The 230,686-nt window shown below is 39.3% G+C and carries 178 protein-coding genes, 4 tRNA genes and 8 pseudogenes (1 of these 190 only partly in view); 66 read left to right on the top strand and 124 right to left on the bottom strand.

The genetic code is table 11. From position 1 onward, the window contains the following. The 4 genes and pseudogenes from MSMAS_RS09845 to MSMAS_RS09825 all read left to right on the top strand — a co-directional run. Positions 1-354 carry the 3' portion of a response regulator gene (locus tag MSMAS_RS09845; protein ID WP_048040288.1) on the top strand. The gene continues 24 nt to the left of window position 1, outside the view, so only the last 354 of its 378 coding nucleotides appear in the window; its start codon lies off the left edge, out of view; the stop codon is at positions 352-354. Between the two features lie 35 nt (positions 355-389). Next, positions 390-1,874, top strand: coding sequence for a PAS domain S-box protein (locus tag MSMAS_RS09840; protein ID WP_230633231.1), 1,485 nt, complete (start codon positions 390-392; stop codon positions 1,872-1,874). A 35-nt stretch (positions 1,875-1,909) separates the two neighbouring features. Beyond that, positions 1,910-3,006 (top strand): annotated as a pseudogene (locus MSMAS_RS18290) (IS630 family transposase). A 10-nt stretch (positions 3,007-3,016) separates the two neighbouring features. Continuing rightward, entirely contained in the window at positions 3,017-4,321 is a 1,305-nt protein-coding gene (locus MSMAS_RS09825; RefSeq protein WP_230633230.1) for a response regulator, read from the top strand. Positions 4,322-4,671: 350 nt separating this feature from the next. On the opposite strand, the gene MSMAS_RS09820 is transcribed toward MSMAS_RS09825, so the two are convergent. The 6 genes from MSMAS_RS09820 to MSMAS_RS09800 all read right to left on the bottom strand — a co-directional run bounded on the left by MSMAS_RS09820 (position 4,672) and on the right by MSMAS_RS09800 (position 12,067). After that, positions 4,672-5,769, bottom strand: coding sequence for a hypothetical protein (locus MSMAS_RS09820; protein WP_048046524.1), 1,098 nt, complete (start codon positions 5,767-5,769; stop codon positions 4,672-4,674). Between the two features lie 296 nt (positions 5,770-6,065). Beyond that, positions 6,066-6,749, bottom strand: coding sequence for a DUF72 domain-containing protein (locus MSMAS_RS09815; RefSeq protein ID WP_011034790.1), 684 nt, complete (start codon positions 6,747-6,749; stop codon positions 6,066-6,068). Between the two features lie 117 nt (positions 6,750-6,866). Next, a complete protein-coding gene (locus tag MSMAS_RS09810) occupies positions 6,867-7,892 on the bottom strand; it encodes a hypothetical protein (protein WP_048040292.1) in 1,026 nt (341 codons plus the stop codon). Between the two features lie 589 nt (positions 7,893-8,481). Continuing rightward, a complete protein-coding gene (locus MSMAS_RS09805; protein ID WP_011034792.1) occupies positions 8,482-9,087 on the bottom strand; it encodes a M23 family metallopeptidase in 606 nt (201 codons plus the stop codon). A gap of 710 nt (positions 9,088-9,797) precedes the next feature. Next, on the bottom strand, positions 9,798-9,938 hold the full coding sequence (locus tag MSMAS_RS18840) for a hypothetical protein (RefSeq protein ID WP_155395212.1): 141 nt from the start codon (positions 9,936-9,938) through the stop codon (positions 9,798-9,800). A 122-nt stretch (positions 9,939-10,060) separates the two neighbouring features. Continuing rightward, a complete protein-coding gene (locus MSMAS_RS09800; protein WP_011034793.1) occupies positions 10,061-12,067 on the bottom strand; it encodes a histidine kinase dimerization/phosphoacceptor domain -containing protein in 2,007 nt (668 codons plus the stop codon). A gap of 484 nt (positions 12,068-12,551) precedes the next feature. Between MSMAS_RS09800 and MSMAS_RS09795 the strand changes: the two genes are divergently transcribed. After that, complete coding sequence (locus MSMAS_RS09795; RefSeq protein WP_011034794.1) at positions 12,552-12,764, top strand: hypothetical protein; 213 nt, start codon at positions 12,552-12,554, stop codon at positions 12,762-12,764. A 384-nt stretch (positions 12,765-13,148) separates the two neighbouring features. On the opposite strand, the gene MSMAS_RS09790 is transcribed toward MSMAS_RS09795, so the two are convergent. The 12 genes from MSMAS_RS09790 to MSMAS_RS09735 all read right to left on the bottom strand — a co-directional run bounded on the left by MSMAS_RS09790 (position 13,149) and on the right by MSMAS_RS09735 (position 25,540). After that, on the bottom strand, positions 13,149-13,904 hold the full coding sequence (locus MSMAS_RS09790) for an endonuclease III domain-containing protein (protein ID WP_080503082.1): 756 nt from the start codon (positions 13,902-13,904) through the stop codon (positions 13,149-13,151). Positions 13,905-14,091: 187 nt separating this feature from the next. Then, entirely contained in the window at positions 14,092-14,580 is a 489-nt protein-coding gene (locus MSMAS_RS09785; RefSeq protein ID WP_011034796.1) for a phosphate-starvation-inducible PsiE family protein, read from the bottom strand. Positions 14,581-14,619: 39 nt separating this feature from the next. After that, positions 14,620-14,817: a hypothetical protein gene (locus MSMAS_RS18835; RefSeq protein WP_011034797.1), complete on the bottom strand. Its 198-nt coding sequence runs from the start codon at positions 14,815-14,817 to the stop codon at positions 14,620-14,622. After that, entirely contained in the window at positions 14,810-16,168 is a 1,359-nt protein-coding gene (locus MSMAS_RS09780) for an ABC transporter permease (protein ID WP_048046523.1), read from the bottom strand. Before MSMAS_RS09780 ends, MSMAS_RS18835 begins: the two co-directional genes overlap by 8 nt. A gap of 25 nt (positions 16,169-16,193) precedes the next feature. Beyond that, positions 16,194-17,546: a COG1361 S-layer family protein gene (locus tag MSMAS_RS09775; RefSeq protein WP_011034800.1), complete on the bottom strand. Its 1,353-nt coding sequence runs from the start codon at positions 17,544-17,546 to the stop codon at positions 16,194-16,196. 153 nt (positions 17,547-17,699) lie between these two features. After that, entirely contained in the window at positions 17,700-18,413 is a 714-nt protein-coding gene (locus MSMAS_RS09770) for an ABC transporter ATP-binding protein (RefSeq protein WP_011034801.1), read from the bottom strand. 232 nt (positions 18,414-18,645) lie between these two features. Next, positions 18,646-18,852, bottom strand: coding sequence for a helix-turn-helix transcriptional regulator (locus tag MSMAS_RS09765; RefSeq protein WP_011034802.1), 207 nt, complete (start codon positions 18,850-18,852; stop codon positions 18,646-18,648). Between the two features lie 20 nt (positions 18,853-18,872). Further along, positions 18,873-19,268, bottom strand: coding sequence for a hypothetical protein (locus tag MSMAS_RS09760; RefSeq protein ID WP_015412889.1), 396 nt, complete (start codon positions 19,266-19,268; stop codon positions 18,873-18,875). A 489-nt stretch (positions 19,269-19,757) separates the two neighbouring features. After that, a complete protein-coding gene (locus MSMAS_RS09755) occupies positions 19,758-20,678 on the bottom strand; it encodes a pirin family protein (RefSeq protein WP_048046970.1) in 921 nt (306 codons plus the stop codon). Positions 20,679-21,649: 971 nt separating this feature from the next. Beyond that, the gene (locus MSMAS_RS09745; RefSeq protein WP_048046522.1) at positions 21,650-22,759 is read right to left on the bottom strand and encodes a transposase; all 1,110 of its coding nucleotides are present in this window, start codon (positions 22,757-22,759) and stop codon (positions 21,650-21,652) included. A gap of 700 nt (positions 22,760-23,459) precedes the next feature. Beyond that, a complete protein-coding gene (locus tag MSMAS_RS09740) occupies positions 23,460-24,215 on the bottom strand; it encodes a hypothetical protein (protein ID WP_230625150.1) in 756 nt (251 codons plus the stop codon). 224 nt (positions 24,216-24,439) lie between these two features. Beyond that, positions 24,440-25,540 carry a phospholipase C/P1 nuclease family protein gene (locus MSMAS_RS09735; protein ID WP_048038008.1) on the bottom strand — a complete coding sequence of 367 codons (1,101 nt, stop codon included), beginning with the start codon at positions 25,538-25,540 and terminating at the stop codon, positions 24,440-24,442. Positions 25,541-26,025: 485 nt separating this feature from the next. Between MSMAS_RS09735 and MSMAS_RS18285 the strand changes: the two genes are divergently transcribed. After that, a protein-coding gene (locus MSMAS_RS18285) for an IS630-like element ISMma9 family transposase (RefSeq protein WP_076611411.1) occupies positions 26,026-27,157 on the top strand; the annotation gives its coding sequence in 2 pieces (ribosomal slippage) (positions 26,026-26,459 and positions 26,458-27,157; 1,134 coding nt in all). 122 nt (positions 27,158-27,279) lie between these two features. Beyond that, positions 27,280-28,335: pseudogene (locus MSMAS_RS09720) on the top strand (transposase); the annotation flags it as partial. A 15-nt stretch (positions 28,336-28,350) separates the two neighbouring features. On the opposite strand, the gene MSMAS_RS18280 reads toward MSMAS_RS09720, so the two are convergent. After that, positions 28,351-29,482, bottom strand: a protein-coding gene (locus tag MSMAS_RS18280) for an IS630-like element ISMma9 family transposase (protein ID WP_076611411.1) whose coding sequence is annotated in 2 segments (ribosomal slippage) — positions 28,351-29,050 and positions 29,049-29,482 — 1,134 coding nt in all. Because the reading frame shifts where the segments join, the coding sequence is not laid out codon by codon here. 206 nt (positions 29,483-29,688) lie between these two features. Here MSMAS_RS18280 and MSMAS_RS18830 point away from each other — a divergent pair. Continuing rightward, positions 29,689-30,029 (top strand): annotated as a pseudogene (locus tag MSMAS_RS18830) (transposase). On the opposite strand, the gene tnpA reads toward MSMAS_RS18830, so the two are convergent. Continuing rightward, positions 30,030-30,494, bottom strand: a complete 465-nt coding sequence (gene tnpA / locus MSMAS_RS09705) for an IS200/IS605-like element ISMma21 family transposase (RefSeq protein WP_011032309.1) — start codon at positions 30,492-30,494, stop codon at positions 30,030-30,032. Positions 30,495-30,782: 288 nt separating this feature from the next. Between tnpA and MSMAS_RS09695 the strand changes: the two are divergent. Next, positions 30,783-32,216: pseudogene (locus MSMAS_RS09695) on the top strand (IS66-like element ISMma14 family transposase). Positions 32,217-32,224: 8 nt separating this feature from the next. On the opposite strand, the gene MSMAS_RS09690 reads toward MSMAS_RS09695, so the two are convergent. Further along, positions 32,225-33,148: a pirin family protein gene (locus MSMAS_RS09690; protein WP_015412894.1), complete on the bottom strand. Its 924-nt coding sequence runs from the start codon at positions 33,146-33,148 to the stop codon at positions 32,225-32,227. Positions 33,149-33,684: 536 nt separating this feature from the next. Here MSMAS_RS09690 and MSMAS_RS09685 point away from each other — a divergent pair. Continuing rightward, positions 33,685-34,377 (top strand): hypothetical protein, encoded by a 693-nt coding sequence (locus tag MSMAS_RS09685; RefSeq protein WP_011034810.1) that lies wholly within the window; start codon positions 33,685-33,687, stop codon positions 34,375-34,377. A 1,189-nt stretch (positions 34,378-35,566) separates the two neighbouring features. After that, entirely contained in the window at positions 35,567-36,148 is a 582-nt protein-coding gene (locus MSMAS_RS09680) for a DUF2121 domain-containing protein (RefSeq protein ID WP_011034811.1), read from the top strand. A 59-nt stretch (positions 36,149-36,207) separates the two neighbouring features. On the opposite strand, the gene ade is transcribed toward MSMAS_RS09680, so the two are convergent. Then, positions 36,208-37,875: an adenine deaminase gene (gene ade / locus MSMAS_RS09675; protein WP_011034812.1), complete on the bottom strand. Its 1,668-nt coding sequence runs from the start codon at positions 37,873-37,875 to the stop codon at positions 36,208-36,210. 314 nt (positions 37,876-38,189) lie between these two features. Between ade and MSMAS_RS09670 the strand changes: the two genes are divergently transcribed. Together MSMAS_RS09670 and MSMAS_RS09665 are read left to right on the top strand one after the other, a co-directional pair. Beyond that, positions 38,190-39,302 carry a phosphoserine transaminase gene (locus tag MSMAS_RS09670; protein WP_011034813.1) on the top strand — a complete coding sequence of 371 codons (1,113 nt, stop codon included), beginning with the start codon at positions 38,190-38,192 and terminating at the stop codon, positions 39,300-39,302. 364 nt (positions 39,303-39,666) lie between these two features. Next, the gene (locus MSMAS_RS09665) at positions 39,667-43,419 is read left to right on the top strand and encodes a hydantoinase B/oxoprolinase family protein (protein WP_011034814.1); all 3,753 of its coding nucleotides are present in this window, start codon (positions 39,667-39,669) and stop codon (positions 43,417-43,419) included. A gap of 28 nt (positions 43,420-43,447) precedes the next feature. On the opposite strand, the gene MSMAS_RS09660 is transcribed toward MSMAS_RS09665, so the two are convergent. The 3 genes from MSMAS_RS09660 to MSMAS_RS09650 all read right to left on the bottom strand — a co-directional run bounded on the left by MSMAS_RS09660 (position 43,448) and on the right by MSMAS_RS09650 (position 46,147). Next, positions 43,448-44,518 (bottom strand): formate--phosphoribosylaminoimidazolecarboxamide ligase, encoded by a 1,071-nt coding sequence (locus tag MSMAS_RS09660; RefSeq protein WP_011034815.1) that lies wholly within the window; start codon positions 44,516-44,518, stop codon positions 43,448-43,450. Positions 44,519-45,009: 491 nt separating this feature from the next. Next, positions 45,010-45,516: an Ig-like domain-containing protein gene (locus tag MSMAS_RS09655; RefSeq protein WP_011034816.1), complete on the bottom strand. Its 507-nt coding sequence runs from the start codon at positions 45,514-45,516 to the stop codon at positions 45,010-45,012. A gap of 19 nt (positions 45,517-45,535) precedes the next feature. Next, positions 45,536-46,147, bottom strand: a complete 612-nt coding sequence (locus tag MSMAS_RS09650) for a hypothetical protein (RefSeq protein ID WP_011034817.1) — start codon at positions 46,145-46,147, stop codon at positions 45,536-45,538. 384 nt (positions 46,148-46,531) lie between these two features. Between MSMAS_RS09650 and MSMAS_RS09645 the strand changes: the two genes are divergently transcribed. Continuing rightward, positions 46,532-47,098, top strand: a complete 567-nt coding sequence (locus tag MSMAS_RS09645) for a flavin reductase family protein (RefSeq protein WP_011034818.1) — start codon at positions 46,532-46,534, stop codon at positions 47,096-47,098. Between the two features lie 63 nt (positions 47,099-47,161). On the opposite strand, the gene MSMAS_RS19950 is transcribed toward MSMAS_RS09645, so the two are convergent. The 6 genes from MSMAS_RS19950 to MSMAS_RS09615 form a co-directional block, all read right to left on the bottom strand. Beyond that, complete coding sequence (locus MSMAS_RS19950) at positions 47,162-47,275, bottom strand: ATP-binding protein (protein WP_080503083.1); 114 nt, start codon at positions 47,273-47,275, stop codon at positions 47,162-47,164. A gap of 269 nt (positions 47,276-47,544) precedes the next feature. Further along, the gene (locus MSMAS_RS09635) at positions 47,545-48,741 is read right to left on the bottom strand and encodes an aldo/keto reductase (RefSeq protein ID WP_011034819.1); all 1,197 of its coding nucleotides are present in this window, start codon (positions 48,739-48,741) and stop codon (positions 47,545-47,547) included. 115 nt (positions 48,742-48,856) lie between these two features. Beyond that, positions 48,857-50,038, bottom strand: a complete 1,182-nt coding sequence (locus tag MSMAS_RS09630) for an aldo/keto reductase (RefSeq protein ID WP_011034820.1) — start codon at positions 50,036-50,038, stop codon at positions 48,857-48,859. Beyond that, complete coding sequence (locus MSMAS_RS09625) at positions 49,990-50,265, bottom strand: hypothetical protein (protein WP_048040304.1); 276 nt, start codon at positions 50,263-50,265, stop codon at positions 49,990-49,992. Before MSMAS_RS09625 ends, MSMAS_RS09630 begins: the two co-directional genes overlap by 49 nt. Before the next feature lie 1,039 nt (positions 50,266-51,304). Continuing rightward, a complete protein-coding gene (locus MSMAS_RS09620; RefSeq protein ID WP_011034821.1) occupies positions 51,305-51,634 on the bottom strand; it encodes a carboxymuconolactone decarboxylase family protein in 330 nt (109 codons plus the stop codon). A 725-nt stretch (positions 51,635-52,359) separates the two neighbouring features. Continuing rightward, positions 52,360-52,899 (bottom strand): GNAT family N-acetyltransferase, encoded by a 540-nt coding sequence (locus MSMAS_RS09615; RefSeq protein WP_152688777.1) that lies wholly within the window; start codon positions 52,897-52,899, stop codon positions 52,360-52,362. Positions 52,900-53,246: 347 nt separating this feature from the next. Between MSMAS_RS09615 and MSMAS_RS09610 the strand changes: the two genes are divergently transcribed. After that, positions 53,247-54,536: a hypothetical protein gene (locus MSMAS_RS09610; protein ID WP_196296925.1), complete on the top strand. Its 1,290-nt coding sequence runs from the start codon at positions 53,247-53,249 to the stop codon at positions 54,534-54,536. Between the two features lie 663 nt (positions 54,537-55,199). Then, positions 55,200-55,508 (top strand): PAS domain S-box protein, encoded by a 309-nt coding sequence (locus MSMAS_RS19945; protein WP_080942074.1) that lies wholly within the window; start codon positions 55,200-55,202, stop codon positions 55,506-55,508. 185 nt (positions 55,509-55,693) lie between these two features. Here the strand turns inward: MSMAS_RS19945 and MSMAS_RS09600 are convergent, their stop codons facing one another. From MSMAS_RS09600 to MSMAS_RS09535, 10 genes are all read right to left on the bottom strand, one after another. Next, positions 55,694-59,008 (bottom strand): hypothetical protein, encoded by a 3,315-nt coding sequence (locus MSMAS_RS09600; protein ID WP_052728065.1) that lies wholly within the window; start codon positions 59,006-59,008, stop codon positions 55,694-55,696. 446 nt (positions 59,009-59,454) lie between these two features. Further along, positions 59,455-60,267, bottom strand: coding sequence for a YihY/virulence factor BrkB family protein (locus MSMAS_RS09595; RefSeq protein ID WP_230633228.1), 813 nt, complete (start codon positions 60,265-60,267; stop codon positions 59,455-59,457). Positions 60,268-60,796: 529 nt separating this feature from the next. Then, positions 60,797-61,021, bottom strand: a complete 225-nt coding sequence (locus MSMAS_RS09585) for a hypothetical protein (RefSeq protein ID WP_226987618.1) — start codon at positions 61,019-61,021, stop codon at positions 60,797-60,799. A gap of 320 nt (positions 61,022-61,341) precedes the next feature. Further along, entirely contained in the window at positions 61,342-62,883 is a 1,542-nt protein-coding gene (locus tag MSMAS_RS09580; protein ID WP_048037689.1) for a flippase, read from the bottom strand. 13 nt (positions 62,884-62,896) lie between these two features. Next, on the bottom strand, positions 62,897-63,364 hold the full coding sequence (locus tag MSMAS_RS09575) for a hypothetical protein (protein ID WP_155395214.1): 468 nt from the start codon (positions 63,362-63,364) through the stop codon (positions 62,897-62,899). A 1,333-nt stretch (positions 63,365-64,697) separates the two neighbouring features. Then, a complete protein-coding gene (locus MSMAS_RS18260; RefSeq protein WP_048040314.1) occupies positions 64,698-64,853 on the bottom strand; it encodes a DUF1328 domain-containing protein in 156 nt (51 codons plus the stop codon). Between the two features lie 462 nt (positions 64,854-65,315). After that, a complete protein-coding gene (locus tag MSMAS_RS09555; RefSeq protein WP_015412916.1) occupies positions 65,316-65,996 on the bottom strand; it encodes a zinc ribbon domain-containing protein in 681 nt (226 codons plus the stop codon). 5 nt (positions 65,997-66,001) lie between these two features. Beyond that, entirely contained in the window at positions 66,002-66,331 is a 330-nt protein-coding gene (locus MSMAS_RS09550) for a double zinc ribbon domain-containing protein (RefSeq protein ID WP_011034831.1), read from the bottom strand. Positions 66,332-66,941: 610 nt separating this feature from the next. Next, a complete protein-coding gene (locus tag MSMAS_RS09540) occupies positions 66,942-68,135 on the bottom strand; it encodes a DUF1015 domain-containing protein (RefSeq protein ID WP_011034832.1) in 1,194 nt (397 codons plus the stop codon). Positions 68,136-68,244: 109 nt separating this feature from the next. Then, positions 68,245-69,615: an MBL fold metallo-hydrolase gene (locus MSMAS_RS09535; protein ID WP_011034833.1), complete on the bottom strand. Its 1,371-nt coding sequence runs from the start codon at positions 69,613-69,615 to the stop codon at positions 68,245-68,247. A gap of 956 nt (positions 69,616-70,571) precedes the next feature. Here MSMAS_RS09535 and MSMAS_RS09530 point away from each other — a divergent pair. After that, on the top strand, positions 70,572-71,201 hold the full coding sequence (locus tag MSMAS_RS09530) for a hypothetical protein (protein ID WP_155395366.1): 630 nt from the start codon (positions 70,572-70,574) through the stop codon (positions 71,199-71,201). 49 nt (positions 71,202-71,250) lie between these two features. Here MSMAS_RS09530 and MSMAS_RS18255 read toward each other — a convergent pair. Further along, a protein-coding gene (locus tag MSMAS_RS18255; RefSeq protein ID WP_230633226.1) for an IS1 family transposase occupies positions 71,251-71,933 on the bottom strand; the annotation gives its coding sequence in 2 pieces (ribosomal slippage) (positions 71,251-71,610 and positions 71,613-71,933; 681 coding nt in all). A gap of 152 nt (positions 71,934-72,085) precedes the next feature. Then, on the bottom strand, positions 72,086-73,579 hold the full coding sequence (locus MSMAS_RS09515; RefSeq protein ID WP_230633224.1) for a COG1470 family protein: 1,494 nt from the start codon (positions 73,577-73,579) through the stop codon (positions 72,086-72,088). Positions 73,580-74,280: 701 nt separating this feature from the next. Here MSMAS_RS09515 and MSMAS_RS09505 point away from each other — a divergent pair. Further along, a pseudogene (locus MSMAS_RS09505) lies at positions 74,281-75,714 on the top strand (IS66-like element ISMma14 family transposase). A gap of 268 nt (positions 75,715-75,982) precedes the next feature. On the opposite strand, the gene MSMAS_RS09500 reads toward MSMAS_RS09505, so the two are convergent. Beyond that, the gene (locus tag MSMAS_RS09500) at positions 75,983-76,423 is read right to left on the bottom strand and encodes an IS1/IS1595 family N-terminal zinc-binding domain-containing protein (protein ID WP_048040321.1); all 441 of its coding nucleotides are present in this window, start codon (positions 76,421-76,423) and stop codon (positions 75,983-75,985) included. Positions 76,424-77,076: 653 nt separating this feature from the next. Between MSMAS_RS09500 and MSMAS_RS09495 the strand changes: the two genes are divergently transcribed. Continuing rightward, positions 77,077-77,499 (top strand): secondary thiamine-phosphate synthase enzyme YjbQ, encoded by a 423-nt coding sequence (locus MSMAS_RS09495; protein WP_048046518.1) that lies wholly within the window; start codon positions 77,077-77,079, stop codon positions 77,497-77,499. Between the two features lie 790 nt (positions 77,500-78,289). Continuing rightward, complete coding sequence (locus MSMAS_RS09490) at positions 78,290-81,403, top strand: PGF-pre-PGF domain-containing protein (RefSeq protein ID WP_230633222.1); 3,114 nt, start codon at positions 78,290-78,292, stop codon at positions 81,401-81,403. Between the two features lie 499 nt (positions 81,404-81,902). Here the strand turns inward: MSMAS_RS09490 and MSMAS_RS19235 are convergent, their stop codons facing one another. Continuing rightward, complete coding sequence (locus MSMAS_RS19235) at positions 81,903-82,082, bottom strand: hypothetical protein (protein ID WP_155399415.1); 180 nt, start codon at positions 82,080-82,082, stop codon at positions 81,903-81,905. Positions 82,083-82,220: 138 nt separating this feature from the next. Between MSMAS_RS19235 and MSMAS_RS09485 the strand changes: the two genes are divergently transcribed. Then, positions 82,221-84,449, top strand: a complete 2,229-nt coding sequence (locus tag MSMAS_RS09485) for a PGF-pre-PGF domain-containing protein (RefSeq protein WP_011034840.1) — start codon at positions 82,221-82,223, stop codon at positions 84,447-84,449. Positions 84,450-84,695: 246 nt separating this feature from the next. Here the strand turns inward: MSMAS_RS09485 and MSMAS_RS09480 are convergent, their stop codons facing one another. Then, the gene (locus MSMAS_RS09480) at positions 84,696-85,322 is read right to left on the bottom strand and encodes a serine O-acetyltransferase (RefSeq protein WP_011034841.1); all 627 of its coding nucleotides are present in this window, start codon (positions 85,320-85,322) and stop codon (positions 84,696-84,698) included. A gap of 590 nt (positions 85,323-85,912) precedes the next feature. On the opposite strand from MSMAS_RS09480, the gene MSMAS_RS09475 reads away from it, so the two are divergent. Beyond that, the gene (locus MSMAS_RS09475) at positions 85,913-86,323 is read left to right on the top strand and encodes a hypothetical protein (RefSeq protein ID WP_011034842.1); all 411 of its coding nucleotides are present in this window, start codon (positions 85,913-85,915) and stop codon (positions 86,321-86,323) included. 178 nt (positions 86,324-86,501) lie between these two features. Here the strand turns inward: MSMAS_RS09475 and MSMAS_RS09470 are convergent. Beyond that, positions 86,502-86,586: transfer RNA gene (locus MSMAS_RS09470), tRNA-Leu, on the bottom strand. 97 nt (positions 86,587-86,683) lie between these two features. On the opposite strand from MSMAS_RS09470, the gene MSMAS_RS09465 reads away from it, so the two are divergent. Both MSMAS_RS09465 and MSMAS_RS09460 read left to right on the top strand, forming a co-directional pair. Beyond that, positions 86,684-87,439, top strand: coding sequence for an MBL fold metallo-hydrolase (locus MSMAS_RS09465; RefSeq protein WP_011034843.1), 756 nt, complete (start codon positions 86,684-86,686; stop codon positions 87,437-87,439). A gap of 276 nt (positions 87,440-87,715) precedes the next feature. Next, complete coding sequence (locus MSMAS_RS09460) at positions 87,716-88,060, top strand: hypothetical protein (protein WP_011034844.1); 345 nt, start codon at positions 87,716-87,718, stop codon at positions 88,058-88,060. Positions 88,061-88,257: 197 nt separating this feature from the next. On the opposite strand, the gene MSMAS_RS09455 is transcribed toward MSMAS_RS09460, so the two are convergent. The 3 genes from MSMAS_RS09455 to MSMAS_RS09445 all read right to left on the bottom strand — a co-directional run bounded on the left by MSMAS_RS09455 (position 88,258) and on the right by MSMAS_RS09445 (position 93,058). After that, positions 88,258-89,538: a glycosyltransferase gene (locus MSMAS_RS09455; protein ID WP_230626553.1), complete on the bottom strand. Its 1,281-nt coding sequence runs from the start codon at positions 89,536-89,538 to the stop codon at positions 88,258-88,260. Between the two features lie 119 nt (positions 89,539-89,657). Continuing rightward, positions 89,658-90,668 carry a glycoside hydrolase family 130 protein gene (locus MSMAS_RS09450; RefSeq protein ID WP_011034846.1) on the bottom strand — a complete coding sequence of 337 codons (1,011 nt, stop codon included), beginning with the start codon at positions 90,666-90,668 and terminating at the stop codon, positions 89,658-89,660. Between the two features lie 5 nt (positions 90,669-90,673). Continuing rightward, complete coding sequence (locus MSMAS_RS09445) at positions 90,674-93,058, bottom strand: glycosyltransferase (protein WP_011034847.1); 2,385 nt, start codon at positions 93,056-93,058, stop codon at positions 90,674-90,676. 1,150 nt (positions 93,059-94,208) lie between these two features. On the opposite strand from MSMAS_RS09445, the gene MSMAS_RS09440 reads away from it, so the two are divergent. Together MSMAS_RS09440 and MSMAS_RS09435 are read left to right on the top strand one after the other, a co-directional pair. Further along, positions 94,209-96,236: a disaggregatase related repeat-containing protein gene (locus tag MSMAS_RS09440; protein WP_011034848.1), complete on the top strand. Its 2,028-nt coding sequence runs from the start codon at positions 94,209-94,211 to the stop codon at positions 96,234-96,236. A 308-nt stretch (positions 96,237-96,544) separates the two neighbouring features. Further along, positions 96,545-97,069, top strand: a complete 525-nt coding sequence (locus tag MSMAS_RS09435; RefSeq protein ID WP_011034849.1) for a hypothetical protein — start codon at positions 96,545-96,547, stop codon at positions 97,067-97,069. 372 nt (positions 97,070-97,441) lie between these two features. Here the strand turns inward: MSMAS_RS09435 and MSMAS_RS09430 are convergent, their stop codons facing one another. From MSMAS_RS09430 to MSMAS_RS09415, 4 genes are all read right to left on the bottom strand, one after another. Continuing rightward, positions 97,442-97,849, bottom strand: coding sequence for a DUF1699 family protein (locus tag MSMAS_RS09430; protein ID WP_011034850.1), 408 nt, complete (start codon positions 97,847-97,849; stop codon positions 97,442-97,444). 650 nt (positions 97,850-98,499) lie between these two features. Continuing rightward, positions 98,500-98,572, bottom strand: a tRNA-Gln gene (locus tag MSMAS_RS09425). Positions 98,573-98,867: 295 nt separating this feature from the next. Further along, positions 98,868-99,269, bottom strand: a complete 402-nt coding sequence (locus MSMAS_RS09420; RefSeq protein WP_011034851.1) for a hypothetical protein — start codon at positions 99,267-99,269, stop codon at positions 98,868-98,870. A 50-nt stretch (positions 99,270-99,319) separates the two neighbouring features. Continuing rightward, positions 99,320-99,652 carry a DUF2551 domain-containing protein gene (locus tag MSMAS_RS09415; RefSeq protein WP_011034852.1) on the bottom strand — a complete coding sequence of 111 codons (333 nt, stop codon included), beginning with the start codon at positions 99,650-99,652 and terminating at the stop codon, positions 99,320-99,322. A gap of 1,098 nt (positions 99,653-100,750) precedes the next feature. Between MSMAS_RS09415 and MSMAS_RS09410 the strand changes: the two genes are divergently transcribed. The 3 genes from MSMAS_RS09410 to pap all read left to right on the top strand — a co-directional run bounded on the left by MSMAS_RS09410 (position 100,751) and on the right by pap (position 105,599). Further along, entirely contained in the window at positions 100,751-101,263 is a 513-nt protein-coding gene (locus tag MSMAS_RS09410) for a hypothetical protein (protein ID WP_230626403.1), read from the top strand. A 1,143-nt stretch (positions 101,264-102,406) separates the two neighbouring features. Then, a complete protein-coding gene (locus tag MSMAS_RS19775; protein WP_259637130.1) occupies positions 102,407-102,535 on the top strand; it encodes a hypothetical protein in 129 nt (42 codons plus the stop codon). 1,552 nt (positions 102,536-104,087) lie between these two features. Beyond that, the gene (gene pap / locus MSMAS_RS09405) at positions 104,088-105,599 is read left to right on the top strand and encodes a polyphosphate:AMP phosphotransferase (protein WP_080503084.1); all 1,512 of its coding nucleotides are present in this window, start codon (positions 104,088-104,090) and stop codon (positions 105,597-105,599) included. Between the two features lie 138 nt (positions 105,600-105,737). Here the strand turns inward: pap and MSMAS_RS09400 are convergent, their stop codons facing one another. The 4 genes from MSMAS_RS09400 to MSMAS_RS09385 all read right to left on the bottom strand — a co-directional run bounded on the left by MSMAS_RS09400 (position 105,738) and on the right by MSMAS_RS09385 (position 110,739). Beyond that, on the bottom strand, positions 105,738-106,244 hold the full coding sequence (locus tag MSMAS_RS09400; protein ID WP_011034855.1) for a response regulator: 507 nt from the start codon (positions 106,242-106,244) through the stop codon (positions 105,738-105,740). A 500-nt stretch (positions 106,245-106,744) separates the two neighbouring features. After that, on the bottom strand, positions 106,745-107,209 hold the full coding sequence (locus MSMAS_RS09395) for a response regulator (RefSeq protein ID WP_048037670.1): 465 nt from the start codon (positions 107,207-107,209) through the stop codon (positions 106,745-106,747). 2 nt (positions 107,210-107,211) lie between these two features. Beyond that, positions 107,212-109,842, bottom strand: a complete 2,631-nt coding sequence (locus tag MSMAS_RS09390) for a histidine kinase dimerization/phosphoacceptor domain -containing protein (RefSeq protein ID WP_011034857.1) — start codon at positions 109,840-109,842, stop codon at positions 107,212-107,214. A 111-nt stretch (positions 109,843-109,953) separates the two neighbouring features. Next, entirely contained in the window at positions 109,954-110,739 is a 786-nt protein-coding gene (locus tag MSMAS_RS09385) for a helix-turn-helix transcriptional regulator (RefSeq protein ID WP_048037669.1), read from the bottom strand. Positions 110,740-111,755: 1,016 nt separating this feature from the next. On the opposite strand from MSMAS_RS09385, the gene MSMAS_RS09380 reads away from it, so the two are divergent. Next, positions 111,756-112,934 carry an IS256-like element ISMma16 family transposase gene (locus tag MSMAS_RS09380; protein WP_011034859.1) on the top strand — a complete coding sequence of 393 codons (1,179 nt, stop codon included), beginning with the start codon at positions 111,756-111,758 and terminating at the stop codon, positions 112,932-112,934. Positions 112,935-113,866: 932 nt separating this feature from the next. Here MSMAS_RS09380 and MSMAS_RS09370 read toward each other — a convergent pair. Together MSMAS_RS09370 and MSMAS_RS09365 are read right to left on the bottom strand one after the other, a co-directional pair. Beyond that, on the bottom strand, positions 113,867-114,676 hold the full coding sequence (locus tag MSMAS_RS09370; RefSeq protein WP_048045949.1) for a helix-turn-helix transcriptional regulator: 810 nt from the start codon (positions 114,674-114,676) through the stop codon (positions 113,867-113,869). 347 nt (positions 114,677-115,023) lie between these two features. After that, the gene (locus MSMAS_RS09365) at positions 115,024-115,896 is read right to left on the bottom strand and encodes a PAS domain-containing protein (protein WP_011034861.1); all 873 of its coding nucleotides are present in this window, start codon (positions 115,894-115,896) and stop codon (positions 115,024-115,026) included. 112 nt (positions 115,897-116,008) lie between these two features. Between MSMAS_RS09365 and MSMAS_RS19865 the strand changes: the two genes are divergently transcribed. The 5 genes and pseudogenes from MSMAS_RS19865 to MSMAS_RS09325 all read left to right on the top strand — a co-directional run bounded on the left by MSMAS_RS19865 (position 116,009) and on the right by MSMAS_RS09325 (position 123,587). After that, positions 116,009-116,461: a DUF2769 domain-containing protein gene (locus tag MSMAS_RS19865; RefSeq protein ID WP_327036902.1), complete on the top strand. Its 453-nt coding sequence runs from the start codon at positions 116,009-116,011 to the stop codon at positions 116,459-116,461. 464 nt (positions 116,462-116,925) lie between these two features. Further along, complete coding sequence (gene mtbC, locus MSMAS_RS09345; RefSeq protein WP_015412949.1) at positions 116,926-117,570, top strand: dimethylamine corrinoid protein MtbC; 645 nt, start codon at positions 116,926-116,928, stop codon at positions 117,568-117,570. Between the two features lie 117 nt (positions 117,571-117,687). Next, positions 117,688-119,091, top strand: a pseudogene (gene mtbB, locus MSMAS_RS09340) ([dimethylamine--corrinoid protein] Co-methyltransferase). Between the two features lie 264 nt (positions 119,092-119,355). Further along, positions 119,356-120,801 (top strand): APC family permease, encoded by a 1,446-nt coding sequence (locus MSMAS_RS09330; protein ID WP_048036517.1) that lies wholly within the window; start codon positions 119,356-119,358, stop codon positions 120,799-120,801. 266 nt (positions 120,802-121,067) lie between these two features. Further along, positions 121,068-123,587: a histidine kinase dimerization/phosphoacceptor domain -containing protein gene (locus MSMAS_RS09325; protein WP_011034866.1), complete on the top strand. Its 2,520-nt coding sequence runs from the start codon at positions 121,068-121,070 to the stop codon at positions 123,585-123,587. Between the two features lie 199 nt (positions 123,588-123,786). On the opposite strand, the gene MSMAS_RS09320 is transcribed toward MSMAS_RS09325, so the two are convergent. The 4 genes from MSMAS_RS09320 to MSMAS_RS19230 form a co-directional block, all read right to left on the bottom strand. Continuing rightward, a complete protein-coding gene (locus tag MSMAS_RS09320; RefSeq protein ID WP_048046517.1) occupies positions 123,787-124,698 on the bottom strand; it encodes an MBL fold metallo-hydrolase in 912 nt (303 codons plus the stop codon). Positions 124,699-126,236: 1,538 nt separating this feature from the next. Next, positions 126,237-126,722 carry a hypothetical protein gene (locus MSMAS_RS09315; RefSeq protein ID WP_048046516.1) on the bottom strand — a complete coding sequence of 162 codons (486 nt, stop codon included), beginning with the start codon at positions 126,720-126,722 and terminating at the stop codon, positions 126,237-126,239. A gap of 163 nt (positions 126,723-126,885) precedes the next feature. Next, a complete protein-coding gene (locus MSMAS_RS09310; protein WP_048046515.1) occupies positions 126,886-127,224 on the bottom strand; it encodes a hypothetical protein in 339 nt (112 codons plus the stop codon). A 1-nt stretch (position 127,225) separates the two neighbouring features. After that, complete coding sequence (locus MSMAS_RS19230; RefSeq protein ID WP_196296924.1) at positions 127,226-127,387, bottom strand: hypothetical protein; 162 nt, start codon at positions 127,385-127,387, stop codon at positions 127,226-127,228. A 366-nt stretch (positions 127,388-127,753) separates the two neighbouring features. Here MSMAS_RS19230 and MSMAS_RS09305 point away from each other — a divergent pair, with 366 nt between their 5' ends. Further along, on the top strand, positions 127,754-128,320 hold the full coding sequence (locus tag MSMAS_RS09305) for a hypothetical protein (RefSeq protein WP_048046514.1): 567 nt from the start codon (positions 127,754-127,756) through the stop codon (positions 128,318-128,320). Between the two features lie 8 nt (positions 128,321-128,328). On the opposite strand, the gene MSMAS_RS09300 is transcribed toward MSMAS_RS09305, so the two are convergent. After that, entirely contained in the window at positions 128,329-129,003 is a 675-nt protein-coding gene (locus MSMAS_RS09300; RefSeq protein ID WP_080942072.1) for a tyrosine-type recombinase/integrase, read from the bottom strand. A gap of 673 nt (positions 129,004-129,676) precedes the next feature. Here MSMAS_RS09300 and MSMAS_RS17895 point away from each other — a divergent pair. Then, the gene (locus tag MSMAS_RS17895; protein ID WP_052728064.1) at positions 129,677-131,230 is read left to right on the top strand and encodes a HEAT repeat domain-containing protein; all 1,554 of its coding nucleotides are present in this window, start codon (positions 129,677-129,679) and stop codon (positions 131,228-131,230) included. Between the two features lie 497 nt (positions 131,231-131,727). Here the strand turns inward: MSMAS_RS17895 and MSMAS_RS09290 are convergent, their stop codons facing one another. Further along, positions 131,728-132,267: a hypothetical protein gene (locus MSMAS_RS09290; RefSeq protein WP_048046513.1), complete on the bottom strand. Its 540-nt coding sequence runs from the start codon at positions 132,265-132,267 to the stop codon at positions 131,728-131,730. 189 nt (positions 132,268-132,456) lie between these two features. Next, positions 132,457-133,326, bottom strand: a complete 870-nt coding sequence (locus MSMAS_RS09285) for a DUF2971 domain-containing protein (protein ID WP_196296923.1) — start codon at positions 133,324-133,326, stop codon at positions 132,457-132,459. 232 nt (positions 133,327-133,558) lie between these two features. Between MSMAS_RS09285 and MSMAS_RS09280 the strand changes: the two genes are divergently transcribed. The 3 genes from MSMAS_RS09280 to MSMAS_RS09270 all read left to right on the top strand — a co-directional run bounded on the left by MSMAS_RS09280 (position 133,559) and on the right by MSMAS_RS09270 (position 135,562). Continuing rightward, positions 133,559-134,530 carry a hypothetical protein gene (locus MSMAS_RS09280; protein ID WP_155395365.1) on the top strand — a complete coding sequence of 324 codons (972 nt, stop codon included), beginning with the start codon at positions 133,559-133,561 and terminating at the stop codon, positions 134,528-134,530. Positions 134,531-134,787: 257 nt separating this feature from the next. After that, on the top strand, positions 134,788-135,396 hold the full coding sequence (locus tag MSMAS_RS09275) for a hypothetical protein (protein ID WP_048046510.1): 609 nt from the start codon (positions 134,788-134,790) through the stop codon (positions 135,394-135,396). 19 nt (positions 135,397-135,415) lie between these two features. Beyond that, positions 135,416-135,562 (top strand): hypothetical protein, encoded by a 147-nt coding sequence (locus tag MSMAS_RS09270; RefSeq protein ID WP_196296922.1) that lies wholly within the window; start codon positions 135,416-135,418, stop codon positions 135,560-135,562. A 92-nt stretch (positions 135,563-135,654) separates the two neighbouring features. Here the strand turns inward: MSMAS_RS09270 and MSMAS_RS09265 are convergent, their stop codons facing one another. The 12 genes from MSMAS_RS09265 to MSMAS_RS09210 form a co-directional block, all read right to left on the bottom strand. Next, positions 135,655-136,212 carry a DUF4352 domain-containing protein gene (locus tag MSMAS_RS09265; RefSeq protein WP_048046508.1) on the bottom strand — a complete coding sequence of 186 codons (558 nt, stop codon included), beginning with the start codon at positions 136,210-136,212 and terminating at the stop codon, positions 135,655-135,657. A 622-nt stretch (positions 136,213-136,834) separates the two neighbouring features. After that, positions 136,835-137,113, bottom strand: a complete 279-nt coding sequence (locus MSMAS_RS09260; protein ID WP_048046507.1) for a hypothetical protein — start codon at positions 137,111-137,113, stop codon at positions 136,835-136,837. After that, positions 137,103-137,672 carry a hypothetical protein gene (locus MSMAS_RS09255; protein WP_048046506.1) on the bottom strand — a complete coding sequence of 190 codons (570 nt, stop codon included), beginning with the start codon at positions 137,670-137,672 and terminating at the stop codon, positions 137,103-137,105. The genes MSMAS_RS09260 and MSMAS_RS09255 overlap by 11 nt, the downstream gene beginning before the upstream one ends. Beyond that, positions 137,669-138,262 carry a hypothetical protein gene (locus MSMAS_RS09250; RefSeq protein WP_048046505.1) on the bottom strand — a complete coding sequence of 198 codons (594 nt, stop codon included), beginning with the start codon at positions 138,260-138,262 and terminating at the stop codon, positions 137,669-137,671. Before MSMAS_RS09250 ends, MSMAS_RS09255 begins: the two co-directional genes overlap by 4 nt. A gap of 426 nt (positions 138,263-138,688) precedes the next feature. Then, positions 138,689-139,297 (bottom strand): hypothetical protein, encoded by a 609-nt coding sequence (locus MSMAS_RS09245; protein ID WP_048046504.1) that lies wholly within the window; start codon positions 139,295-139,297, stop codon positions 138,689-138,691. A gap of 37 nt (positions 139,298-139,334) precedes the next feature. Further along, positions 139,335-144,317 (bottom strand): DNA topoisomerase 2-like domain-containing protein, encoded by a 4,983-nt coding sequence (locus MSMAS_RS09240; protein ID WP_048046503.1) that lies wholly within the window; start codon positions 144,315-144,317, stop codon positions 139,335-139,337. Between the two features lie 145 nt (positions 144,318-144,462). Beyond that, entirely contained in the window at positions 144,463-144,777 is a 315-nt protein-coding gene (locus MSMAS_RS09235; protein ID WP_048046502.1) for a hypothetical protein, read from the bottom strand. A 217-nt stretch (positions 144,778-144,994) separates the two neighbouring features. Continuing rightward, positions 144,995-145,312: a hypothetical protein gene (locus MSMAS_RS09230; RefSeq protein ID WP_048046501.1), complete on the bottom strand. Its 318-nt coding sequence runs from the start codon at positions 145,310-145,312 to the stop codon at positions 144,995-144,997. A 28-nt stretch (positions 145,313-145,340) separates the two neighbouring features. Continuing rightward, positions 145,341-145,859, bottom strand: coding sequence for a hypothetical protein (locus MSMAS_RS09225; RefSeq protein ID WP_048046500.1), 519 nt, complete (start codon positions 145,857-145,859; stop codon positions 145,341-145,343). Positions 145,860-145,876: 17 nt separating this feature from the next. Further along, positions 145,877-146,110 (bottom strand): hypothetical protein, encoded by a 234-nt coding sequence (locus tag MSMAS_RS09220; RefSeq protein WP_048046499.1) that lies wholly within the window; start codon positions 146,108-146,110, stop codon positions 145,877-145,879. 55 nt (positions 146,111-146,165) lie between these two features. Continuing rightward, positions 146,166-146,375 (bottom strand): hypothetical protein, encoded by a 210-nt coding sequence (locus MSMAS_RS09215; RefSeq protein ID WP_048046498.1) that lies wholly within the window; start codon positions 146,373-146,375, stop codon positions 146,166-146,168. Beyond that, complete coding sequence (locus MSMAS_RS09210; RefSeq protein ID WP_155395364.1) at positions 146,362-146,715, bottom strand: hypothetical protein; 354 nt, start codon at positions 146,713-146,715, stop codon at positions 146,362-146,364. Before MSMAS_RS09210 ends, MSMAS_RS09215 begins: the two co-directional genes overlap by 14 nt. A 447-nt stretch (positions 146,716-147,162) precedes the next feature. Here MSMAS_RS09210 and MSMAS_RS09205 point away from each other — a divergent pair, with 447 nt between their 5' ends. Then, positions 147,163-147,480: a hypothetical protein gene (locus tag MSMAS_RS09205; protein WP_048046496.1), complete on the top strand. Its 318-nt coding sequence runs from the start codon at positions 147,163-147,165 to the stop codon at positions 147,478-147,480. Between the two features lie 163 nt (positions 147,481-147,643). Here MSMAS_RS09205 and MSMAS_RS09200 read toward each other — a convergent pair whose 3' ends face one another. Further along, complete coding sequence (locus MSMAS_RS09200) at positions 147,644-148,486, bottom strand: hypothetical protein (RefSeq protein WP_048046494.1); 843 nt, start codon at positions 148,484-148,486, stop codon at positions 147,644-147,646. 433 nt (positions 148,487-148,919) lie between these two features. On the opposite strand from MSMAS_RS09200, the gene MSMAS_RS09195 reads away from it, so the two are divergent. The 3 genes from MSMAS_RS09195 to MSMAS_RS09185 all read left to right on the top strand — a co-directional run bounded on the left by MSMAS_RS09195 (position 148,920) and on the right by MSMAS_RS09185 (position 150,313). Further along, complete coding sequence (locus tag MSMAS_RS09195; RefSeq protein WP_048046492.1) at positions 148,920-149,138, top strand: hypothetical protein; 219 nt, start codon at positions 148,920-148,922, stop codon at positions 149,136-149,138. A 68-nt stretch (positions 149,139-149,206) separates the two neighbouring features. Beyond that, a complete protein-coding gene (locus MSMAS_RS09190) occupies positions 149,207-149,437 on the top strand; it encodes a hypothetical protein (protein ID WP_048046489.1) in 231 nt (76 codons plus the stop codon). A 111-nt stretch (positions 149,438-149,548) separates the two neighbouring features. Next, a complete protein-coding gene (locus MSMAS_RS09185; RefSeq protein WP_052728063.1) occupies positions 149,549-150,313 on the top strand; it encodes a DUF2971 domain-containing protein in 765 nt (254 codons plus the stop codon). 203 nt (positions 150,314-150,516) lie between these two features. Here MSMAS_RS09185 and MSMAS_RS09180 read toward each other — a convergent pair whose 3' ends face one another. From MSMAS_RS09180 to MSMAS_RS09150, 7 genes are all read right to left on the bottom strand, one after another. Next, positions 150,517-150,711: a hypothetical protein gene (locus MSMAS_RS09180; protein ID WP_048046487.1), complete on the bottom strand. Its 195-nt coding sequence runs from the start codon at positions 150,709-150,711 to the stop codon at positions 150,517-150,519. Positions 150,712-151,326: 615 nt separating this feature from the next. Continuing rightward, a complete protein-coding gene (locus tag MSMAS_RS09175) occupies positions 151,327-151,533 on the bottom strand; it encodes a hypothetical protein (RefSeq protein WP_048046485.1) in 207 nt (68 codons plus the stop codon). 2 nt (positions 151,534-151,535) lie between these two features. Further along, positions 151,536-152,261 carry a ParB N-terminal domain-containing protein gene (locus MSMAS_RS17890; RefSeq protein WP_052728062.1) on the bottom strand — a complete coding sequence of 242 codons (726 nt, stop codon included), beginning with the start codon at positions 152,259-152,261 and terminating at the stop codon, positions 151,536-151,538. Next, positions 152,261-153,163 (bottom strand): hypothetical protein, encoded by a 903-nt coding sequence (locus tag MSMAS_RS09165; protein ID WP_048046483.1) that lies wholly within the window; start codon positions 153,161-153,163, stop codon positions 152,261-152,263. Before MSMAS_RS09165 ends, MSMAS_RS17890 begins: the two co-directional genes overlap by 1 nt. 875 nt (positions 153,164-154,038) lie before the next feature. Beyond that, on the bottom strand, positions 154,039-155,814 hold the full coding sequence (locus tag MSMAS_RS09160) for a DUF2326 domain-containing protein (RefSeq protein WP_048046482.1): 1,776 nt from the start codon (positions 155,812-155,814) through the stop codon (positions 154,039-154,041). Between the two features lie 40 nt (positions 155,815-155,854). Beyond that, the gene (locus MSMAS_RS09155; RefSeq protein ID WP_048046480.1) at positions 155,855-156,046 is read right to left on the bottom strand and encodes an ABC-three component system middle component 6; all 192 of its coding nucleotides are present in this window, start codon (positions 156,044-156,046) and stop codon (positions 155,855-155,857) included. 2 nt (positions 156,047-156,048) lie between these two features. Beyond that, complete coding sequence (locus MSMAS_RS09150; RefSeq protein WP_048046478.1) at positions 156,049-156,984, bottom strand: ABC-three component system protein; 936 nt, start codon at positions 156,982-156,984, stop codon at positions 156,049-156,051. Between the two features lie 151 nt (positions 156,985-157,135). Here MSMAS_RS09150 and MSMAS_RS09145 point away from each other — a divergent pair, with 151 nt between their 5' ends. Continuing rightward, positions 157,136-157,348 (top strand): hypothetical protein, encoded by a 213-nt coding sequence (locus tag MSMAS_RS09145; protein WP_048046477.1) that lies wholly within the window; start codon positions 157,136-157,138, stop codon positions 157,346-157,348. 603 nt (positions 157,349-157,951) lie between these two features. On the opposite strand, the gene MSMAS_RS09140 is transcribed toward MSMAS_RS09145, so the two are convergent. The 3 genes from MSMAS_RS09140 to MSMAS_RS09125 form a co-directional block, all read right to left on the bottom strand. Beyond that, positions 157,952-160,366: a DUF927 domain-containing protein gene (locus tag MSMAS_RS09140; protein ID WP_196296921.1), complete on the bottom strand. Its 2,415-nt coding sequence runs from the start codon at positions 160,364-160,366 to the stop codon at positions 157,952-157,954. Between the two features lie 300 nt (positions 160,367-160,666). After that, positions 160,667-160,825 carry a hypothetical protein gene (locus MSMAS_RS18825; protein ID WP_155395363.1) on the bottom strand — a complete coding sequence of 53 codons (159 nt, stop codon included), beginning with the start codon at positions 160,823-160,825 and terminating at the stop codon, positions 160,667-160,669. Between the two features lie 506 nt (positions 160,826-161,331). Continuing rightward, positions 161,332-162,393 (bottom strand): tyrosine-type recombinase/integrase, encoded by a 1,062-nt coding sequence (locus MSMAS_RS09125; protein WP_080942071.1) that lies wholly within the window; start codon positions 162,391-162,393, stop codon positions 161,332-161,334. Positions 162,394-162,447: 54 nt separating this feature from the next. Here MSMAS_RS09125 and ileS point away from each other — a divergent pair, with 54 nt between their 5' ends. The 4 genes from ileS to MSMAS_RS09100 all read left to right on the top strand — a co-directional run bounded on the left by ileS (position 162,448) and on the right by MSMAS_RS09100 (position 170,675). Then, positions 162,448-165,624 carry an isoleucine--tRNA ligase gene (gene ileS, locus MSMAS_RS09120; RefSeq protein ID WP_048045741.1) on the top strand — a complete coding sequence of 1,059 codons (3,177 nt, stop codon included), beginning with the start codon at positions 162,448-162,450 and terminating at the stop codon, positions 165,622-165,624. 78 nt (positions 165,625-165,702) lie between these two features. Next, positions 165,703-166,344, top strand: a complete 642-nt coding sequence (locus tag MSMAS_RS09115) for a 6-hydroxymethylpterin diphosphokinase MptE-like protein (protein WP_048046469.1) — start codon at positions 165,703-165,705, stop codon at positions 166,342-166,344. Positions 166,345-168,518: 2,174 nt separating this feature from the next. Next, complete coding sequence (locus MSMAS_RS18235; RefSeq protein ID WP_015412955.1) at positions 168,519-168,716, top strand: hypothetical protein; 198 nt, start codon at positions 168,519-168,521, stop codon at positions 168,714-168,716. Between the two features lie 582 nt (positions 168,717-169,298). Further along, positions 169,299-170,675, top strand: coding sequence for an ATP-binding protein (locus tag MSMAS_RS09100; RefSeq protein WP_011034873.1), 1,377 nt, complete (start codon positions 169,299-169,301; stop codon positions 170,673-170,675). A gap of 48 nt (positions 170,676-170,723) precedes the next feature. On the opposite strand, the gene MSMAS_RS09095 is transcribed toward MSMAS_RS09100, so the two are convergent. The 13 genes from MSMAS_RS09095 to MSMAS_RS09035 form a co-directional block, all read right to left on the bottom strand. Then, positions 170,724-171,968: a nucleotidyl transferase family protein gene (locus tag MSMAS_RS09095; protein WP_048045950.1), complete on the bottom strand. Its 1,245-nt coding sequence runs from the start codon at positions 171,966-171,968 to the stop codon at positions 170,724-170,726. Positions 171,969-172,422: 454 nt separating this feature from the next. Further along, positions 172,423-173,076, bottom strand: a complete 654-nt coding sequence (locus tag MSMAS_RS09090) for a DUF6036 family nucleotidyltransferase (protein WP_011034875.1) — start codon at positions 173,074-173,076, stop codon at positions 172,423-172,425. 1 nt (position 173,077) lies between these two features. Then, positions 173,078-173,971, bottom strand: coding sequence for a helix-turn-helix domain-containing protein (locus tag MSMAS_RS09085; protein WP_011034876.1), 894 nt, complete (start codon positions 173,969-173,971; stop codon positions 173,078-173,080). A gap of 421 nt (positions 173,972-174,392) precedes the next feature. After that, a complete protein-coding gene (locus MSMAS_RS09080; RefSeq protein ID WP_048046465.1) occupies positions 174,393-177,386 on the bottom strand; it encodes a type I restriction endonuclease subunit R in 2,994 nt (997 codons plus the stop codon). A gap of 254 nt (positions 177,387-177,640) precedes the next feature. After that, positions 177,641-177,988 carry a hypothetical protein gene (locus MSMAS_RS09075; protein WP_048046463.1) on the bottom strand — a complete coding sequence of 116 codons (348 nt, stop codon included), beginning with the start codon at positions 177,986-177,988 and terminating at the stop codon, positions 177,641-177,643. A gap of 244 nt (positions 177,989-178,232) precedes the next feature. Next, on the bottom strand, positions 178,233-179,708 hold the full coding sequence (locus MSMAS_RS09070) for a restriction endonuclease subunit S (protein WP_048046461.1): 1,476 nt from the start codon (positions 179,706-179,708) through the stop codon (positions 178,233-178,235). Then, positions 179,698-180,759, bottom strand: coding sequence for a PDDEXK nuclease domain-containing protein (locus tag MSMAS_RS09065; RefSeq protein ID WP_080942070.1), 1,062 nt, complete (start codon positions 180,757-180,759; stop codon positions 179,698-179,700). The genes MSMAS_RS09070 and MSMAS_RS09065 overlap by 11 nt, the downstream gene beginning before the upstream one ends. Before the next feature lie 103 nt (positions 180,760-180,862). Then, a complete protein-coding gene (locus MSMAS_RS09060) occupies positions 180,863-181,732 on the bottom strand; it encodes a GIY-YIG nuclease family protein (RefSeq protein WP_048046459.1) in 870 nt (289 codons plus the stop codon). Then, a complete protein-coding gene (locus MSMAS_RS09055) occupies positions 181,722-182,783 on the bottom strand; it encodes a PDDEXK nuclease domain-containing protein (RefSeq protein WP_048046955.1) in 1,062 nt (353 codons plus the stop codon). The genes MSMAS_RS09060 and MSMAS_RS09055 overlap by 11 nt, the downstream gene beginning before the upstream one ends. Beyond that, the gene (locus MSMAS_RS09050; RefSeq protein WP_011034881.1) at positions 182,783-183,019 is read right to left on the bottom strand and encodes a hypothetical protein; all 237 of its coding nucleotides are present in this window, start codon (positions 183,017-183,019) and stop codon (positions 182,783-182,785) included. Before MSMAS_RS09050 ends, MSMAS_RS09055 begins: the two co-directional genes overlap by 1 nt. Continuing rightward, positions 183,016-185,160 carry a type I restriction-modification system subunit M gene (locus tag MSMAS_RS09045; RefSeq protein ID WP_011034882.1) on the bottom strand — a complete coding sequence of 715 codons (2,145 nt, stop codon included), beginning with the start codon at positions 185,158-185,160 and terminating at the stop codon, positions 183,016-183,018. The genes MSMAS_RS09050 and MSMAS_RS09045 overlap by 4 nt, the downstream gene beginning before the upstream one ends. Before the next feature lie 333 nt (positions 185,161-185,493). Further along, positions 185,494-185,982 (bottom strand): pyridoxamine 5'-phosphate oxidase family protein, encoded by a 489-nt coding sequence (locus MSMAS_RS09040; protein WP_011034883.1) that lies wholly within the window; start codon positions 185,980-185,982, stop codon positions 185,494-185,496. A 145-nt stretch (positions 185,983-186,127) separates the two neighbouring features. Then, the gene (locus MSMAS_RS09035; protein WP_011034884.1) at positions 186,128-186,355 is read right to left on the bottom strand and encodes a nitroreductase family protein; all 228 of its coding nucleotides are present in this window, start codon (positions 186,353-186,355) and stop codon (positions 186,128-186,130) included. A 433-nt stretch (positions 186,356-186,788) separates the two neighbouring features. Between MSMAS_RS09035 and MSMAS_RS09030 the strand changes: the two genes are divergently transcribed. Continuing rightward, positions 186,789-187,019: a ferredoxin gene (locus MSMAS_RS09030; RefSeq protein ID WP_048046458.1), complete on the top strand. Its 231-nt coding sequence runs from the start codon at positions 186,789-186,791 to the stop codon at positions 187,017-187,019. Positions 187,020-187,536: 517 nt separating this feature from the next. On the opposite strand, the gene MSMAS_RS09025 is transcribed toward MSMAS_RS09030, so the two are convergent. Next, positions 187,537-188,313, bottom strand: a complete 777-nt coding sequence (locus tag MSMAS_RS09025) for a winged helix-turn-helix domain-containing protein (protein ID WP_011034886.1) — start codon at positions 188,311-188,313, stop codon at positions 187,537-187,539. 252 nt (positions 188,314-188,565) lie between these two features. On the opposite strand from MSMAS_RS09025, the gene MSMAS_RS09020 reads away from it, so the two are divergent. Beyond that, positions 188,566-188,766 (top strand): hypothetical protein, encoded by a 201-nt coding sequence (locus MSMAS_RS09020; protein ID WP_011034887.1) that lies wholly within the window; start codon positions 188,566-188,568, stop codon positions 188,764-188,766. Between the two features lie 61 nt (positions 188,767-188,827). On the opposite strand, the gene MSMAS_RS19525 is transcribed toward MSMAS_RS09020, so the two are convergent. Then, positions 188,828-192,967, bottom strand: a complete 4,140-nt coding sequence (locus tag MSMAS_RS19525; RefSeq protein WP_226987621.1) for a nitric oxide reductase activation protein NorD — start codon at positions 192,965-192,967, stop codon at positions 188,828-188,830. Between the two features lie 8 nt (positions 192,968-192,975). Next, positions 192,976-193,806, bottom strand: coding sequence for a CbbQ/NirQ/NorQ/GpvN family protein (locus MSMAS_RS09005; RefSeq protein ID WP_048041398.1), 831 nt, complete (start codon positions 193,804-193,806; stop codon positions 192,976-192,978). 615 nt (positions 193,807-194,421) lie between these two features. Here MSMAS_RS09005 and MSMAS_RS09000 point away from each other — a divergent pair. Beyond that, entirely contained in the window at positions 194,422-195,510 is a 1,089-nt protein-coding gene (locus tag MSMAS_RS09000) for a radical SAM protein (protein WP_011034890.1), read from the top strand. Between the two features lie 345 nt (positions 195,511-195,855). Here MSMAS_RS09000 and MSMAS_RS08995 read toward each other — a convergent pair whose 3' ends face one another. Next, positions 195,856-197,145 (bottom strand): sensor histidine kinase, encoded by a 1,290-nt coding sequence (locus MSMAS_RS08995; protein WP_226987622.1) that lies wholly within the window; start codon positions 197,143-197,145, stop codon positions 195,856-195,858. 165 nt (positions 197,146-197,310) lie between these two features. Here MSMAS_RS08995 and MSMAS_RS08990 point away from each other — a divergent pair, with 165 nt between their 5' ends. From MSMAS_RS08990 to MSMAS_RS08980, 3 genes and pseudogenes are all read left to right on the top strand, one after another. Next, positions 197,311-197,652, top strand: coding sequence for a hypothetical protein (locus tag MSMAS_RS08990; RefSeq protein WP_230633220.1), 342 nt, complete (start codon positions 197,311-197,313; stop codon positions 197,650-197,652). A 213-nt stretch (positions 197,653-197,865) separates the two neighbouring features. Beyond that, complete coding sequence (locus MSMAS_RS08985; protein ID WP_226987623.1) at positions 197,866-198,288, top strand: hypothetical protein; 423 nt, start codon at positions 197,866-197,868, stop codon at positions 198,286-198,288. Positions 198,289-198,516: 228 nt separating this feature from the next. Next, positions 198,517-198,978: pseudogene (locus MSMAS_RS08980) on the top strand (SagB/ThcOx family dehydrogenase); the annotation flags it as partial. A 226-nt stretch (positions 198,979-199,204) separates the two neighbouring features. On the opposite strand, the gene MSMAS_RS08975 reads toward MSMAS_RS08980, so the two are convergent. The 6 genes and pseudogenes from MSMAS_RS08975 to MSMAS_RS18230 all read right to left on the bottom strand — a co-directional run bounded on the left by MSMAS_RS08975 (position 199,205) and on the right by MSMAS_RS18230 (position 205,058). After that, complete coding sequence (locus tag MSMAS_RS08975) at positions 199,205-199,930, bottom strand: histidine phosphatase family protein (RefSeq protein WP_011034894.1); 726 nt, start codon at positions 199,928-199,930, stop codon at positions 199,205-199,207. A 293-nt stretch (positions 199,931-200,223) separates the two neighbouring features. Beyond that, the gene (locus tag MSMAS_RS08970) at positions 200,224-200,874 is read right to left on the bottom strand and encodes an HD domain-containing protein (protein ID WP_011034895.1); all 651 of its coding nucleotides are present in this window, start codon (positions 200,872-200,874) and stop codon (positions 200,224-200,226) included. A gap of 344 nt (positions 200,875-201,218) precedes the next feature. Then, complete coding sequence (locus MSMAS_RS08965) at positions 201,219-202,133, bottom strand: YcdB/YcdC domain-containing protein (RefSeq protein WP_230633218.1); 915 nt, start codon at positions 202,131-202,133, stop codon at positions 201,219-201,221. 319 nt (positions 202,134-202,452) lie between these two features. Further along, the gene (locus tag MSMAS_RS08960; RefSeq protein ID WP_226987625.1) at positions 202,453-203,367 is read right to left on the bottom strand and encodes a YcdB/YcdC domain-containing protein; all 915 of its coding nucleotides are present in this window, start codon (positions 203,365-203,367) and stop codon (positions 202,453-202,455) included. A 12-nt stretch (positions 203,368-203,379) separates the two neighbouring features. Continuing rightward, the gene (locus MSMAS_RS08955; RefSeq protein WP_011034898.1) at positions 203,380-203,892 is read right to left on the bottom strand and encodes a hypothetical protein; all 513 of its coding nucleotides are present in this window, start codon (positions 203,890-203,892) and stop codon (positions 203,380-203,382) included. Positions 203,893-203,961: 69 nt separating this feature from the next. Further along, positions 203,962-205,058, bottom strand: a pseudogene (locus MSMAS_RS18230) (IS630 family transposase). A 739-nt stretch (positions 205,059-205,797) separates the two neighbouring features. On the opposite strand from MSMAS_RS18230, the gene MSMAS_RS08940 reads away from it, so the two are divergent. Next, a complete protein-coding gene (locus tag MSMAS_RS08940) occupies positions 205,798-207,222 on the top strand; it encodes a DEAD/DEAH box helicase (protein ID WP_011034901.1) in 1,425 nt (474 codons plus the stop codon). Then, on the top strand, positions 207,209-209,119 hold the full coding sequence (locus MSMAS_RS08935; RefSeq protein ID WP_048040361.1) for a DUF790 family protein: 1,911 nt from the start codon (positions 207,209-207,211) through the stop codon (positions 209,117-209,119). Before MSMAS_RS08940 ends, MSMAS_RS08935 begins: the two co-directional genes overlap by 14 nt. A gap of 158 nt (positions 209,120-209,277) precedes the next feature. On the opposite strand, the gene MSMAS_RS08930 is transcribed toward MSMAS_RS08935, so the two are convergent. Further along, positions 209,278-209,469: a hypothetical protein gene (locus MSMAS_RS08930; protein ID WP_011034903.1), complete on the bottom strand. Its 192-nt coding sequence runs from the start codon at positions 209,467-209,469 to the stop codon at positions 209,278-209,280. Between the two features lie 912 nt (positions 209,470-210,381). Between MSMAS_RS08930 and MSMAS_RS08925 the strand changes: the two genes are divergently transcribed. Next, the gene (locus MSMAS_RS08925; RefSeq protein ID WP_155395362.1) at positions 210,382-210,618 is read left to right on the top strand and encodes a hypothetical protein; all 237 of its coding nucleotides are present in this window, start codon (positions 210,382-210,384) and stop codon (positions 210,616-210,618) included. A 178-nt stretch (positions 210,619-210,796) separates the two neighbouring features. Here the strand turns inward: MSMAS_RS08925 and MSMAS_RS08920 are convergent, their stop codons facing one another. The 4 genes from MSMAS_RS08920 to MSMAS_RS08905 form a co-directional block, all read right to left on the bottom strand. Continuing rightward, on the bottom strand, positions 210,797-210,994 hold the full coding sequence (locus MSMAS_RS08920) for an MM0924 family protein (RefSeq protein ID WP_011034904.1): 198 nt from the start codon (positions 210,992-210,994) through the stop codon (positions 210,797-210,799). Between the two features lie 220 nt (positions 210,995-211,214). Then, positions 211,215-212,474, bottom strand: a complete 1,260-nt coding sequence (locus MSMAS_RS08915) for a DUF7544 domain-containing protein (protein ID WP_048046455.1) — start codon at positions 212,472-212,474, stop codon at positions 211,215-211,217. A 176-nt stretch (positions 212,475-212,650) separates the two neighbouring features. Then, on the bottom strand, positions 212,651-213,103 hold the full coding sequence (locus MSMAS_RS08910) for a GNAT family N-acetyltransferase (RefSeq protein ID WP_011034906.1): 453 nt from the start codon (positions 213,101-213,103) through the stop codon (positions 212,651-212,653). A gap of 142 nt (positions 213,104-213,245) precedes the next feature. Next, a tRNA-Arg gene (locus MSMAS_RS08905) sits at positions 213,246-213,339 on the bottom strand. A 422-nt stretch (positions 213,340-213,761) separates the two neighbouring features. Here MSMAS_RS08905 and MSMAS_RS08900 point away from each other — a divergent pair. Together MSMAS_RS08900 and MSMAS_RS08895 are read left to right on the top strand one after the other, a co-directional pair. Continuing rightward, entirely contained in the window at positions 213,762-214,484 is a 723-nt protein-coding gene (locus MSMAS_RS08900; protein WP_011034907.1) for an ATPase domain-containing protein, read from the top strand. Continuing rightward, positions 214,453-215,331: a response regulator gene (locus tag MSMAS_RS08895; protein WP_011034908.1), complete on the top strand. Its 879-nt coding sequence runs from the start codon at positions 214,453-214,455 to the stop codon at positions 215,329-215,331. Before MSMAS_RS08900 ends, MSMAS_RS08895 begins: the two co-directional genes overlap by 32 nt. A 55-nt stretch (positions 215,332-215,386) precedes the next feature. Here the strand turns inward: MSMAS_RS08895 and MSMAS_RS08890 are convergent, their stop codons facing one another. Both MSMAS_RS08890 and MSMAS_RS08885 read right to left on the bottom strand, forming a co-directional pair. Next, positions 215,387-216,103 (bottom strand): RAD55 family ATPase, encoded by a 717-nt coding sequence (locus tag MSMAS_RS08890; protein ID WP_011034909.1) that lies wholly within the window; start codon positions 216,101-216,103, stop codon positions 215,387-215,389. A gap of 474 nt (positions 216,104-216,577) precedes the next feature. Next, positions 216,578-218,398 carry a site-2 protease family protein gene (locus MSMAS_RS08885; protein ID WP_011034910.1) on the bottom strand — a complete coding sequence of 607 codons (1,821 nt, stop codon included), beginning with the start codon at positions 218,396-218,398 and terminating at the stop codon, positions 216,578-216,580. Positions 218,399-219,166: 768 nt separating this feature from the next. On the opposite strand from MSMAS_RS08885, the gene cutA reads away from it, so the two are divergent. Continuing rightward, a complete protein-coding gene (gene cutA / locus MSMAS_RS08880) occupies positions 219,167-219,472 on the top strand; it encodes a divalent-cation tolerance protein CutA (protein WP_011034911.1) in 306 nt (101 codons plus the stop codon). A gap of 181 nt (positions 219,473-219,653) precedes the next feature. Next, positions 219,654-219,736 (top strand) — tRNA-Leu (locus MSMAS_RS08875). A 202-nt stretch (positions 219,737-219,938) separates the two neighbouring features. On the opposite strand, the gene MSMAS_RS08870 is transcribed toward MSMAS_RS08875, so the two are convergent. Both MSMAS_RS08870 and MSMAS_RS08865 read right to left on the bottom strand, forming a co-directional pair. Further along, positions 219,939-220,754: a COG1470 family protein gene (locus MSMAS_RS08870; RefSeq protein WP_048045956.1), complete on the bottom strand. Its 816-nt coding sequence runs from the start codon at positions 220,752-220,754 to the stop codon at positions 219,939-219,941. A 530-nt stretch (positions 220,755-221,284) separates the two neighbouring features. Then, the gene (locus tag MSMAS_RS08865) at positions 221,285-222,460 is read right to left on the bottom strand and encodes a DUF2117 family protein (RefSeq protein ID WP_011034913.1); all 1,176 of its coding nucleotides are present in this window, start codon (positions 222,458-222,460) and stop codon (positions 221,285-221,287) included. 438 nt (positions 222,461-222,898) lie between these two features. On the opposite strand from MSMAS_RS08865, the gene MSMAS_RS08860 reads away from it, so the two are divergent. From MSMAS_RS08860 to MSMAS_RS08850, 3 genes are read left to right on the top strand one after another with little or no spacing between them, the layout of a single operon-like run. Then, entirely contained in the window at positions 222,899-224,062 is a 1,164-nt protein-coding gene (locus MSMAS_RS08860; protein ID WP_048046048.1) for an ABC transporter permease, read from the top strand. Positions 224,063-224,113: 51 nt separating this feature from the next. Then, a complete protein-coding gene (locus MSMAS_RS08855) occupies positions 224,114-225,046 on the top strand; it encodes a DUF3344 domain-containing protein (RefSeq protein WP_015412985.1) in 933 nt (310 codons plus the stop codon). Positions 225,047-225,089: 43 nt separating this feature from the next. Continuing rightward, positions 225,090-226,181, top strand: coding sequence for a COG1361 family protein (locus tag MSMAS_RS08850; protein ID WP_011034916.1), 1,092 nt, complete (start codon positions 225,090-225,092; stop codon positions 226,179-226,181). 114 nt (positions 226,182-226,295) lie between these two features. Here MSMAS_RS08850 and MSMAS_RS08845 read toward each other — a convergent pair whose 3' ends face one another. Then, a complete protein-coding gene (locus tag MSMAS_RS08845) occupies positions 226,296-228,068 on the bottom strand; it encodes an ABC transporter ATP-binding protein (RefSeq protein ID WP_011034917.1) in 1,773 nt (590 codons plus the stop codon). 109 nt (positions 228,069-228,177) lie between these two features. On the opposite strand from MSMAS_RS08845, the gene MSMAS_RS08840 reads away from it, so the two are divergent. Then, positions 228,178-229,041 carry an energy-coupling factor transporter transmembrane component T family protein gene (locus tag MSMAS_RS08840; RefSeq protein WP_011034918.1) on the top strand — a complete coding sequence of 288 codons (864 nt, stop codon included), beginning with the start codon at positions 228,178-228,180 and terminating at the stop codon, positions 229,039-229,041. A 97-nt stretch (positions 229,042-229,138) separates the two neighbouring features. Here MSMAS_RS08840 and MSMAS_RS08835 read toward each other — a convergent pair whose 3' ends face one another. Next, entirely contained in the window at positions 229,139-230,329 is a 1,191-nt protein-coding gene (locus MSMAS_RS08835; protein WP_052273712.1) for a DUF3344 domain-containing protein, read from the bottom strand. Between the last annotated feature and the right edge of the window lie 357 nt (positions 230,330-230,686).

Below are 230,686 nucleotides of genomic sequence, written 5' to 3'. Positions count from 1 at the left end.
GACAGCGCTATAATTATGGAACTCATCAGATTCCTTCTTACTACTTTTGGGTATGAGAGTAAGGAAGCCAGGGATGGATTTGAAGCTCTCAAAATTGTTAAAGAAAACAGGTTCGACCTTATACTTCTTGACATACAGCTTCCGGGACTTGACGGGCTTGAAGTCCTTAAAGAAATCAAAAACCTCCCGGAAGTCTGCAGGACTCCTGTAATTGCTCTTACAGCTCATGCCATGCAGGGTGACGAGGACAGGTTCTTAAAAGCAGGGTGCAACGGCTATATCTCAAAGCCTATTGAGATTGAAAGGCTCAAATCAATGTTAGATTCATGCATTGGCGGGCATCCGGTACTATAAGGAATTTAAAAGGGGTCTTTTAAGGGGATGAGTGGATGGAAAATATTTTAAAGCCACCGTTCACAAAAAAATCTAATGAACTGATAATTATTCTGGTTCTGGGATTTATATTCACAGTTGCGGCTTCCAGTTATAACCTTTTTGAATCCATTGTAATATTTATTGAATCCTGCGATAGCGAAGGTCTGGGGCTTATGCTTGTTCTTTCAGTGTATGTCTCCTTCGGAATGGGAATTTTTTCCCTCCGTAGGTGGACGGAACTCGAAAACACCCTTGTACTTTACAGGGAAGCAGAATGTGATCTTGAAGAAAAAGACAGAATGTACAGGACTCTTTTTGAACAGTCCAGCGATGCTGTTATTATTTCGGACGGAAAAAAAGTCCTGGATATTAATAAAAAAGGCTGCGAAATTTTCGGTTTCGGACAGAAACGCCCTTTTAATGTCTCTCTGATGTCTTTTATTCAGGCGGAGTACCTTCCTGAACTTCAGCAGGCATTTAAAGAGACTTTCAGACAGGGTTCATCTAATTTTGAAATGAGATATCAGAAACCAGAAGGGGAAATTGTTGATATTAAGGTCAACCTGTCACTTATTGATCGAAAGGATAATATTGTTCAGTTGGTAGCCCAGGACATCACCTTCAGTAAAAACATGGAAAGATCCGAGCAGGAAAACCGGGAAAGGCTCAAAGCCATTCTTGACAATACCCTGTGTGGTATCCTTCTGATCGAATCTTCTTCCCGAAAAATTATTAATGCTAATCCTATAGCATTGAAAACTGCAGGCTATTCCGAAAAAGAACTCATAGGCATGACCTGTTACCGGTTAATCGGCCAGCACGGGGAAGAGAACTGTGCTGCACTTTCTCTGGACCAGGCCGGAGACCTTTCTGAAAGTATACTTCTTACAGCTACAGGAAAGACTTTACCTATCCTCAGAAGCGTTGTGCCCGTCTCAATAGGGGGAACGGGTTATTTTGTCGAAAGCTTCATAGATCTCTCGGACCGGAAACAGGCTGAGGAAGAACTCCTGCAGGCAAAAATTGCAGCTGAAAGCGCAAACCGTTCAATGAGCGAATTCCTTGCGACCATGAGTCATGAACTGCGAACCCCCCTTACTGCTATAATCGGTTTTTCTGAGCTCATGCTCGGAGGGTCAACAGGAGAGTTTGACGAACTCAATAAAAAGTTTCTCGGAAATATCTCCACCAGTGGAAAACATCTCCTTTCGCTAATAAACAGTATTCTGGATCTTTCCAAGATAGAAGCCGGTAAAATGGAACTTCAGTCTGATTATTTCTCCCTTCAGGATATTTTTTCCAATACTAAAAATATCCTCTCCCCTCTCGCTCTTAAGAAAAACATCTCAATGGACTTTAATGTGGAGCCGGGTTTCTTTGTTTATGCGGACAGGACACGCTTCAAGCAGATCATGTATAACCTGGTAAGCAATGCAGTAAAGTTTACCCAGAAAGGCGGCTCTGTCGAAGTCCTAGTGTCTCAACCATTTAATTATTAGTCATCATTATAAACGTTGAATCCTTTTATACCTTCATGCTACAGATTCAACTTGCAGATAATGAGGTAAATTTCCTTCAGGATTTTGTGAGAAAAGGACGTAAAAGCGCAAGAGAACTAACTCGAGCCCGTATTCTCCTTCTATCAAACCAGCAAACAGAAATCACTGAAATCGTGAAAATATTAGGTATTTCCAGGAGTACCACTTTGAATATACGGAAAAGATACCTTGATGAAGGTCTCCCCAATGCTCTTTTTGACAAATCAAGATCTGGTCAACCTATAAAATACACTGAAAAACATGTTGCAGAAGTAATCGCTTTAGCCTGCAGCAGTTCCCCTGATGGAAGCAAAAGATGGTCTCTTTCCCTGCTTACTGAAGAACTTAGGAAAAAAGAAGGATTTGAAACTATAGGTAAAGAGAGTGTCAGGCTTATTTTGAAAAAAGCAAAACTAAACCTTGGTTAAGACGGATGTGGTGTATTCAGACTATCGATACTGAATATAGAGACAGGATGTATGACATTCTTAGTCTGTATGAAGAGGATTATGATCCTAAAAAACCTCTTATCTGTCTTGACGAGAAGCCTAAGCAACTGCTCAGGGATAAAAGAATGAGCATTCCTATGAAGCTTGGAAGTTCAGAAAAATATGATTATGAGTATGTCAGAAACGGAACAGCAAACATATTCATGGCGGTAGAGTTCAAAGCAGGAAAAAGGGTAACTCAGGTAACCAAAAGAAGAACAATGAAGGATTTTGCACAATTCATGAAGATTCTTGTCACAGAAGAATATTCTGAAGCAGAAGTCATCAGACTGGTTACGGATAATCTCAATATCCATAAAGAGAAGTCATTCTACGAAGCATTCTCAGAAGAGGAAGCAAAGAAGATTCTGGACAAGATAGAGTTCCATTACACGCCAAAACATGCAAGCTGGCTCAATGCTGCTGAAATCGAGATCAATGTCATGGATATCGAATGTACAGGAAGAAGGATCGGGGACATCGAGACGCTTAAAAATGAAGTGGATTCATGGACAAAGAGAAGGAATGAACACAAAAGGAAAATTGAATGGAAGTTTACAAGGAAGAATGCAGATGAGAAAATGTCAAAGTATTATGTGAAATAATTAAATGGTCATGACACTAGGGATAGTATCTGAAAAAGGGGTCAGGGTTTCAGTATCCGATACCGGCATAGGAATTTCTAAAGATGAAATCAAACAGCTCTTCAAGCCCTTCAAGCAGATTGATTCCACACTTAGTCGAAAATACGAAGGGACAGGGCTCGGTCTCGTGCTTTCAAAGAAATTTGTAGAGATGCACGGAGGAAGGATATGGGTTGAAAGTGAGCCCGGAAAAGGCTCAACCTTCACTTTTGAGGTCCCTGTTAAGACCCTGAAATCCGGGGAAATATTCCGGGCACATGAAACAGCTGAAACGGCACATGAAACAGCCGAAACATGTGAAACGAATGCCATTGAAGCTCCTGTTATAACAGGGAAAGCAGTTGAATCCGGGAAACCGGTTGAACCCATAGTTCTAAATGAACTGACCGAATCCGGAGCAGAAATTCCGGTCAAAATGCCGAAAATGGAAGATATCTCTGTTGATTTCAAATCCTGTGGTTCTGATGTCTCTGCTCCTCTTGTTATGGTTGTTGAAGATGACAGGCTGTCCAGGGAGCTTCTGGTTTTCACATTAAAAGAAGCAGGATACAGAGTAGTCCAGGCTGCAACCGGAGAAGAAGCTCTCTCCCTTGCCCAGAAACTAAAGCCTTTTGTGATCACTCTGGACCTTATGCTTCCGGAAATGAACGGATGGGATGTTCTTGAAAACCTGAAAAAAGACAGCGTGACTTCCGGGATTCCGGTGCTTGTCCTTTCAATAACCGAAAAAAACGACTGCAAGATGCTCTGGGGAGCATTTGACCATCTTGTAAAACCGGTTGACAAATCAGTCCTGCTTTCAAGCCTTGACCGTTTGAAAACGAATTTAAAAAAGGACTCCCCAAAAATCCTGATCGCGGATGACCAGGAATCCATGCTGGAACTTATGTCTTCCATGATTGAATTCGAGGGTTACGTTATCAGCCTGGCACAGGGAGGAAAAGAAGCAATTGATAAAGCATCCACAGAAATTCCCGATGCTATAATTCTTGACCTTAACATGCCGGATGTTTCCGGATTTGAAGTAATAAAAGCCCTCAAGAAAAACCCTCAAACCGTGGACATCCCTGTAATTGTATGCACTTCTAAAGACCTGAGTATGCAGGAAATGAAAATGTTAAACAGCAGCATTTCATTTGTTATGCAAAAAGAGGACTTGAATAAACGAAAGCTTCTTGAGCTGATAAGGAGTCTCGAGCCAGTGAACTGCGGAACATTTGCTTCTCCGGCATATCAGGAAGTTTTCCAATCAGATTCATTCAGGACTGAAGGGTGATAGTCTGAAAGCGATTGTCTGAAAATTAAATATTTAAAATAAATTAAATATTTAAAATAAATTAGACATTTAAAATAAATTAAATATTTAAAATAAATTAGACATTTAAAATAAATTAATTCTTTGATAATATTGATAATATAACTTAATCATCTGAAATAAATTAAACCTTAGACAACAGAAATAAACCGGGAAATTAATCAGAAGAAATAAATCAGGAAATTAACCGGAAGAAATAAACCGGAAAAAAATTGACCTGAAAAACCGGCTGGAAAAAGATTGGTTTAAAATGAAGGAATAAAAACTAAAAATCCTTAAAACCTGATTCCTTATTTTTTGTCCCGATTTCTTTACCAGGCGCCGTTGTTTTTCAGGGTAGCCAGGATATTCGTGAATTCGCTGTTGAACCTGCATTCACGGAAACTGGCAGATTCCAGAATGTTTTTCTTTATTTCCTGAAGCCCTATCAGGAGGTTAATGTCATCGCTGTATTCGAATTCTTCTCCAGACGCTGTGATGTTTTCTGCAAGGATTTCAAGAAACTTCGGATCAAGGTCATTCGTGATGTAAGTGTCCAGGATCAGAAGATCTGCAATTCTTCTGTAGAAGTCTATCAGTTTCTGGTAGCCGGGTATGGAGTAGTCCCTTGCAGTCTGCTTCTGCCGGTTAAGGTAAATCAGGTACCTGCAGATTGTGCTTATAAGGGTCTCAGTGATCTGTTTTTTAGGGAACTCTATCGGGAACCTTTTGAGCATCCTGGAATTGAGCTGGTTCTTGCTCTGCATATTTTCACGGTTCCATATCTCAGGAAGAGCTCTTGCTATTGAAGAGTTAAGCACAGCTGTGATGTAATGATAGAGCGTTGGGTCTCCAAGTACAACTCCTATTCCTTCTGAAAACACATGTTTTCCTTTAACATCATATGAAGCACGGAGACGGTAGTTGCTGGTGACAATTATTTTTGGTGTCTTTATATACTGCAGGAAACTTTCATCTTCCAGGCGGTAGCAGTCGGCAGAATCAAGGTTCTGTTTTCCGGTTTCTGAATTCTGTTTTGCTTCCATCAGCTGATTATAAGCTATGGGAAACTTGGTTTTCAATTCCTCAGGCTGAATGATTCTGTATTCTTTCCTGATATTGTAGCCCAGGATCTCATAGGGCAGCATAAACCGGTACTGCTCCGATGGAATGGCGAATTCGCCGGAAGCTGAGCCATCTATGTAAGGGTACATAAGTTCCTTTTCTATGCTCACCTGTTCTACACTTATATTTGTTTGAGGGTTTCTGCAGCCGCTGGTCGCATCTATGCAATGTTCTTTTGAAAGGTCTGTTTTATACACCAGGTCATTTGCTGGGGGTACGCCTTCAAAGATATCTATAGAGATATCTTCGAGCGTCCTGGGTATTTTGCTCAGCCTTTCGACAATATCGTCTTTACTCCAGAACATATATTTCACTTCTTTTTTATATATAGGGAGTTCCGGGCAAATATCTTATTGTCATCAGTTACAATGCCAGAAAAATTTGACTCTTATTTGAGACATTTAACTTTTGACTATGGGGGATATCCGGATAAAATCTAAAATATACCTCTTTATATAATAATTTATTCATAATATGGGTTAACGATTGAGCCACAAAAACAGGTTAACACAAAAACAAATAATGACAAGAGGCATTATTCATAATAGTTTTTCTACCCTTTAAAGGGAATTTTTTGAAAACAAAGGAAGATCTTCAGGGTTTACAAACCAGAAAAGGCTTTTAATGCTTTCCTTGCGTTTTCAAGCATTTTATGGTTATTATTGAAATAAATATAGACTTTTTCACGTTCCAATTCTGTTATTTTTTCTATAGTTTCTTTTATTTCTTCCTGAGAATAGTTATAGCTGTACCAGTTTTCTCTACCGTGCATCCTCATATAAACTGTTTTTCCGGGAAATATGCGGTTAATGTAATCGGGAGAGTCCACGGATACAAGGGTAACCCTGTTCAGAAACCTTCCGCAGAGCTCATCATTCCCGAGAAGCTCCTTATTCCTTATTTCCAGGGCAAACCTTTCGCCAAGCCCAGTTTTTTCTGCAAATTTGAGGGCTCTTTCAATCTCCTCGAACCTGGGAGGCGCCTGGAAAAGATAGAAATCAATTAAGTGGTCCATAGGTTTGAACAGTTCTCTAAAGTTTTCCCATATTTCAAGCGCACTCTCACCGAACTGGCGCCAGTGGGTTATGGACCTGTGCACTTTTACGCTCCACCTGAGCCCCTTGCCTTTTTCGCCCCAGCTTTTTACGTTGCCTGGAAAAGGAAACCTGTAAAAACTTGCATTGAGCTCTACAGAATTAAGACCTGAATTCTCCACGAACCAGTCAAGGTTTTTCTTTTTATTCCACTCATAATACCAGCCGCTTGTGCCTACAAAAGCGTCCATATAATCCCCTGGAGATATCTGGGCTGCTCACAGATGTATTTTTGGTTCAATTTTCCGGTAAAGCACGGAAGCCTTTACTTAAACCGGACCCGGGCGCCATATTCAGGTAAAATATATTCAGGTGACATAGAAGAGGTTCAAAACTCCATGGCATGTGCAGGTGGTAGCTATGAAAAAAGCCCTGTCCTCGATTTTTTCGGATTTTTTTTCGTTTTTTCCGCCCTGAATATTGCCCAAAAACTCCAGGATTTCCAGGATATTTTGCCTGAATTCCGCTCCTTTCAGCCCTCCGGTTCCGGGTTTCATCTGGTGGCTCTCAAAGACCCATCCTGGAATGCTATGAAGAAGTTCCCTGGAATATTCGGTAATGGTTCTGGGTTTTTTCCTCCCGAAAGAAGGACACCTGTCTCTCGGTCCAGGGCAGCCGTCAGGACAGATTTCTCCTCCCCTGGCATATGACAGAAATAACATGCCGTGTTCAGGGTAACTGCCTGCTATTATATCTTCGGGAAACACTGATTCAATATTATTGAAGTAACTCATAAGTTCCGGATCTTCAGGCTTTATAAAAAGCTCACTTACAGGGCTTTTTTCGCCTGAAAAGCCTTCTTCAGGGCTGGATGTTTCAGCAAGGTTTTCTTTATTTCTTTTGCTTTTGCATGCATCAAGTATCGGGAACTTCAGGAGATCTGCAAGCATATATGCAGCTGCATGAAAGGGAATTGCAGGAATAATATATTCGGGAATGCCTGAGCTGAAGAGGAAAGGAACTCTGTGAATGTCCATTTTATAGAAGTATGCCTCTGATTTCCCGGTTTCCGGTATATCATTTTCTCCTTCGCTTTCCTTCCCTGACCGTGAACCATGTCCGGTTTCCTTAAGGGAAGCTTCTGTTTTTTTCCTCAAAAGGCTTAAAAGCTCGCTTTCGGTCTCAAGGACCTGAGCCTCTTTTGAAGCCGGCGCATTTTCGTCGCTGTCGATGACAAGCACAAAAGGAAAATTGTTTTTTCGGGCATACTGAAGAAAATCAGTGCCGATTTTTCCACCACCAAGGACCAGGTAATAATTTTTTATCACCGGCAGTTTCTGGAATGTCTCGATTTTTTCATCCACAGGAAATTTTTTGCAGCCCGGAATTGACATGAATACCACCAGATAGTTTTCAAAATCTTAAATGTGTTATAAGTCACAGATCTGCGTCATTAATAATTATTGCCCTGATTGGTTATAGATTGTTTACTTTGGCATAGAAGTGCTTCCAGATACTTTCATTTTTTGGGCATTTTATTCCAAGAATATCATGAGCGTTTTTATGTAGATCCTTTCATCCTTTCGTGAAGAGTCGCGCATGCATCCTTTTATGTAAGAGTCGTAAGAAATGTAAGAGTCGTGGGTGATATTATTTCTATGTGAACTTATTTTTGTGAACTTGTTTTTGTTACACTCTATCTTCAATTTCTATCTGTATATTGAATGTTTTTGATTATCTGTTATATTATATTGAATCTGTATATTGATTCTTTAGTTTAATAAATATTTCTTAAAATAATCTATTTTTCGTATATATTTTTAATATGTGCCTATGACTATATTTAGCCTTAATTCGCAAAACTGGTAGACTTTTCAAACCAGAAAGTGCCAAAAACACATACTCTTACAGTATGATTATATTTGACATTTGTTCTGAAATATTTGCAATGTTATCCGGAATTTTCAGTCGAACTTCCGTTTTTTAGCCAGTTATTTCTGTGTAAAATATCCTTTTTGCCTTTAAATATCCCGAAGGATTCCTTAAATTTTCTGGCATTTCTTCTGCAAACCAGTTGCCTCCGAGATACTTCCTGTGAACAGTAATGGGCTCATTTTCCCATACTTCAAAATGGAGCATACTCGGGTTTCTATTCTTCAGCTTCTGGATATAAAGCGGGCAGGAATTATCTATTCTTGCGGAGTTCAGCACCATTCCCACACGCCCTATCAAACTCCCGGGCTCGATTTCGTCTCCTTTTTTCACGGTAAAGCCTGCAAGCTCACCGTATTTGCAGAAAAGCCCCTTGTCGTGTTCAATTATAACATAATATGTAGGGTTCCAGTAAGGCAGGATCTCAGGCGAGGTCATCAGACCGGTTTCTGCGACAATTCCGCCTTCAACCGAAACCACCTCTGTATTCACGGGGGCATAAAGGTCAACTCCGCAGTGGTATCTGTCTCCCCTGTCTTCCCAGAAAGATCCGGTTTCTCCTTTTTGCGGGATTCTTCCGGAAACAGTTTTTTCCAGAATTATTTCTTCCGAAGCCGTTTCTTCTGTAAGCTTTGGATTTAGAGGCCATTGTTTCATTGATTTTCAGTAGACTGCGAAGTTGAAAAGCTTTTCTTTGCAGCAGAGATTCCAGCATACACTTTTTTAGAATGGTTTGGAGCCAGAAATTTCATTGACCAGAATTAGAAATTTCTTTAAATTCTCCGAAAAAATCGACTTTATAAATCTTATCTTTAATCCTTAATATTATTGTAAATAGCCGGTCATTTTATTAACCCGGGCCGGTGTGCCGGGAACCATTACTTTCTAAAGGAAAAATCCTTATCGTTATTTTTTTATACCTTTAACGCCATATTATAAATTGATCCATAAGGTCAGTCCCAGATCTATGAAGTAGACGTACAAAGAAAGTATGTAACTTAAATAGGTAATGACTTGACTAAGTAGTAACTTAAATAGGTAATGACTTGACTAAGTAGTAACTTAAATAAGCATAACTTTACTAAGTAAAGAACTACATTAAATTGTGGATCGGGCCTTATGGGTCACAATACCCATTTAATATCTCTTTTCTATCTATTTTAATTTCGAATTTTACTTCCATATTTTAATTCTAAACCGATTATATCTTCTCTTAGCCCGGGTTTTTCGATTTTAATCAAATTGACGCTCCTTTTCGGTGTTCAAAACCTGAAACTTATCAAATTTGCAGCCGGTTTTTTTCTGCACAGACATAAAATCGGAAGAAACTGTGTAAGAAAAAGGGTTATGTATTCGAAGTCACAATCTTAGTTTATGGGACGGCTGGTAGAAGCTGTGGTTAACATTTCACTGCTGATTTTTGCAATAGTGTTTGTTAAGTTATGCCTCAGCATAATGCCTGAGATTGCAATATATCCGTAGTCTATGATATTTATGAAAATCAGCATGTGTTGAGCTCGAGGCTTTCTTCAGCCAGCAGGCTGGATTTGATTTCCATATGTCTGGAGAGGCTCTATAGTTTGAATTTACTGCCGAGTTTTAATGTGATAATTAAGTTGAGTGTCGGGTTTTATTTTTGTTTTTTCTCTGGACATACTTCTTCTCTAAATTTTATCCTGAACTCAGTCCCTTCTCCTTTTTTAAGTTCTATACTGCCTCCAATCTGGTCTACCAGGATATTTACGAGTTGAAGCCCGAGAGAAGAGGTGTTCCTGAAATCGATATTTTCGGGAAGGCCTGTTCCGTTATCCGAGACGATCAGCAGGAACTCGGAGATAGCGCAGGTGTCCTGGTCTTTGCAGCTCCTGTTTTCACCGTTATGCAGCCTGTGAAGCCTGATATTAACTTCTCCGCCTCTTTCACCGGGAAAAGCATGCTTTAAAGAGTTGGATACAAGTTCGTTAATAATAATCCCCAGGGGGATTCCGGTATCCATTCCGAGAAACACATTTTCCATGTCCAGCTTTAAGTGAAGGTCTTTGTTTCCCACCACGTACGAACGGAAAAGCTCATTTGCAAGTTTCTGGATGTATGCCTTAAAATCAAAACTTTCTACATCTCCGGTTTCTCCTGTTCTGTAAAGTTCTTCGTGGATAAGGGACATTGATATTACGCGGTTCTGGCTGTCGTGGAAAGATTCTTTTACTTTTTTATCACTGAAATTTTCTGCCTGGAGGCTGAGAAGGGACGAGATAACCTGAAGATTATTTTTGATCCTGTGATGGATTTCTTTTTTTCTTATCTCCTCGGTTTTCAAAAGAGCTTTTTCTGCTTTTTTTCGTTCTGTGATATCAAGCATTACGCCTACGATCCCTATCACTTCGCCTGCTAGGTTGCTGTATGTGGCTTTATAGACAAGGAAATCTCTTAATTCTCCGTCTATTGCACATTTTATTTTCAATTCATTAGGCAGGCTTTTTCCTTCTTTCAGCAGTATTTTATCATTGTATTCTGTTTCACGCAGAGTTTCTTCAGAGAATTGTTCCCTGAATTCCTGCATTGAATGCCCTATTATCTCTGTTTTGGGGAGGTTGAGAATTTTCCTGGAAAATTTATCATTGCAGCCCTGATAGATGCCTTCAAGGTTCCTGTAAAACACAGGAGAGGGTATCGCGTCAAGGAGTGTCTTAAGGAAATAAACGTTGTTTTCAAGGTCTTTTTCTACTTTCTTACGCCTGGAGATTTCCATAGATAACTGCTCATTCGCTCTGGTAAGTTCTATGGTCCTCTCTTTTACGATTTCTTCCAATTTTTCTTTATACTGATGCAACTCTTCTTCCGCATACCTGCGTTCGATTACCTCTGCAATTATGAATGCAACAGAATTTAAAAAGAAAGTTTCATCTGCAGTAAACTTTCTTTTTTTTGCGGAATGGGCTCCCAGTATACCAAAGGGTTTCTCCACATCTCCTATAATAACGCTCATTCCACTTGCAATATTATGCTCTCGCAGAATTTCCGGGGCTTCAAAACGGTTTTCTTCTGCAAAATTTTTTACGATAACGGGCACTTTTGAAAAAATAGTGTACCCTGCCTGCGACCATTTGCCCCCTTTCACAAAAGCAAAGCCTACATACCCGGGTTTCCATCCTGTGCCCGCTATAACCAGGAAATTTCCATCCGGCTTGAGTTCAAGGATTTTGCAGAATTCAAGGTCCAGAGTCTTTGCAATCAGTTTCACGCTTTCATCCAGAAACGCCTGCAGACTTTCACATTTAAGGGCAATCCTTCCCAGAGTATAGAGAGCATCATACTGCTTTTCCTTGATACGCAGTTTTTGTTCCAGCTTCTTCTGTCCGGTTATCTCAAATCCGTAGATGTTTGCATAGTCCTCTCCAGGCACAGGATAAAAGGTTACAAGATAGACTTTTTTTCCGGCTCTAACTTCTATTTTTTCATGAGAAGTGCCCTTGACAATTTTTTTAACGAGATTCTCTATCGAAGGAGGCAGTTTTTCTCCCATTCCAGTATCCCATTTTTTTAACAGGGCTTCGCTTGCGTTATTTGAATAAATAATTTTTCCATCAGCTCCTGCCCTGAGCACAGGATTTGGGTTCTGATATGCCAGCTGTTCCATTTTTCTCCTTCTCCGAGATATCCTTTTAGCACTCTTAACCTGAAAGTAAACATTTAATGGTATAAAATTTGCTACCCTTAGAGATTTGGAAAAGCAACCCTCTAAGCGAAGATAAACTTATGCGGAAGGTCCAAAGCAAAGGTTTTCGTAGTTATTTCCTGTCTTTTTTATTATCACTTCATGTATAGATTTATTTGAATAAATTATTTCCTCCGGGTATTCTGGATGTTTTTTTCTGTCAGATATCTCTTACTGAGCACAAAAGTTATATAAGTTTACCTGATAAATATTTAATGTGAGTTATTCATATTGCTCAAATTGTCAAACTCCCCTATTTCTCTTTCTATATAGATATGCATGGAATATGGTAAATATTTAGGATATCTATTTATATGTGGTGCATAGACTATATTATGTCGAAGAGAAACAGAAACCGAGACTGAACTAAAATAACTATAAATTAAAAACGAAAAAGGTGATAAAAATGGAAAAACTTAGAAATATAATTATCAAGAATGTGGAAACGTTCAACAGGGCATTTCCAGACAGGTTCTGCCATAGCCCGGACGTGATCTCAGCGATCTCATACGACTATAAGTTCACTTACGGACAGGTCGAAAACGAGATCGAGAAGATGGTCCACGAGGGCGTTCTTGATGCAGAACTTTCCGACTGGTACGGAATAAAGCTCCTGTAAGGACAAAACGCAAGAAAACACAGACCAGCGCATGACGAAATCTGGATCAGATCAGGTATTTTGACTGCTGAACAGGGCATAATTGTCCGGGAAAAATCTGATCACTGAACCAAGTATTTAATTCGGATAAGAAACATTATACAGCGGGAACTTCAGTCGGAGTTTCTTAAGTAGCCAGTTCTTATTCCCTTAAACATTTTAATTGATGCGAATTTTCAGGTTATAGTGCCATAATTCTTCAAAGCTATATTTCTTCAGAGCTATATTTCTTCAGAGCTATATTTCTTCAGAGCTATATTTCTTCAGAGCTATATTTCTTCAGATATTTTCAGTTTTCAGAGGCAAATTTTCAGGTCCTGAAATCCAGCTCTGGCTGCTTCATGTTCAGGTAATATTCAGGAGAGGGCATCTGGAATAAAAAATCTTCTTTTGATAGTATCTCTTTGCATGTTCTACGAGAAGGGCATGATATTCCTGATATATGACCAGGTCTTCCGGCAGATTCTCCTCAAACAATGCCTTGATTTCTGAATATTTTGCTTTCTCGTCAGCCAGGCCAAGGTTACTCACTATTCTCCTGGTATACGCGTCAACTACAAACGAAGGTTGTTTAAAAGCGTAGATAAGTATCGAATCCGCGGTCTCGGGTCCCACGCCTTTTAATGAAAGCAGTTCATTCCTCTCAGGATTTCTGCCTTCAAGTCTCAGAAACCATTCTGCAAGGATTTTCAGGCGTAAGGCTTTCTGGTTATAATAACCTGAAGGTTTTATGGCTTTTTTTAAGTTTTCATGTTCAAGAGTGAGGATTTTTTCCGGGGAAAGTGAGTCCATAAGTTTCAGATTTATCAGGGCTCTTTCGACCTGAAGCCAGCTGGTATTCTGGGTGAGCAGGGCTCCACATACAATTTCAAACTTCTGGTTGTCTGATTGCGGATAGGTATAATCTCCCGGATGATATCCCTGCACAGAACCTGTTTTTGTGGGATTTGTTCCAATGCTGCCGTGGAGTTCTGTTAAAGGCCACCAGCCCTGAGGACCGTATGAATCAAATAGAAAGTTGTAGATCTTCAGGATAACAGGGCCGGCGCCGTTTTTTTCAGAAGTGGGGTTCTGAACTTTTTTTCTAAGCAAATTTTTCATTATAACACATTATGCCAGGGGAATCGTTTAAAAGTATTATGCTTTGAAGTTCAGCTCAATTAACCTGGAATTTCCGTCCTTATTATGAAGCAGGGATAAGAGAAAAAATGTATTTCTCATTCTGCCTGAAGGGGCAAATGAGAAAATAACGGCTCAATATTACCTGAAGGGATTTGTTTTTTCAGGGTCAATTCTGAACCGGGTCAAGCATGGCGCTCAGGCCTGTCTTTGAAGGCTGGGTCTCTTCCTTTAAGGAAACCTGATAATTTGAGGACCTCGACGCCGGAGAGTACTGGACTGCAAGCACTCTTATTACTCCCAGCACAAGCAGCAGCACAGCAAGGCTCAGGACATACTCGTATCCGAATTTCTGGGCGTAAAGGCCAACTGCAATTTCACGCAGGACTATCAGGATGGTGGCATCCGTAATATCAGTAAGCTTGATCCTGTCATGTTCATGATAATCAACAAAGGCTTTGAAAAGGTCAATAACAATAAAAACTGTCAGTACGCTTGTTACCATGTGATTGAATCCGCTTTCTAGAGACTCAAAGACAATAAAGCGAATCTCAAGCAGGGTTTTTGCCATTCCCACAATCAATGCAAGCAGCAGTACATAAAGGATGATTGTGGTAATCGCATCAGTAACCTGCTTAAATAATTTTAGACTATCCATTTTTTATCCTCTCCATATAAAACATCAACTAAACATTTTTTAGATTATATAGAGCTTTTTACATGAAATTATATATTTATATAAAATGTATATATTTATATTTTTTTCATTTCTCTGCTTTTCTTCATTTCTCTGCTTTTCTTCATTTCTCTGCTTTTCTTTATTTCTTTTACTTTCTTCATGCCGGCTCCAAAAACAGAGCTGAATCTTGCTGCCAGTTTTGATTTTTTCATTCATATCTGAGAGCGTCAACCGGTTTCAATTCGGATGCATTCTTTGCCGGTACAAGGCCTGCAATCAGCCCGACTGCTATGGAGACCAGGGTTGCAATAACTGTGCCTTTCAGGCTGAGGGCAAATTCAAAAGGAACGTTCATTTTTACTGAAATAAAGAAAAGAATCAGCTGGACAGCAGCTGTGCCCAGAAGGATACCTATCATTCCGCCTACAAGGCTGATCATTGCAGCATTGCAAAGGAAAATCATCATTATATCGCTATTCTTTGCTCCTATCGCTTTCATAATCCCGATTTCCTTCGTCTTCTCAAGCACGGAAGTAAACATTGTGTTAGCGATCCCTGTTGAACCGACAAGAAGGGAAATGCCTGCAATGAAGGCTAGAAATGATGTAAGTCCGTTAATCAATTTTTGCGTACTTTCAATTGTCTCTTTTGAGGAGCTGACATAGAAGTCCTGCTTATCTTCAGTAACTCTTCTTGCAAGCCTTAATTTGCGCTCTATCTCCTGAAGGGCTGCGTCATAATCTGCCTCATCATGGAGCTTGATCTCTATGTTATCATATACATCCTGCTCTCTTTCAGACAGGTCCTCTTCATTATTTTGCAGAGAGTAGACCTCCTGGTACGGCATATAAACACTGCTTCCAAAAAGCCCTCCCATACCTCCTAAAAGCCCTCCGTCCTTAGCCAGTATCCCCACTACACGATAGGATTTTCCGTTTAAGGGGATCATCTGGTTAAGCCTTATCTCCTTTTCAAAAGTCCCTTTTGCAAGTTCGCTTGAAATAACCACAACTGCCCTGTCTCCGGGTGCCAGCATCCTGCCCTCTCCTATCTTCTTCTTTGTAATGTGAGGCCAGACGCCGGGATCAACACCATTAACCCAGACGTAAGTTGACTCGCTTCCGAATTTCAATTGCGCTCCTGTCTGGACGTTGACGTTTACATATTCAACAGCCGGAATGCTCCTCAGAACAAATACATCCTTTCTTGTGAGTGCTGCCTCTGTTTCGGGTTCGATTTCCATGGGCTCAGAAGTGAAGTTCTCAGGTCCCTCTCCGGTCCCTGCAATTGTTGCCCCGGATTCTCCCGGAATTTCTTCTGAATTTTCTTCATACTCCATATCTTCTTCAGAATAAATTTCAAAAGGGACTGAGGCTACTATGGTAATAGTATCCCCCCCAAGCCCCTCAAGGGTTTCCGTAACCTGTTCCTGAAAATACTCCCCGGTCGTAACGATTGCCATTACCGAGGCAATGCCTATGATAACCCCTATTATGGTCAGCCAGCTCCTCAGCTTATTAGCTCTGACCATATTTAGGGCAATTTTCAAAATCTTTGCCAGTTTCATGGAACCACAGATCCGGGTTCAGGATTTATTCACCTGTTTTCTTTTCGTCTATCTGGCTTTCGCTGGTCAAATTTTCTCTGGCATTCTTTTCTACCACCTTTTTCTGATGCTGTTTATAAATAAAAAAGCCCACAGCACCGAGCAGGAGAAGGAAGAAGAGTTTATACGACAGTATGCCTGACTTACTGTTTTCGTCTGTCATCGAGGATCCTTTTGACTGAGTTGAAGAGGATGCGTAAAGTGAGATCACATTTTCCTCTACCTGCCTGATCCCGTCACTGGAGGTGTAACTGATTTCAAATTTAAGAGGCAGCTCTTTTCCAACAGTTGCAGGTTTCAGGTTGAAATCTGCAATTGTATAGTCCCCTTTTGCCAGGTTACCGAGAACCACTGAATTGCCGCCGTCAATCACGGTCCAGTTCTCCTGAAGCGGGACAGAAACCTTTACCGAGTTTGCACCATTATTACCTATATTAGATACTGAAAATGTGTAGGTGCCTGTGGGTCCCCTTTCCATAAAAGCGATGTCGAAATCCGTGGTCCCTCCTATGTAGATCCCTGCTTTGCTTTTGATTGTCTTGCGCTTCTCGTTCTCTACAGTGCCTGCTTCCGTTATTGTCTGAAGTTCTTCAATGTCGTCGTATGTCAGAATCATGTCCAGTTTATAGAGACCGGGCTTTGTATTCACATTGGTCAGAACCTCAAAGCTGACATTGGCAGTTTCTCCGACATCAATCAGGTTAACGTGCTTGACATTGCTCGAGCCTACGGGCAGGATCACGTCATTTGTGCATTCCCAGGAAAACATTGAGTTTTTTAAGGGGGAATTTCCTACGTTTTTTATGCCGAAAGTAAGTTCTGTCTTCTCTCCTGGTATCAGTTTCTCAACACTGATATATTCTATTTCAGCGTTTGATTCGCTGTCAATATCAATTTTTAGCTCCCTGTTAAGGGAAACTTTATTTTTCGTATCTGTTGAGTAAAGGTAAACTTTCAGGGGATAAGTGCCTTCATTGACATCGTTTTCAACTCCTACTTTGAACTTCAGGACTTTTCTGCGGTCATTTTCAGAGCGTTTTCCGAGTGTGCCTATCTTTTTTACAAGGTCTTCCCCTGAAAGAGCCTTAAAAGGGTAATCCGGCTCTATTCTCACAAAACAGTTCTCTACATCCTTATAACCTGTATTTTCTATAGCAATCCTTACTTCAAGCACATCTCCGGGTTTCACGGGATCAGGGTCCTGGTTTAACAGGTCAACACTCAGGCCTTTATCGAGGCTTGAGCTTGAATTAAAGTCACTCGCAGCCAGGGCAGTTCCGCTGCATAAAAGAAAACCCAGAAGAAAAATGAATATAAGGCTAATTTGTTTGTCACCCATTTTTGGATACCTCGGTTTACTCCGGTTTGTCGATTACTCCGGTTTGTCTATTTTCGAGAAATTTTAACAGAAAAACCATTTTGAATATGGAATGAAATTTGTCCAGTTGTTACTTTACCCGGTTCTCTCCTTAAACTGAATTTATTGTGTGGTTCAGGTTTCAGGGCTGATCTGTTCTTTGTTAGGGCTGTCCCTGACCATCTCTCCGTCCTTGAGCTGAATGTGCCTTCTGGCATACTGTGCAAGGTGCAGGTCGTGTGTGACCATAACTACTGTTTTGTTTTTTTCCTTCCAGAGCCTGTAAAGGATTGAAATCACTTCCTGACCGGTTATGCTGTCAAGCGCACCTGTCGGCTCGTCAGCAAGGATTATTTCGGGATCGCAGGCAAGTGCTCTTGCAATAGAAACTCTCTGCTGCTGCCCTCCTGAAAGCTGTGAAGGCTTATTCTGCATCTTGTCCGAGAGCCCCACGAGGTTAAGAAGTTCCTTTGCTTTTTTTTCCGCAATTCTGTCATCCATTTCCTGGATTTCAAGGGGCAGAAGAACGTTCTCAAGAGCCGTCATCCCGGGAATCAGGTTGTACTGCTGGAAAACAAATCCTATTGTCCTGCCTCTGAGGGCGGCAAGGTCAGATTCCTGAAGCAGGGATATATCCCTGCCTTTCAGGAAAATTTTGCCCTTTGAAGGGATATCAAGACAGCCAACCAGGTTCATCATTGTAGACTTCCCGCTTCCTGAGGGCCCGATTATTGCGGCAAATTCCCCTCTTCCAAGCTTCACGCTCACATTTTTCAAAGCATTGACCTGAACTTCTCCCATCTGATAAGTTTTCCAGACATTCTGGAAGGCAATCAATGTATTTTCCATGTTTTCTCCTGAATGACTTGCTTATTTAATATAACATGTTCTTTAAAAACTTATTTAATTTCGCTTTCTTTTTAGAAATTGTACTCTCTCATTAGAACTTAAAAAATAAGGCAATTACTTTAGCAGAATGAAGGTGAAGTATTCCCGGATAATTTCAGTTCAAAATTAATTTCAAAAAAGCCCTTACAAGACTGATATCATTTTTTTAAAATAATTCTTCTTTCATTGGGGTTTATTCAAAGTCAGTGTCCTCAAAGATAAACAGTTCATCAATTGTGGTATCCAGAGATCTGGCTATCCTGCAGGCAAGTTTCAGAGAGGGGTTATATTTCCCTTTTTCCAGAAAAACAATAGTTTCTCTCCGAACCCCCACCAGGTTTGCAAGAGCTTCCTGGGTCAGGTCATGCCTTGCCCGTAACTCTTTGATCCTTGTTTTCACCCTTTATCCTCCGCAGGTCTTTATTCCACATCGCCTTTTTGCATGAAAAACCACCTGAAAACATTTGCTGAGATAAGCATAAAGAAAAGCAATATGCCTAAAATTGCTTCAGCTGTAAAGTCAGCAAGGTTCAGGAATTCAATCCAGTAAAGTACTGTGATAAGCACAAGCGTAAAGAGCCAGGAATATGTGATTCCGTACGCTGCAAGCTTCTTTGTCCTTTCGTCCCTGTCTGGCAGATCCCCCTGCCTGAAAAGCCTGAATGCTGTAATAAGAAAAATGACCATTCCCATGACTATCAAAATAACCGGAATTGAAGAATCGCCTTCAAAAAAAACCGTCAACATTATCCCTGCAAGTAGAAGAATTATTCCTGAAATAAGCCTGTATCTGTACACTTTTTTTATATTTTTCATTTTATATCCCCTAATAACCCGGTTTTACTTAATGTGCCTTTGATCCTGTATTATTTAATGTGCCTTTGCCGAAGATTTCTGATTGAAACTATGATTATTTATGGAATATTTATGATTGTATATTTATGGATTATTTATGATTGTATATTTATGGAATATTTATGATTGTATGTCTTTTATTTACAACATATTGTTCGGAATTACTAACATAAAGTTAGATTTAACTAACATATGTTAGATATAAATAACATATTTTGATATTTAAAACCTTGCAAAAAAGCCTTGTAAAAAGCCTTGCAAAAAAGAGGACTTTAGTCAGAAAACTTTAATTTAAGGTCCGGTTAATATCAGCAAAAAAATTCAGTAGTCTTCAGGCAAACTTCTGATCTTTCCATTAGCAAGACCATCATCAGGAAGATAAGGTATCTACGTAGAAATGTGTACAGTAAAGACACAGGCTCCATGAAAAAGACAATGGGTTTATATGGTTTATGTTTGTCTTTCCGCGTCTCTTGCAAATGTCCCCTGTCTGTATTCCTCAAAAGCCGCTCTTAGTTCTTCTTTTGTATTCATGACAATCGGGCCGTACCAGGCAACAGGTTCACCAATAGGTCTTCCGGACATAAGAAGAAACCTTACTCCTTCATCCCCTGCGGTTACCTCAATGGAATCTCCAGCTCCATAGAGGACCAGGGTTTCGGGGTATATTATGCAGTCTCCTGCAGGATGGAGGTATCTTTCTCCTTCAACCTCAAACGCACAGGGGTCTTTTTCCCTGTCAAAATAGCCGCTTCCCTCTATAACATATGCAAAAACAGTATGGTCCGGAGCTGTTATATGGAAAAACTTCTCCTCTGCCGGGACTGTAATATCCAGGTATTCGGGGTCGGTAGCTATTTCCTTAACAGGTCCCTCAACGCCGTTTACTTCTCCGCAAATAATCCTTACCTTCAGACCCTTTTCCATAAGAAGTTCGGGTATTCGGCTGCTTTTAACTCCCTGATAGCGTGGTTCCATCATTTTATGGGAAGACGGAAGATTTGCCCAGAGTTGAAAACCCCATAGATTCCCGCTTTCATCTCCCTGTGGCATTTCCTGATGGATAATCCCACTTCCAGCAGTCATCCACTGCACCTCGCCAGTCCGGATTACACCTCTGTTTCCCAGGCTGTCCTCATGCCTTATTTCCCCCTGCAGGACATAAGTAATAGTTTCAACTCCTCGGTGCGGGTGCCTTGGAAATCCCATAATGTACTCCTCAGGTTTTTCCGAATGAAACTCATCAAATAACAAAAAAGGATCGAACTCAGGTACATGCCGGAATCCGAAAGCTCTCTTCAGGTGCACCCCTGCCCCCTCAATGGTTGGCATACTCTTCCTTATTTTTCTTACTCTTCTGAGATTAGCCATTATAATTACCACCTCTCGAAGAATAATTCTCTGTTCTCTCATAAAAGTAAATTATAAAAGTAAAAGAGTCTAAATCCTCCTGACCACAGAAAAATGAATGCAGGCTGTTGTGATTACATTGCAATTCTGCCGAACTGCAATTCTGTCTGATAATAATTTCCTAATCTTTAATAATGAACAAACTCTCTGGAGTCTCTATAGTTCCTGTGATTGCACCCATACCGGTCCCCCTATGTAAGTATTGCAGTCGATCTATTTGATTTTTTGGAAAAATCAGGTTTCCAGTGATTCAGATCAGGCTGCAGTACTTGATTTAAATTATGTGGATAATTATATTTAAACTGTTCGAAGGTAAGATATTAATAAAATATGTAGAAAAAAACATGTAAAAATATATTCGATAATAAATATAAAAAGGATCTTATGTATAATGGAATCTAAAATTATATTATTAATTAACATTAAAGTCCATATATTAAAGATTATTTTCTTATAAGAAATAAAAGGTTGCTATGCAGGTTAGTCTAATTATTTTTTGCATAAAGAGATATTAAGAAAATTCGTTCACACTCAATAAGTGAAACAGCCCTCAGGCAGTACCCAACCTGCTTCTTCACCCTTTGTTGTAAGTAATCGAAAAGGATATTCGATTTTCGGCAAACTACGCCCACAGGCTTACTCAGAATAGCTATCCAATATTGGGCATCAATAAGGACAATACACCTCATTTTGTGGTCTTTGTTGCGTAGCACCTGCGAATCGGTCTGTATCTACACCTAGTCAGCGTAATTCAAGTTTGCATGAATGTGCACAGTTAGCCAATATGTGCCTCTGCTCTCATTTTTTTGTAGTTTTACCATGAAATCCTATATACTCTCATAGTATTTATATATACTTGACAAAATGAAACAATATATAGAGGATCTCAAATTAGCATTTAAAACCTTTAATCTAATTTGATATCCACTTCTTTAAAAGTATCTCCCAAATGAATTCTTATCTCCAACCTTATTTTGCATTTCTGTCAACACCAGTAGTTGATATGATATGAAACTCAATAGAGAGTAGAGTTTTCTACTCTGATTTCTTACTCTTCTGATATCGAATTTTACTGTACCTTTAATATGTCCATGTATCTTTTCACATTCGGCTCTCTTTTTATACTGTTCATCAAAAGCATCATCTCTCATGTTCTGGTTTCTCAGATACATTCCTACCTGCTCTTTCCTTCCAATCTCATATAGAAATTTGAGTTTGTTTTCCATTGGTGCATGAACATCTCCACCGATTCTCCATTTTTTATTTACCCAGTGATTGATTCTTTCCTCTTCACCTTCTTTTTTGATTACGGCATTTGAGGCATAGGAGATAATCGGTTTTGCATCCAGGTGATACCAAATGTCAGAATGATTAAGGAATGAATCATAACCTCCATCTGCAGAATACAAGTCGAGATCAGCGTTCATCTTCTTTAGAGCTTCAATATGGGTGATAAGTTCTGGAGAGTCACCAGCAACTCCCTTTGTATGAGTCATAAAAACAGGATAAGTTCCAACCATTGTAATATGCGCCTTATCCATTTTACATTCATAATGAGAATTGTAATCAGCATGTTTATCGTATCTTGAAGCTTCAAGGGGAGTGGAATCAATCTTAGCTTCCTTTGCTGATGAGAGTTTGAGGATTTTTTCACCTAACAACATCATGATCTCATTGACTCCTTCCTCTCCAAGTCTATACTTCACAAAATGATGAAGGGTTCCACCAGAAGGAAGTTTTATATGGTCATTTTCGTCATAAAAAGAAAGCAAGATAGCTTCTTCCTCTGTTAAGGAAGAAATGGTTTTATCATATGAAAGATTCCTGAAACACTTGACAACAAAGAGTTTTATCATAGAAGAAACACTGTATTTAAAGTGCCAACTTTTGTTGGTATAAAAAGTACGTTCTACGTGCTTTGCAATATCGTCAATGCAGAGGAAGTACAGGAATTGGCAAATTGAGGTGCTTTCTCTGCTAAAATAGTTATCCAGGGAGTCCTCGAAGAGGACTCCTTTATATAACATACTGTTTTTCCGCATGAGAACGACATATATGGCATAATTTAAAGTTGAAACTCTCGAATAAAGGAAAGTCTATCAGAGTTAGTGGAAAAAAGAATAGGTTTTTAAGTCAAAATCCTAATTTGAGATTCTCATATATGATTAAAAAAATGTGGTCAAAAATACATAGTCACTTTAGATTTTGTTCAATATGGGTTTTTGGAGTTGTACACAGCTTCATGGCAAAGAGATCTTGCCTATACCCATATGATTCCTTGCTTTCCTTGTATAGCCTCTAAATGATTAGGCTTTACAAAGTTCACAGGCTTCGCACAAATTGACAAAAGAACCAGAAATGTCAAATTTCTGCTATTTTTGAATTCAAACCACATAAACACCATCCATGTATAAAGGATTAGGACTTACGCGGTTGAACTGAAAAACAATGGCTCTAAACCTTCAACTGTCTAAACCAACGATTTAACAGCAAGGTCTACTGACAATGATTTTGAATCTCAAGTGCGTAAGTCCTAAGGATTTCAAAACTCTATTTTTAAACCAAGACTAATTTGACCTTTCTCTCCAGAGGTAAAGTTTGGTGTTTCTGAAACCTGTGGAGCAAATTCCACAAGTAAAGCATTAGAATTAGTTGAGGTGTAATGGATTATTGTAGTAACTGGTAAAACAGAAATCTGACAAAATTTTCCCAGCTTAACTAAACAACAAAAAATCTCTGTGTTCACGTAAAATTCTCGACATTGGTTCTTTTCGTTCTTTGATAGTGCCTTATATACAGGATACTCAACATAGGCATTAACAGGAAGAGTCCCATTAGTCTTATGTTTGAGAGTATCTCAGACCAGAAAAATTGAATCATAAGCTCATCGATTAATCCCAGCTTCATTTTAACTGTCTGCACAATTACTGGAATAGCAACACAAAAGAGAGGGAGCAAAGCAATTAGTTTCATTTCTTTTGTGATCTTCGTCCTGTCATAATCTATCGAAGGTAATAAGTAAATAAGCAAACTGATTGGGAAAACGATAATATAGGCTGTAAATTGAGGCAGCTGGTTATACGGAAAACCCATGTAGAATATTTTATCAGTTGTAGGATAGATTGCGGTTTCCCCCAGTCTCTGAACCGGAAGCAGTAAAGCATAAACCAACGAATCAGGATGAGATTCATAGATCATAAATTTAGTATATCCAAACACAACTACCAGAGTTTGATACACAGCAGCGATTAGTAAAGGTACACAGCACAAAACTTTTCTAATATCCTTCCTGCTCTGAACAATATTCTGTCCAATAGAGACTATCGGCATAAAAAACAGAACAAACATTCCTAGCGTTATCAGTAAGGCGACTACGTCTAGACCAAAGTTAATTCCTGTCCCTATCGATATGCCCAATGTTAAAACAAAAACAGCAAGCCATATATGTTGTAAAACGAAAAGAAGGGCCTCTAAAGGCATCTTCTCCTTAACTTTCAAAATGAAATGACTAACAAAATCCACTTAGATCACCATTTATAGGAAAAAAATAATAGTACTGCGATTCCGAAGTATGTTCACAATACCGGCTTTTGAATAGATCTACGGATCAATGAATTTCCCGCTAAGCAACGGACTTATTTTGGAATCGATACAATAGTAAAGAAAGAGATGCCTTTGAAGGCATCTTCTTAAACATAAACTCCGTTTCAGATTTCATCAACTTACATAATGTAATCATACAATCCATGGTTACATTTTGCAGTATTTCGGACACATTGAGCAGTATAGTACGCTACGTAGATATCCGAATCAAATGTATCTGGATTATTCTCTATCTCGTCCCAAATATAGTCAAAATACTGAGAACTAAAATCAGCATTATCCTTCACTGCCTGTTCTGGATCAGTCACAGTAATAGCCTGAGTATTGCTACTAACATAGTCACCAAAATCATACCCGCTGTCCCACTGATCAGATATATAAATCTCATACAGATCATGGTTATTAGTATTGAACAGATTCTCCACGAAATTCCCTATCTGATCAACTGCTCCAGCTGAATGGAACGGATTGCCAGTATCCGACAAATAGTGACTGGCAAGTCCAAAATCTTCATGTGCTTCCTCTAGAAGTCCATTAGCAACCCAGATTTGCGCAGTATCTGCAAAACCATCACATCTAGTTGGTGCGCCTCCGACATGCCAATCAGCATCCCAGTAATGATTATAGTACCGATATCCCGGAAGCTCAAACCAAGGATCATCCGGGTCATCAGCTGTATCACTTGCATAATTTCCATAAGCAGACCCGTCACAAGCATAGTAAGCAAAATCTTGATGATTAGAGCTTGCCCACTTTACCCCAACAGCCGTGTGTTCCCTGAAAGCTTCTTTGTCAATCATTGGACCCAGTTCACTCATGAAAGCGTAGTCATCCTTCGTTATTTTATCCGGATACCTGTCCCAGATGTCCTGCAGTCCAGCTTTATATTTCTCTTTTTCCTCCTTGGAAACATCGAAGTTATCAATATATTTCATTTTAATAGCTTGACTTTCAGGATCAGTAGCAGAAAAAGCAAGTCCCCTATATGGCATACGTTTCACTACATCCGGTAAAGAAGCCTGAAGCTCCAGGTAATCCGCAACTTTTTTCATTCCTTCTTCACCTAGCTCAGTTTCCAAAGCTTCAATCTTTAACTGAGCAGCATCTTTGGTTAGGTCGGTTTGCTGTTCTTCGGTGAAAGCCATTGCTGATGGTATCAATGCCATACCAACAAGCATTGTCAAAAGAAGTATTCCTATTGTAATTTTGTTCTTACTCATTCGTCTTTCTCCTAGTATTATTATTCCAAGAGGCAGAATCAGGTAAGCTTAAATAAAAGCACAGCTAACTTGATTGTGCCTCATAGGGCGTATTTTATGGAGTTCGGGGTGATTGAGGAAAACTACTTCCAAACTCCATAAATTCCTTGTATCTAATTCTTTATAAGTTTTTCTGTATAAATTCTCAAACCATTCGATTTTTGAACTAGTTTTGAATCTGAAACTAATCCTTGACCATTGATTGTTTGATGGTATGGAGAGAGATTCTAAATATATAGATTTTCTCCATATACATTCAATCTATTTTATAAGAACTTGAATAGTACAATATAACGTCCAGTAAGCTAATAATTGTGTTGATTTTGATTTTTAGTATTCTTGAACTACTTACAGCCCCAAGGCTGCGAGATTACTTCAAGGCTAGTGTCGTGTCACCGATGGAAAGTCTTAAGCGTTATATTGAATGATCTTCATAAGTATCATTCATGATTAAATATACTGTGACACTTACCGAAGATGAACGTAGATCTCTTTGTGAACTTGCTTCAAAGGGAAAACATAACTCTCAACAAATTCTCAATGCTCTGATTTTGCTTAATTGCGATAAAAGTGAATTGAATGTTAGCCATTCAACCAATGAAGAAATCTCACGTGTCCTGAATATTAGTATGAAAAAAATTGACCGTGTTAAGAAGAGATTTGTTGAAGAAGGTCTTGAAGTTGCCCTTAACGGGAAAGAAAGCGAGCGCATTTATAATAAAAAAGTTGATGGTGATCTTGAAGCCCATTTAGTCGCCCTTAGTTGCAGTCAACCCCCTGAAGGTTTTGCAAGATGGTCGTTAAGATTATTAGCCGATAAGGCTGTAGAACTTGGTTATTTCGAGGAAATTTCTCACGAAACAGTACGCCGTACTTTAAAAAAACGAAATCAAACCCTGGCAAAGGAAACAATGGGTAATTCCTCCAGAACAAAACAGTAGCTTTGTTGCGAATATGGAAATGGTTCTGGACGTTTATAAACGTCCATTTGATCCACGAAATCCTGTTGTGTGTATGGACGAATCCCCAAAACAATTGATTGCAGAAACCCGGATCCCTATCCCCTGCTCAACAGGGAAGCCAGAAAAGTACGATTATGAATACAAGCGAAATGGAATGTGCAATATATTCCTTGCCTGTGAACCGTTGACAGGGAAAAGAATGGTAAAGATCACTGAAAGAAAAACAAAGAGAGATTGGGCTTATTTTCTCGAAGAAATAGAAGTTCAACATGAAAATGCAGATAAAATTACGTTAGTAATGGACAATCTAAACACGCACATACCTGGATCTCTCTACGAAACATTTCCACCACCAAAAGCAAAGGCGCTATGGGACAGATTTGAGTTCGTCTACACGCCAAAACATGGAAGCTGGTTGAACATGGCAGAGATTGAACTGAATGTACTTACAGGTCAATGTTTAAAAAGGAGAATGGATAACATCGAGTTTGTCAGAAAAGAAGTTTTGGCATGGCAAAATTACAGAAACAACAAAAATTCAAAGGTTAAATGGCAATTTACAACAGATGATGCAAGGATAAAATTGTCACGTCTTTATCCGACTATTGAGGATTGACGCGACACTAGTACAATTTCACCCCGCTTTTCACAGGCTGTCCGACAATTACCTTAGGTAATCGTAGTTTCTGTTTCGGAATATATAAATCATTATATAATTTATTAAGAATATTTTGCTTCATGGCGTTTATCGAATCAAAGAATCAATTTTGGACTTTACCTCCAGATATTCGAGATCTTATTCCTTCAGATCATATCTGTTACTTAGTTGAATCTTTTGTAGATGAAATGGATTTCAGTGAATTTGAAATAAGGTATGATGGCTCTGGACATCCTGCCTACCACCCATGCATAATGTGTAAAATTTTGCTTCAGTCAATGCTTGATAGAGTTCGATCATCGAGAGCAATAGCTCGTAGTGTTCGAGAAAATGTAGTTTACATTTATTTGGCTGAAAATCCGCAGCCTGATTTTAGAACAATCAGTGACTTTAGAAAAGAAAATAAGAAACTGATTACTGAATTGTTCAAAAACACAGTTAAGGCAGCTAAGGATCTAGGAGTAATAGGTCTCGAGCAGTTAAGCACTGACGGATCCATGGTAAAAGCTTCTGCATCAAAAAACAATGTAGTTTTGGAAGAGGTCTTAAGGGTTATTGGAGAATATGTTAAGAATGAATTAAAAAAAAGCATTGAAATAGACAAAGTTGAGGATGAGCATTTTGGAAACTGCCGTGGCTACGATCAGCTGAATGAAAGTGAAAAACATAAAGTAAAAGCTGTAGTTGCGAAGTACATAAAGCAAGTAAACAAGGATAAATCTGATACTAGAAAAAAAGAGATTGAAGACATAATTAAAGAAGCAGTTGATGAATTTGAAAAAGATAGTATTGAGAAAGTGAGCTTGACTGATCATGAATCTCGGTTTATGAAAAACAAAAAGGGAACATTTGATCTGACGTATAATACTCAAATAACAGTGGATCATAAACTGGGAATTATTGTTGCAAATGAGATCTGTCAAGATAGAACTGACACTTATCAATTGAAATCACAGATTGAACTTGTGGAAGGAAATTGTGGTTTGTTAAAAGAAGGCACTAAAATATGTGCAGACAATGGATGTTATAGTGGAAATAACATACATTTTTTAAATCAAAAGAAACTGGATCCATATATCCCAGAGCACGAAGAAGCAACTAAAACATCAACAGAAAGCGTTGACGATATTAGATTCGTTACTAGTGTCGCGTCAATCCTCAATAGTCGGATAAAGACGTGACAATTTTATCCTTGCATCATCTGTTGTAAATTGCCATTTAACCTTTGAATTTTTGTTGTTTCTGTAATTTTGCCATGCCAAAACTTCTTTTCTGACAAACTCGATGTTATCCATTCTCCTTTTTAAACATTGACCTGTAAGTACATTCAGTTCAATCTCTGCCATGTTCAACCAGCTTCCATGTTTTGGCGTGTAGACGAACTCAAATCTGTCCCATAGCGCCTTTGCTTTTGGTGGTGGAAATGTTTCGTAGAGAGATCCAGGTATGTGCGTGTTTAGATTGTCCATTACTAACGTAATTTTATCTGCATTTTCATGTTGAACTTCTATTTCTTCGAGAAAATAAGCCCAATCTCTCTTTGTTTTTCTTTCAGTGATCTTTACCATTCTTTTCCCTGTCAACGGTTCACAGGCAAGGAATATATTGCACATTCCATTTCGCTTGTATTCATAATCGTACTTTTCTGGCTTCCCTGTTGAGCAGGGGATAGGGATCCGGGTTTCTGCAATCAATTGTTTTGGGGATTCGTCCATACACACAACAGGATTTCGTGGATCAAATGGACGTTTATAAACGTCCAGAACCATTTCCATATTCGCAACAAAGCTACTGTTTTGTTCTGGAGGAATTACCCATTGTTTCCTTTGCCAGGGTTTGATTTCGTTTTTTTAAAGTACGGCGTACTGTTTCGTGAGAAATTTCCTCGAAATAACCAAGTTCTACAGCCTTATCGGCTAATAATCTTAACGACCATCTTGCAAAACCTTCAGGGGGTTGACTGCAACTAAGGGCGACTAAATGGGCTTCAAGATCACCATCAACTTTTTTATTATAAATGCGCTCGCTTTCTTTCCCGTTAAGGGCAACTTCAAGACCTTCTTCAACAAATCTCTTCTTAACACGGTCAATTTTTTTCATACTAATATTCAGGACACGTGAGATTTCTTCATTGGTTGAATGGCTAACATTCAATTCACTTTTATCGCAATTAAGCAAAATCAGAGCATTGAGAATTTGTTGAGAGTTATGTTTTCCCTTTGAAGCAAGTTCACAAAGAGATCTACGTTCATCTTCGGTAAGTGTCACAGTATATTTAATCATGAATGATACTTATGAAGATCATTCAATATAACGCTTAAGACTTCCCATCGGTGACACGACACTAGTAATTTTAAGTATAATGAAGAAAATGATGAATTCATTTGCCCTGAAAATCAAAAATTGAAGTTTGTATATGAAGGCTATGACAAAGAAAGAAAAAATACAGACTTTACAAAGGTACTGAATGCAGAAAATGTGAGTTTAGTATAAACTGTACAAAAAGAAAGGATGGAATTAGACATTTAAAAATAGCTGATTTTTATAAAGAAAGAAAGCAATTAGCAGATAAAATGAAAACAGAAGTAGCAAAAAAATATACGGACAAAGAAAGCAGGTAGTAGAACCTGTAATAGGAAACTATAAAGAGAATCTTGGGTTTAGAGAATTTCTCACACGAGGATTAAAATCAGTCAGGAATGAATTTAATTTAGTATGTACAGCAATAAATTTAAGAAAGATATGGATTTACTTTAATCAAATTGCGGGCGGCCACCCCACCCTAAAGGATGGGGTATGCTTCGGGCCGCCCGCCCGGTTGTTCTGGTAGTTAGAAATCATCAAGTTTTCTTTGCTCGGATCTCATGAATCTATACAATTGAGACTCTTCACTCGGTTTTCCTTGCGATTCTTTAATGTAATGCTTAATTGTATCAGCAGTTACGTTTCCAACGGATCGATAGAACTTTCCATTTGACCATAGACTTCCACCCCAATACTGTTTTTTAAGATCAGGATGGAGCTTGAACAGTCTGTAAGAACTGCCTCCTTTCAAATATTGAATTACCTCTGACAGAGAATTACTTGGATGGAATTCCAGAAACAAGTGAACATGATTGTCTACTACTTCCATTGCATGTATTTTGTAGCCATTTTTAGTGCAAATGTTACTGAAAATTAACTCGCAATCTTTTTTAATTCGCTTATTGTAGAATATACTGTATCGATACTTAGGCACCAACACGATGTGGTAGGTAATCTGACCATAGCCATGGCTAAAACTGTGTAATTCCAACTGATATCACATCCTAGCCATAGATGGATGGCACCATCGGTGGCTATGGTGCCAAAAACAAGCTTATTTTACAAAAAAAGCAAGGATTAAGATATTTAAAGTGAAAAACGCAGAGGCGAGGGTTCACTTCATCCCCACCCTAAAGGATGGGGTATTCGTGACCCTCTGCGCTCCCTTAGTAATAAGAGTAAATCTATTTTCGTAACTATTCAGGTAGCCTTAACGAGGCTACACATTTTTCCTCGTTCCGAGGAAAAATTGGATATAAAATGATTCCTTTTTAGCTTTATGAAACGTGATGAGATTCTTTCTTACTGTGCTTCAAATCCTGAAATTATTGTAGCTTACATTGAGAGTTTAGAATCTCAAGTTAAAGAACTCACTGAAAGACTTGTAGCCTTAGAATCTCGTTTAAATCAAAACAGTCGTAACAGCAGTCGACCTCCTTCTACTGATTATTTTGTCAAAGAGAAACCTAATCCCAAGAGTCTGCGTAAACCAAGCGGGAAGAAACCTGGAGGTCAGGAAGGTCATCCAGGCACGACTCTTGATATGGTTGATCATCCTGAGTAGGTAATAGAACATTCTTTGACCTGCTGCAAAGAATGCGGATCTACCCTTGAGAATGTTGAAGTTGAAGCTTATGAGAGAAGACAGGTCTTTGACATTCCTCCCGTAAATCTAATTGTTACAGAACATAAAAGTCAGATTAAAACCTGTCCTTGTTGTGGAAAGTTGAATAAAGCCGTTTTTCCCGAATCAGTGAAATATCCGGTTCAGTATGGCCCTAATATTTTAGCTTCAGCTATTTACTGTAAAAATTACCAGTTTGTTCCTTATGATAGAATTTCTGAGTTATTTGAAGACATTATGGGAATAAAAATCTGTCCTGCTACGATAATTAGAGCAGAAAGAGAATGTTTCCAGAATTTAGAGGAATTTGAAAACGTTATTAGAGAGAAGTTATTAGCCTCGCCTGTAATCAATTTTGATGAAACTGGTATGAAGATTGAAGGAAAAAGACACTGGCTTCATGTAGCTTCTAATGAAAAATACACATGTTATTTTGCTCATACAAAAAGAGGAGCAGAAGCAATAGATGCTATGGGAATTCTTCCGAAGTTTAAGGGAGTAGCAGTTCATGATGGATGGAAACCTTACAACGTTTATGATTGTGATCATGCTCTGTGTAACGCTCATTTACAGAGAGAACTTACAGGAATTGAAGAGAACTATAAACAGACATGGGCTAAAGAGATGAATGAACTGCTCACTGAGATGAAGAAATACACTGATGAGTGTAAAGAGCAATTAAGAGAACCTGATTTTGAGCAAATTAAAGCATTGGAAGAAAGGTTTGATGCAATTATCATTAGAGCGCTTGAAGAAAATCCGCATTCTCTAAATCCTGAAAAACAGGGAAAACGCGGTAAAAATCCAAAAACAAAATCAAGGAATCTGCTGGATAGGTTTATAGAACACAAAGAAAAGATTCTGAGATTCCTGACAGATTTGAAAGTTCCATTTGATAATAATCAGGCAGAAAGAGATATCAGGATGATGAAACTACAGCAGAAAATATCGGGAACTTTCAGAAAAGCAATGGGAGCGCAAGCTTTCTGCAGAATTAGGGCGTACATTTCTACAGGAAAAAAGAACGGTTTACCTGTTTTAGAGGGTATTCGTGCGGCGCTCATAGGAGCGCCGTTAACTATACTCTGAGCAGTTACCTATTTTCTTTTCTCCCGGTATCTGGTAAAAGAACCCTGTCTGTATTCTTCAAAGGCCACTCTCAACTCTTCTTTAGTGTTCATGACAACCGGCCCGTACCAGGCGACAGGTTCGCCGATGGGTTTACCAGATATAAGAAGAAACCTTACACCTTTATCCCCTGCAGTCACTTCAACAGAATCCCCATCCCCGTAAAGGACCAGGGACTCCTTATCTATTATACAGTCCTCTGCCTGGTCAAGGTATCTTCCCCCTTCAACCTCAAAAGCACAGGCACCTTTTTCTCTGTCGAAATGTCCACTGCCCTCAATAATATATGCAAAAACAGTATAACCAGGAACTGTTATATGGAAAAACTTCTCTTCTGGCGGGACTGCCACATCCAGGTATTCGGGATCGGTTACTATTCCACGTACAGGCCCTTCAACCCCGTTTACTTCTCCGCAAATAATTCTTACTTTCAGCCCTTTTCCCATGAAAAGCTCGGGAATCCGGTTGATTTTGATCTCCCGGTAGCGAGGCTTCATCATTTTGTGCGCAGCCGGAAGGTTTGCCCAGAGCTGAAAGCCCCATAAAGCCCTATTTTCATCCCCATGTGGCATTTCCTGATGGACAATTCCGCTCCCGGCAGTCATCCACTGCACTTCTCCGGACCGAATTATTCCACTGTTTCCCAGGCTGTCCTTATGTCTGATTTCTCCCTTAAGGACATAAGTGATGGTCTCAATCCCCCTGTGAGGGTGCCAGGGAAATCCCATACTATACTCCTCAGGTTTTTCCGAACGAAACTCATCAAACAACAAAAAAGGGTCAAACGCAGGAACATGCTGGAATCCAAAAGCTCTCTTAAGGTGTACCCCCGCTCCCTCGATAGTTGGTATACTCTTCCTTATTTTTCTTATTTTTCTGAGATTATCCACCATAATTACCACCTCTTGAAAGACATTTCCTCCATATGGAAACAAAAACCTGAGCCGCAAGTTCATTTGATTGAAGAGAAACAAATGGAGGTTGTCGTGATTACGTTGCAATCCTGCCAAATCATAGATCTTCCTGATAATAATTTCCTGATTTTTAACGATGAGTAAACTTCCTGGGATTTTTCTATTCCTTTGTTTATACCCATCTGATCCCCCCTATGTAAGTATTGCAGTTGATCTATTTGGTTTTGTTGGAAAAATATGATTTTCGGCGTTAGTAGTGTAGTAGAATTTGTTTATGAATTAATTGATTAACCTTGTTATATCAATAAACTAGTAACTTGATCTTAATCAGCAACTTTTTCTTCAAATTAGTCTATAAAGAATAAACTTAAGTACAATAAGATACATGTTATACAGTTAATACTCATCAAAGATAATTTATGGACTAATCGTTGAAAAAAAAGAAAACTAACTATACAGTAAGTCTCATTAATATTTTCCTCACAGTTCTATCGTAATGTTTGGGGATACAGCATATGGGTGTTTTTTCTATTAGGATAAGTCGTGATCTGAAAGCTTTTCTTAAGGAAGAGGATCTGAACGACTTAACGAAAATAGGATCGAATATAAAGCAATTAAATAGGAAAGATATTAAGAAAATTCGTTCCACACTCCAGAAGTGGAACAGCCCTCAAGCAGTGTCCAACCTCCTGTTCCACCCTTCTCTCATACCCGGGGACATAAGGGCAAGCTGCATCCTTAAAGGGTTAAGAGAGAAGAAAAACTCTTATTATATCCTAGCTACTGTAGTAGGACTTCAGGGAATCAACTCTACAGAATTTTCGGAAGAAGAGAGAGATGATATAAAGAAGAGTTTGATTTTTATCCTCAAAACTTCGGGAGGAGTTATTTCAGCAAGGGCTTCCATTAGTATCTCTGATTATATCTCTTCTGAAGATGCTTTTACCATGTTTAAGCTCCTGGACCATCCTGATGATACTACAAAGCATAATATTTTATGCTGGTTAATAAGAGCCATGGAGGATAAGGGACCCGATGCGTTTATTTCAATGGTAAGAAGTAGCTGTATGCCTGAAGATGTCCAGGAGGAGGCAATAGAAAAACTCCACGAATATCTAAGGCAAAAAGAAGCTGGAGAATACAACTTATTTACAATGCCTCTTTATGTCAATATTCCAAATCTCAGGGAATATTGTAAAGACCATTAAAGTACAAAACACAAAAAATTCCAGATTCATCTCATCGGCGAGTACAGAAGGTTTACGGAAGGAGGCGGAAAGAGACAATAGAATAATTCCAGGAACATCTCAGGCAAAAAGAAGTTGGAGAATGCAGCTTATTTAGAATCAGCTTCATGTTTACATTCCGAATCTCAGGGATGCGCTGAGAAGTAGCTGAAATTTTTCCCTTTTGAGTAATCTTTATCTATTTATTTAGTTTTAGATACCCAATAACCTGGTAACCCGCCCCTTTGAATGATTAAACGAGAAGTGAAGATGATTAATTATCAATTCAACAAGATTCCAAGAAGACTCTTTTTTATAGTCACCAAGAGCTTTAATTCAATATTAAAGCTGCTTAATTGACTTCTCGGCTTTTGAGTTTGCGGGGCAGGAAATTAAAGAAAACTCTCGGAATTCTTCGTGCCGGCTTCTCATGCGTAAATCATTATTGAATCAAGTCTTGCGGTACCTGCTTCTGTCCAGTAACTGCAAACATCACAGTACTGGGTCTTACCATCTGAGCGCATTTTTAGATCAGCGTTGCATTTTGGACATATTTTTAGATGTTTCATGATAAATCCCTTGAATTTTTGAATTTTTTATTTTTAAGTTTGATAACGAGTCTTAAGAGAAGAAAACCGGAGCCGCAGTTTACCGTATCCCCCAATACAGTCTCTTCGAATACCATGCTCCCCCAAACATGTCAGATTCGAAGAAGAATCAGCGGCCTCCAGGTTATTCTTTTGGTGGCAGATAATACCCCACTTTCCAATTCGACTTCCCAACTCCAGCATATACTAATAAGCTAAATTATATAAAATAAATTATATCAAAAATTATTTTCAAGCAAAAAATAGTTTAACGTAAAAAATTTCAAGCCAATCATCACTATTTTCTTGAATACGACTATCAATAAAGTGCAAAGTCAAGAGCATCTGGTATTGTGACTGGTTTAGTGATTTGCAGACTATCCCAAGAATAATGAAATTATGGGGATAAAGAAAAATGTGGCTGGTAATATTGGTCTCAGAAAGGTCTTCACGATCAGAGGATCGATTAATATTCAAAGTTCGATATAGGGAGATAATTTCTAGTTTTGGATCAGCTCAACAATAAGAAATATAATACCTTAAAAGTAAAGATCTTTTAAAGAAAGGTTCTGGAGCAGATTATAATGACCCTTGTTATTGCTTTTATTGGAAAGAACGGTGCAGTCATGGCAGGAGATATGCGCGAAATTACTTTTGAAGGGGAAAAGCCCGATAGAGAGAAGCTCGAAAAAGAGCTTTACAGCGGATCAATAGTTACGGATGAGGAAATGCAAAAGAAAGCAGAGGAGTTTGGGGTCAAAATAACGGTTGCGGATTGCAAGGAGAAAGTCTCGGAAAGAAACGGTGTCCTTGTAGGGGAAGTTTCTTCGGCTGAAGGCGGAGTCGTTAAAAAAAGAAGGCTGTATGCCTCGGCAGGAAATTTCGCAATAGCCGAACTGATCAATACTGAGATGACTCTTACTTCGCAGGGGAAGGGAAGCAATTTCATAGCATTCGGAAACGAGTTTACCAAACAGGTAGCAAACAAGTGTTTTAAAGATAACTGGACTAAAAAAAGCAATCTGCAGGATGCGGTGAAGATCCTCATCCTGTGCATGGAAACTGTGGCCAGAAAAACAGCTTCTGTGAGCAAACAGTTCATGATTGTGCAGACTGCATCGAATGCTGATGTTTTGAAAGTTGTGGAAAAGGACAGAAACTGCTGAAAAATAAATGACTGGTAAGATGTTTTCTGCCTTCTCTGTCCTCCTTCTCCTTATTCTGCTTATTCGTCTGCAAAAAGATCGACAAACTCAAATTTAGTTACATCAAAGAGCCCTTTGTCTCCCAGTTTAAGTTCTGGAATTACCAGAAGGGACATGAATGCAAGGGTCATGAAAGGCGACTCGAGGGAAGTTCCCAGCTTCCGGGCTTCTTCATTTAGCAGGTGGTAGCGGGACGCTACTTCTTCTCCTTCCAGGGTGCTCATAAGGCCCGCAACCTCAAGCGGGAGGTCAAGAAGGTTTTCTGCTGTCCCGACAGCGATGCCTCCTTTATTTTTTATCAGCCTGTTAACAGTTTCAACTATGTCCTCGTCTGTGGCACCCACTGCAATGATATTATGGCTGTCGTGGGCAATGCTGCTTGCAATGGCGCCTTTTTCCAGGCCTATATTCTTTATGAACCCGATACGGACAGGGTCATCAGAATACCTGCTCAGGACAACCATCTTCAAAATATCTCTTTCAGGGTCCGAAACAAGATTGCCGTTTTCAATTTTTGGCACAATAAGTTCCTGGCCTGTAACCAGTTCTCCGTCATTTGCAACTATTACCCTGATTTTTTTAATCCCCTTTTCTGTTGTTTGCTCCTGAATTGCTCCTGCAGGGGGTACGAGTTTTACATCGTCAATTGAAATTTTATTCCTGTTAAATACATTTTTAGCAGGAACTTTTTCCAGAGGGAAAAGAACCTTCCCGTTCTCGTAAACGCATTCCCCGTCTATAAATGTACTCAGAATATTGAAAGACTTCAGGTTATCCACAATGATGAAATCCGCAGGGTCTCCTTCGCGCAGCAGCCCTACATTAAGCCCGTAGTGCTCTACAGGGTTGAAAACAGCTGTCCTGATGAGGTTATAGATATCAAGCCCCTTTTCCTGCCCGCGCCGGATCAGCTTATCAATATGTCCTTCGTATATCAGGGTATCAGGGTGGGAATCATCTGTGCATAGCATGACATGATCCGGATATTCGTCTATCAGTGGATACAGGGTTTCGAAATTCCTGGCTGAACTACCTTCCCGGATAAGGATTTTCATCCCGAGCTCTATTTTCTCGCGAGCTTCTTCATATTCAAAACATTCATGATCTGTTGAAATCCCTGCCCCTATGTATTTCTGCAGGTCAGCTCCCCTTAAACCGGGCGCGTGTCCGTCTATAACTTTACCGTGTTTTCTGGCAGACTCCAGTTTTGCCATCACATCCGGGAATTCCAAAATCACACCCGGGAAATTCATCATCTCGGAAAGGTAATGCAGGTCATCCTTTGCCAGCAGGCGGTCAACAGCATTTATGTCCAGAACAGCCCCCGATGATTCGAAAGGTGTAGCAGGTACACACGAAGGCACTCCAAAATAGACTTTCAGGGGGGATTTTTTTGAATCCTCAAGCATAAACTCAATTCCCTCTTCCCCCATAACGTTTGCAATTTCGTGGGGATCACTGACAACTGCAACCGTGCCCTTTGCAACAGCCATCCGGGCGAAAACCGAAGGTACGGTCATGGAGCTTTCGATGTGCACATGGGCATCCACGAGCCCTGGCAGGATGTACTGCTCATTATCGTGTTCCTTTTCTTCTACACGAATGATCTTTCCGTTTTCAACGGTAATTTCGCCTTTGAACTGCCGTCTGGAAATAGCGTCAACAATAATCCCCATGTACTTTTTCATGAGGGTTTATTTCACCACAACAATGGATAAATTTTTCCAAAAAACCAGTATTAGGAACTTGGAGAAAAAGAATAAAAAAGGAAGATACAGGTTAATTGGTCGATTATCTTCATCAAATGCAAAAAACTATAGAAATATATAGGCGGTTTTTTGTTGGTTACGAACATCGATTTCGACCATGTAAAAGTAGCACGAAAAGATAAAAAAAGATACACTGTTAAGCCTTCGGGGATGACTATACTTACATGTCCGCCTGTAACTGGAAAATTTTTTATCCCCTGAAGACATAGCAGTACCAAAAAGGATAAGACAAAATGAAACCAACAAGAGTTCCTAAAAATCCCTGTTTTTCTTCAGGGCCCTGTGCCAAACATCCAGGTTATTCTATTGAAGATCTGAATGATGCACCTTTTGGCCGGTCACATCGGAGCAAACCCGGCAAGGAAAAATTGGCCGAAGCAATTAAAAGAACAAGAGATATGCTTGGACTTCCTTCTGATTATCTGGTAGGTATTGTACCGGCCTCCGATACAGGCGCTTTTGAAATGTGCTTGTGGTCTATGCTGGGGTGCCGCGGGGTTGATGTTCTGGTTTGGGAATCTTTCAGTAAAGAATGGGCAACCGACATCACCAAGCAGTTAAAATTAAAAGATACCCGAGTTTTTGAGGCAGAGTACGGAAAATTACCGGATTTAGAGAATGTCGATTTCAAGAATGATGTCGTCTTTGTCTGGAATGGGACTACAAGCGGAGTCAAAGTACCCAATGGCGACTGGATTCCTGATTCCCGAGAAGGGCTCACGCTTTGCGATGCCACCTCTGCTGTATTTGCTATGGATATACCCTACCATAAACTGGATGTCCTTACCTTCTCATGGCAGAAGGTTTTAGGTGGGGAAGGTGCGCACGGGATGCTTATTTTATCTCCGCGGGCTGTTCAGCGTTTAGAAAGTTATACTCCTGCCTGGCCACTGCCCAAGATTTTCCGGCTGACCAAAGGTGGTAAACTGAATAAGGAGATTTTTGAAGGCTCTACTATTAACACTCCCTCCATGCTGGCTAATGAAGATTGGCTGGCAACATTAAAATGGGCAGAGTCTGTAGGAGGGCTTAAACAACTTATCCAGCGGACAAACGAAAACCTGGCGGTCTTTGAGGCGTTTGTTGCTAAAAATAACTGGATCCATTTCTTAGCGGAAACAAAAGAGATAAGGTCCAGCACCAGTGTCTGCTTTAAAGTTGATTTATCCGAAGAAAAGCTTAAAGAACTGATTAAAATGCTTGAGAATGAAAAAGTTGCTTATGACATCGGTTCTTACCGGGATGCCCCTTCAGGCTTGCGTATCTGGTGCGGTGCTACCATTGAGAAAGAGGATTTAGAATGCCTCTGTGAATGGATCGAATGGGCTTACGATTTGGTTAAATAATAAAATCCTTTAAATAATAAAATCCTTTTTTTATCAGCAAAGAAGGGTCCGCGAGAGATCGTTAATATCTTTTTTGCTGATAGCAAAAGGATGTTTTATCTCAAAATTTGTCTTACGCCGACAGATTTTAAATATCCCTTCAAAATCCTTTTTTCACACCTGATTTATCAGAGAAATTTTCAATTTTCTTACTTTTTCATCACACTTTAACTCCAAAAGCTTTTTATTTTTATTTGAATCTCACGATCAAGATTTATTCTCTTTATATTCTTTTTGAAAATAAGTTCGACCTTCTACGGAAATCAAGCCCGAACCTCAAAAATTCCGATTAATAATTAATACCACCTCTACAGTTATTCCCTTCATGTCCCCCAAAGCCCGATGGCAGTTCTGGATAGACCGCGGAGGCACATTCACAGATATCGTAGCCCGCAGCCCTGATGGAAAACTGATCACACACAAGCTCCTTTCCGAAGACCCTGCTCATTATGAAGATGCAGCCATGCACGGTATCCGTCAGATCCTCGGGCTTTCTGAAAACGAGCCTTTTCCTTCGGAAGATGTGGAAGCCATAAAAATGGGCACAACCGTGGGCACTAATGCTCTTCTTGAAAGAAAAGGAGAACGTATTGTTCTTGTTATAACAAAGGGTTTCGGAGACGCTTTGAGGATAGGGTACCAGAACCGCCCGGACATTTTTTCACAGAAAATCGAGCTTCCTGACCAGCTTTACGAAAGGGTTATCGAGGTTTCGGGCAGGTACAGCGCAGACGGGGAAGAGATTGTGCCCCTGGAGCTTGAGAGTGCTAAAAAAGAGCTTGAAGAAGCTTATAAAGCCGGCATTCGTTCTGCTGCGGTCATCCTTATGCATTCCTACCGGTATCCGGAACATGAGCTTATGCTCGGCAGGCTTGCCACAGAAATCGGTTTTACACAGATATCCCTGTCCCATCAGGCAAGCCCGCTAATAAAATTCGTGAGCAGAGGGGAAACAGCAGTTGTTGATGCTTATCTCTCTCCGGTGCTGCGCAGGTATGTTGATATGTTAGAAGATAGCCTGCAAGAAAAAGGAAGAAAGGAAGAAAGAGGAAGAAAGGAAGAAAGAGGAAGAAAGGAAGAAAGAGGAAGAAAGGAAGAAAGGAAAACTCTCGGCAACCCTGAAGAAGTTAGTGAAATGAAATACAGTGCTGTAAATGGTCCAAAACTCATGTTCATGCAGTCAAGCGGCGGGCTTATAGACTCGGGAATTTTTCAGGGTAAAGACTGCATACTTTCGGGACCTGCCGGGGGAATAGTTGGGGCAGTTGCAACATCGGAAATGGCGGGGGCAAAAAAGATAATTACCTTTGACATGGGAGGAACATCTACCGATGTAGCCCAGTACAGCGGGGAATACGAACGCAGCCTCGAAACAGAGGTTGCAGGTGTGCGCCTTCGCTCTCCCATGATGAGAATTCATACGGTTGCAGCAGGCGGGGGCTCGATTATCCACTACAAAGGGGGAAGGTTCAGGGTCGGACCTGATTCTGCAGGCTCGGACCCGGGCCCAGCCTGTTACAGGAAAGGCGGTCCTCTTACGGTCACGGACTGCAACCTTATGCTTGGAAAACTGCAGCCCGATTTTTTTCCCAGGATTTTTGGCTCAGAGGCAAACCAGCCTCTGGATTCCGAAATTGTGCGCAGAAAATTTGAAGAGCTTGCTGAAACAGTTTCTGCAAACGGGAATACCCTGAGCCCTGAACAGGCAGCAGAAGGTTTTCTTTCCGTAGCAGTCGAGAATATGGCAAACGCAATCAAGAAAATCTCGGTTCAGCGGGGGTATAATGTAAAAGAATACACACTCTGCTGCTTTGGGGGAGCTGGAGCTCAGCATGCGTGCAGGGTGGCAGATGCTCTCGGGATCAAAAGTATTTTCATTCATCCCTATGCAGGAGTCCTTTCTGCATACGGTATGGGGCTTGCAGACCAGAGACTGATAAAAGAACAGTATATCGGGGCTGAACTGTCTAAAGAGCTGGTAGATGAATTAAAATCTGTTTTTTCAGGGCTTGAAAGTGAAGGTAGGTTTTCCATGCTTGAACAGGGGGTTCATGAGGACTGCATAAATGTGATTTACAGGGCACATATGCGATATGCAGGTTCGGACACCCAGCTCTCTGTGGACTTTGCAGACAGCGCCGAATCTCTCAGGTCTGGCTTTGAGGAAGCCCATAAAAAACGCTTCGGATTTATAATGGAAGATAAGCCCATTGTTGTAGAAGCTGCATCTGTAGAAATTGTCGGGGTAACCGAGAGAGCCTCTGACCCCCTGCTTGAACCTGACAAAAATACAGTACCTTCGCCTGTCTCCAGGGTTCGGATGTACAGCTACGGAGGGTTGTATGGAACCCCGGTTTTTGATATGGAAACTCTCAAACCCGGAGCCTGCATAAACGGACCTGCAATTCTTACCGAAAAAAACACTACCATTATAATCGAACCTGGCTGGCAGGGTGAAATCACCGCTCGAAACCACCTTCTTCTTACCCGTAGAATTCCGCTTCCTGCCAGAACAGCTATAGGGACAGAGGCTGACCCTGTGATGCTTGAGATTTTCAATAACAGGTTTATGTCCGTAGCAGAACAGATGGGCTACACCCTGCAGAACACGGCTCATTCCGTGAACATAAAGGAGAGGCTGGATTTTTCCTGTGCGATTTTTGACGGCAAAGGAAACCTGATAGCAAATGCCCCCCACATCCCTGTGCACCTGGGTTCCATGGGCGAGTGCGTGAAGTATCTTATCCGGGCGCGCTCTGTGGAAATGACTGCAGGAGACGTGTACCTCATCAATTCTCCCTATCATGGAGGGACCCATCTGCCTGACCTCACGGTTGTTACTCCCATGTCAGGCAATTTAGGAGAGATTCTTTTTTACCTTGCTTCCCGGGGTCACCATGCTGATGTAGGAGGAGTTACTCCGGGTTCCATGCCTCCTGACAGCAGGACAATCGAAGAAGAAGGTGTGCTCAGCGAAGGCATGAAAATAGTTGAACAGGGAAGGTTTCTCGAAGAAAAATTAAGGTTATGGCTCGGTTCGGGCAAATATCCTGCAAGGAACCCTGACCAGAACGTTGCTGACATAAGGGCACAGGTAGCTGCAAATGAAAAAGGGCTTCAGGAACTGCACAGGATGGTAGAGGAATTTTCCCTTGAGACTGTGGAGGCCTATATGGGCCATGTTCAGGACAATGCGGAAGAAGCTGTCAGAAGGGTTATTGACAGGCTTGAGGACGGGGAATTTACGTATCCTCTTGATGACGGAAACGCAATTAAAGTGAAGGTTAAAATCGACCGTGAAAACCGGAATGCAAAGATCGATTTTTCCGGGACATCTTCTCAGCTCCCGAGTAATTTCAATGCTCCTGCGTCTGTCTGCCTGGCTGCTGTCCTCTATGCGTTCAGGACTCTTGTGAAAAGTGATATCCCTTTGAATGCAGGCTGTTTAAGGCCGCTTGAAATTATAATTCCTGAAGGTTCCATGCTGAAGCCTGAGCCTCCAGCATCCGTTGTTGCCGGAAATGTTGAGACTTCGCAATACATTGTTGACGCTATTTTCGGCGCTCTCGGAAGCCTTGCAGCTTCCCAGGGCACTATGAACAATTTCACCTTCGGTAATGCTGATTTCCAGTACTACGAGACTATATGCGGAGGTTCCGGAGCCGGTCCGGGTTTTTCAGGAACTGATGCTGTCCATACCCATATGACCAATTCCAGAATAACAGACCCTGAGGTCCTTGAAACGCGGTTTCCGGTTTTGCTCGAAGAGTTTTCCATCCGGCAGGGGAGCGGAGGAGAAGGCGAATTCAGGGGCGGGAACGGAGTTGTCAGAAAGTTCAGGTTTTTGAAAGATATGGATGCAGCTATCCTTTCAAGCCACAGGAAATTCCCTCCTTTCGGGCTCAAAGGCGGTATGCCCGGAAAATGCGGAAAAAATACTCTTATCCGCAGGGACGGCAGTGTTATCGAAGCTGGAGGAAAGGCGGAGTTAAAGCTGAAAAGCGAGGACGTGTTTGTGATCGAGACGCCGGGTGGTGGAGGGTATGGCAGACCTGAAAACTTCAGGCCTGAAAAATAATAAAAATGTTTTAATTGATTTTTAATTTTTATGACAGTATTTTATCCAGCTGGTTTGACTTTGCTGCCTCTTTAATTTCCAGGGCTATTCTCCGTCCTGTGGAAAGGCGTTTCTGCATGAGGTCAGAGTAAGGGGAACCTGAAATGTAAAGGTTTGTTCCTGACACGATCCTGCTTGAAAGTTCGAAGACTTTGATATCAAGCGAGTCCGTAATAACTGCTTCGATACAGAACGCTCCTGTAATCCCTCCGAAAAGGGCAAGAGACTCTTCGACTACCTGTTCTCCAAGGGAAAAGATGCGCGACAGAATTGATTCTCTTGCAACGAGGGGAACATTTCCTGTAAGTACATATGTCGGGCAGATTCCTGACTCTATAAGTTCTCTCGGGGAGCCGAGCCTGAAAATCTCATCAGCGTTGGATTCTACCCTGCGGTCCATGCTCAGGAGCTCAAGGCTGCCTTTGCTCAGGGTGTATCCGTCGTTCCGTATCGGAGAATAAAAATAATGGAGGTCGTAGCGAGTCCCGTTGATGTATTCATGAATTGTATACTTTTGAGTATGGTCTACAAGTTCACTGAATTCCTTGTAATTCTTTGCAACAAAGAAGCCTTTTCCTCCCTTTGCTCCTTCATACTCAACCATTACAGGCCCTTTGATATCATGAGGATCATCTATTTTTTTGGGCATCTGAATGCCTGCTCCAAGGAACCACCTGCTTTCTTTATCCCTGTCAGATTCCCATTCTATCGAAGTCCTGTTTCCGAAAGTGGGCACAGCCATTCCGGTGAAATTTTCCCTGCCAAGATAATAAATAAGTGAACTGTGGGGGATTATGATAGTGTTTTTCTTTCTGAGTTCCTCAGCCCTGTTAATCAGGTCTTCGTAATCCTCGAGAACAAGGTATTCATCAGGTTTTGCCCTGGGAAACGCATCATAGAATTTGGGAGGTTTGCCAACGCAGATCCCGAGAGTCCTGAAACCTTCTTTTCTCGCCCCGTCAAAGATCTGGAGGCTTGAGTGAGAACAGATTGTTGCAATGGTAATGTTATCCAAGTCGTAATCTTTCAGAAATTCAAGAACCTGCTGTTTTGTGATCATAATTGCTCCGGCGAATATTTAGATTGGTATTAAGTCGCTTTTAAGATTAATATTTGGTGCCAGTGTATAACCGGTAATGCATCTGTGCTGGATCAATAAAAAGGTTCTCTATAGATGGTATTGGACGGAAATGACAAGTAAAAGAGAGGATAAAAAGATATGAATAATAGAGAGTGATGGATGAAGAATAAAAAAATATGAAAAAATAGAGAATTATAGGTGAAGAATAAAAAAATGTGAAATAAAGAGAGTGATAAACAGAGAACAAAGGCTTAAAAAAATACCGGTCGATAAACAGAGAAGATAAGGACAAGCATAAAAAATGTATGAAGATAAAAGGATAAACATAAAAAATACATGAGGATAAAGGATAAGCAGTAAATCTTGAGGCAAGAAAAATTTAAGGTAAAAAAGAATGAATAAATGCGGGGGAATTAAACCGTTTTTCAGAAATCAGGGATGATTTAACGGGTGTGATGTTTCATCTTATTTTATCTCACGATCCTGTAAGTATATACAAAGTCTCCTCCGGCTTTCCCATCTTTATTGCCGTCCAGAGCAATTCCCCTCTCATCCATTATAAACCCTGATCCTGTTTCACTGCCAAGCAGAGTTATTGTTATCTCGGCTCCGTTTTCATCCATAGGATATTCGTTATAGGGACGGAACATCAGCATTCTCGACCCTGCGTCCAGAATCCCGTCCACAGGTTTTTCTGATGCGGAACTTTTTACTATTACGGTGTCATTCGTAATTGTTGCGTTATTCATAGGCATGTCAAACTCAATCCAGATAGGAGAGTCACGCCTGTAAGCAAAAGTCTGCCTGTCAGGATAAATTGCTTTTACTGCAGGAGGCGCGGGCCCGCGTTTGAAAGGTACTGGAATAGTTTTCAACGCGGGATAGAAAGACCTGTCATGCACGTACTTTTTAACTATACAAAAAAGTGCGGTCCCTGCAAAGGCATACACCAGTACTTTATACCAGTTTCTTCTCATTTCCGGGCCCCCGGAGTATTTATTCCACACCGGATTTGTGTCCGCAGTGTTTGGCCCTGTATTTTTTAATCGCATATATAGCAGTAACACCTGCAAGTGCGCCCACTATAGCAGTAACACCGGCAAGTACGCCTACTACTATTCTGTTGAATGTGATCATGGATGGTCCCTTACCTTCTTCATGTGCTTCTTTATCAACTACTTCTTTAATCTTAGCTTCTGGCTCTGGATGTTTAAACTTTCTAAGGAGGTATACTCCAAGTGCCCATTTCCCGTATTTTTTCGCTCTGTGCAGTAAAGACAAGCTGCCATGAACAGGCGATTTCATACCCAGATCAGGTTTTTCTGCCTCCTTCTCTGATTTTTTTGGTTTTAGCTTTTTTACAGCATAAGTAGTAAGCATTAACTTTCCATGTTTATGCAGCAATCCTCCAGTGCTCTCTTCATGCTCTCTGGTTCCGTAGTGCTTTCCTGACTTTAGCCAGTTTACCAGATAGGTGGCCAGAATCAACTTCCCGCACCTGCTCATTATTCCATTCGTTTTTTGCTCGGAAACCTGGTTAGAGTCTTCAGAAATGAACTTTTTCAGGATATACGCGCCCAGCAACAGCTTACCGTATTTGCTTAACATTTTATACCCCCGAATTTTCCTGACCGAAGAATCCCCTTTTAATCATCCTCCGGATAGAAGAGCAATTATTCCAATACTTCGGTATTTATCCTATATCTCACATAATATATAACGGCAACCATATAATTTCTATAATAAATTCTAATTGACATGCGTTTCATTACATAATATTTCTGGCAAATAATCCCGGAGATTAATTGAAAAGGCACCATATCTTATTGAAAACTATCTTAATGGAAACTTAACCTGGATAACCGGGTTTTTAAATTTCCCCGAAATCCTGAGTAAAAAATTCAGGTAAAAATAAAAAGATAAAGGCAGTAATAAAGTCCTGTAAAGTTATTTCACGAAAGCATTCTGTATTCTCAAATAGAGGCTTTAACCATGAAACAATCGATCGGAGCAAAACCACTTGCTTTTCCGACCCCTGCATGGGTTGTCGGTACCTATGACATGAATGGAAAACCAAATGCTATGACTGTAGCATGGGCAGGGATCTGCTGTTCGAACCCTCCGTGCATCAGCGTCTCTTTAAGAAAAGCTACCTACAGTTATGCCGGCATTGTTGAGAATAAGGCGTTCACTGTAAGCATTCCATCTGAAGTTTTTGTGAGGGAGGCTGATTATTTCGGCATTGCAAGCGGGAAGGATGAAAATAAGTTTGAGTGCGCTTCTCTGACGCCGGTAAGAAGCGAGCTTGTTCCAGCCCCGTATGTAGGAGAATTTCCGGTAGTACTTGAGTGCAAACTTCTCCACAGCCTTGAAGTTGGGCTTCACACCATGTTTGTAGGAGAGATCATGGACATAAAGGCAGAAGAATATGTACTTGACGAAAACGGGAATCCTGATATCGAAAGAATAAAACCTGTTATATACGGGACAGGAAATAAAAGCTACTACAGTATTGGTAGAAATCTCGGAAAAGCGTTTTATATCGGCAAAATGTCCTGAACCTTTTAAAATAGATATTATCTTTACGGCAGGATTATTTCAGGGGCAGGACCATGCAGGGAGTCAGTTGCTCAGGTTAAGCGGGATGGTGAAAATAAACCTGCTTCCCCTTCCAGGCTCGCTCTCAACCCGGATTCTGCCTGCATGCATTTCCACAAACTTCTTGACAGGAGAAATCCCGGGTCCTGCCCCTGTCTGATCCCTATATTCGGGTTTTTCAAGCTGTGTAAAAGGCTAAAAGACCTTCCTGGTTTCCTCTTTGACATCCCTATACCTGTATCCCTTACAGTAATTTCTGCTTCTATGTCTGTGAATCTGGCATTGATAAGCTTCAGGAGATTAGCATGTCAGTTAAGGACCAGTGTCAAAAACAGCCTGAACGATTCGGGTCATGAAAAAAGCCATCGGATAAAAAAGATAATCAAAGAGCTGGTAGATGGATGTTTTTACTCTTTTCCAAAAGACTTTTTTGCGATAACCTTCCACCCTTTAAAATTTTTACCTTCAAATTCTTCTTTAACGGCTTCAAGGAAAGAAGGTATATCCAGCTGTTGCGGACATTTTTCTACACACTGCCCGCATTGCACACACTGTGAGGCATATCCCGGAACATCACCTCTTATTATTCCTCCGGGTTTTGCCGCATACATGAGTTTTGCTTCTTTCTCGTTTCCTGAAAGATAATAATTATCGTAGATCTCAAAACAGCCTGGAATATCTACCCCTGAAGGGCAGGGGATACAGTATCTGCAGCCTGTACATCCTGTTTTCATAAGCTTGCGGTATTTCTGCTCCACTTTTTTAACAAGCTGAAGTTCAGATTCTTTCAGCGAGTGCGGATAAGCTTCACCTGCTATTTTCAGGTTTTCTCCTATGTGTGCCTCTTCATTCATTCCTGAGAGCACAACCGTAACTTCAGGGCGGTTCCATATCCAGCGGAGAGCCCATTCTGCAGGCGTGCGTTTTACCTCGGCTCCATTCCAGATATCCTGGATTTCAGAAGGCACAGGATCTGTCAGCTTGCCTCCCCTCAGGGGTTCCATAATTATAACCCCCAGCCCTTTTGAAGCTGCATATTCAAGCCCTTCTGTCCCTGCCTGGTTCTTTTCATCTAGGAAATTGTACTGGATCTGGCAGAAAGTCCAGGGATAGGAATCCACGATCCTCTTGAAATCTTTAATTGAGCCATGGAAAGAAAAGCCCGCATTGATTATGCGTCCATCAGCTTTTGCCCTGTCAAGAAAACTGAGAATGTCAAGCTTTTCCATCTTATCCCACAGTGCTCCCACAAGCCCGTGGACAAGGTAATAGTCTATATGGTCCGTATTGAGCCTTTCAAGCTGGGCATTGAGGAACCTGTCCATGTCTTCCCTGCCTTTAACGGACCATGAGGGCAGTTTTGTTGCAAGTTTGACCCTTTCGCGGTACCCTTCTGCAAGAGTTCTCCCTACAAAAGGCTCGCTCTCTCCCATATGGTAAGGCCAGGCTGTGTCAATATAGTTTACTCCGTGATCGATTGCATCCCGGAGCTGCTGTCTGGCTCTTTCTTCATTTATTTTCCCTTCTTTGAGAGGGAGACGCATGCATCCGAATCCGAGTATTGAAAGTTCGTCTCCGTTTCCTGGCATTTTTCTGTACAGCATTTCCGGCACCTTATCGTTTTAGGTTGTCTCCCTGCTTTTAAAAGGCTTCTAATTTTTAAATGAGTCTGGATCTTAATCTTTTCTTGGCCTTTAAATAAGTAATCCTTTTTAACCTTCATTCTACTCTGAAAGTCTGTTTTGCAGCAGCTTTCCACGTTTCCAGATCAGGTCCCTCAAATTTGTCTGCAACAATTTTAAGCAGCTCTGGTATATTCAGGTGCTGTGGACATTTTTCAAGGCACTCCTTACACTGTATACACCGTGAAGCGTATCCAGGGATATCGCCTCTTATTATTCCGCCTGCTTTTGCCGCGTACATCAACTTTCCTTCATTTTCGTTTCCCGAAAGGTAAAGGTTGTCGTACACTTCAAAACAGGTAGGGATATCAACTCCGGAGGTGCAGGGCATACAGTATCTGCAGCCCGTACATCCCGTATTCATAAGTGTTCGGTATTTCTGTTCAACCCTGCTTATAAGCTGGAGTTCTTTCTCAGTCATAGAGTTCGGATATGCTTCGTCTGCTGTTCTCAGGTTTTCTTCGATATGAGACTCTTCATTCATTCCCGAGAGTACAACAGTGATTTCAGGGTGGTTCCATACCCAGCGTAAAGCCCATTCTGCAGGCGTGTGATTTACTTCTGCCTCTTCCCATATTGTTTTTATTTCAGATGGCATCAGAGTGGTGAGCTTGCCTCCCCTCAGGGGTTCCATAACTATAATTCCCAGCCCCTTTGAAGCTGCATATTCAAGCCCTTCTGTCCCTGCCTGGTTCTTTTCATCCAGGAAATTGTACTGGATCTGGCAGAAAGTCCAGGGATACGCATCGATAATAGTTTTAAAGTCCTCAACCGAGTCATGGAACGAAAAACCTGCATTAATTATACGCCCGTCGGCCTTTGCCCTTTCAAGAAAGTCCAGGACACCGAGGTCTTTCATTTTGTCCCATAACACCCCTGTAAGGTTGTGAAGGAGATAGTAATCTATATGGTCGGTTCTGAGCCTTTCAAGCTGTGAATTTAAAATCCTGTCCATCTCTTCCCTGTTTTTCACAGTCCATGAAGGGAGTTTCGTTGCAATTTTAACCTTTTCGCGGTATCCATCAGCAAGGACACTGCCCAGGAAAGGCTCATTTTCTCCAAGATGATACGTCCATGCTGTATCAATATAATTTACCCCGTGATCTATTAAATACTGCACCTGGCTCTTTGCCCTCTCACGGTCAATCTTTCCTTCTTTTACAGGAAGCCTCATGCATCCCAAACCAAGTATTGAAAGCCTGTCTCCATTCCCAGGCATCCTTCTGTAGAGTATTCTTTTCCCCCCTTGTTCCCTCTCTTTTTGTTTCTCTTTCTGCTTTTTTCTCTTTTTCTCCTCTCTTTCTCCTCTTTTTCCGTTTTTTTCTCTCTTTCTCCTCTTTTTCCGTTTTTTTCTCTCTTTTTCCTCTTTTTCTCCTTATCTTTGAAAATGAGCCCCGGATGAAGTTCACAGCCATCTGATATCCGGCCAGAAGGCAGAAGTTCCAATCTGACCCTTTCCTGCCGTGTATTTTTCCAGCACCTTTTCTATTCAGGTTCAGGTGACAAAGACGAGATATGTGCCGCTAAACGGCGTTATGTGTTTTTCGGGAGAAGCCTCCTTTTTCCCTCTCCATGTAAAGTTTGTAAATAGTGACGGATTTCAGTTCTCAGACAATCAAAGCACACCTAATTTCAGAGTCGTTTTTAGCTGAAAAATGAATACGGCTTTTCCCCATTTCCGCCATTATCATTTCTCATAATAATGTCTTAAAATTAGATTCCTATTTTAATAATCTATTTTAGATATATATCTAGAATAAAGGTTTTTAGTTCAGAATCAATGTTCTCATTTATGATTAAGGGAGCGCAGAGGGCCACGAATACCCTGTACTTTACGGGCTGTCCTGCAATTACCTTTGATAATATAAGAAATCCTTATTTTTTGATTTAAAGGTCTTATCTGCTTTTTTATCATTTTTTATTACTATCAATATTATAGGAAGCCTCGACAGGGTTGGGCAGGTGCGTGCAATTTGATTTTCTGGTTCACAGAAAAAAATGCATCAACACTGATAAACATGCAAAATCCCGGAAGTAAAATACCTGTTAACGGACACAATTAAGTTTTCAAGGGAAAAACAGGGCACCTGTTATTTGGGATTGAGTCTAGGTGGATATGAGTTTGGGATATGTCTAGAAAAAAGTTTCTCAGATGCCCTGTTAATTATATTATGTTCGCAATTACATATAAAAATAGTGAAATTTTCGTTTTTGTTTTATCCGGAGACCGTCTGTAGAAAACAGGAGGGTAAAACGCGGCTATAAAATTACTTCTATGTCCTGAGAAAAAATCTAACTTCTAAATCCTGCTGATCTAACAGATAAAATCTAACTTCTAAATCCTTTTGCTCTGACAGATAAAAATCTGTCTTAGTAATCCGCTGGATTAATATGGCTTTCATATCGGATGCTACATTAACGAAAGGTGTTTTATGAAATGAAATCTCAGGCAGTAATAACTACCTGAGAATGCTTGAATTAACTTTCACAGGACGTCATTCAAAGCTCTTGCAGCCGTGTAAACGCTTCCAACTCCGAAAATGTACTGAGTTATCCTCAATGCTTCCAGAACTTCTTCTTTTGTAGCTCCTGCCTGCATTGCCTGGATTGCAAGGACTTTTACACCGTCAACGGCACCATTAGCTGCATCAAGCGACATTGCAATAAGCAGTTTATATTTCATTGGCATTCCGTCTTCAGAAAATGCGAGTCCGCGCGTGCTTTCCAGAAGCTTGAAGAATTCAGGGTCCTTATCCATTATAACCTGCAATGGGTTTTCTGACAATTTATCATCTCCTTTCAGGTTTTTACCCAAAAATCCTGATCACACTTTTGGGCATGTTTTTTGTTTGTATATATCAGTCTGTTTACTTATTATTACTGTTTACTTATTATTACTGTTTACTTATTATTACTGTTTACTTATTATTACTGTTTACTTCTCATTACTGTTTTCTTTTATTAAAAATTCGGTTTTCTTACAAAATATATCAGGATACAATATGTCGGAATGCAATGTGTCAGGATGTAATGAGTCAGGATGTAATATTGCATATTAAATTAAAAGCAATGTAAGTAATGGATTGCAAAAACAGCCAGAATTCGTGCAAAAAGGGTTTAACAGAGAAAAAAGTATTCCAAAAAATAAGATTAGAAGGGGGGGCATCTGTTTTTCGGTGAGGTGGGATTGGGGATAGAAAACCGGGTATTCTAAAAAAGTTTTTCAGATGCCCAATAAGTATATAATACTCATTAATATATAAAATTAAGTTTATGCTGCTATTTCTCAGCCATTTTTCGCAGTACTCAAATTATTTTTTACATTTAGCGGTATCCGTTCTGCACTTTCAATTTGAAATGATTCGCTTCAGGCCATTTACTTCAACATTTATTAAATATTTTGAAATCAAAAAATGTCTGTAAAACTTTAAATACGGATTAGAAAAGGATTAGAAAAGGATCAGAGATGGATGAGAAAAGAAGGATTGGAAATGGATTGGAAATGGATTGGAAATGGATTGGAAATGGATCAGAAAAGAATCAGGAGCCTCCTTTTTCGGGTCTAAATTCATAAGTGATAATCCCTTCTTCTGGCCCGTTCCCTTTAAGATAAAAACCGTTTTTTTCCAGAACGCGGATAGAAGACTTGAGGTGTGGATAAGTATTGGCTATAATGCAGTCATTTCCAAGGCTGGAAAGTGCCCATTCCCGCATTGACCGTACAGCCTCCGTTGCATATCCATTATTCTGGTAATCGGGAAGGACGGAATACCCTATCTCAAGGGTTCCATTTTCGTGAGCAAGAAATCCTCCGCTGCCTATAAGGACAGGCAGTTCAGGACTTTTCTGGTGCAGAAGCCAGTAAAAACTCCAGATTTTTCTATCTTTTGTCCTCATCCGTCCCAGGAATTCTTCGATCACTTCAGGAGTTATTTGATCAGGTGGCCACTCCTCAGGAACACGCGCATTGAGGTTTGAAGCAAAAGCAGGGCGGTCATGCAGTTCCATAAGATAGAGTTTAACAGTCGCAGGAACAAGAGACAACCTTTCTGTAACGATAGGAAAAAGGATAGAAGACATGCAACAGATTAAGGTTTTTTAAAAGATAATCTTTTTGGTAAGTTGAATTCAGATTGTAGGAGCATGAAACATGGGGGAATGGGCATCTGAGGGTTTGGAGTGGTTTGGGAGTGGGGGTTTAAAAACTGCTGAGTGTATGAAAAGAGTTTTTCAGATGCCCTGGTTTATAATAATAATTAATATTATATAAAATTATGGATATAATGTTCTTTAATTGCATTTTAATAACTCGTATGAAGAGAACCTGCAAAACCATAATTTGTCCAAAAACAAGCAGTATTTCATCTTTAATTATACAAGAATACCTTTTTAAGTGATTTTGTCATCTCTTTTAGGGGGAATATAAGGTGGGTAAGGAAAACATTCCATCGGGTTTTACAGATGCTTTCGACTTCAGACTTATGGACGCACTTTTTGGAAGAAGAGCACGCCGTTTTTTTATGGGGGCTTCCATACCGGACGGCTACTTTAAGTACAAATCAAAATATCACCCTCTGCCTCTCACAGAATGGGAGCAGATGGCTATCCTGTCCGCAGCAGCGGGCAACACGGGCTGGCATAACCTTATAATGCGCGGGGAAAGGTATGCACCCGCTCTTTCAAATTACGCTTGCAGCGCCGGAGGGCGCACATTTCCTTCCGCTGCCGGCTTTCATACAAGTGAACTCTTTTTTACCGACGATAATGGAGTATATTTCTTTGAAACACGTGATGCTCCTGAACTCGCATCACGCTCGGAAAACGGGACTTTTGATGCAGAGGAACTGATTAAAGCTCACAGGACAAGAGTCCGTAAAATTTCAGAGGGCAGGCTGAAAATCCCTCCTGAAACGCCCTATGTTGAAGCTCATAACACATGGGTGGTAAATCATCCCGGAACTACCCTGATCATTCCTGTGGCAGACCTGGCGCAGCATGTACTTGCCGGGATCTGTTACTATACGCAGAACGGAGTCTGTTTCTTTGATGATATCCATGGGGAGGAGATAGAAGGGCTTGAAAAGTTCAGCGGGCTTGTAGATACGGAAAACCCTTTGCCCCTGAGTTTTCTTGAACTGTGGTCTTTTTCGGAAGCAACTGCAGAGCTCTCCATTGCCTGTTATGCAGGCATGCTCATGTTGCAGGCTATGGGACTTGGTGGCTGGATGTTTAATGGTGTAGACCCTTTTTCAATCCTTGGAGCAAGCGGAAAGCCTGAAGTTTCCGGGCTTGGCTTCAGGTATGACACAGATGACCGATGGGCACTTCCCAATCCTACAGGGCTTCCGGGAGTTTTTGAAGGTTATACTCCTCCTCACTACAGGGATATGCGCCACGCGGTTGATGCCCTTACAAAAAGGAAATTTGGAAAAGGAGGACCTTTCAACTCTGACACTCCTGGCTACTATAAGGATACAGGGGCAGTCCGGAGCAGTGCTGTGCCCCATAATGAAGAGTTCAGGGACTGTGTTGCCCTGCAAGCCCAGCATATCTATGATCGGTTTGGGAAGTTTCCAGGTACAGTCCCGAGTATTTTTGTTATGCCTTACCTTCAGGCCCATCACCTTGACCTCGAATTTTATGACCATTTCTACAAAAAAGGAGCCTATCTGAAAACCCATGAAATGCATATAGAGCGCTGGCATCCTGAGATTTAAAAAAGTATTATTTACACTTCGGGACTTTATATATATTATAAACTTTATATCTCAGTTAAATTATTAAATTTTTAAGTTATTTACATTTATATTACTCAGCACTGTTTACATGTCATTTTTGACCCGGGTGATTTTAGAAGGTAAACTGACGGGTCCCCTGAAAAATGGTTCAGATTATTGCATTAAGATGAAAGAAAATTCTAAAGAAGGAGTTGGTTCTTGCTCGGAAACGGATTTAAGAAATTAATGGATTTTAAAGGACCGGGGATAGATTCCTTGATCCCGGAAAAAAATCCTCCGGAAACCTCGATGCAGCTGAATGAGCAGGGAAACTGCTTCAAAAAAGATGGAAATTAGGTCTGGATCAGGATCTCGCCCTTTATCATAGTAGATGCAGAAAACAGGCCTAATTATGTAGTTCTCCAGATAAATGATACAACAGCTTAAAAAACCGGTATCAATATATCAATTTTAAAGTTCCTGAAATAAGTTTTGATTCTGCTTCATTGGTCATCGGTTAAGGAATTTTTTTGCCTGAAAGCTATCGATTTTGCACCAGAAGCCTATCATGAAATTAAATATTTGAGGAATGTCGTAGGAATGGAGGCAATTTATCACGATTCTTCACTTAACCGAAGACGCATGGATTCTGCTTAGCAAAACATAGGTGAAGGAATAGTAATCTATGAGCAGGTAGGCAAGTTTCTGAAAGCAAATCCTGCAATATGTAAAATGCTTGGGAAGAGTAGAGAGGAGTTGCTGCAAAAAACAGCAACTGAATTTATTGCCCAGAAATCATCAAAAATTTTCACTGAGCAGATAAGAGAGCTATATCGAAATGAAAAGGAAACATTACAGATTACAACTGTCCTTAAAGATGGCATCTTTTTTCCTGTAGATCTGAATATGGAGCTTATTGAATACAAAGGTAAACAGGCTATATTTTCTATTGTTCGCAATATAATGGAATGAATCTTCCCGATGCTTGAAAAGGTCTGCAAACTGTAGGAGGTGGAGATTGTTTCCTTAAGCTCCTTAGTTTTTTAGTATGATCCGGGAAACTGGTCTTATAGATCTAAAAAGAAAAAAAGATGATTGAATATGCTGTTACTGGTTTCTAGTTATCACCTCCTGACAGTGTTAACTTATTTTCAGCCTTAATTTGTCATTATCTGATTGATATTATCCTCACTTACCTCTTTATCTTCACTTGCCTCTTTATCTTCACCTACTTCTTTATCTTCACTTACTTTTTCAGTATTCAGGCTTATTTCTTCTTTCTCTACAGGCTCAGAAATTGCTTTTTCAGGTTCAGAAACTTCTTCTTTAGTATTCGAGCTTACTTCTTTATCCTCACTTGCTTCTTCAACGCCTTCATTTACTTGTCTATCTTCACTTACTTTTTCAGTATTCAGGTTTACTTCTTCTTTCTCTACAGGTTCAGAAATTGCTTTTTCAGGTTCGGAAACTTCTTCAACCACGACTTCTTCTTTCTTTCCAGGTTCAGAAACTTCTTCTTCAGTATTCGAGCTTACTTCTTTATCTTCACTCACTTCTCCAGCGTCTTCACTTACTTTTTCTATGTAATTACAGACTGGTTTACAAACTGGTTTAGGTTCGTCGCATACTGGTTTAGATTCATCGCATACTGGTTTGGTTTCTTCGCAGACTGAATTAGTTTCTTTACAGGCTGGTTCAGAAACCTGTTTTTGTTCTTCACAGGATGTTTTCTGTTTTTCACATACCGGCTTAGTTTCTTCGCAGACCGTCTTCTTTACTTCTTTATTTTCTTCGCATGTAGGTTTACAAACTTTTTTGGGTTCTTCACCTACTTTTTCTGGTTTTTCGCAGGCTGGTTTACATACCGGTTTAGTTTCTTTACATACTGGTTTATTTTCTTCACATTCTGGTTTACATTCTAATTTATTTTCTTCACATTCTGGTTTACAAACTGGTTTTGTTTCTTCGCAGACTTCGTCAGTTACATTGCCTGCTTCACTATCGGAGTCATTGTCTGAAACCTCAATGCCATTGTCTGTTCCATCTCCTTCATCCATCTGGTCGACAATTCTCTGTGCTTCCCTTATCATGTAACCTGCTTCATCAGCTGAAATCTTCTTGCATTCCTTCATTTTTTCGGCCAGATGAATGAAAGACTCAAGCGTACAGATGGCATTTTCATCTTCACCTTTTTCGTAGTAGCACATCGCCTTATCAAGGAGAGAAACCAGCTCTGTTCTGGTCTTCTCATGGCATTCATATGTACATTCCACATATTCCTTGAGAGCCTTTATACTATCAAGAGGAGTTGATTCAGAACAATTGTCAGGAACTTCGGTTTCATTGTCTGATCCTGTGTCATCTCCATTATCTGAGTCATTGTCAGGAACCTCAGTTTCATTGTCTGATCCATTACCCTCATCAGTCTCATTATCATCGAGAGGTGGCACTTCAGACGAAGCGAGGGTAAACATGTAGATGTCTCTGTTTCCATTGCGTACATCTTCCCATACTATTCTATCCCCGTAGATACTGGGATGACACCATCGTACTGATTCATTGGCAGTAATCTTAGTTTTTGTAGAAGTAGAGAGATTGTACATGTAGATATCAGAATTTCCATTATACTTCTTAGCGTCCTCCCACACGATCCTGTCCTCATATATAGCCGAATAAGATGATGACGAACTGGGGACTACTCGAGTTTCAATGCCAGTAGAAAGGTCGTACATGTAGATATCTCCATTTCCATTTATCTTTTGACTGTTCCACACTATCCTGTCCCCGTAGATAGCAGGCGAGGATACTGATTCACTGGTGGTAATCTGAGTTTCCCTGGAAGTAGAGAGATCGTACATGTAGATATCCAATGGATTATAATCGTCTCCATTTCGAGAATCACACCATACTATCCTGTCACCATAGATTGCAGGATCGTACTGCCTTGATCCATTGGTAGTGATTTGAGTTTCTTTGTGAGTTGAGAGGTCATACATGTAAACATCTAAATTTGTATAACTACCATTGTCATTACGCCAATCCTGCCACACGATCCTGTCCTCGTAAATAGCAGGCGAGTATGCTGATCCACTGGTACTGATCTGAGTTTCTTTGTGAGTTGAGAGATCATACATGTAGATATCAGAATTCATGTAAGTTCCATTGTCATTGCGATAATCAGACCACACTATTCTGTCTCCGTAGATAGCAGGTGTGGACTGAGATGATTTATTGTCGGTAATCTGAGTTTCCGTAGAAGTGGAGATATCATACATGTAAATATCGCCATTTATAAAGTCATGCTCATTTCCATTTCGCCAATCGGTCCAGACTATTCTGTCCCCGTAAATAGAAGGACCCTTCTGGTCTGAATAATTTGTAGTGATCCGGGTTTCCGTACCCTGTGTCAGCTGTTCTTCCTCAGCTGTAGTAATCTGGATTTCTTCGGAATTAGAGAGGTCGTACATATAGATATCCGAAGCGTCATCATAACTCACTGCATTTCGCCAATCGGTCCATACTATTCTGTCCCCGTAAATTGCAGGTTCTAACTGATCTGAATCATTTGTGGTTATCCGGGTTTCCGTAGAAGTAGAAAAATCGTACATGTAAATATCCCCGGTTTCTTCGGTACTTTTAGGAGTGCCACCTGGAATGTTCAGCCATACTATCTTGTCACCATAAATTGCAGGACCATATGCATCATCTATCAAACCGATGGTTTGTGTGGTGGAATTAGACAGGTCATAAACCTCAATCAGGTAGTTTCCTGTTCCGGTTTCAGCCTCATAAACTATCCTGTCTCCGTAAATGAGAGGATTCCGGGTCATATCTCCATAATACTCATCAGACCCTCCGTTCCAGCCCCACCAGTAGGGAGTAATCTGGGTTTTCGTGGAAGTGGAGATATTATACATATAGATCACCTGATCTTCACTCCACACTATTCTATCTTCATAAATATCCGGTGACATTTCATCTGATAAATTGTTTGTGAGCCGGGTTTCCGTAGATGTGGAGATATCATACATGTAAATATCTAAGTTTCCATTGCGGTCGTCCTGCCATACTATTTTGTCTTTATATATCGCAGGCTCACTCTGATTTGATTCACTGGTGGTTATCTGAATTTCCTGTTGAGTGGAAATATCATACATGTAGATATCCCAGTTTACAGAGGGATCCCAGGAATATCCGCTTCCTCCATTGCGCCAGTCGGTCCAGACTATTCTGTCCCCGTAAATAGCAGGACCCTTCTGGTCTGCTTCATTACTGGTTATTTGAGTTTTAGTGGAAGTGGAAATATTGTACATTTGAATATCCCAACTTCCGTTGCTGTCATCCTGCCAAACTATCCTGTCTTCGTAGATAGCAGAGTTCTGTTCCGAACCTGCAGATGTGTTCCCTATGGTAATTAAAAGTAAAACGAAAAAAATCCCACAACTAATTACCGTTCTTTTGTTTAATTCCATCTGATCCTACCCCTAATACGAAATTTTTTAACTTTCCCTCAAATTCTTTTCCAAATCTGGTCATAGGTGTATTTTAATTTCTAATTATGGATGTATAAAAAATTTAATTAAAGATTAAGTTTTATTAGTTAATATAAATATTCTTATTTTGGATAATATAGAAAAGTTTATTATTTTGTATTATAAAAGTTCCAAATAAAAATAATAATATAATATTTTCTGTAGCAAAAGTATTCATTATTGCTAAGTGAAAAATAAGTTTCAAATAATGTTTAAAATCAGTTTTTCAATTGCATGAGCTTTGCTCTTTGAGTTTAGTTTCCTGAACAGGAGAACAGCTTTCTCAAAACGCACAAAAAAGGAAAACGACAATAGAAATCTGTTTTTGCTATATTAAATTCCTAATTTTTTTCCAATATTAAAAGAGAACGTTAAAAACAGGATTGTTATAATTCAGAATAAACTTTTGTAAACTCAGCACCAATTGTAATCATAATTGAAGAATAATATATCAGGAGAAATAATCCAACTGTTGACCCGATTGCTCCATAAACACTTACAGGGTTGCTGTACAGGAAATAGAGGCTCATTGCATACTTGCCTATAGTTATGAGAATTACCGTCACTAGCGACCCTACAAACACAGGTTTAAGTCCAAGTTTTGTATCCGGCAGTACCCTGTATACAAGCATAAAAAAAAGTACAAGGATAAGGAAGCTGGCTGCTGACCCGGTATACTGGGCAACGGAAGGTGAAAAGGGAAAAACTCCCTGAAACAGCCTGGAAACAGTATAAAGCACTCCTTCGATAAGTATGCTGAAGACAAGGAGCCCTCCAATACCTATAACTATAAAAAAAGAGACGATTGCATTTTTTATAAAGTCTTTAATGGTACTGGATTCTACATGTTTGATATCCCAGGCTTTCTCAAGGAAGTCCTTCAACTGCCTGAAAACATTGCTTGCAGACCAGAGCAGGAGCAAAAAACCTATTAACGCTCCGAGTGAGAGGAAATTTACCTCAGGGGTGTTTTCGAAAAGCGCATACATCATATCTATAATGCTCTGGTCAACCGAACCCTGCAGATACTCGATTATGTTTTCCTGAAGACGGCTTGATTTTAAAAAAATACTTCCCATTGATATCGAAAATAGTATAAGAGCAGGAAGGCTTAACACAAAATAAAATGCCAGTGCGGCACTGTGAGTCTTTGCGTCATCCTCCATCCATTTCTTTACTGTTCTGGTAACCAGATCCAAAGTGTACCCAGCCTTCATAATTTCCCCAACCAATGATGTGATTCATTTTATTAAATGTCTTTTATAACTGCCCATTGACCTTTTTCCCTGAAAATGAAAGAAAGGTTTCAGGCAGAAAAATAACATATACGCAAAAGTTGATTTCAGAGATTTTTCAGGTTATTTCAGGTTATTTCAGGTTATTTCAGGTTATTTCAGGTTATTTCAGGATATTTCAGATATATTTCAGAGGTTATACTTCTTTCTTTCAGAATAATAATCGCCTTAAAACCTGAGCGTTCTTATTCAGAAAATCTAAAGCTTTTTTTCAAAATTCTGGTTTAAAATTTTGGCTCAAATCTTAGAACTAGCTATCATTTATTTATTATTCTTCCAGATTCGAATCCAGCCCTTAAATAACTTTAAAAATCAGAGTGAACGTCTGATATTTAATAAAATGAGAAAGTTTGTAACCCTAAAGGTTTAATCTGGCTGTTTGGTCTTTTATGGTTCTCATAAATATTTTTGTTGATTCTAATAATTAAGTTAATCAATATGTAACTTCAATAGTGTTTCCGTCCTTATCCGTGGCTCTTATCCTTATAAAAGAAGGTAAAGAAAATATTGGAGCTTTGCGCGATACACTATCATAATTTCCTTTTTTATGGGATTTTGCTTCAGGAATTTTGTTATCAGTGAGTATTGACTTTCCTCTCTCAGAAACGGGACTTTTTTGCATTGGTTTTGAAAAAGAGCATATTTTTGGTACAGACATAATCCCTGTACAAATCCCTGTACAGGGGGTGGATTTATTATCATTTTTTCTGGTTCCGGAAAACTTGTCTCTTTTCATAGTCTCTACTCTTTTCTACTTTCTCCTTTTTAAAGCCAGCGATTGTTTAAAATATTTAATACTGACCTGTACTCCTTCACTTCATATAATCTTTTCTATTTTTCGACAGAAGCGACTGAAAAAACAAATCTCAGGTTTTTAATTTTATATCGATGTTTGCAGTCTTATAATTTAATTAAATTAAAAAAGGGATCGGCATCTCTCAAAGAGAGTTTTTGCCGATTATTTAAATCCCAGACAAATTATGGTACGAGAGTCTTTATTGCCTGAGGGACATGAACACTGACATTCTGCCTGATGTTTTTCCTTATCTCGTCTACCATGCTTATCTCATCTTTGTCCAGTATCTTTGCGTAATGAATGACTGCAAAGTATACGATGATGAAAACTGCATACTCCCAGGCTGCCCCTGAAAGTGGAATTATTATTTTTGCAGCTAGCATGGTTGCGGTCATGACAACACAAACCAGGGTCAGTTTTCTGTACATTGAAGTGAAGGGGTGCATTTTCTGCTTCCTCCAGGCTCTTAAGGTCATTGAAACTTCTATGGATGCATAGGATACGGCAGTTCCTATAGCTGCACCTATCATGCCGTATTCAGGTATAAGCATGAAGTTAACAACTGCGTTAATTCCTGCACTTGCAACCGAACACCTCATCAGGAAGTCAGAGTCCCCGGAAGCCAGTAAAGTGTGGTAGTTGAACCCGAAATATGAGTTTGCTATGAACCCCATGGCAAGGATGCGCAGGGCCGTTGTACCGCCTACATATTCCGCTCCGTAGAGTTTAGTGATAAGAAACTCAGGGTACACGAATATCAGTGCAAAGATCGGGAATGTAAGCAGGAAGCACCATTTGGTCATTACCGCATATATCGAACCAACAGGTTGAGTTTTGTTAAGGCCCCACAGCTTTGATGCTACCGGGACATACACATAGCCCATCGAGGCTATTACAAGGGACAGGAACCCAACAATAGGGTACACTGCGTTGTAAACTCCCACAACTTCAGCCGGTCTGAAATAACCGAGCATTATGGTGTCTATCCAGCTCATGAGATTCAGCAGGGTTGCAGTTATCAGGAGCGGGAATGAATACCTTATCAGCTGTCTGGTGGGCTCGCTGAATTTAATTTTCCATTCGGGCTTTACCGGCGGCTTCTTTACAAAATACACCGACATTATGCCAAAAGTAAAGACCATTGAAATCAGGTCTGCAAATACTACTCCTTTAAGGGACGCTCCGAAGTATACGGCAGCTGAAGCAAATCCAAGCAGGGACAACGGTCTTATGATGTTATAGAAGTACATGTTAACATTCGTGCGGTCGAATCCCCTGTAGATTGCTACTGTGAGGTTCAGGAGTATGGTGAACGGGATAGCAAAGACAAGGATCTTGACCACGGACAGAATCTGGCCCTGTGCATCAAATCCTTTTCCTGCCAGGCTTTCGAAGAGCGAAGGTGAGACCAGGATGGCTAGCAAACCTGCAATAAGGCCCATGAGTATTGCTGATATTATTAATTCGTGTACCTTCTGTTCCTCCTGTCTGCCCCTGAAGAACGCAATATATCTCGGGACCCCCTCATTGAGCCCGAGGGTTGCGACAGCACCTGTGATCGATATCACGGTCAGTGCAAGGGAATATGTGCCGAAGTCGGCTGGTGAGAGGTGAGATGTCATTACTTTTTTAATAAGGATGTCGAGAAGCATCCCGAGAAAGGTCCCTGCAAGTATTACACCGGAACCGCCCACTATCCGGTTAACAGATTCGTTAACTGACATGAAGCTCCCCGCCTTAATTCCTGTTTTCCGGGGTTTTAGGACAGGAACAGAGTTCTGATGCCCTGTCAGTTACGACTGGATAACTCTCAGTTAACTGATTAAAGTCCAGGAAGATTTTCTTTGCAGTCTTCAGTAGAGCTAAACCTGATTCTTCAACCGTGCACATCTTGCCTGATAGGGTGCTGGCATTTGATGAAATGTAATGGGGAGCGGGATGGATAGAAAATTTCATTTTAGGGTTCAGGGTTTCAAAGTCTGCTGTTTCAAATTCCTTAAAACAGCTGGAAATCTTAAATGTATTGTCGTTTCTGTTTCTTTGCTCGATTTCCTGCCCTGTTGCTTCAGGGAGAGCCAGGACAGTGTCTAACTGGGGTTTCTGATAAACAATCGACATGGTTCGCTTACGACCTTTTGGGTTGGATTGAAGATAGGTCTTCGATTGTGCTGGGGCTGGAGTCCAGGCAGGGTGTGATTGAACCACGGGCTGGGTTTCCCGCTGGATTCAGTTTCCGGGATTAAGTGTCTGAACACTCAATGATAGCTGGACTTCTTGCAGTACCGAGAAGTTCTGAGTTGGGTAGGTCTTCTCAGGCAGCGCCCCGTGGGTTGGATCGGGGTAGGGCTCCGATTGCTCGGGTAAATAGGGTTCTGGCTCGAATCGAAACTGATTCAAAGCATAAGCATGGCAGTACCCTGTCAGGTTTTCTGCCAGATGGTTTTGGGTATTACCGGTGGCATCGGGTAATGCTCACCGGCATCTTAAAAGGCAGCTTATTTTCCATTTCCGCGGATTTCAGCAAACCAGTTTTGAACCTGCTGCCCTTTTTTGCACAATAGCTGTTTAGGGATACGAGCCATTGCTTCAAAGAACCAGCAGCCGGCCTGGATGCCTGTTAGATGCTAACAGGCAGTAGTGCGTTTTGTAAGTTTGATCTTTTTTCTTAAAATAGGAGAAGCTCCAACTTATTAAATTTCATTGAAAGTTCCCCCAAATTTTAGTAGGAGTACCTGCTCGACTAAGTATTTAAACGTTTCTATGTGAACTCCTGATTATCATTATCGGGTTAAACATGTACCGAAGAGAAAAAGTCATTTACAATGTCTTTTTCTGAATGTCCTGTTGAAGGCCTGATTCTTATGTAAATTTCATCATTCGGGCTCAGACCCTGGAGCCATATTAGGGCATTATTTCCGTAAATAAGCCTCAATAACACTGTATCAAAACCGAAAATTCTGATTTGCCTTTTTCGGACATCTCTAAACTTATTCATCATGTACGGATTTTAGGGAGCAGGAGGCGTTTTTTCTTACTGTTTTTTTGTTTGGAGGTTGGATCAAAAAGACTTCGCTTCTGAAAAGCAGATTAAAGCAATAAAATCAAAAAAACATCATGATTTATCATTATGATTATTCTTCTGACCTTAAACAAAATTTTTCCATACAGTGTTCATTCAAAGGTTATCATCTTCTAATATTTATATAGATGGATCATTAAAAATTAACAATGTTGAATAAATACGATTTAAGAATAACCATTGTCTCCGATCACAGAATAAAATACAAGTTGTGAATGCGCTGAGCTCATCTGTTCAGATTAAGAAAATATGTTTGTCTATAAAAAACAAATGAATTTAAAGAAAGAAAACTTGAAAAATAGTAAAATATGGTGCAATATAAGTGACGTATATTACACCAGATAACAAAAAATTCTGTCTCGACGGCTTTTTTATCATTTAAGGTGAAAAAGATCCATGGACATAAAATTGCTTTATGCCATTAACACCTTTACAGCACAACTGTAATGCGGGATACCGTCATAAAATCAGCGAGATTATCGCAAGTACAACAAATATTATAACAAGCCATTTTGCGATAGTCATAGAAAAACCGGCAATTCCCCGCGCACCCAATATATATGCAATTAATGCTAAAATTAAAAATACAACTGCTAATCCGATTAGATCCGCCATATTTTACTCTCCCAACCTTCATTTAACTGATAAATTGATTATTAGATTAAAGGTATTTATAATTTGACTGTCAAAGTAACTCGGTTTTACGGAAAACGAGGTCCTTTATCCTGAATTCAGCAGATTGACATTTTAATTCAGTTGTTTTTGTTATTGTGACTTTTTAATAGATTGTTTCTTCATATCTTTTATTACATTAACAGTTTGTAAAGTGCAGTATCAATGACAGTTTAAAAGCAGTATTAAAAATAGCTCTAAAAATCAAGAAGGCTGTATTATAAATAGCTCTAAAAATCAAGAAACAATCTCAGAAGGTTTGGTATTTGCCCCTGCCATCCTGCTCAGAGGAATAACAAAAAGGGAAATTAAAAAATGCCTGATAAATCTATGAAGTTCAAAATATATGAGATGTTTTAAAAAGGAGATAGGGCTGCACATAGCCCTGCCCCTTCTTCCATTCTTTTAATTCAACTTTGTTCCGCATTCACCGCAGAACCTGGTGCCGATGGACACTTTATTTCCGCAATTAGGGCATTTTGTGAGAGAAAGAGATGCTCCGCAGTTATTGCAGAATTTTCCTTCACCTGAGGGTTTACCGCATTCAGGGCATAAAGTCTGTCTTCTCTCTATATTCCCTTTGAACACGCTTGTATTTTCAGCTTTTTCCCTCATTTCATCTACCATACGTTCCGCCCTTATTGCAGTCAGCTCAACATTTTCCCTTGGTGCGCATTCCACACAGAGATTGTCCTGCTCGTTCCAGTCGGCTTCGCAGACATAATGTTTGCACCGTGGGCACCTGAGGAAATGTTCTTTTGCTTCATTCTGGGCTATTTCAAAAGCGTCTTCCCACTCTTTACGCCATTCTGGGGACATCCCCTGCTTGCGGTCATTGAAGATGTCCACACCTCTTTCAATTGCATTTCCAACACCATACTGGCCTACAAGGTCAGAGCCAGCAGAAAGAGCTTTTCCTACCATTCCGAAAATGCCCGTCTTTTTATAGGTCCTGGATTCTATGAACCTTGTTTTGTAGCCATCCTGACAGATATCACAGTAAAAAGTAAACTGGAAACCTGATTCTGAACTGTTGTCTTCATAATTCCTTGTAAAAGGCTGGAGCTGTGACTTTCGAGATCCCATTTTTATCACCTTAGCGGTTTACCGCATTTGACACAATTCCTGTTTGTAGGAGGCTGTTCGGCCCTGCATTTGGGGTTGGGGCAGACAACAATAATCGGAGTACCGCAATAGCTGCATTTGTCCCCCAGAAAAGTCTCTTTTCCGCAGCTTTCACATATTTTCCACAGTAAAATGCCGCAGTGACCGCAGGCCTTTGCACCGTCCTCAAGAGGGTATCGGCATATCGGGCATCTCATGGGCCCAAGAGGATTTTCCTGGGTACAGAACGGGCAGAAATTGGAATCACGAGCGATCAATTTCCCACAGTATTTACACGGATGTTTATAACTGGCCATCTTTCTACACCCCTTTAATTCCATTTGCCTGGAAGATGCCCGGACAAATAAACTATTATTAATTATTGTATTGTAGTTTTTGAAATTTCCGGTAATGATATGTAAAATCTGGAATAATAAAAAATTTAGCATTTAGTTTTATTTAATTGACCTGTTTTTTCTCTGTTAGAAAAAATACGCTTTATTATATTATCAAAAAAATAATATTTTCGAAGATTCTATTATAAATTTAATCTTCATCTATCTTTCTCGCCCGTATTGATAAAAATAAAACAGAACGGCGCCCAAAAGATTTTGTTTTAATCTTCTCAAGCTAAATTCAGTAGAATTTGAAAATTAAATGCCTTCTCCCGGGTGCCGGAGTCTGTTATTTACTTTACATTTCAGGATCAGGCAAAAACATAAACTGAATTTTCTTTTCTGAGAAGTCTTGTTTACTATGCCAGAACCTTTATGCAGTATTCTTTTTTTCAGCTCCTTTGCTTCTTTTCTGGCGGTGACGACAGGAAGGATGGCTGTATAGAATGAATTGCGGGTAATAAGAACATCAACAGGATAATCAGAAAAATAACTGGGGGCTGCCGGGATTAGTGAAAAAGGTATGGAAGAATTATTGCATAATTCTTCTGGCCTCAATATAATACCTTTTCTCGTTTTCCTTTCCAAGGGAAAATGACTTCCGTGGAAGGATTCCTTTCTTCTTTATAAGAGCAAAAAACTCATTTCTTTTTAATGGGGGAAGGAAGAAACCAATGCTTTCAGGCTCTTTTCCGAGCTTCTCAACGACTTCAGGGTCATGTTCGTATTCGACAGCGTAATCGTCAATGATTTCATCAAGGGTTTCAACCTCAAGGTCATGTTTGGGCTTATCAAAGATAAGGAAACCACGTCTGTTTTTTGTAATAAACTCGATTGAATGGCCGGCTTCCGGTTTATTCTCACATTCGGTACCTGAATTGAATAAAGATGACTCTACGATCTTTGCATCAAACCTTTCGAGCAGTTTTTCGGGATTTATTCCCCTGACAAGCCTGTGAATCGGCTCAAAGGTAAGGCCCGGGTCATGGATATTCACAAGCTCAACAAGTGCGTACCTTGCTGGATGGTTGTCAGGGACTGTCTTTTTAATTGTTTCCCAGAAACTCTTTGCAGCTGCAAGGCTGTGGTTTCCGTCGCCGGCAAGCAGGATACCAAAGGACTCAATCTTTTTCGAAATTTCTTCAAGCACATTTCTGTCGCTGATTTTAAAGCCCTTAATATGCCCGCCGTCTTCCATCAGGTCAAAATCATAGACCTTATCCCCTTCATAAACAGGACCTTCTGTGTTTCCCGGGAGAACGGAAAAGTCCGGGTCATCATACAGAATAAGGACGTGAGTAAGCTCGAGTTCTGCATTTTCTCTTATCTTGACTCTTGCAGGAAGCCTTTCTTTTATTGTTTTTTCAGTTGGCCGGATAAAAGAGTCAGTTCCGGTATATTCGTATCCTTCCAGGTCAACTGCGACAACCAGACCTGTCCTTTCCCTGCCGGAAAAATTGCGCTTTACAAGAATAAAGCAGGGACCGTGGTCAATAAGGACATCTCTATAGCTGTGCATTGCTTTATGAATTTCATCCACTCTTTTTTCGTCTAAAGGAAGGTATATCTCAGGATAAATAAGATTCAGAGCAGAAGGGGTATCTCCAACAAATTCTTCAACTCTTTTCCAGTAGTCCAGGTCCTGAGTGTGCTGGTCACAGGCAATTACTGCCCATTCTTTCCAGTTAGTCTCTGGAAGAAGAATGTTCGGAACGTGCAAAATCATGGCTAATAAAAAATAGAAAGAAGATATAAAGATTTCTAAACTCCAGATCTTGCAGGGCTCCAGGTAAAAAAAGGGGCGTTAAAAAATATAACCCGGATTAAAAATCCTTTCATTTCACAACTTTATATCCGGCGTTCTTCCATGCAGTCATGCTGCCGAGCACATTGTACACCATGTCATATCCCTTCTTTTTCAGAATCGAAGCCGCTATATTTGAACGCCTGGACGAATCGCAGTAAACAATTATCGGACTATTCCGGGGGACTTTATCCAGATTCTCTTCCAGATGACCTACGTATACGTGCCTTGCTCCTTCAATATGTCCTTTTTCCCATTCCTCGTCCCGCCTTACGTCCAGAATTACCATTTCCTCATTCTTCTCGATTTTATCTTTCAGGCTCTGGACAGATATCAGGTTCAGGCTTTCTACAGGCAGGGCTTTCATATACCAGGATGAAATTCCTCCATTCAGGAAACCTGCTATACTGTCATACCCTATTCTGACCAGATAGCTGACAGCGGTCTCAAGCTGATCTTTCTCTTCAAGTACGAGAAGTATGGGCTTATCGTAAGGGAGCACCCAGCCTGCATAGTAAGGCAGTCCTTTAAGCCAGATTCCGTATGAACCTTTTATATGCGCTCCTCCGAAAGAATGCGGCATACGCGTGTCCACAACCATTGCCCCCTTTTCCATCTCTTTTACGAACTCTTTCGGAAAAAGCAGCTCCGGAACCGGAAGCCCTTTCAGCAAAGGAGGGCCCTGAAGGTTATACTGCTCCATTTTTTTAAAATAAGGAGGAAATTCAAGCTTTTCTTCAAGCTTAAACTTTATGAACTCTTCTTTATCAGTCCTCTGAAGAGCAGGGTTCTGAATACGTTCGAGGCCCAGGGTACTGTATTCTCTTTTGGAGATGGCTCCTCCACAGAGAGAACCCGCACCATGTGCAGGGCAGAGTATTACTCCGTCTCCCAGGGGGAGAATCTTATTAAAAATGCTCTCATACAGGTTTGCTGCCATCCTTGGAATTTCTTCAGGACCGTAAAGGTCGGTTCTTCCCACATCACCTACGAAAAGGGCATCTCCTGTGAAAACCATTAGAGGCGCTTTTCCTGATTCCGGGTATGTGAGCGCATAGGACATGCTTTCATCGGTATGCCCGGGAGTATGCAGAGCGGTCAGCTTCATAGACCCGAAATTAAACTCCTGCCCGTCGCTGACAAAAATTCCGTATTTAAAATCTACTCCCTTACCGTGGTAGATCTCTGCATCCGTCAACTCCTTCAGTTCCAGAGAGCCAATTACATAGTCTTCATTTCTGTGCGTTTCAAAAATATATTTTATTTTCATGCCCTCTCTTCTGGCAATATCGAAGTATATCTGGCAGTCTCTCCTGGGATCGATAACAATGGCTTCATTTCCAGAACCGACAAAATAAGAAAGATGAGCCAGTCCCTCAGACTTGATGCGCTCAAATATCATAATTAACCCCGCAATTATATTCCCTTTTATTCGATATATTTACAATTATTTTGCAGTCGCCTTACGTACCTTTTACAGGTTCTCAGGTCTCGACTTTTTTTAATTTGCCGTGCTTTTATTATACAACTGCATGCCTCATATGTTTTTTGAGGAATTTTTCGGGGAAAACTATTCGAAAGCAAACCCTTGCCCTTTCATTCCTGCTATAACCGAAAATTTCTGGCTGAAAATCACTTTCTTAAATAACGTTATTACCCGATATGTTTGTTCAGGTTTGAAGGCATATTTTTTGAAGTAAGATAACAGATTGCTGGTTTTGAAATATTTTACGTGAAAAAACAATTCGCTTTCGGGTAATTTTTGGTATAATTAATTTAAAATAATTAAGAGTCAATTCTATATTTGCAACCAGGAGTGAATGGATGAACGAGTGATTAATGGGTATGAATGAGTAAGTAGAAGAATAGCCCGAAAGCCACCGTTCTTGTTTCGGGAGAATATGCTTGGGGGAGCGTATCTATGGAACAACTGTATCGGGGGCTACAGTCGGAACAATGGCTTTCGGGCGTTTTCTTACTCTACCTTTTCTGTTCTCCGTTTTTGCTGTTCTCTACTTTTGCTATTCTCCGCTTTTGCTATTCTCCGCTTTTGCTATTCTCCGCTTTTGCTATTCTCCGCTTTTGCTGCTTTTTTCCTGCATTTTTTCTTTATTTCTCTTTTCCCTGCTCTCTTCTTTTTCCACCTTTTTACTATCCTGAAGTTTATATCCTGAAGTTTATACCATCCTTACTCCTATGGGGATAAAAGAAGCATTCAGTCGCTTTTAATCTCAATAAATTACAGGTTAAAAGAAGTTTTCAGTAACCTTCAATCTCAATAATCCTCTTTAGTCTCAAACTTGAGGAAACTTGAAGAGCTGAAGCGTTATTTATAAACTAATATATGGGTGAGAGGATTTGAAAGGTTCAATAACCCTGGACGAGAATGAAGGAAAGAATTTTCATAAAGGGATGCGCGAGATTATGCTATTTACTACCGTGTGGGCAGGAAGAATATTGGCAAAAATCCTGGACATCTTCAGTTTTCCTGAACTTATGGACCTTCTGTGGCAGACCATGAAACCCAATACCCGAAGGCTAACCCGGATAGAGGAGCAGGAAGCCAGAAAGGTTTTTGGAGACAGTATAAATTACCGAAAAGTACGCATTGACGAAAACTCGCTGATTGCCTGGCTTGGGGCAAAGAGGCATAAATGCTCGGGCATGGGGATAACCTCTTTTCGCACCATCAACTTCAATAAAAGAATTAAACCTGCTCCCGGGAATTCGCATATGAAATGGCTTATCCATGAACTGGCTCATGTATCACAGATGGAACACATAGGCTCAAGATACATGATTGAGGCCTCTTATGCCAGAGCAACAGAAGGCTACGGATATATTCTTGGTGCAAATCCTCACTTTCGTAATTATAACCGGGAACAGCAGGCTTCGATTGTTGCAGATTATTATATTGCGCTGGTCTCGGGCCGTCCAACGGAAGCTTATGACCCGTATATTATAGAATTGCTGGCAGGAGATCTGTAATATTGTTCAACTTTTAAATAATGAAAAAAAGGAAATAAAAAAGGCATTGTTAATCAAATATAGCTAATTCTTTATTTCTGTGTTTCATCAATAGAAGAACAGAGTACTTTAGCATTTCAAGACTCTTCGTATAACACTTTGTCTTTCGTCTCAACCTTGCTAGAAAGTGCCTGAATATGCTGTTATATCCTTCAACTGTATACGTTTCTGCTTTTGATTGAGTATGAATAGTTTCTGGAATAAACTCTGCATATGGTTTCCAGTGATCAGTCATTACTTCTTCAATCTTTTTCGTCTTTAATTTTTCCCAGATCAGTTGTCCAGTTTCTGTTCCTCTGCTGCCAAAAGAGCAGTTGATGAATTTTTTCCCAACTCTATCAACAGCAATCCATATCCAGCAATATTTTTTTTGTTACCGATGTAAGTGTGCATCTCATCCATTTCAACAATAGATATCTCATTTTCGCTTTTCAGGTCCTCTAGCTCCCGACCAAATTTCTTTATCCATTTTTGAACAGAAACATGACTTACACCTAAAAATCGCCCTATTGAGCGAAATCCTAATCCTTCAAGATAGAGTTGCAAAGCTTGTCTCTTAACAGAAGTGGGGCTAGCAGTTGATTTCAGCTCTACGGAATAGTTATATCCACAATCATGGCATTTGTACCGTTGACGTCCATCAACTATACCGTTCTTTTTGTGAGTGGAACTATTACATCTTGGGCAGTCCATACAGAACTATAGGCTCTCATAATAGATAACTATGTTTAATTACCAAAGCCATAAAAAAATTGGGGGCGGGATTCCGGAAGAAAGGAAAATCAGATCCCTCCGGCTTTTTGTAATCTCAATTTTAACGTTTACTTACATTATTTATTCTGAGTTTATTTCGAATCTCCAATACTTATCGAATAATGAAAATTTTGTGCGTTTTTCGGAAGGATTTCGAGTTCCCAGTCTCCGATCGCTCCGGATACTACATATGTTTCAGTGTAATAACTGCCGGAACTTTGGTAGATATCGTGTTCATTATTTGACCATGATGGGAAATAATCCCCTCCAATACTTACATCGCCATTCATAGTTGTTTTTACAAGTGTCATGTCAACAGGGGTTGAATTATATTTCATACTCAGTTCAAAAGATGGGACTTCATCTCTTGGGGGGTTACGCAGCCATGAATCAGGACCGTATGAATAAGTGGAAACTTCAATTGTTATCGGATCTTCATTCTTGGTACTGAAGGTTTTAACATAAGGAACTGAGGGCTGATGCATAACTGTCAGGTAAAGCTCCAGCTGTGGCTCATATCCTCCATTCTCGCCTCCATTGACTTTCATTTCAATATACCGGTCATAAGTTCCTGTTGCATTTTCCGGTACAGGAACCCGGATGATCATGTCAGCAATTTCTCCAGGTTCTAATGTTGAGGGTGCCGTGATTTCTATTTCGTCGTCGTCAAGACCAAATTCATCAAATGAATAGCTGTAGCCGGTTACTTCCGGATCGATGGTTATGTTTTTACCTGCAACATTTTTGATTTTCACCGTATACTCGTATTCTTTTCCGGCCTCAACAGTATCGTCAATGTAATTTGTCTGAAGCTCAAGCTTCGGATAAACCGGAACCGAAATGGAAAGATACATTGAGTTGATATATTGCGGGTAGGGATCTTCTTCGGAATATACATCATCGGTAAAAGCTATGCAGGCTTCATAGTACCCGCCTTCTTCATCTTCCGGAATATTTACTTCAACGGTAAACTCCTGTTCTGCACCAGCTTCTACTGTTACGTTTGCCGGGAATACGCTTATCCAGCTTTCATTAAAATCAACGCTGTAAGGTACATCCACAACTTTTGGTTCTATTTCAAGGGCTTTGTTACCATTATTTTTAAAACTTACATTGAAGACTTCATTATCTCCCTGACGCAGGTACAGGTCATAGTAAGCGGGATTTATCTCATGTGTTATGGCAGAAACCGAAATTGAAAGGTACATTGCATTGACATACTGTGGATAATAATCCTCTTCGGAATATACATCGTCTGTGAAGGCTATGTAGGTTTCATAATACCCTGTACCCGCATCCTCCGGAATATTTACTTCAACAGTAAACTCCTGTTCTGCACCAGCCTCTACTGTTACGTTTGCCGGGGATATGCTTATCCAGCTTTCGTTAAAATCAATGCTGTAAGGCACAGATGCAATTTTCGGTTCTATGTCAAGTGATTTCTTGCCGTTGTTTTTAAAACTAACAGTGAAACTGCTACTTTCTCCCTGCTGGAGATACAGGTCAAAATAACCTGGGTTTATATCGTGTATTACAATTTTATTCGAACCCGTGGTGCTGGCAGGTCCGGCGGCTGATTTTTCCATATTTTCGATTTGAGCAAATGAAGCCGGTATCGTTGCCGCGCATAGCATTATCCCTAAAAACAGGGATATTATTTTCAAAAATGAGTTTTTACTCATAGTTCTACTCCTCTTTAAATTTTGACCCTTTATCAGTTTAATTACATTAAGAAAATTTAATATATAATCAGTTGATCTTTTTTTACATATTTTAAGGACTGAATACAGATGGCTGAACTCCAGAATTTCACATTTTTTGCTTCAGCCAGGCGTTTAGTCAGGATTTCAGTCAGGAATAATACTCCCTGTAACCAGTGCACTCAGATTCCCGAAACCTTCATGTCATATCACAGAAAGAGATGCTGTTAGCTACGAAATAGATCTGCAACCAGTTTGCTTTGTGTACAGCGACTCCCCATAACCAACTATCCGGCATCTGCCATTTTTACAGAGTGCAGAAGTTGCATAATTGATAGCTGTCCTTGTATAAAATACTTATTACATTGAGAAATTTTTCTTGAGTGTTGTAGAAAAAGAGCTGAAACAAATCCATACGAAAATGAATATAAAAATATCTTCAGAAAGGTCAATATATAAAAAAAATATATTATTAATACACATTTTATGAAAAATTATTCGTAACTATTCAGGTAGCCTTAACGAGGCTACACATTTTTCCTCGTTCCGAGGAAAAATTGGATATAAAATGATTCCTTTTTAGCTTTATGAAACGTGATGAGATTCTTTCTTACTGTGCTTCAAATCCTGAAATTATTGTAGCTTACATTGAGAGTTTAGAATCTCAAGTTAAAGAACTCACTGAAAGACTTGTAGCCTTAGAATCTCGTTTAAATCAAAACAGTCGTAACAGCAGTCGACCTCCTTCTACTGATTATTTTGTCAAAGAGAAACCTAATCCCAAGAGTCTGCGTAAACCAAGCGGGAAGAAACCTGGAGGTCAGGAAGGTCATCCAGGCACGACTCTTGATATGGTTGATCATCCTGAGTAGGTAATAGAACATTCTTTGACCTGCTGCAAAGAATGCGGATCTACCCTTGAGAATGTTGAAGTTGAAGCTTATGAGAGAAGACAGGTCTTTGACATTCCTCCCGTAAATCTAATTGTTACAGAACATAAAAGTCAGATTAAAACCTGTCCTTGTTGTGGAAAGTTGAATAAAGCCGTTTTTCCCGAATCAGTGAAATATCCGGTTCAGTATGGCCCTAATATTTTAGCTTCAGCTATTTACTGTAAAAATTACCAGTTTGTTCCTTATGATAGAATTTCTGAGTTATTTGAAGACATTATGGGAATAAAAATCTGTCCTGCTACGATAATTAGAGCAGAAAGAGAATGTTTCCAGAATTTAGAGGAATTTGAAAACGTTATTAGAGAGAAGTTATTAGCCTCGCCTGTAATCAATTTTGATGAAACTGGTATGAAGATTGAAGGAAAAAGACACTGGCTTCATGTAGCTTCTAATGAAAAATACACATGTTATTTTGCTCATACAAAAAGAGGAGCAGAAGCAATAGATGCTATGGGAATTCTTCCGAAGTTTAAGGGAGTAGCAGTTCATGATGGATGGAAACCTTACAACGTTTATGATTGTGATCATGCTCTGTGTAACGCTCATTTACAGAGAGAACTTACAGGAATTGAAGAGAACTATAAACAGACATGGGCTAAAGAGATGAATGAACTGCTCACTGAGATGAAGAAATACACTGATGAGTGTAAAGAGCAATTAAGAGAACCTGATTTTGAGCAAATTAAAGCATTGGAAGAAAGGTTTGATGCAATTATCATTAGAGCGCTTGAAGAAAATCCGCATTCTCTAAATCCTGAAAAACAGGGAAAACGCGGTAAAAATCCAAAAACAAAATCAAGGAATCTGCTGGATAGGTTTATAGAACACAAAGAAAAGATTCTGAGATTCCTGACAGATTTGAAAGTTCCATTTGATAATAATCAGGCAGAAAGAGATATCAGGATGATGAAACTACAGCAGAAAATATCGGGAACTTTCAGAAAAGCAATGGGAGCGCAAGCTTTCTGCAGAATTAGGGCGTACATTTCTACAGGAAAAAAGAACGGTTTACCTGTTTTAGAGGGTATTCGTGCGGCGCTCATAGGAGCGCCGTTAACTATACTCTGAGCAGTTACAATTATTCCTTAAATTACTCCCTAAATTATTTTTCTAAATTGCTCCCTAAGTTATTTTTCTAAATTATTCCCTAAGTTATTTTTCTAAATTATTCCCTAAGTTATTTTTCTAAATTATTCCCTAAGTTATTTTTCTAAATTATCTTTATAGATTATCTTTATAGACTATCTTTATAGACTATCTTTATAGATTATCTTTATAGATTATCTGTATATCTCATTAATAGATACAGCCTGCAGCTTTTACTTGTCCAATTTATTTATGAGTTATTATCCTTCTGTTTTAAGGAGTTTCGGGAAGAATTTCTCTTTTTTTCCAGAAATATCCATAATTTCTCACATTCTTCAGCTGTCAGACCTATCTGGTTGATTAGATAGTCTTCCGTCTTTTCATTTTTGACAGTATCTTTTAGAAGGTTGCTTATTGTATCTCTGTGGTGTCCTGTTATCCTTTCAATGCTTCTGATTCCATTTTTTTCTAGGAAAAGCCGGTATATCATTCTTATTTCTTCTTTAGACAGATGTTTGCGATATATAGCCGTGCCTATAGTATCCATAAAGAATTTCTCACAATGTTTGCAGTAATATCTCTGATGCCCTGTTTTATATTTTCCACGTTTGATTATGGCTTTTCCCTCAGCTTTAAGATAATATGAACATTTTGGATTTGGGCACACGACTTCATCTGTTTTTCTGATCATATATTTTCCTCCCTGGATCCCTTTTTGTTTTGGTTTTCCGATATGAAATTAAATTCAATATGAATATAATTACACTTTAATTTTTAAACGAAGATTTATTCATGGTTCTACATAATTTTTAAATAAATTTAAATCTGTATCCAGCGATGCATTTTTTACATTTTTTCAATTACAATAATAAATTTGCAAAAATTTTTAGAATTATTGATCTCAAATTATACTGCAATAGTGTCCCTTTCTGCAAGGAAGTACCATGATCACTTCAATTTTTGACCGATAATTCTGTATGATTAAGTATGATTTTTTGAACTGGAATAATTTAATTAATAAGTTATGGTTTTATTGATATATCTATTTTACTAATTATCATGTCTACCAGAAATAGATTTTTGTAAAATAAATTGATAAACGTTTTATAATAGTACAAAAATTGCCATAAAATATTTATTCTGTAATCTCCCGAATATCAAAGTATATCAATAACTCAGGCAAAAAATCAGGCAGAGGCATGTTTTTTTCAATAAAAACTGCAGCAGGAAACCTGCAGATAAATTCAATATAAAAGGAAGTTCAGAGTTTAAACCATAAAAATGAATTTACTCTTTCCACGGGGATTTGAAAGAATATTTAATCTGCCCTGCTAATATCCTTTTATGCCTGTAGAAACAAGAGAAATTTCAGTCACTGCTAAAGAAGACTGCGGAATTGTTGATATAACCGGAACGGTATCGGAAGAAATTGAAAAATCAGAGATAAAAAATGGAACAGTTACGGTGTTCTGCGTCGGGTCAACAGGAGCAATAAGTACAATGGAATTTGAGTCGAATCTCTCTAAAGACATTTCAGAAATCCTTGATAAACTCATTCCCCTGAATGAAGATTATCATCACCATAAAACATGGGGAGATTTTAATGGCGGCTCTCACTTAAGATCATTCCTGCTCGGTCCGAGCCTTACAGTCCCTTTTGTTGAAAAAAAGCTGACACTCGGGACATGGCAGCAGATAGTATACATAAATTTCGACAGAATTGAGAAGTTAAGAAAAATCGTGCTGCAAATTATCGGGGATTTTTAAAAAGCTTTATTTTTTAAGGAAACAAGTTTCTTTAAGTTAATGCTGATTCAACTCTTTTTAATTTATTTTTCTTTATATTTATTCTTCTTTATATTTATTCTTCTTTATATTTATTCTTCTTTATATTTATTCTTCTTTATATTTATTCTTCTTTATATTTATTCTTCTTTATATTTATTCTTCTTTTTCTTTGTTCCTTCTTTTCTCTTTTATTCCTGTTCTTCTTTTCCTTTACTATTTCTTTTCTTTTTCTTCGTCCTCTCTTTTCTTTTCTTTTTTATTTTATTTTATTTTATTTTATTTTTAATATTGTAATTCTTCCTGAATTCTTTCTTTTAGTATATTTTGGGCTCAATCAACTTAATTATAAATATTACTATGTCGTAGTTAACAGTGTGTGAAAATTAATCCTGTTTGCAACGTATTTCCTCGGTCAAACCAGACTGTGAGTTTGTTTTGAAATTAAATATTCTGGTAAAAAGAATATTTTTGGGCTACTACAGATTAAAAAAGTTCAATAAAGTCAGAAATTTCAAAAATTTAAATATCTTAATTAAACTTTATAAAATACCTGTCGCGATTTAGAAAACAACACACTGTTTAGAAAACAATACACTGATGGGTCTGGCTTGTCTCTCAGATGAGGATTTTTTGCATTATAACCTGAAGAAGGAGGTTTTTAATCACTATGTAAAGAAAAAACGGTTCATGTTTTCGCATTAAGAGGTTTGATCCAATGAAATTTAATAAGTTTAAACCATATTTAAAATATGGACTATTTCTCGTGTTTATGATTTGTCTCGCCGGTACTGCGTATGCGGATACAAACCAGCCTGTATATTACAACTGGTGTGAAGGCAGCGGAAATGCTATAGTTGACAGTTCCGGGTACGGAGACCACAGTATTAATTATGGAAGTACAACCTTTACCCTGTCAACAGGACAGAAGGCAAGACATTTTAACGGACAGAACAGAATAGTGATTCCTGAGAGTAAAGAGCTCGAATTCACAGATCCTGATATAACATTTGGAGTATTTTTCCGTTGTAATTCCAGCAGTCCAACTAACTGTACATATCTAGTTTCCAGAGGCAATGACATATGCAGGATCAGTCTTGATCACACAAATTCAAGAATTGAGTATGAAATTTGTGCAGACGGTTATTCCGTTGTCGGTTACAGCGACTGTCAGGTCGAGCTCGAAGAAGATTATGAAGCTATTGTAACATATGATGGCTCTCATGCTCAGTTATACATTAACGGAATTGCCAGCGGAAAAGGGGTGGACTACAGGGCAGGTGTTCTGGGTTCAGGCAACAATACAAACAGCTGGACAATAGGATCGTCCCCTGATGCCGAGCATGGGTTGGACGGGACAGTATACGCGTTTTATGAATACGACAGAGCACTGAATCCCTCTGAAATCCTGGATCTATATGTGAAAGATATCCACAACATAAGAGACTCCAATCGGCCGGGAGGAATCGCTCTATCCTGGGACGATACAGGACATATTGATACGTGTTACAAACATCTGTCAATATTCCAGAAATATAATGCTACCTGCACTATCAATGTAAATAAAATAAATAACAGGGAGATCCCCACTCAGACTTTAGTAAATGAACTGGATGCACTTCATTTTGCTGGCTGGGAAATAGCTGCACATGGGTATAACCACACAAATTCAAGGCTATTTCTAGTAAATCATACTTCTACAGAATGGCTGGACCAGGAAATATACCCGAACATTGTGGAGATTACCCGTTATGGTTATCCGGTTTATACTCTTGCATACCCCTATTCAGACAGAAACCCAACCAGTGATTCTATACTAGCCCCTTATTTCCGGACGCTCAGAACTGGAGTCCCAAATATTATAAACGGCAATATAACTGAGACGCCACTGGCTTATTACAAATGGGATGATTCTCGGCTTCTATATGGGGTTGAAATCGATGAAAGCAGGGATGTTAGCCTGGAGTCTATAAAAGCTGGAATTGATTATGCGATAAGGACAGGCCATGTACTGGTGTTATACGGGCACACAATTACTCCAAACGTTACTGACAGATATCAAACTTCAACAGCGAGACTGGATGAAATTTTAAACTATACCAGCCGGAATGGAGGAGCATTTTACTGCATGGGAGACCTGGGTGACCCATCCTGGGTAAGGCCTGCCAGATTTTCCAGTGTAACTGCAAGATTCACGGTTTCTGCAGAGAGCATCCTGGCAGGGGAAAGTGTGACTTTTACGGATTACAGCGTCAACCAGACCATAGAACAGCTTGATTTTGGGGACGGTTCACCTGTCAGCAGTACTGCAAATGTCACTCACACATATACAGGACCGGGAACTTATAGGGCTAATCTGACGGTATCAAATGATGTTTCCACTCATTCAATGTTTCAGACTATTACGGTAATTCTACCGTCAGTTCCGGTTGCTAATTTTACCAGTGATGTCACGACTGGATACCAGCCGTTGAATGTAGCATTCAAAGACACATCATTAGGGCTTCCTGTTTCCTGGTTATGGGATTTCGGAGACGGAGATAGATCAACGATTAAGAATCCAGTTCATACTTATTCTGCTGCAGGGACATACCCTGTCCGGTTAAATGTGACAAATGAAAGAGGATCTGACAGTATCCAAAAAGTAAATTACATAATAGTGATGCCCAGGCCTCCGTCGTCTAACTTTACATCCAATGTGACACATGGAAATGCTCCACTGACTGTCCAGTTTACAGATGCCAGTACCGGGAACCCGTCCTCATGGAACTGGAACTTTGGGGACGGAGAGATATCAGATAATCAAAATCCAGTCCATACATATCTGGCAGCAGGAAGCTATACTGTCAGCCTTAAAGTAAGCAATGCCAACGGCACGGATTCAAAAAATGCTGTTATAACTGTGCTTCAAGGGGAAGACGTTGAAGATAATGGCCTTCCAATAGCAGATTTCACTGCCAGTGCAACACGAGGCTATGCTCCCCTTTCAATAACCTTCAAAGACCTTTCGAAAGAAGCAACATCGATAAGCTGGGACATTAATGACGACGGGGTTGAGGATTCAAACGAATCATGTTTTGTTTATAAATATTTCTCTCCAGGGATTTACACTGCTAAACTGACAGCTATCAATGAAAACGGTACAGATTCAAAAACCATCAAGATAACTGTAGATGAGAAGAGCGGAAGAGGTGGAGGAGGCGGCAGCACAGGCGGTTCTCCGGAACCTGCTAAAAACATTAAGGTAAAAGAGCTCTCCCAGGTCTTCATCGCAAATGGTAATCGTATAACGTTTGATTTCCCGAAGAACGTTACTGATGTTGTTTCTTTATGTTTTAATGCCAGAAAAACTGCAGGTAAGACCACAACTATTGTTGAAATGCTGAAAAATCAATCAACTCTCACTCCGGAAAAACCAGCTGGAGAAGTCTACAATTATCTGAATATCTGGGTTGGGAATGGAGGGTATGCGACCGAAGAGAACATAGAAAATGCGGTTGTATGCTTCAGAGTAAAAAAATCCTGGGTTGAGGAAAAAAATATTGATGAGTCTTCAATCGTCCTTAACAGGTACAGTGAGAAGAAATGGAATGAGCTTCCCACCAACCTGCTCAGGAATGATGACAGATACCTCTATTACACAGCAGAAACTCCGGGGTTTTCGCCCTTTGCAATTACAGCAAAAAAGATTGTAATTGAAATACAGCCTGAGACTGAAGATTCCATACAAAGCGGAAACACGGAATCAAAATTTGAAAAAGAGTCTGAAAAAGCAGAAAACAAAGAGGTTCCTCAGCAAGAAAACTCAGGTATGCCCGGATTTGAGATGATTTATTGTATTATCGGGTTGTCTGGAGTGCTCCTGTGTAAAAGGAGACAATATTGAATAAACCGTAAAAAGAAGGTGGTATTTAATAAATTGCAGCCTGATGGCGGGGTTAACTTGCCCTGCTATTAATTCGCTATTTTTTTCTTACTTTTATATGGGTTTTCATATTCTGTTTTTATAGTTTTCATATTCTGTTTTTATAGTTTTCATATTCTGTTTTTATCATAGAGTTCATAATTTAAAACATTTGAATGTTTGATGAGAGAAAAAGAACAATAAACATTTCTGTTTATCTTATCCCTATCTATTATTACTTTTTATAAATAATACACGTGAAAGATGTAAACTGGGAAATTAATCTTAACACTTTTTATCCTGCGATCTGCTGAAAATTTTTATACCCACATCTATTCAGTCGTTTTGGGCACAGCGCTTTAACTAAATAAATATTTATACTAAGTTCGATGTAGTTATATTGAGTAAAAAAGCGAAAAACCTTCCGATGAGGAAATATAAATTTTTAACAGTAATTCATGAGAAGAAATCCTGTATCACTTCAACCTGAAAAATAAGGCTTATTGATGTTGATTTTGACTACATTGAACAATAAAGGTTTTGAGGGGAAGAAAGCTGAACCTGAATGGTTGCTTATCCCCTGTACAGGAGTCTTCCTGAATTCAAAAAGGCAGGATATGCCCATATTCACGTTATGGAAAATGGGTCCACGAAGTATCATATAAAATTTTAAAATTTTAATTATGTTCTGGAGTTCAGTTTAACTCCTGATTTATTCAGAATTAATATAGTTTAACTGAAAAATATATGATGTAATTTCGAGCTGCAGATAATTTAAGGGTGATTAGAGTTGAATCGAATGTTAATTATTTTTTTACTTACAGTCTTCCTGGTACTTATACACGTTCCTGTTGCTCTGTGCATGGCAGCGCCAGTAGTGTACGTTGATGGAAATGAAAGTGGAGACTTTAACTGTGATGGAATTGATGATCATGTGCAGATTAATCAGGCCCTTAAATTTGTAGCTGAAAATCCTGAATATACAACTGTCTATCTCAAAGGGCCGTTTACATATGTTGTTGACAGTGCTCTTCTGATAGACAGCAATACGATCCTTGAAGGAGATTCAAATGCAACAATAAAGCTTACCAGCAGTGCTAACTGGGCCAGATCGCAGCCGATGATTAAAGAAAATAAATCTGGCAGCCACGACATTACGATTCGCGGTTTTACTCTTGACGGGAACAGGGAAGGAAACAGAAATGTAGTCAGCGGAGACGGCTACTATAATTTTATTCACCTGAGCGATTGTCAAAACATAAGCGTGTGTGATATGTATCTGACAAATAACCATGGGGACGGTTTAAAGGCTGACAGATGCTCCAATGTAAAATTCTGTAATAATAACGCATACATGCTGGGCCACGATGTCCTGTATGCTATTCTCTGTTCAGGCGTGGAAGCTTATGACAATATAATTATCTGCAGAACGAACAGCGGTCTGAGGTTATATAATACAAACCATGCAAGGTTCTATAATAACACTATTACCTCCGAAAGTTCCGGTGGTGCGGGTATTGAGATCCAGAAGGACGGATCTGACTTTGCAATGGATAACATTGAGATATATGCTAACACAATATACAATACCGCACTGCCAGGAATTCTGGTTTTCGGATCGGGAAGCTATTCTAACTCTTCGGCATATGTCCACATTCATCATAACCAGATTTACGATACTGGAACTGATTCAAACAATAAGTTGATAGGCGGAATCGTGTCCGAAGGGTTCAATGGGCTTATTGAAAACAACGTTATTGACGGGGCATACGGAAACGGTATTGCCCAGGATAAAACTTATTATCATTCTCCTGATGGTTCGGGATATGTCCTCACAGTAAGAAACAACATAATAAGCAATATCCGCTCATCAGCATCCGGAATTGCGGGATATGGGATACGCAACCAGCTCCCGGAAACACATTTTTTTGTCCTGCAAAATAACTCTCTATATAACAATTTAGGCGGCGACTATGCAGGTGTTGAAGCATCACCCTGGGATATAGTTGCAGATCCTCAATACGCAGACAGGGATAAACATGACTATCACCTGAAGTCAAAAGCAGGCCGCTGGAATGGCAGCAGCTGGGTAATTGATAATATAAGTTCTCCCTGCATCGATGCGGGTTATTCTTTATCCGATTATTCTAATGAACCGGAACCCAACGGAGACAGGATAAACATTGGTCCGTACGGAAATACGAGATATGCCTCAAAATCAGAAATTGACATGTCAAATAACAGCAGTGATGACGATAACGGAAACAATGGAGATGAAGGAGATGATGAGAAAAACGATAAAGATAACAGTGGAAAGAGCAGCGGCGGTGGCGGCGGTACAGGTGGTTCTCCCGAAACTCCCAGAAACATTGAGGTAAAGGAACTTTCTCAGGTCTTCATTACGAATGGAAAAGGAGTAAAGTTTGACTTTTCAAAGAATGCGACCTGCGTTTTGTATATAGGTTTTGATTCAAAAAAGACAACCGGTAAGACAACAGCCACTGTAGAGATGCTGAAAAATAAATCCGTTCTGGTCTCATCCCCGCCTCCAGAAAATGTATATAAATATTTTAATCTCTGGGTCGGGAACAGTGGATACGGAACCTCAGATAGTATTGAAAATCCGGTAATATGTTTCAGGGTTAATAAGACATGGATACGGGAGGAAAAGATTGAACAGTCTTCTATAACCCTTAACAGGTATAATGATGAAAAATGGAATCCGCTTTTAACCAGTTTATCAGGGGAAGATGGCACATACCTGTATTTTACGGCAGAAACTCCGGGATTCTCTCCTTTTGCAATAACGGGCAGGGCGGCAGCAAAAGAAAACGTGATTGATATAATGCCTGAACCTGATATTGAAATTCCTGAACAGAACAATGAAAGTAAAGGGCCAGGAATTGAAGTAAAGCCTGAGCAGACGGAAAATAAAGTTACTCCTGAGAAAGAAAAAATAAGTATGCCCGGATTTGAGCTGATTTATTGCATTATCGGACTTCTTGGTGTACTGTGCAGAAGGAGATAATTCCACTGAGATGGTAGGGACATTGAGCCTTATCATCTATTTGTTAATTCCTTACCTTTTTTAATTATTTATGTATCATATTTTATATTTTACATTCTATATTTTATATTTTATATTCTATGTTCTATATTTTATACTTTATATTCTATATTTTACATTTTTAGTAAGTTAGTCCAGAGATACTAATACCTGGAGTCCATTTCTACAGAAAACAAAATTCCTGATAAAGCCCCGAGAAATATCAGATTACTCCTTAGATTTTTTGAAGAGTTCTGGATAATTTTCTTTTAATGCTTCAAGTTCTTTATTTGGAAGCAGGCTTTCAGAGCCCTTATCATTTATTTTTCTGGCTGGAACCCCTGCGATCCCTATATTTGGTTCCGTGAAAGACTTGTTTACAACTGAATTGGCTCCTATAGCTATTCCGTCGGCAATTTTTATATCCCCAAATATTTTGGCTCCCGGTCCTATGTAAATGTTATTCCCAATTTTCGGCGTCAAATTCTCATCTTCTGACCCGGCTTTGATTCCTATAACCGTACATACATGTATCCTGCAGTTTTCGCCTATTCTTGCGTTTCCGTTGACAATAATCGTGCCCGGGTGGCTTATGGATAAGCCCGGCCCAAAAACATTTGGCTCTATATAAAACCCAAGGAAAGTTCTTAGCAGATGAAACATTAAATACAGATAATAATAATAGGGACGATAAAAAATAGATTTTTTACAGTTTTTATAATACTCTATTTTCCTCAATAATCTCTGAAACACCCATACTTCATCTAAAAACAGCCGCGGCTTTTTCCTTTTTTTGCCCAGCGCAATTTTATCTGCTTCTAAATAGTATTCATATTCGTGTTTTGACCTTATCATGAATTATATTCCTGAATTTTATAATATTAATCTTACTTTAAACTTCAGACCATGGGATGAGTTAAACAGGCGCCTTTAATCCCCAAACTCTTTGAAACAGGATTTTAAGCCTTTGCTGATAAAATGACATTCATTTACTGGTATATAAATGGAATCCGTCTAATTTTAAAAACATCAATTTAACCACGATGTTTACAGGTCTGGCTTTTTACTTTAAGTACATAATTACATGATGGAATATGAGAGAAGGAATAAAGTGCCCAGGGTTGATATGATAAGATGGTTCCTGATGAATTATTGCGGATGGCGTTTCTTTATAATGAGTTGGACATGAAAGCGGCCGTTGAAGTACTGAAAGGATTATAATAAAGAGCGAGATGCAAACCGCATTCGCTGTATTTTTCCCATCCAGTTAGCATAAGGTTGACTTTTTCTATGGCTTTGTAGAAAACCTTAATTAATCTTACAAACCAGAGTACAAAAAATTTTATAACATTTAAATAAATTTTGAAGAAAGAGAATTTTGGCACAGAGAATATTAACTACATATGTAGTAGAAGATTAATATGTTTAATTGAATAAATAGTAATATGAAGCAATACAAAACTATCAGACTTTCTAAAAGTGTATTTTCAGACCTGAAAGCTTTGCAGAAGAATGGTGAATCAATCCCAGATACCATCAGAAGACTCAACAACGATTACTCTGATTGTGCCAAAGAAATTCAATACAGATATTCAAGAGATATAATGAATGATGGATCGTTTACTCAGTATATCTCTATCACCGCGTCTAATAAAAGTAGATATGGTTCACGATATACTGAATATTTCATGACAATGGGAGAAGATATGAACGATATTGTCAGGCTCCCAAAAGACGTCCTCGATGAAATCAGCTGGATGCCACAACACCCAGACGAGATATTCAATACTACTATTTTTACATTGATATCTATAGAGAAGGCTTTAATGGAATGGAATAAAGAAGACAAAAAATAAAACTAATATTATACTTCTAGTTGCTAAAATTTCTATAACCTTATTTTTTTGGTTATTCTTGGGGAGTTAACTTTTAAAAATTAACTAGTGTACGCCATTTCTACATGAGTGTACACTTTTTTGAGCTACCTGTGTCCTAAAAATAGATCCTGAGATAGATATAACAACAAAAAACAAATGCGAGGGGTGGGATTCGAACCCACGAAATCCTTCGATATCGGATCTTAAGTCCGACGCCTTTGGCCTGGCTGGGCAACCCTCGCTCCTGGGGAAAAATCAGTCAATTTTGAGCCGCAAAAACTTTGTTACGCAGACATGCTTTAAATAAAGTTAAATTATTTAAAGTTTATTCTCTACCTTATGGAGATTACATTTCTTGGCACTGGAGTTGCGATCCCTCAAAAGGGTCGGGTACAGTCAGGAGTAATGGTCAGGCTTGAGGAAAAACCTCTGCTTATTGACTGCGGGAGCGGTGTTTTGAGCCGTTTTCCCGATGCCGGAATCTTACATACGAACGTTGATACCGTACTTCTTTCACACCTTCACCTTGACCACGTAGCTGACCTGATCCCTCTCGTGAAAGCGAACTGGCTCAGAGGAAAGACTGATATGAGGATTTATGGCCCTGACGGGACTGAAGACTGGTTTTCAACAGTGCTTGGAGCTTATGAATATATTCTGGATGGGGTAAACGTGGATGTTATAGAACTCTCTCCAGGAAAAGAATTCACACCTGAAGGGTTTGACTGTGAAATAACCTGTGCAGCCGCTGCCCACAGTGTCCCGACTCTGGCATACCGCGTGACAGCAGAAGACGGAGAATTTGTTTACTCTGGCGACACCGAGCCCTGCAGGGATGTAATGGACCTCGCAGTTGAAACCGACCTACTTATTCACGAGTGCTCCTTTCCCGCGGGCACAAAAGTAACAAATCATACTACTCCAGTCACGCTGGCCGAAATGCTTGAGGAATACAACATGGAGATCGGAAGCATCTGCCTGACGCATTTCTATCCCGAGATGAGAGGACATGAAAGAGAAGCAGTGCACCGCCTGAAAGGTTATGGAGATGGCGAGATTATCCTTGCAGAAGACCTTATGAGACTTGAGCTGTAATCCTGCCCGAGTCCTACCTGAGACCCGACTCTCCCGGAGTTGTGTTTCGGGAGCTTTCTTCTTTAACATTTTCTCTTTCTTTCTGTGAAGCCTGCAAGAGAGGGTACATGCATATCCTGAAGGGATACATGTATATCCTGTTATGAGAATTAAGAAACTCCTGAAAATATTAAGTTCTGCAGCCCCATGAATTAAATAGCAGAAGCATGAATCATCTTTTGTTCAGAAATAACTCTAAATCGGACTTAACCACTTACATATATTGTGAGCGATTACATGGCAAGAATACTTTCAGAAACGGATATTGGAGTATTGAAGACGCTTGCACCTGAGTGTGAAGGGTACCTCTGTTCAGGGTCAGGTGTTAATTACCGTTCTATCCTTCCACCTGTGGCAAACCACTTCTCAAAGGATGCAGACGATTTTTTGAGAAGGATCAAATTGCTCTCAAGGTATGACCTTGAATACCTTATCAGGCTTATCCTCTCAGGAGAAGAAAGCCTGGGATGTATCCCCCCTGATTATTTTGTCCTTTTTGTAGGAAACGTATCTGAAAGGCTGGGAGAGGATATTGCAGCTCAGGTCAGACGGGCATATGAAGGTTCTGAATGTCCTTCCTGAAAACCTGAATATCCAAAACATGAAGGAATAAAGACTAAACACTGAACTAAAGACTAAACACTGAACTAAAGACTAAACACTGAACTCGAAGGATATTTTTACCGCCAAAAAAGAACAGGTATTGATCTGGAATAACTGTATCTGCTCCCGGATCCAAGGCAGGTACCTTTCCAGCTGTCTCCCTGCGCAGGATAAAATCACGCTCTTCCGTATTTGTCCTCAAACCTTTCTATGTCATCTTCTCCCAGGTAATCCCCCTGTGCAATCTCGATGAATACAAGGTTTTGACCGCCTGTGTTTTTTACGCGGTGTATTTCTTTTACTCCAAGATCGACAGAATCTCCTGAGAAAACTCTTATCTGGTCAGTATTTTTAGTTACAAGACCTTCTCCGCTGACAATATACCAGTGTTCCTGCCTGTGGGCATGGCGCTGGAGAGAGATTTCTTCCTGAGGAAGGACGGTTATGCGCTTTACTTTATACCCCGGTTTTTCGGTAAGGATCTCATAAAAACCCCAGGGCCTTTTCTCCTCGCGTCTGTATTTTTCCAGAATCGTTTCATATACTTTAATGTAGTCTTCAACCATCCTCTCAACAGAGAACCGTATTTCCACGCTTTCCCTGCACTTTTTTCGGGATATGGAACCGAGCTTCTGTACAGCGTCTACAGCTTCCTCAACTCCGTTTACGAGAAACCCTGTTTCTCCATCAATAATCAGTTCAGGCATTGCACCTTTGTTTATTGCAATTACAGGCGTTCCGCAGGTAAGGGCTTCAACCACACCGAGCCCGAAAGCCTCTTCATAATTGATCATATGCAGGAGAGCCCGGGCATGTGAGAGGAGGTCCTTTTTATGTTGATGAGATACGTGCCCCTCGTAAATGATCTGCTCGCTGTCTATATGGGGTGCGACTTCATTTTCGAAATACTCAGGGTCAGCAATAAAGCCGGCTATCTTCAGTCTCATTCCTGTCCTTTTTGCAACTTCTATCGCTTCTTTCGTGCCTTTATCCCTGTGAATACGGGATATATAAAGAAGGTAATCTTCGGGACTCTCATTAAAAGGAAAACTCCCGGTATCTATTCCGTGATGGACTGTTGCTATATATTCCAGCTCATCGCACCTGTAGGCGTCACTTATGGAGACATAAAAGGTGCTGTTGTTGTATTTTTTATAGACCGGAAGAATTCTTCTCGAAGAAATGCCGTGTACGGTTGTTACAACAGGCGTGTCTACAAGCCTGCTGTAGGTAAGAGGCAGGTAATCAAAATGATTATGGATTATATCAAATTCATCTGCCCTCTCAAAAACCTCAGAAATGTGCAGGCACTCGTACACTTTCACATGGATGTTTTTATCTTCTTCGTATGGTCTTGGGCACACTGCATGAAGCTTGCCTGAAGTGTGAGAGTCGGCTGTTGCAAAAAGCGTAACGTCAATACCCCGTTTTACCAGTCCTTCGGTCAATAGGGACACCATTGCCTCCCAAGGACCGTACTTTTTAGGCGGTGTACTCCAGGCAATCGGAGATAACATGGCAATTCTGATAACTATCCCCTTCTTTATGTTTGGTTATATTTCTTATTCCCACAATTTTATCTGGGAGTAACCTGTTTGTGGCCCTCAAAAAATCTACAGTATTCATCCGGACACTGCTCCTCAGGACATTCATGGATGTACTTCAGAACATCACTGACTTTTGCGGTTGCAAGGGATACGGATGTGTCTGCACTCCCGTAATAAATGCGGATCTCATCATCAAAAAGAACCCATCCGCAGGGGAAAACAACATCATTGACATCTCCGCTGCGTTCATATAGTTCACGTGGACCGAAAATCCAGCCCTCTGACCTGTGGAGCACTTTCCTGGGGTCATCAGGATCAAGGAGAGCCATTCCAAGCCGATAACTTGCTTTGGATGTTGTCTGGCGTACACCGTGATACATAATTAGCCATCCGTCAGATACGCGGATTGGCTGAGGTGATAAACCTATTTTGCGTGCGTCCCACCACCCTCCGTCCCGGGCGTAAAGAAGAACCTCGTGTTCTCCCCAGTATTTCATATCAGGGGAAAACGAGATCCAGATATTTGCTTTTGCCCCTGCAATATTGGACACAGGCCTGTGCAGCATTGCCCATCTATCTTTAAATTTTACAGGAAAGATAGCAGCGTCTTTATTCTCAGGAGGCAGGGTAGGTCCTATCCTTTCAAAAGTCTTGAAATCTTCAGTAAAGGCGAGAGCTGTTAATGGACCGGAATCCGAAAAGGCCGTATATGCCACAGCCCATTTTCCTATTTCATCTATGTAGGTTATACGCGGGTCTTCAATGCCGTATATTTCTTCAGGGTAGTTTACAGGGTCAGGAGCAAAGGTCGGCTCGGGATCAATCACCCATCCGTCTATCCCATTGTCGCTCCTGGCAATAGTAAAGTGAGAAAATCCCCTGTGGTCTTCGACCCGAACCAGCAATAGTGTCTTACCGTCTACTATTACGGCTGCAGGGTTAAAAACAGAATTAGCCTGATAAGGCCAGTCCTCAACTGTCAGTATAGGATTTCTTTTATATCTTACAAACAGCTCTCCGTGGTCTTTCCAGATTGCCATATTATTCACTCCGCCTGATTAACTGAAAGCAGGCTCTTTCTTTTAGGCATAACTTCTTCACTTGCTGCCTGCTGGAATAGTGTGCCGTAAGCTTTGTCTGAATGCCTGTTTAATGAGTTTAAAGCCACGAGATAACAGATTACGGATTCCGCACCCTGGTTGCAGTTCATCCCGTCGCAGTTGAGCCCATCGCAAACCGAACCTGTAGAAGAGTCATACATGGGCGTTCTCAGGCGGTTCCTGCCCAGGAAAAACTCAAAGGAGTACCGTGCAAGCTCCAGGTATTTTCTTTCCCGGATAGTCTCATAAGCTGAAATGTAAGCCTGAGTAAGGTAGCCGGCTTCTATTGGCTGCTGGTCAAAAATCGGTTTTTCACCATTGCAGGAATACCAGCCCTGATTCCCAACAATATCGAAAAAGTCGCCTTTCCACTGTATCTCGGTGAGGAAGTCCAGGGTAGCAAGTCCGACTTTTCTGTAAGTCCGATTTTTGGTGTAGTTGTATGCCAGTATAAGGGACTCACTGAGTTTCGCATTGCTGTATGTGATCGTGGGTTCAAACCAGTTCCAGCCCTCTTTATGATTGCTCTCGTAAAGCTCAACCAGGGAGTCTGCATGGATGGTAAATATGGATTCAAAGGTGTCCCTGTCCACAAGGGCATTTATGGATTTGACAGCGTCCCTGCGGGAAACGAAAGTAGATTCAAATTCGTCTGCATCCACTCCTGCTCTGAGCATCTCATAAAGCCCGCACATGATGTAGGCTTTTGCCCGGGGATAGTTCAGTTTCTCCATATGCGGCTTTGACTTGCTGATGAGTGTGTGTGCAAGTGTGCGTATATTTTTTGAAATATACGGGCAGCTTACCACGTGTCCAAGCCCGTAAACCGCACGCCCCAGAGTATCTTCACTTCCCTCCTTATCCAGAAATTCCCTTTTATAATTCATAAAGTTATGAAAGTGCCCTGTTTCTGTCTGGGCGTGCTCAAGGAAGCTCATGTATGTGGTAATTAATTTCCAGAGCTCTTCGGCTTTTTCCTGACTATCTATGAGCTGGGTCAGTGCAACAAGCCCTCTGCCCACATCATCCGTACTGTACCCGTGATGCCTGGCAGGTACACCCAGATTGCTGTGCTGTATAATGCCCACATCGTCTGTCAGCAGTTTAAGGTAATCAAGCTTAACCTCTGGAGGATGGTCTGGAAGGAAGTTAAATCTGTTCTGTATTCTGGGATAGGTGTTGTAATTCTTCAAAGCCTTGGCAAAAACGGTGTTATACTCTTTACCTATGTTTTTCCAGGTCATTTTTCTGCCAAAATCGTATGCCTTTTTGCGCATTTTGTTACACTCGTCCGGGTTTTCAATCAGGTATAAAAGGGAATTTTTAAAACCATCCTTATCTCCAAAATCCACGAGTATTCCCCGGTCGTCGGCAAGCATTTCCCGAGCATACCAGTAAGGGGTGGATACGATTGCCTTTCCCATGCCTATGGCATAGGTAAGGGCTCCGCTTACTATCTGTTCTCTGGAAAGGTAAGGAGAAGCGTAAATATCGCTGGCCAGGATATAGTTGCAGAGCTCTTCTTTCTCAACGAATTTGTCGTGGAATACCACATTCTTCTCAAGCCCGAGTTCGGAGACACGTTTCTTCAGGTACTCTCTATAAGCTTCTCCGCTATGCTTTTTAACCACAGGATGGGTAGCACCGAGGATAAGGTAAATGAGGCCAGGATATTTGTTTACGACCTCGGGAAGAGCATCAAGCATACTTTCTATGCCCTTGTTCTGGCTCAGGAGTCCAAAGGTGAGGATAAGCGGGGAGCCTTTCACGTTTAGAATCCGTTTATATTTGGCACAGTCATTAAATGGATAGTCAGGTAAGCCGTGAAAAATAACCTCTATTTTTTCGTCCGGAACTTTATAAACCTCTTTCAGCATATCGACTGCGGTCTGGCTCATTACAACCAGTTTTTCCGAGTACTGGATCAATTTTTCCGTGGATGCGCGGTATTCAGGCAGCGGTTCACGGATCACGGTATGCAGTGTAGTAATCACAGGTTTGTTTATCCCTGATAGAAGAGTGAATATGTGATCTCCTGCATTTCCCCAAAAAAGCCCGAATTCATGTTGAAGACACACGATATCTGCATCGGACTGGTTTATAAAATCCGCAGCCCGGTGATAGTCTTCGAGTTTGTTTCTTTCTATTTGAAAAACGACTTCTTCCGGATAATCATAGGTTTCAGACGGGTCATTAAGCGCAATGACCTCACAACGTATATCTTCATGCACTCCGGCGACTGAATTTAAAAGATCAAATGTAAATGTAGCAATCCCACATTCTTTTGGAACATAGGTTCCTATAAACAAAACTTTCAGTTGCTTATTCAACAATTTCCCCCCAATTAGAGAACCAGACAGAACTTTGTGTCAACACTATTTAAAACACTTAATTAAGTATGCTCCCCACCTGATAACACTTAATTAAGCTGTAAATTTAGCTGTACTGCCTGATTTTAACAGTTCTATTTTTTAACTTTATATATTTTTTAACCGTATACTCTGTTCTCAGCTCAATATGTATCAGCCTCGATATTTGGACAAAGACCATATATCCGCAAAGTTTACCTTCGTATCAAATTTAACCTATTTATATTTATCTTAAAATACGAAACTACTTAAAAAACACATAGCTAAATGTTTAAAACATATAGTTAAACTTTATTATTCCTGGCTTTCATCCGCTCAGTTTACTTCTATAGAGCGATTTTGTGATCCTCCATGGACCATCACTTTGCTAAAATTTAGCAAAATGAGTAGCAAAACGTTGACTGGTTATAATAATTGTATTCAATATTATATAATCTTATTTATATATATAATTACACTAGTTGGCTTAAAAAATCTGTGGTTCTTCATTTAAATATTGTAACTCAATAGAAAGTCAAAGGTAACTTTTTTAAAATTAAGCTGCAGAAAAATAGTGTAGGGTAGCTATCATATTTAATATCTATATACTTCTGGCCTGATGTAAACAATAAAATCATTCTACTCCTGTTTATATCTCAAGATCTTTAGTCTGAATCACTGGTTATTTGAATGATTTTCATCCGTATCAATCCGGCTTTAATATTTTTAGTAGTTGCAAAGCCAGCAGTAACATGATTGGTCCAGATCAGTCCGATTTTTTCAGACATCTTTATAATTTAAATCAATAAGTGCCGCAAATATTTTTATAATATAATGTATAAAGTACAGTATAACTTGGATAATTAATTTAGGGGGACCTATATAAGTTATTGATACTGTTTGCAACCGGGATATCCGGTCCAGACAGGAAAATTAAATCCTTTAAAAAATCCTGCATTATTTGTCCAGACCAAAAACCAGTATTGTATTTTCGGGTCTGTATCCGTTTTAAGGTTTCTTCTGGAGAACAATTATTCAGGCAGTGGACACTGTCTGCAGGATGGAGATTTTCTGACTACTATCTATATTTTTTGATTATTAAGATCTTAAATTTACTTAATATTAATTTCAGGTGATAATTCTGCTTAACCGTAAATCAGTAATAATTTTTTTAGTAATTTGCTTCGTCCTGTCAGGTTTCTCAGGCGCTTCAAGCGCTGGTTCTGCACCTGTTGTCTATGTGGCAGGAGACGGCAGCGGCGATTATAATTGTGACGGAAAAGATGACCATATACAGATAAATCAGGCACTCAAATACGTTTCTGAGAACTCAGCATATACAACTGTCCATCTCAAAGGTCCTTTCACATACGTAATAAATGAGACTCTTCTGATAGGCAACAATACAATTCTTGAAGGGGACTCCGGCGCGAAGATAAAGCTTGTAAGTAATGCTAACTGGGATGTCAAAAAACCGATGATGAAGGAGAGAAGTTCAGGCAGCCATGATATTACTATCCGGGGTTTTACGATAGACGGAAACAGGGAAGGAAACACCAATGTAGAGAGTGGAAAGGGTTACCACAACCTTATCCACCTGAAAAACTGCCAGAACATAAATGTATATAATATGAATTTGACCAGCAATCACGGCGACGGCCTGAAAACAGACAGCTGTTCGGGCATAAAGCTCCATGACAGCACTATATACCGGCTCGGACACGACGGGCTCTATGCCAGCAGCTGTTCGGATATCGAGGCTTATAATAATACGATAACCTGCAGGACAAACAGTGGGCTCAGGCTTTACAATTCCAATAGAGCACGTCTGCATGACAACATAATCACATCAGACGGTTCTGGAGGAGCGGGAATTGAAATCCAGAAGTATAATTCTCCCGTTATGGACGATATTGAAATCTATAATAACGTGATATACAAAACTGCCCGTGTGGGGATGTGGATTTTCGGAGCAGGATCTTACCCTGACTCATCGGCAGATCTCCACATTCACCATAACCAGATATATGATACCGGGACAAAGTCCAGCAGCATCATAATAGGTGGAATAATTTCCGACGGATTCAACGCTCTCATTGAGAACAACGTGATTGACGGAGTCTACGGAGCTGGAATCGTACAGAAAAATGTGTATTCTTCAGCGCCTTCAGGCTCAGGTTACGTACTTACATTGAGAAACAATATAATTACAAACTCCAGATCTTCTTCAGGAGGAAGTGGATGTGGGGTGTCTAACGAATTAACAGGTACACATTCTTTTGTCCTGCAGAACAATTGCTTCTACGGAAATGAAGCTGGAAACTGCAAAAATGTCCAAGTTTCATCTTCCGATATAAAAGCAGACCCCCGGTATGCTGACAGGAATAACCATGACTACCATCTTAAATCAAATACGGGAAGGTGGAATGGGAAAAGCTGGGTGAATGACGGTATAAATTCTCCCTGTATAGATGCAGGATACAGCCTCTCGGACTATTCTGCCGAACCTCAGGACAACGGGGGCAGGATTAACATCGGGGCTTACGGAAACACGAAATATGCTTCCAAATCCGGATCAGCAGGAGATCAGGCAGCAGGAAAGGTCTATGATAACCGCCTTCGTGAAGCTTCCCCAGAAGCTGTTTTTCAGAATACTTCTTTTATTGATATCGGCGGGATGAGTACGGGCAGGTACAGGGATGCAATGTGGTTTGACCTTAGCAAGTACGAAACCTCAGCAGAAATTGATAATGCAACTCTTTCCCTCTACTGGTATTATCCCGCAGGAAAAACAAGACCTGAAGATACCGTAATAGAGGTTTACAGGCCTGCCTCTGCCTGGAACCCTGATTATGTGAGCTGGAATAAGAGAGACAGAGGAATTGCCTGGAAAAATCCCGGAGGAGACTGGTACGATAAAAACGGAGTCCTTCAGGGCAGTACTCCGTATGCCACGGTAACTCTTAAGAGCAGCACTCTTCCTGACAACAAATATTACAAGCTTGATGTAACCGATCTCATAAATGAGTACATAGGCGGAAAATATGTAAACACCGGTTTTTTAATAAAAGCTCGCACTGAAAACAATAATTACATAGCTTTTTACAGTATGGAGGCAGGAAGTGAAAACCAGCGTCCTAAATTGGACCTGAAAACATAATCCGGTTTCAACAATTATTTAAGGAAAAGTTTTACAGGGTGCAGGATAGTACAGGAAAAGGATAGTACAGGTGAAGAATAATACAGGAAAAGGATCAGTATATTTGATTTCAAACTTTTAAGGAATATAAACTTAATTTAACTTATTTTCCTCCTTTCTTTTCTACAGCTGTCTTTTCCTTCCTTTTTTTCTTATTTCAATTTCTCGTCCCTGAAAATTCGGATTTATTTTGGCCATAACTATGAAAAAATTTAAGAACCTAATGTTGCATATACAGTTAAACTATAATTTAAATGTTGGCGATTGATATGGCAACCAGTGAAGCAAGACAGAAGGCTAATCTAAGAAGAATGAAAGAATTAATGGAAGAAATTGAAAACACTATAGATGATTCTGCTTTGATTGACGAATTAAATGAGCTTATGAGAAAACGCTATCCACTGTCTTTGAAATGGCATCTGATTATATTTAAAAGTGAAGTCGAGAGGAGTTTAAAGTTTCTGGAAGATATAAGAAAAGAAGAAATGAAAATAGCTGGCAAAAATAGAAAACAGGGAAAAGGGCCAAAAGAGGGCCTGAAACAGATTTATTATAAATCCTCAGATATTCCGGGCGCATACAGACTTGATTATTGTCTGGTATATGATACAGATATTAACCAGTATAAATGGCTAAGATGCAACACCCCAAGAAATACGAGAGCAAAGGTTTTCACAATTCCAAAATCGATGATTGGAGAAGATAGGCTCCACTGGAGTGAAGAAACAAAACAGAAGTGGGGAGAAGACAGTATCGGGCAGATGGAACTGGTTGAGAGGGCTATAAACAATTAAAAGTTCTCGTGTCATACCTACGTGCATTGAAGTCCACCAGCGTAAGAGAACTTATAAAACCGGCTGTATAATACCATTATATAAGGTTAATAAGGGTTCTCAGGGCCGGGATGAAGCAAAAATCTGAAAAAGTAAGAATCCAAATCTGAAACATAGAAAGGATTTAAATCTGAAATTTAGTTTTCCGTATTAAAACAGAGTATTCTTGTAAATTGATCTAAATTAAATGTTGAAATTTCTTGGATTTTCAGGAGAGGACTGCTGAAGAAGAGATCCTGCTGGAGAGTATATTTGTAGTTTGTAGTGCGGAATCGATTATCTATACATTCCAATCTCCAGCAGATCTCAGGGATCATACCTTTTCTGTGCAGATCAGGCAGGTATTTCCTTATTCATAATATAAGCAACCATCTCAGGGTTCAGTTTGCTTTCCCTTGAAACTTTTCTCTCTATTTCTTCAGCAGCTTTTCCTTCTGTTTTCATATCTTTTATCTTTTCAATAACCGAGGAAGGAATTGCATAGTATTCGTTTATGTCTTTCCTGTGACCCCAGACATCTCCCTCAAGAAGCTGAACCCTCTGCATCTGAAGGAACATGGCTATGGACTTTGAGACCGTGCGTTTGTAGGATTTAGGTAGCTGTACTACCTCAATCCTGGGGCAGGTTTCAACAAGTCCGAAGATATCTTTGTTTGATGGTCTGAAAGCCAGGTGAACAAGACGCTCATTCGGATTAAGTGTAAAGATTTCTTCCCTTGTACTGACTACTCTTATTCTCATGTTTTTCCCCCGCTATAAGCTGTTTTGTGGTTTTACTTTATAATTGTATTATGTTTTTACTTCAGTATTATATTACATATACTTATTATAAATAGTTATCTCATTAAGCTAATATTATTTTGGTAGTATATGCGCCAGTTTACTCATATGGTGAAGGTGAAAAAATGATTAAAAAGCTTTTTATCCTTTAAAAACCATTTTAAAGGCTATTTTTTGATTTCTTGATAAGTTTAAACCTAACTTTTGCGAAATATCAAAAGAAAAATATTTAGTTAAACTATGTAAATTATTTATGCATAATTCCAAAATATTTTTGTATTCTCACAAATTATTTTCGTTTTTTACAGAGACTTGCAGGCAACATTAATGTTTTTCTGCAAGGCACAAAAAGAAAAATACAACAAAGTAATGAATAGATAATTAAAAGCAAAAGAAAACAAAAAAGACATAAGAAAACAGAAGAAAGCCATAAGAAAATAAAAAAATCATAAGAAAGTGAAAGAAAGCCAGAAGAGAGTAAATGCAGCAAAAAAACTATATGAACGCAAAAAAGTCATAAGAATATCAAAAGATTTTAAGAAACCAAGCGAAGTTTAAAAAAGATAAATTGCTTAAAGTTTGGGATTTAACAGTGTAAATAAAAGTGTGTATAGCCCGGCACGGATTCGAACCGAGGTTGCAGGATCCAGAGTCCCGCATGATTGACCACTACACTACCGGGCTTCGATGATTTTTCGCTGTGGGGCGTGATTCTTGCGCCCTGAAGCGTATCTTCTAAAGGAGTATTTTATATATATAGCTTTCGGCTGGATGCCTGCAGATATGTTAAATGTGCGGCAAAAAAGCATCTGACAATAAATTTTGTAGAAAGTTAAATCTATTGAAAAATAACTCTCCTGCGCCTTCCAGAATGAGCAAAATATAATCTCAGGTTGAAAAGATTATCTAAGATTAAAAAAGATTATCTAAGGTTAAAAAAATAATCTCAGGTTAAAATAAGTAATTCTTTTGGTACAGATCAAAGACTTTCTTCTGGCTGCTCAAGGACAGCGGTCCACCACCAGCGTGCCATATCAATAAGGTCTTTTGAAAACTGGCCTGAAAGTCGATACTCTTTATTTTTGATGGAAATTAGCCCTGCGCCGAGGAGCTTGTTTCTCATTGCATAAAAGGAGGCACGACCTATCTGCAGTTCTTCGAGAACAGCCTTCCATTCATCGGTCCGGATAGCATTACCTGCCGCCTGCCGTTCTTCAACCATTGTAAGAAATTTCCGGCCCCGGACAGCAGTGGCGTCTTCCTGAAAAATACGCCGCATAAGGTTGTAATAAGGGTCCCTTGAATGGCTTACACGGGTATTGGCGTCTGACCGTACAACAATGGTAGTTGCTGTTCTGGGTGCGTTTTTTACAATTGACATTGTCTATCAGAAACCAGGTGAAAATGAGAAATGCCGGAATATTGATTTTTTCAGGCTGTGGAGTCATTTATTGTCTTTTCAGGCGATGCAACTATTTTCATAATCAGGTCTATGTATTCCTCTCTCAGGAGATAAACCATGGGGGTTTTATAGGACTCCTTATGTGCTCTCAGTATTCCAAGTTTTGAATGTATGTACCCTACCATGGATGCTACTGTATTTCTTGATACATTGTATTTACTTGAAAGCATTTCATGAAGCTCGTCAATAGTTGCTTTCTTTACCTTGATGAAGATACACAGTATAGCCCTTCGATATCCATTGGAATCAACTTCAAGGAATTTCTCTAATCTGGATTTAATTTTAGCTCGGATGGATACCATAATTACCACCTTTACTGATGTAGTAAACTATCTCAGTTATAGCTCTATATATAGGTTTGTAAATTTATTCGTCCTGATGTAAATGGATATTAAAGCTCCTGCTCTTCAGGCAATATTAGGTGCTTCAAGTTTCAACCCTGTGTATGATATGTTCTTTCTTCAATATATCACTTTTTATCATCCATTCACACCGTCTTTGCACCTGGGATTCTCTCGGAATTGGCTTACCTGGAGATCTATCCTTTCATATTTTCCATTTTTAGCTGCCCTGTTTTATAAAGTATTATTCTTATTTTCAGAGCTGAAAAAGTCTTCGAATTTCCTGCCAGAAATTTGAATACTTACACAATATATTTACTTAATAACATTATTATTTTCTTACAATCATATATATTAAGCTTGTGTTCAATACTCCAAAATCGATTAAATTTATATTATTAATATAACGCAAAATCCGCTTTTCTGTTTGTCTAGGACATTTTTCAAACCGATTCTGCGTTCTGCTAGAAGCAGCAAAACCTTAGTATGCTATTGATTTTTGATTTCGCTTTTTCGTAATAGTGTAATAAATCTTTTTCTTCAAGTGAAACCATTACATATAAAAAAGATGTTTAAAAATCTATCGTTGAATAAATTCTCAAAAGTTTTTCTTATTGGATGGGGGACAATCAAAAAACAAAAATCTGATCTATACTCAAGTAAGCTGGCTTACGTCGTGCAAAAGTAATTTTTAGGAAAACATATAGTTTGTATAAATTTTGAATCCAGAAAAAGTAGATTGTTGGATATATTGCTTAAGAACGCTTCATCAAAACTAAAAACTATAACTAAAATTTAGGTCAAAAACGTGGAAAAATTATGCAGGTATTGTGTAACTTATTTTTGTTACTATTTTGCTCATAGTGATTTTTTCACCCGGTGTCACTCATATAGAAATTTGTGTTGGTGATGAATTGGTTTTATGATTTGTAAAAAGTATGCAAAAAAGTCCTGTTTTTTATTAATACTCCTCAAAAACGAAGAGTATCTATACCCGATTAATATTAATAGGGTTACGACCTTAGACAGAAATCAAAGAGGAATTAACACCATCCTGGAATGAAAAAATTTGCGTTCAGGGGCTCGGCCTCTTCAGGAGCGGACGACATGGAATATAAGTACGACCTCAATGAAAAAGCACTTTACATCGAAGAAAACCGGATACCTGCATACAGCATGGAAAAAAACGAGATTGGCAACTGCACAGGCTGTGACTCCATTCTCATGAGCCTCAGCTATCACACTGCCGAAGAAAATATATTGGTCGTAACAAAATGTGCTTCCTGTGGTGCCTTTTATGCAAATATTTATGATTCCGACTGGAACTGGGTGGATGAGGCTCAGATCTCACTGCTTCCGATCCCGATTCCTATAAGCAACCCTGTGGTTGACAGCTGGGAAGACCTTAAAGCCATACCTATTAAAAAGCTGGAGGCTGTTTTTTCAAAAGGAGAAATAGAAGCTCTTTTTGCCAGGGCAAGAGATAATACTCCGATCCGCCAGTACCTTTACCGGGCCCGCAAAAAATATGGACTTTTTGAAGAAATTTTTAATTTGAAACTGGAATTCTGATTCTGTTACATAAAACTTGTATAAAAATATCTTTTGTGGTATTTCTCAGGTAGAACACTGACAAAAAACTTAGTTTAATATAATAATTAATATTAAGTTACTTGAAATTTAAAAGATTAATTCCCAGATTTGCCATGTAATAACTATGTAATAAAAATTTGTTCAGGGCAAACATGTGCTATAGTTCAAATTCTCACTGTTTATAATTCAAATTCGCACTATTAATTCACTATTAATTCTCCTTTAATGGCAGATCTCTGATACTCGATGAATAAAAATCTGCGTCATCAAAAATTTCCTTTAACAAAAATCTCTCTGACAGTTAATTATTAAACTCCTGTAAGGAAAAAATCTTCTGAAAATCAGATTTCGCTAACAGGTCCCGCCGCTGCTGAATAAAAAACTGTTTATAGCTGCCTGGCAATAACGGATAATCTAACTAAGAAATGAGAATATAACTGAAAAATGAGAATATAATTGAAAAGAGCCTTCCTGATTTAAAGCAAAAATTAAAAGCTCTTGAGATATCGTTTCGCTATGCATAATTACTGTGTTACTGTTATATTATTATCATATTACCGTTAGTTGCTGTTTGTTTTTGAGTAGTGGCTTCAAAAACTGATAATGATAAAATTATTTACAAAATATTTTTATATCCTTCTATATTTTGCCTTATTATATTTTATAGATGCTATTTTTAATATTTTTTATGATTGTTAAGTATTTTTTATCTATATGTTTTAGCATGTTTTTAATTTGAATAGTGTAGAGGTCATGGTACAAATCATAATATATAAAAATACCCTGATATTGTATTATTTTTTTATAAAAAATATATTTTGTTAGTTAATTTTATCGAGTCTATACAAATAAATTAAAAAATAAAAGGAATTCTGTGAAATTAATTTATTGAATTTATAATTTTGCCTAACTTTTTAACTGCTTCTAGATGCTATAATTTATGTTTCCAAACAAAATCTGAATTTTTTAATATTAAACACTCCTTATAATTATCTTTATGCATAACGTCTGCTCTTGATTTAAAAGCCGAACTTTGAGAAAGACCTGCCATAACAGACAGGATATAATGAAAAATTTATTCTTATACCATATGTGAATGAATTTTATCAGAGGTGAAATTTTATGCGAAACACCCAATTTTGTGAACTCGGTTATTCCATGGACTATATGAATACGCCATATTTGACCGATAACCGCCTTATTAACTATGAAACAATAGTAAGGAAAAACAATCCTGAAAAATATGCCTGATGATTCCTACATATTATATGAATAAGTAATGATAGGATTTTTATTAAGAGGTATTAAGGGTTATATTTGCAAATAGTCAGTTATTTTTAGCTATATTCCATGATTATTTTAAAAAATTTCTTTGGACGATTTTTCTTCTATGCGTTTTTACTCTACTTTGAACAAAATAGTCTACACTATCTGATCAAAAAAATATATTATAAATATAGCATAATAATTCAAAATATGCACATAATTGTTTGATATTTTTGCTAAAAATCCCTGTAAAAGTAGTAGTTTAGTAATATACAATAGCCTATAGCTTATTTCTCAGATATTTCTTTATATTAAACCTCCTAAAATATCTATAATTAATATTAGCTTAATTTTTAGCTACTTAATAAATTATATATTCCTATTTTGTAAGTTATGTATAAAAAGTTATATTTATTATATTTAATATATCTAAAAGCTGACGTCATTCTAATTATATTGATCTTAATTACATATATTCAATAATAGTTATTATAAATTAATTTTATATTTTAAAATATCTAATTCAAAATATTTTTTAAAAAAGATAATTTTTAATAACATTAATTGTTAATCTTATTGTAAGTATATATTATAATGCCTATAAATGAATTAAAGTATTATTAACACATGTACTGAATTATGTCTTTTAAATAGTATAATCGTTTAATATGGAAAAAAGAATGAAATTATGGTAGCTTATAAAAAATTATATTTCAATATGTGTTATGTATAGGAATGTAGGTAATTATTTATAAACACACATTATAATACATATTCTTTTTAATGTATGTTTTTTGGGATATTTTGAGATCTGAAATTGATCAGTTATGTAAAATACATAATATATAGAATATATTGTTTTTTTGAAGATATTTAAAAAAAGCCCAGGTTTGATATGTTAATATCGAACTATATTTATAATTTAACTTTTAGTCTCAATAGTGTAGACCAGGCGAGTCAAAATAGCTGTAAAAAGTATATTGGTTAATTAATACTCAGCTTTACTATTTTTTCCTTAAGTTTAATATATAAAATTAAGTTTGGGCATTATCCTTATAAATTGACTGCTTTTTAATGGCTGAAAAATTGCTCTTTATTTTTCAGGTAAAAAATATTCTCAAACAAAAATTTTAAGCGCATGTTAATTTGTTCCGTCTCAAATAATCTCCTGATGTCTTAGACAATCTCCTATTATTTTTTCATTTTTTATTCAACTCTTTTTATTATCTCATTCTCCAATCTATGTTAAAAATTTAAATAATTGGCGGGAGTATTACATTAGATATTTGTAATAGATGTTTTGTATCAGTGTAATAATCTTAATTAGCACATTTAATCTTAATTTAGCTATTTATTATTGGCCTGAAAGGCAGGTAGGCATGAAAATAATTGGATATAATTATAAACTTTGTACTATATGATAAATAAAATATATTTTATAATAAACTGAAATGTATCAGTTATTTCGTCTGTCTAATATTTCTCCCGATATGGAGAAATGAAAATCATCACTTTAAGAACAGCAGGGGGCTAAAGAATTCTTGAAAATGTTGACCTTTCCCGGGAAATAACTAATGGGGAATACAAGCAGAGTATGAAAACACTTCAGGTTAAGCTGGGTGAGCTTCAACGGAAGGCATGGGAATTAAAAATACCCATTATAATTGTTTTTGAAGGCTGGCACGCGTCAGGAATGGGAGAGGACATCAACCGTTTCATACTTCCCCTGGACCCGAGAGGCTTTGATTTCCATACGATGAGGAGGCCCTGCTATAAGGAAGAATTAAAGCCTTTCCTGCTTCATTTCTGGTCCAGGATCCCTGTCAGGGGAAGAATAGGAATTTTTGATCGGAGCTGGTACAGCAGGGCAGTAATTGAGCTATTTGCTAAGGAAAAAAATGAAGATGCTCTCGAAAAAACGCTCGAAGAACTGACCTATTTTGAGCGACAGCTTTCGGATGACGGGTACCTGATACTCAAATTCTTTCTGCATATCAGTGAAAAAGAGCAGAAGGAGCGCTTTAAGGAAATAAAAAAGAGAGGCATACCTCTCATTCTTGAAGAATATAAAGATAAAAACGGGAAAGACCTTGAATTTATTGAAGGCTATGAAGAATATCTGCCTGTTGTTGAAAGGATACTCGAAAGAACCGATGTGCCTTACGCTCCCTGGACAATAATTGAGGCAAATGACAGGAACTTTGCAGTTTTAAAAATAATGTCAAAGGTTGCCGGTGCGATTGAGAAATGTATTGAAAAAGTAACGCGCACACCGGGGGAGCAGACAATAAAATACCTGGACATGGCAAAAGAAAAGCTCCCTGCCCTTGACGGTTCAGTCCTGGAAAAGGTAGACCTGTCAAAAAGTATTACCCTGGAAGAGTACAGAGAATCAAAAAAGCTCTTTCAGGAAAAAATTGAAAACCTTCAGTACGAACTGTTAAAAAGAAAACGTTCTACAGTTGTCGTTTTTGAGGGCTGGGATGCTGCAGGAAAAGGGGGAAATATTCACCGCCTTGTTGAAGAGCTTAACCCGAGGCTTTACAGGGTCGTGCCTGTAGGTTCTCCAAATGATTATGAAAAAGCCCACCAGTACCTCTGGCGCTTCTGTAGTGCAACCCCCATGGCAGGGCACATGACCATTTTTGATCGGAGCTGGTACGGGCGCGTCCTTGTGGAGAGAGTGGAAGGGTTCAGTACGGAAGAAGAATGGGGAAGGGCTTACAGAGAGATAAATGAGTTTGAAAAAATACTTTATGACTCAGGAGCAATTATCCTGAAGTTCTGGCTGCATATAGATAAGGAAACCCAGCTGGAACGTTTTGAAAGCCGGCTTACTGACCCTGAGAAACGCTGGAAAATCACGGAAGATGACTGGCGGAACAGGAACCGCTGGGACGATTATGAAATCGCAGTCAATGAAATGCTTCAGAAAACCAGCACCTTAGGAGCTCCCTGGATTGTCGTTGAATCAAATGACAAAAGGTATTCCAGAATAAAAGTCCTTAAAACGGTAGCCGAAGCCATTGAAAAAGAACTTGGAACCTGAATGTCCGGGGTGAGCCAGAAAACCATTTTAAGGTTTAAACCATATTAGAAGCCTGAAATGCTTTAAAAAAGGAAAAAGAAGTATGCTTAAGTATTTAAGTATATTAAATATCTATTTTGCTTAAATATCATTTTGCATTCAAAGTCGTTCAGTACACTTAACGGATTCGGAAAGTTTTTCGGGCGTTTTTTCACTTTTTTTGAGAGCATGTTCAGGGTTCCTTAAGGGATTTTCAGCATTAAGGGAACTTCTTCCAGGCTCATTTTTTTCCATCCTCTGCCTGCGCATGGCCACATCAATGCTCTTTTGCAGGTCTTTTTCGTCAAACGGCTTCACGATATATCCAGAAGGTCCCGTTTTCCAGGCACGTTCCACTATTTTGCTTTCCGAACAGGCAGTCAGGTAAACCACAGGGATACCAAAGCGTACTTTGATCTCTTTTGCAGCCTCTATCCCGTTCATCTCCCCTTTAAGCATTATATCCATAAGCACAAGGTCAGGAAAGCTGCTTTCCGCTTTATTAATGGCTTCTTCTCCCGAGGAAGCAACGCCTGCCAGTGTGTACCCCAGATTCTTCAGCATGCGCTTTATTCCCATGGCGACAATATATTCGTCTTCGACAATTAGAATTCGTCCTTCTGGCATTCACTACACCTTCGTTTTGTATCCCAGCATCCTGATCGTTTTTATTCCCCGGTTTTCCCTGCTGAAATTGCTCATTTGACAACCAGTACCTTTATCAATCTTTCTATCAACTGGATACAAAATCCTATTCTTTTCTCAAAAAACGCCCTGTATTACAACTAATAAAAGCAAATAAAAACTCCTGATCAAATAAAGATTCATCCCGGATTTTCTTCATATACATCGTTTCTATATTCCTGGAACTATATAGCCTCCCCTCTGCGGTATTGACAGAAGGAAGCAGATTATTTGAGACCCCTGTCCCTGGCAGGACGGACAGGTAATGACAGAGGATATGGGATATTTTAAAGCTATTCAAATTTTTAACCGGGAAAATAGATTCAGATAAAAAAAGACTGCCGGAAGAAAAAAATCCCGCAAAGCAGTTCCAATAAATTTTATATAATTAATAAAAGTTATTGAATGAAAGAAGAACCCCACAGGGAAAAAGGTAATTTACCTTATTTTTTCTCTTCAACTTCTTTGATTTCTCCTTCTTCAATTTCTCCTTCAATTTCTCCTTCAATCCCTTCTTCAATGTCCTTTTTTTCTTTCCTGGATCTGTGCAGAGCTATTTCGATATTGCTGTAAAGGTCTTTTTCATCAAACGGCTTCACGATATATCCGGAGGGCCCTGTTTTTTTCACTCTCTCAAGAATATTGCTGTCTGAATAAGCAGTTAGATAGACTATGGGCACATCAAAGCGCTCTTTTATCTCTTTTGCAGCCTCCACGCCGTCAAGTTCACCTTTAAGCATTATGTCCATCAATATGAGATCAGGAAATGTACTTTCGGCTTTGCTTATGGCATCTTTTCCGGATGACGCTACACCTGTAACCGTGTATCCCAGGCTTTTTAGCATACGCTTTATTCCCATAGCAACGATATGTTCGTCTTCAACAATCAAAATTCGTCCTTCTGCCATTCTCACACCCTGGTTTTATACTTCAGCTCCTGAAAAATAATTTTGAACCCGGTTCCCCTGCTGGTATCAAGTTCTATGCTTCCGTTAATCTGGTCAACAAGTGCAGTCACAAGCTGGAGCCCGAGGGAATCCGTATCTCTAAAGTCAAGACCTTCAGGGAAGCCTCTGCCATTGTCCCTTACAATAAGAGTGAGCCTATCCTCTGCTTTTCTGTCCTCTGCTTTTTTATCTTCCTGTAATCTGCTGATACCATTAAAGTCTGTTTTCTCGCTCATAGCCACTTTAGCTTCTGCATTATTATAATTTTCTGTATAAAGATTACCTCTTTCGTTTCTATGCAGCCGGATGCAAATTTCTCCGTCCTCTCCTTTGGAAAAAGCATGTTTAAGAGAGTTTGAAACCAGTTCGTTTATAATAATGCCCAGGGGAACCGCAGTGTCCATTCCGAGGAATATGTTTTCAATATCAAGCCTAAGACTCACGTTTCCATCGCCCACGGAATAGGAATGGAAGAGGTAGTCTGAGAGGTCTTTGATATAATCTGCAAAGTCCACACTTACCATATCTTCGGACTGGTAGAGTTTTTCATGCACGAGGGCCATTGACTTGACTCTGTGCTGGCTCTCTATAAAGGCTTCGATTACCTTTTCATCGCTGAAATTGCCTGATTCGAGATAGAGAAGGGTTGAGATTACCTGGAGGTTGTTTTTAATCCTGTGGTGGATCTCTTTCTTATGAATCTCTTCTATCTGAAGGAGGGCTTCTTCAGCTTTTTTGTGTTCGGTTACGTCAAGGATAACTCCCTGGAGGTGGACTTCGCATCTCTCATCCCTGTGGATAAACGTTCTTTCATCCACCCAGCGGACCTCTCCGGATCTGGTCAGAACCCTGTATTCCGAATTATAGAGATTACATCCTGACTCCACGTTTCTGGCAAGCTCTTCCTGGATCTTTTGGAGGTCTTCCGGATGTATGATATTTTCATAGAAAACTCTCTTTGAAATAAAATCTTCAACTTCATATCCTAAAAGGCTAACATTTTCCGAGACAAATTCCGCAGGCCAGCCTGGTTCGTATTTCCATAAAAACACAATTACAGGACTGTTGTTAATGACCCTTTCCATCTCTTCTTTAAGCTTGTTGGAATGTTCCAGCTCCATTGCATAATCCAGCAGGGCTTTTTCCGCTACTCTCCTCTGCATGGTGATAAGGTCGAGTACCCTTCGAGTCTCTTCGATCCCATCCGTAAGGAGCTTGAAATCCCCCTGCCCGTGCACGGAGATCTCACGCTTAAAATCATAGTTCTGAAAAGCTGTCAGGACAGCATTGGAGTCATCTATAATCATATTGAGGGTCTCGGAGAACTTGTCAAGAGTGTCCCCCAATTCCCTGAACTCTCCCTGGACATCCACATTAACCCTTTCTTTTAATTCCCCTTTCGCAAGGGCATTGGTGACCCGTATGGTTTCCCGCACAGGGACAACAACAGCTTTAAGAATCTCATTCAACCCCGTAGGTATCTCCTGAAAATCAACTTCCACATCGGTATTTGCCCTCACATCCAGCTTCCCTTTAACAGCCTCCTGTGCGATATTTTTGAAATCATCAACAATATCATCAATAGGTCTTGTAATGGACCTGGCAATCATATGAGCGAGAGCAGCCATAAACAGGATTGAGATGGCAGAGATGATGAGAAGCCGGTCCCTCAGGTCCTTCACTCCGGCAAGCATTTCCTCTTTGGGAACGACAAGCACGAAAGAAAAATCTCCTGTTTTTACGGGCTCGTAAAACATTATCACGGTTTTGCCTGTTATAGGGTCCTTAATTTCAACATGCCCTCCTATCCCCTCGCGGATGTCAGATGCAGCATTTTTTATCTCTTCCACATCAAAGTCAGAGAGGCTTTTTTCTCCAATCCAGTTTTTCTGTGTGGGATGAGAGAGAAAAATTCCCGTATTGCTTACCATGAAAGCATATCCGGTATCAAAAGTGCGTATACTGCTTGCTACATCGTCCACGTACTCAAGAGGGACGTCCACACCGGCTATCCCTGCAAATTCCCCGTTTTTAAAAATAGGCGAGTCATAGCTTACCATGAATATTCCTTCATAAAAATAAGGTTCTGTCAGGGTATCTTTTCCGGTCGTTTTTGGAAGCTGATAATAATCAGAGGAATCGTAATGGACAAGAGGTTCGATGATCACAGGTCCATTGATTTTGTTGCAGTAAGGTACAAACCTGCCTGTTGAATCGTGCCCTGGAGCATTAATATAGTTTTTATCCCTGCCGTCAAAAGCATCCGGCTCATAACCCAGATAGACGCCTATAAGCTGTGGGTTCTCGTTAAGTATCCTTTTGATAATGCTCATTGCCTCTTCCCTGTCCTGGGACCCGTACTCAGCCATGGTGCAGGCAAGTGTCCTTGCAATAGCCTGGTTTGCCTCCATCTGTGCATCAAACTGATTTGCATAATTGCCTGCCATCTCGATAGATTTCTCATATGCAAGCTTTTCTTCCTGAGAGGTCACGGTCCCTATTATAACAGCAGTGGATACGGCAAGGATAAGGAAAACTCCAACAACAATAAAAATAACCAGCTTGGGTTTCAGGGGGACATTTTTTAACCTCATATTACTGGACTCCCGTAAATCAGGGTTTTGGGAAAGATTCAGCATGGGACGCTAACCAGCTGCTTTAAAAAGCCGGGGAAATTCTGGGGGATTAAATAATTTAAAGGGGAATTAAATATCTGTGACTTTTCTGGCTGACTTTTTATAATGCTTGAAAAGCTCCCTGCCCCAGCAAAGGGCACTTTCATCAAAGCTCATCACCTTTCTGTGGTCATATTTCCCCTGCCTGTCGAAAAGGCAAAGGTACATGAAACGGTCAGTAACGGCGATGGTAGGAATATTGAGGCTTTCTTCACAGACCATTACTGTTGTGTTTTCGGACTCGAGGAGAGACCTGAGCTCGTCGGGGGTCTCATTTTTCAGCCTCTCGAACACGGATTCTGTCAGTACGAGTTCAACTTCGGCTTTGCTCTTTGCAAGTTTTGAATAAAGCGAAGGGTAAAGGGGATGATAATACGAAAGGGAACTCAGGATGCTCCTGGATTTCATAATGTTTTCCGTAAACTCCCTCGGAAGGTCAAAAAGGTGGTTCAGGTCAGGCTCAATTACCATACATTCCCCGAGCTCTCCAAGGCGCATGAACAGGTTGTGGGGTATGGCGCTCACATCACGGCTTGCCCAGTATTCCTTATTTTCCTCGATAACCTCAAGGGTATTCAGGAGAGGGAGCATGTTCCCTACAACCAGTGTCCCGATGTCGGAAAGCTCGTAGGTGTTTCCATTCTGGAGAATTAACCCCTGCTTATTCAGGATCTTTATCTGGGGCATCATTGCTTTGGAATTTACGTTGAGTGACGTCTTTATCTGCTCAATGTCCCTTGGTCCTTCCATAAGCAAAAGGAGGAGGTTTTTTCTTTTTTCAGAAAGCCATATAGTATCGCATAAAGAGGAGCTCATTGCTAGTTCTTACTATAAATAAACTTTTATTAATATGTTATGTCTCGTATTTCCGGTAGACTAAAAATTAACTGAGTGCCAGTTTAACTGGAATTGCTGTTAAACAATCCCTCCAATTTCGAGGATTTTAAGCCTTTCAAAAAATTTAATGACATCGAAAACTCCTGCGTGAGAAGATTATCCTTTTACTCTTTCCTTTGCATGAGAGTTTTGACAGGGCATTACAGGTTGGGCTAAATATTATTGAGACAATAAAACTATTCAGGCGCAGAAAAACAAAACGGTAAAAGCACATTTAACGCGGTAAAAATGTGCATAATCTAAAATTGGCCGGAGTATCGGCCGGAAAAAATGGCAAGAATAAATGCTGTCGCATCCTCAAAATGAGAACCTCAAAATGAGAAACCTCCATTGAAGGAATAAAATCAGTTCCGGAAAATTAAATACGAGGAACAAAAAGAAGCAGGCCGATAGCTGATATCTAATGGCGGTCAGCTTTCGTTACTGCTTCTATTCTGCAATTGCATTACGAGTATCCCGGGAGAGTAGCAGGTGGGAATGCTATTCTCTTCAGGGCTCTCAAAAACTATTCTCAAAAGACAATACTTTTTTCAGGATTTATCTGTAGTTTCAGGTTATTGATCCGGATTTATTCTGCTTTTTCTGAGTTGTTCGAAATTAATGCCTGTTCTTTTTCATATTTTAAAATTTAAAGTATTTATCTTTCTAATCTACCTTTACAATTTAGTTCGCCAATTTAAAATCTGATCTTTTCAGATTCAATTCCTTTTTACTTCAGGCATGATTCGCTTTTATTTCAATTTCAATTTTGTTCAGATAATATCTCTTCATATTTTGTTCAGATAATATCTTCATATTTTGTTCAGATAATATCTTCATATTTTGTTCAGATAATATCTTCATATTTTGTTCAGATAATATCTTCATATTTTGTTCAGATAATATCTTCATATTTTGTTCAGATGGCAGTGTACCGAAAGTTCTGTAAATTATGATTGACTCTGTATCCTTTTCCTTTCACCACAAAAAAACAGGATGCAGAGTCAATGGTAGATTTATTCTCACTCATAAAAGATTATCTTGTCGATCAGGAAGATGGAATTCGCCATTTAATTACGTGGTTTTTAAATCTCGTAATGGAGGAGGAAGCCCTCCTCCAGGTTGGTGCACAACGTTATGAGAGGACTGATTCTCGTAAAGCCAGTAGAAATGGCTACAAACCCCGAACCCTCCTTACCAAGTATGGAGAACTTGAATTATTAAAACCTCAATTCCGTGAGTTTCCCTTTGAAACTCAGGTATTTGAGAAATATTCCCGAGTTGAACAGGCCATCTTATCCGCTGTAGCTGAATCTTACCTGCAAGGCGTTTCCACCCGAAGGGTGGATAAGGTCATGACTGCTTTGGGAGTTGAGGGAATCTCAGCCTCTTCAGTTTCCAGAATTACAAAAGAGCTGGATGAGAAAGTTTCAGAATTTTTGTCAAAGCCAATAGAACACGAAATTCCTTATTTGTTTATTGATGCTACTTATCTCAAAGTAAGAGATGGACTTCATTACGAAAATAAAGCTCTCTTTATAGTTTCTGGAGTCAGGGATGATGGTTTTCGCGAGATTCTTGGAGCAAGATTGGCAGACAGCGAAGACTCTCTGTTCTGGCAAGATCTATTCGAAGACCTGAAAGAAAGAGGGTTAAGAGGTGTCAAGTTAATTGTTTCTGATGGTCATAAAGGAATACAAAAAGCAGTTAGAGAATCCTTCATCGGATCAAGCTGGCAGATGTGCCACGTTCATCTGATAAGGCAAGCTCTAAAAAAGGTTCAAAAAAAGAAGCAAAAAGAAGTAGCAGATAAGATAAAAGAAGCATTGGTAGACCGTCAAAAATACAATGATTTGATAAGGGAACTGGATAAGATGGAATATAAAAGTGCAGCTGATACTCTTGAGAATTTTCAGTATGATGTAATGAATTACATGCAGTTTCCACAGAGTCATTGGAGAAAAATAAGGACGACAAATATGATGGAGAGAACTAACAAGGAGATAAAAAGAAGAACCAAAGTTGTAGGAGCATTCCCTAACCAGGAATCAGTATTGAGACTGGTAGTCTCAATACTCATTGATATAAATGAAGACTGGATTACTGGAAACAGGTATATAGTAATGGAGCAGTAATCAAAAAAGAAGACTAAGGGGTATAGAGCAAATTTTACAGAAAATTAGGCACACTGCCGTTCAGATAATGTCTACATATTTAGTTCGGATAAATATATATAATTTTTAGCTGAGAAATTTTTGAAGCCTTTGAAAAATCTCATGAAAAAGGCAATTTCCAGTTACTCTTTCTCGAGCCCTGGCCAGCTGAAGAAACTTTACAGGTTGGGCTATATAATATAAGATATATAAAAGGGAGGTGTCAGGAAAAGAGGTTCAACCTGAATGATTTGAGGCTGAAAAGAAGGGAAGGCTTTATTCCAAAAAATAAAGCCGTGCTTCAAAGAAAGCGTATAAAACTTTAATACGCCAGAAAGAACCTTAAAGTGGATATGAGCGTGCAGGATATGAGTTTGGGAACTCTCTTAAAAAACAATGCATAACTCTTTTAATCCACTGAAATTTCCTTATATAAAATTAAAGGTGTCCGGCGGGATGCCTGTCAAAAAATATGTCGATAAAAAATAAATGGGTTTGGGAATTCATCAAAACTGTCCGTAAGGAAATGAAGTATGGACAAAACAAATTAAAGAATAGAGCGGCTGGACTCTTCCAGAAGCATATTCTGTTGAGAAGAAGTCCTGATTCGCGGACTACCATGTCAGACAGAGCTCAGGATCTCAGGTATGGATTGCGAATTTGAAAGTGGTCCTAATGGCGACCTGGGAAATGGCAAACCTGAGCTCATGTCAGACCTGGATAATCAAAATGACCTGGATAACCGAATAAGCGGGAGCATATAACTGGCATGATTCAGGGTCTGAACTTTTATCTCTTCTTCGGATAAAATACACAGAAAAATCAATGCAGGCTTAAATACTGAGATTTCTTTTTTTCTTTATTACTGAACCCATTTCTACGCTGTACAGTTCCTTTTCCGCTGATTTCCTTTTTCAGGCTGTACTGATATAACTGTCAATACTCTCAACACGTTCGGAATTCTTCTCGTAATAATCATAGAGTTCCTTGCCCCAGGCAAGAGCACCGGGTTCAAAAGATATCACATACTTCCGGTCAAATGTCCCCTCTTTGGGAAAAAGAGCTACTCCCATGAAATTGTCTGCAGCTATAATGGTGGGAATCTTTTCACAATCCTTACAGACCATAAGCTTTGCATTTTCCATTTTAAGTAACTTCATGGTATGCTCCCTGTAATCCTCTTCAGCCCATCTTTTGAGGATTGGTTCTGGAAGGATAAGGGACACAGATGTTCCTTTCTGTACAAGTTCGAGATAAAAAGAAGGAAAAAGAGGATGGAAATAAGAAACCAGAGCTTCGAATTTTTTAGATTTTTTGGCGTTTTCGACATATTCAGGGATCATTTCAAACATATGTTCTATTTTGGGCTCGACTGTAATGCAGTGACCAAGTTCCTCAATACGGCGAAGAAGAAATGGAGGAATTTTACTCATGTCTCTGTCAGCCCAGTAATCTGCGTTTTCTTCCAGCACGGAAATAGTATCCAGAAGGGGTTTCATTTTCTCGGCTATAATTATTCCAATCTCGCTTAGCCTGTAAACATCCCTGTCCTGTATTACAAGGTGCTTTTCCTTCAACATTTTTATCTGGGGCTGGACTGAGGTTGCGCTTGCTTTAAGGGTTTTCTTGAGCGTATTGATATCTTTCGGTCCCTCAAGCAAAAGAAGAATAACATTCTTTCTTTTTTCAGATAAAAAAATCAGGTCAAGCAGAGAGTCTTCCATATTATGCACCTCAACTGGACACAGCCTTCTCCGGCTGTACATTTATAATGTAATTAATAAAGCATCGGCATCAAATATAATTATCACGTATATTATGTTTAAAGCTCTTATTCAGGGCATGTGATAAATGCACTTTGCACATCAGAATAATGAACTATTTTTATTGACGCATATAAATATATTTTCTTATATCTTATACATATCGTTCGCTTCAGTAACTTTTCTCTTATAATTATTCTTTGTTAAAGCCGGTTTAAAGAAATTAAAAATATAAAGGAGACAGACCGGAAGGAAAAAACAGAAAAAGACGAACCCGAAAGGGAAATATGAAAAAAGAAAAATAATCTTCAGGGCTTGACTCTGTCGGTTATGTCTTCTATGATGCCCTGGAAATTGGTTACCTGCCCTTCCTGGTTGCGCTGTATAAAGGTTTTTTCTTCCACCCAGCGCACCTCTCCTGAGGCTGTAAGGATCCTGTACTGGCGGTTGAACTCTTTTCCCCCTTCTTCGCAGTTCTCTTCGAGTTCCAGCTCTACGAGAAGAAGGTCTTCAGGGTGGACGATTTTTCCATAAAGGACTCTCCCGGAAATAAAATCTTCCGGAGCATACCCGAATTGCCGGACATTTTCGGATACATAAATTGTGGGCCAGTATTTTTCTGCTTTCCAGAGGAAAACTACCATAGAACTGTTATTAATCACTGTTTCGAGCGCTCTCTGCCTCTCAAGCAGGGCTTTTTGTTTTTCCATGAGGGCTTTCTGGCTCTCAAGGGCGTCGCGCAGTGCTATTTCGTTTTTAATCTCTGTGGTGATATCCCTGACAATGCCCTGAAAATTAACCACTCTTCCCTTTTCATCTCTCTGGATAAAGGTTTTTTCTTCTACCCAGAGGATCTCCCCACTACCTGTAATAACCCTATATCTGGTGACAAAATCGTCTTTTCCGATTTCACAGCATGTGGTGAGTTCTTTTCTTACCCTGTCTATATCCTCGGAATGAACAATATTTCCATACATTATCCTGCCTGTAAGGAAGTCCTCTGCACTGTACCCCAGCTGGCTTACGTTTTCCGATACGTATTTGGCGGGCCAGTCTTCTTCCGGGGCCCAGAGAAAAGCCATTACAGGGCTGTTGTTTATCACAGTTTCTAGAATTCGCTGTCTTTCCAGTACCTCATCAATAATAGTTTCATCGCTTTCAGCTACCTGATTGAATCCCATAGTATCCCTCTTCCTCCAGATATTTTTTTATATTCCAGAACCCTTACAGCACAGGTGAAAATGTATTTATAAAATCCTCTATCAATATACAATATATTTTGACATCTTATAAATTCATCCTTTTTTATACAGGGGGAGTATTCTGGTCTCGGAGATACCATCCAAAAATATAGAAAACATAGGAACTTCAGAAGTAGAAGAATTCTCTGGGAACAGGCAAGATGTTATCCAGGGAGCCAGAGAAGAATATGGAAGGTATTTTGGCATCTGCGGTTCATACCACCACCTGAAAGCCTGCCTCTGCAAATACTGTTCTTCTTATCCGGGCGGTGCAGGGATGTTTTGTGCTCGAGGAGGCATGGAAACCGGAAAAGGAAAAAAAGACGAATGCCTCTGTGAAACATGTGTGGTCTTCAAAAAGTTCCGGCTTGAAGGTGAGTATTTCTGCCAGCTCAAAGAAAAAGAGGAAGATTTTGAGAAAAAATATGTTGCTCCGGATATCTGTACGGATTTTCGGACAAGTGCCGGGACAATCAGGGTCTGCGTGCTGGGAGAGAAAAAATAATTCGATATCCCATACCAAATAATTATGAATTTATTTAAGTATGAATTTATTTAAGTATGAATTTATTTAAGTATGAATTTATTTAAGTATGAATCCATTAAAGATATGGAAAGGCAGGGTCAGACGCAGAACTTATGCAGAACTTATGCAGAACTTATGCAGAACTTATCTGTTTTTATTCTGTTTTCCTGATATAGAGCCTGTTTTAGAGCCTGTTTTTGCTGGCATTGAATATTTCAACACTATCGTAAAATCCTGTCCTTTGATCTTTTACTAAAGAGACTTTCTTTTTCCTTTCAGCCTATACAGTACACAGGGGAAGTGCCATCTCCATACCTTTAAGAAAAAACATCAGGGGCTGGGCTATATAATTTTACAAATATAATATGTACAATCAGAAATCAGGACTCAGTAACGGTGTCCGGATACTGAAGAGAGATTCTGGCGAAATTGGAGGTTTAAAAATGGCAACTAAAGAAGAACTTATTCAGGAGCTTTCGGATTCAATAATCTCCTGTAAAAAGGATGCAGTACTTGCTGCAGTTGAAAAAGCAAAGCAGGTTATGGAGCCTGCGGAAATAATCGAAAATGGGCTTGCTGCCGGCATGAACCAGGTAGGAGTTTTATTTGAGAGAGGGAAACTCTTCCTGCCCCATGTGATGATGGCAGCCGATGCAATGACTGCCGGAGTCAAAGTACTTGAAGCGGATATGCCTGCAGGGGCAGCGACAAAGAAACTCGGAGTCATTGTAAATGGGACAGTAGAAGGAGACGTTCATGACATAGGCAAATCAATCGTCTCAACAATGCTGCAGTCTGCAGGCTTTGAAGTCCACGATATAGGCAGGGACGTTCCCATAAAGAACTTTGTCGAGAAAGCAAAAGAAGTTAATGCAAACATGATAGGGATCTCTGCCCTTATGACCACAACCCTGCAGGGCCAGAGAGAGGTTATTGAACTTCTTAAAGAAGAAGGGCTGCGCAGCCGTGTTAAAGTGATGGTAGGCGGCGCTCCTGCGACCCAGGCATGGGCTGATAAAATAGGCGCAGACTGCTATGCAGAAAACGCAAGCGAAGCTGTAGCAAAGGCAAAAGAACTGCTTCTCTGAACCCCTGATTGCAGTCCAGTTGTTTTGTTAAAATTGCAGCTTAATTTAAATTATACATTTTGATTATCCAGGTTCATTTTAGTCCGGGAAATCTCATAAAAGCAACGGAGAATAAAAATGGCAACCGAATATGCTTTAAGGATGGGAGACGGGAAACGTATCTTCCTTACTAAGGACAAGATCATGGAGGAGCTTGAGGCAGGAATGGCGAATGCCTCTGACCTCGGTGAAATTCCCGACCTAAGTGGCGATGAAATCGACAAGCTTGCAGAAATTTTGATGATGCCCGGCAAAACCGTCAGTGTCGAGCAGGGCATGGAAGTCCCTGTCACACACGACATAGGCACACTAAGGCTTGACGGTGACCAGGGCAACAGTGGTGTTGGTATACCTTCCAGCCGTCTTGTCGGGTGCATGATGCACGAAAGGGCATTTGGCGCTGACACAATGGAACTGGGTCACATCGACTACAGCTACAAGCCTGTAAAGCCTGTCGTAGCAAACGAGTGCCAGGCAATGGAAGTCTGCCAGCAGAACATGATCATTCCGCTCTTTTACGGTGCAATGCCGAACATGGGGCTGTACTACACTCCTGACGGACCTTTCGAAAACCCCGGAGACCTCATGAAGGCTTTCAAGATCCAGGAAGCCTGGGACTCCATGGAACATGCAGCCGCGCACCTTACAAGGGACACAGTGTGGGTTATGCAGAAACTCTTTGCCTCGGGAGCAGACGGCGTTAACTTTGACACCACCGCTGCCGCAGGCGATGCTGACATGTACGGTACCCTCCATGCAATCGAGGCTCTGAGGAAAGAGTTCCCTGACATGTACATTGAAGCAGGCATGGCTGGCGAATGTGTACTTGGTATGCACGGTAACCTCCAGTATGACGGGGTTACACTTGCAGGGCTCTGGCCACACCAGCAGGCTCCTCTTATTGCAAAAGCAGGTGCAAACGTTTTCGGGCCTGTGTGCAACACCAACACAAGCAAGACCTCTCCATGGAACCTTGCACGCGCTGTCAACTTTATGAAAGCAGCAGTTCAGGCTTCTTCAATTCCCTGCCATGTTGACATGGGCATGGGCGTCGGCGGAATTCCCATGCTTGAAACTCCTCCGATTGATGCCGTTACAAGGGCAAGCAAGGCAATGGTCGAGATTGCAGGCGTAGACGGCATATAGATCGGGGTCGGCGACCCTCTGGGTATGCCGATTTCCCACATAATGGCTTCAGGTATGACAGGAATGAGAGCAGCAGGAGACCTTGTTGCAAGGATGCAGTTCTCAAAGAACATGAAGATTAAAGAGGCAAAGGAATACGTTGCAAAGAAGCTAAATGTAGAAACCATGGACCTGGCGGATGAATATGTTATGCGCGAACTCCGTGAGGAACTCGACATAGGCGTGATCACTTCAGTGCCTGGTGCTGCAAAGGGAATTGCCGCTAAAATGAATATCGAGAAACTACTCGATGTAAAGATAAATTCCTGCAATCTATTCAGGAAACAGACAAGATAAACACACTGAATAAGAGAACCGGATTCTCACAAAAAAGCCAGAAAAAGAAGAATCAGGAGCCTGTCTTACCTGAAATTCTTCAGTAAAAGAGGAGATTTTTCGGGGATGCTTCGGCAGAAAAACCGGAACAGTCTCCCTTTCCGGCTCCTGAATATCTTCCGAATTTGTATCCGTTTTTCTGCTTGCAGTTCTGCAGGCTTATTTTTCTGCAGGAGCTGTGCGAATCATCAGGCTAAACTAACAAATAGTAGAGGAGTGTGTAAAATGAGCGATGAAAATAACGAATCCGGGGGGCTTCAGCGGACAATTGACTGGAAACAGGGGCTTGCAATTGCTCTCGGTGTTCCTGTGCTGATCCTGCCTTCTATAGGTTACTTTGCAAGCTATGTCTGGGCTTTTGCGATCCTTGTCTGGGCACTTTCTGTTTTCCAGGGATTCATGCAGAACTTTGCCTACGGAGAACTTGCAACAATGTTTCCAAGGGCCTCCGGACTTCCTGGATTTGCCCAGAGCGTATTTAGAGCGAGTGATGAAAATAAACGATATGAAAAGAGCAAGTTACTTGGAGGTTTCAGTGCATGGAGTTACTGGTTTGCCTGGAACCCTGTGCTTGCTATCTTTTCAATCCTTATCGGAAGTTACCTCAAAGGGCTTATCCCTGCATTTGCAGGAGTGCCTGACCTTGCCATGTATCTTGTATCCGGTGCAACTGTGTTTCTGTTCCTTATCCTGGTAAACTACCGCGGGCTTTCAGGAGGCGCAACGCTTGGGTATATCCTTGCGGTTCTTTCGCTTGCCCCGCTTATAATTATCTCTCTTGCACCTTTCGCAACAGGACACTTCGAGATGAGCAATATAACAGGTTCCTGGCTTCCGACTGACTGGAGCTGGGATGTACAGCACATACTTATCCTTCTCGGGCTTTTTGCAATGGCACAGTGGAGCGCCTGCGCGTGGGAAACTGCGGCTATCTACGGGCCTGAATACAAGCAGCCCAGGTCCGATGTGCCCAAAGCCCTCTTCATCTGCGGAGCTATCTGCCTTGTGACCTTTATCCTTGTCCAGGCTGCCTGTACAGGGACTCTGGGTGTTGAAGGAATCCTTGCTGAGCCTTTCTCTCCCATGCTTCCCATGGCTCAGATGACTCTGGGTTCAATAGGAGGATCCCTTGCCATCCTCATGCTTATTGCGGCAATGATCCTTATTATCCAGACTGCTTTCCTGGGAGCTTCAAGGGCCATGTACTCCATGGCTGGAGAAGGAAATCTGCCCAAGTTTTTCGGAAAGATGAACATTTACGGAACCCCGGTCAATGCAATGATCGTTATTGCCCTCTTTAACATGGGTTTCATCTTCCTCGGGACACCTGCAGCCATCCTCGCAGCTTCTGCAATAGGATATGTCTGTGCTAACGGGATCAGCCTTTTTGCATACGTGAAAGCAAAATTCGACCCGCGCTTCTCGACGCTTGAGAGACCTTTCAAAGCTCCAGGGGGCTGGCAGTATGTTGCTGCTTTCTTCGGGTTCTTTAACCTGCCTCTCTGTCTGATAGGGATTGTTTATCTCAACAGCCTTGAAGTGGGCTGGGCTTCCACAATAGTCGGTTTCGTGGTACTCGCCCTTTACATCCCCCTGTGGTTCTACTCTCAGAAAGAGGGAGCTTCGGAGACAGGGAAAGAAAAAATTGCAGTGAGTGAAAACTCGGTATAAGTGAGTGAAAACTCAGTATAAATTTTGAATGGCAATGCAGGAAAAACTCCTGCATTATTTTTACTTAATTTTACATAATTTTACTTAATTTAATTTTTTAGCCCTTAAGGAAGTTTTTTAGAAGTTTTTAAATATTTCAAGTTCTTATAAAATTAAATCATTAAAAGTGGTCGTTCCTGTTTTTTTCAGAATATGGGCCCGTGAAAAAATGCTCTATTTTCCCCCTTTCGGCAGCTAAAACGAGAGGAAAAATATTGAGGATTAAAATGTTTAGCAACACCCCCTTAAGAACGAAAATGATTGTTTACACGGTGCTGGGAGTCTTTTTGATCCTTACAGCCTCCACAGCTGTGATCATTTCCACTGTCACAACCCAGGAAGAAAAACTGGCATACCAGCAGTCGGTTGAAATGGCTTCCAATTATGCAAACCAGTTCGATGCGGATATGAAAGCCAACCTGGCCATTGCAAGGACGATTTCAACAACAATGGAAAGCTATGAAACCGCAGACCGGGATGAAGCCCTCCTGATTCTGGAAAACCTGCTCCGGGACAACCCTCACCTTCTGGGGACCTATGTAGCTTTTGAGCCCGATGCCTTTGACGGGAAAGATGCCGAATATACAAACTCTCCTGCTCATGATGGAACCGGCAGGTTTGTCCCTTACTGGAATAAAATGAACGGGACTGCTTCAGTTGCCCCCCTGCTTCATTACGACAGCTCGGACTACTACCAGCTTCCGAAAGCTACGGAAAAAGACGTGCTTACGGAACCTTATTTTTATGAAGGGGTGTTTATGGTGAGTTATGTTTCTCCGATCATGAAAGAAGGGGAGTTCGCAGGGATTGGGGGGGTGGATGTTTCCCTGGAATACGTGGATGAGGTGGTAAGCAAGGTCAGGACTTTTGACACCGGATACGCTTTTATGGTAAGCAACAGCGGGGTCATTCTCTCTCATCCTACACATAAGGACTGGATAGGGAAAAAAGACCTTTATGATTTTGGAGGGGAAGAGCTCGAAAAAGCCTCCCGGGATATAAAAAATGGAATTGGCGGACACCTTGAGACCGCAGACCCCACAACAGGAAAAACCGTAATCCTTTTTTACGAGCCTGTAGAGACCGGGGACTTTGCTTTTGTTCTGGTTGTTCCTAAAGAAGAAATGCTTGCCGGAGTAGCTGACCTGAGAGAGAGGCTTCTTATCATATCTGCGGTTTCGATCCTTTTCATGGCTGCCCTTGCTTATATGATTGCAAGGTCCGTAACAGAGCCGATTAACAGGATCGTAAAAGACTTCAAGAGCATTGCTCAGGACGCCGTAAAAGGGGAACTCGGAGTCAGAGCTGATACGGATGTGGAAATCGACTTTCAGGAAATACCCAAAGGCCTGAATGAGATTCTCAATGCTGTGGTTATCCCCATCAGGGAAACCATGAGAGTCACCAATGCCCTTGCAAAAGGGGAATTAAAAGAAAGGGTTAATGTGGATGTCCAGGGAGAGTTCAGGGAGCTTGAGGACACTCTTGATAAGTTCTCCGAGACCCTCAATATGATTATAGATGACTCCAATGCTGTCCTGAAGGCTTTCCAGCATAATAATTTCAAGAGGCCTATCCAGGTCAAGGGACAGGGAGATTTCAAGCTCCTTACGGACGGAATTGAAGAGACGCGCCTGGTGCTTGACAGGGTTACAACACAGCGAAGGGAAGCGGAAAAATCTCTTCTCGAATATGCGAGGAAACTTGAACACTCAAACAGGTTAAAAGAAGAGCTTGAGAGCATAATTAACAGCAGCCCTGTTATTGTCTTTTTATGGAAGTATGAAGAGGGCTGGCCTATAGAATTTGTCTCGGAAAACGTTACAAGGCTCGGATATGAAGTGGAAGACTTTACTTCAAGAAAAATCCTTTACGGGAATATAGTATATCCCGGTGACCTTGAGAAAGTTGAGCGTGAGCTTGCAAGAAATATTGAATTCGGCTGTGAAGATTACAGTTCAGAATACAGAATACTTACCAAGTCAGGAGAAGTACGCTGGGTAGATGAAAGGACCTTTATTCAGAGAGATGAAAAAGGTGAGATCCGTCTGCAGGGGATTATCCTCGACATAACCGAGCACAAGAAAGCCGAAGAAGCCCTTTTGCAGATGGTAGAAATCCGCAAAAAGGAAATTCACCACAGGATTAAAAACAACCTCCAGGTAATCTCAACCCTTCTCTATCTCGAATCAGGTAATTTCAGCGACGAAAAGGTTATAGAGGCTTTCAGGGAAAGCCAGCACAGGGTCAAATCCATGGCTCTTGTCCACGAAAAGCTCTACCAGTCCGAAGACATGATAAGCGTGGACTTTTCAGACTATATCCAGAACCTTGCAAATTACCTTTTCGGGGCTTATTCCGTGGGTGATAAAAATATCAGCCTGAAACTTGACGTTGATAATATTTTCCTTGGCATGGACACTTCTGTCCCTCTGGGTATTATTATCAATGAACTTGTCTCAAATGCCCTGAAACATGCATTCCAGAAAAAGGAAAGCGGTGAGATTTGCGTCTGCCTGAAAAAGGAAGAACAAGGAAGCAGTGAAAAAAACTGTTTCTCACTTGTTGTAAGAGATAATGGCAGAGGCTTCCCTGAAGAAATTGATTTCCGGGAAACTGATTCTCTGGGCTTGCAGCTTGTAATTAACCTTGTGGACCAGATTGAAGGGAGCATTGAACTTAATACGCATGAGGGAACAGAATTCAGGATAAGGTTTAAGGAATTAAGATACAGGCAGAGAATGTGATTTATCCGCAAACGAGAATCATTAAAGACAGTGCAATACCTGAAGGGCCTTTATATTGAACACCTTAAGAGTTATTGTATTTAATACCCGAAGAGTCATTGTATTCAGCACCTTAAGGGTCATTGTATTGAACACCTTAAGGGTCACTGTATTCAATATCTTAAGAGGATCCTGTGACAATGGATCTTATGATAATAGTTCACAATAGATAGTCCTCAACACCCGCTTCACCCTTTTCATAAGCTTCGTGCCAGCCACGGGGCACAGGCATTTCTTCATACAGGCTTTTTCTCTGCGCCTCAAGCAATTCAGGTTTTTTACCCATAAACTCCGCGGCGCATACAACTGTATTTTTTACCATTCCTGCGAGGTCTTTCAACCACCTGTAGCCCTCAAGAAACCTCAGGAGGTGGTGGTCAAGGATAAGGGTGCCTGCATTTTCGGCAAGCAGAAGGGCATTTTCGAGCGCCTCATTAGAAGCTTCTGGGACATGATGGGAGAGGTAGAGAGGAGGTCCGGAAACAAAAACAACTGAAGGCTTCCAGGCAAGTATCTGCATGACAGCCTCCCTGTCCAGAAGCTGGATATCCGAACCATGAACAAACACTTTATCTCCTTCAGAGACCCTGGTCATCATCACCGTGCCAAATCCCTTACCTCTCGTCCCGTGAGGTACAGCGGGCGAAAAACTGACACCTTCAGAACTGACACCTTCAGAAGCAGGAAGAGAATGCCCTAAATAGCGAAAAAACTCTTTTCTCCTTTGTAGGGACAACCCCGAAATATTTCCCGGACCTTTGCACCAGAACCTGACCCCTTTTAAATCGGGGAGATCTTCCACTGGCAATTGATAAGGGTCTTCGACTTTCATGGGCATGTGGTCCCCATGGTAATGGCTGATTACTATGTCTGTTGTGCCCTCGAATTCCGCAAGAATTTTCTCCCTGATCCTGAGGGCAGCTGCCACCTCCACAGGGTGCGGAAGCAAACCGTACCGCAGGCGAGCAAGGGCAACTCCGGGATCGATAAGGATCTTTCTCTCCCCGGTCTTCACAATACACGCAAGGGACCGTGCTCCGAAAGACTCGCACCCCAGTATCTTAATCTGCATATGTTTCTATCCTTTTTCAGGAATAAAAGCCCTTTCAGGAATATTTTTAAGAACCATTTTATACAGACTTTATACAGACCCGGGTAGAAAGAAAAAAAGAGCAGGCAGATCAAATCCTGTTTTTTGAAACAGTTCTATCTCTTTCGCCGAGCGGGAAAAGAACAATCAGGAAAAATGAGGGTTTCTCTAGTCAAGTATATAAAGATCCTCCAACTCCTTTATGAACCTCACGTTTCTTCTTCCAAATTAGCCCTTTTTTCTTCCAAATTAGTCCTTTCTCCTTCCAAATTGGTCCTCTTGAGCGAGCAAAGCGAGCGAAAAGGACACCGCCCTCCCGAGGCGGGACTCGGGCGAGACGAGAATCGGGCGAGACGAGAATCGGCGAGACGTGCTCGGGAGATGTGAAATTCGGAAAACAATAGATTAACTTTTCTGAGGTCACAAAAAGCTTAAATTAAGTACAGTAATACTGAATAAACTGATTTGGTGTACATCAGGCCTTTTTATCTGCCTGAAATCGCAGGTTTGTTTTTCAGGTAAGGATTTTTGTACGTCAAATATTTGACTGAGTTAATTATTATACATGGCTGGTAACGGACATTAAATATACTTTAATATATTTGGTACCTTACCTGTCAGAAGTTTGTTATTAGTCAGATATTTATTATTCACTGACCAGTAATCTACCTGAAAATCACTCATAAATCCGGCTAATGGCAGTCATGTCAATATAAGCCTGTGAGTATAAATGCTGTCATCATCAGCCTGTCATAATTACTTATTAGCAGTTTATCAAAAATTAACAGGATTGAATAGACGGTTTACCTCAATTTATCTTTCATCAGGGAGACTCCTATATGATAAAAGATAGTTATACCTGATTTCTTTTACATTTTTAGGATTCTTGAACTTAGAAAAGAAAAGTAATGTGAGAGAATCAGGCAACGGTGATTAAATGACAGGGTTACGCACAGGAAGTTATTATGTTGCCTGATTCTGAAAAGTGCCGGAAAGCGCAGAACCGGCTTAAGTGGGATAGCCCCAAAAATGGGGCTTGGTGGTGTTAATGTTTGGTACAAAGATTATATTCAGGGCTTTGAGCGCCCCAGCTCTTTACAGTATATATTATGTCATTCAAAATATATAAAGCTTATTATGTAAATTTTTATATTAAACTGTTTGTTTATTATTGCCGTCGTCGTCAAAATATCGCGCAATTCGTAATTATATAACTTATAGACTACTTGATTTTTAATTGTATTTATGCGGTTATTTGTTGTTATGAACATATGAACAAGTATTCATATGATACTCTCTCTGTCTTTCTGTTTTGTCTATGTTACAATGTCAACCGATACCGCCGACAAGATAATGAGTATGAGTTGGCTCTGTCGTTTGTCGTGTCGGGCGCGCGGCTATGTGCGATTAGTTAATTATTAGAATAAGCGTAGGGTTTCTCCAATATAGAGCCGGTAGATAGTGAAAATTAAAAAGTCAAAATGTAGGCTTTACTTTGTCGCTACGTCACAGAGTAATGATTAATAACCACTAGGATTAAGTACGTCATACTCAGAACCATCTTTGGTTTTAATAGTTTTAAACCTGCTTTTGCCTAGTGACGCAATAAACAAACCTGCAGTTGGTTCTGTGGTAGACCATGGATTATATTTTTTTGTTTTCTCCATCCTGGCTATAATGGTATTAACATCTTCAGGTTTGTATCTGTATTTAAAAAGTTGATCCCATACGTTGTAATGACACCAATAAAAGCGGTAAAGTCCTCTGGCATAAGCTGTACCTATATGTTTTTGCTTGAGCTGTGCTGGACTCGGTTTCTTTCTTCTAAGTCCTATTTCAATGTCCCATTCGTATTGATCTAGATCTTTTTGTATGAGTTCTTTTAATTCTTCCTTTATAAATTTTTGAACTCTTATATCTTTTAAGTCATCCATCTTAAAATTTTTTGAGTATATATCTCTAACATCAAGGAAAGATTGAATTTTTTCTTTTTCATACGGTAACATCTTAACGTCACATCCCTAGAAATAAAACCTCAAAAACGTCAGTTTCTTTATATACTAAATTGAAATTTTTGCTTTTAACTCAGTCTCTCAAAACGAACTATTCAAGGTAAGGTATTTGCTTGTACCTTGCATACTTAGCTCTAAAAATGAGAGTAGAGACAAATTAAACGTTTAATTTCTCACTCTCAGGTTCAGAACTAAAAGCATTAATTTTTGATCTGACATTTTTAATTGCTTCTCTCTTTTTGTCCTTTTCTTCTTCAGGTAAACTTTCCCAATTCTTCGTAGCTGTAAATTCTCTAGGTGTTAAACCTTCAAATTTTAAGGTACCTGGATATTTTGCAGCAATTCTGGATCTAATATTTTTTGCAATAGTACATTTCTGCTCAGGGTCCGCTTCATCTGTGACGCTGTTAGGGTATGCAGGATCTAAAGGACAATTATTGACTGAACACTTTTTGTAACGTGGACAATCATAAAAAGGCTCAACTTTCCGGACCATGTTAAACACCCTGCAAACATACCTTAGTAACATGTAATGTGTTGCCCACAAGCTCAATATTTACATTAGAATCCCCTGTTAGCCCCATCTTACGGACAAAATCAGCAGGAATAGACATTACAATAGTACCAAATTGATTACTAGCATATACTTTTCGAATCAAAATTTAACCCCCAGGTAAGTTAAAATAAACTTACTACTGTTATATATGTTCTAATACTATATAAAACTATTGCATAGTTATATATAGTCTTTCGATAACGATTATTTATATGTTTCTACTGTAAGCGTTAAATCATTCTTGATTTTAGGGAAAAATAGAAAAAATAGATTGAATTAGAAGCCCTACAAGCAATTTGTTTAAGCTGATTGGTGTGTTTATCGCCTGAAAAATAATTAAAAATAAAAGGTTTTAGGCAGTTTTATATTATTAAAAGTCTTTAAGCTTCTTGAAGTCTAGCTTAACTCAATTTTTGCATTTATATGAAAATTGATTTTATTTGATATTATAAATAAAAATAGGGATAATATGGATGAAAATTTATTAAGTATAAAAGGAAAAGTACGAAGCTGTCTAAATAAGCTTTATACAAGGGATGCTTTTCTTTTTGAAAGAAATAATGGTGAAGGTGTATGTGAAAGATGCCTTGCATTTAGATTTGGAATGTATTTACAATGTGAGTTTAAAGATTACTATGTTGATGCTGAATACGATAATACAGTGACATACTCCCTCGATGAAAACAACGGATATGTAAGAGAAACAAATGAGAACAAAAAGAAGCAAGTTCTAGATTCTAATGGAGTTGAAAGTAATCGGATTCCAGACATTATCATTCATAAAAGATCTTTAAATCTTGCTGATGATAATGATTATATTTGTTTTGAACTTAAAAAGTGGAATCGTATCCCGAAGAAGAAATTGTTAGAAAAAGATTCTAGCGTTCTTGAGACTTTAACATCTGATTATATGTATTTATTTGGATTCCACATAATATTTGGAAAAGAAAAAGAAGAAACAAAGTGGACAATATTTCAATTTGGTGATAAAATAAAAGGAGAAAAAGATGTATTAGTATTTGAAAATGGTGCATAAAGCTTTACTCATTTAAGAATATTCCACTCAGTCAATTGTTTTTTAATACTTCGTAATTCATCATCGTTAAAAGCAAGATTCTGGTAGTGCCTCATAGATGTTAAACTGTCATGCCCTTGTCTCAGGCAGGTGGTAGACTCTAATACTCCTGATGAGATCATCCAGCTTTCTATAGTCTTTCTGGTAGTTTTTGCACTTATGCCATAAGGGTTTAACCCTGCAAGTTTAGCCCATCTTTGAAGGTTTCTATTCCAGCTACTTTCAACAGGTGGTTTTTTTCCGTTAAAGAAAGCATTCATTGTATAATTCCACATTGAAGGCAATGGCTGAATAGTTCTTTCAATCTGAGTCCTTTTATGTTTCTTTTGTGCTTCGGGTGGTAAATGAATTATATTTCTTTTATCATTATACCATTCTCTGTTATCGTAGAGCCTGCAAACTTCAATATACCTCATACCAGTAACAATAAGCACGTCAAGAATTGTTTTATATTCAGCCTTTGGAATAGCAGCCCTAAGCCTCTGATACTCTTCAGGTGTTAATATCTTTATTTCACCTTTCGTATAAAGGTGTAAAGTATCCCTGTCTCTTTTTAACCCCTGAGTAGGATATTTAATAGCTTCAGTTACATGCTCATGCGTGATTTTAGTGCTAGTTTTTGTTTTGTAGTTACCACTAACCATAAGAAACTCCCATAATAATATAGGACGTGATTATATTTAAACCTTGCTATTGTTGTGAATATCAACCTAAAAACAAGACTTAAATTAACATTTTGTATGAAAATAGCAAGGTTTTCTAATAAAACCACGTTATGCACAATTAAAAATATGATAAAAGCTATGCATGTGTGAAATTAAAGTAAAAATAACCAAAATCAAAACAAGAATCATTACGAAGACCTGATATTTTTATTTCAGTTTTAACCATGGCACAGTTTTGAACTTTCAAGGGCTTACCTTGGTGTCACGTCTGCAGAAAAACGTCACATATAGTCTGTTACAGCTATTCAGAATCCTTTAACCTTGGGGATTGACGTGACAACTAGCATTGCTAATCTAAATACTTCTAATTGATCAAATTTGGTTATAATAAGCTAATAAAACTCCTATTATCTCTAAGTTAAGACTAGCCGAGTTAACAACGTACAAAAAGAAACCATTTTAAGCTTTAAGTTTTATCAAAAATTATGGTGTTGGGTTGCTAATATATCAAGAGAAAGTTCACGCTCAATGTCTTAGTAAAGATCCAGGAGAACGTAGGAATGCATTATGGCAGATAATAAAAAACTTCTCGTTACTGCCAGATTAGCAAAACGCATGGGATGACCTACATAGACTTACATCAGATAAAGACTTGGATGTTAGGCTTGCGTCCGTTATTGCTCTCGGTTCTGTTTTTTCTCATATACCAGATAAACAACAAGCTTGGGACGACTTGCATAGACTTGCATCAGATAAAGAATGGAGGATTAGGTTTAATGCCGCCAGTTCCATTGGTTCTGTTTTTTATCATGTACCTGATAAAGAACAAGCTTGGAATGACCTTCATTGGCTTACCTCGGATAAAGACGAATATGTAAGGAGTGAAGCCGCCAATGTCCTTGGTACTATTTTTTCCAGTGTACATGACAAACAAAAGACGTGGGAGGACTTAAGTAGACTTACACATGATCGAGACAGTTCTGTGATAGCCTATGCAAATCATTCTCTTGGAAGAATTTCAATATTCAATGCTTCCCAAGCAGAAACAGAAGAAGATTATAAGAAGGAATTGGAAAGGGCAATTGAGTTTTATGAAAAAGCGGCAAATGAATCTATATGGAAGAATCCATCTAGATTTTGTTTTCCTTTTTATCGTTCATTCCATACAATAATCTTTAAAAAACAAGAAATAAAGGAAGAGGTAGATAAATACCTCGCAGAAGCAAAAAAAGCCGCTTGCAACTCAAAAAGCAAGGAGATGCTTTTAGAAGCTGTTGAAAATCTTGCAAGTGCATTAAAAGAAGTTCAGAATCTAGAAAACCTAGATTTAGAAGCAAAGAAAGGTGAGCTTAATTTTTACAGAAAATACTGTGATCGTGCGGCAGAGCTAATGAAGGATACTGAGAAAAGTTCACCTTACGCTACAGCAGCAGTGACGAAAGGGTTTCCTATCTTAGATAGAAATCTAAAGGATCTTATTGAAGAGATTCAAAAGAAAACAGAAATAATCAATGAACAAACAAAAGGAACTCAGTTTGAAAAATTGGGAAATGAATTAAATCAATGTACTCAATTTCTTTCACAGATTAGAGATCCAGTTGGGCTTGAAAAACAAGTAAATAGTTTGCAGAATATATTGGGGGAAATTTGTTTTAAGTTTCCTGATGGACAAAAAGGCGAAGCATGCAAATTGCTTAATAAGATGTATGCAGAACCATTAGTGGAAGACAAAATTCCTCTTATGGTTAATATCTTAAGTAAATTCTCTTATCAACTTGACATGATAACTCATTTAAATAGAATTGAAGAAAAATTGGAACAAAAGTTAAGTTGTATAAGTTTTGATATTTTCAAAATCAAACTTAATTCATGTAATATTATCACTAGCCTTGACGCCATGAAAAATGAATTAGCGAAATTGAATGAGATAGAGAACTTAAATACATTATCTATCGAAAGGTTGGATTCTATACAGACTGATAAGCTAAATGATTTGAATAGTGATATACTGGAACGCTTGGATGAAATGAAAATTTTAGTATATGAGTTTTCTAAGAACAATGAAGAATTATACCAGGAATTTTCTAAAAGGTTAGATGAACTAAAACAGTCAAAATTAGATACGTTACTGCAACGATACTCTGCGGTAATATCATTATTCGGTTTTGTAATGTCATTGATTCCAATAGTGCCCAATGTTGATTAAAGCTGAATAAAAACAGCGCCGTAAATTATGGATATGTATGATTGTATGAAGTAACAGACTGAAATCCCAAGCCATTCTAAGCCCCTACAAACCCTCAGAATAAACAGCCTGAAGAATTAAGTTCTAAGAGATTTCTTAGCCTTGAGCTTCCTATGAGGTTCTAAAGTTGAAATTTCTGTTATTTTGTCAGCTTTTCAACTGTAAGCACTTAATTCTAGGATGTTCACCAGCTTCCTATATAAACCTCTCAAAGACAGAACTAAAAATAAATCTACGTGTGTACGTTGATAGAATTGCTTATTTTTTATGACTCTTGCCTTTCTGGGCTTCGTAATAACCTCAAGGTTGAATTTGTTTTATGTGGGTAAGGGGTTTATGTCTGTCCAAACAATGATTAAAAATAAAGTATTTTGAAGGTTTAAGGCTTTATTGAATATTATAAGCTTATTCAACAAATAATCGTAAACGTGCTTATGGTGACAAAACATATGATTTTCTTACATACCTTTATTTCTTCCGCGAGTCTCCAGAATCTTATCCCTAATTTCTTTATTACAATTATTAATGCTCTTCAATTGATATGAAACAACTATAGCATATATTACAGTAACTAGGGATATAATTGAGGTAAATAAAGGAGCCAAGTCTGAATAAGGGATGTCTTGAAAGAAAAACGATAGGACATGAATTATACCGTAAAAAAAGAAGGAAACAAAATAACCTGCTATAAAAGTCATAGGGAGTACTACTATTGCAACCAAATAAAGGAAATCAGCAATAGGATTACATTTTTCCAACAATTTAGATTGAGCCAGTTTAATACTTCTCCATCTTAAGTTGTCCAAGGCTGAAAAATAAACTGAGCAAAACATGATTACAGATATACATGTTAATAAATCAAATATTGAAAAAGAGTGTGAAAATATTGAAACCTTAATTTGATCTAAAAAGTCCTTATAATCAGATAATGCAACTAATACTGTTAAAAAACTAATAGCAAAAATAACTTTCTCATTTGTGTTAAAACCTTCTTCCATTTTCCCAAATTTAAACAATTAGCATATATAAATAATTAATGGCAGTGTGACAAAATCATTTACGATTATTATACATATGGGCGGGCTTAATCTTCCTACTGGTCCTTATCTATGGATCATTAGGAGGGTGAAAACCTTCCCTCCAACCTTCTTTCATTGTCACCAGACGTGTTTATTATTTCAGTAATGTTATTCATTACCAAGCAAATTGATATACTTATCAAAGTTTCTAATCTCTTTAAAATCTATAGCATATCTTCCATCAACCTTTTCGGTTCTGTATAGTTTTACGTCCATTCCTTCATAATATTCATCTATAATATCTTTTATGCACTGCGCTTTATCTGGTTTTACTTTCAAACCAAAAATTATACCCTCTAAAGCATCCTTACTGAAGTTAACTAAGGATTTTTCTTTCATATCATATATAGTTGCTAATAATCTATACTCATGTTCATACTGCCAGTCAGTAAATTTAGTTAAGTAAAAGTCTATAATAATACGTTTAGTTTCTTCATTTTCTAGGTTCATCAAATTAACTGCTTTTGGCTTTACATTTTTGTAATCTATTTTATGGAAAGGAAGTCCATCACCTGAAGCTAACGGCAATAGATAATAATCTCCAAGTGAATACGACTTAAAATTAAGGCAGATTCCTTCATGGTTTTCCGAGTAATGACTCCACATCAAAAGGTTGTCTTTTCTATCACTAAAGCAGCAAGCTCTGAGAAGATCACCTTCGTCAATATTCCCTTCAACTTGAAATTTGGCTCTTTTGTCAAATAGAATCCCATCACTTTGTCGCCTCATTTTTCCTTTTCTTAGGTTTTCTGCGAGAAGGTTTCTAGCTTGAGCCGGATGCATGTTATGTTTACAGAAGAAATCCACCCACCTTTCATGTGTACCTTTGTGAATACAATCTAGTTTGCAGTCAAATGGATCGTTGAAATTTTCTGGATGATTAAAAAATAGTTCGTTATTTTTTAACAGACTTTCAGTATATTTATTAATAGGTCTATACTTGTGGAATAGCTTATCACAATATTTTACTTCAGACATAATGATTACATAGATCGTTTTTAAATAAATGTTTTGAAACTCAGATTTATGCTTTAAAGAGTTTGTAAGATCAAAAAGAAATGCATAAGACATTCATAGAGATATTTCTCATCTTGACTAAACAAAATTAACACTCCACTATTAGACAATGGAAACAGAAGAACCATTACGATACGAGGTCACATTAAAACAAAATAGAAAGATATAATTGCCGCTACTTTTATTTTTGTTTGTGGATAGAGCGACGACAAATAAAAGAGGTTTAAACAAAGACAAAAGCGATGGCAGCTTTAAGTTTATCATATCACTAATCATTTTTACATTAACAGTGTTATCTAGAATTTATGTTTACATGCAGGAGAACTTTGTAGAACTAGAACTTTTTTATGTAATTTCCATGCTAACCTTTACTTTAGGGATTACATTCGTGTTCATGTGTTGTTCTTTGTTTATGAAGGCTGTCGTCTTAGAAGTTAAGAATGATAGACATGTGAAATATTTAGAAAGCTATGCTACAGAATTATATTTAGCTGGATTCTTCATCATATTTACGGGTTTTTTATTAGTATTGGCTAGTTGTATAGTTTGTTTCATTCTTCCTCTAATATTAGATATTGTTACTTCTTTACCTGGTACACCAAATGCAATACATTGGAGAATTTCTCTTTCTTTGGTAATGATATCAAATATTATAACTAGTTTTCTTGTATTTAGTTTTATAGCAAAACCATTCAAGGAAGAACTAGCACCAATAATTAATAATTTTCAACAAAAAAAGGTTATTCTACCAACAATCCTGAGCGTTATATTCATTCTACTCTTCACCTTTTATATGTCAGATAGTGATAGCATCTTAAAAATGAATGATGTTTATAATAAGCAAAATGAACAAATTCCAATTGAACTTACAATGACAGGGGCGTTACTAAATGATGATGATGTTGTTATAAATTTAAGCAAATTAGACTCTAACAATGACTTAATAATTATAGACTCAATTAAAGTAAAATCCGATCCCAACTTAGAAAAAATACACTCTAGTACTTACTTAACGTGCGAGAATATTGATTTTGGTAAATACAAAGTTTTTGTAAACTGCACGAATTTAACAAAAGGATATTATAAGTTTTCAGTTTCTTTAGGAGAACCATCTTTATTCGTTCCTGATGTAGAAGTGGCGACCAATATTTTTTATTTGGTATAAAAAACCTCTATGAATTCATCTTATAGCTCTAAACAGTGTTTTTAAATGAAGTCTATAGCTGCTAAGCTAATTTAAAATTGTTGTAAAAATTTGGCTACTAATTTCTGAAAGTTACATAAAATCTGTGATTAAAAAGTTTAGTGCGTCTATTTTTAAGTGTATGCTATATGATGCAATTCATTAATATGGTTATTTTATAAAATCGCTTTTGGAATGAAGTAACAAAGTTTATATTAAATTGTTTATTAGACAGATATATGCCTGAAAAGTTTGACAGGAAGAGAGTAGAGCTAAGTTTTAGAAGGTTTTCCGATTTTGCTGATGACGTTTTGTCTTCAGAATACAGTACATTTGACGCATATCTGAATATATTTGTTAACCACTGTGAAAATGATGAGATAATGTCTATCATCTGTAATCAGTTAAAACATGATAGTACTATCCTTGACGATTGGGAGTCACGAAACAATTTGGCTGGGATTATTCATCGAGTTAGTGGTATAAAGCTTACTTTACCAACAGACGAAAAACAAAGGGATATTCTATTGTACCAAATCTGCTTAAAAGTAAATAAAGGTGAAACTGATATATTTTCAGTTTACTTTGACTTTAATAGTTGCTCCCCTGATGAAGCTGTACATAATTTCAATACAGATTTTGTAAAGCCTATGGTTAGATCAATAGGCTATAAATTAGAAGAAATCGAGTATGATATTGAGACCGACCTTAAAGACGAGCGATATATCCCTATAACAGTATTCTATGTTTATCAGGATTATAGTACGAATATTACAGGTGATGTCAATACAAAAGGTGACGCAGCTATAGGCGAAGGTGCAAACATTGAAAAGAAATCAATCATCTAATACTAATATTCATGGTAACGTGAATATAAAAGGTGATGCTGCAATTGGTGATAATGCAAAAATCGTGAAAACTGAGAGTAAAAAAAGTAGTTTATTTGATATTTTAGTTGGGATAGCAACCATTGTTGGAGTCTTAATTGTAATTTACCAGTTTTTAAAGAACTGATCCCAAAACTTCAAGATTACAAAACGAAAATGATTCTGAAATTTACATAAGTAAAAATTAAATTGTTTTTGGGATAAGCTCTCCATTACACATTATTTACTGCCTACTGAAACAAAACAATTACTACCTGTATAGGCACCTGGTTGATAGCCTATGACTACTTCTTTGCCTTTAGGTACAGTATAAGCAATCCATCCTTCTTTTATGCCACCAGGCATTAGATTACCATCATCGAATACGGTCATATTACTTGTCACATAAACACTAGCGAGCTTACACTCTACGTTGTCACAATAAGCATTGAACTCGTCACTATATACATATGCGCGTTCGTCACGGAAAAGATGGTTGTAAGCAAGTTTCACATCTACTAAAAGATACTCGAATCCAGGAGCAGGGTTTTCATTACTATTTATCTCATTACCTCTAATGACTTGTACTACACTGAAATTGTAAACTTCACCTCCGGATTTGATCGTTAAGGTTTCGTTTATTCCTGCGGGGTTATGGATACTTCCCTTAACTGGTGTTGGTTGCTGTTGAGGAGTTGCTTGCTGCACTCCATCGTCATTGTTATCTGAAAAACAGCCTGCAGCAGCTACGATAAATGATATAACTAGAAGAAGTAACAAACTATTTTTAAATTTCATAGTACGCCTCCTTTCTTTAAATAATAAAATCTGGTTTATAAATATTCAAATATTTACTAAACAGGTAGGCTACCTGTTAATTTCTGAAATGTTACTCTTCTATTTGTTCTTTTTGGAAATGTCATATTAAAATATCATATTAATCAATATGAATAATTATTAAAAACAGATAGCGACTTCAGAACCCTCTTGTTCCTTTGAATTTTCAAAGTTTTCTCACACTTTTTTAATATATTTCAAAAAATAAATGATGAGTTTATCCCAAAACATTATTTAGTCTAATAATGGCATCAAATTACAGTTCACATTTTGGTAATTCATAACCTCAAAAAAACCGGACACAGTGTCCCAACTGATTTCCTCGCAATAGGACGCCGCAGTTATTCTGTTTTAGAATCGTGATCTATAGTGGCAGTTTTACATTCTCACTCGCAGTTTTATAAAAAAGGCATTGAGATGATAAGTCTGGCTTTTAAGCTTAAGCAGTTTTACAATTATTGTGACTATGAGAAAACGACAATGGCTGAAGCTTATGTAATCGAGTTAAAGAGTGGAAATAAGTGAATTACGTTAGTATAGAATGAGAGTGTCGAGATTAAAGAATGTAAAACCTATTTTAAAGTTATAATTGATTTTTATCTAGGAGTTGTTCAATATAATCCTCTTGAGACATGGGGCACTCAATCAAATTTTCCAAATCATTCATTGAATTTAGATAAAGTTGTTTCTTCATAGCTGACAATAAACCATCTCCATACTCACCATCACCATGACTAATTCTTGTTTTAATGTGAGTTCGTAATCCATTATAATAAAACCAAAAATAGGTGTGATGGGTTTCTTCTTCTTTAAATCCCTTTGTCTTAAGAGCTGAAGATATCTTTCGTGTTTTAAACTTCAATTGAAACACCCGATATAAGGTTAAGAATTCTGTATTTTATATCTTTTGCTTTTTTAGTAAGTTTCTCATCTGGTTCTTTAGAATAGACATCCCACATAACAAAAAAGTCTTCTTCAAAATTGCGTTTAAGTTGTTCAATGTCTGAAGCTGCCAAGAAAATACCCAATTCTTCATTATTGCCTTCCAAAAAGTCATTGGTATATACTATATCAACAGCAATAGGATGTTTAAATTGAAGTATATGGTTTTCCCATCTAACTTTATCAAAAAAAAGTGAATTAGTGTGTTTAGAGTTTTCTTTTTTAGAAACGTTAATTAGAATTTTCATTCCGTTAACTGTAGATTGATATGCAGATCCGAGAGCAAAAGCTAAGTCTATAAGGTCTATATTATATGGTTTAAACGTGGAAGCTAGAGAGTGAGTGTCTATTGAATGAGAATTTATAATTTTTAAACTTTCATGATTGATTGTATTGATAGGGCGCTGCATTCTTTGGATTATTGAAGGATCAATCCCACTAGTTATTGACAATGATTGCAGCGATGCAGTGTCACTCATCGAAAAAAACCTTCCAATGTATTTTTAGAGTATTCTTTTGCCTCTTTGTATTTCTCAATACACTTACTTATATTTTTTGAACCTTCTAGCTGGCAGTGGAAATTAAAGTCGGTTATCCGATTATGATCTGAGCTTGGCTGAACAATAAAAGTTACTGCAAAATTATCAAATTTGAACTTTATTATACTACCTAATTGGTAATCTTCATTAAATAATGACTTAAATTTCTCAGTATCGTAACAGTATATTTTCCGAAGAGCGCTCTCATCTGTTTTTAGATTGTATGAAAAATTAAATCCAACCGCTAAATATGGTACTTCTGGAAGTGCAGAAATATAAGCCAAAATCATTTCTGGTAATAAATCAACCCTGTTGATAATATCGTTTTTTAAAGTTAATTGAAGTCTATCTGGGTCTACGTAAAATGAGTAATTCTCAGTTTCCACTACAGAAAACGCAGGTGTATGTGTAAAAGAAATCACATTATCCTTAATTATCTTTTTTTGAGACAGCCAATCTTTAGAGATTATTGAAGGGTTGTGATTTTTAGCTAAAACTACAATATTAACTCCAATTAAGGATATTTCCATAATTCCACCTACAATGTTTGAAGTAAATATGCCTTTGATCCTTATTAATACTATTTAGCCATTTTCATATCATCTTTTTTTCAAACATTTTTAACCTTTGTGGATTATACAGACTAAATATTTTAACCAAAAACAAATCCAGATTTTTCTCAATTTCCTTATTTTAGCCTCTATCCTTTTGACTCTTTTACATTGCCAAACAACCGTTTTATAATTATTGATAACATGCTTTAATGCTACTTTGATGGTTTATACGCGCCTTTAAATATGTATTCTGCAGGAGTCTTAATATTAGCCCTGTTCTGGCTTGGTCCATAAGATAAACCAAAACTCACATTGTTTTTGCTATCTTCGCTAATTGCAAGCCTTGCCAACTATTTTTTAAACCCTACTTCTAAGCCCTCAGTTTATAAAATTAAAGAAGGGTTAAATCTTTCTACTTCTAGTTGGATTCCGAGTATAAACAGCATAATTTGTGATGCCATTTACATTAGCTGTTTTAACCCTGGCAGAAAAACCCTGTTGCTTAAGACTGTTTGCGTAAGCTCTTGCCCTGTCTCCGTAATGGTGGAAGTTTGAAGCTAAAGTATATCGCTTATTGCTAAGGATCATAGTTTTTGTAAATGCTTTACCTTTTGCTTTTGAGATCTTCTTAGCTTTACCTTTCCCTGTGATCCTGGCAGGTGCTTTAGTTGCAATCTTCTTATGTGCTCTCTGTGTTAATTTTTTCACATATAGCCTAATACCTGTTTTTCCATTGCTGAGAGTCACAATATGTTTAAGCACGTCATAGCCATTATCACGGTATTGCTTTTCAGCACCATGTAAATGCATTTTTTCAACTGCTGAAGTGCCAAATGTGCCTTTATGTGTATATCCTTTAAAGGCAGCTTCGGCTTTTCTTCTATCAGCTTGTGCTGCTTCTGCTTGCTGCATTTTGTAGTTATAATAAGCTTTACCGTTATTGTATGTCTTTCTACTGTCATTATAAACAGCATTAGCCGCCTTTTTTGCTATATTTCCGAAAAACCCCATTTTTCAAACCCCCAAAATAAAAATAAGGGTGAATTAATCACCCAAACATACTTTTCATACTTCCTAGAACGTTTTTAATGTCACGCTCGAAGTTTTTCTTATTTGTATATCTCTTTATGCCTTTTGAATTTGATTTTATTTTAGGTGTTGGTACTGGTACAGGTTTAGAAGGTGTTGGTTTTCTACCTACAGAACTTACACTAGATTTTGAATTTACACGTTTTGGACGTGCTTTTGATTGTATTGATCTGCTTGGTATTGATTTAGAAGGCACGGATTTACTTGGAACAGCCCTGCTTGGAATCATCCTGCTTGGAGTAGTCTTTGATGGTGTTGCCTTGCTTGGAGTAGTCTTTGAAGGTATAGTTTTACTAGGTATAGCCTTTGAAGGTTTTATTTTACTTGTAGTAGCCTTTGAGGGTATTGTTTTACTTGGTGTAACTCTTATAGGTACTGCTCTGCTTAGTGTTGTTGTACCTTTAGATTTTACAACCTTTGAAACAGCTTTACCATTAGCTTTCGATATTGATATTGGCTTGCTACTTTCTGTCACTCTAAACCCTAAAGCCTTAGATCCTATTGCTTTTGATCCTATTACCTTAGATCCTAATGTTTTTGACACGTTTGCCAGATTTTTTAAATCCTTTATACCAGTAGCTTTTGATTTACTTACATAAAGTATATCTTTTTCAATTGCTTTAGGCTTTACAGATTGTCTAAATCTAGCTGATACACCTTTTTTAGCTACGTTTGTATTGCTTTTTTTGCTACTAATTACAGCAGGTGACTGTCTTGCTCTTATCTGTCTTACTGCCCTGTATGATGCATTAGGCATTTTAGGTGTTTGTTTTATTGCCAAATTATCCTGTACTGCTTTATAAGCTCTGAGAATATCATCAAGGGCTTGAAGTTCTTTCTCAAAGCTCTCCATTCTCGTTATAATATGCATCATTTCAGATTTTTTTAATATGCCTGATGTCAAAACATTAAATTCTGGTTTAGATGGTATTTTACCCTCGCTTATCAGATACTCTGCAATTGGTGATTCTTTTACACTTGGATTCTTTGCAGAATATAGTCTTGCATATTGGATAATCTCTTTTGAAATTCCAGTTTTAAATGTGACTTCATTAGCTACACCAATTTCAATAAGATCACGTATATCTTTTGATCTTCCTGGGTGAACTGGCTTTATTTCCCCGCCCTGTAATGATGTTGCACCAGCATGTTTTCTAGCAGCCTGTTCTTGCAACTTCATCATTTTAATGTCTTCAACTTTTAAAGATCCTAATTTTTCATATCCGAATGCAATTCTATCTTCAGACCTGTATCCTGGCATGTCTTTATTTTTACCTGCTTTAGATGAGAATACTTCAACACCTTTTTGCCATTTCCCATCTATCTTAAATTCAATCTTTGGAGCATCAGCCTCTACTTTAGTTATTCTGAAATCTACACTCTCTTTAAAACCTGCTTTAACAGCCTTTGTTTTAAATAATGCAATAAATTTATCTGTTGATGAGACTGATACTTCGATATCTTGTGGGATTCTGCTTAAATAACCCTTCATTTGTGCCTTCTGGGCTACAGATCCATAAACTTCTATACCCTGTGACTTTCCTTTCCCAAAAGCTACTATAGTGTCTTTCACAATTGGTTTTATGTCATTAGGTACATGCTCACTTGTAATCTCAAATTTCTTTGGAGTTGTAACAGGTTTGTTTAACCCATATGCCACATCAGATATTTTTTTACCCGACTTAAATAATAAAACATCAGATTCACCGGACCACCTTCTAGCAGTTGCCTCAAAGGCTGCATTATCTGCTTTGTCAAAAGCCTGTATAAGTCTGTTTTCAAGTTTACCTTCTATACTCAAAGTTTTTGACATTTCAACAGGTAATGAAGGTGCACCTCTCACAAACCCGCCATTTGCATTTCGAGAGATCACAGATTTTCCACCTATTGAAAAGGTTTCTCCAACTGTAATATCTTTAACAGTTGTACCATGCCCAGCAGTTACTTCTTGTAATTTTACTGTTTTAACACCTGGAATTATCGAAATTGGATCTTTTACAATTTTTGCACCTTTAGAGTAACCCATACCGCCTACAGCTAATGAGGTTATGAAATTAACCGTTTTTTGTGCATCACCTGACATTACAGTTTTTGCACCCTCAACACCGACATAAGTACCTAGTGTTAACCTTCCTGCAGTTGGGATATATTTAGCTGCAACACCAGCACCTTTACTTATTAAAGTACCTGCGCCTGCTTTAGCAGCTATTTTACTAGCTCCTAGAGCCGTTAAACCTAAACCACCCTCAACAACAACACCAGCTATAGCACCACTAGCATACATTGCTGCTACTGTAGCTGCTGCCGTCACTGGCTTAGTTCTTCCAGACTCTAAAGCATCATATGTAGTATCCATTACTGCTTTTCCATACTTATTACTGTATACAACCTCTTGCGCCTCTCGATGCTTATCTTTTAGTGTATATTCTCTAGTCGCTTTCCCTGGTTGAGTGACTTTAAATTGTATGTCTGGTATCAGAGCATCACGTTTCTTTTCAATTTCAGCCAGACTTGGCAAATCCAAAAATTCAGCAACTTCTTTATTTATTTCACCTAATTCTTTACTAGCTTTCCCAGTCACATTCTTATATGAAAAAGTATCCTGAAACTTTTTATTTAATTTTGCCATTGCTGCAAATGTAGGTATATCACTTTTCAAAGTTTTTTCATAATTTAGCTGATCCACTGTTTTAAATGGTACCGCTTTACTACCTACAAAAGATGCAGAAACTAAATCAGCATTCATATTATGAGACTCTAAATACGCTTGAGCTGCAAGTATTATCTTTTTATCTTTTTCACTTGTTTTATTTGTGATTGGTATCTTTGCATTCTGTTGAGCTGCTTTAAGTTCTGATCTATATGTACCTGCAGTTTTTTCGTATTTTCCGCTTTTATATGTGACGTTAGCTGCACCTGTACCAAACTTACCTTGTACTGTAATCGGATTTACAACTTTTTCCCTTGCATCAAGTATAGGTTTAAAGGTTTTCTCTATTTCTACTGCTAATTGTTTAGCGGCTTTTATATCGGCAACAATTTTATCATGTTTTGCTTTTGCGTATTCGTTAGTCACAGTACCATGGATTACAGTTTTAGTGTCTCCACTAGTGATATCTTTTCTGGACACAGGGTTATAGCTTCCTGCTAATTTCTGCTGGTAAAGTTTATCTGCTTCTTCAAGTGACTTTACAGCACCTATAACTGTTATAGCTTCTTTTACGCTGCCATTACCTACTTTTTCTATTTGGTTAACCCAAGTGCCATCTTTTAGTTGTATTTGTCCTGGGTGTTTAGCAGACTCTTTTATATTAACATCCTTAACAGAAAGTTTTACGGCTTTTACGTCTTTAGCAGTTCCAGATCTCGCAACCACACTAGAATTTATGCTACTACTTGCGTTAATCTTAGCTAATTTTTCACTGCCTGTAAGCTTTGTTGATATTTTTGCAGTATTAAGCTCTGACTTTTTAACAGTATTAGCATTAGCTGACTTGTTCCCACCTTTAAATTTTGGCTCTACATATGAGCCTGCTACTGTAACAACAGAAAGCCCACGATCTAACCTAAATTGTAACTCTGTTAATTTAGGGTTGCTTTCGCGCTCACGAATTAACTCTTTTTGGTCTGCGTTGCTTAAAGCTACTTTATATGCTAATCCACTACCTTTTACTTCCGGTGCAACGTAAGTGCCTGCTTTTACTTGTGCTATTGCTGCAGTCTGCTGAGACTGTTGAGCTTTTTCATATGTGCTAGTAGTCCAACCTGTAGGAGTACCAATTTCGTAATAGGTTATGTTTCCTTTAGAGTCGTATTCTACATTTTTTACATCATGAGATAATTCATATTCACTTAATGCGTATAAGTTACCTTTAACACCAACATTATACAATTTTCCGTTTTCTATCGTATAAGTTTTTGTAATCCCGCCTTCTGTGACGGTTTGAGTCGGACTAAAAGTAGTTAGCGAACCTACAAGTGCATTATTAAGTACTTGAGAGGTTTGTATTTGACTACTGCTTACTGCCTGAGCCTGTGCTTCTGTAGCTGCCATGGTTGACAGTTTAGTGTTTACGTCAGCTACGTATTTATCAATAAGCGCGTTTGCTGCCGTTTCTGTGATACTTGAAGATACAGAAGGAGCTGCTAAAGTCACACCATAACTTGCAGCCTGAACCTGAATGCTCTTAAGTGAGTCCTGAGTGTTTTTAACAAGTATTGCACTGTTTACTTGTGAGACATAGCTGTCTATCATTTTATTTGCAGAGTCTTCAGTAATGTTACCACTTACGTTAGGAGTTGAAACACTTACTCCGTACTGTTTAGCTTGAGAGGCTACACTGTTAATAGCATCCTGCGTTGATTTTACAATTAAAGCATTGTTTACCTGTGACTGGTAGTTATCTATAATATTTTGAACACTAGCCTGAGTTAAACTACCTGAAACAACAGGTACAGCAACATTTACACCGCCTGCTATACCTTGAGAGTGTAAATCATTTACTGCTGTGGTTGCATAATTAACATAAATTCTCTGATTAACAGTATTTATATAAGTGTCAATAAATGATTGTGCATTTTCGTGTGTAAGATTTGCCAATGAAGGCAGCCCAACACTTACACCAGCGGCTACACCTTGACTTTGAACGTCTTTTAAAGCTAAAGTCACATTCTTTTTTAATACTTCGTTATTAATATTTGAAAGATATTTCTGTAAAAGTTCCTGGTGTTGAGCCTGCGACATACTCCCAGATATCATAGGACGTTCTGCAGATACACCTTCTTCCTGTGCTGCATAATCGAGTTCTTTATAGGCTTCAGCATACCCTTTTTCTACTGCAGTCTTTTGCCGTAAATATGCAGCCCATGAAGCACCACCTGAACCTGCTGGTGATTTCCTTTGTATAGCGTTGTAATCCTTATACCATTCGCCTGTTGCCATTTTTACCCCCACCCTTTACAATTTTTATGATAGGTTTTTTAATCTGTACAATTTTTAGAACAGGACGCTTCAGGCTTACATGCACATGCTTAGCCTTTATTTTTGGCACTCGCTTTGTAGTTTTTCGCATGTTCTCACCTATAGCTTATGCTGTAATTTTGTAAGCACTTGCAGGCATACCAGACTGTTTAGCGTAAGCTTTCAGTTTTGCAATTACCTGTTTTTTTACAGATGCTGAAGCACATTTATATCCTACTTTTGTTGTGAATGAGTATCCTTTACCTGCTTTTGTAAGATTCTGTACAGCTATGCCTTTTTTAGCTACTTGATTTGCTACAGTTACAGCTGCAGATTTTGATACAAACGGACCGACTTTCACAGCCATTACAACACGATACTGTTTTTTAGAAACAGATCTCTTAACTGGTTTTCTAATAATTTTTCTTGTTTTTACTGTCACTAAGAACCACTCCGGATGGTATTTATATATAATTTATAAATAAAATACAAACAATAGTAGTTATATATTTTATTACATAAAATATATAATTTAAAGTATATAAAGCCTTGCGCAGCCTACAGATAGTGAAAATGATAGAAAAAAGAGAGAAAGTATTAAAAAAAGGATTATAAGTTAGCTAGTTGCGACACTTAAACAGCTATTGAAAAAAATTATATTATGCCTTCTTTTCATGAGAGGCGTTATATTTTTGAATCATATCATAATCTGCAGTATTTGACTCTGATATAATTTGCTCAGTATCGTCTGGATATACAGCTACGGTAGTTACAGTTTTACCGTCATTATACATTCTTATTTTAGTATTATTTTCAAAGTCATTACTATTTGGAAATATATAATATGTCAATGCAGTTATTCCTATAAATAAACCAATCAAAATAAAATTACCTAGAGCACCATTCATTATTTCATCTGGAAGAAAAATTACCATAAAGAAACTAGCAACAAACCCAATAATTAAATTCCCTATCATACACTAACCCCCATACTAAAAACTTTACTTATTCTGTGACTTCCCACTTCGTATAGCTGTTTTTCTTTTCCCTTCTGACTTTCCCTTTCTTTTCCATTTTCTTCAACATATAATAAGTGCTGTACACTTGCCAACCCATACCTTTTGCGCACACGGAGGCACATATAGGTGATTTTTGAGATTTCAAGAAATTTAAAAGCTCATTTTCAACTGCAACAGATTTACTTTGTTTTACTGTATACTGTGGTTTGTTTTGAACTGTTGATCCTCTGCTAGTTGCAAAAAAGGCTCTCCTATGCTGCTTTTTTGTTTTGTGCAGCTCACCGCAACAAAAACTAGATACGCCAACTTCTTGAGAAATTTGATAGATTGATTTTCCATTTATGGAAGCCTGCATATATTTTTTTATTTTTTCTTTTTGATCTGGTTTAAGATCCAAAGTTTCAATAGGTACCCCATTTAGGACTTCCCAAAAACCTCTGCATAGTCGGCTTTTTGTTTTGCAATATGCAAGACTCACACCCTGCTCGTTTAATTCTGATGCCATTTTTACCCCTTACTCCCTCAAACCCTTCTTAAAGTGTTTAACTGTAATTGAAGCAATGATTTTGTTTTGATTGCTGTTTCTAATGATTGATTCAATTTCTCAAGCCCTGTGACTGCCACAGAGTCAGAAATATACACATTAAATACAACTTTCTGCACTTCATTAGTTATGTTTGCAATTATCACATTAAGCCTTTCAATACTGTTTTTCAGTTCTTCTACCTGTTCTTCTTTGTATCCTGGTTTTTCCATTTTTTCACCTTGCCTATTTTTTCAGGATACCACCACATACCACACCACTTTTAATTTAATCCATTAGAGCCCAAACATGGCTTTGTCCTTCATCAACTTCTATTTTTGTGACTTTTCCATCCTTCAACATTTTATTTAAATAAGTCTCAGTCGTTTTTCGAGAGCAACCTACTTTTTTTGTAATATATCCAATTGTGCAGAGGCAACAGTTTTTTAACACCTTTTCAAAGTCATCTTCTGTATACTTTGGCTCAAACACTGGCATTTTTAGAACCTCTTAAAGATTCATTTATTCTCCTAATGTTTTCTTTCTCTTCCTCTGTATAGTCGCCTTTGTTATGCCTAACAATTGTAGCAATATACTCAGCATGTATTTCATCGTCTATTTTCTTCCTAGCTTGTGCTTCTTCATGTTGTTTAGCAAGTTTTTTCTTAGTATTATTCCAACTAGCTTCACGCTGCTTGTAAACAGTTTCCCAATAGCTTTCACTAAGCTTTTTGTACTCCGCTTCAAGTTTCTGCATTTCATTTTTGTCTATTGCGCCTACAGGAAGCGTTATATTCTCAATCTCGATACCAGGAAGGAGTTTTTCAATTTCACTCATTCGAGCACGTTTCTTATCTTGACTTAATCTCATTATTTTGACACCCCAACAGTTAAGACATTTTTATTAATCCCCAATATAATTATAGGTGTTCAAAGTATATAAACCTTTCTATTACCTAGTAGTGGAAACGAAAACTTATATACGATAATAAAAAACAAGATCAGTCTAACAGATTTTCAGAATTCTAAGTTTTTACTTTTTAATATAATGAATTTCTCTGGAAACTACAGGGCTGCTTGTTACTTTGCCCTTAACCCATTACCAAACTTGATAAGAAACCCAATGTTAAGCCAAAACATTAAAGCCTGATGTTTCTTGCATCCTACAAGAAAGACTCTGAATCATTCAATTTTAATAATTATTTAAGTTTCTTGCTTTCATATATTCAAGGCATACATTATTTCTAATAATTATGATTATAATTTTTAATTTTGGGGTAACTTAATGGATGATCAGACTTTTTATTTATTGGCACTTGTAGGAATGATAGTTCTTTTTACATCACTTGGAAGAACACAGAACGATTCAGGAAAACAACTTGGAAACCTGCGCCCTGCAGGATACTCACGTCTACCACCCGAACGAACGTCTGATTGGGTAAAGTGGCATGCAAAGGAGTATATGTTCGTACGTGATGAATTAGGAAGATCCACGAAGCAGCTGAGAACTGGGTATCAATACTTCGATGGTAAAAACTACAGTTATGCAGTGTATTACACTGGCAATGGGAGGTTTACGATTTTTAGGAAAAGGAAATACTGAAAAATCAGATGTTAGATGAAAAATATGTAATAGTAGTATCAAATCTTGCGACACATTAAAAAATTAATTTGTTTTTATCTGCATACTTGCGTTCTGAATCAGCGTAAGCCATTTGTTACCTCCTTTTAACTCAATTCTACAAGCTTCAGCAAGTGTCACACCGTCAAACCACTAATGAAACTTTATTTATTTCAAAATCACTGATGGCTTGATAGACTTCTTCAAAGATATCCTCAATCGAATTAACAATTTGGGGCTTTATTCCTTTAATCCTACTATCTTTGTCTGTTTTTAAATCATAGCAGATGATTCTGCAACCTTCTGCTTTTTTGTAGACATCAATCTTATTCTCACTATTGCTTCTAAATATTACGTACAAGAATTTTAGGTTCTCATTTAACTGCTTCCACATCTCATAATCAACATTATATATTTTCGCTAAACTCCTCTTCGTGAAACTAGCTTTAAGTTCCATTATGCAGATTGGTTTATCTGTCACATAATCCCGAATAAGTACGTCAGGTTTTCTTTTTCTTCTTTCTCCAGGGACAGCAATCGAATCATTTAAGGTGAGTTTTATTTTTTCAAATTTGCCTTCTAAAGTCAACAAGTCCGATTTAGAAAGTAAGTAAGATTTCAAAAGAAAAAAGAATTTATCTTCAAAAAAGCTCCCAGTCCTACTATCTCCGTTTATCCTCTTAGCCGCAAATATTTCGGATTGCGGATTGTTAAATTCACAGAATGAATCTATTACAAAATATGTTAGTAATTTATTTTGCTTTACTACGTCCCAATCTTTTCTAAGATTTTTTGCTAGATTTACGGTATCAAGATCCTCAAAATAAGGTTTATTCTTTAATTTTTCCAGTTGAGTTGCAGCAGCACATTTCTTTGATGTTTGTGGACAATTATTTTCTAACAATTTATCTAAAAATCTATTCAGCTCAACTGACTCGCGATCTGGAAGATCTTTAATTTTTAAAGACAATTCTTTGGTAACCCTCACTTTATGTACCCCCTACAATTCTTATAATTCATAATTTATTAAAGTCTATAGTTTCCCCTTTATTGCTTCTATTTTCCTACATAGGCTTGACTAAATATTATTTACACTGTTTACAATATATTTAATTGTTTTCAAACTGGAAGTTTATACAAATCTTCCTCAGCAATCCTCTAGGTATGCAGAAAAATTTGGCAATTTAGTTAAAAACGATCAATTGATACAACATTATTTTTTTTCTCTTTTGTCTGTGACCTAACTATCTAACTATAGTCAAGTTACTAAAAGGAAGGTTACAAATTAGATATAAAGAAAAAATGTACAGTTACCGAATTCCTTTACAATAGAAAGATGTTTATACTATTAGACAGATATTTATGATGTATATATTACTGTAATTATTGAACTCATAAAACTATGACGTGAGGTTGAGCAATTGGACACCATAGACGAGAAAATTAAGCAACTGGAAGAAGAAATCGAAAAGCTAAATGACCGACTTACGAGTGTTGAAAAGACAGTTAATAAGTGTGCTCCAAAGAGTGCAGTAAATAAAATTGAAGCTGATATTAGGAAAGAAAAGAAAGACAGAAAAGAAAGAGAAGACAGAAAAGAAAGGGCTAGTATCTCTAGACTGAAAAGTATGGGATTATGAATATAAAACTGGTTGTGTGAGCTTCCGGAAGTCATAACCTATTACATCAATAATGGTGATGTTAAATTATGACAGAAGTAGAAAAATCTGAATATTATATCCAAATAGACGAAGGGTACATTGTAGCCATTCCGAAAAATAACCTACTTGATGTTGGTGATCAAGCAATAATTTTCACTCATCCTAATGGTGAAAAATATGCGGTAGATGCAAATTTTCTTGATAAAATCAGATCAGCGTTTCCCGACAATCCACTTACTGCCCAAAAATTAAAATTTTTAATCGAAGTTAAAGTATAATGTCCACAAAATAACAAATTTTTGATATTTATTAAGTCAAATATCAGCTTAATCTAACTACAGAAAACAAAAACTTTATACTACAAGTTCGATTGATATTTCTTTGATACAATGTATGAGAAACATTACTGCTTCGAGCCCCCAGATAAAGATTCAACTACAATTTGGAAATATCTAAAATTTCAATATTTTATTTCTTTACTGGATAAAAACAGTTTATTTTTCGCTAAACCCAAATTATTTGAAGATCCTTATGAAGGCTCTTATTCAAATGCTAACCTAACTGAAATGAATAAACTCCTAGAAAAATACGATGAAACCTCTCTAATAGATCAAAACATACGTACTTTACTTAATAACTCAAAAGAAGATAATGTAGTTTTGAACTGTTGGCACAGGAATAAAGAGGAATCTGCTGCTATGTGGAAACTTTATTCAGATGACAATGAAGGTATTTCAATTAAATCCGACTTTGACAGATTAAAAAATTGTTTTTCTGAGTGTCCATATCCGGTATATATTGGAAAAGTAAAGTATATTGATTGGAATATTGAGAAAATACCTCAACAGAACGTTTTTTCACCTTACCTATATAAAAGGAGAAGTTTTGAACATGAAAACGAAATTCGAGCGTTAGTTCATACAATAAAACATGATGGTGAGATATGTTATACAGATAAAAACCAAGTTTTGCAAAAGCATGAATTAATTAATAATGGTGTATACGTTCCAATTTCATTGGATATTTTGATTGAAAAGATATATGTTTCTCCCAAGTCTTCAAAGTGGTTCTTAGATTTAGTGAAATCAATTTCAAAAATGTACGGGTTGAACAAAGAAATTATTCGATCGAATTTATACGATGGTCCATCTTAAGATATTTTAACCATCGATTAATAAATAATCTAACTGTCGCTTCTTCTCTTCTGCTTCTTTAAGCTCTCTGTCCCTCACTCATACAATATTTAACAAGAAGTGTGACGTTCAGTCAAAGTTGCAATGCCTGATAAAATATAGTTAGAAAAGAAAATATGCTGGATATTCAGCATATTTTCTTTGATCAAGTGATCAATAAAATATTAAGTATACTGCTTGAAAAACTCATCAGCCTCGTCGGCGTGTTTCTTATCGACAATAAACGTTTTATCAGTACCATTTACTGATGCGTGAACGGGAATTTTATTCATATTCAGATATTCCTCAAAATCATCAGCAATATCGCCATTAACACAATAACTTACGTTCTCTTTCCCAACATACTTTATTTCATCCAATTTATTCGCCTCCGTTAGAAGATATGCATTCTCTTAAATCAATATACAGAAAATCCAATTTTGAAAAAGAGCAATCTATATATTTAAAAAACTTACTAAATTATCCTCTTAAATTACATATATACAGAAATAAATAAAATAATATTCTGTAATTTCACTTTAAACTAGGTCCAGATTAGAGCCTTCATTTTAAACGAAGTCTTTTACCAGAGAAACTAAGCAAAAGAAGGGTAATTAGAGCTTTTCAGGTTTAAGTATTTAAGCATTTCTAAGGATTCCGGATAGATTGCTCTATTTTATGACTTCTGTGACTTCTGTGCTTGATTTCTTGCACTTATTAAAATCTACGTAGTTTATACGGTAATTATCGTATTTCATATGTATTTCTACGTAGTTTTCATGTAGTTTTCACGTAATTTCTTAGGATTTTCTTAGGATTTTCATATACTTTTCATGTGAGTTGAAAAGCAAATATATACACAAAACCGTAAACAACCATATTCCTTTTCAAAATTAATATGAAAATTTATATTAATTTTATTGTTGAGAAGGATAGAGAAGAATTAAATTAAATCGGTAAGCTTATTTATAAATTCTTTAGTTATTCTGTGACTCTCACTCAACCTTTTTATAAACATAAAGCTGTCCATCATCTACTGAAAGCTTCTCAACCTTTCCAGCTTCAACAAGACTATTAATGTAGTTCATACAGGTCATCCTAGCACAACCGACTTTTTTAGTTATACCGCCAAGGGTCCGGAGTTCTCCATTAAGAGCATCTAGGAAGTCTTTTTCTGAGTATAAAGGTTTAAATTGAGGCATGTTTAATGCCTCCTTTCATATTCCGCATTTATAAGACTTTCAAACAATGCTTTTGCATTCCCTCTTGCCATTTCTATAATCTTCTTATTTATTTCAGAGTCAAACTCAAGATAATAAGGGCAAGATCCTTTTGCATTCTTTTTCTTTTTATCCCCACTTCTAAGCTTTTCAAGTCCATCTTTTACCTTATTTTCAGGCATGTCTGCTAATTCTATGATATCAGATTTTTTAAAATCTCTTAATAACTCTTGCTTGCTAATATCACAGACTTTACAAATCTTATCAATTGCTTCAGTATATTTCCCATCATTGGAGATGGTTCTAGCACTTACACCAAACTCTTTAGCAAGCTTCTCATTAGTTTTCGAGTTGCAATTTTTGCAACTTGAACCGCCATAACTCGATTTCTCTGTATTGTATTTAAGCCCTCTAAAATATGAGAGCTGTTCAGGTGTTAAGTTTCTCCTAGACAGTTGTGCCCGAATCATCCACTCTTTTACAGCTTCACGGCTTTCAAACTCTTGCTCTATAATTTTTGGCTCAACATTTAATTTTTGACAGATTTCAAACCTATTGTGACCATCTACAACTATATCGTGATTTTTCCATAATATGACAGGAAAAGCAGGATTAAAACCATTTTCACGTATGCTGTTTTCTAGGTCTTCTCTTTCTTGTTCGTTAAGTGGATCAATAAGTTTTTTAAATTCAGGATCAATTGTTACCATTACGCCACCCCATAGTTGTTAGTCATTTTAATACTGTCAATTATTTGTCTAAGTTTCTCTTTATCTTCTTCCTCTACCTTACACATGTAGTTATAATTTTCAATGTCAATAATTTTTAGTACTTCAGTCTCTAACAACTCTACTAAAATTTCAGGTGGTAATGCATCACATTCCCAGGAAGTAGAACCATGCTCTTCTTTATATTTCCCTGAATTCCTATCCCCATCTTTCACAACATTTGGAGGCAAATTATATTCTTTTACTTGTTCAAATGTTAAGGCTACGCGTCTAAATTCAACGCCATTTGCACCCATTAGACTTATTGTTTCTTTAATGGTTTTATCCATCGTTAATCCACTAGGATCATGATCACCAACATAAAGAATATATGCAGTCTTACCTTCTTGTAAAGCCCTTATCATTCTTTTTGATATATCATAAAGTATAGTATTAGAGCAGAAGCCTTTGTCACCTGTAAGCCTAATTGAATATTTATTTGTAACTGTTTTTATAATGTCATAGATAGCCATTTTCTCTATCATAACTTCAATATATACATCTTGCAAAAGCATCCTATTTACCCTATACTGTTCTAGTGTATCATTTATTGCATCGTCTATACCTAAATTATAATAGTGCATATATGATTCACGGTTTCTATCTACTATCGCATTCCAATCAATAATTCCAGCCATTCTAGCATTTGAAATTATTTTAGTTACTTTGTTATAATTTTTCTGATTATTAGTTAAAATAACTCTTGCTACAAGCTGATAATATATTTGCCTACAAGTAAGCACGAATCCTTTTATCATATAATCGTTAATAATAATCATTATCTGTTCAAGTAAAACTTGCTGTTCTTTTTGCGGTTTATATTTTTTAAACTTCTCACAAGCCATTTTTAAACCAACCCCTATCCAAATTAATAATAATTTTACACTGTGCACCCATAAAAACTTACAAGTACATATACTATATACGCACTCAAAGTATATAAATGTTTCGCTAGATATCTAATGAAAACGAAAACTTATATATAATTAGCTTAAATCGTTACCAGTAGAACAGCTTTTCAGGAAATTAAGATTTTCAATTTATTGACTAAAGGACTTTACCTTGCTTCTGTGCTTGGTTTATTGAACTTCTTAAAAATATACGTAGTTTTTACAGGAATTATACGTAGACTTTACTTATTTCCTATGTATTTTTACGTAGTTTTCACGTTATTTTCACGTAATTTCTTAGGATTTTCATTTGAATTAAAAAGCAAACATTTACACAAGAACCGTAAACAATAGCCGTAATACATTTAAAAATTAATATGAAAATTTATATTAATTTTACTGTTCTTTTTATGTTAAGAAGAAAAAGGAAAGAGAAGAAAAGAAATAAGGCAAAAGATCCTGAGTATTTCTTATGTTGATTGGAAAAAGTTAGGGTTTTCTAAGGGTACGTTACATTACATGAAACAGAACGCTAAGAGTGATAAGCCCTTTACACTCAACAACCACGTTTTAGAGAGGGTTAAGGCTTGGGAAAACTTGGTTTCCGAGGATCAGGTTAAGGTTTAAGAAGTTTAAGTCTCGATGTTAGGAGGTTGGAGGAGGAAAAATTAAATCATTTTGCAAAAAAATATTTTTAATAAAGATAAGGGAATAGCTTGAAGACTTAGAGTCTATTTACAAATTAAGGAGAAAGCATTGAGGAGTTAATTTGAACTGATTAATCTGATAATTTTCTAGTCTAATAGCAGTAATTATTCTATTATAGCAATTTAGAAACTCTTCTTAAATAATTTACCACTATCATCTCTATCATGAAGCTTCAAGCAAATCTCATTTTCTTGGAATTGTATAACATTCCCATACTCATCCCTTGGTAAATCAGAGTCAATAACAGTAAGTATATATTGCAAATTATAGTCTGCACATATTTTTTTAACTGTTGAAATATAGCGTATTTTTTTTCTATTATCCAAAGCTTCAAGTGATCCATCGTGATATACAAAACGGTAAAATGATCTGTTTGCATAATAAATTAAGAGTGATAGATCAAAAGCTATGCAGAGCATTTTTCGATATGTTGATCCACCATCTTGATCTGTAATAGCCAAGCTCTCAGGATTTTGAATAGTTGCTTCGAATTCAACATTACCATTCTTATTTAGTTTCAAAGAAAGCAAAGCATTTACGCCGAGTATTTCTTTTATTATATAATTGAATATTTTTCTAATCTCAGCATGCTTCTGTTCATCAATTGAAGACTGTATCTCATTGCTTTTGTTTTCAACTTCGCTTTCTTTTTCTTCTAATTCTTTTGTATATTGAGAAGTTTTATCAATTGAGTTTAGTTTTTCTTGTAATTGCATTATATTAGCTTCAATACTAGACAATTGCTTTTGAAGTTCTTTGAACTTAAAGTAGCTGTCTTTCTCAGTCAGGTATTCCAAAAGTCTTTCTTTCTGAGACTCAAGGTTTTTCAATTCTAAACTCAAAGCTTCATATTTAGAAAGAAATTCAGCTAAGTTTTCTTGAAGGAACTTGTTTCTTTCTTTAGTAATACTATCCTTAAATTGCAAGAGACTCTCATAATCATTAGTAAGCTGATCTGAAAAATAAATATCGGCATCAGAATATAAACGCTTTAATTTATCTAAATCAATAGCGCTTTGAGGAACTGATAATGAGTCCTCAATTTTCTTAATCTCAGCAGAAAGTCCATATCTTTGTGCATTAAGAATTTGTATTTTAACATCAATATCTTCAACTAGTTCAGTATTAACCTTTTCATCGCTTTCATAGAAATTAAATTTATCAATTTTGGTTGAGATTTCTTCTTTTTCATCTAACTTTATTGACAACAGACCAGCAACTTTATCTCTCTCATTAATGTCGATATTAATTTCCTGCTTAAGAGTATCAATTTTCTTTTCCAAATCGCTGATATCATCATCTAATTCATATTTTTCCTTGATAACTTCGCTATTGAAACCAAGTAAATCAAACATAAATGGTTTCCAATTCTTATCTTTACCTTTAAATTTGTCCAATCTGAACACATCACGATAATCATGTTGTGATCTCAAAAAATAAGTGACAGATTTTCTGTAGGACCATTTAGGTAGCACATCAAATCCAAGATATTTATTTAGTTTTTCTTGTGCAGCTTCAAGAGGAATATTTTCATAGTCATACAATATTTCTGTTTCAAAATCAATCATTTTGTGTGCAGATAATTTGAAAGAAATCCTTGATTGATGATCAACACTTCTTCTAATAATCAAGTATTGACCATTATTTAATTCTAACTCTGCAAAAAAAACCTGGTTCTCAAAACCGCCTTTTGTAAGAAAGAATTTAGATTTATCTGGAATTTGTTTTAATAAAAGAAAGTCAATAAGAGAAATAAGCAATGTTTTGCCTAAATTATGTGTATCTTTGTCGGTTTTTGACTTGTCTGTAATTTCACCAATTATAACATTAAGACCATTATGGAATTCAACATTATGAAACTGAGTTTCATCGTTAGAATATATCTTACGCAGTTTCATATCTCAACCTCAAAGCATCTAAATTAGGAAGATATTCTATTTAATTCAATAAATGGAGGAAGCATAAAGAATAGACAAACATATCTTTTACATTTTCAGATGTTTCAGAAATCAACTTGTTTAGGAGTTCATCATAACTCATAATTTCATTTTCAATGAGATTCTCAATTACAATACCTGTAATGTTGATAACAGATAATTTGGGATTTGTGTGTTTATCCGGTTTCAGCATTTTCAGGTTCCTCCATTTTTTCCGATATCACAATTATAGTACATATAATGTAGAAAGACCCGTAAAAGATTTCTGTTTAATAACAGCTTACCGTTATTATTATCAAGTGTCGATTTATATAAATCATTTAGTACCTGATCAAATAAAGCGTAATTATCCCTGTTTAATATAATTTCTTCTTGGATGTCATTTACTGTATTTTCATATTTTAATTTATATTCATAATTAACAGGGTCCTCAAGGAATAAAGAAATTCGATTGAAATCTGAATATGATTTTTTAAAGACTTCGTCAAAATAATCTTTAGATAGTTTGTTTAACATGTTTTTCTCTTCAATAGAAATTCTTTTTAAAGCATTTTTTTTAGCCATCAGTTCTGCATTGGAGAATTTTACTTCAGAAAAAGCAACAACAATATCCTGCAAGTCTTTTTCGTAAAAAGTAATAGGCAAGAACAGCCGACTTAAGTTAAGTATCTTTGCGATTTGAGGATTGATTTCTAACCAAAGTTGTATAGTCTCATCACCTATAAGAGAATTAGGAACACCTACAGTTTCAGAAACGAAATCCTCGATTTTAGGGTCTTGAAGTCCAGAAAGTTTTCTGTTAGTAAACATTAAATAATAATCTATTTTTCCAGAATTTTTTAAGTTTCTTATAGAAATACATTCTTTTCTAAGAATTGTTTCAAATTCGCTATCACTACAACTAGCTACTGGTTTTATAGTATGCTTGGCTTGAATTATAAATCTTCCACTCCAAGGACTTGCCTCACTTGGATATCTGTTAGCTGTTCCAGTAAATTTGGCATCTCTTCCACCGTCTTTACCAGCTGAAAATACAATAGTACCTGTGCCCAATATTTTATTGCAAATTAAAGCTACTAATTTCTCAAATTCTTCATCATTGAGGTTATATAAAGGATATTTAAAATTCATAGATTACCCTTTTTCGTTCAAATTTCATTAATTTGCAGATAAAATTCATCTATGTTAGAAATTGGTTGCAACTATTATTAACTGGCAATTCTTATATTTTTCTAAATAATTACACCGAAGAGGATCATATTTGCCGAAATAAGCTGAAAATTTGAAACTTGGTGGAAGACCCAAGAATGAAGAAAGAGGTTTGCAGAAATCAGCAAACCTTTTGGAGCAGAAAGAAGTTAAAAAGATAGATACACGTGCTGAACTTGCCAAAATAGCCGGAGTATCCCATGACACAATTTACAAAGTAAAAGAAATAGAGTCACAGATTCCTGCAGAAATACTTTCAGGAAAGAAAATAAAGCCTTTTCCCTGAGAGTTTTACGAAAAGAATGATGAACCGCGCTTTTCAGATTTAAGTATTTAAAGTTTTTCTTATAGCTTATGGATATCTTAAGGGTTATTCTGTGACCTTCCTTTAATCTGCAAGAGGGTCACAGAATAACTAAAACTTTAAATGTTAGCCTTAAATTAAAAGAAAAATTAACAGAAAGTTAGCAAGCGGTAATAAAAGTAATATATACTTACTGATACTTATTAATCGGTTTTTTATAGCGTTTTTTCTCAAAATTTTAAGTTTTATTACCTCAATATTACCTCAATATTAAGTCTCTATATTATGAATTTTCAAAAAGGTAATAAAAGTAATATAAAAAAAATAAGAGATATTATTATAGAGATTTACAATTGCATTTGCATTTACATTTAGACTTACAATTGCAATTGCAATTTACATATTTGTTTTGCTTATATTTTTTTATATTACTTTTATTACTTTTCTTGATTATTATGTATCTATAGACATTATTCATTGATTATTACCTCATATTACTTTTTGATTTAGTATATAAGCAAAGTAATAAAAGTAATATTCTAAATTTATTTTAAAAGTTAATTATTGAAAAAAAATAAAGGAGAATTAAATATAAAATTCTCCTGTTGGTGTTTTCTTTACTCTTGAATGTTTAACTAAGATATTTAAATAATCTGTGACTTCAAATTTTAAAGCCATTTCTAATGAAATTGAGTCTACTGATTTAATTTCCATGTCTTCTTTCATGAATTTAAGGTACTTTATAATTTTCTCATACCTCATTTGAATAGTTGGATCAGGATTTCTCATAATTGGTTTATTATCTGTTTCTTCTCCTTCTTCAAATAAGGCTAGAGGATCTTTACTTTCATATTCTGATATGATACTTTCCATTTTCTTAATATTGAGTTTTATAGCTGCACAGGATTTACCATTTATTTTTACGCTTTTAAAGTATTCGCTGTCTGAGATTCCTTTTTTATGGAAATCACTTAATACACTATTTGATAATCCTGCACTATTCATTTTAGCTGTAAATTTAGTACCAATGATTTTTAATTCCTTTTCTGTTTCTTCGCCTGATTTCTCCTTAGAGTAATTTACATCATCTGTTTTTACAAATTCATCTGTTGCAGCTCTCCAAGCTAATATTACTCTAATAGCTTTCACATAATCAAGCTCTACAGGATTGTTTAAGACACATTCTTTAAACATTTCATTTACAAGATCTTCTGTTTCTTGTTCTGTCTTTGCAGAGATTCCTATTTCTCTGAATAATTCCTCACAAAGATATCCGGCAACTAATTTTGCTGCAAATACGTTTCTACTTCTGTTAGCTGTTGCTGCACACTCTTTTGGAATATTACCAAAATCTTTAGTAATTCTTTCATTAGCCTGCTCATATAATGCTCTGACTCTTGGAATATCAAACATTATTTTTTGAATGTAAAGCGGAAAGAAGAATCCATAATTATTAAATATAATTTTTTTAGTCCTGTCTATCATTTCACCATTTGGTATTGAGTCTTCTAATACATTCTTTAAATCTTTAATTCTCTGCTTTCCGCCTGCAGTCTTAACCTCTTCAGATATAGGTTGTTCGCAGGATATAAGAACATTAGATCTAATTTCTAATACATCATTTCGGACTTTACCGTTCTTCTGTGATCTTGTTTTGTCAACACCGTTTGCAATGTTATAGGCTGCCTTAATAACTGCTTTTCTCTTTTCTTCACCTGTTGCCTCTTCAAAAATTACAGGCATATCTCTTAATCCCGCAGCATGAGCCATAAGAGGATTGTCTGAGTTACCGACTTCTAAAGCGTATCCATCAGGTTTCACTGAAGGGTTACCTATCGCACTAGAGACTACAGCAATAGAACCAGATTTACCTGTTGAGGTATTACCTACTACATCAACAATATCCTGTTCTACTCCTAATATCCTGATAAGTGCTGAACTCATGCCATGGTAAAATAAAAACCTAGGCTTTGGATTACTAAGTACAGGCGTTACACCTTCTTTCCAGCATTCAGAGTTACCTTTTTGAACAAATGGCTTTATGTGTTTTTCAGAGTCTACTAAGCTCACTATAGGTATTATTCCATCTTTTGTAATACCATTGTTACCGATAGCAAAAACACTAAAGTCCTCATTCCATCCATTCTGCACCGTCACAGATATTGTTTTTAGATTATTTCCTAATTGGTGGATAAAAGCACCTATATAATCATTAGCCTCAAACTTTAAACTAGCTGGTATATTAATGCCATGACTTGTTAATACTCTCTGCATAGTATTGTTATCTAATAAGTCTTCCATTGGTACAACAAATTCATTATAGGAATCGTTAAGCTCGTATCTTATTTTATAATACTTCTTTTCTCCTACAGATTTACCGCATAGAATAAATGGAGTAAGTGAAACTTCTTTATCAATTGTTTCAACTTCCATAGTTTTGTAGTTCGTTTGATCTGCAGTTTTTACTACTTTTCCGTTCTTTACGCTGTAATCATAAGGGTAAACATAATCTTCCCATTTCATGATTATGTCATTGACAATATCAGAACTCATAGAGCTTGTTATAATTTTTTGTACAGGTTTCTGTACTTTAGTTTTCCTTGTGCTCATCTTTGCAAGTGCTAGATCTTTGTATCTGTTCAAGATAATAGTCACAGCCTTACTACCATCTCTACCTTCAAACCCTAATTCTTTAGCTAGTTTAAGTTTTATGTATGAATCAGCATCAGAGTCGCTAAATTCTTCATTAATTAAGCAGTTTTCAATAAAGCTTTTAGCTATTCTCGTTTTCTCAAAGTAATCCATTTCAGGTTTTAACAGTTTTAAAGTGTTCTGTAATTTCTGATCAATAGTAAGTACTGCCTGCTCTTCTTCAGGCTCGATATCAAAGCAAACATTTTCTTCGTTTTCCATGCTCAACACCCACCCACTCTGCAAATCTGTTGCTGCTGGAAAATTGCTGCAACTATGTGGTACTTCAATTCCTGGCTCTTCCCACACCTACAAAGTGCACGCTCTACACCATGTAATTTTACGATAGCAGTAACATGTTTACTTTTACGTGCCGCAACACATAGCGGCTGGACACTATCATCAAGGTAAGTATTAGGATTTTCAGCAACGGCTGAGACTGTAGAAATAGCATAAGATTTATATACTTCTAAATCAATATTATTATATAGTAGTGACACCATTTTTTATCATTCCTGAGTTACTTTTGTAATTTGGGTTTCTCAGTTCTGCACCTGCGAAGTTTGGAAGGCTCAGTAGGTGTAGGACTAAAATCCGGTCTTTTCTTTTTTATACTGCTCCTTCTTTTGGCATGAGTGCGTTCTCAAGTACGCTTGCAATATATCCGCTCAGGCTCATTTTTGCCTGTTTCCTGTTGTCTTCTACAATCTGTGCAAGATCCTCATTGAGGTAAACATTCGCTCTAAGTTGTTTTCCAAATCTGTCCATACAAATCATACTCCAATTTTAACGTAACTTAACATTTATATATTAGTTATCTTAGTATATAAGGATTTCGAAAGTTTATTATATAAGATACTTTTCTTCACCATAAACGTTTTATACTATAGCCGTGACTCAATTTTAAAGCCATAAAAATAAAAATGAAAAATCATACTATGTAGGCTTAAAGCATAAGCTAGTAAAAACGAAAAAACAAAAGAGTGCTCAGAAGAAGTCACAGAGTAACCTCTCCTTTAGCAATCTTGAAAAAGAGTAAAGCTTTCGCTCTCTGTAGCGGACTTCCAAACTTTAAAGTCCTCTGTAGAAAGTCTTCATGTGTTGAAACGTATTTTCTTACGTCTTGCTGTGTCTCGCTGTCGATATTACATAATGTCTCTGTATAGGCGGTTGTATCTTCCGTCATGGTTTCAGGGTAAAACACCCTGCCGCGTACTGTCCTCCATTAACTTTGATACAGTAATTACATTATATATGCTTTCTTTGTATATCAATCAATCATTCTTTTTATATTTAGCAAGAGCTTCTAATATATTTGGATATTTCGCTATTAGTTGACTAAATTCAGTTTCAAAAGTATCCTGTTCAGTCTCTAATTGTTTTATAGAATCGTCACGTAATGGCATACCACACTTACCACAATAAGAAGAGGTTTCCGGATTTATTTCTTTACACCTAGGGCATTTGCCGACTTTAAAAGACTTTTTCTCTTCAGTCTGGGACTCTATACCATATGCCTTTAAAACTGCGTCCTGAATGTCTCTTTGTGAAAGGTGAACATATATAGCAGCCATGTTTGAGCCTGCAGTCCAGCCTAGAAATTGTTTTAACTGTTGTTCTGTAAATTGGTTAGCTAAATGACTCGCTCTACTGTGTCGGAATAAATGAGGGTATAAATCCTTCTTTATGCCTGTCCTTTCTTTTAATGTCCTCATAAGGTGTGATAGTCCGGAAAAAGAGAATTGTGCAAATGGTTCCTGAAGAGAACAAAAGAGAGGATCACACTGTCCTTTAGTTGGGTGACTTTCTACCCATTGCCTCAAGTATGAAGCTGCATACACTATGGGAATTGTTCTAGGTCCTGTCTTACCTTTTGGTATAGTCACAGTCGCGCCATACTCTGTAAAAGTCACATTCTCCAATCTAATTGATACTAGCTCACCTTTACGGCAGCCTGCCTCATAAAGAAAAGCTATTAAGGCTTTATCTCTGGGATTTCTGCAAGCTTCTATAAGCTGCTCTATTTCAGCCTGAGTAAGAATAATAGGCGGCTCTTTGCGTTTTACTTTTAATTTTATATTTCTGGCTTGTTCAGGTGAAAAGGTTGATAGAAACTTTTTTAAGATAGCTCGGTATTGATAAAGGGTACTATCTGTATAGTTTCTAGGCTTTAGGAATCTTAGATACTCCATGACGGTTTTATCTGTGACTTCCCTACCATCAAGCCATTTTATAAAAGGTTTTAATATGAAAATGTTGTTATCAATTGTCCGTTTACTCAGTCCATCGTCCTCTAACCTTTGTAAATATTCATCAAGGAAAGAATCCATATCCATGTTTCTAGTATATAAACAATAAACTATAAAAGATATCACCTTTGAAGGTCTTCTATGATAAAAGAAATCACTGCCAAATATGATGCAGAACAAATAGAAAAAAAAGTAACGCAGTTCTGGGAAGACAGCGATGCCTATCGGAAAACCCGTGAGCACCGCAAGAGCGGAAAAAGACTTTTTTTCGTTGACGGTCCTCCGTACACAACGGGACATATTCACCTGGGGACTGCCTGGAACAAGATCATTAAAGATTCCATTCTCCGCTATTATTCCATGAACAACCGCTACATCCTTGAGCGCCCTGGCTGGGACATGCACGGCCTTCCTATTGAGGTTAAGGTCGAAGGCGTTCTCGGCTTCAAGTCCAAAAAGGACATTGAAAGCTTCGGGGTAGAGAACTTTATTGAAAAATGCAAGGAATTCGCTATCAAGCAGAAGCAGGCAATGACCGAGCAGTTCCAGAGGCTCGGAGTATGGCTCCAGTGGCCAGACCCCTATATGACCTTAAAAGACGAGTATATCGAAGCTGCCTGGTGGACTCTCAAGCAGGCAAGTGAAAAGGATCTCCTTGAAGTGGGCAAGCGTTCCGTAAACTGGTGCCCGCGCTGTGAGACTGCAATTGCAGACTCCGAGGTCGAATATTCTGAAAGGACTGACCCTTCAATCTATGTCAAATTCAGGGTCAAAGGCGAAGAAAACACTTTCATAGTCATCTGGACAACCACGCCCTGGACAATCCCTGCAAACGTGGCAGTGGCTGTTCACCCTGCTTACGAGTACTCCAAATTCAGGGCAATCAGGCAGGACGGCTCGGAAGAAATCCTTATCGCAGCCACTGAACTTATTAAAAACGTCCTCAAGCAGGGCAGGTATACGGACTTTGAAGTGCTTGAGACTATGCTCGGGGAAGAGTTAACAAAGCTCGAATACGAAAGCCCTGTCGGGGACCTCGTGCCTGTCCAGAACGAGATAAAGCACGGTGTTTACCTTGCAGACTTCGTAACCGTGGAAAATACAGGCTGTGTACATATCGCGCCCGGACACGGTATGGACGACTTCAACCTCGGAGCAAAGCATAAGCTCCCTATCCTCTGTCCCGTTGGCTCAAACGGTTCATATACCGAAGAAGCAGGGGAATATGCCGGCAAGAACGTTAAAGAAGCAAACCCCATTATAATCGAAGACCTCAAAGCCCGCAACAGGCTCCTTGCCGAAGGCACGGTCACACACAGGTATGGGCACTGCTGGCGCTGCAAGACCCCCATCATCTACCTTGCAACTGAGCAGTGGTTCCTCAAGGTTACCGAAATCAAGGAAAAAATGCTCGAAGAAATTGATGCTGTAGACTGGTACCCTGACTGGGCAGGTTCAGCCAGGTTCAGGACCTGGGTTGAGGGCGCACGTGACTGGTGCATTTCCAGGCAGCGTTACTGGGGAATTCCAATTCCTGTGTGGAAATGCAAAAAATGCGGAAAGCTTGAGGTAATAGGTACAAAAGCAGAACTTCTGGAAAAGGCGGGATTAAACGGCGATATAGAACTTCACCGCCCCTATGTGGACAGAGTTACCGTGCCCTGTGAGTGCGGCGGGGAGAAAAAGCGTGTTGAAGATGTCTTTGACGTCTGGTTTGACTCGGCTGTAGCTTCCTGGGCAACCCTCAAGTTCCCGCAGACCCGGGATCAGTTTGATGAATGGTGGCCTGCTGACTTTATTACCGAAGGGCATGACCAGACAAGAGGATGGTTCTATTCCCAGCTCGGAGCAAGCATGGTCGGCTTTGGAAGGGCTCCTTATAAGAGCGTGCTCATGCACGGGTTTACCCTTGACGCCGGCGGAAAGAAGATGTCCAAGAGCCTTGGAAACGTAATTTCACCTCTGGAAATTATAGACAGGTTCGGGGCGGATACCCTGCGCGCTTACGTGCTCTCCTCAAGTGCGCCCTGGGACGACCTCAAGTTTAATCTGGAAGAAGTTGAGACCGTACACCGTTCTATCAACATCCTCTGGAACGTTTTCAGGTTCCCGCTGCCGTACATGGCACTTGACAACTTTGACCCCATGCAGGTCAGCCTTGATTCCGTAAGAGATGCCCTGCGCGAAGAAGACAGGTGGATTCTCTCAAGAGCCCAGTCCGTGGTAAAATCTGTGGACGAAGCCATGAGCGGGTACCTGCTGCACAAAGCAGTCCGTGAGATCCTTGATTTTACTCTCGAAGACCTCTCGCGCTGGTACATCCAGCTTATCCGCCCGAGAACCTGGACCGAGGCTGACGACCCTGACAAGCTTGCAGCTTACTGTGTGCTTTACGAGGTCTATGTAACCATTACAAAACTGATCTCGCCTTTCATGCCCTACCTGGCTGAAGAAATGTACCAGAACCTTATCAGGAACGTGGACCCGAAAGCTCCCGAATCTGTCCATATGTGCGACTGGCCGAAGGTCAATGAAGCTTACCTTGACACCGAACTTGAAGAAGCTATGAATACCGCACGCTCAATTGTGGAAGCTGCCTCAAACGCCCGCCAGAAGGCAGGAAGAAAACTCAGGTGGCCCGTTTCCAGAATTGTTGTCTCCCCTGAAAGCGAGGATGCAGCAAGAGCTGTCGAAAGGCTGCGTTCTGTCCTTATGGACCAGACAAATTCCAAAGACATTGTGCTCACAGGCGTGGGCAAGAGCTGGGACGAACTGGGGCTTGAGGTTATTCCTGACCCCGGAAAGATAGGACCTGTATTCAAGAGGGACGCCGGAAAGGTTGTCCCTGCCCTGCAGAAAGTTGACGGCTTTGCTCTAAAGAAAGCCTTTGACGAAGCAGGCGAATTCGAGCTTACCCTGGCTGATGGAAGCACTGTTAAGGTTAGTCCGGAAATGGCAAACTTCAAAGAGACCCTGCCTGAAGGAACAGCCAGTGCCGAGTCCGATGCTGGTCCTGTTTATGTGGATGCAAACCTTACTCCCGAGCTCGAAGCTGAAGGGTATGCAAGGGAAGTAATCCGCAGGCTACAGGACATGAGGAAGGAGCTTGACCTTGTTGTGGACGAAAACATTCAGGTTTCTGTCCGGATTGAAGACGAAAGGGTATTGAAGCTCGTTGAAACCCTTAAAGACCTAATCGCAGAAGAGGTTAGAGCCGATGTATTTGATATCGGCAGCGGGGTCGATGTTTCCGGAGACCTTGTAAAGGACTGGGATGTGGAAGGCATTGCCATGAAAATGGGAATTGCAAAGAAATAATTTAGAAATTTATTTAGGAACATAACTCAAGAAAGAAATCTAAGCTCAGAAACGAAAAACAGGAAAGGAGTTATACATATGGACTTTGCTGCCTGGGAGCCGATATATGAAAGAATTCTTAAAGACTTCGGGTTCGACCGCGAAGGCGATGAAAAGGCAGCCATGTTCCTTTCCAGCATGCTGACTGTGAAAAATACTGTCAGCCTTTCTGAACTCGAAGCTGTGATTTCGGAAAAGCCAGTCCTGGCCTGTGGAAATGCTCCCGGGCTGAGGGCTGAACTTTCAAAAATCGATCTTTCAGCTTTTGTTATTATTGCAGCCGACGGAGCTTCTGCTGCTTTTATGGACATGGGACGGGTGCCTGAGGTCATATGTACTGACCTGGACGGCAATTCCGAATCTGATCTAGAAAAAGAGATCGTTGCCTGTGAGCAGGGCTCTATTGTCCTTATCCACGCCCACGGAGACAACCTGGATAAGCTGGAAAAATACGTTCCCAGGTTCAAACGCTTTATTGCGACCACCCAGGCAGAGCCCTTCGATAAAGTATATAATTTCGGCGGGTTCAGTGACGGGGACCGATGCGTTTTTGTAGCCCAGAACTTCAGGGCTAAAAGTGTCAGGCTTGCAGGGTTTGATTTTGAAGACCCGTGTGTAAATCCGATTAAGAAAAAGAAGTTAAAATGGGCTAAAGAATTGATCGGAATGCTGGGAGTTTGAATTTAAAGGCTTTTCTTCAGGAGACGGCAGTTATATAAAATAAGAATTCATGCTTATTTATATTATAGCTAATTATAAATCTTCTTAACGAAGAAGGACTTTTCAAGAAAAAAAACCAATTGAAATAGTTTATAATTAGAAAGGGTTATCTGCCGTTTCAGCTGATTTTAAAATCTCTAAAGTTTTTTGTCTGAGTTAAAAGGGTTTATAATCCCTCAGTTTCCACTAAAAACCTTATTTTTCTCTTTTTTGCATAAAAGGCAAATAAAAAACTTATTTCAGGAATTTACAGTTAAAATTATCACCGGCAATTTAAATTTAGAAGTTAGTCATTTATTTACAGCATTATTTCTCCAAAATCTCAAGGACTATTTAATGATAAGTATCGTTAATTCTGTTGATTTTATATATCCAGCGAGTATATATTTATTTATACTCTCAGGCAATTAAAGTTTAGTCTGTATTCCCTGTAAACAGGAAGTGAAACCGGACTAACATGTATAATAATTGTACTGAGTAGAATATGATTGTGGGGGTTGATAAAAGAGTTTGACTGTAAGGAGTGATTATACTATTAAATGACTAATTTTAACTCAAAAACTCCATTCTTTCCACTAATGTACAGAAAAAACAGGATAATAAACTAAAGACATATACAAATAAAATCAGGAGGAAAATATAATGGGATTTTTCAGTCTCTATTACAGCAAGGTAACAGTGATCTATTCAAAGACAACCCTCAGCATCTTTGGCTGGTTCTTCTGAAGTTAAATAAAGCAGAATGAACTGCCTGAGCTGAACAAATCTTCTCATAGCCATCCTTTCAAAATATAATGAACACGTCCCCGGGGTTGTTATATTTTGAATTTATGGCTTATGCTTATTTTTACTGATAACATCTGGTCATAATACACTCTTTTTCAGGCTTTAGACTCTTTTTACAGGCTTCCTGTATAATTCTTTAAAAATTGGCTGTATTCCACATATTTTAAACTAAAAAATGTTTAAACCAGCTTAATCAAATTGGTATGCTAAACTTTTATTTTTCAGAAATGATTAAGGAATGGTAAAAATACAACTTCAAATATTCACTTTGGGAATGGCTTCATGGTCATTGCTAAAGACAATATCAAGAACAAAAATCATGAAATTATATCTTCTTTATTCCTAAGTCATTTTACAGGATTTTTTACTTAGAAATCTACTTTAAAAATTTCTTCAATTTTTTTCATTACTGCAGGAAAAGCTGAAGTTAAATTGTATGTATCTTAAAAGTGTTGTATTCTCTTCTTCGGGCAAGATAGCCTTATTTGAGAGCATTAATGAGATTTAGTTCTGAAAGGGGATCTGGATGTGCCTGAACCTTTATTTCCGCCTGGGAAATATGCTGAATAACAATATCCTGATATTTCCGGGTATTTCCTGGGGTTATAATTTTTAAATTAAAAGGAAAAGAAAGCTTGATTTCGGGCTGCATTTCTGCGCGGATTTTCCAAGTCTACCAATAATAAGAAAATATTATTCTTGTGAATTTATATAATTTATCAATATCTATTTATTTTATACTCTCTGGCGACCACGATTAAATCTGCTCCTTTCTGAATGAAAATCGATCTAAAATTTCTCAAAAAGAGTTGCCGTGAGTAAAACACCAGACGGGGGGGTCGATAAAGGGTTAGGTTTAATGGATAATCTAGCAGGAAAAAACTTGCATAACCTTAAGAACCCACTTTCTTAATATGTAAAGATCAAGAACCGTTTAGTAAATAGTGGAGGGAAATAATATGTGTGGATGCTACAGTTTCTTTAACTTAAAATGGTGTTTCTTTAAGATAAAATTCTTTAAATGTTTCCAGAACTTCTGTGGCTGCAGATAGTAATACAGGCTGAGCCAGTAGCTTAGCCGGCAGATTACTGAATATTAAAGAAAATATAATCTTCAGTCATCAAATCAGGGTATTAAAGGCGTTTTCAATAAATTCGATACTTTCAATAACTTCGACACTTTCAATAACTTCTTATTCCCCGATTTGGTGACTATCTATCTTTATTTCTTTATATGTTTTCATTTCAGGATATATATAATAATTTGAATAATCTCTATGGATTTTTTTAATTATACTGAAAAGCTGTTTTTCAGGTTTTATCCTTCGGTATGCGTGGAGTAATGCAAAATGAAAAAGGGAAAATGTCCGAAATGCGGAAGCGAAAATCTCGATCCAGGCCACATAATTGGAGAACGTATAGGTTATGAGTCTGACAGTGAATGCTATTTTACCGGCCCAATGCGCGAATTTAAAGTGTATGTTTGTCTGGATTGCGGATTTACTGAATTTTATGTAGATGTGAAAAATCAAAAAAGTGAAGTTTGAATTTGTATTAAATACCTGTTATAAGCTTAACAGGCGGCATAGATAGTACAAATTACAGATATAACGGATAGTACAAATAGCAGATATAACGGATATAATGGATATAACAAATAGCGGATATAACAAATAGCGGATATAACAAATAGCAGATATAACAAATAGCAGATAAAACAGATATAAAAGATATGACAAATAATAAATTTTCCGGAAAAACTCAACGGAAAAACATATTGTGTTTCCTGGGAGTTCATAAGTGGGAAAGAAGTGGAGGGCTGAATATTTACTCTTCAAATGTAAGAGAAAAATATTTCTTATGCAAAAGATGCGGGAAAAAGAAAACGGTATATGAGCCTAAAAAAGACTGAAATGCTTTATGACTATCCTGCTAAAATTTCTAAAAAACAACATAACGATAAAAATCTAAAAAACAACATAACGATAAAAATCTAAAGAAACAATATAACGATAAAAATCTAAAAAATAATGCTAGCGATAAAAATGCCCGGTTTATGTCCGTCCATTTAAAAGGTCAAATCTGCCAGAATAACTATATAGTTTCACTTCATAAATTATTATGATCACATGCAGAGAATTGAACTCCTTCCCCTGGTTCTTGACAATCAAACCTTTTTCCAAAACTGCCCGGACATAATCCCCCGCATCATTCCGTTTTCTCCCTGTCTGGATGGGAGTGAGGTCAATTTTATCTGCGGCCCTCTTCATACAGGCAAGACATCTTTTTTGAGGCAGGTTGCAGGCTCTTTGCAGGGTTTGAAGGTTTACATCAATTTCGAGGACAGCAGATTTAGAGACCTGAAACCCGAAACCCTCCAGGAAATCAAGGAAATAGCAGCTGAGTATTGCATAAAAGGACCTGAAGATGAGGAAGGACTTGCAGGAAAAGATATAGATGATAAGGAAAGACCTGAAGTGCCTGTTTCTTATTTCCTTGATGAGATCCATTACCTTCCCGGGTGGGGAGACCGGGTTTACAGCCTTCAAAATGATGGAGCACGCGTATTTGTAACATCTTCTTCCGCCGGTATTATATCTAAGGAAATTTCTTCGCGCTTTGCAGATGGGATTAAAATCATCAGGCTGCTGCCTTTTTCCTTTAAAGAATATCTCACCCTTAAAGGGCTCAGGGTACCAAGACCCAATTTCCTTACTCCATCAAGGTGTGACGAAATGCTGTGCCTGTTCCTTCAATATTTTGAAAACGGCGGCTTTCCGGAGATCATCAAAAGCGGAGATTTCAGGCTTTCCAGGAAGTATTTTGAAGAAACTTTGCAAAAAGAAATTATTGAAAGGCATACTATTCAGGACCCTGAAGGGCTGAAAAAGCTTGCAGTATTTTTGATCTCGAATATGGCATCGGAATATTCAATTGACACTCTGAAACGGGCAGGCGGAATCAAGGATGAAGCCACTGTCCGAAATTATCTGGATTACCTTGAAGAGGCTTTTTTACTGTACCGGGTCCCCATGTTCAGGCATAAATCCGAAAAACCGGATTACGGGAAAGAAGGTGAAAATGAAAATGAGAGAGAAAGCAATATCCCGTGCAAAGTATATGCCGGGGACACAGGCTTTTTCAAGTCAGTATTCCCCAGATATCCTGACAGCCTGGGGCTGAGGTTTGAAAACCTTGTCTTCCTTGAGCTTCTCAGAAAGGGAAAGCAGGTCTATTATTTCCATAACACAAGAGAATGTGATTTCCTTATAGCCGAAAAAGAAAGCCAAAAAGTTACGGCTGCAGTTCAGGTCTGCCTCTGCTTCGGGGGTACTGCAGTAAGGGAAAGGGAGGTTCTCGGGCTTATGGAAGCCATGGAAGAATTCGGGCTTAACGAGGGGCTCATCCTTACCATGGATGACGAAGAGGTTATGGAAATAGAAGGGAAGGACGGAGAAAATAAAAGAATAATAATTAACTCTGTCTGGAAATGGATGCTGGAATAAACCCTATTCTGGTTCTGGAATAAACTCGATTTTCATACAGTTTTTCTGTTACACATTTTCACATTTCCTTCTGATTTCCGTAGAAGACGTTCCATCATCTTCGTATTCATCCAGGGATACAATCTCGCAAAGTTCAGGGACATCAGGATTGATGCAAAATTCAGTTGATTTTCTGTGAAATACCAAGAAACGTATATTCTTCTCCTTAAAATGCTTTAAAATGGCAGGTATGTTGACTGTGCCTCCATAATATTTCGCGTCAAACAGCCTGTTAAAAGTATCCGCTCCGATGATAAAGGTGCTGTCCGGGAAAAGGTCCGCTTTCTGAAGGAAAAGCGGCGCATTCGTCAGACAAATGCCACCCATAAAGTTTTCATTTTTGTGTATCCTTAAAGAATCAAGCCTCTGGTTCAGCGAAATAAAATCTATGGGAGGCTTGTCCACATTTGTCAACGAAATTTCAAAATGGACGGGTTCCCCAAGCTTTTCCGAAGCCAGTATTGCCATAAGGATGTGATTTCTATGGCAGGGGTCAAAAGATCCGGGGAACACAAGCCTGATCTTTTCGGGCTCTCCAGGCTCTCCGGGTTCTTCGAAGGCTTCTGGTTCTTTTAAATTGATTCTTGCCATGCTCAGGGTTTCATAATTATTATCCTGACTAATCTTCCGCTGTTTCAGGAGATCTCCAACAGGCCTGGAGACAAACTCATATTTTTCAATAACCTCTTCATTTTTTCCTTCCCCTGTTTCAATCACGTCCGATAAATCTATCTCAGAAACTACGCAGTGGCGGGCAAGTACATTGAAAATCAGGAGCGCAGCAATCTTTTCTTCCTCTTCCCTTGTCCTGTCTGCTGTCAATTCAAGAGAACTTACTCCTGTCTTACAGTCTGCCTGGATGGCAACATGGATTTCGTGCTTTCTGCCTTCCCGTTCGTTTTCTGCTTTTAGTTTGCAGGTCGCTCCAATCCCTATTATTTCCTGGCCTGCAAACTCATTTGCTTTAGACAGTCCAAGGGCTCGCTGGTAAGCGACCATTGCCATTAATCTCGCAGTTTTTTCAGAGCAGTATTTTTCAGGCTTCCTGCCGAGAAAACGGTCCATGGCATCTGTGCTGTAAGGAACGACAGCATCCAGTAGAGTTGCAGAGCCGCTGCCGTGGCGGAGGAGCTCTCCAATAATTTCTGCCCCGCCGCCGGTTATTGCAAGGACGGTTTTGCAGGGTGATCTGTGAATCTGGAAAATGTGTTCAATAGGCACACTGTATTTATCTGTAGCCAATTTGTCTACCATCAGTTCTGTGAATACATTTGATGAGATTATAAATATTATTATTCACGGCAGCCTACCTTTATTTACATGATACCGATTCAAAAACTCAAACTTCAGGTCCCCAATATTTTCGTGCATAAGTGCCTTGAAACCGGGGTTCATTTGGCTTTCAGTTACCAGGGCTCTCACCGGTCGAAAGCGTTGTGAAGCGGACGACTTTCCCAAAATGCAAAAATAATTCAATCTGCTGTAACAAAATTAACAAAAACAGTTTTACCAGTATTTTCCATTAAAATACGAATGATTTAAATAATTTCTTATTTTACTGGAAATTATTTGCTATTATGTGTCTGATTTTTCTCGGTTAATGTGGAGTTTTGGCCACATTCGTATATAAAGTATGTGAACATTTCCACATAATGCTGAATCAAAAATTAAATTTTTGTTTAACTTTCTGTTCAACTCCCGTATTTTCTTAATTCATTTCATAATATTCTTCGCTCAGTCTTTCCACTTCCTCAAGTATTGGAATATAGAGTCCTTCGTCTGCAAGTATGTCAAGTCTTTCTCCAACCCACGTTATCCATACATTCTGTCCACTTAATTTTATTTGGTTTTTAAGTTCGTCAAGGATTATTTCCCATTCAACTCCTCTTTTTGCAAGAGAAATACAGTCTTCAATGTCCCCGCTCCTTTCGGTCATTGTCTTGAACAGGAAAACATCTTCATTGGAGCAAAGATAAACAGCAAGTTTGTCCAGAACTAAATATTCTCTGCCTCGTTCTATCATCGAATCTGTGACCGAAAACTTTCCGCAGACACTTGTCTGAAAAAGATCTATTCTGAAATCTTCTCGCTCAAGGACCTGACTAATGTTTAAATGGATGTATTCAGAAGTTGGTTTTGTATTTTTAAAACCAAGAATATTGAGAGTATTTTCAAATAGCTTAAACTCATGACCATTTCGAACTACGAGGTCTATGTCTTTTGTTGCAGGTTTAAGACCCTGTTCCAGAAGTACGGTCCCGCCGATAACAAAAATTGCAAGTTTTTCAGTTTCAGGAGTTCTGGGCAAGAAGTTATCAATTTCCTTAAAAAGCTTCTGAATTTCCTCTACACTTTCTATCATGTTACTTCCTTTCCTTTATCTCAATTCCATAAATCTCCGCTTTCTCCTTTATTTCTTCAAAAGAAGGATATCCCTTGACCCTTTCCCCCTGCAGGACAAGTTTCAGGTTTTCAACGATGTCGTGCTTAATATCCTTTAATTCTCCCTCAAACTTACAATAGAACATTGCAAGGAATATGAAATGCCTGACTGAAGGCTCTTTTTCCGCAACATAAAGCGCATGCCGGAAGATATCTTCTTTTGTAAGCTCTTTTTCCGGCTCTTTTTCCGAATAGTAGTAATAGGTTGTTGGCAAAAGGATCTTAATCCCCTCTTTTTCAAAAACCGAGAACCCTGTTTTTTCCCCGGAATCACTATCATACTTATTGGAATAGATGACCTCACCCCTATCCCTGTAGTATATTATCGAGTTATAGGGCACTCGCGGATCAAGAAGCCTTTCGACATCCCTTATTTCCCTTAGAAGGTCAGCCACATCTCCCCAGAGCTTTTCATTGAGTGCATAAAGATCCCCATCCTTTTTTATCAGGCTTATTTTCAGGGCTTTTTTCAAGAAAGCATATACAGTGCTCTTTTTCACATCCGCTTCTTCAGTGATTTCATCTACAGTTTTTGCTTCAAGAAGAGAGATGAGAATTGAGATTCCGGAATCTGCCAGAAGAGGGATTAAGTTCGGGTAAGAATCGAGAACTCGGGTAAGCCTGACCATCAACGTGCTTTTTTTCGGGATGATTTTTCCTGCTGAGATGGAGGCAAGGTCTTTTTCTTCAAGTTTTTGCAAGAGTCTGTAGATGTGTTTTTCACTTTTATTGAGAGCTTTGGCTACGGTGCTTATTGAGGTATTGCCTTTTGCGAGTTCTGTGATAATCTGGAGTTCGGTCCTTGAAAATTGCATTAATTCCAATAAAGTGCGAATATAATATAACTTTTCGCATTTTAGTGGAATAATGATGTTTGTTTATTTGGTTTCGATTAAAAAAATCATCTTAAGGGAAAGGTTCTATGGGGCTAAAGCCAGAAATTTGACCAGCTTAATTTCAGGAGATTTTTTACACAGGATAATTGTCTCGCCAGTTGTGAAACTTTCGCATCTAAGAAGCGACGAAGGCTCTCACTTTTTTGCTGATAGTTTTATACGTTTCAGGCAAAAAAGGTAGATTGTGCAGCAAGCTGCTGCACAATTTCATATTTATTTTCGTAGCAGATAGACGGTATGAAGTGTTTTCATTTCAATTGTCTCCGCAGCGCGGCGACAATTTGCTCATTGAATTGTCATATCAGCGATACGCGAATTTTTCTTTTATAGGGTATCACGGTTATTGTGAGTAAGTCCGCTCGAAAATTGCGTCTGTTAGCGTTCTGCGGAAAGATTCGTTGTCGCTGAACAATTTGAAAAGCTGGGTGTCGTCTTTCATCAGGGCAATCATTACACGAGCAAGGGCTTTGTCATGCTCTATCTTGGCGTTCTGCTTGTCCGAGTTTTTCTTCGCGTTCTGATAAGCAACATCTGCAGCTACCCTTGCAGGGATTTCCTCGGTAATCAGCCTGTGTACCCTATCGCTATCAGTCCAGCGGATATTGCCAAATTGATCGTTGAAAGTTTTGAGGATATTGCTGAGCCGATCAAGCTCAGGTTCTGGCTTGAACCCACCGGCTTCTGTAGGTACCGGCTCTATTTCGGAATCCGAATCAGGAAGCTGGATATTCACAACAGCCTGTTTTTCTACCCGGTAACTGTCCATGTCAATTGCTTCGAGGATACCTTTTGAAAGGTCTTCCTCCCTTGGAGCAGGCAATTTTGGTATCAAGAAATTGAGGAAGATTGAGAGCTTTTCCCAATCGGCATTTGTGTATGGCAAGATTGAAGCGAGGAAGCCGTAGGTACGGGAGAAAGCTTTTGCTTTGCTTTTGAAGTCAACCTGTTCGTCTTCGTCAAGATGGTCTTTATAAGTGGCAACGCAGACATCGAGGATCGGATCAAGTTTATCCCTATCAGCTCCTCCCAGGTAAAGTTCAACGAACTGCTCTATCTGCTCCGGGGAATAGGCCTGATAACTATCAAGATCGGATTTAAGGTCGTGAAGCTTGTTGGGATCGGTCTCATCACTAAGGACCGTGGTACGGTAGTAATCCGAGAAAGCATCCTGGATTGTGTCAGTATCGTTCATGAAGTCAAGCACAAAAACATCGTGCTTCTTCGGGTGAGCCCTGTTGAGCCGGGAGAGCGTCTGCACGGCTTTAATCCCTGAAAGGACTTTGTCAACATACATTGTGTGCAGGAGCGGCTCGTCATAGCCGGTCTGGAACTTGTCGGCACAGATCAGGAAGCGGTAAGGCTCTTCCTCTATTTTGTCTTCAATCTGGCTTGATGGAAAACCGTTTAGAGTGGCTTCTGTAACTTTTACTCCACCGTACTCATGCTCTCCGGAAAAAGCTACAATTGCCTTATAGGGGCTATTGAGCTCCAGCAGGTAATCCCGGATGGCATGATAATACTGGATGGCACGTTCAATTCCGTTTGTAACCACCATCGCCCTTGCCTGTCCTCCTATCTTGTTGAGAGCGATCACCTGTTCCTGGAAGTGGTCTACTATAATTTCAGCCTTGAGCCGGATGGCGTAATCGTGGCTCTCGACGTACTTTCGAAGCTTCTTTTTTGCTTTTTTGGTATCAAACTCTGGGTCACTTTCCACCGTCTTGATCAGTTTGTAATAGCTGTTTACAGGTGTGTAATACCTGAGCACGTCCAGAATGAAACCTTCCTGAATAGCCTGCTTCATGGTGTAATTGTGGAAAGGCCGGTGCTTTATCTTATCTCCATCTTTGTACGGTTCCCCGAAAAGCTCCAGTGTTTTGTTTTTCGGAGTTGCGGTAAATGCGAAGTAGCTGGCGTTGGGAAGCATTTTACGGGCTTCCATCCTCTTTTGCAGTGCATCGTTGATAGTATCTTCAGGATCTTTCTGGTCTTTCGAATCTGAAAGCGCCTCACTCATGGCTGCTGCTGTGCGCCCGCCCTGGCTGGAATGAGCCTCATCTATGATAATTGCAAATTTCCGACCGCGGTGCTCGTTTCCGATCTCATCAAGAATGAACGGGAATTTCTGGACCGTGGAGATGATTATCTTCTTTCCGCTCTCGATGAACTTCCGCAGGTCTCCTGAACGTTCGGCATGCCCGACTGTCGAGCCCACCTGGGCAAACTGCTTGATTGTGTCGCGGATCTGTTTGTCAAGGACGCGCCTGTCAGTGATTACGATTATGGAGTCAAAGATTTCCTTATCGTCTTTCTTGAGGCTGATAAGCTGGTGAGCAAGCCACGCAATGGAATTACTCTTCCCGCTCCCTGCCGAGTGTTGTACCAGGTAGCGCATGCCTGCACCGTGCCATTCTGCATGGGCGAGCAGTTTCCGAACAACGTCTAACTGGTGATAGCGAGGGAAAATCTGCACTTTTTTCTTTTTCCCGGTCTTTTCGTCCTTTTCTTCCACTACCTGAGCATAATTTTCAAGGATGTCGGTAAGCCCCTGAGGGGTGAGGATTTTCTTCCAGAGATAGTCAGTCTTGATGCCGGCAGGGTTAGGAGGGTTGCCTGTACCGTCGTTGTAGCCCTGGTTGAAGGGCAGAAACCAGGAATTTTTGCCGTTAAGCTGCGTGCAGAACTTCACCTCATGGTCGTCCACAGCAAAATGGACCATGCAGCGCCCGAACTGGAACAGCAGCTCACGAGAGTCACGGTCTCTTTTATACTGTTCCACAGCGTCTTCCACGGTCTGTTTTGTGAGGCTGTTCTTGAGTTCAAAAGTAGCTACCGGCAAACCGTTTATGAAAAGGCAGAGGTCGAGTGCAAGTTGTGTTTCGCCCCGGCTGTAGCGGAGCTGCCTTGTAACGCTGAAGCGGTTCAAAGCATAGCGTTCTTCAGCTTTTGTGTTTCCCGGAGTCGGAGTTCCGTAAAAGAGATCTATGTCGTATTTCCCGTGCTTTATTCCGCTCCTGAACACTTCGATTATCCCGCGCCTGGCAACCTCCCCCTGCAGGCGGGCGAGGAACTTCTGGCGTGTGGGGCTGGAATTTTCAAGGTCAAGGGATTCAGCAACTTCCGGCTGTGTGGATTTGAGGAATCTGGTCAGCTGCACAAGGTCAACAGCATATTCGCGGTCGTAGTCCTGCCAGCGCCCGAGTATCCAGCCGGTACCACCGTAAAGTGCACTCGGTTCTCTGCCCATGTCTGTTTGCGCAGGGTCGGGTTTCGTTCCTGTCATCGCTTCGACAATGAGGGTTTCGAGGCCCTTTTCGGTGGTATCGGTTGTCAAGTTTCATAACCCTCTTTCAAGAATCCCTGATAAGTAACAGGATTTTACCGGTTTCCAGACCGTTTTTAATGCTTTGTGGCATTTATTTGAGGGTTTTCTCTCTTAAAGATTCCTATTTAAGCGTTTCCAAGCTTCTAATATACCCAAATAAGCTTGAAATTAAGAAATGTTTGATATTAATCAAACAACCATAAAAAATACGTAACAATTCAGATAACTTGGAAGGGTCCACACTTATTCAGTAACAAGTAAAATTATTTTATATTTTCCAATATGTCCAACAGTAATAACCTTGCGTCTTTATTAATATTTATAATATAAATATCGCAGTTTTTAGATATACTTAGTATAGATTTCATTAATTCTTGACAAATTGGACTTTTCAGTTCATTATAATAGTTCGTATAAAATTGACAGTGATCTATTAAACCCAGCCTATAGTTATTTGCTAGCTTATTGCTGGGTGAGAGTACAGGGCATTCCGTAATCATTTCATTCTTTACATATGCAGGAATATTCCGCATACAAATGAAGAATTTTGCAGATGGATTCTCAACCAGTTTTTCATTTAATCGACTGAAATCAGTTTCTTTAATTGCCATTTTTATCCACTCCTAATTTAATTTATTTTATCCATAAGTTTGTAATTGTAATTGACATCATCAATTAGATATAGAAACTTTCTCGTGGAAAAAGTTTGGAGCCTTAGAAGGCTGCCTGAATAGTTACAAAAATACAAAAACAAATGATTAGATCGCGGAAAACGCTGAAAATGCAAAATTAAAGGAATAAAGGCGAACTGCTTCGCCTTTTTAACGTTTTATCGGTTATAAATTAAGTAAAGGGTCATGCAGGAACCTCCTCTTCAAGTTCTCCAGCCTGCTCGTCCTCTATTTCATTGTTTTCCAGCTCATCGTCTTCAGCCAGTGAATCCTCGAAACTTTCCTTCTCATCAGTTTCTTCAGGCAGATTCGCAGCTACCTCTCTCACGTCCAGTTTTCCAGTTACAACGTCAGCTATCAGGCGGGTGCGATATTCACGAAGGAGGGAGATTTCACATCTTGCTTTATCTATAGCTTGCTGGACCTGTTCAGTATGTTGTGAGACCTTCAATACTATTTGCTTCTGCTCAGCTAGCGGCGGAACTGCAATTCGAAAAGCTCCCAGTGTACTCAAGTAAATCCCCGGCTGTGCTGAAAACGCTACAGTTTTCCAGAGTGCACGTTGAAAGGCTGGTCCGCGAAGGAAAAAAGCAAGGTAATCATAAAATAACTTATGACGCTTGGGACGAAATATTGCTAGGCTGCGTTGAATATGAAACGTTGACATTGCTGGAACAATCGCTACTTTTCCAAGGGTAGCTCCAACAATTGCTAGCAAGACATCGTTTTGCTGAACAACAAATGAACGACAAAGCTGCTCGTAATCAGAAAATGAAATGAAGCTATCGTCGTCTCTATTGACGAAACGGCCTCCAACAATATTTCTGACACTCAAGAGAGGAACCCCTATAGATTGGCGAGCTGGTGGGAGATGTGTACCATCCCTCAGCAAGGAGCATAGTTGCTTTAAAGCCACTATTTCCCAATGCTCTGGTATTTCCCCTAACCATTCCACCCCCGACGGCTTGAGCTTAACATTTGGATCGAGCCCACGGGTGACGGCTTGATGGATTATTGCCTGCTTCTGCTCCTCCAGCAGCTTGATAAGTTTCTGCTTTGTGCGGATGTAGCGCCGGATGCGCCGGTCGATGTAATCGAGGTAACGGACGATAGTGGATTGTTCGGAGAGTGGAGGCAAAGATATAGAAAAGTTGTTGAATGTGGCTTCATACAAGTGATGTATAGTTGCACCTGTTTTCTTGATGTCGATAAAAGCATCGAATACTTTACTGTTAATGAGGTAAAGTAAGTAGCGGTTTTCGTACTGAATAGGCATCTTAGGACGTACGACAATTACACCGCTGTTCAGAACCGCTTTTTCGATTAGTTCGTTGACAATCGCAGTTTTTCCAATGGTACCATCTTTGGTAACAAGTAGGTCTCCATTTTTTAGCTGAATATTCTTGTCCTTCTCGTACCAATCTTCAGATATTCGGTGGCACCGATTCCATTCAACATGCCAATCCCTAAAATTAGATCCACTAACAACAATGATCCCATCGCTTCCATAATCGCTTGACGAAAGCCCATGAAAACCTATCCTGCCATGAAGAGTTGAAATGTGTTTTAAGCGCTTTATTTCCCAATTCTCCGGCATCTCTCCCAGCCAGGGAACACCGGAATCTTTGTATGCAGGGTAGGGTTTGAGGTTATGAAGCATTGTAAACCCCCTTTGCCTCGTGCAGGGTGTAAAACTCGTGAAGTTTGGCCCGGAGAAGCTTTCTGTCCGGCAGGCGAGTCTGGTATTCAGAAACTAAAGCAGGGGAAAGAGTACGGCTAAGGGCGTATTCGACCACCTCGACATCTCTGGTGGCGCAGAGTAGAAGTCCTATACTGGGCTGCTCATGAGGTTTCTTCACATTGCGGTCCAGAGCCTCCAGATAAAATTCAAGTTTGCCCAGATATTCAGGCTGGAACTCATCGACTTTAAGTTCTATAGCTACCAGACAGTTCAGGCTGCGGTGAAAAAACAGCAGATCGAGGGCAAAGTCACGGCCTCCTACCTGCAAAGGATATTGTTCTCCTATGAATGCAAAATCTGCTCCGAGTTCAAGCAGAAAACTACGAAGGTTTGCTACAAGTCCCTGCTGTAGATCAGCTTCGGAATGCTTTTCTGGCAGGTCAAGGAAATCAAGAAGATAGGCATCCTTGAAAACAAAACTCATATCTGGATGCAATTGTTTCAGTGCCGCTGATGCTTTTGGAGGAGAGAGAACAGCCTGTTCAAAGAGTGCACCTGCAAGCTGCCTTTCCAGTTCGCGTTTCGTCCACCGCTCACGCAGACACATATGCAGATAGAATAAACGCTCTTCAGGCTGCTTGCAACGACTCATAATCAGGAGGTTGTGCGTCCAGGGTAATTGTCTCACCAGTGGTGAGACTTTTTCATCGTGGCGGTAAGTCTCGTAAAACTGCCTCATCCGAAAGAGGTTTGGCCTTGTAAATCCCCGAATATCCGGATAATAAGTGGCAATATGTCCGGCAAGCTGGTTAACAACGCCCTCGCCCCATTCCGCAGTCTGTAATTTACGGCTTATATATTCGCCCACCTGCCAGTAGAGATCAATCAGAGCTTTATTGGCAGCGGTAAACGCCCCCTTGCGAGCATTCTGGATAAGCTCTACCACTTCTTCAAAGGCATTTTCGTCAAACTCTGTAGAAACATCATGAGAAGTTCTTGCAATTTCTTGTGGTGATTTAAGCCGCTTCATTTTTCACCTTTCCTTATTTTCAGTTCTATAAAGCCATTAAATACCATGCTCGCCGGAGACACATCAGAATCTTTGTATGCGGGGTAGGGCTTGAGGTCGTGAATCATTTGTCCACCTCAGCTTCCTGAATGGATCTTAGTGTATGTCCGTCAGCGGTTTTCCACTCGGTACGGCCGTTTGCCGCCCTTCCGAGAATCACGCCTGCTGCCGTTGAAGGGGAATTAAAGGTATAATCCTGTGTCATTTCATAGTACTGGCCAATGTCAACAAAGACACCCTGTTCAACCAGTGAACGGCGCATGTCACTCAGGTAGGCATGAATTGACTTTGTCTCGCTCTTAACTGCCTGTGAACCTGCTCGCACGACAAAACCTGTGGTTGCCTCGTACCCTTTGCTCTTTATGCCCTTGGCGTTCAATGTGAATTCAAGAGTGGTCTGTGTGGGTGCGGGTGCTTCATCAAAAAATCCATATCCCAGCACTGGCAGGCAGAGCAGGATATCCGCAAGAAAGCCTTCAGCTTCGGCTGTGTCAGCTTCTGAAAGAGAAGGCGGTTGTGGGTTATTGACATTGTCGAGTAAGCATCTTTTTGCGGCCTTTGCAAGGTCAATAAGCCGGTATTCAAGAAACTGGATGTGAGCCTTGTTAAGGTTCTGATCCTTGCTGGCAAAACCAATCGCTTGAGTCCAGAAATCTTTATTTTTCGCATGCTGGTCCAGCCTTGGGCCAATTGGGTCGCCTTCCCCTACATATACGCGGGGAAGCTGAGACTTTTCATCTGGTCCGACCAGAATGTACACACCCGTACTTCCCAATTCAGCACGTGAACGGGTTTCAGCAAACAGTGATCTTGGAATCACAAGCCCTCTACCAGTCCAGTTCGACTTCTCCACAGTCTTGACGCCGTCCGGATCGCCGCCTGGAAGAAACAGGCGCACCGAAAAAGCTCTTGGTTTTTCTCTGTTATTGGTCATCGTATGCCTCCAGTCTTGCCTGTGCAGTCTTGATGGCACGGTGCAGCCTTGCAGCCAGCAGTTCGCGGGGCGGCAGTTCAGTCAAATATTCAGCCACATGGATGCCGGAGTGGTTCAGCTCCAGCAGTTCGATTTGCTCCTCCTTCTTTCCGGCGCAGAGGATGATCCCGAGAGGGGATTCTTCCCCTGGCTGCCTTTCATATTTGTCCAGCCAGCGGAGGTAGAGTTCCATCTGTCCTTTGTATTCGGCTTTGAAATTTCCCAGTTTCAGGTCGATAGCAATCAGTCGGTGCAGGGAACGGTGGTAGAAAAGGAGGTCAATGTAAAAATCGTCGTCGTCAATCTGGATGCGCCGCTGCCGGGCTACAAAGGTAAATCCGGCACCGAGTTCCAGTAAAAATGACTCAAGTTCACGCAGGATGGCATCTTCCATGTCTTTTTCCAGATAACGATCTTTCAGGCCGAGGAAGTCGAGGACATAGGGATCGCGGAAAATAAGTTCAGGCGTCAATTGGTCCTGCTCTCTCAGGTTGGCAAGTTCATGAAGGATCACTTCTTCAGGCTTGCGTGAAATGGCAGTGCGCTCATACAGCATGGAATCAATCTGCTTTCGCAGAGTGCGTACACTCCAGCGTTCTACACGGCACATCTCAGCATAGAATTCACGCTGAAGAGGGTCTTTTAGTGGAACTAAAGTTAAGAAATGGGACCAGCTCAATTGTCGTAACAGTGTCACGACAATTTTTTCTTCCGAGAACACTTCGGCAAACTGGATCATCCGACGCAAGTTTTTCTCTGAGAATCCATTACCGTATTCGGCTACCAACTCTTGCCCCAGAGAGACGACAATTTCCTGCCCATATTCCGCCCGTTGACCTTTAAGAATCTCCTCATGTATGCGCTTTCCAATATTCCAGTAGAGCATTGTCAGGCCGGCATTGACTGCAGTAGCCACTGCCGAGCGTGTCTCTTCTATCATGTGGCGGATATCTTCCAGTAGCAGAAAGTTGTTTGAAGCCGGTCCAGGTTTCTGGATGTCCTTGCGGCTCATTATATATTTCTCCAAACAATTTTTCCCAGAAATTTACTTTCTTTTTTCCCGGGTTCTTCGATGGTTAACAAATTATGGTGTCGGTGAATTTGTGCAAGAGATTCTTGCACGATTTCCCACTTTAGTAAACTGAAATGTATCTGGTTCAATTGTCGTGACAGTGTCACGACAATTCCTTCCTTAAATAGTTTTAATAGTAATGCATGAATCTCTTTTCCACAACCTTCAAGCTTCATCTTTCGCTTCTCCCAATGATCTCGTCCAGCAGCCCTTCAGTCTCTTTCTCCAGTGCAAGAATATCTGCGCGGATTTCCTCCAGTGAACGCAGTGGCTGTGGCTTGTAGAAATAACGGGTAAAGCTGATCTCATACCCTGTTTTTACGCTGCTTTCATCAATCCAGGCATCTGATGCATGAGGCAGGACTTCCCTGAGGATGAAAGCCTCTATGCCTCCTTCTTCCAGCAATGGGACCTGCTCGGTATCCCTAAGTTCGGTATCGGGCTCGTACTCAACAACGCAAAGTTTGCCGTTCACAGTTGCTTCAAAGCGTCCATGCATGGGATCGGCTTCAGCCTTTCCGGGCTTATGCACCTTTTTGATTACAGGTGCTGCAGATTCATCTTTCCGGGAGAGGCTGTTCTGGAGGAGTTTGAGCCGTTTGGCTGTAAGTTTGACTCCGGCTTTGCTTGCCAGAGCCTCAAAAGAAGGAAGGAAATCATTAAAATCATTGTGCAGACCTGGCCCAAGCTGAACTGCCGCTTTATCGACAAGGGCTGCAAGCTGCTCTTCCCCTGCTTCGGTGCAGGCTTTTCTAAAGGTGGCAATAGCATCCGGTGTTAGGTCAACAGCCAGGCGGAGCGGCCTCTCTACCGTTACTTTCCAGTAGCCAAAAGCGGCATTCGGGAATATCTTAGACTGCTCGGATTCTTCAAAGGTAAGGAAAGTATCGCAGATCTTCTGGATGTCTTCTTCGCCCAGTTCGCAGTTCTTTTTGCCCAGGTTCTTGCGAAGTGGCCTGTACCACTGCGTCGCATCGATAAGCTGGATTTTGCCCTTCCTGTGTTCAGGCTTGCGGTTGCCGAGTACCCATATGTAGGTTGCAATGCCAGTGTTGTAAAACATGTTCAGGGGGAGGGCGACTATGGCTTCTAGCCAGTCATTTTCAATGATCCAGCGGCGGATATTGCTCTCTCCCTGGCCTGCGTCCCCGGTGAAAAGCGAGGAACCATTGTGGACCTCGGCTATCCGGCTGCCGAGTCTGGTATCGTGCTTCATTTTCGAGAGCATGTTGACAAGGAACAGCATCTGCCCGTCGCTCGAACGAGTAAGCAGGGAATATTCAGGGTCTCCTGCGTGTTCGATGGTGAAACGAGGATCTTTTATTCCGTCTTTTCCGCCCATTCTTTCGAGGTCGCTCTTCCAGCTTTTCCCGTAAGGAGGGTTTGAAAGCATGAAGTCGAATTTGCGAGCAGGAAAGGCATCGTTAGAAAGAGTCGAGTACTCAGGTCCACCAACCAGGTTGTCTGCTGCGTCTCCTTCTCCCTTGAGCAGCAGGTCGGCTTTGGCAATCGCATAGGTCTCAGCGTTGATCTCCTGGCCGTAAAGGTGCGTTGCTACCTGTTTTCCATGGTCCTGTGCAAGCTGTTTCAGCTCCTCTTCAGCAACCGTCAGCATACCACCTGTGCCACAGGCGCCGTCATAGAGGAGGTATGTACTTGATACGATCTGGTCGGCGATTGGAAGGAAAATAAGCCGTGCCATCAGTTTTACGGCATCGCGGGGTGTCCAGTGTTCGCCGGCTTCCTCGTTGTTTTCTTCATTGAAGCGCCTTACAAGTTCCTCAAAAATCGTGCCCATTGCATGGTTGTCAAGGCCATAGTGCTTAACCGAATCGTTTCCGTTCATCACCGGGTTGGGACTCAGGTTAATGGAAGAGTCAAGAAACTTCTCAATCAGCTTCCCGAGTGCATCCGCCTTTGAGAGGCGTGGTATCTGGTTTCGGAACTCAAAATTGTCGAGGATATCCTGCACATTAGGAGAAAAATCGTCAAGGTAAGCCTCAAAATCAGCCTTTAACTGTTGCTGGCTGGAGCGAGACTTGAGATCCCTCAGGGTAAATTTAGAAGTGTTGTAAAAAGCCTGCTCAGCTGCTTGGCGCAGGGGCTGGTCTTGGTTTGCGATCCCTGCACTGTCAAGAGCTGCTTTCATATCGAGAACAGCCTGTTTTGTTGGTTCGAGCACCGCATCCAGGCGCCGCAGGACCGTCATCGGCAGGATTACATCACGGTACTTGCCACGAACATAGAGGTCGCGCAGTACATCGTCTGCGATTCCCCAGATAAAGTTAGTGATCCAATTCAAGTTATTTTCACTCATTTTTTAGCCTGATATCCGTTCACAATTAGTATCATAATGAGGGTTTCGATCAGCTTCTAATTTTCTTCAGTGAAGATTTTCTATTCAGGTATACCTGCTAATCTTTTTAACTCTTGCTCTTTTTCACAATCCTTTCGAATTCAAGCATAGCCTCTTCTATCTTAACTTATTCCTTTTCTTTCAGTTTCTTTATCTGAAGCAGGTCAGGCACAGGCCAGAAAAAATAGGGTTTCCGCATTCTAGAGCCTATCCGAAAAGTGTTATTCCCTCTGGATTAATGATAGGCAATCTATACAAAATAGACAATATACACAATTGGAATAAGCAAAACAGTTATTGTCTTTTAACGTTGACAAACTCAATAGACTCCTTACCGGTTATATGCTCGACGTCAATTGCTATAATATGAGCTTGTTTGCATCTTGATATTTCCTTATTCCTGGCTTCTTCAGATTGATTTCCTGAGTACTTTTCAACCAGTGCCGTGAAAGACTCAAGCCGCTCGTCACCTTCAACGATTCTTGCTTTACCAAAAGCAATAACGCTACGGAAATACGTTGTATATTCTTTGCTTACTATCTTATCTTCATCTATTATTGAAAAAGATACCTTTGGGTTCTTTGTAATAGCGTCGATTTTATGTCCAGCTTTTGCTGAATGAAAATAAATTCTGCCGTTGAAATAGACATAACTAAGTGGAACCGCGTAAGGATAACCATCATCGCCTGAGCACGCCAGAACACCATTTGTGCATCTGGTCATGACTGCAATGGTATCTTCCATTGATAATAATTGCTTACCTCTTCTCATTTCTCTGAACATAAATTACATCCTCGCTTTCATCTTGTAATCATTGGGAGCTTACCCGAAAAGTCAGTAATGCATGTTAAAAAGTCATAATAAATTATAATATCAGATTATCTTTGTGATCGGCATGTTTCGCGTACTGTAAAAATTACACAGGAAATCATTTTTCGGATAGGTTTTTAGACTGCCTCTTTTCATCTTTACCTGAACTTATTCCCTGGGCTGCCCAGAGAAAACGGGAAATGACCTCTTCAGGCAGCCCTTTTTCGGCATATTTTCGGACTGATCTTCTTTTTGCAAGCAATTCCTCTATCCGGCTTAAACCTGAAGCTTCAGGTTCAGGCAGCTTGATCTTCATGGGCAGGTCTGTAAAATCATTCGTTACCATAATATTCCCCCTTAACCTGTTTTTTAAACGCGGTTATTGCTTTTTTAGCCTGAATGAGGCATTTATACACTGTCAGATTAGATAAGGTCAGATGACAGTTCAGATGACAGGTCAATAAATAGATAATTTTATGCATCCTATCTAATAAAAAATTGCCTGCAATTGAATATGTTTTCCGGAAAAACAGAGCATTCCGTTTTGAATCAGATTTCAGAGCTCGAAAAAAGCAGCTTAAAATCCCGGTTCAAGAGCCCGAGAGGTAAAGGTTACTGAAAAACATTATTTTTCGGGTATGGAAGAATAAAGTCTGGTCTCAGGGTTTTAAAGTCTCACGGTTTTAAAGAGTGTTTTTAATGCGAAAATATATATAAAACTCTCCAGATTTATCTTATTGCAGAATTAATTGTAAGATAACACAACAGGGGAGTAAAATATGGCTGACAAGAATGACAAAGTTTCTGAAAATGTCCCGGGACCTTATTACTGTGACTACAGCTGCATCGCATGCAATTTATGCGTGGACACCGCACCTGAGAACTTCAAGATGAAGGAAGACGATTCAACTACTTTTGTGTATAAGCAGCCTGAAAATGATGAAGAAAAAGAGGCATGTGAAGAGGCATTGGAAGCCTGCCCGGTTGAAGCTATAGGCAATGACGGCTAAACCTGACCTGTAAATTTAAGCAAGTTTTTTTAACATTTCTTTATTTAGCTTCTATTTTTCAGTTTATGTTTGTTTTAATTTATATTTATCAACTTATATTTATTTGATTTTATATTTCTTTTACTAAATATTCGATTTAATTTATATTCGATTTAATTTTGTGTTTTTTTAATTTTATATTTATTTTGATTTATATATTTTTTGATTCTATACTTATTTTGATTTATATATTTTAACTTATTTTTAGACACAATGCCAAAATCTAGTGATAACCATAAAAATCAAAAATCACTAGATTTTGAATATGGCACAATTCTTTGAGCATGACATATTGACCTGTGCCAGAAGAGCTTGGATATTGAGTTTGATCGAAAATTGAATTCTGCAGGGGAATTCAAGATTTCAATCAAAAAATGTAGAAATCACTAGATTTTGGAACTGAGTCTATTTTTATTTTATCTTATATTTGTTTAATTTCTCTCTGTTTTTGCCTTTTCCCGATCAGATTCTTAAATTCTCAGTCAATTAGACCTATCTCGGAATATATTCTTGACAAACCCTGAAGGGTTGAATATCCCTTTCTTGTAATAATATAGTCTCCCCTCTCGCTTCTCTGCAGAACCATGCCTGTATCAAGCAGTTTCTGCAGATGGAATAACAGGTTTCCTCCACGAAGCCCTGTGAGTTTAGAAAGTTCGGAAAAGGTCTTGTTCTCACCCGAAAGCGCCTTGAGCATAAGAAGCCTCTGCCTGTTTGCTACTGGCTCGCAGACTTCGGACACTATCTTTTCAGGCTCTATTGCACTTATGTCTCCTTTTTCGTCCATATCTTCCCTGTCTTCATATATCTGGAGGGAACGCATAATTTTGACCTGCTTTTCAAAAAGATTGCCGGCTTCAGAAAAGCACCTGCTGCACAGGGGGCTTTTTGCCTCTTTTTTTAACTCTTCAAGTTTATCCCTGTACATTTTTATAGTCGCAGCTTCGATTTTTGGCCTGACAACAAGCCCTGCAGTTTCCTGCAAAAGCTCTTTGAACGTAACTTCACAAAGCTCCCTCATCCCACAGTTCCGCGTCATCCGACTGTGCATCCTTTCGTTTGCATCCTCGCAAAGATAATCTACCATCGGTTTCATAAAATTTTTTCTCATCTCTGCAAGCATTTCATCAATATGCTGCTGGTTAGCTCTCTGCAAAAAACGTGAAAAGTCGTTTCTGAGGGATGTTACTTCTTCTTTAATTGAATGCAGCTCTTCTATATAATGAAGCTCGGAATCTGCCTTTGTAGTCTCCACTCTTATCAGCCTCAAGGTCTATTGTTAGAAAAATAATGAAAATACGATTTTGTGTATATGATTTTGTGTACGCAATAATTCAATTAATGAAACTCCAGTTCCCGATTATTTCTTTTTCATTTTTGTTTTTCTGATCCCATTACTTTTCTAACTTCTGTTAAGGTCATTTTTCTATACAATCTCAAACTTGTACATAATAATAACGCTCAGGTATATAAATATATACAGCGTTCTGAAAGCCGGTGATAATAAATGGAACTAAAGGACCTCAATAATTTTGTACAGGCTGCAAACGAAGAACAGCTTAAAGCCTTCGGCTTCCTGGGACAGTGGATGATGGAGAACGTTCCCAGATACTGCACCTGTGCCTCAAAATGCAACCAGAACTGTGAGCTTGCAAAAGCACTGGGTGAAGCACTGGCGACAGCCGGGCAGAGGCTTCAGGGACAGTAAAAATACTTTATTAAATTCTGCTCCTTTAATTTTTTAATATTCATTCCGGTTTCGGGATTACTTACGTAGTTAGCCGTTTATAGAGTAGAGGAAGCCTTTCCGGAAGAATTCGTGCATCATCGATTATTGTGTACCCGAAGTCGGAAAATATTTTGTCAAGGTATTCTCCGGGGCTGGAATCAACAGTAATGCAAAAGAAGTGAATTCCCCGATTATTTCCTTCCTGAATGGCTATTTTTGTGTCTTCTTCAGCATATTTTCCCTGATATGCCCCTTCTCCGTAGCAGGTATCATAAGGCTCTCCATCCGAAAGCAGGATAAGGATCTTTGTTCCGGAGCTGACCTGGTCTAATTTTTTTATGGAATGGCGGATTGCAGCCCCAAGCCTTGTATTAGCTATTGGCTCCAGCAGGCTTATTCTTTTTTCCACATCACCTGATAGTTCTTCGTCGAACTCTTTAATAACGTAATACTCCACGCCTTCCCTTGTATGGCCGGAAAATGCGTATATTGCATATCTGTCCCCTATGGTTTCAAGCGCCTGAGCCATTATTATCAGGGCATCTTTTTCAACATCTATAATGCTCCTTCTTTGCACACTGCTTTTTCTTCCTTCAATGCCCCGTTTTTCCCCAGCACTCTTTTTTTCCCAAATTCGAGACTCTTCCTGTCCAAGCCTTTTCCGCGTAGAGGCACTTACATCTACAAGAAAGAGTGTGGCGACATCTCTTTTGCGTTTATCCCTTCTAACATAAAGTTTCTCATCAGGATTAATTCCGCATCTTCGTTCTATCAGAGCATTGGAAAAAGCATCAATATCAATCTCTGTTCCGTCCGTTTGACCTTTCAGCCTGTGGAAAGATTCCGGTTTCATCCTGATAAAAACATTTTTTATGAGTGTAATTTCATTGCGGTAACGGTCGTAAGCACCTGTATAATATTCGCCTGAACCGCCGACAGGCTCGATCTCGTTTACAGCACACCAGTTTGACCTGTAATCACTTATCGCACAGTCCCATTCGTCATACCTGCAACTGCCAAGTGCTTTCCAGTTCCTGTCCGATGCGCAGGGTTTCTTTTCCAGTTTTTCTTTTTCAGTTTCTTCTTTTACAGGTTGTTCTCTGCTAATTGCAGAACTGCTTTCATTCTCTGGAATAAAGCTCCTGATCACATTCCTGTGCTCATCCGGGTCGAGAGGGCTCTTCGAATCAAATATACCAGACCCCATACCCCTGTATTCAATATTCTTTAACATCTCGTATTTCCGGAATTCCAGCGGGCCAAGAATGCTCTCAAACAGGCTGTAGATGGCAAAAGTAGCTTCCAGAGAGGTTAAAATAGAGGAATCCGGCTGTAAAACCCTGTCCTGCAATATAGTGCGAATTTTATTAAAAACAGGTTTGGTATCTTCAGCGAGATCAAAAGGAGGGTTATGCAAGGTTGAAAGCCACAGCAGGGTTTCCATGAGCTTCTCAAGCTCTCCTTCAGGAGCTGGCCTTGAAAGCAGCATCTGCTGTCTTATGGATTCAAGATCCGAACGCACTCCCCGGTAAATGTCCATTATCAGGTACTCAATTCTTGCGTCTTCAAGTACACCGAATATGCTTGCTGCCAGGACCTTATTGGAAAACATGGATATTATGGCTGAAATATTGACCCTTTTCCCTGATGATATGTCCCCTGAAAATTGGCTTTTCTCTTCAGCCTTTCCAGACTTTTCAATCCTCTCAGCTTTTCCAGACTTTTCAATCCTCTCAGCTTTTCCAGACTTTTCAATCCTCTCAGCTTTTTCAATCCTCTCAGTCTTTCCGGGCTTTTCAATCCTCTCAGACTTTTCAACCTTTTCGATTATTTCAGCCTTTTCAGTCCTTTTAGCCCTGAAACTTTTATTAGTCCCATATTTTGCACTTATCTTGCCTATCAGTTCGTCAATTAATTCCTGCGAAGATTCCAGAGAACTGAACCTGGCATGGCCTACCTCATGCATTATACTTAACTTATATATTTTGAAATTATCCTGGAAGTTCCCATATTTTTTGATTCCGGGTTCAAGAAAGATGGTCCTGCCTGAAATAATGGGGTTCACAGAGCCGGTTATGGTATAACCCGGGAGCTCTTTTTTTGAACAGATATTAAAACTGATGCCTGAAAGTCCCATTGCATAATACCTGAGGATATTTGCAACCTTTTTAAGGGCAACTCCTCCTGTAAGTTCGTCGATGAAATCATTTGAACTTCGGGACTTTAAGGAAAAGTAAGGCCTCCCGAAAGAGGCATTGTTTTTAAAAATTTCAAGCCCTTTAAGAGCCCACTCTTCCAGTTCATAAATGTCAAGTTCGGATAGGAGCAGGGCTGAGTAAGTAAAGTAATCTACAGAAAGATTTCTATCAGTATCATATATTTTTGTCCCTATATCTGCCCATTTCCTTATGTCCCCGATTTTTGTTTTTTCAATAATATCGGGCAGGTTTTCAAAAAATTTTCCTGCAAGAAGCCAGTCTTTTTCAAGCAAAGGTTCTGCTGTTTCAAGTATTTCAGCACGGTAAGAAGCAGGTATTTTTCTAAAAGAAGTAACCGAGTTTCTAAAATAATCCGAACCGGAACTGGAACTTCCTTTCGAAATGCCGGCTCCCGTATCCGCCCAGGTTTTGAACTCACTGCCTGAAAGCAGCCTGAGGGCAGGAGTTGAGTTTTCAAAGTAACTGCCAGTACAGCCAGGATTTATAAGCGCGATTTCGGCTCCGATATCAAGTAAAAGATTTCTCTCTTCAGCCTTAAGAGATTGAAGGTGTTTTTCCAGCCCTTTAAAGCTGCTTTCATAAAAACTCTCAAAAGCCTGTTTTTCAAAAGAGAGCAGAGTAATTCCCTTTTCAGCCCACTGCTCAAGTTCGTTGATTTTCAGGTACCTGAGGGCTCCAGGGCTCCGATTAAAGAAAGTAACAGCTGCATCAGAGCTTATATCCGTGATTTCTTCAGCTATCGACACCCAGGCTTCAAAACCTCTGCTGTCAAGGTTTGCCATTGCTGCAGGAGCATTTTTAAATAATGCAGGTGCAGCAGCAGCCCTGTCTGAACAACCCGGAAAGGTTTCCATGCAGCCTGCGAATTTATTTAACGCTGTAAGAAGCTCTTTTTGTCTCGGGGGTGAAATGGCGGAAAACACATCTTTTGCTTCATCAAAAATATCGGCGGCGATCTCCCACCGAAACTTCAGCAGACTACCGGTTATGCTGTAAAAAAGCCCGATCTCTTCAGGAGAAAGGAGATCCAGCATACCAGGGAGGTGCTCAAAATATACTTCAGCAAGCCTAGCATTCAAACCTGAAAATTTCTCTCCGAGGCTTATGAATTCTCTAAAACCCTCAAGACCGACGGAACCGCTGGAAACGTCCCCGGAAAATGAAGTAGGGACACTATCAGCAGAAAACTTATCCGAAACCACTGCATTCGCCGTATGATTGAAGTAAATAATTGCAAACTGATTGCTTTTTTCAGCAAGGGAAGTTCCGATTTCTGTCCATTTCTCCAAAAGGGACAGTCCTTCTGGACCTTTTTTCTCAAGGATTACAGGCGAAGAGTTAAAGAAACCCTCAAAACAGGAAAAGCTTAATTCTGAAGCTTTACTGGCAATTGAGAGCCATTTGCTGAACTCCGGGTTTATCTGGACTTTTTCTTCTCCACGGTCTATCTTCTCAGGTCCTATCTTACCCTGCTTTATCTGGTCCTGGTCTGTCTGTTTTATCTTCTCAGGTTCAGTCTTAGTCTGCTTTATCTGGTTCTTTGTCTTTCCTGTCCTGTTCTGATATATCTGACTCTGCTCTTTCTGGCTTATCTGATACTGCCAGTCTTTCTGGCTTATCAGGGCTTTCCGGGCTTCCGGGGGCTCTGTGAGTTTATAGATTGCAGGCACCACTTTAAGATAGGCTACCTGAACTCTCTTTCCTTTTTTAGTGATAAATTTCCCGGGGTGCAGCAGGATGTTCAGTTCAGCCCGGTCAAATTCTGCAAATTGTTCAGCAGCCCTGGAAATATCTTCAGCGTCAGGTTTCGGAAAATTCGACCTTATCAATTCATAGAGGTCTTCCTTAAAGTATCCTCGAAACTCTTCCTGAAACCGGGGTTTTTCTGCATGGGTTTCCCGATAGCCTTCCCCGGCGCTTTTACGGGACAGCTTATCCTGTTTTTCCGTATAAGAGGACAATCTGCTTATCACTCCATTATTGCAGAGATGATCTCATCAAGGCTGACCTGCAGGTCCGGGTTATCCGTGATAGGCCTGACCATTGCTATCTGGCACGCCTTTGCGGGCTCTATGCCTTCCCGTATTAGTTTTCCGGCATAGATCAGGAGCCGTGTGCTGACACCTTCTTCCAGCCCGTGGTGTTTGAAATTTCTTATTCGCGACCCGATCTCCACCAGGTACTTTGCCATTTCCTGCCCAATGCCGCTTTCATGTGCCACAATCTGGACCTCAAGGTCCGCAGGCGGGTAGTCGAAATCTATGGAAATAAACCTCTGGCGCGTACTTTGCTTCAGGTCCTTCACAACACTCTGGTAGCCCGGGTTATAGGAAACTGCAAGCATAAACCCGTCAGGGGCTTTCATTATCACGCCCAGCTTATCAACAGGGATTATTCTCCTGTCATCGGTGAGAGGATGGATAACAACAATTGTATCTTTCCTGGCTTCAACGACCTCATCAAGGTAACATATAGCTCCGCTCTTTACTGCTTTTGTTAAAGGCCCGTCGCTCCATTCAATGGACTCCCCCTTTATCAAAAACCTCCCAACAAGGTCAGTTGCAGTAAGGTCCTCATGGCATGCAACAGTAATCAAAGGCCGCTTCAGCCTGTATGCCATGTATTCCATAAAACGAGTTTTTCCACACCCGGTAGGCCCCTTAAGGATTACCGGCAGCCGGTTTTTGTAGGCTGCCATAAAGACCTCTACCTCATTTCCCACAGGAACGTAGTAAGGCTCTTTATCAATAAAACATTCTTCCAGAGGAATTTCCCTGAAAAACTGGCATTTATTGTCCATATTTTTCTCCCATCTGAATACAGTTATTTTATTTTTTATTGAATATATTTGCTTTGATGTTTCGAACCACTGATGTCCGCGGTTCAAAACCAAGCCCCTTAAAATCCTTCAAAAACCACAGTATATTTTTCACCTATTTACAATGCACAGAGATAAGCTTATGAAAAAAATTAAGAAATTGAAAGCTGGTTAATTACTGAAATTATTCTTATCAATATCCTGGTTTGCCGATTATTTCTTATACTTAAAGGCAGGTTGCGGTTTCCTCGACACGGTGCAGGGAAGGAATACTGAGAAATACCAGCTTCGGGCCCTGTAATAGATAAAACAGCTAACAAATAACTTCAAAAAATGGACCTGAATGTTTCAGTTTTATTACTTCCTGCGGCGGGAGAACTTTTCCCCAGAAAACTTTCTCTCAGAAAACTTTCTCTCAGAAAACTTTCTCTCAGAAAACTTTCTCTCAGAAAACTTTCTCTCAGAAATTTTTGCTCTTTATTCGCTGCAGTTGTCAATGTCTACCTTTGTCAATGTCTACCTGGTTGCAACAATTGAAGTTTCACAATAAAAAAGTTTTACAATAAACCTATAACCCATGCAAACAGATATCCTAGTATGGCAGTCCCGAAATACCTGAAACGCTATCTCAGGGTGCAGGGAGATGAAATGCCTGCCCTCTGCCGCATAACAGAGAGAATTTCAGTCGAATTTGATCCTGAAATGGAACTTGAAGAGCTCCGGAGAATCCATGAAGCAAGCATCAGAGAGTACAGGAAACTGCGGGAAAGCCTTGACATAGAAGCTATGGACTCCCTTGTTTATGCAGATAGCCCGGACAGGCTGAGGATGTATACGGAAAGTTTCCTTGAGATCCCTAAAGCCAGCACGTCTTTGCTTGACCTCAAGATCACAATTGTGGGCAGGATGCTCAGGAACTGTTCCTGTTGCGGATGGAACTGCGGGGTCAACAGAGAGGAGGGTGAAAAAGGCTTCTGCAGGCTGACAGATTCTTCTTATTACTCCTCCGAATTCATGCATATGGGAGAAGAGCCCGAACTCGTCCCTTCACACACTATTTTCTTCTCAGGCTGCGTTTTTGCCTGCGTCTACTGCCAGAACTGGGAAATCTCCACATGTCCGAAATGCGGAACAAAGGTTGAGCCCAGGAAGCTTGCAAAACTGATAGACTTAAGGCGTCTCCATGGGGCTAAAAATGTGAATTTCGTAACCCCTACCCCTCACACATACACTATCCTCAAAACCATCAGGGAAACCTCACAAAACAACCCGGTTATCTGGAACTCAAATATGTATCATTCCCCTGAGATTGCAGAAATTCTGGAAGGAGTGGTGGATGTCTACCTCGGGGATTTCAAATACGGAAACAATGACTGTGCCCGTAAATATTCAAAAATAAAGAATTATCTCGAAATCGTCCAGCCAAATTTTAAATTTGCTTACAAAACAGCAGAAGTTCTTCTCAGACACCTCGTACTCCCGGACAACCTCGAATGCTGCACAAAACCGATCGCAGAATGGGTTGCAAAAAATATCCCTGAGACCAGGTTCAACCTTATGTTCCAGTACAGGCCCTGCTACCATGCAATGGAATACCCGGAAATTGCCCGCCAGCTTACACCTGAAGAAGAGGAGAAGGCAATTGAGATTGTAAGAGAGGCAGGGATTGAGGATTTACTGGTCTGAGTGGATTTTAAAAAAGGAGAAGTCTAATTTCAACCCATGTTCTGCAGTATTTTTTAGAAAATCGACATTTTCCCTGATTGCGTTTTTGAAACAGATTAAGTAATTTTGACCATTGGTGTAACTTGATGATAATTAATTGATATCATTTTTAGTCTCTAAAGCTCCTATAGTTGCTTTTACCTCATGCATAAATGTCCAATTACATGACGTTAGTTTCAAAATCGATAACAAAAATAATTATGACATCTAAAATTTTACTGCGGAAAGTTGGCTTATACTTGCCATATTCCCTACAGCAAGAGCATACTTTTACATGCCTGACTGAAATTAATGTCTAGGAAAGCCTCATTTTTCTTTTTCTAGCTTACTGAAGTGGATATTAAACTTTGTCCCTCTGTCTCTTTTAAGTTCAATAGAACCTCCAATCTGTTCAACAAAAATGTTTACGAGCTGCAATCCAAGAGAATTACTATTCTGAAGGTTCACTAATTTCGGAATTCCCCGGCCATTGTCTTCTACGGTCAGGATGAACTGTAAATCTTTTCCATTTGAGTAGCTCGGTACAATTCCTGAGTTTCCGGAGTTTTTAAATTCTTTTTCGTAATTCTTCATCCGGGAAAGACTTACTCGAATTTCTCCCCCTTCTCCAGGTAGAAAGGCGTGTTTCAGAGAGTTTGAAACCAGTTCGTTGACAATAATGCCAAGAGGTACTGCGGTATCTGTTGCCATATAAACCTGTTCGAGTTCCAGTCTCAGATTGACCCTTTCAGTTCCTACCCGGTAGGAACCGAAAAGTCCTTCAGTAAGTTTCCGAAGATAGTCTGAAAAATCAATGATATGTGTTTCTCCTATGCAGAGTTTTTGATGGATCAGAGACATTGTAGCTATACGATTCTGACTTTTCCGAAAGACTTCAAGAATTTCCGGATCGGTGGATTTTTCAGCTTCGAGACTTAGCAGGGATGAGATCACCTGAAGGTTATTTTTTATCCTGTGATTAACTTCTTTTATGCGTACATTCTCAATTTTTTCCAGAGAAATTGCTGCCAGTTTACTTACGGTGATATCACGAATAAATCCCTGTACTTCTCCGTGCTTTCCAGAACCCGACGGAGTTTTCTGAATAACCTGCCTGATCCACTTTATATCACCATCTCTGTTCCGTATGCGATACTCGATTTCGGCGGGTGCAACCGGGTTAGACAAAGCTGTTTTTACATTCTTAAAAATTAGAGGTAAGTCTTCAGATACGATTATTTCTAACCATCTTGCTTCTCTGGATAGAAAATCCTTTTTATCATAACCGGTTATGCCTTTCACATCTCCATCAATAAATACCGGTTCAAAGTTCTCATTCGCCCTGAACCCTATAAAGCCTTTTATATTCTGTACGAGTAAACGGCAGTCATTTTCATCATTCAGCAGCGTCCTGCCCGAAAGTTCACTTTCGTTTTCCTCTCTCCATAAAAACGCTGTTTTTTCCCAAGATGTGGATTTTGCTTTTGTTTTCTCTTCTCCTTTATCCATCAAAAACAAAGGAGTCAACAGGATGATTATACTTAATGAATGTCTTGAAACTGTACCAAACATTGTGCCGCAGGACTCTTCTATTACATTCCTCTTTCGATCCAGCACTCTCCCTCCCTCTTCGTATTTTTTTTGACACTTTGTTGGTGTAATTATCATACTATTCTAATACTTATTCTTATAAGTAATTTAGTATTGGTTCGATTTTCATACAATTGTTTATATTATAATCAGTTATATGATTTAGTGATGAAAGAACGGTTCACTATCTCAATGGATAACGATTTAGCATCATGGCTTGATAGATTGTGTGATGAAAAAATATTCAGCAGTAGAAGTCATGGTATTGAGTTTTGCGTTATGCAAATAAAAAAAATGGATATCGAAAAGGTTGTGCTTTTACATTGGGGTAAAGAAGAAGTGGAGCCGGTTTTCTTATCTAAAAAAAATGTTCAAATTCTTTCCAGGATATCTGAAAAATTAAATCTTAGTCTTGAAGATACGCTTGGTGTACTTATATATAAGGAATTGGAAAATTTGAGTAAAAATATTGTGGAATCGGAAAAAGGGGAAGGAACTAAAGAGCAAAAACTTAGAAAAGTTTTTTTTGAATAAAATCTTATTCACATAATTAAATTGGGGGTCGCACCTGTTAGTCCTTTATAGAAGCATAGTTCTTTCTCTACCTGTGTACCACAAGTTTGAGGATGATGTCATTTTAGTTCTCAAGAAATTTATTCCACACTCAAGTTTTTGATTACTTTCATCATGCTTGATTAGTTCTTATATTGCTAGATGTGATTTTATTATCATATAGAGGGGTTAATAATGTTTATAAAAATACATTGTCCGATTTGTGATAGTGATATGTACCATGACATCAGGTTATCTGCTCTGGAATATCTGCATTTCGAGGGAGAAAGGGAGGCTTGCAGGTATGTGATTGAAAATATCGAGATACAGGATTCTTTAACCGAAGAAGAACTCGTAAGAAGTATCCTGAAGAGCCTGCAAAAAGTTATCTATGACGGAATTGAAGTAGAAAACCTGATAGAAGTTTTGGAAGAAAACTACGGAGTTACAGAAAGCTGCTGCATGGGGATTATTGAGAGAATCCAGCTTGAGCTTGGCATGTATTGTCCAGATAGAAAAAGGCTCTATTTCGCTGACCCGGAAGAACCGGGAAGTTACACGAAGAAAAATACTCTCTATTTTTTGTTAGATTCTTGTTCCCAGTTTATCAGGCTATGAATTCATAACTCCTCGTCATCATTACCTTACTGAGTTGTGAATCCAGAACTGTAAAAGACTCACAAAGTAAAATGGATAGAGATTTAGACACAATCTCATATCCGTGCTGGCATAAAAGATTTTGTTTTATCATCCCTAAATCTTTTTTGGATTTGATTTCCTGATTTTATGGCATCCTTTTTTGTATTTTACTTTTAATAGCCAAGGCTCTCACCGGTTGTCTCAGTCACCCGGCCTTCTCAAAATCAAAAAGAAGGTTTAAGGACATGCCCTTCCGCAGGAGCTCTTTATCCTCTTGAAATCCATGCTGTAGTGGGAGAGGGAAACGGGCTTGAACCCGGGATTTACAGGTACGTTGCAGAAGAGCATGCCCTCACTCAGGAAATTCCAGGAGATATGAGAGAAAAGCTTGCAGGAGCAGCTCTTTCCCAGCCAATGGTCAGCAAAGCTCCGGTTTCTCTTGCAATCTCCGCAGTCTACCCGCGGATGACAGGAAAATACGGAAAAAGAGGTATCCGTTATGCTAACATGGAAGCCGGACATGCAGCCCAGAACATCTACCTCCTGGGTGTGGAACTTGGAATAGGAACCTGTGCCATAGGGGCTTTTGAAGACGATGACGTTAAAAAAGTCCTCAAACTGCCCGCAAATGAAGAACCTCTTTATATCCTGCCTCTTGGATACATCTGATTTCTTGTATCTAGCTCGGGAAAGAAAATCATGGATTTTCTCTGTAGTTTATGTTGCAATTTTCAAATTTTTACTTTTTCTTCCTGTGTTTTTTGAGCAGGGCTGCCGGGCAAGCTGGCGGATGTCTCCTGGTACCCTCTACTGTATGATCTGACGGGCGGTTTCCGGGATCAGAGGCTGAAAAAAAAAGAACTGAAAAAAAAGGGATTAAAAAAGAAAAAGGGGATTAAATATTCCTTTTCAGCTCAGGTCCGAGCTCTTCATTTTCCCTGACAAGTTTTCCTTCGGAAAAATGGTAAATTGCAAGCTCTCCAGTGGACAACCTTACTTCCCTGATATCTTTGTCGGAAATATCCTCTATGTATTTGACAAGAGCCCTCAGGCTGCTCTGGTGGGCGCAGATCAGCACATTTTTTCCTCCTTCAAGGGCAGGCATGACTTTTTTTCGGAAATAGGGAACTGTGCGCTCATAGACAGCTTTCAAGCTTTCCCCTTCCGGAGGGCCCGGTTCAAAGTTCCAGCGCCAGTTTGCTACCTGTTCTGCACCGTATTTTTCTTCCATTTTCTGCTTTTTTCTGCCCTGAAGTTTGCCGTAGTAACGCTCGTTCAGAGCAGGAGTCGTATAAACCGGGATAAGGTCTTCTCCGAGCTTTTCGGGGTAGGAATACCAGTCAAGCTTTTCCGGGGGCACTTTATCTTCTGTTTTCTCGTGTACAACAACCCCTGTTTTTTTCTGGCCCGAAAGTATGATGAAAAGGGTTTCCTGTGTTCGGACAAGGTCTGATGCAAAAGCAATGTCTATTTCTATGTTTTCAAGCGCTTTCGCACATTCAAGTGCTTCTTCTATGCCTTTCCTGCTTAACGGGATGTCAATCCAGCCCGAAAGCCTTTCCCCTGGCTTCAGGCCAGGTTCTCCATGCCTGACAAGTATAAGATGACCCGTGATTATCACCCTTGGAATCCTTCAGAATAGTATCTCTGGATAATTTATTTGTATATGGTAAAATTACTGGAATATGGTAAAATTACTGGAATATGGTAAAATTACTGGAATATGGTAAAATTACTGGAATATGGTAAAATTACTGGAATATGGTAAAATTACTGGAATATTGTAGAATTATTGAAATGTTATGGGACTATCGAGATATTGTAGAATTGCCGGTACATGGCAGATTACTGAAACATAACGAGTAATACGGAAGCAGCACTGGCTCATATCTTCCGGATTCATATATTCTTTTATCATTTTTTTATCTCAGATACGAATTCAAGTTTCGTACTGTACAGGAGGTGCCAGAGGTCGCCTTTTTTACGCATTCTTTCAGCATCAATTGCCGACCCGTTGCCCTTGATCTCAAACCTTATGCTCTGTTTTCCATAACTAACCTGCCCGATCTTGCTTCCCATCCTGCTATAGTCCAGGGCATCGGCAAGCCTTACAAGGGCGGCTACTTTCAGGGTAAGGGCCTGGAGATCTTCAGGCATGTTTCCGAAATCTTTTTCGTTAAGTTTTTTGAGTTTCTTTTCCCCAATCCTTTTTTTGTGCAGATAAGCAGTCCAGGCAACAACCTGCCATAGTTTCTCAGGCAGATTAGCAGGCGGGTGTAGGAGCAGGATATCTCTTCCTGCCTTATGATGGTTTTCCAGGTCCGTAGCCACTCCTGCGTCATGGACAAGAGCTGCTATCTCCACAAGCTTTCGGAACTCAGGGCGAAGCCCGTGCACGGGAGCAAGAATATTAAAAAGCTCGAGGACATTTCGTGCAACATTGTCGGCATGACTGCGTTCAATCCCGTACCTGTGATAAAGAGCCTCCAGATCAAGAGGTTCCGGGGAGGGCTTTTCTTTATTCCCTGCTATATTTTCCCCGGCAGATATTTTGTTAGTGTTCATTGAATCCCCCTTCCTCCCTTTTATTTACTTTCCTTCTTACTTTTTTCAATTTCTTCCTTTAATGGTCAGCAAGAAAAATTAAACTTTTTACCTGGTCTACATTATGCAATAAAGCAATTTATTCTACTATTTCTGTGATCAAGAAATATAAAAATTTATTTGGAAAGAGATTAATACGGAGAATTCGGTCAGAGTGGCTGCCGATAACTGAAATATTATATATTGTCTGGGCTCTTAATAGGTGATGGTCAAAATTAGCTTCAAGCAGGGAATTATTCTTAAAGATTCTCTGATTCTCCAGATCGATGCCCACTTTACTGCGAGGAGCTAGAATCCTTTTAAAATCAGTCTCTTCCGTAAGCAATAAGCAGAATCTCTCCCGAATGTGCATCAATCCATACCGATGCAGGATGGTCTTCATCTTCTGCAAAACTTGAATCCACGAACTTAATCCACCATGCCAGATGTATTTTATCGTCCTCGTTCTCTTTCCAGACAAGATTGGATGACATAACTTTTACAGTATTTGCTTTTTCTTCTCCGATTTGTGGTACACTAGTCATGTATTCTTTGAGGATTTTAATCGCTTCCTCATCCGTAATACTTGGTTCCTTATCAATGAGCGCTATCTCTTCTCCAGACATAGACCATCTTTTATTATAGCTTGAAATTTCTCCCGTTTCTGCATTAACTCTAAGAATTACTCCATCTGAAAGAGAAGGTATTCCTCTGATAATCCGTGCGTAACTTATAAAATAAGTCCCTGGGAGGCCGTCTGCATCAGATTCCTTATAATTTACATCTTCAAGCTCAATCTCATTAATCATATCAGCCGAAACTCTGGATTGAATATATTTTTCTGCTATTGTCAAAGCATCATCTTTATTTATATTATTGTTTCCCCTTACTTTTTTTGACCCATCATATACAAAAAGCAGATCTCCATTAGAAGCATCTATCCCTGCTGAGATGCTTCTTCCATTAGCTGTTTTCGAACTCACTCTCCAGATTATCCCGAAATTTTCGTTGTCAATTAATTCTCCATGAACAGATTCAGTAATTACTTCCGGATTTTCTAGTATCAGCTTGTTTTTTGCATCTTCAAAACTAATATTTACGTCTGCGGTTGATGGATCAAGGTGTTTTGTTTGTTTTACATCTTCTTTTGTAAATATTAGCCCTCCCTCTTCAGAAGCAAAAGCCACAAATATTGAGCTTGCTAGTATCAAAGCTAATATACAAATTTGCTTAAATTTCATGATCTTTCTCCTTTTAAAATTATAAAATATAGCTAAAGTTGTAAAATTTATTATCATCAGATATTTTGTCGATATGTGCCTATGGAATTGTAAGGAATAATTTACCATATTTTTGACATCACAGAAGTAGACTATTTTTTTCAATCCCTATGGAAATTTATTTTAATAGAAGTTAAAAATCTTATAAACGTACAAGTTTCTATAGCAAATCTACATTACAAATATTTGATGACCAAATCATTCAACTAATAAGCACGGTATAGATTTGAATAATCGTTAATTAAAAAGAGGAGAATGAAAGATTAGAACTTTTTCTAACTCAATCTCTTCCATAATCAAATAGCAGCATTTCTCCTGAATGTGCATCAACCCAGGCAAAAGCTGGACAGTTATCGTCTTCTGCAAAACTTGAATCCACGAACTTAATCCACCATGCCAGATGTATTTTATCGTCATTGTTCTCTTTCCAGACAAGATCAGATGACATAACTTTTACAGTATTTGCTTTTTCTTCTCCGATTTGTGGTATACTACTCATGTATTCTTTGAGAACTTTAATCGCTTCCTCATCCGTAATACTTGGTTCCGTATTAATAAGTGCTATCTCTTCCTCAGACGTAGACAATTTTTTGCAGTAACTTGTAACTTCTCCCGTTTCTGCATTAACTCTAAGAATTATTCCATCTGAAAGATAAGGTATTCCTCTGATACTCCTAATGTAACTAACATGATAAATTCCTGGAAGGTCATCTGCAGCAGGTTCTTTGTATTTAATGTCGTTAAGCTTGGTTTCGCTGATTATATTAGCCGAAACTCTGGATTGAATATATTTTTCTGCTATTGTCAAAGCATCATCTTTATTTATATTATTGTTCCCCCTTACTTTTTTTGACCCATCATATACAAAAAGCAGATCTCCATTAGAAGCATCTATCCCTGCTGAGATGCTTCTTCCATTAGCTGTTTTCGAACTCACTCTCCAGATTATCCCGAAATTTTCGTTGTCAATTAATTCTCCATGAACAGATTCAGTAATTACTTCCGGATTTTCTAGTATCAGCTTGTTTTTTGCATCTTCAAAACTAATATTTACGTCTGCGGTTGATGGATCAAGGTGTTTTGTTTGTTTTACATCTTCTTTTGTAAATATTAGCCCTCCCTCTTCAGAAGCAAAAGCCACAAATATTGAGCTTGCTAGTATCAAAGCTAATATACAAATTTGCCTAAGTTTCATGATTCCGTCTCCTTAACTATTTAAACATACATTAGAATCGCCAAAAAATGTATTATCTCCAACGTCATCTGCATACCCGAAATCAAGGAACACTTGATCCTCCGCATAGTCGGCTGCATCACAAACTTCTACATCGGCTAAACTAGCATGCTCAAAAAATGCTGCATAAAATCGAGCGTTACGCATTGTATTAACAGTACCTCTGTACCCAAAGTAACTGTCAAATCCTTTGTAAATGAAAGCATATCCTAAATCTGTATATTTTGCAGAGCTGCATGCACCTGCAAAAAAGAATCCTCCATCTCTTTGGTCCAGCCAATTAGATACATCGGAAGCCGTTAACAAGCTTCCGTCCTTAAATTGCAAACGACATGAAGATCCACTTACTCCTCCATGAGTATGGATTAAAACAATATTTACGTCTGTTGTATCATCAAGCGAGTCAATACCATTGTTTATAAAATAGGAATCACTCGCAGCTCCAGTTTGGAAATCTAAATTCGAGGTGATATCAGGAATAAACATAATATCGCCTTTGACTTCAACAAATCTTGCGTTAATATAATTTATCTCACTAGTGTCATGACCATTTAATTATTTCACATAATACTTTGACATTTTCTCATCTGCATTCTTCCTTGTAAACTTCCATTCAATTTTCCTTTTGTGTTCATTCCTTCTCTTTGTCCATGAATCCACTTCATTTTTAAGCGTCTCGATGTCCCCGATCCTTCTTCCTGTACATTCGATATCCATGACATTGATCTCGATTTCAGCAGCATTGAGCCAGCTTGCATGTTTTGGCGTGTAATGGAACTCTATCTTGTCCAGAATCTTCTTTGCTTCCTCTTCTGAGAATGCTTCGTAGAATGACTTCTCTTTATGGATATTGAGATTATCCGTAACCAGTCTGATGACTTCTGCTTCAGAATATTCTTCTGTGACAAGAATCTTCATGAATTGTGCAAAATCCTTCATTGTTCTTCTTTTGGTTACCTGAGTTACCCTTTTTCCTGCTTTGAACTCTACCGCCATGAATATGTTTGCTGTTCCGTTTCTGACATACTCATAATCATATTTTTCTGAACTTCCAAGCTTCATAGGAATGCTCATTCTTTTATCCCTGAGCAGTTGCTTAGGCTTCTCGTCAAGACAGATAAGAGGTTTTTTAGGATCATAATCCTCTTCATACAGACTAAGAATGTCATACATCCTGTCTCTATATTCAGTATCGATAGTCTGAATACACCACATCCGTCTTAACCAAGGTTTAGTTTTGCTTTTTTCAAAATAAGCCTGACACTCTCTTTACCTATAGTTTCAAATCCTTCTTTTTTCCTAAGTTCTTCAGTAAGCAGGGAAAGAGACCATCTTTTGCTTCCATCAGGGGAACTGCTGCAGGCTAAAGCGATTACTTCTGCAACATGTTTTTCAGTGTATTTTATAGGTTGACCAGATCTTGATTTGTCAAAAAGAGCATTGGGGAGACCTTCATCAAGGTATCTTTTCCGTATATTCAAAGTGGTACTCCTGGAAATACCTAATATTTTCACGATTTCAGTGATTTCTGTTTGCTGGTTTGATAGAAGGAGAATACGGGCTCGAGTTAGTTCTCTTGCGCTTTTACGTCCTTTTCTCACAAAATCCTGAAGGAAATTTACCTCATTATCTGCAAGTTGAATCTGTAGCATGAAGGTATAAAAGGATTCAACGTTTATAATGATGACTAATAATTAAATGGTTGAGACACTAGTAGTAAGGTCTCCAAACTGAGTGCGGCTTCTATCTAGTAGAGCATCAGGAGCTGCAGACACTGGCACAGTAAATAAAAACAGCAAAACACAAATTGTGTACATATACTTTAATTTCACTTTTTTGGTGTTCATTTTCTTTACCTCTTATTATTGCCCCAGAGGCCAAGATTACGCAAATTTAAACACTATCAAAGTTAAACTATAACCTATCTCAGGGCATACAGGGGTTCAAACCGACATTGCAAATTTAGTTTGAACACTCTATATATTTTTTAATCTAGTATTGGACAATTAATACTTAATTTTATTAAAGTTTTACGGCTAAATTTTCAAACTAAAGAATAAATTATAATACTATTTGATTAAAAATTAATATTATATATCGGTATTTTTATTGGCAATGTGGATTGATGGAGCTGCTTTTACAGCAGGCACTTATGTATAATTCAAATTGTTTTTAACTTTGGAATTATTGTAATAATCTTAGTTGAATGAATTGACCATAAATCACAAATACAATTTTTTTGCTGTTATCATTTAATTCACGAAGATAAATGAGTTTTTAAAAAATCAAGTTTGGCTGTATCATTGATTTCTGCACCACAACAATATGTCCACCCGAAATGCAATTCGGGTAACTAATTCTTATATACCATGTCCGGTCTCTTAGTAAACAATGATTAAAATCAGCTTCAAGCAGGGAACCATTCTTATAAAAGGAAATGTCAGGGTCCCGAACTCAGTTTGGGATGAAAGGAGCGAAAGCTTCAGGGCTCCTGCAATGTACTACAAAGATATTATTAATTATCTGAAAGATTCAGGGATCGATTTTGAAGACTCAGTCCTTGACCTTATTCCCTGTCCCGACCTCGCAGCAGCTTACGAAGCCTCAGGAAAGAAGCTGAAGTTAAGGGACTATCAGGCAGAAGCACTTATCTCCTGGGGAGAAAATGAGAAACGGGGAGTGCTTGTCCTGCCAACAGGAAGCGGAAAAACACTTACAGGTATCCGGGCAATCGCGGGCTGCAATACTCCTGCCCTTGTGGTCGTCCCGACCCTTGACCTGCTTGAACAGTGGAAGAAAGAGCTTGAAGAAGCCTTTTCCATGGAGATCGGAAAGCTTGGGGGAGGAGATAAGAAAATCTTTCCGGTGACGGTTTCCACGTATGATTCTGCTTACATTCACGCCGAAACCCTTGGGAACAGGTTCGGTCTTATTATTTTTGATGAAGTTCACCACCTGCCCGCAACCGGTTACAGGAGCATTGCAGAGTTTTCCGCATCTCCATGCAGACTCGGGCTCACAGCCACATATGAAAGGGAAGATGGGCTGCATACAGAACTCAACCGGCTTGTCGGAGGCAAAGTTTACGAAAAAAAGGTATCTGAACTTGCAGGTGGGCATCTCGCCCCCTATACGATAAAACGGGTTTCTGTTGCTCTCACCGATGAAGAGCAGAAAGAATACGAAAAGAAATACTCCGTATTTCTTGATTACCTCAGAAAAACCGGAATGATAATGAGAAGTCCGCAGGACTTTCAAAAACTGGTTATGAAAAGCGGAAGAGATCCTGAAGCCAGAAAAGCCCTCCTGGCGAGAAATGCAGCAAGAGACCTTGCCTTTAACAGTGATTCGAAAATTGAGAAACTGAGGGAAATCCTGGAACAGCACAGAGATGACAGAATTTTCATATTCACAGAACACAACCGGCTTGTGCACCGGATTTCCAATTCTTTTTTTATCCCGGCCATTACTTACAGGACTCCTTCAAAAGAGAGGAGTTCCATTCTCGAAAAGTTCAGGGAAGGAAGGTACAGGGCTGTCGTTACCTCAAAGGTACTTGACGAAGGGATCGATGTCCCGGAAGCAAATATAGGGATTATAGCAAGCGGGACAGGCAGCAAAAGGGCATACGTCCAGAGGCTTGGAAGGATACTGAGGCAAAAAGAAGGGAAGGAAGCCGTGCTCTACGAGATTATTGCTGAAGAAACCACGGAAACAGGGACTGCAAAGAGAAGAAAAGAAGCTGTTTCAACCAGAAAAAAACCCGATAAGGCAGAAGCCAAAAGTCAGGAAGGTGTTTCTCGTGCTGACATCTGACCTCCTAGTAACCCGCATCTCCAGAGGAAAGATCAGGCCTGCATATTCGGTTTTTGACTCTGAAAACCTTGAACTTGCAGGGCTACTTATAGAGACTTTCAGGCAGCATGTCGGAAAAACATATGGTGACCTCCTTACGGAACTCGAAGGCTATGAAGAGATGAACTACCGCTTTATCAGGGGACTTTCGCAGCTCCTCGGGAGGCGGGCTGTGGTTGAGACATCTTCGGCTGTTGACCCTTCCAGAGCCAGGGAAGCTGTCTTTGAAGCCTGTGGGGGCATGGCTCTTTTTCCTGAAGAAAGGCAAAAGGCGCTGCAAATAGCTGCAAAAAACCTTTTAGTTTCAGTTTCAGACCTTGAAAAATCTCTGTGGGCAGACCTTGAGGAAAACCAGGTTCTTAAAGAATTCGACCCTCCTGCCCCTGCAGAACTCCTCAGGCAGTACAACATTTCCCTTACCCAGACTCTGCTTTTCCGTGCCATTGACCTTGATATCTGGATAAAGGGAGATTTTCAGAGAGTCCTCTGGAAAATCCTCAGGTTCGGGCTTATGTATTCCCTTGAGGATGCGCAGGAAGAAGGTGGAATAAAAGAAACTGAGGGAGAAAAAAAGCTGATAAAAGAAAATGAGAGAAAAGAAAGCCCAGTAAAAGAAAGTGAGAGAAAAGAAAACAAAAGAAATGACGAAAACGAAGAAATTGAAAAACTAAAAAGTGTTCATCTTCATCTTGATGGGCCTGCGTCACTTTTCAGAATGTCGGAAAGGTATGGGAATTCTTTTGCAAAACTCTTTCCCGCTCTCCTCAAAACAAAAGGCTGGAGATTGAAGGCAGGCATTCTGCATAAAGGTTATCAGGGAAAGAGGATCCTTGAATTTTCTCTTGACAGTTCTGAAGAAGCTTTCAGGTTCATGCGGAAAGTGTCCGGCTATCCTGAAAGTGTTTCTCGCGACTATCAGTTTGCTGAAGAAAAGAAAGGATATGGAATTGAAACCGGAATGGAAACAGGGTACGAGGGCCAGCCTGTAGAAAGGCAATCCGTAGCCCAGGAAGTAGAAACAGACGCTGCAAGTGAAGTCTTTGATAGCGCTTTTGAACAGCAATTTGCAAGCTTAAGTTTCGGGGGCTGGGACGTGAGAAGAGAACCTGCAATACTGAAAGCAGGCAGGTTCGCTTTTGTACCGGATTTTTCCCTGCAGAAGAACGGGATAAAAGTATATGCAGAAATTGTTGGCTTCTGGACTCCCGAATACCTTAAAAAGAAAGTCGAGAAACTCAAAGAGGTAAAAGAACCTGTTATTCTCCTGATTAACAGGAAACTCAAATGTTCCGAAAAAGATTTTCCTGCACAGGACGTCATTTTCTTCGACAGGAAGATCCCGGCAAACGAAGTCACTCAGGTGCTCAGAAAATACGAGGAAAAAAAACTTGCAGAAGATAGGTCAAGGATACACGAAATAGAAATCCCTCTCTCAGGGGAAATTATTAATCTTGAAAAGATCGCAGCCAGAAATGGAGTTATGCTTGAAGCTTTAAAAAAGGTTCTTGAAGAGAGATTTGAAAAAATACAGGAACCTGAAAAATCCGAAGTTCGGGAAAAATTCGAAGGGTACAGAGATTCCGGAAAAGAGCATGAAAATATTGGAAACTACAGAGACTACAGAGACTACGTGCTTCTTGAAAATTACATAATTCACAGGCAGTTGCTTGAGAAAATAAATCTTGAGCTTGAAAAGCCCGGCGCAGCAGAGACGTATGCTGATGCAGTAAAAATCTTTGAGGATTTCGGGTTTGACAGCGGCCTCTTTTATCCCGTACTCGAACACCTGAAGTATAGAGTAATCTGGGCAGGGCTCAGTGAAGAAAATGCAAAAATTAAAAAAATTCCAGACAGGTAATCTGCAAATTCAGGTTAAAAGAAAAGAAAGAAAAGCCGGTGCGGATTCACTTCTGCTCTTCCCAAAAGAAGACCCCAAAAGAGACCCCAAAAGAAAATATATGTGTCACTCGCACTATCAGTTACATTACCGCAACCTAAATCCCATAGTAATAAACTTTAGACCTCAACCCCGTCCAGCTTTACTATGAAGTTCACCTCAACTTTTGAAATATTGAGGTTAGTTTCAAGATCTGTTTCGTATTCTGCAAGTAAACTTTTAATGGCAGTTTCTAACGATTGTTTTAAATCAGTAACGGTTTCATCCATCAATATCGTTTTTTCAGCCTCAGTCAGGTTAGAAAGCGTCATTCTGTCCCACTCCAAAAAATGTTTAGATTAATCCCAGTTTTGTTTAGACCCTTTATAATTTCTGATTTGCTTTTTCGGTTTGCGTTTTCAGTTTTTATTTTTACTTTTCACTTTTAGTCTTCGTTTTTATTTTCGTTTTTAATCTTCGTATTTAATCTTCATTTCAATCTTCGTTTTTAGTTTCGTTTATCCAGTCAGAACCTGTGCTTTGTAAATTCATTCTGAAACGCAAACGTATCTTCCAGAAATGCAAACAAGTCCGTTCTGTAACTCAACCCCACCTACCAGTTCAGCATTCTCAAGCACCTGTTGCAAAAGCTGTACTATCATCTGGAGCTTACTCCCAATCCCCAGAAGCTCAATGCTACCCCCGATAAACCATAATCTATTGTTTAATGGTATTATGTTTTATCAATAGTATAACTGGTATAGTTGTATAAATACTTATTCTGTGTAAAATGGGCATCATTGGGCGTTATTTCTCAGAATATAGGAGATAACTTTAAATAAGAGAACAGTTTCAAAACTTATAATGTTATGAAAAATATAACTCAGTTGGCAGCTTTACTTTTTTAAAAAAATTTATATAAAGTACAGAAAAAAAATAGAATCTTTTAGTTTTTGATACTTTAGTTTTTGATACTTAATTCTTAACAATAAAAAGTAAGGTTTTTAATATTAATTTTTTTATTAAAACAAAGATAAATGGTTTTAAATAGTCTGAATTTTCGAAATTATTGCGGCAGAGATGCGACTCTCCAGCAATGAGCCTGATCAGGGGAGGTCGAAGCACCAGGTTGTATATCTTTCACCAGTTTAACCGCACCTGCTTACATAACCTGCCCGGGCAGAGCTGCCAGAAGAGCTTGAGAAGTCGGCTGTATTCAGTGTAGATGCAATTATTTTTCAGGGTTGAGAAAAGCATTGTTTTTACATTCAGGCTACAGGCAATTTAAAAACAGAGGACAAAAAGGAGGAATAATAGAAGGAGGAAAAATAGAAGTAAGAAAAATAGAAGTAAGAAAAATAGAAGTAAGAAAAATAGAAGGAAGAAAAATAGAAGTAAGAAAAATAGAAGGAAGAAAAATAGAAGGAGGAATAACAGAAACCTCCTTAAAACCTGATAAAAGGAATAATATTCGGGCTTAGAAGAACCTGAGTTCTTTTCTTTGCTTTTGTTTTGAGTTTACCTGTTAACTTTAATGAAACCCGGTATATTTTCATATTCCTGCTATCACTATTTTTCTGCGATATTTTTCTACAATACTGTTTTTTGTGGTATCTTTTTGCACCATTATTTTATGATATAATTTATTTTAACACATTCTTACTTGCCAAGGGTTTTCCACATTACAGCAATTTTTTCTATTTCAATATGCGTGTAACCCTCTTCTTTTATAGTCCATTTAAGGCTCAGGACTCCATCATTACATTCAGCAGCGATTCCCCGGTATGTTGTGTTTCCCCCGATGTCAATTTCTACTTCCTTGCCCAGATAATATTTCTCAATGAACTCCTGTTTCATACTTATCAACTCCTGGTTTATGCTTCGGATACAGAGAGACCCGTATGGTGTTTACCAAGTATAGTTAGTATCAGGATGCTATATTATATCTTAAAAAACTGAGATTCTGAACTCAGTTAAGGAAAGAGAATAAAAGAGGAGATTCCAGGGTTTACCCGGAGTTTTTTATAAAATATTCCTGAGCAAGTCCGGGAGAGCGGAACCCGAACATCTTTAAGGGTTAAAAATCACGGCTGGCAGGTGTTTCTGAACCGTCTGAACCGTTTGAATTGTCTGATCCGGGTCTGGATGACTCAGGCATCTCATTTTCCGGTGAATACCATTCCGATGAATTCTGTTCTGATGAATTTTGTTCCGATGAATTTTGCTCAGGTAAATTCTGTTCCGAACTGCTTAAACCTGTTCCGATCTCTCCCTGACCTGTCCCCGGTTCTCCTGCGGGCTTATCGAAAAACGGAATATTTAACCCGTCAAACCACTTTTCAAGGAAAGTCAGCAGGTGGTACTTCAGGAAAACTGCAAACGGTACACTCAGCATCATCAGTAATGCAAATGTAAACAGGATTTCTGCCAGGACAAAAAGAGCCAGAATTATCCAGATCAATGGTTCAGAAACGAAAGTGGAGAGGATATAATAGGCTATCCCATCAATAACAAGGGAAACAATAATCAGTACCAGAAACAGCACGATAAACAGGATCAATGCCAGGAAACCAACCCCGATTCCCAGAAGGAACCTTATAAGCCAGTAGACCAGAATTTCCTGCCAGTTTTTCCTGAAATTCCTGTAGACCATGTTGAAAGATGTGAGAATCCCGGTTTCCCTGTAAATGGAAACAGGGATTGCAAGGCTTAAAAAAGAGTTTATGACTGCCCCTACCAGGGCAAGAAGGATAATTACGCCAAAAATCCACAGTATCCCACCTACAAGAGCAGGTACTGAAAAATCAGGAGACTCTGTAACGAATATTGAGACAAAAGGCAGCAGAGAAAGAACAAAAATTATGAAAAAAAGGAGACCTATGGCCAGACGTATGAGAAGGAGATTAAAGCCTTTCCCCATAAACTTTTTAAAATAAGCCCGGAGCTTTACTTCATTTTTTACCAGAGATTCTACAAAAACAAACTCCATGACACTTGAAATATAAGAAAAGACGATAACGAAAAGAATTAAGAGAATTATTGCAGCAGCTATAATTATTAATGGGTCTATGGACTGAACATAGCCAAGGCCTGTCCAGGATATGTCATACGGGGACGCAGGCACATCACCGGGCACAATGGCAGGAACATCGCTCCCCCAATCTTCGGAGCCCATATTATAGTTAGTTCCCTGACCTCCATAACTGGACCCGAGACCTCCAACGAAAAAAACAATAATTGCAAGTTTTACCCATTTCCAGAAATCAAAAGGTTCTAAAAGAGCTTTTTTTGTCCGTGAAAAAGCTCTATCTATCGCATCTATTGCGTACCAGGTCATAATATCTAATTTTATTTTTCGAATAAGTAATTATCCGTAAAATGGAATTTTACGGTACGACATAATATGAGCATCAGACCGGACAGGCTCTTAACCTGATTGGCTGGTTAAGAAATTGCCGTATGAGATGAACTTCAGACCATGTTTGCTCTTAATCTGATTAGCTGGTTGAGAACTTACAGTCTTTTCACCATGGAAATATGCTCGATTCCGGATTCAGGAAAGGTATTACCATAAGCAACAAAGCCGAACTTCCCGTAAAACCCGCTTGCATGGGTCTGTGCATGGATATGCACCTCTTTTGCTCCCAGTTCAGCGGCTTTTTCCAGAAGCTTTTCCACAACGAGCTTTCCTGCCTGTTTTCCCCGGTGTTCTTTAAGGACTGAAATTCTTCCAATAATCCAGTATTTTTCAGATTTAAAAAGCCTCCCTGTGGCTACCGGACTGCCATCCGCATACACGACTGCATGATGAGACTTCAGGTCCGCTTCGTCAAATTCCTCTTCTTCCGGCACATTCTGTTCATTTATAAAAACGTTTCTTCGGATTTGGAAAGCATCCTCCAGGTTCCCTTTATGTTTTACATCTATCCATTTTACTTCCAGAGGATATTCGCTCTCTTTTCCCATTTTACGCCTCTTTTTTGATTCATTTTTTTCATTACCGGTAAAGACAAATTGAGGAAAACGTTCCCGGATAACCGACCCTCAAATTCACTGAAAAGCAGAATAAAGCAGAATTAAACATTACTTGTAAAATAAAACAGGTTAACGGGCCCGCCGCGATTCGAACACGAGTCAATGGGTGTCTTCGTAAGAATCTTACTTCGAAGCCCATTAGGATATCCTGGCTACCCCACGAGCCCGCGGTGCCGCTGTATTGATAGCAACTATCCATATTAAAGGTTTCTCTCAAAAATAAGAAAAAGGGAAAAAAGGAGGGCAAATTAAAAATTGCCTTGTTATGAAAATGTTTATGAAGCCATACAGATAAAATAAATATGTATAGTTGAGAGAAATTAAAGGATTTATGTCCAAATGAGTCGAAATAAATTCAAAAATTACTAAAAAGGATAATTATAAAATGCAGACATAACTTTTATATTACAAAAGTTCTTTTAATATATGCAGAAAATTTCCGATATCATACAGTCATATTCATTCAATTAAAGATCCTGCAAGTAGATTTTTCTGGACAAATTTATCAAAACAGATATCAAATCATTTTTGCCCACTAAAATGGTAATGTGTTAAGAATTATTTAAACAAATAATGAGGGCTTATCAGAATGGATAGAGTTTCAACAGGCATAGAGGAGCTTGATAGAAAATTGAGCGGAGGTTATCCCGGGAATAAAGCAACCCTGATAACAGGCGTAGCCGGGAGTGGAAAAACTATCTATGGAATCCATTTCCTTCACAGGAGCTGTGTTGAAGGAAGAAAATGCCTGATGATCGCAACTGAAGAAACTCCTGAAGATATTCTTTACCAGGCAGAATTGCTGGGGCATGACATTAAGCCTTACTATGAAAGCGGGCAGCTTGTCATAGAAAACATATTTGAGAGCCGCTCGGAAATCATAGGGCAGACAAGATACGGTTTTAAACCTGAAAGCCTTGATATCGAGCTCCCTAACCTTATAGAATTCATACGCGACGGAACAGAATGCCTTGTCATAGATAACCTGGGAACCTTTGCTCTGAGAGTTCCCAAAAAAAAGTTAAGGGACCAGTTTGACGGGCTGAACTACCTTGTGAGAAAAAAAAGCTGTACCACCCTCCTGATCATGGATGAATCAGCTCACAACCTGACCAACCAGCTAGCTGAATATTCGGTCTACGGTACTATTCGCCTTCTGGTAAAAGAGAACGCCTATCTGGGGAAAATGGAGCGCTACCTGTGCATATCCAAGATGCGCAGCACTCCTATATCCCCTGATATGTCGATATTTGAAATCACATCCGAAGGGATTAAAATTCATGAAACAAAAGGAGGAAGCCTTGTTGAATGAAAATAACAGGCCGAAAGTCCTCATAGTGGATGACATGAGGGAGAATGTCGAGCTGATGGAAGCCTATCTTGCGGTTGAACCTTACAAAGTTTTCTGTGCTTACGGGGGAAAAGAAGCTCTCAGGATAGTGGATAAAGAAAAACCCGATATCGTCCTTCTGGATGTTATGATGCCTGAAGTCAACGGCTACGAGGTCTGCAAAATCCTCAAGGAAAACCCCGAGACCCAGTTTATTCCGGTACTTATGCTTACCGCTCTTTCTGAACTTGAAGACCGCATAAAAGGGATTGAGGTAGGAGCAGATGACTTCCTCACAAAACCCATAAACAGGCTTGAGCTGAAAACCAGAGTGAAGTCTCTCCTCAGAGTCAAATACCTTCACGACAGGCTGGTTGCTGACAGGGACAGCCTTGAAGTAAAAAACAGAGTGCAGAGCATCCTCACTGCCGTAATTCCTACCCTGCTCCAGTCCGTATCCAATGAAGAGAAAAAGGTCATTATAAACCAGATGACAGGCATGGTCGAAAAGACACTTCTTGAGATGTACCACTTCGAAAACAGGGAAATGGATCTGGCTTACGCAGGGAATGTCTGTGCAGAAATAATGAACCAGCTTGGCGGGAGCTTTTATTCTACTATGGGAGAAAATGATAAGATCTGGATAGTAAAAGGAACCAGATGCCCATGGAAAGGGGAAGAAGCCCGCAAAAACCCTATCCTCTGCACACTGACCCGAAAAATATTTTCAAATATAACCCTGAAAGTAGATTCAGGCTGCAGGCTTGAAGCCCTGAAAACCATTGGAAACAGAAATGACTGCTGCGAATTCCTGATAAAAGCAGCATAATATGTTTTTATTTCCTTTCAGTAAAAATCTCCCTTTCATTCATAATCCCCGAGATTTACGGAGATTTCATGCCTGAAATAACCCTTATCCCCTGCGAAGTGATGTCAAAAAGGGAATATTTGACAGGCACAGGTGTGTTTCTCATTTTTTCAATATAGAGATACTGTTTTGTTTTCCCGGAAATGAAGTTTTCCTGTGTAATGAGTCTCATAAGCCCGAAAACCATATAGCCCGTAAGCCTCTGGGTAGTATTGTAAGAGTCCTCGTCCATGACAAAGAGACTTGTACATCCGTTTTTCAGGAGGATAATGCTTATTGAACTGAACTCATCTGCGAACTCCCTTATATCATGATTTATGGCCATTACTCCGATGTTGTCAATAACCACAACATCAACTTCCGTAGACATGGAACTTAAGTATTCGATTATGTCCGTGTCCACGGCACAGAGCCCCTTTCCGAATTTGGAAACGCTTTTAATCTTGTTTATTTTGTCTTCGAATATATTCCTGATATTGAGCTGCCCGCTTTCAATGAAAGGATCAAGGCCAATCCCGAGACTGTGTGCCTGAGTGAGTACGTCTTCAGTGAGTTCTCTTGTAAGAACAAGTATGCATTTTCTTCCGTCCTGGCAACTCCTGTGAAGAAAGTGAAGCCCGAGGATAGTTTTTCCAGAACCCGGAGGCCCGGTAACAAGAATGCTCTTTCCCCTGGGATATCCCCCGTCCATAAGTAAATCCAGTCCTTCCACTCCGGTAGGCAAGTTTTCCATACTATCACATCTTCAGTCTCGATATATTTTAAATTCAAATAGCCTGAATTAACGGATTTATCTAAAATAACAGGTAATTAAAATTGTTTTTTTAACATAATTGTCTTAACTACTTTATAGTGTTGTCGTTCAGTTTAAAACTTTGAAAAATGACCGGTGTAGTTTTGTTGAAGATATAAAGTCCTAAAGTCCTAAAGTCCTGTGAGTTTCTGCGAATCTATGAATTTTTTTCTTAAGTAAACCAGAAAATAATCATTAAGCATAAAAACCTGTGACAAGAAAAATAAGCAGTATCAGAAGCCAGTAAATATCGAATCGCCAGGAAAGCGGAATAAGGCAGAATAAAGCGGAATAACCAAAAGAGCCGGAAAAATAAGCTTAATTCCGGCTTTTCGATTATCGGATAATTAATTTGATTTCATATTTTGATGCTTTCTGGATGCTGTTACATTTTTGCGGTTTTCAGATCACTGTTCATATCAACTGCCCTACGAAAGGCCCGAATATCATGAAGAGGAATGATAACAGGATCAGCATCGAGAAACTTGCCGTAATTGAATTTGAGAGCCTTTCCGATACTGATTCGTTCTTCGTAAATTTGTACATAAGCGAATAGGTGTAGTCCCTGAATACATGTCCTCCGTCAAGCGGAACCGCAGGCAGGCAGTTGAACAGGCCCACGTAAAAGTTCAGCCATCCGATCCAGAGCAGGGAATTTGCTATCCAGAAAATCCCGACTCCAAGGGGCTCTGCCCATCCGACAGGGTGGTAAAACTGTGCAATCGTGCCTGAAAAACCGCGGAAGCCCTCACCTGCAAAACCATATATCGGAAGCCCGAAAAGGATGATCCAGCCTACAGGCTCGGAAAGCAGGGAAGGTATCTGTTTGAGCGCTTCAAGATAGAACTTTGCCTGGGGCATCCAGATGGACATTCCAAGCGCAGGACATTCCAGAACTCCTTCACCTCCATATGATACTCCAAGGAAGCCGATGTCACCGCCCGTAGGGTGGGGGGCCAGATGAACATTAAAGACAGCAGTGCCGTTTTCAGTGAGGTCGCCGGTATAATTTGTTGAGGGGAGCAGTTCCACTTCTATGGTCTGGTTTGGTTCTGTCCCTTCCATGAAGTCTACGAAACTTGCAATACTTCGCATTTGCGTGTCGTCAATCCGGATCATTGTCATTCCGGTTTCGATTCCTGCCTCTTCTGCAGGACTTCCTTCAACAATCCCTCCTACAGGCACTCCGTTGAGGCATTCTTCTGAAGATGAAGGGACTTTTAACTCGTAGACTGAAACGGTATCATCTTTTGAGGCATGTATTCGTAAAGTGTCTCCTGGTTCAACGGTTTCGAGGTAGGAAAGAAAATCCATTCCAGTAGTGATATTTGTATCATCTACCTGCGTAATCACCATGTCTTCCTGAAGCCCTGCAGTCTGGGCAGGAGAACTTTCGTTTATGCCCACTATCATGGCATCGCTCAGGGGAGCAATTGCTCCCAGCACAGGCCCGAAAAAGAGCAGCAGGGCTATAAAAGCAACGCAGAAATTGGCCATGACTCCTGCGGCAAGGATACGGGCTCTCTGGGTTCTTGTGGCAGTTACTTCAGGTTTATTCCCTGTTTCTTCACGTGCAGGGGAAGCTGCCTCTCCTTTTTGAATTTCTTTCAACTTTTTTTCTTCCCTTTCCCTCTCTTCCCAGGCTTCTATTTCTTCAATCGTGGCTGTCAAAGGAAGCTCATTTTTTACTTCTTCTTTTTTGCCGAATAGCTGCTCATCGTCAGGTTCCGCAAAACCTCCTATGGGGACGAGGGCGAACAGAATTCCCATAGATTTGACCCTGATGTTTTCAACCCTGCACAGGATTGCATGGGAAAATTCGTGCACCACAAGCGTGACAATGAGGGCAATTACACCCCAGGTAAAGGGAATAAACTCATTTACACCCGGAATCAGAAAGATATTCCTTGGGGAATTATATTTTCCAGGTTCGGGAACACTGTCGTTGAGGAACGAGGTATAAAGGGCAAGGTCTGAAATGACAATGACCAGGAACATAGCAGCCATGCCTGCAAACATCATCAGGATCCCGATATTTGCAAAAATTCTCCAGTAGCGTTTCGGGCGGGCAAGTATGTCCAGCAGCTTAAGACCTTTCGTTGTCCTTATCATAAGGATGGGGAGAGGCCCAAAAGTGCTTATGTTATACTTTTCCAGAATGCCTCTCCTATCCAGAATGGAGACAAGGAACCAGTACATTAAAAAAATACTCAGTGCAATGCTTGTGCCGCTCAAGGAAATTCTCCGAAATTATTAAGCTGAACCATTGTAGGCTCTCGTTTGTAATTTTTATTTTAATAAACTTATCTGGTGATCAGTCTTTACAGCTTTGGTATAACTTCCACTTAAACGTCAACAGATAAATGTTAATAGATAAATGTTAACAGATAGTGTTAATAGATGAAAGTTAACAGATAAATGTTAATAGATAAATGTTGACAGATAAATGCAGCAGATTTAATGACGATTGATTAGTTTTTAAGAATATAACAGTATATAGAATACATCTTTAATAAAGAGGTTAACGCCGCAAGTGAACTTCCAGCGCGATATGCAACTTCTATCGCGGTATGCAATCTCCAGCTGCATATTAAGCAGCAATTGTCCGGAGCCGGCATACATTCAAATAATTTAGATATTCAAATAATTAATCCTGTTACACCCCGTAGTCTATTCTGTTATAAATAGGTTTTAGTTTCTCTGCATATAGCACTGAACTCTGCGGGTAATAATACATCATAATTATATAAAAAGGTACATGGAATTGCAGGTTTATTCTTCCGTCAAGGTAACTTTTACATCAAGATTATTTTATGGCAGGCCAGTTTACGGCCGCATGTAAACAGTCACATATAATAAAGATCTCAGCATCGGGGGTTATATTTTATGTCCCGGAGGCAATAGATAATAATGAGCAATTAATGAATAATGCTCAGTTTATAAGACTCAGCATATGCTCAGCATATTTCTGATTATAACTACTTTGTATGAGGTGTCTGTTTCATGATCGGAATCGTATATATAACAGCCGGGAGCATGGATAATGCATCTGAAATTGCAAGAGAGCTGGTCGCAAGAAGGCTTGCAGCCTGCGTAAATATGTTTCCGATATATTCAATCTACAGGTGGAACGAAAAGGTGGAGGAGCAGAACGAAGTAGCCCTGTTCGCCAAGACCGACTCTTCCCGCCTGGAAGAGATCATTGAAACCGTGAGGTTCCTACACACCTATGACCTGCCTGCTATCGAATTTTGGGAGGTTAAAGGCGAGCAGAATTACCTCGACTGGGTGCATGTAAACAGCTCGTAAGGAAAAATAAACCCTCCGGACAGGAATAAACTTAAAGCCTGAAGCCGATATTTTGTAGCCGAAAGCTGAAATAAAAGTATCCGGAATTACCCGCTTTCGTAAAAATCAGCAGGATTGGTTCATTCACAGGATTAGCTTTATATGCTAGTTATAACTTTACCTATTTGGATTTCCGAAAAGCGCGGGAGTAACCAAGCGGTCAACGGTGGCAGACTCAAGATCTGTTCGTGCAGACGTTCAGGGGTTCGAATCCCTTCTCCCGCACCTGAAATTCTCAGATTTTTTGCTTTCTTTTAATCTTTCTATTTTCGTTTTATTTCTCAAATGGCTGTTACGTTGCTTCTGAGTTAAGCAAGAATCAGGCCACAGCGTCGGGTCTATGGGTTCATATAGAGAACGTTTACATACATAACGACTTCATCATAACAAAAAGTCAATTTGTGAGATTTGCCCGGCATATTTTGAATCAGTTTAATATTTTTGTCAGGCGGATTTTAATGAAATTATCAATGTACTGAATAATATCTCTGTAAATTGTGTTTAGTTCATCAAGTTTCTTTTTAGTGTCATCAAATCTCTCTTTTGTATCATCCTCAATCCTTCTGCCTGTATCCTCGAATTTCCTGGTTACTTTTCCAAGGCCGGTTGTTGCGTTATCAAGACTCTTGTCTGCAGTTTCCTCCCAGTTTTTGGTAGAGTTTTTCAATTTTTCACCCGTAGATGTGATATCCTTTCTGGAATCAACCACCAGATTGCTGGCGTTTGCGACAAGCTGCTGGGATATTTCTTTCACTTTTGAGCTATTGAAAGACCCGGAAAAACTTTTGCCTCCTGCCGAGGAACTGGTACCCGAAGAGCCGACCTCTGAATAGTTTGCTTCTGAGGCAGAAATCTCTATATGGACAGGGATTATAATTCCGGCTCCAACAATTTTTCCTGATACGGTACAGGGAATTTTTATGTTGCATTCAACATCTGTTTCTTCTGTTGCAGGAACATTGAGTTTGACTTTAACTTCCCTGTATTCCCCTGCTTTCAGATCAAAAGAAGTTGAGGAAAATGTAAACCAATCTTCACAGGCATCGCCTTCTACGAAAATCCCATATGTTGCGGTTTCGTTTCCTGTGTTTATCACATATAGCGATTGCTCTGCAGACGTTTCTGGAGCGAGCCTGAAACTCAGGTTTCCCGGGCTTGCTCCAACCCCTATACTTGAAGAGCCTGCAGCAGCCTGCACTGAAATAATAAGAGCGATAATGAGTAACACAATTTTAAGTCTCATCCGCAAACCTCAGTATTTTCAATATATATTTTACGAACAATTCAGAGACTATTCTTGCACGAGATTTTGTCCTGAAGCCTCAAATCAAAAACTCAGACTTTACAATTCATTTTAAAACATTTTCCTAACGACATTCTTATATTAAAGATATTTGATTTTGTTTTTTTCATAATAAAATTGAACATTATATTAATTATTATGCCTTTTGTGTTAATTAAGTACTATTAAAAATAGATATCTAAAAAAGATATTACTGAAAACGAGATATGACTGAAAGAGAACCAACAAAAAATAGATTTAACCAAAAAAATAGATTTAATCTAAAAAAGAGATCTGACTAAAAAGAGATTTAACTAAAAAGAGAACTTACAAAAAAGAGAACTTACAAAAAAGAGAACTTACAAAAAGAGAGTTATCTGACTAGAAAAAATATAACTTTGCAGATTTCAAAAACAGCAATCCGGGAAAGTTCTGGTTTCTGTAAACCGGTTGTAGCTTTTTCATTAGCTCCGATTTTTGTGTTAATTAATTCAGTACTCTGAAATAGATTCCAGGAGATCTCCTGCAAGTTTTATGATTCTTGGTTTCAGATCATCAATATTTTCAAAACAGGCTATCTGTTCTCCTGAAAAGATGTGCTGTTTAATCTCTTTCCCTAACTCATCATCTTTTCCCTGTTTTAAATGCAGAAGCAGGGAACCAGGAGAATATCTCACTTCCGTAGCAAGTTCGTCACAGTCACCGTCTGTAACTCCAAGGATAGGGATTCCAAATCTGGAGAAAATGTTTCCTGCAATCTCCGTGGTGTCATCTCCAATAGTAATAACAAAGCCTGCACCTTTCATCATATCTAATGAACGTTCAGCGCAGTGGTCTATAAGAATAACCTTAACCCCACCTTCTAAAAGTTTCTCCTGTGAAAAACCCTTTTTCAAAGAGGCAGTTTTCGCCATCCATTCATTTTTTCCTTCTATTGAATCATAAAAGTCGTCGGAGTTTTTTCGGGAAGTTGCGGTTTTCACCCAGGCTATAGAAAGATCTACAGGCACTCTTTCCTCATGCTTATGAAGGATCTCAATACCCTGCTCTTTTATAATTCCCCCTTCCATTGAAGTAAGAAAACCATTCTCCGAGATGAGAGCTACTTCAGAAGAAGTGGCTTTTCCGACCACGATCCCTTCAACCATTATGTTTGCCCCGGGAAAGGTCGATATTCTTCTCAGGACCCGGGTTCCATACTTGCTGACTTCTATAGTGTTGACAGGCGATGGAGGTTGGGAAATCTTCATGTTAAGCAGGCTGGATAGTTTTTCAGCATAGGGCAAAGCAACCCTGTTCCATGGAATGAGTTCACCATCAGGACGGCCTGGCCTTTCAATCTGAATAAGAGGCTTTTCTTCAGGATTTTTTAAATGCGAAACTACGATCCTTCCAAAAGTTCGGCCGGTATTCAGTTCCTTTCCGTGGTTAAGGAGACAGACCAGGTCCTTTGATCTGAAGAAATGCTCTATGCAGGTGCTTGGCTTCATCAACCTGCCAACTTCAACCAGATTTTCCATGCCGGCATCAATCGCCGCAATTTTTCCCATGGTTCCGCAGAGACAGGCATCTATACAATTATCTCCAGAGAGAAGCGTAAGAATATTTTCGACTGTCTTGGGAGAATCCATAAGCTGAAAGTTATGAATTACTATTCCAATCTGCATATGTTAAACACATGTATAGTCAAACTAATTATAGTCATCGAAATTGTTTTGTAATAAAAATTTACCAGTTTTTTCGAAATAATTTGTATTATTGCTTCCTTAATTAGTCATATTTTTCCTGACAGGTACTCTGAGACTTCTTCAGCTAATAGGCTTGCAGGCATGTGGTAATTCAGTCTAGCCACTCCTATTTACGAATAACATACAATATATTATTCACCCGTTTAACTTAATAAAATATAGGTAGAAATCAAAAAGGATATATATTCGTAATTTATGTTACTTAACTATAACTCCGTAGCACTGAATATTAGAATCCATAATTATTTTCTCGCATCTTTCTTACGTTTCTTTAATGTTGCATATAATAACCTCTCCCTTTCCCAGGCAGGAATGTAAAAATAAGGACTGGTGAACCGTTTGATAGAAGAATTCTCAATGGCAATACGGCAGTTACGCCTTAAAAAGCTCAGGACCCTGCTTATACTCCTTGGAATCGCAGTCGGTGTAGCAACGGTAGTATCTGTGGTCTCTTTCGGGGAAGGGCTTCGTATTAATGCTATTGAAGAGGTTCAAAAGTCCAGGGATCTTACTTTGATTGAAGTTTCCCCGGGTCTGAGAGAAAATGGACTCGTCCTTATTGGTGATGCGAAAGTTGAGGAAATAAAGAAATTAGGGAAACTAGCCTCTCCGTATGTAAAAGATGCTTATGTAAGTCCTTCAGGCACCTATTTCGAATTGTCCGGCATACAGGAGGACTACAGGACTGCAAATGAGCTTGAACTTGCCGGGGGGAGCTGGTTCGAAAGCGGACAAAACCAGGTCGTACTTGGAAGTGATTTATGGGAAAAACTGGAGAAAACGGATGGAATTACAATTGGAACCCCGTTAACATCAAGGCTACGGCTTTACGGAGAGGACGGAAAGCCTCGTGATAAGGAAGTAAGCTTTACTCCCGTGGGTTATTTAAAACCCATAGGTAACGACCTTGATTCTGGAGCCTTCATAAGTCTCGCGTCTGCAAAAGAACTCAACAAAAAAGAGTACTATGACGGAGTGCTCGTAAAGGTTGAGAGTTCTTCCCAGGTCGCCGAAACAAGAGAACAGATAGAAAAACTTGAGCTCTCTTCCTCAAATGCCCAGGACGAAATAAACGCTGTCAACCGGATAATGAAAGGGGTGACTCTGGTCCTTGCTTTTTTCTCAAGCATTTCCCTGATTGTCGGCGGGTTGATGGTGGTAAGCACAATGGTAGTCTCAGTCTACGAAAGAACCAGAGAAATAGGAATTTCAAAAGCACTCGGAGCTTCAGAGTCTGACATTTTGCGAATGTTTTTGGCCGAATGTCTGTTTATAGGAGCTCTGGGAGGTATTCTGGGAGATCTTTTTGGGGTTATTTTCTCAACTCTTATAGACAGAATCGGGAGGGCCCTGTTACTGTCAAAACTTGAAATAGGAAGTATAGAACACCTGACTGCTTTAAATTTCAGAATTCTTGCAGCCGGATTTCTGATATCCCTGTTTGTATCCGTTCTTTCAGGGCTCTATCCTGCATGGAGGGCATCAAAAATGGACCCTGTAAGAGCCTTAAAACAGCTCTAATAACAAAAGCTTTAGTAACAAATTTTCAGCGCCTCCAGGAGATGAATAACTTTGGAGAACAGAAACAAAATCTTAATAACAGGGCTTCTTGGAGCAGGTCTGGTACTCCTGTTTTCTTTATTTTCAGGAAATGGAGGCTGGTATGGGGATGGAACTCCCCCCTATACAATTGCAGAAGGAGCTGTCAGAGGAGAAGTATACGTTAGTGGGGGGCACGGGTATACCGGTGAAAACCCCTATCTAGAGTATTTCGAGCTGCCTTCCGGGGAAGTCAGGTATGCCAGGCTCTATGTTCCTGTCTGGAACTATGACAGCGGGGACAGTATCAAAGTAACGGTAAACGGCAAAGAACTTGCCTTAATGAAAGATCCTGATTACGTTTCAGCCTGGGGGACAGCCCTTTACTGTCTCAATGCCAGCAGTTCTCTTCATACTGGACTGAATGAAGTTTCGGTTTTTTCAGAAAATCCCGGGGGAGGGCCCTATGGGATCACTCTTGCCGCTGTTTGTGAAAACAGCTCTCTTTCTCCAGTAAGGTTCTGGATCAATGAAGGCAATTATGCGCTATCGTATACAAATAAGAAGGACAGAGTAACGACTGCCTTTGAAGATACATACCCCGGAAAAAATGCGACCCTTTATACAATGCTTGTGGCAGGCACTGAAGGAGAAAAAGACGAGCTTTACTTTGATTCTGCAAGCATCGGAAGTGACATAGGAAAGTCCGCTCAGGGCAAGTATTTTGACCTGTATTCGGGTTCTGTATCCTCTGAAAATTCAGAAAGTATCCTTCTCTTCGAAAGGGGGGAGGAGGGCTATATCCATCCCTGTATCGCAGTCCTCGTTTCGGAATCGGAAGCTAACAGCGAGTTTTTCAAACTCCACGAGCAAAAAACCGGAAAAAAAGCAAATATCCCTCTTCCGGTGATAATTATCTGTCTTCTTGCCTGCATTGCAATTGCCCTGAAGTTCAGAAGGAGATGAGATCAGGAAGTGAAAATTAATTTGAGATGAAAAAGAGGTAAAAATGAAACATCAATGGATTCTCTCAGCAATACTTGCACTTGTTCTTACAGCTTCCTTTACTCCAGGAGCCCTTGCATCAGAGGAAACTTCAGGTTCATATGTCTCTCCCCTTGAGTGTAGCCTGGAAATTCCACTTGACCGAAACCAGGCGTCCGATGTCCTTGTAGCTGGACACTCATGGGAAAGGGCAAGGTTAAACCTTGAGAATAAGGGAACTGAACCACTGTATAACGTAACTGTGTTTATTGAAGTTCCGGGAGATCTGGATATAGGGATGTCTCCTCAGCCATACAATATAACAGAAGACGGACAGAAAATCACGGCTAAAATCGGAGAACTGTCAACAGGGCAAAGTGCAAGCTTTTTTCTTGATGTAAAACCTCCTGCTTCAATCGAGTACAAAAAAAGGATTACTTTCAAGATTCTTGCGGTTTACTCGGGAGAGACGCAACAAAGTGAACACAGTATTACTATCATACCGCCACCCTCCTGGAGTACTTATATTACGATTCTGGTAAGTCTCCTGGTCTTTTTCGGTGTTCTGGCTGCATTAAAACGATTTGGAGTCCTTGACCTCTTTTCAACCATTGACCTGATCACAATAGCGCTTCTCGCTTCGGTTATTGCCGTAGTGTTCCGCTACCTTAGCAAACTGGTCAATCTTGGCTGGTTTGACGGGCTGGTTATTGCAATTCCCACTGTCGTCCTCATGATAGTCGCCCTGCAACTGGTCCGAAAGCCGGGAACAGCAACCCTGCTCTTTACCTGCGTCCTGCTCATCAGCATGGTTGTCTGGGGGTCTCACATCATGTGGTTGGGCTTTTACCTGGCAGAAGGTGTCGTTGTTGACCTCCTGGTCTTTATATTCAGGATGGATTATGCAGACAGGCGCCTGACTGCAGTTATCTACGGAATCTCAAGAGGTGGAGTCTCAACCCTCTTATTTTATCTTCTCTATGCCCCGGTTGAATGGAAAATATCTTACGCTCCCTGGTACATAGGGATTCAGCTGGCCCTGGCATGCGCAGGAGGGCTGGTAGGGGGACTTCTTGGCTATGATACCGCTGTAAAAATGAGCGGAGCAAGGCTTTAAAAGAAACGCCTTTATCTGCATCCCATTTTCCCCTTTAATATCTCCAAATTTTATCTCTTTTCTTTACTTTCTGCTGCCGTTTTTTGCGGTCATTTCATTTTTATTTAATTTCTTTCAGTCGCGAATTTCCACATTATGAGCTCTTAGGAAGCTTTTTAGTTCTGAGACTGTAAGCATTCCGGGAACATCAAATCCCTGTTTTCTGAGATCAAGAGCGAGCCTTGCAGGGAGAGGAGGAATAAGCCCGGCTGCATCCAGCTCTTCAGGGCTTAAGAATACTTCTGCTGCCGGGCCGTCCAGCAAAACTTCTCCCTGCTTCATCACGATAACCCTTTCAGCATACTCCGCTACAAGCTCCATATCATGGCTTATGAGAATAACGGTTTTTCCAAGTCTGTTCAATTCCCTGATTTTATCCAGAAACTTATGTATGTGCCCCCTATCCTGCCCCGTAGTCGGTTCGTCCAGGACAAGCAGGTCCGGCTCGAGGGCGAGAATGGAAGCTACTGCCAGTCGTTGCCGTTGTCCCCGTGAGAGAGCCTGGGGGTGTCTGTTTCTGTAAACCGAAAGTTCCATCATCTCAAGGGCAGAATTTACTCGTTTTTTCATTTCCTCTTCAGGTATTTTCAGGTTCTTGAGCCCAAATCGAACTTCTTCAAATACGCTATTCATAAAAATCTGTGAATCCGGGTTCTGGAAAAGGTACCCTATCTGCTGCGAGAGCTGAGCTGTGGAGTATTTGCTTATATTCTTTCCGTTGAGGAGAATCCTCCCGGAAGAAGGTTTGTGGAATCTCATTAAGTGACCTGCAAGGGTTGTTTTTCCGGCTCCATTGTGGCCAAGAAGGGCAAGAAACTCTCCATATTTTATATCAAGATTTACGTTTTTGAGGGTTTCAGAACCGTCCTCACGTCTGCAGGAGAGCTTTTCTATCCGAACGTGAGAAAGGCTCTCCTCTGGACAAAGAGCAGGAGGAATTTTGGGTTTCGCTTCTTTCCTGCTTTCGGGCTGGAGCTCACGAGTGGACGGCATCAGAAGTTCAGCCAGGCGTTTCAGGATGTTCTCATAGGGGGGGCTTGAAGTCCTGCAGTTGAATCCCAGGAGGCGAGAAATTTCTATGATCTGGGGAGGATGAATCCCGAGCTTTTTGAGTTTTCCTTCTTCGCGGCACAGGATATCAAAGGGCTTTCCGTCAAGTATAACCTTCCCTTCATCCATTACAAGCATGCGGTCAGCCAGTTCGAAAACTTCATCGAGCTTGTGCTCTATGAGAATCAGGGTTATCCGTTTTTCAGCGTTCAGTCGCCTGAGCAGGTCAAGTACTTCCCGGGTACCGGAGGGGTCCAGGTCCGACGTCGGCTCGTCAAGGACAAGGATTTCCGGCTCCATTGCCAGGTTTCCTCCTATTGCAGTTCTCTGTTTTTCCCCGCCTGAGAGTGTGAAGATGAAATGATCCTTCAGTTTCTCCAGTTTTATCGCTTTGAGAGATTTTTCTACACGGGAAAGTATTTCCTTTCCTGGCAGCCCCAGGTTTTCAGGCCCGAAAGCAAGGTCATCTTCTACTTTAAGGGAAAAAAGCTGAGTTTCAGGGTTCTGGAATACCATTCCCACCTCAAGGGCCAGTTTGTGGACTTTTTCCTCCCTGAGGTCTTTTCCCCGAATAATGACACGCCCGGAAAGTTTTCCTCCAGAAATCTCGGGCACCAGCCTGTTAAAACAGCGGACAAGAGTACTTTTTCCACAGCCGCTTGGACCTGCAAGGAGTACAAACTCTCCTTTTTCAAGTTTAAGGTTTACATCCGAAAGTACTCTGGAATCTGAATAGGGATAGCTATATGTAATGTTTTCAAACCTGACAAGTGCATCTGTGTCCTCTGGTTGATCCATACTATCGCGTTATTTCATACACACTATAGTTTAAAACTCTTATGAAAAGTAAGAAATAGTTTGACTATTATTAATTTTTGTATGATAGAATTTTACGGAGGATTATGCCTTGAAGAGCCTCTTTCGCTATGAACAAAAAGACAGTCTGCTCCATAGGCTGGACCCGAGAGTAAAACTGCTCTGGCTCTTCGGGGTCTCGGTGCTGAGTGTTGTTCTAGGTACTCCTTACTTGCTGGTGTTGCTTTTTATCTCAACTTTGCCTTTCTGGTTCATTCTGAAACCGCCTATCAGCAGGATAAAGGCCATCCTCCTGGTTTCTGGGAGCATTATGCTGAGTTTTACCTTTTCTCAGGCTCTTTTTTATTACTGGGCAAAAGAGCCGCTGTTTACCATAATTTCTCCATCCTTCCCGGTACTGGGGCTTCTTACAGAAGGAGTCTACTTTTATGCCGATGGGGCTCTCTACGGGATGTATCAGTCTTTCCGTTTTATGACCGGACTTAGTGCCGCAATGCTGCTGCTTGCCACCACTCATCCTTCAGAACTGATTTCCGCATTTGTCCGCTTTTTCGAAATAAGAGTAGGAGAAAAAAATTATAGTATAGGGCTTCCGTATGAAATTGCATTTATGCTCTCTTCTGCAGTCAGTTTTGCCCCTTCAATGCTCGAAGAAAGCGGCATAATCCTCAATGCAATGCAGGCAAGAGGGCTTGAATTGAAAGGAGGAATTTTCAGAAAAGCAAAAGCCATGAAATATATCCTTGTTCCTCTGGTAGTTAATATACTCAGGGCGGGAAGAAAGCTCGCAGTAGCTGCCGATACGCGAGGTTTCAGGGCAAATAGGCAGAGAACCTATGTAAAAGAACTGAGGCTAAAAAGAAATGATTATATTTTTCTTGCATATACGGCACTATTTACGGCAGGAGGCCTCTATCTCAGCTATGTGGGATTTGGGGGCACAGTCCCGGTTTAACGGGAAATTCTATTCTGAAAAAAACCTGAAACTGTCATCCAGTTTTTTTAGAATCGAGTCTTCAATTTACCCGGAATCACAACATTATTTTTTAACATTATTTTCCAGCTTTCTTATCCCTTAGTCCCGATACCAATTTTCTTCCTGTTAAAAGAGCAGGAGCAAAAACGAACCCAAACCCTGGGGCTTTTTTAGATTCAGTTCCGGATGTTTCTGGGGTGCTACCTGTTTCCTCGGATTTTTCGGAAGCTTCTTCTGTGGATGACTTCGATTCTTCTGCGAGCAGGTCTTTTTCAACAACAAGGAAAGACCCCGAAGATATTACATAATCGCCTGATGCCTGGAAAAGAATGATATTTTCTCCGGCTTTCAGGCAGTCCGTTACATTCCTTTTATCAATTTCCAGATCAGGATAGGGTTTCCCATCGCAGATTCCGGTAAATTTTTTGTCGTTCACTATGAGTGTGTTATTCTCCCAGTTTCCGGATTGCGTGATCGTCCAGAGGGTCGCACTGCGGATGGGAAACTGCAAAGCAGGCCTGAGCATTTCACAGATTGTCTGGTTTGGGGCCGTGTAATAAAGTGGGCTGCCGTTTTCATCCATCTGAGAATTAAGCTCATCGGCTCCTTCGTTAATCCAGTATTCTATATTCCTTCCATCAGGGTCCTCGTATACAATAAGCAAACCCACACCTTCAATGCAGACACAGGATGCATCCGGGCCTGTGTTTTCTATTTCCGTAGTAAAGGTACCGGACCCGGTTATACAGGAACTCACATCATAAGCCCAAGTTCCTGAGGGATAATCATAGCTTCCCCAACCTTTCCTGTCGCTGTACTCCCTGTCAGGTTCAAGCTCCTGTCCGTCAAAACTGAGTTTCATCTCAGGGTTTCTCCCCTCCATCCCCTCGGAACTCCAGGTCCAGTAATTATAGAGCCTGGCAAGTTTAATGGTTGCTCCTTCAGGAAGATCGAAGTTATGGTTTACCTTATATGTGTCTCCAGGATAGGCTTTTCCACTGTAATAGCTGCTCCCTGCAGTATAGTAAAGATCTCCCTTAACTGTGTCATGAATGTACGTTTTCAGGGGCTTATCTCCGGCATAACCATTGTTTTCGGGGACCTGAGCCAGGGAAGGTGCAATTAGCAGGCAGAATAAGCCTGAAAGAAGGCAGCAAAGGCCTGTAAGCTTATAAAGCATATTCTTTTTTTTGCTGAGTTTTGTTCTCCTGAATTTGTACTCATTTTTTGTTTTATTTTTCTCATCCAGTTCCCAACCTCTTTTCACCCTGTACTCCTCCTTCGATTCTTTTCGTCATAATTTTTATCTTACTCTAGCTCTCCACAAACCCAAAAATATGTGGCTATAACCCCAACTATTTGACAAAGGGTATGAAATCTTCAGAGAATCAGAGTAATCAGGATAATTTTTTCATTCAGTTTTAACCAGTATATAATGAACAATTTTGATTATATAAGTTTTTTTAAAAAATATGAATTTTTTGATTCGAGATGTTACTGATTATTACTAATTTTTAATTCTCTCCTCTTAAAATCCAGGGTTTTATCTGCTGAAAGAAAAATTAACTCTGTCTTTTGAATTAAATTTAATATTAACTTCATTTCCCGATTTCAATAAACATGG

Origin of the sequence: Methanosarcina mazei S-6 (genome assembly GCF_000970205.1) — an archaeon.
Taxonomy (GTDB): Archaea; Halobacteriota; Methanosarcinia; order Methanosarcinales; family Methanosarcinaceae; genus Methanosarcina; species Methanosarcina mazei.
The sequence above is the reverse complement of the archived record's forward strand: the minus strand, read 5'-3'. Positions and strand labels throughout refer to the sequence as shown.

Coding starts and splice junctions, on each gene's coding strand:
- MSMAS_RS09745 (WP_048046522.1), bottom strand. CDS start 22,759: ATGCGGAAAAACAGTATGTTATATAAAGGAGTCCTCTTCGAGGACTCC.
- MSMAS_RS09660 (WP_011034815.1), bottom strand. CDS start 44,518: ATGATCACAAAACAGCAGGTTCTTGAATTTCTGAAAGATTACGACTTG.
- MSMAS_RS09240 (WP_048046503.1), bottom strand. CDS start 144,317: ATGGCAACAGGCGAATGGTATAAGGATTACAACGCTATACAAAGGAAA.
- MSMAS_RS09185 (WP_052728063.1), top strand. CDS start 149,549: ATGTATGAGAAACATTACTGCTTCGAGCCCCCAGATAAAGATTCAACT.
- MSMAS_RS09210 (WP_155395364.1), bottom strand. CDS start 146,715: ATGAGTGAAATTGAAAAACTCCTTCCTGGTATCGAGATTGAGAATATA.
- MSMAS_RS18835 (WP_011034797.1), bottom strand. CDS start 14,817: ATGAATGAAAAAATCAAAACTGGCAGCAAGATTCAGCTCTGTTTTTGG.
- MSMAS_RS08860 (WP_048046048.1), top strand. CDS start 222,899: ATGGCAATACGGCAGTTACGCCTTAAAAAGCTCAGGACCCTGCTTATA.
- MSMAS_RS08845 (WP_011034917.1), bottom strand. CDS start 228,068: ATGGATCAACCAGAGGACACAGATGCACTTGTCAGGTTTGAAAACATT.
- MSMAS_RS09615 (WP_152688777.1), bottom strand. CDS start 52,899: ATGTCTTCTATCCTTTTTCCTATCGTTACAGAAAGGTTGTCTCTTGTT.
- MSMAS_RS09815 (WP_011034790.1), bottom strand. CDS start 6,749: ATGGACGCTTTTGTAGGCACAAGCGGCTGGTATTATGAGTGGAATAAA.
- MSMAS_RS09250 (WP_048046505.1), bottom strand. CDS start 138,262: ATGGAAATATCCTTAATTGGAGTTAATATTGTAGTTTTAGCTAAAAAT.
- MSMAS_RS09735 (WP_048038008.1), bottom strand. CDS start 25,540: ATGAGTAAGAACAAAATTACAATAGGAATACTTCTTTTGACAATGCTT.
- MSMAS_RS09365 (WP_011034861.1), bottom strand. CDS start 115,896: ATGGGATTCAATCAGGTAGCTGAAAGCGATGAAACTATTATTGATGAG.
- MSMAS_RS19235 (WP_155399415.1), bottom strand. CDS start 82,082: ATGATACTTCGTGGACCCATTTTCCATAACGTGAATATGGGCATATCC.
- MSMAS_RS09460 (WP_011034844.1), top strand. CDS start 87,716: ATGGCAAGAATACTTTCAGAAACGGATATTGGAGTATTGAAGACGCTT.
- ileS (WP_048045741.1), top strand. CDS start 162,448: ATGATAAAAGAAATCACTGCCAAATATGATGCAGAACAAATAGAAAAA.
- MSMAS_RS09495 (WP_048046518.1), top strand. CDS start 77,077: ATGCCTGTAGAAACAAGAGAAATTTCAGTCACTGCTAAAGAAGACTGC.
- MSMAS_RS09385 (WP_048037669.1), bottom strand. CDS start 110,739: ATGAGCTCCTCTTTATGCGATACTATATGGCTTTCTGAAAAAAGAAAA.
- MSMAS_RS09690 (WP_015412894.1), bottom strand. CDS start 33,148: ATGGTGGATAATCTCAGAAAAATAAGAAAAATAAGGAAGAGTATACCA.
- MSMAS_RS09805 (WP_011034792.1), bottom strand. CDS start 9,087: ATGAAACAATGGCCTCTAAATCCAAAGCTTACAGAAGAAACGGCTTCG.
- MSMAS_RS09550 (WP_011034831.1), bottom strand. CDS start 66,331: ATGGCCAGTTATAAACATCCGTGTAAATACTGTGGGAAATTGATCGCT.
- MSMAS_RS08930 (WP_011034903.1), bottom strand. CDS start 209,469: ATGACGCTTTCTAACCTGACTGAGGCTGAAAAAACGATATTGATGGAT.
- MSMAS_RS09330 (WP_048036517.1), top strand. CDS start 119,356: ATGAGCGATGAAAATAACGAATCCGGGGGGCTTCAGCGGACAATTGAC.
- ade (WP_011034812.1), bottom strand. CDS start 37,875: ATGAAAAAGTACATGGGGATTATTGTTGACGCTATTTCCAGACGGCAG.
- MSMAS_RS18840 (WP_155395212.1), bottom strand. CDS start 9,938: ATGCTGATTTTCATAAATATCATAGACTACGGATATATTGCAATCTCA.
- MSMAS_RS09225 (WP_048046500.1), bottom strand. CDS start 145,859: ATGGCATCAGAATTAAACGAGCAGGGTGTGAGTCTTGCATATTGCAAA.
- MSMAS_RS09020 (WP_011034887.1), top strand. CDS start 188,566: ATGGAACTAAAGGACCTCAATAATTTTGTACAGGCTGCAAACGAAGAA.
- MSMAS_RS18260 (WP_048040314.1), bottom strand. CDS start 64,853: ATGGCGGATCTAATCGGATTAGCAGTTGTATTTTTAATTTTAGCATTA.
- MSMAS_RS08850 (WP_011034916.1), top strand. CDS start 225,090: ATGAAACATCAATGGATTCTCTCAGCAATACTTGCACTTGTTCTTACA.
- MSMAS_RS09190 (WP_048046489.1), top strand. CDS start 149,207: ATGACAGAAGTAGAAAAATCTGAATATTATATCCAAATAGACGAAGGG.
- MSMAS_RS09580 (WP_048037689.1), bottom strand. CDS start 62,883: ATGTCAGTTAACGAATCTGTTAACCGGATAGTGGGCGGTTCCGGTGTA.
- MSMAS_RS08895 (WP_011034908.1), top strand. CDS start 214,453: ATGAAACAAAAGGAGGAAGCCTTGTTGAATGAAAATAACAGGCCGAAA.
- MSMAS_RS09685 (WP_011034810.1), top strand. CDS start 33,685: ATGGGTGTTTTTTCTATTAGGATAAGTCGTGATCTGAAAGCTTTTCTT.
- MSMAS_RS09450 (WP_011034846.1), bottom strand. CDS start 90,668: ATGGCAATCTGGAAAGACCACGGAGAGCTGTTTGTAAGATATAAAAGA.
- MSMAS_RS09230 (WP_048046501.1), bottom strand. CDS start 145,312: ATGATAGGGAATTTAATTATTGGGTTTGTTGCTAGTTTCTTTATGGTA.
- MSMAS_RS09290 (WP_048046513.1), bottom strand. CDS start 132,267: ATGGAAGAAGGTTTTAACACAAATGAGAAAGTTATTTTTGCTATTAGT.
- MSMAS_RS09500 (WP_048040321.1), bottom strand. CDS start 76,423: ATGATCAGAAAAACAGATGAAGTCGTGTGCCCAAATCCAAAATGTTCA.
- MSMAS_RS09490 (WP_230633222.1), top strand. CDS start 78,290: ATGATTTGTCTCGCCGGTACTGCGTATGCGGATACAAACCAGCCTGTA.
- MSMAS_RS09220 (WP_048046499.1), bottom strand. CDS start 146,110: ATGGAAAAACCAGGATACAAAGAAGAACAGGTAGAAGAACTGAAAAAC.
- MSMAS_RS09060 (WP_048046459.1), bottom strand. CDS start 181,732: ATGACCAATAACAGAGAAAAACCAAGAGCTTTTTCGGTGCGCCTGTTT.
- MSMAS_RS09480 (WP_011034841.1), bottom strand. CDS start 85,322: ATGATAAGGTCAAAACACGAATATGAATACTATTTAGAAGCAGATAAA.
- MSMAS_RS09820 (WP_048046524.1), bottom strand. CDS start 5,769: ATGTTCTGGAGTAAAGACGATATTGTCGAAAGGCTGAGCAAAATACCC.
- MSMAS_RS09315 (WP_048046516.1), bottom strand. CDS start 126,722: ATGTTACCGTATGAAAAAGAAAAAATTCAATCTTTCCTTGATGTTAGA.
- MSMAS_RS09265 (WP_048046508.1), bottom strand. CDS start 136,212: ATGAAATTTAAAAATAGTTTGTTACTTCTTCTAGTTATATCATTTATC.
- MSMAS_RS19775 (WP_259637130.1), top strand. CDS start 102,407: ATGCGAAACACCCAATTTTGTGAACTCGGTTATTCCATGGACTATATG.
- MSMAS_RS08940 (WP_011034901.1), top strand. CDS start 205,798: ATGATTAAAATCAGCTTCAAGCAGGGAACCATTCTTATAAAAGGAAAT.
- MSMAS_RS09150 (WP_048046478.1), bottom strand. CDS start 156,984: ATGAATTTTAAATATCCTTTATATAACCTCAATGATGAAGAATTTGAG.
- MSMAS_RS09585 (WP_226987618.1), bottom strand. CDS start 61,021: ATGTCTGTACCAAAAATATGCTCTTTTTCAAAACCAATGCAAAAAAGT.
- MSMAS_RS09780 (WP_048046523.1), bottom strand. CDS start 16,168: ATGAAACTGGCAAAGATTTTGAAAATTGCCCTAAATATGGTCAGAGCT.
- MSMAS_RS09310 (WP_048046515.1), bottom strand. CDS start 127,224: ATGGTCCGGAAAGTTGAGCCTTTTTATGATTGTCCACGTTACAAAAAG.
- MSMAS_RS08870 (WP_048045956.1), bottom strand. CDS start 220,754: ATGAGACTTAAAATTGTGTTACTCATTATCGCTCTTATTATTTCAGTG.
- MSMAS_RS08965 (WP_230633218.1), bottom strand. CDS start 202,133: ATGAAATTTAAGCAAATTTGTATATTAGCTTTGATACTAGCAAGCTCA.
- MSMAS_RS09370 (WP_048045949.1), bottom strand. CDS start 114,676: ATGGAAGACTCTCTGCTTGACCTGATTTTTTTATCTGAAAAAAGAAAG.
- MSMAS_RS09760 (WP_015412889.1), bottom strand. CDS start 19,268: ATGAAAAATATAAAAAAAGTGTACAGATACAGGCTTATTTCAGGAATA.
- mtbC (WP_015412949.1), top strand. CDS start 116,926: ATGGCAACTAAAGAAGAACTTATTCAGGAGCTTTCGGATTCAATAATC.
- MSMAS_RS09515 (WP_230633224.1), bottom strand. CDS start 73,579: ATGGAAAAATCAGCCGCCGGACCTGCCAGCACCACGGGTTCGAATAAA.
- MSMAS_RS09395 (WP_048037670.1), bottom strand. CDS start 107,209: ATGGCAGAAGGACGAATTTTGATTGTTGAAGACGAACATATCGTTGCT.
- MSMAS_RS09465 (WP_011034843.1), top strand. CDS start 86,684: ATGGAGATTACATTTCTTGGCACTGGAGTTGCGATCCCTCAAAAGGGT.
- MSMAS_RS09410 (WP_230626403.1), top strand. CDS start 100,751: ATGAAAAAATTTGCGTTCAGGGGCTCGGCCTCTTCAGGAGCGGACGAC.
- MSMAS_RS09160 (WP_048046482.1), bottom strand. CDS start 155,814: ATGAAACTGCGTAAGATATATTCTAACGATGAAACTCAGTTTCATAAT.
- MSMAS_RS09285 (WP_196296923.1), bottom strand. CDS start 133,326: ATGTCTGAAGTAAAATATTGTGATAAGCTATTCCACAAGTATAGACCT.
- cutA (WP_011034911.1), top strand. CDS start 219,167: ATGATCGGAATCGTATATATAACAGCCGGGAGCATGGATAATGCATCT.
- MSMAS_RS09665 (WP_011034814.1), top strand. CDS start 39,667: ATGTCCCCCAAAGCCCGATGGCAGTTCTGGATAGACCGCGGAGGCACA.
- MSMAS_RS09045 (WP_011034882.1), bottom strand. CDS start 185,160: ATGAGTGAAAATAACTTGAATTGGATCACTAACTTTATCTGGGGAATC.
- MSMAS_RS08890 (WP_011034909.1), bottom strand. CDS start 216,103: ATGGAAAACTTGCCTACCGGAGTGGAAGGACTGGATTTACTTATGGAC.
- MSMAS_RS17890 (WP_052728062.1), bottom strand. CDS start 152,261: ATGGTAACAATTGATCCTGAATTTAAAAAACTTATTGATCCACTTAAC.
- MSMAS_RS09155 (WP_048046480.1), bottom strand. CDS start 156,046: ATGCTGAAACCGGATAAACACACAAATCCCAAATTATCTGTTATCAAC.
- MSMAS_RS09430 (WP_011034850.1), bottom strand. CDS start 97,849: ATGAGAATAAGAGTAGTCAGTACAAGGGAAGAAATCTTTACACTTAAT.
- MSMAS_RS09390 (WP_011034857.1), bottom strand. CDS start 109,842: ATGAGGTTAAAAAATGTCCCCCTGAAACCCAAGCTGGTTATTTTTATT.
- MSMAS_RS09175 (WP_048046485.1), bottom strand. CDS start 151,533: ATGCCTCAATTTAAACCTTTATACTCAGAAAAAGACTTCCTAGATGCT.
- MSMAS_RS09435 (WP_011034849.1), top strand. CDS start 96,545: ATGGCAACCAGTGAAGCAAGACAGAAGGCTAATCTAAGAAGAATGAAA.
- MSMAS_RS09320 (WP_048046517.1), bottom strand. CDS start 124,698: ATGCAGATTAAGATACTGGGGTGCGAGTCTTTCGGAGCACGGTCCCTT.
- MSMAS_RS08865 (WP_011034913.1), bottom strand. CDS start 222,460: ATGCAGATTGGAATAGTAATTCATAACTTTCAGCTTATGGATTCTCCC.
- MSMAS_RS18235 (WP_015412955.1), top strand. CDS start 168,519: ATGAAAAAGGGAAAATGTCCGAAATGCGGAAGCGAAAATCTCGATCCA.
- MSMAS_RS09065 (WP_080942070.1), bottom strand. CDS start 180,759: ATGAAGCGGCTTAAATCACCACAAGAAATTGCAAGAACTTCTCATGAT.
- MSMAS_RS09030 (WP_048046458.1), top strand. CDS start 186,789: ATGGCTGACAAGAATGACAAAGTTTCTGAAAATGTCCCGGGACCTTAT.
- MSMAS_RS08990 (WP_230633220.1), top strand. CDS start 197,311: ATGGATAACGATTTAGCATCATGGCTTGATAGATTGTGTGATGAAAAA.
- MSMAS_RS08955 (WP_011034898.1), bottom strand. CDS start 203,892: ATGTTTATTCCTGATATCACCTCGAATTTAGATTTCCAAACTGGAGCT.
- MSMAS_RS09655 (WP_011034816.1), bottom strand. CDS start 45,516: ATGAGAAGAAACTGGTATAAAGTACTGGTGTATGCCTTTGCAGGGACC.
- MSMAS_RS09800 (WP_011034793.1), bottom strand. CDS start 12,067: ATGGAACAGCTGGCATATCAGAACCCAAATCCTGTGCTCAGGGCAGGA.
- MSMAS_RS09215 (WP_048046498.1), bottom strand. CDS start 146,375: ATGCCAGTGTTTGAGCCAAAGTATACAGAAGATGACTTTGAAAAGGTG.
- MSMAS_RS09070 (WP_048046461.1), bottom strand. CDS start 179,708: ATGCTTCATAACCTCAAACCCTACCCTGCATACAAAGATTCCGGTGTT.
- MSMAS_RS09050 (WP_011034881.1), bottom strand. CDS start 183,019: ATGAAGCTTGAAGGTTGTGGAAAAGAGATTCATGCATTACTATTAAAA.
- MSMAS_RS09650 (WP_011034817.1), bottom strand. CDS start 46,147: ATGTTAAGCAAATACGGTAAGCTGTTGCTGGGCGCGTATATCCTGAAA.
- MSMAS_RS09635 (WP_011034819.1), bottom strand. CDS start 48,741: ATGCTGTACAGAAAAATGCCAGGAAACGGAGACGAACTTTCAATACTC.
- MSMAS_RS09775 (WP_011034800.1), bottom strand. CDS start 17,546: ATGGGTGACAAACAAATTAGCCTTATATTCATTTTTCTTCTGGGTTTT.
- MSMAS_RS09600 (WP_052728065.1), bottom strand. CDS start 59,008: ATGGAATTAAACAAAAGAACGGTAATTAGTTGTGGGATTTTTTTCGTT.
- MSMAS_RS09305 (WP_048046514.1), top strand. CDS start 127,754: ATGGATGAAAATTTATTAAGTATAAAAGGAAAAGTACGAAGCTGTCTA.
- MSMAS_RS08915 (WP_048046455.1), bottom strand. CDS start 212,474: ATGACCTGGTACGCAATAGATGCGATAGATAGAGCTTTTTCACGGACA.
- MSMAS_RS09790 (WP_080503082.1), bottom strand. CDS start 13,904: ATGAAAAATTTGCTTAGAAAAAAAGTTCAGAACCCCACTTCTGAAAAA.
- MSMAS_RS08920 (WP_011034904.1), bottom strand. CDS start 210,994: ATGAAACAGGAGTTCATTGAGAAATATTATCTGGGCAAGGAAGTAGAA.
- MSMAS_RS09100 (WP_011034873.1), top strand. CDS start 169,299: ATGCAGAGAATTGAACTCCTTCCCCTGGTTCTTGACAATCAAACCTTT.
- MSMAS_RS09090 (WP_011034875.1), bottom strand. CDS start 173,076: ATGATAGAAAGTGTAGAGGAAATTCAGAAGCTTTTTAAGGAAATTGAT.
- MSMAS_RS09125 (WP_080942071.1), bottom strand. CDS start 162,393: ATGGATATGGATTCTTTCCTTGATGAATATTTACAAAGGTTAGAGGAC.
- MSMAS_RS09085 (WP_011034876.1), bottom strand. CDS start 173,971: ATGCAATTTTCAAGGACCGAACTCCAGATTATCACAGAACTCGCAAAA.
- MSMAS_RS09115 (WP_048046469.1), top strand. CDS start 165,703: ATGGACTTTGCTGCCTGGGAGCCGATATATGAAAGAATTCTTAAAGAC.
- MSMAS_RS09680 (WP_011034811.1), top strand. CDS start 35,567: ATGACCCTTGTTATTGCTTTTATTGGAAAGAACGGTGCAGTCATGGCA.
- MSMAS_RS09325 (WP_011034866.1), top strand. CDS start 121,068: ATGTTTAGCAACACCCCCTTAAGAACGAAAATGATTGTTTACACGGTG.
- MSMAS_RS09670 (WP_011034813.1), top strand. CDS start 38,190: ATGAAACCAACAAGAGTTCCTAAAAATCCCTGTTTTTCTTCAGGGCCC.
- MSMAS_RS09785 (WP_011034796.1), bottom strand. CDS start 14,580: ATGGATAGTCTAAAATTATTTAAGCAGGTTACTGATGCGATTACCACA.
- MSMAS_RS09165 (WP_048046483.1), bottom strand. CDS start 153,163: ATGGCTTGTGAGAAGTTTAAAAAATATAAACCGCAAAAAGAACAGCAA.
- MSMAS_RS09535 (WP_011034833.1), bottom strand. CDS start 69,615: ATGATATTTGAGCGCATCAAGTCTGAGGGACTGGCTCATCTTTCTTAT.
- MSMAS_RS08900 (WP_011034907.1), top strand. CDS start 213,762: ATGGATAGAGTTTCAACAGGCATAGAGGAGCTTGATAGAAAATTGAGC.
- MSMAS_RS09275 (WP_048046510.1), top strand. CDS start 134,788: ATGCCTGAAAAGTTTGACAGGAAGAGAGTAGAGCTAAGTTTTAGAAGG.
- MSMAS_RS08960 (WP_226987625.1), bottom strand. CDS start 203,367: ATGAAACTTAGGCAAATTTGTATATTAGCTTTGATACTAGCAAGCTCA.
- MSMAS_RS08910 (WP_011034906.1), bottom strand. CDS start 213,103: ATGGGAAAAGAGAGCGAATATCCTCTGGAAGTAAAATGGATAGATGTA.
- MSMAS_RS09630 (WP_011034820.1), bottom strand. CDS start 50,038: ATGCCTGGGAATGGAGACAGGCTTTCAATACTTGGTTTGGGATGCATG.
- MSMAS_RS09795 (WP_011034794.1), top strand. CDS start 12,552: ATGGAAAAACTTAGAAATATAATTATCAAGAATGTGGAAACGTTCAAC.
- MSMAS_RS09400 (WP_011034855.1), bottom strand. CDS start 106,244: ATGCCAGAAGGACGAATTCTAATTGTCGAAGACGAATATATTGTCGCC.
- MSMAS_RS09075 (WP_048046463.1), bottom strand. CDS start 177,988: ATGGCAATTAAAGAAACTGATTTCAGTCGATTAAATGAAAAACTGGTT.
- MSMAS_RS09095 (WP_048045950.1), bottom strand. CDS start 171,968: ATGGTAGACAAATTGGCTACAGATAAATACAGTGTGCCTATTGAACAC.
- MSMAS_RS09770 (WP_011034801.1), bottom strand. CDS start 18,413: ATGGAAAATACATTGATTGCCTTCCAGAATGTCTGGAAAACTTATCAG.
- MSMAS_RS09825 (WP_230633230.1), top strand. CDS start 3,017: ATGACACTAGGGATAGTATCTGAAAAAGGGGTCAGGGTTTCAGTATCC.
- MSMAS_RS09810 (WP_048040292.1), bottom strand. CDS start 7,892: ATGTCAATTCCGGGCTGCAAAAAATTTCCTGTGGATGAAAAAATCGAG.
- MSMAS_RS09055 (WP_048046955.1), bottom strand. CDS start 182,783: ATGAGCCGCAAGGACATCCAGAAACCTGGACCGGCTTCAAACAACTTT.
- MSMAS_RS09485 (WP_011034840.1), top strand. CDS start 82,221: ATGTTAATTATTTTTTTACTTACAGTCTTCCTGGTACTTATACACGTT.
- MSMAS_RS09415 (WP_011034852.1), bottom strand. CDS start 99,652: ATGGTATCCATCCGAGCTAAAATTAAATCCAGATTAGAGAAATTCCTT.
- MSMAS_RS09540 (WP_011034832.1), bottom strand. CDS start 68,135: ATGATTTTGCACGTTCCGAACATTCTTCTTCCAGAGACTAACTGGAAA.
- MSMAS_RS09000 (WP_011034890.1), top strand. CDS start 194,422: ATGGCAGTCCCGAAATACCTGAAACGCTATCTCAGGGTGCAGGGAGAT.
- MSMAS_RS09840 (WP_230633231.1), top strand. CDS start 390: ATGGAAAATATTTTAAAGCCACCGTTCACAAAAAAATCTAATGAACTG.
- MSMAS_RS09645 (WP_011034818.1), top strand. CDS start 46,532: ATGAAACAATCGATCGGAGCAAAACCACTTGCTTTTCCGACCCCTGCA.
- MSMAS_RS08970 (WP_011034895.1), bottom strand. CDS start 200,874: ATGAACACTAACAAAATATCTGCCGGGGAAAATATAGCAGGGAATAAA.
- MSMAS_RS09300 (WP_080942072.1), bottom strand. CDS start 129,003: ATGGTTAGTGGTAACTACAAAACAAAAACTAGCACTAAAATCACGCAT.
- MSMAS_RS09255 (WP_048046506.1), bottom strand. CDS start 137,672: ATGAGTGACACTGCATCGCTGCAATCATTGTCAATAACTAGTGGGATT.
- MSMAS_RS18825 (WP_155395363.1), bottom strand. CDS start 160,825: ATGGACAGATTTGGAAAACAACTTAGAGCGAATGTTTACCTCAATGAG.
- MSMAS_RS09035 (WP_011034884.1), bottom strand. CDS start 186,355: ATGGTAACGAATGATTTTACAGACCTGCCCATGAAGATCAAGCTGCCT.
- MSMAS_RS09205 (WP_048046496.1), top strand. CDS start 147,163: ATGGATGATCAGACTTTTTATTTATTGGCACTTGTAGGAATGATAGTT.
- MSMAS_RS09475 (WP_011034842.1), top strand. CDS start 85,913: ATGAAGCAATACAAAACTATCAGACTTTCTAAAAGTGTATTTTCAGAC.
- MSMAS_RS08985 (WP_226987623.1), top strand. CDS start 197,866: ATGTTTATAAAAATACATTGTCCGATTTGTGATAGTGATATGTACCAT.
- MSMAS_RS09755 (WP_048046970.1), bottom strand. CDS start 20,678: ATGGCTAATCTCAGAAGAGTAAGAAAAATAAGGAAGAGTATGCCAACC.
- MSMAS_RS09040 (WP_011034883.1), bottom strand. CDS start 185,982: ATGTTCAGAGAAATGAGAAGAGGTAAGCAATTATTATCAATGGAAGAT.
- MSMAS_RS09245 (WP_048046504.1), bottom strand. CDS start 139,297: ATGGGGTTTTTCGGAAATATAGCAAAAAAGGCGGCTAATGCTGTTTAT.
- MSMAS_RS09555 (WP_015412916.1), bottom strand. CDS start 65,996: ATGGGATCTCGAAAGTCACAGCTCCAGCCTTTTACAAGGAATTATGAA.
- MSMAS_RS09005 (WP_048041398.1), bottom strand. CDS start 193,806: ATGGACAATAAATGCCAGTTTTTCAGGGAAATTCCTCTGGAAGAATGT.
- MSMAS_RS09420 (WP_011034851.1), bottom strand. CDS start 99,269: ATGTCAATTGTAAAAAACGCACCCAGAACAGCAACTACCATTGTTGTA.